This window comes from Cellulomonas sp. P1_G12_2 (assembly GCF_056405535.1).
Genome location: NZ_JBFUBX010000002.1, coordinates 171596 through 397833 on the forward strand (window position 1 = coordinate 171596; position 226238 = coordinate 397833).

The 226238-nt window shown below is 72.2% G+C and carries 209 protein-coding genes, 4 tRNA genes, 2 pseudogenes and 2 riboswitches (1 of these 217 cut by a window edge); of the genes and pseudogenes, 124 read left to right on the forward strand and 91 right to left on the reverse strand.

The window, feature by feature from the left end:
- Positions 1-190: 190 nt before the first annotated feature.
- Complete coding sequence (locus AC1DXT_RS08770; protein ID WP_477060975.1) at positions 191-1402, reverse strand: alpha-hydroxy acid oxidase; 1212 nt, start codon at positions 1400-1402, stop codon at positions 191-193.
- Between the two features lie 253 nt (positions 1403-1655).
- Between AC1DXT_RS08770 and AC1DXT_RS08775 the strand changes: the two genes are divergently transcribed.
- From AC1DXT_RS08775 to AC1DXT_RS08790, 4 genes are read left to right on the forward strand one after another with little or no spacing between them, the layout of a single operon-like run.
- Positions 1656-2981: an ABC transporter substrate-binding protein gene (locus AC1DXT_RS08775; protein WP_477060976.1), complete on the forward strand. Its 1326-nt coding sequence runs from the start codon at positions 1656-1658 to the stop codon at positions 2979-2981.
- 3 nt (positions 2982-2984) lie between these two features.
- Positions 2985-3875, forward strand: a complete 891-nt coding sequence (locus AC1DXT_RS08780) for a carbohydrate ABC transporter permease (RefSeq protein ID WP_477060977.1) — start codon at positions 2985-2987, stop codon at positions 3873-3875.
- A complete protein-coding gene (locus AC1DXT_RS08785) occupies positions 3875-4786 on the forward strand; it encodes a carbohydrate ABC transporter permease (protein ID WP_477060978.1) in 912 nt (303 codons plus the stop codon). Before AC1DXT_RS08780 ends, AC1DXT_RS08785 begins: the two co-directional genes overlap by 1 nt.
- A gap of 44 nt (positions 4787-4830) precedes the next feature.
- Positions 4831-5484 (forward strand): hypothetical protein, encoded by a 654-nt coding sequence (locus AC1DXT_RS08790; RefSeq protein ID WP_477060979.1) that lies wholly within the window; start codon positions 4831-4833, stop codon positions 5482-5484.
- Positions 5485-5486: 2 nt separating this feature from the next.
- Here AC1DXT_RS08790 and AC1DXT_RS08795 read toward each other — a convergent pair whose 3' ends face one another.
- Both AC1DXT_RS08795 and arfA (AC1DXT_RS08800) read right to left on the reverse strand, forming a co-directional pair.
- Positions 5487-6485, reverse strand: coding sequence for an alpha/beta hydrolase (locus AC1DXT_RS08795; protein WP_477060980.1), 999 nt, complete (start codon positions 6483-6485; stop codon positions 5487-5489).
- Between the two features lie 25 nt (positions 6486-6510).
- Positions 6511-8028: an arabinosylfuranosidase ArfA gene (gene arfA / locus AC1DXT_RS08800; RefSeq protein WP_477060981.1), complete on the reverse strand. Its 1518-nt coding sequence runs from the start codon at positions 8026-8028 to the stop codon at positions 6511-6513.
- Positions 8029-8246: 218 nt separating this feature from the next.
- On the opposite strand from arfA (AC1DXT_RS08800), the gene AC1DXT_RS08805 reads away from it, so the two are divergent.
- The 4 genes from AC1DXT_RS08805 (at position 8247) to AC1DXT_RS08820 (ending at position 11911) form a co-directional block, all read left to right on the forward strand.
- Positions 8247-9686 carry a Gfo/Idh/MocA family protein gene (locus AC1DXT_RS08805; RefSeq protein WP_477060982.1) on the forward strand — a complete coding sequence of 480 codons (1440 nt, stop codon included), beginning with the start codon at positions 8247-8249 and terminating at the stop codon, positions 9684-9686.
- Positions 9683-10600, forward strand: a complete 918-nt coding sequence (locus AC1DXT_RS08810; RefSeq protein ID WP_477060983.1) for a DUF6807 domain-containing protein — start codon at positions 9683-9685, stop codon at positions 10598-10600. The genes AC1DXT_RS08805 and AC1DXT_RS08810 overlap by 4 nt, the downstream gene beginning before the upstream one ends.
- Entirely contained in the window at positions 10597-11328 is a 732-nt protein-coding gene (locus tag AC1DXT_RS08815; RefSeq protein WP_477060984.1) for a cupin domain-containing protein, read from the forward strand. Before AC1DXT_RS08810 ends, AC1DXT_RS08815 begins: the two co-directional genes overlap by 4 nt.
- 70 nt (positions 11329-11398) lie before the next feature.
- Complete coding sequence (locus AC1DXT_RS08820) at positions 11399-11911, forward strand: hypothetical protein (RefSeq protein WP_477060985.1); 513 nt, start codon at positions 11399-11401, stop codon at positions 11909-11911.
- Here the strand turns inward: AC1DXT_RS08820 and AC1DXT_RS08825 are convergent.
- The 7 genes from AC1DXT_RS08825 to AC1DXT_RS08855 all read right to left on the reverse strand — a co-directional run bounded on the left by AC1DXT_RS08825 (position 11908) and on the right by AC1DXT_RS08855 (position 19709).
- Positions 11908-13743: an HNH endonuclease signature motif containing protein gene (locus AC1DXT_RS08825; protein ID WP_477060986.1), complete on the reverse strand. Its 1836-nt coding sequence runs from the start codon at positions 13741-13743 to the stop codon at positions 11908-11910. The two genes, AC1DXT_RS08820 and AC1DXT_RS08825, sit on opposite strands and share 4 nt — an antisense overlap.
- A 60-nt stretch (positions 13744-13803) precedes the next feature.
- On the reverse strand, positions 13804-15450 hold the full coding sequence (locus AC1DXT_RS08830; protein WP_477060987.1) for a bifunctional 3'-5' exonuclease/DNA polymerase: 1647 nt from the start codon (positions 15448-15450) through the stop codon (positions 13804-13806).
- A gap of 34 nt (positions 15451-15484) precedes the next feature.
- Positions 15485-16294 (reverse strand): nucleotidyltransferase domain-containing protein, encoded by an 810-nt coding sequence (locus tag AC1DXT_RS08835; protein WP_477060988.1) that lies wholly within the window; start codon positions 16292-16294, stop codon positions 15485-15487.
- Between the two features lie 122 nt (positions 16295-16416).
- Positions 16417-16827, reverse strand: a complete 411-nt coding sequence (locus AC1DXT_RS08840; protein ID WP_477060989.1) for a DUF6157 family protein — start codon at positions 16825-16827, stop codon at positions 16417-16419.
- Positions 16828-16838: 11 nt separating this feature from the next.
- A complete protein-coding gene (locus tag AC1DXT_RS08845; protein ID WP_477060990.1) occupies positions 16839-17483 on the reverse strand; it encodes a GNAT family N-acetyltransferase in 645 nt (214 codons plus the stop codon).
- Positions 17484-17562: 79 nt separating this feature from the next.
- Positions 17563-18777, reverse strand: a complete 1215-nt coding sequence (locus AC1DXT_RS08850; RefSeq protein ID WP_477060991.1) for an ABC transporter permease — start codon at positions 18775-18777, stop codon at positions 17563-17565.
- Entirely contained in the window at positions 18774-19709 is a 936-nt protein-coding gene (locus tag AC1DXT_RS08855) for an ABC transporter ATP-binding protein (protein WP_477060992.1), read from the reverse strand. The genes AC1DXT_RS08850 and AC1DXT_RS08855 overlap by 4 nt, the downstream gene beginning before the upstream one ends.
- Positions 19710-19779: 70 nt before the next feature.
- Between AC1DXT_RS08855 and AC1DXT_RS08860 the strand changes: the two genes are divergently transcribed.
- Complete coding sequence (locus tag AC1DXT_RS08860) at positions 19780-20877, forward strand: DNA glycosylase AlkZ-like family protein (RefSeq protein ID WP_477060993.1); 1098 nt, start codon at positions 19780-19782, stop codon at positions 20875-20877.
- A gap of 83 nt (positions 20878-20960) precedes the next feature.
- Here the strand turns inward: AC1DXT_RS08860 and AC1DXT_RS08865 are convergent, their stop codons facing one another.
- The 4 genes from AC1DXT_RS08865 to AC1DXT_RS08880 form a co-directional block, all read right to left on the reverse strand.
- The gene (locus tag AC1DXT_RS08865; RefSeq protein ID WP_477060994.1) at positions 20961-22928 is read right to left on the reverse strand and encodes a beta-galactosidase; all 1968 of its coding nucleotides are present in this window, start codon (positions 22926-22928) and stop codon (positions 20961-20963) included.
- Entirely contained in the window at positions 22925-23779 is an 855-nt protein-coding gene (locus AC1DXT_RS08870) for a glycoside hydrolase family protein (protein ID WP_477060995.1), read from the reverse strand. The genes AC1DXT_RS08865 and AC1DXT_RS08870 overlap by 4 nt, the downstream gene beginning before the upstream one ends.
- Positions 23780-23976: 197 nt before the next feature.
- Positions 23977-25098 (reverse strand): Gfo/Idh/MocA family protein, encoded by a 1122-nt coding sequence (locus AC1DXT_RS08875; RefSeq protein WP_477060996.1) that lies wholly within the window; start codon positions 25096-25098, stop codon positions 23977-23979.
- A gap of 297 nt (positions 25099-25395) precedes the next feature.
- Positions 25396-26442 (reverse strand): LacI family DNA-binding transcriptional regulator, encoded by a 1047-nt coding sequence (locus AC1DXT_RS08880; protein WP_477060997.1) that lies wholly within the window; start codon positions 26440-26442, stop codon positions 25396-25398.
- 317 nt (positions 26443-26759) lie between these two features.
- On the opposite strand from AC1DXT_RS08880, the gene AC1DXT_RS08885 reads away from it, so the two are divergent.
- The 6 genes from AC1DXT_RS08885 (at position 26760) to AC1DXT_RS08910 (ending at position 33539) form a co-directional block, all read left to right on the forward strand.
- The gene (locus AC1DXT_RS08885) at positions 26760-27125 is read left to right on the forward strand and encodes an L-rhamnose mutarotase (RefSeq protein ID WP_477060998.1); all 366 of its coding nucleotides are present in this window, start codon (positions 26760-26762) and stop codon (positions 27123-27125) included.
- Positions 27122-28276 (forward strand): L-rhamnose isomerase, encoded by a 1155-nt coding sequence (gene rhaI / locus AC1DXT_RS08890; RefSeq protein ID WP_477060999.1) that lies wholly within the window; start codon positions 27122-27124, stop codon positions 28274-28276. The genes AC1DXT_RS08885 and rhaI overlap by 4 nt, the downstream gene beginning before the upstream one ends.
- The gene (locus AC1DXT_RS08895; protein ID WP_477061000.1) at positions 28273-30300 is read left to right on the forward strand and encodes a bifunctional aldolase/short-chain dehydrogenase; all 2028 of its coding nucleotides are present in this window, start codon (positions 28273-28275) and stop codon (positions 30298-30300) included. Before rhaI ends, AC1DXT_RS08895 begins: the two co-directional genes overlap by 4 nt.
- 94 nt (positions 30301-30394) lie before the next feature.
- Complete coding sequence (locus tag AC1DXT_RS08900; RefSeq protein ID WP_477061001.1) at positions 30395-31846, forward strand: rhamnulokinase; 1452 nt, start codon at positions 30395-30397, stop codon at positions 31844-31846.
- Positions 31847-31924: 78 nt separating this feature from the next.
- The gene (locus AC1DXT_RS08905) at positions 31925-32698 is read left to right on the forward strand and encodes an SDR family oxidoreductase (protein ID WP_477061002.1); all 774 of its coding nucleotides are present in this window, start codon (positions 31925-31927) and stop codon (positions 32696-32698) included.
- Positions 32699-32864: 166 nt separating this feature from the next.
- A complete protein-coding gene (locus AC1DXT_RS08910; RefSeq protein ID WP_477061003.1) occupies positions 32865-33539 on the forward strand; it encodes a class II aldolase/adducin family protein in 675 nt (224 codons plus the stop codon).
- Here the strand turns inward: AC1DXT_RS08910 and AC1DXT_RS08915 are convergent, their stop codons facing one another.
- A complete protein-coding gene (locus AC1DXT_RS08915; protein ID WP_477061004.1) occupies positions 33540-34454 on the reverse strand; it encodes an AEC family transporter in 915 nt (304 codons plus the stop codon).
- Positions 34455-34593: 139 nt separating this feature from the next.
- Between AC1DXT_RS08915 and AC1DXT_RS08920 the strand changes: the two genes are divergently transcribed.
- From AC1DXT_RS08920 to AC1DXT_RS08930, 3 genes are read left to right on the forward strand one after another with little or no spacing between them, the layout of a single operon-like run.
- On the forward strand, positions 34594-35352 hold the full coding sequence (locus AC1DXT_RS08920; protein WP_477061005.1) for a 3-ketoacyl-ACP reductase: 759 nt from the start codon (positions 34594-34596) through the stop codon (positions 35350-35352).
- The gene (locus AC1DXT_RS08925) at positions 35352-37370 is read left to right on the forward strand and encodes an FAD-binding protein (RefSeq protein WP_477061006.1); all 2019 of its coding nucleotides are present in this window, start codon (positions 35352-35354) and stop codon (positions 37368-37370) included. The genes AC1DXT_RS08920 and AC1DXT_RS08925 overlap by 1 nt, the downstream gene beginning before the upstream one ends.
- Entirely contained in the window at positions 37370-38500 is a 1131-nt protein-coding gene (locus AC1DXT_RS08930) for an SGNH/GDSL hydrolase family protein (RefSeq protein ID WP_477061007.1), read from the forward strand. Before AC1DXT_RS08925 ends, AC1DXT_RS08930 begins: the two co-directional genes overlap by 1 nt.
- A 3-nt stretch (positions 38501-38503) precedes the next feature.
- Here AC1DXT_RS08930 and AC1DXT_RS08935 read toward each other — a convergent pair whose 3' ends face one another.
- The 5 genes from AC1DXT_RS08935 to AC1DXT_RS08955 all read right to left on the reverse strand — a co-directional run bounded on the left by AC1DXT_RS08935 (position 38504) and on the right by AC1DXT_RS08955 (position 44001).
- Positions 38504-38821 carry a hypothetical protein gene (locus AC1DXT_RS08935; protein WP_477061008.1) on the reverse strand — a complete coding sequence of 106 codons (318 nt, stop codon included), beginning with the start codon at positions 38819-38821 and terminating at the stop codon, positions 38504-38506.
- A gap of 33 nt (positions 38822-38854) precedes the next feature.
- Positions 38855-39733 (reverse strand): sugar phosphate isomerase/epimerase family protein, encoded by an 879-nt coding sequence (locus AC1DXT_RS08940; protein ID WP_477061009.1) that lies wholly within the window; start codon positions 39731-39733, stop codon positions 38855-38857.
- Complete coding sequence (locus AC1DXT_RS08945) at positions 39730-40893, reverse strand: Gfo/Idh/MocA family protein (RefSeq protein ID WP_477061010.1); 1164 nt, start codon at positions 40891-40893, stop codon at positions 39730-39732. The genes AC1DXT_RS08940 and AC1DXT_RS08945 overlap by 4 nt, the downstream gene beginning before the upstream one ends.
- A gap of 520 nt (positions 40894-41413) precedes the next feature.
- Positions 41414-42844, reverse strand: coding sequence for a mannitol dehydrogenase family protein (locus tag AC1DXT_RS08950; protein ID WP_477061011.1), 1431 nt, complete (start codon positions 42842-42844; stop codon positions 41414-41416).
- A gap of 71 nt (positions 42845-42915) precedes the next feature.
- Positions 42916-44001: a LacI family DNA-binding transcriptional regulator gene (locus tag AC1DXT_RS08955; protein ID WP_477061012.1), complete on the reverse strand. Its 1086-nt coding sequence runs from the start codon at positions 43999-44001 to the stop codon at positions 42916-42918.
- Between the two features lie 198 nt (positions 44002-44199).
- Here AC1DXT_RS08955 and uxaC point away from each other — a divergent pair, with 198 nt between their 5' ends.
- The 4 genes from uxaC (at position 44200) to AC1DXT_RS08975 (ending at position 47840) form a co-directional block, all read left to right on the forward strand.
- Positions 44200-45687, forward strand: coding sequence for a glucuronate isomerase (uxaC, locus tag AC1DXT_RS08960; RefSeq protein WP_477061013.1), 1488 nt, complete (start codon positions 44200-44202; stop codon positions 45685-45687).
- Positions 45684-46313, forward strand: coding sequence for a bifunctional 4-hydroxy-2-oxoglutarate aldolase/2-dehydro-3-deoxy-phosphogluconate aldolase (eda, locus tag AC1DXT_RS08965; protein WP_477061014.1), 630 nt, complete (start codon positions 45684-45686; stop codon positions 46311-46313). The genes uxaC and eda overlap by 4 nt, the downstream gene beginning before the upstream one ends.
- Before the next feature lie 61 nt (positions 46314-46374).
- A complete protein-coding gene (locus AC1DXT_RS08970) occupies positions 46375-47478 on the forward strand; it encodes a PfkB family carbohydrate kinase (RefSeq protein ID WP_477061015.1) in 1104 nt (367 codons plus the stop codon).
- 152 nt (positions 47479-47630) lie between these two features.
- Positions 47631-47840, forward strand: coding sequence for a hypothetical protein (locus AC1DXT_RS08975; protein WP_477061016.1), 210 nt, complete (start codon positions 47631-47633; stop codon positions 47838-47840).
- Positions 47841-47984: 144 nt separating this feature from the next.
- On the opposite strand, the gene AC1DXT_RS08980 is transcribed toward AC1DXT_RS08975, so the two are convergent.
- Positions 47985-49514, reverse strand: coding sequence for a UxaA family hydrolase (locus AC1DXT_RS08980; protein WP_477061017.1), 1530 nt, complete (start codon positions 49512-49514; stop codon positions 47985-47987).
- A gap of 89 nt (positions 49515-49603) precedes the next feature.
- On the opposite strand from AC1DXT_RS08980, the gene AC1DXT_RS08985 reads away from it, so the two are divergent.
- Together AC1DXT_RS08985 and AC1DXT_RS08990 are read left to right on the forward strand one after the other, a co-directional pair.
- Positions 49604-50626, forward strand: coding sequence for a LacI family DNA-binding transcriptional regulator (locus tag AC1DXT_RS08985; protein WP_477061018.1), 1023 nt, complete (start codon positions 49604-49606; stop codon positions 50624-50626).
- 9 nt (positions 50627-50635) lie between these two features.
- Positions 50636-50962, forward strand: a complete 327-nt coding sequence (locus AC1DXT_RS08990) for a hypothetical protein (protein WP_477061019.1) — start codon at positions 50636-50638, stop codon at positions 50960-50962.
- Here AC1DXT_RS08990 and AC1DXT_RS08995 read toward each other — a convergent pair.
- From AC1DXT_RS08995 to AC1DXT_RS09005, 3 genes are all read right to left on the reverse strand, one after another.
- On the reverse strand, positions 50959-51654 hold the full coding sequence (locus AC1DXT_RS08995; RefSeq protein ID WP_421743214.1) for a FadR/GntR family transcriptional regulator: 696 nt from the start codon (positions 51652-51654) through the stop codon (positions 50959-50961). The two genes, AC1DXT_RS08990 and AC1DXT_RS08995, sit on opposite strands and share 4 nt — an antisense overlap.
- 24 nt (positions 51655-51678) lie before the next feature.
- Positions 51679-52548 (reverse strand): amidohydrolase family protein, encoded by an 870-nt coding sequence (locus AC1DXT_RS09000; protein WP_477061020.1) that lies wholly within the window; start codon positions 52546-52548, stop codon positions 51679-51681.
- A gap of 97 nt (positions 52549-52645) precedes the next feature.
- Entirely contained in the window at positions 52646-54376 is a 1731-nt protein-coding gene (locus AC1DXT_RS09005; protein WP_477061626.1) for a gamma-glutamyltransferase family protein, read from the reverse strand.
- 164 nt (positions 54377-54540) lie between these two features.
- Between AC1DXT_RS09005 and AC1DXT_RS09010 the strand changes: the two genes are divergently transcribed.
- Positions 54541-56646 carry a multicopper oxidase family protein gene (locus AC1DXT_RS09010; protein WP_477061021.1) on the forward strand — a complete coding sequence of 702 codons (2106 nt, stop codon included), beginning with the start codon at positions 54541-54543 and terminating at the stop codon, positions 56644-56646.
- Between the two features lie 151 nt (positions 56647-56797).
- Positions 56798-58399, forward strand: a complete 1602-nt coding sequence (locus AC1DXT_RS09015; protein ID WP_477061022.1) for a beta-1,3-glucanase family protein — start codon at positions 56798-56800, stop codon at positions 58397-58399.
- A 1-nt stretch (position 58400) separates the two neighbouring features.
- Here the strand turns inward: AC1DXT_RS09015 and AC1DXT_RS09020 are convergent, their stop codons facing one another.
- The gene (locus tag AC1DXT_RS09020) at positions 58401-58862 is read right to left on the reverse strand and encodes a tRNA (cytidine(34)-2'-O)-methyltransferase (protein WP_477061023.1); all 462 of its coding nucleotides are present in this window, start codon (positions 58860-58862) and stop codon (positions 58401-58403) included.
- A 28-nt stretch (positions 58863-58890) separates the two neighbouring features.
- Between AC1DXT_RS09020 and mgrA the strand changes: the two genes are divergently transcribed.
- Positions 58891-59916 (forward strand): L-glyceraldehyde 3-phosphate reductase, encoded by a 1026-nt coding sequence (gene mgrA / locus AC1DXT_RS09025; RefSeq protein WP_477061024.1) that lies wholly within the window; start codon positions 58891-58893, stop codon positions 59914-59916.
- 10 nt (positions 59917-59926) lie between these two features.
- Here mgrA and AC1DXT_RS09030 read toward each other — a convergent pair whose 3' ends face one another.
- Entirely contained in the window at positions 59927-60991 is a 1065-nt protein-coding gene (locus AC1DXT_RS09030) for a LacI family DNA-binding transcriptional regulator (protein WP_477061025.1), read from the reverse strand.
- Positions 60992-61212: 221 nt separating this feature from the next.
- Here AC1DXT_RS09030 and AC1DXT_RS09035 point away from each other — a divergent pair, with 221 nt between their 5' ends.
- The gene (locus AC1DXT_RS09035) at positions 61213-61722 is read left to right on the forward strand and encodes a nucleoside deaminase (protein WP_477061026.1); all 510 of its coding nucleotides are present in this window, start codon (positions 61213-61215) and stop codon (positions 61720-61722) included.
- Positions 61719-62141: a YkvA family protein gene (locus tag AC1DXT_RS09040; RefSeq protein WP_477061027.1), complete on the forward strand. Its 423-nt coding sequence runs from the start codon at positions 61719-61721 to the stop codon at positions 62139-62141. The genes AC1DXT_RS09035 and AC1DXT_RS09040 overlap by 4 nt, the downstream gene beginning before the upstream one ends.
- 6 nt (positions 62142-62147) lie before the next feature.
- Here the strand turns inward: AC1DXT_RS09040 and recQ are convergent, their stop codons facing one another.
- Complete coding sequence (gene recQ, locus AC1DXT_RS09045) at positions 62148-64151, reverse strand: DNA helicase RecQ (protein WP_477061028.1); 2004 nt, start codon at positions 64149-64151, stop codon at positions 62148-62150.
- Positions 64152-64259: 108 nt separating this feature from the next.
- Here recQ and AC1DXT_RS09050 point away from each other — a divergent pair, with 108 nt between their 5' ends.
- The 5 genes from AC1DXT_RS09050 to AC1DXT_RS09070 are packed head-to-tail and all read left to right on the forward strand — an operon-like array spanning position 64260 to position 67770.
- On the forward strand, positions 64260-65060 hold the full coding sequence (locus tag AC1DXT_RS09050) for an SDR family NAD(P)-dependent oxidoreductase (RefSeq protein WP_477061029.1): 801 nt from the start codon (positions 64260-64262) through the stop codon (positions 65058-65060).
- A gap of 54 nt (positions 65061-65114) precedes the next feature.
- On the forward strand, positions 65115-65882 hold the full coding sequence (locus AC1DXT_RS09055) for a hypothetical protein (RefSeq protein ID WP_477061030.1): 768 nt from the start codon (positions 65115-65117) through the stop codon (positions 65880-65882).
- A gap of 5 nt (positions 65883-65887) precedes the next feature.
- Positions 65888-66463, forward strand: coding sequence for an orotate phosphoribosyltransferase (gene pyrE, locus AC1DXT_RS09060; RefSeq protein ID WP_477061031.1), 576 nt, complete (start codon positions 65888-65890; stop codon positions 66461-66463).
- Between the two features lie 4 nt (positions 66464-66467).
- Positions 66468-67154: a type III secretion system chaperone family protein gene (locus AC1DXT_RS09065; RefSeq protein ID WP_477061032.1), complete on the forward strand. Its 687-nt coding sequence runs from the start codon at positions 66468-66470 to the stop codon at positions 67152-67154.
- A 46-nt stretch (positions 67155-67200) separates the two neighbouring features.
- The gene (locus tag AC1DXT_RS09070) at positions 67201-67770 is read left to right on the forward strand and encodes a LemA family protein (protein WP_477061033.1); all 570 of its coding nucleotides are present in this window, start codon (positions 67201-67203) and stop codon (positions 67768-67770) included.
- Here AC1DXT_RS09070 and AC1DXT_RS09075 read toward each other — a convergent pair whose 3' ends face one another.
- Positions 67771-68511 (reverse strand): HAD-IIA family hydrolase, encoded by a 741-nt coding sequence (locus AC1DXT_RS09075; RefSeq protein WP_421743735.1) that lies wholly within the window; start codon positions 68509-68511, stop codon positions 67771-67773.
- A gap of 41 nt (positions 68512-68552) precedes the next feature.
- Complete coding sequence (locus AC1DXT_RS09080) at positions 68553-69320, reverse strand: VTT domain-containing protein (protein ID WP_477061034.1); 768 nt, start codon at positions 69318-69320, stop codon at positions 68553-68555.
- A 197-nt stretch (positions 69321-69517) separates the two neighbouring features.
- On the opposite strand from AC1DXT_RS09080, the gene AC1DXT_RS09085 reads away from it, so the two are divergent.
- The 6 genes from AC1DXT_RS09085 (at position 69518) to fbaA (ending at position 76099) form a co-directional block, all read left to right on the forward strand.
- Positions 69518-70885 carry an extracellular solute-binding protein gene (locus tag AC1DXT_RS09085; RefSeq protein WP_477061035.1) on the forward strand — a complete coding sequence of 456 codons (1368 nt, stop codon included), beginning with the start codon at positions 69518-69520 and terminating at the stop codon, positions 70883-70885.
- 17 nt (positions 70886-70902) lie between these two features.
- Positions 70903-71850, forward strand: a complete 948-nt coding sequence (locus AC1DXT_RS09090) for a carbohydrate ABC transporter permease (protein ID WP_477061036.1) — start codon at positions 70903-70905, stop codon at positions 71848-71850.
- The gene (locus tag AC1DXT_RS09095; protein WP_477061037.1) at positions 71850-72773 is read left to right on the forward strand and encodes a carbohydrate ABC transporter permease; all 924 of its coding nucleotides are present in this window, start codon (positions 71850-71852) and stop codon (positions 72771-72773) included. Before AC1DXT_RS09090 ends, AC1DXT_RS09095 begins: the two co-directional genes overlap by 1 nt.
- Positions 72773-74308 (forward strand): arabinosylfuranosidase ArfA, encoded by a 1536-nt coding sequence (arfA, locus tag AC1DXT_RS09100; protein WP_477061038.1) that lies wholly within the window; start codon positions 72773-72775, stop codon positions 74306-74308. The genes AC1DXT_RS09095 and arfA (AC1DXT_RS09100) overlap by 1 nt, the downstream gene beginning before the upstream one ends.
- Before the next feature lie 56 nt (positions 74309-74364).
- Complete coding sequence (locus tag AC1DXT_RS09105) at positions 74365-74994, forward strand: TrmH family RNA methyltransferase (RefSeq protein ID WP_477061039.1); 630 nt, start codon at positions 74365-74367, stop codon at positions 74992-74994.
- Positions 74995-75064: 70 nt separating this feature from the next.
- A complete protein-coding gene (gene fbaA / locus AC1DXT_RS09110) occupies positions 75065-76099 on the forward strand; it encodes a class II fructose-bisphosphate aldolase (protein ID WP_477061040.1) in 1035 nt (344 codons plus the stop codon).
- A gap of 43 nt (positions 76100-76142) precedes the next feature.
- Here the strand turns inward: fbaA and AC1DXT_RS09115 are convergent, their stop codons facing one another.
- Positions 76143-76562: an STAS domain-containing protein gene (locus AC1DXT_RS09115; RefSeq protein ID WP_477061041.1), complete on the reverse strand. Its 420-nt coding sequence runs from the start codon at positions 76560-76562 to the stop codon at positions 76143-76145.
- Positions 76563-76643: 81 nt separating this feature from the next.
- On the opposite strand from AC1DXT_RS09115, the gene AC1DXT_RS09120 reads away from it, so the two are divergent.
- A complete protein-coding gene (locus AC1DXT_RS09120) occupies positions 76644-78767 on the forward strand; it encodes a SpoIIE family protein phosphatase (RefSeq protein WP_477061042.1) in 2124 nt (707 codons plus the stop codon).
- On the opposite strand, the gene AC1DXT_RS09125 is transcribed toward AC1DXT_RS09120, so the two are convergent.
- Positions 78764-79135 carry an STAS domain-containing protein gene (locus AC1DXT_RS09125; protein WP_477061043.1) on the reverse strand — a complete coding sequence of 124 codons (372 nt, stop codon included), beginning with the start codon at positions 79133-79135 and terminating at the stop codon, positions 78764-78766. The genes AC1DXT_RS09120 and AC1DXT_RS09125 overlap by 4 nt on opposite strands.
- A 107-nt stretch (positions 79136-79242) precedes the next feature.
- On the opposite strand from AC1DXT_RS09125, the gene AC1DXT_RS09130 reads away from it, so the two are divergent.
- Both AC1DXT_RS09130 and AC1DXT_RS09135 read left to right on the forward strand, forming a co-directional pair.
- Positions 79243-79671: a DUF3151 domain-containing protein gene (locus AC1DXT_RS09130; RefSeq protein WP_477061044.1), complete on the forward strand. Its 429-nt coding sequence runs from the start codon at positions 79243-79245 to the stop codon at positions 79669-79671.
- Positions 79672-79784: 113 nt separating this feature from the next.
- Complete coding sequence (locus AC1DXT_RS09135) at positions 79785-81071, forward strand: adenylosuccinate synthase (RefSeq protein ID WP_477061045.1); 1287 nt, start codon at positions 79785-79787, stop codon at positions 81069-81071.
- On the opposite strand, the gene AC1DXT_RS09140 is transcribed toward AC1DXT_RS09135, so the two are convergent.
- Both AC1DXT_RS09140 and AC1DXT_RS09145 read right to left on the reverse strand, forming a co-directional pair.
- Positions 81064-81639, reverse strand: coding sequence for a GNAT family N-acetyltransferase (locus tag AC1DXT_RS09140; protein WP_477061046.1), 576 nt, complete (start codon positions 81637-81639; stop codon positions 81064-81066). The two genes, AC1DXT_RS09135 and AC1DXT_RS09140, sit on opposite strands and share 8 nt — an antisense overlap.
- 19 nt (positions 81640-81658) lie before the next feature.
- A complete protein-coding gene (locus AC1DXT_RS09145) occupies positions 81659-82945 on the reverse strand; it encodes an MFS transporter (protein WP_477061047.1) in 1287 nt (428 codons plus the stop codon).
- 76 nt (positions 82946-83021) lie between these two features.
- Between AC1DXT_RS09145 and AC1DXT_RS09150 the strand changes: the two genes are divergently transcribed.
- The 9 genes from AC1DXT_RS09150 to AC1DXT_RS09190 all read left to right on the forward strand — a co-directional run bounded on the left by AC1DXT_RS09150 (position 83022) and on the right by AC1DXT_RS09190 (position 92293).
- On the forward strand, positions 83022-83624 hold the full coding sequence (locus AC1DXT_RS09150) for a helix-turn-helix domain-containing protein (protein WP_477061048.1): 603 nt from the start codon (positions 83022-83024) through the stop codon (positions 83622-83624).
- Between the two features lie 105 nt (positions 83625-83729).
- Positions 83730-85619: a phosphoenolpyruvate carboxykinase (GTP) gene (locus AC1DXT_RS09155; protein ID WP_477061049.1), complete on the forward strand. Its 1890-nt coding sequence runs from the start codon at positions 83730-83732 to the stop codon at positions 85617-85619.
- An 11-nt stretch (positions 85620-85630) separates the two neighbouring features.
- The gene (gene purD / locus AC1DXT_RS09160) at positions 85631-86935 is read left to right on the forward strand and encodes a phosphoribosylamine--glycine ligase (RefSeq protein WP_477061050.1); all 1305 of its coding nucleotides are present in this window, start codon (positions 85631-85633) and stop codon (positions 86933-86935) included.
- Positions 86936-86944: 9 nt separating this feature from the next.
- Positions 86945-87355 carry a hypothetical protein gene (locus AC1DXT_RS09165; protein WP_477061051.1) on the forward strand — a complete coding sequence of 137 codons (411 nt, stop codon included), beginning with the start codon at positions 86945-86947 and terminating at the stop codon, positions 87353-87355.
- Between the two features lie 27 nt (positions 87356-87382).
- Positions 87383-88288, forward strand: a complete 906-nt coding sequence (locus tag AC1DXT_RS09170; RefSeq protein ID WP_477061052.1) for a phosphoribosylaminoimidazolesuccinocarboxamide synthase — start codon at positions 87383-87385, stop codon at positions 88286-88288.
- A 90-nt stretch (positions 88289-88378) separates the two neighbouring features.
- The gene (locus AC1DXT_RS09175; RefSeq protein WP_477061053.1) at positions 88379-89416 is read left to right on the forward strand and encodes an ABC transporter substrate-binding protein; all 1038 of its coding nucleotides are present in this window, start codon (positions 88379-88381) and stop codon (positions 89414-89416) included.
- Positions 89417-89436: 20 nt separating this feature from the next.
- Entirely contained in the window at positions 89437-90471 is a 1035-nt protein-coding gene (locus tag AC1DXT_RS09180) for a FecCD family ABC transporter permease (protein ID WP_477061054.1), read from the forward strand.
- A complete protein-coding gene (locus tag AC1DXT_RS09185; RefSeq protein WP_477061055.1) occupies positions 90468-91496 on the forward strand; it encodes a FecCD family ABC transporter permease in 1029 nt (342 codons plus the stop codon). Before AC1DXT_RS09180 ends, AC1DXT_RS09185 begins: the two co-directional genes overlap by 4 nt.
- Positions 91493-92293 carry an ABC transporter ATP-binding protein gene (locus AC1DXT_RS09190; protein WP_477061056.1) on the forward strand — a complete coding sequence of 267 codons (801 nt, stop codon included), beginning with the start codon at positions 91493-91495 and terminating at the stop codon, positions 92291-92293. Before AC1DXT_RS09185 ends, AC1DXT_RS09190 begins: the two co-directional genes overlap by 4 nt.
- Here AC1DXT_RS09190 and AC1DXT_RS09195 read toward each other — a convergent pair.
- Entirely contained in the window at positions 92290-93093 is an 804-nt protein-coding gene (locus AC1DXT_RS09195; RefSeq protein ID WP_477061057.1) for a DNA/RNA non-specific endonuclease, read from the reverse strand. The two genes, AC1DXT_RS09190 and AC1DXT_RS09195, sit on opposite strands and share 4 nt — an antisense overlap.
- Here AC1DXT_RS09195 and AC1DXT_RS09200 point away from each other — a divergent pair, their 5' ends adjacent.
- Together AC1DXT_RS09200 and AC1DXT_RS09205 are read left to right on the forward strand one after the other, a co-directional pair.
- Entirely contained in the window at positions 93094-94548 is a 1455-nt protein-coding gene (locus AC1DXT_RS09200; RefSeq protein ID WP_477061058.1) for an amidohydrolase, read from the forward strand.
- A 35-nt stretch (positions 94549-94583) separates the two neighbouring features.
- Positions 94584-95618 (forward strand): zinc-binding dehydrogenase, encoded by a 1035-nt coding sequence (locus AC1DXT_RS09205; protein ID WP_477061059.1) that lies wholly within the window; start codon positions 94584-94586, stop codon positions 95616-95618.
- Between the two features lie 3 nt (positions 95619-95621).
- Here AC1DXT_RS09205 and AC1DXT_RS09210 read toward each other — a convergent pair whose 3' ends face one another.
- The 3 genes from AC1DXT_RS09210 to AC1DXT_RS09220 are packed head-to-tail and all read right to left on the reverse strand — an operon-like array spanning position 95622 to position 98210.
- A complete protein-coding gene (locus tag AC1DXT_RS09210; RefSeq protein WP_477061060.1) occupies positions 95622-96587 on the reverse strand; it encodes a DMT family transporter in 966 nt (321 codons plus the stop codon).
- Positions 96588-96630: 43 nt separating this feature from the next.
- Positions 96631-97983: a type II toxin-antitoxin system HipA family toxin gene (locus AC1DXT_RS09215; RefSeq protein ID WP_477061061.1), complete on the reverse strand. Its 1353-nt coding sequence runs from the start codon at positions 97981-97983 to the stop codon at positions 96631-96633.
- A complete protein-coding gene (locus AC1DXT_RS09220) occupies positions 97980-98210 on the reverse strand; it encodes a helix-turn-helix domain-containing protein (RefSeq protein ID WP_477061062.1) in 231 nt (76 codons plus the stop codon). The genes AC1DXT_RS09215 and AC1DXT_RS09220 overlap by 4 nt, the downstream gene beginning before the upstream one ends.
- A gap of 159 nt (positions 98211-98369) precedes the next feature.
- Between AC1DXT_RS09220 and AC1DXT_RS09225 the strand changes: the two genes are divergently transcribed.
- The 7 genes from AC1DXT_RS09225 (at position 98370) to AC1DXT_RS09255 (ending at position 103338) form a co-directional block, all read left to right on the forward strand.
- The gene (locus AC1DXT_RS09225; protein WP_477061063.1) at positions 98370-98699 is read left to right on the forward strand and encodes a PadR family transcriptional regulator; all 330 of its coding nucleotides are present in this window, start codon (positions 98370-98372) and stop codon (positions 98697-98699) included.
- Positions 98699-99220 (forward strand): hypothetical protein, encoded by a 522-nt coding sequence (locus tag AC1DXT_RS09230; protein WP_477061064.1) that lies wholly within the window; start codon positions 98699-98701, stop codon positions 99218-99220. The genes AC1DXT_RS09225 and AC1DXT_RS09230 overlap by 1 nt, the downstream gene beginning before the upstream one ends.
- Positions 99217-100338 carry a hypothetical protein gene (locus AC1DXT_RS09235; protein ID WP_477061065.1) on the forward strand — a complete coding sequence of 374 codons (1122 nt, stop codon included), beginning with the start codon at positions 99217-99219 and terminating at the stop codon, positions 100336-100338. The genes AC1DXT_RS09230 and AC1DXT_RS09235 overlap by 4 nt, the downstream gene beginning before the upstream one ends.
- A complete protein-coding gene (locus AC1DXT_RS09240; protein ID WP_477061066.1) occupies positions 100335-101342 on the forward strand; it encodes a hypothetical protein in 1008 nt (335 codons plus the stop codon). The genes AC1DXT_RS09235 and AC1DXT_RS09240 overlap by 4 nt, the downstream gene beginning before the upstream one ends.
- Positions 101343-101422: 80 nt before the next feature.
- The gene (gene purS, locus AC1DXT_RS09245) at positions 101423-101677 is read left to right on the forward strand and encodes a phosphoribosylformylglycinamidine synthase subunit PurS (protein WP_056593189.1); all 255 of its coding nucleotides are present in this window, start codon (positions 101423-101425) and stop codon (positions 101675-101677) included.
- Positions 101674-102369, forward strand: coding sequence for a phosphoribosylformylglycinamidine synthase subunit PurQ (purQ, locus tag AC1DXT_RS09250; protein WP_477061067.1), 696 nt, complete (start codon positions 101674-101676; stop codon positions 102367-102369). Before purS ends, purQ begins: the two co-directional genes overlap by 4 nt.
- Positions 102370-102372: 3 nt before the next feature.
- Positions 102373-103338: a GNAT family N-acetyltransferase gene (locus tag AC1DXT_RS09255; protein WP_477061068.1), complete on the forward strand. Its 966-nt coding sequence runs from the start codon at positions 102373-102375 to the stop codon at positions 103336-103338.
- Here the strand turns inward: AC1DXT_RS09255 and AC1DXT_RS09260 are convergent.
- The 4 genes from AC1DXT_RS09260 to AC1DXT_RS09275 form a co-directional block, all read right to left on the reverse strand.
- Positions 103266-103643 carry a hypothetical protein gene (locus AC1DXT_RS09260; RefSeq protein ID WP_477061069.1) on the reverse strand — a complete coding sequence of 126 codons (378 nt, stop codon included), beginning with the start codon at positions 103641-103643 and terminating at the stop codon, positions 103266-103268. The genes AC1DXT_RS09255 and AC1DXT_RS09260 overlap by 73 nt on opposite strands.
- Positions 103644-103678: 35 nt before the next feature.
- Entirely contained in the window at positions 103679-104290 is a 612-nt protein-coding gene (locus AC1DXT_RS09265) for a DUF1345 domain-containing protein (RefSeq protein WP_477061070.1), read from the reverse strand.
- A 20-nt stretch (positions 104291-104310) separates the two neighbouring features.
- Entirely contained in the window at positions 104311-105507 is a 1197-nt protein-coding gene (locus tag AC1DXT_RS09270) for an O-succinylhomoserine sulfhydrylase (RefSeq protein WP_477061627.1), read from the reverse strand.
- 59 nt (positions 105508-105566) lie between these two features.
- The gene (locus AC1DXT_RS09275; RefSeq protein ID WP_477061071.1) at positions 105567-105980 is read right to left on the reverse strand and encodes a rhodanese-like domain-containing protein; all 414 of its coding nucleotides are present in this window, start codon (positions 105978-105980) and stop codon (positions 105567-105569) included.
- Positions 105976-106091, reverse strand: a riboswitch (SAM riboswitch). Its footprint overlaps the gene before it by 5 nt.
- A 118-nt stretch (positions 106092-106209) precedes the next feature.
- A riboswitch (SAM riboswitch) is annotated at positions 106210-106324 on the forward strand.
- A gap of 48 nt (positions 106325-106372) precedes the next feature.
- Here AC1DXT_RS09275 and AC1DXT_RS09280 point away from each other — a divergent pair.
- Together AC1DXT_RS09280 and AC1DXT_RS09285 are read left to right on the forward strand one after the other, a co-directional pair.
- On the forward strand, positions 106373-107761 hold the full coding sequence (locus tag AC1DXT_RS09280; protein ID WP_477061072.1) for an aminotransferase class V-fold PLP-dependent enzyme: 1389 nt from the start codon (positions 106373-106375) through the stop codon (positions 107759-107761).
- Positions 107762-107974: 213 nt separating this feature from the next.
- A complete protein-coding gene (locus AC1DXT_RS09285; RefSeq protein WP_477061073.1) occupies positions 107975-108616 on the forward strand; it encodes a fasciclin domain-containing protein in 642 nt (213 codons plus the stop codon).
- 39 nt (positions 108617-108655) lie between these two features.
- Here the strand turns inward: AC1DXT_RS09285 and AC1DXT_RS09290 are convergent, their stop codons facing one another.
- The 3 genes from AC1DXT_RS09290 to AC1DXT_RS09300 are packed head-to-tail and all read right to left on the reverse strand — an operon-like array spanning position 108656 to position 112190.
- Entirely contained in the window at positions 108656-109522 is an 867-nt protein-coding gene (locus AC1DXT_RS09290; protein ID WP_477061074.1) for a MaoC/PaaZ C-terminal domain-containing protein, read from the reverse strand.
- Complete coding sequence (locus AC1DXT_RS09295) at positions 109519-110862, reverse strand: 3-oxoacyl-ACP reductase (protein ID WP_477061075.1); 1344 nt, start codon at positions 110860-110862, stop codon at positions 109519-109521. The genes AC1DXT_RS09290 and AC1DXT_RS09295 overlap by 4 nt, the downstream gene beginning before the upstream one ends.
- A gap of 2 nt (positions 110863-110864) precedes the next feature.
- Positions 110865-112190: an acetyl-CoA C-acetyltransferase gene (locus AC1DXT_RS09300; RefSeq protein WP_477061076.1), complete on the reverse strand. Its 1326-nt coding sequence runs from the start codon at positions 112188-112190 to the stop codon at positions 110865-110867.
- A 106-nt stretch (positions 112191-112296) separates the two neighbouring features.
- Here AC1DXT_RS09300 and AC1DXT_RS09305 point away from each other — a divergent pair, with 106 nt between their 5' ends.
- Both AC1DXT_RS09305 and AC1DXT_RS09310 read left to right on the forward strand, forming a co-directional pair.
- On the forward strand, positions 112297-113148 hold the full coding sequence (locus tag AC1DXT_RS09305; RefSeq protein ID WP_421743265.1) for a TetR family transcriptional regulator: 852 nt from the start codon (positions 112297-112299) through the stop codon (positions 113146-113148).
- A complete protein-coding gene (locus tag AC1DXT_RS09310) occupies positions 113145-115217 on the forward strand; it encodes an acyl-CoA dehydrogenase family protein (protein WP_477061077.1) in 2073 nt (690 codons plus the stop codon). The genes AC1DXT_RS09305 and AC1DXT_RS09310 overlap by 4 nt, the downstream gene beginning before the upstream one ends.
- A 111-nt stretch (positions 115218-115328) precedes the next feature.
- On the opposite strand, the gene AC1DXT_RS09315 is transcribed toward AC1DXT_RS09310, so the two are convergent.
- Genes AC1DXT_RS09315 through AC1DXT_RS09350 form a run of 8 tightly spaced genes read right to left on the reverse strand, consistent with a single transcriptional unit; the run spans position 115329 to position 125113 of the window.
- Positions 115329-116051 (reverse strand): DUF2599 domain-containing protein, encoded by a 723-nt coding sequence (locus tag AC1DXT_RS09315; protein ID WP_477061078.1) that lies wholly within the window; start codon positions 116049-116051, stop codon positions 115329-115331.
- Positions 116048-117526, reverse strand: coding sequence for an alpha-amylase family glycosyl hydrolase (locus AC1DXT_RS09320; protein ID WP_477061079.1), 1479 nt, complete (start codon positions 117524-117526; stop codon positions 116048-116050). Before AC1DXT_RS09320 ends, AC1DXT_RS09315 begins: the two co-directional genes overlap by 4 nt.
- On the reverse strand, positions 117523-119319 hold the full coding sequence (locus AC1DXT_RS09325; protein WP_477061080.1) for a GH39 family glycosyl hydrolase: 1797 nt from the start codon (positions 119317-119319) through the stop codon (positions 117523-117525). Before AC1DXT_RS09325 ends, AC1DXT_RS09320 begins: the two co-directional genes overlap by 4 nt.
- Positions 119316-120872 carry a glucoamylase family protein gene (locus AC1DXT_RS09330; protein WP_477061081.1) on the reverse strand — a complete coding sequence of 519 codons (1557 nt, stop codon included), beginning with the start codon at positions 120870-120872 and terminating at the stop codon, positions 119316-119318. Before AC1DXT_RS09330 ends, AC1DXT_RS09325 begins: the two co-directional genes overlap by 4 nt.
- A 17-nt stretch (positions 120873-120889) precedes the next feature.
- Entirely contained in the window at positions 120890-121765 is an 876-nt protein-coding gene (locus AC1DXT_RS09335) for a carbohydrate ABC transporter permease (protein WP_477061082.1), read from the reverse strand.
- Complete coding sequence (locus tag AC1DXT_RS09340; RefSeq protein ID WP_477061083.1) at positions 121762-122775, reverse strand: carbohydrate ABC transporter permease; 1014 nt, start codon at positions 122773-122775, stop codon at positions 121762-121764. The genes AC1DXT_RS09335 and AC1DXT_RS09340 overlap by 4 nt, the downstream gene beginning before the upstream one ends.
- Positions 122776-122779: 4 nt before the next feature.
- Positions 122780-124051 carry a sugar ABC transporter substrate-binding protein gene (locus AC1DXT_RS09345; RefSeq protein WP_477061084.1) on the reverse strand — a complete coding sequence of 424 codons (1272 nt, stop codon included), beginning with the start codon at positions 124049-124051 and terminating at the stop codon, positions 122780-122782.
- A gap of 42 nt (positions 124052-124093) precedes the next feature.
- Positions 124094-125113 (reverse strand): LacI family DNA-binding transcriptional regulator, encoded by a 1020-nt coding sequence (locus AC1DXT_RS09350; RefSeq protein ID WP_477061085.1) that lies wholly within the window; start codon positions 125111-125113, stop codon positions 124094-124096.
- 179 nt (positions 125114-125292) lie between these two features.
- Here AC1DXT_RS09350 and purL point away from each other — a divergent pair, with 179 nt between their 5' ends.
- From purL to AC1DXT_RS09370, 4 genes and pseudogenes are all read left to right on the forward strand, one after another.
- Positions 125293-127656, forward strand: coding sequence for a phosphoribosylformylglycinamidine synthase subunit PurL (gene purL, locus AC1DXT_RS09355; protein ID WP_477061086.1), 2364 nt, complete (start codon positions 125293-125295; stop codon positions 127654-127656).
- Between the two features lie 116 nt (positions 127657-127772).
- A complete protein-coding gene (rsgA, locus tag AC1DXT_RS09360) occupies positions 127773-128786 on the forward strand; it encodes a ribosome small subunit-dependent GTPase A (protein WP_477061087.1) in 1014 nt (337 codons plus the stop codon).
- 178 nt (positions 128787-128964) lie between these two features.
- Positions 128965-129309, forward strand: a pseudogene (locus AC1DXT_RS09365) (cellulose binding domain-containing protein); the annotation flags it as partial.
- Between the two features lie 56 nt (positions 129310-129365).
- Positions 129366-130328 (forward strand): glycoside hydrolase family 6 protein, encoded by a 963-nt coding sequence (locus AC1DXT_RS09370; RefSeq protein WP_477061088.1) that lies wholly within the window; start codon positions 129366-129368, stop codon positions 130326-130328.
- Between the two features lie 4 nt (positions 130329-130332).
- Here AC1DXT_RS09370 and trpS read toward each other — a convergent pair whose 3' ends face one another.
- A complete protein-coding gene (gene trpS / locus AC1DXT_RS09375) occupies positions 130333-131313 on the reverse strand; it encodes a tryptophan--tRNA ligase (protein WP_477061089.1) in 981 nt (326 codons plus the stop codon).
- A 166-nt stretch (positions 131314-131479) separates the two neighbouring features.
- On the opposite strand from trpS, the gene AC1DXT_RS09380 reads away from it, so the two are divergent.
- Genes AC1DXT_RS09380 through purM form a run of 4 tightly spaced genes read left to right on the forward strand, consistent with a single transcriptional unit; the run spans position 131480 to position 135015 of the window.
- On the forward strand, positions 131480-131860 hold the full coding sequence (locus AC1DXT_RS09380; protein WP_477061090.1) for a sterol carrier family protein: 381 nt from the start codon (positions 131480-131482) through the stop codon (positions 131858-131860).
- 25 nt (positions 131861-131885) lie between these two features.
- Positions 131886-132299, forward strand: coding sequence for a histidine kinase (locus AC1DXT_RS09385; protein WP_477061091.1), 414 nt, complete (start codon positions 131886-131888; stop codon positions 132297-132299).
- 50 nt (positions 132300-132349) lie between these two features.
- Positions 132350-133897: an amidophosphoribosyltransferase gene (gene purF / locus AC1DXT_RS09390; protein ID WP_056088161.1), complete on the forward strand. Its 1548-nt coding sequence runs from the start codon at positions 132350-132352 to the stop codon at positions 133895-133897.
- On the forward strand, positions 133894-135015 hold the full coding sequence (gene purM, locus AC1DXT_RS09395; protein WP_477061092.1) for a phosphoribosylformylglycinamidine cyclo-ligase: 1122 nt from the start codon (positions 133894-133896) through the stop codon (positions 135013-135015). Before purF ends, purM begins: the two co-directional genes overlap by 4 nt.
- An 88-nt stretch (positions 135016-135103) precedes the next feature.
- Here the strand turns inward: purM and AC1DXT_RS09400 are convergent, their stop codons facing one another.
- Positions 135104-135316: a DUF3073 domain-containing protein gene (locus AC1DXT_RS09400; RefSeq protein WP_056088169.1), complete on the reverse strand. Its 213-nt coding sequence runs from the start codon at positions 135314-135316 to the stop codon at positions 135104-135106.
- Positions 135317-135833: 517 nt separating this feature from the next.
- On the opposite strand from AC1DXT_RS09400, the gene AC1DXT_RS09405 reads away from it, so the two are divergent.
- Positions 135834-136043, forward strand: coding sequence for a BldC family transcriptional regulator (locus AC1DXT_RS09405; RefSeq protein WP_056088172.1), 210 nt, complete (start codon positions 135834-135836; stop codon positions 136041-136043).
- A 133-nt stretch (positions 136044-136176) separates the two neighbouring features.
- Here the strand turns inward: AC1DXT_RS09405 and AC1DXT_RS09410 are convergent, their stop codons facing one another.
- From AC1DXT_RS09410 to AC1DXT_RS09435, 6 genes are all read right to left on the reverse strand, one after another.
- Entirely contained in the window at positions 136177-136485 is a 309-nt protein-coding gene (locus tag AC1DXT_RS09410) for a DUF3618 domain-containing protein (protein WP_477061093.1), read from the reverse strand.
- Positions 136482-136892, reverse strand: a complete 411-nt coding sequence (locus tag AC1DXT_RS09415; RefSeq protein ID WP_477061094.1) for a phage holin family protein — start codon at positions 136890-136892, stop codon at positions 136482-136484. Before AC1DXT_RS09415 ends, AC1DXT_RS09410 begins: the two co-directional genes overlap by 4 nt.
- Before the next feature lie 95 nt (positions 136893-136987).
- Entirely contained in the window at positions 136988-137428 is a 441-nt protein-coding gene (locus AC1DXT_RS09420; protein WP_477061095.1) for a phage holin family protein, read from the reverse strand.
- A 117-nt stretch (positions 137429-137545) separates the two neighbouring features.
- A tRNA-Phe gene (locus tag AC1DXT_RS09425) sits at positions 137546-137618 on the reverse strand.
- A 56-nt stretch (positions 137619-137674) separates the two neighbouring features.
- Positions 137675-137748 (reverse strand) — tRNA-Asp (locus AC1DXT_RS09430).
- A gap of 37 nt (positions 137749-137785) precedes the next feature.
- A tRNA-Glu gene (locus AC1DXT_RS09435) sits at positions 137786-137858 on the reverse strand.
- 125 nt (positions 137859-137983) lie between these two features.
- On the opposite strand from AC1DXT_RS09435, the gene AC1DXT_RS09440 reads away from it, so the two are divergent.
- The 3 genes from AC1DXT_RS09440 (at position 137984) to AC1DXT_RS09450 (ending at position 140228) form a co-directional block, all read left to right on the forward strand.
- Positions 137984-138337, forward strand: coding sequence for a metallopeptidase family protein (locus AC1DXT_RS09440; RefSeq protein WP_477061096.1), 354 nt, complete (start codon positions 137984-137986; stop codon positions 138335-138337).
- A 4-nt stretch (positions 138338-138341) separates the two neighbouring features.
- Entirely contained in the window at positions 138342-139253 is a 912-nt protein-coding gene (locus AC1DXT_RS09445; RefSeq protein WP_477061097.1) for a cation diffusion facilitator family transporter, read from the forward strand.
- A gap of 63 nt (positions 139254-139316) precedes the next feature.
- Complete coding sequence (locus tag AC1DXT_RS09450; protein WP_477061098.1) at positions 139317-140228, forward strand: LLM class flavin-dependent oxidoreductase; 912 nt, start codon at positions 139317-139319, stop codon at positions 140226-140228.
- A 108-nt stretch (positions 140229-140336) separates the two neighbouring features.
- Here AC1DXT_RS09450 and galE read toward each other — a convergent pair whose 3' ends face one another.
- Together galE and AC1DXT_RS09460 are read right to left on the reverse strand one after the other, a co-directional pair.
- On the reverse strand, positions 140337-141296 hold the full coding sequence (galE, locus tag AC1DXT_RS09455) for a UDP-glucose 4-epimerase GalE (protein WP_477061099.1): 960 nt from the start codon (positions 141294-141296) through the stop codon (positions 140337-140339).
- Between the two features lie 115 nt (positions 141297-141411).
- On the reverse strand, positions 141412-141654 hold the full coding sequence (locus tag AC1DXT_RS09460; RefSeq protein WP_477061100.1) for a hypothetical protein: 243 nt from the start codon (positions 141652-141654) through the stop codon (positions 141412-141414).
- A 274-nt stretch (positions 141655-141928) separates the two neighbouring features.
- On the opposite strand from AC1DXT_RS09460, the gene AC1DXT_RS09465 reads away from it, so the two are divergent.
- From AC1DXT_RS09465 to AC1DXT_RS09490, 6 genes are read left to right on the forward strand one after another with little or no spacing between them, the layout of a single operon-like run.
- Entirely contained in the window at positions 141929-143053 is a 1125-nt protein-coding gene (locus AC1DXT_RS09465) for a polyprenyl synthetase family protein (protein ID WP_477061101.1), read from the forward strand.
- 15 nt (positions 143054-143068) lie between these two features.
- Entirely contained in the window at positions 143069-143968 is a 900-nt protein-coding gene (locus AC1DXT_RS09470) for a phytoene/squalene synthase family protein (protein ID WP_477061102.1), read from the forward strand.
- Complete coding sequence (gene crtI, locus AC1DXT_RS09475; protein ID WP_477061103.1) at positions 143965-145611, forward strand: phytoene desaturase family protein; 1647 nt, start codon at positions 143965-143967, stop codon at positions 145609-145611. Before AC1DXT_RS09470 ends, crtI begins: the two co-directional genes overlap by 4 nt.
- A complete protein-coding gene (locus AC1DXT_RS09480) occupies positions 145608-145961 on the forward strand; it encodes a lycopene cyclase domain-containing protein (protein WP_477061104.1) in 354 nt (117 codons plus the stop codon). Before crtI ends, AC1DXT_RS09480 begins: the two co-directional genes overlap by 4 nt.
- Positions 145958-146263 (forward strand): lycopene cyclase domain-containing protein, encoded by a 306-nt coding sequence (locus AC1DXT_RS09485; protein WP_477061105.1) that lies wholly within the window; start codon positions 145958-145960, stop codon positions 146261-146263. The genes AC1DXT_RS09480 and AC1DXT_RS09485 overlap by 4 nt, the downstream gene beginning before the upstream one ends.
- Complete coding sequence (locus tag AC1DXT_RS09490) at positions 146260-147132, forward strand: prenyltransferase (RefSeq protein WP_477061106.1); 873 nt, start codon at positions 146260-146262, stop codon at positions 147130-147132. The genes AC1DXT_RS09485 and AC1DXT_RS09490 overlap by 4 nt, the downstream gene beginning before the upstream one ends.
- Here AC1DXT_RS09490 and AC1DXT_RS09495 read toward each other — a convergent pair.
- Positions 147113-147973, reverse strand: a complete 861-nt coding sequence (locus tag AC1DXT_RS09495; RefSeq protein WP_477061107.1) for a hypothetical protein — start codon at positions 147971-147973, stop codon at positions 147113-147115. The genes AC1DXT_RS09490 and AC1DXT_RS09495 overlap by 20 nt on opposite strands.
- 41 nt (positions 147974-148014) lie before the next feature.
- Here AC1DXT_RS09495 and AC1DXT_RS09500 point away from each other — a divergent pair, with 41 nt between their 5' ends.
- A complete protein-coding gene (locus tag AC1DXT_RS09500) occupies positions 148015-149103 on the forward strand; it encodes a hypothetical protein (RefSeq protein WP_477061108.1) in 1089 nt (362 codons plus the stop codon).
- Here AC1DXT_RS09500 and AC1DXT_RS09505 read toward each other — a convergent pair.
- The 11 genes from AC1DXT_RS09505 to AC1DXT_RS09555 form a co-directional block, all read right to left on the reverse strand.
- On the reverse strand, positions 149100-149966 hold the full coding sequence (locus tag AC1DXT_RS09505) for a hypothetical protein (RefSeq protein ID WP_477061109.1): 867 nt from the start codon (positions 149964-149966) through the stop codon (positions 149100-149102). The genes AC1DXT_RS09500 and AC1DXT_RS09505 overlap by 4 nt on opposite strands.
- Positions 149963-150427, reverse strand: coding sequence for a hypothetical protein (locus AC1DXT_RS09510; RefSeq protein WP_477061110.1), 465 nt, complete (start codon positions 150425-150427; stop codon positions 149963-149965). The genes AC1DXT_RS09505 and AC1DXT_RS09510 overlap by 4 nt, the downstream gene beginning before the upstream one ends.
- A gap of 51 nt (positions 150428-150478) precedes the next feature.
- Positions 150479-152176, reverse strand: a complete 1698-nt coding sequence (locus AC1DXT_RS09515; RefSeq protein WP_477061111.1) for an ABC transporter ATP-binding protein — start codon at positions 152174-152176, stop codon at positions 150479-150481.
- Complete coding sequence (locus tag AC1DXT_RS09520; RefSeq protein WP_477061112.1) at positions 152173-153282, reverse strand: ABC transporter permease; 1110 nt, start codon at positions 153280-153282, stop codon at positions 152173-152175. Before AC1DXT_RS09520 ends, AC1DXT_RS09515 begins: the two co-directional genes overlap by 4 nt.
- 1 nt (position 153283) lies before the next feature.
- Positions 153284-154375: an ABC transporter permease gene (locus AC1DXT_RS09525; RefSeq protein ID WP_477061628.1), complete on the reverse strand. Its 1092-nt coding sequence runs from the start codon at positions 154373-154375 to the stop codon at positions 153284-153286.
- Positions 154376-154476: 101 nt separating this feature from the next.
- Complete coding sequence (locus AC1DXT_RS09530) at positions 154477-156126, reverse strand: ABC transporter substrate-binding protein (RefSeq protein WP_477061113.1); 1650 nt, start codon at positions 156124-156126, stop codon at positions 154477-154479.
- Positions 156127-156337: 211 nt separating this feature from the next.
- Positions 156338-160714 (reverse strand): OmpL47-type beta-barrel domain-containing protein, encoded by a 4377-nt coding sequence (locus AC1DXT_RS09535; protein WP_477061114.1) that lies wholly within the window; start codon positions 160712-160714, stop codon positions 156338-156340.
- Positions 160715-160860: 146 nt separating this feature from the next.
- On the reverse strand, positions 160861-161808 hold the full coding sequence (locus AC1DXT_RS09540; RefSeq protein ID WP_477061115.1) for a DUF808 domain-containing protein: 948 nt from the start codon (positions 161806-161808) through the stop codon (positions 160861-160863).
- A 67-nt stretch (positions 161809-161875) separates the two neighbouring features.
- Positions 161876-162439, reverse strand: coding sequence for a YqgE/AlgH family protein (locus AC1DXT_RS09545; RefSeq protein WP_477061116.1), 564 nt, complete (start codon positions 162437-162439; stop codon positions 161876-161878).
- Between the two features lie 7 nt (positions 162440-162446).
- Positions 162447-163022: a GNAT family N-acetyltransferase gene (locus AC1DXT_RS09550; RefSeq protein ID WP_477061117.1), complete on the reverse strand. Its 576-nt coding sequence runs from the start codon at positions 163020-163022 to the stop codon at positions 162447-162449.
- Entirely contained in the window at positions 163019-163582 is a 564-nt protein-coding gene (locus AC1DXT_RS09555) for a TetR family transcriptional regulator (RefSeq protein WP_477061118.1), read from the reverse strand. Before AC1DXT_RS09555 ends, AC1DXT_RS09550 begins: the two co-directional genes overlap by 4 nt.
- Positions 163583-163667: 85 nt before the next feature.
- Here AC1DXT_RS09555 and AC1DXT_RS09560 point away from each other — a divergent pair, with 85 nt between their 5' ends.
- The gene (locus tag AC1DXT_RS09560) at positions 163668-164567 is read left to right on the forward strand and encodes an SDR family oxidoreductase (RefSeq protein WP_477061119.1); all 900 of its coding nucleotides are present in this window, start codon (positions 163668-163670) and stop codon (positions 164565-164567) included.
- Here AC1DXT_RS09560 and AC1DXT_RS09565 read toward each other — a convergent pair.
- Positions 164549-164797 (reverse strand): DUF7455 domain-containing protein, encoded by a 249-nt coding sequence (locus tag AC1DXT_RS09565; RefSeq protein WP_477061120.1) that lies wholly within the window; start codon positions 164795-164797, stop codon positions 164549-164551. The two genes, AC1DXT_RS09560 and AC1DXT_RS09565, sit on opposite strands and share 19 nt — an antisense overlap.
- A gap of 512 nt (positions 164798-165309) precedes the next feature.
- Between AC1DXT_RS09565 and AC1DXT_RS09570 the strand changes: the two genes are divergently transcribed.
- Positions 165310-168147: a DNA methyltransferase gene (locus AC1DXT_RS09570; protein WP_477061121.1), complete on the forward strand. Its 2838-nt coding sequence runs from the start codon at positions 165310-165312 to the stop codon at positions 168145-168147.
- A 596-nt stretch (positions 168148-168743) separates the two neighbouring features.
- On the opposite strand, the gene AC1DXT_RS09575 is transcribed toward AC1DXT_RS09570, so the two are convergent.
- The 4 genes from AC1DXT_RS09575 to AC1DXT_RS09590 all read right to left on the reverse strand — a co-directional run bounded on the left by AC1DXT_RS09575 (position 168744) and on the right by AC1DXT_RS09590 (position 170661).
- Complete coding sequence (locus tag AC1DXT_RS09575; RefSeq protein ID WP_477061122.1) at positions 168744-169193, reverse strand: hypothetical protein; 450 nt, start codon at positions 169191-169193, stop codon at positions 168744-168746.
- 246 nt (positions 169194-169439) lie between these two features.
- Complete coding sequence (locus AC1DXT_RS09580) at positions 169440-170039, reverse strand: hypothetical protein (protein WP_477061123.1); 600 nt, start codon at positions 170037-170039, stop codon at positions 169440-169442.
- A gap of 119 nt (positions 170040-170158) precedes the next feature.
- A complete protein-coding gene (locus AC1DXT_RS09585; protein WP_477061124.1) occupies positions 170159-170407 on the reverse strand; it encodes a hypothetical protein in 249 nt (82 codons plus the stop codon).
- The gene (locus AC1DXT_RS09590) at positions 170404-170661 is read right to left on the reverse strand and encodes a helix-turn-helix domain-containing protein (protein WP_477061125.1); all 258 of its coding nucleotides are present in this window, start codon (positions 170659-170661) and stop codon (positions 170404-170406) included. The genes AC1DXT_RS09585 and AC1DXT_RS09590 overlap by 4 nt, the downstream gene beginning before the upstream one ends.
- A 147-nt stretch (positions 170662-170808) precedes the next feature.
- On the opposite strand from AC1DXT_RS09590, the gene AC1DXT_RS09595 reads away from it, so the two are divergent.
- Entirely contained in the window at positions 170809-171666 is an 858-nt protein-coding gene (locus AC1DXT_RS09595; protein ID WP_477061126.1) for a hypothetical protein, read from the forward strand.
- Between the two features lie 251 nt (positions 171667-171917).
- Positions 171918-172790: pseudogene (locus AC1DXT_RS09600) on the forward strand (tyrosine-type recombinase/integrase); the annotation flags it as partial.
- Positions 172791-172989: 199 nt separating this feature from the next.
- Here AC1DXT_RS09600 and AC1DXT_RS09605 read toward each other — a convergent pair.
- Positions 172990-173062, reverse strand: a tRNA-Lys gene (locus tag AC1DXT_RS09605).
- 586 nt (positions 173063-173648) lie between these two features.
- On the opposite strand from AC1DXT_RS09605, the gene AC1DXT_RS09610 reads away from it, so the two are divergent.
- From AC1DXT_RS09610 to AC1DXT_RS09630, 5 genes are all read left to right on the forward strand, one after another.
- Positions 173649-174155 carry an RNA polymerase sigma factor gene (locus AC1DXT_RS09610; protein ID WP_477061127.1) on the forward strand — a complete coding sequence of 169 codons (507 nt, stop codon included), beginning with the start codon at positions 173649-173651 and terminating at the stop codon, positions 174153-174155.
- Between the two features lie 185 nt (positions 174156-174340).
- Positions 174341-175339 carry a hypothetical protein gene (locus tag AC1DXT_RS09615; RefSeq protein WP_477061128.1) on the forward strand — a complete coding sequence of 333 codons (999 nt, stop codon included), beginning with the start codon at positions 174341-174343 and terminating at the stop codon, positions 175337-175339.
- A 272-nt stretch (positions 175340-175611) separates the two neighbouring features.
- Positions 175612-176076 carry a helix-turn-helix transcriptional regulator gene (locus AC1DXT_RS09620; protein WP_477061129.1) on the forward strand — a complete coding sequence of 155 codons (465 nt, stop codon included), beginning with the start codon at positions 175612-175614 and terminating at the stop codon, positions 176074-176076.
- Positions 176077-176218: 142 nt separating this feature from the next.
- The gene (locus AC1DXT_RS09625) at positions 176219-177325 is read left to right on the forward strand and encodes a DUF4190 domain-containing protein (RefSeq protein WP_477061130.1); all 1107 of its coding nucleotides are present in this window, start codon (positions 176219-176221) and stop codon (positions 177323-177325) included.
- A 144-nt stretch (positions 177326-177469) separates the two neighbouring features.
- Positions 177470-178207, forward strand: a complete 738-nt coding sequence (locus tag AC1DXT_RS09630) for a hypothetical protein (RefSeq protein ID WP_477061131.1) — start codon at positions 177470-177472, stop codon at positions 178205-178207.
- Between the two features lie 150 nt (positions 178208-178357).
- Here the strand turns inward: AC1DXT_RS09630 and AC1DXT_RS09635 are convergent, their stop codons facing one another.
- Positions 178358-178717 carry a RidA family protein gene (locus AC1DXT_RS09635; protein WP_477061132.1) on the reverse strand — a complete coding sequence of 120 codons (360 nt, stop codon included), beginning with the start codon at positions 178715-178717 and terminating at the stop codon, positions 178358-178360.
- A 289-nt stretch (positions 178718-179006) separates the two neighbouring features.
- Between AC1DXT_RS09635 and AC1DXT_RS09640 the strand changes: the two genes are divergently transcribed.
- A complete protein-coding gene (locus AC1DXT_RS09640; protein ID WP_477061133.1) occupies positions 179007-179408 on the forward strand; it encodes an HNH endonuclease in 402 nt (133 codons plus the stop codon).
- Positions 179395-181176 (forward strand): bifunctional metallophosphatase/5'-nucleotidase, encoded by a 1782-nt coding sequence (locus AC1DXT_RS09645; protein WP_477061134.1) that lies wholly within the window; start codon positions 179395-179397, stop codon positions 181174-181176. Before AC1DXT_RS09640 ends, AC1DXT_RS09645 begins: the two co-directional genes overlap by 14 nt.
- A gap of 52 nt (positions 181177-181228) precedes the next feature.
- On the opposite strand, the gene AC1DXT_RS09650 is transcribed toward AC1DXT_RS09645, so the two are convergent.
- Together AC1DXT_RS09650 and AC1DXT_RS09655 are read right to left on the reverse strand one after the other, a co-directional pair.
- Complete coding sequence (locus tag AC1DXT_RS09650) at positions 181229-182047, reverse strand: VOC family protein (protein WP_477061135.1); 819 nt, start codon at positions 182045-182047, stop codon at positions 181229-181231.
- 9 nt (positions 182048-182056) lie between these two features.
- Positions 182057-182557 carry a GNAT family N-acetyltransferase gene (locus tag AC1DXT_RS09655; protein WP_477061136.1) on the reverse strand — a complete coding sequence of 167 codons (501 nt, stop codon included), beginning with the start codon at positions 182555-182557 and terminating at the stop codon, positions 182057-182059.
- Positions 182558-182635: 78 nt separating this feature from the next.
- Between AC1DXT_RS09655 and AC1DXT_RS09660 the strand changes: the two genes are divergently transcribed.
- The 4 genes from AC1DXT_RS09660 to AC1DXT_RS09675 are packed head-to-tail and all read left to right on the forward strand — an operon-like array spanning position 182636 to position 186179.
- The gene (locus AC1DXT_RS09660; RefSeq protein WP_477061137.1) at positions 182636-183100 is read left to right on the forward strand and encodes an SRPBCC family protein; all 465 of its coding nucleotides are present in this window, start codon (positions 182636-182638) and stop codon (positions 183098-183100) included.
- Positions 183097-183417, forward strand: coding sequence for an ArsR/SmtB family transcription factor (locus AC1DXT_RS09665; protein ID WP_477061138.1), 321 nt, complete (start codon positions 183097-183099; stop codon positions 183415-183417). The genes AC1DXT_RS09660 and AC1DXT_RS09665 overlap by 4 nt, the downstream gene beginning before the upstream one ends.
- A 40-nt stretch (positions 183418-183457) precedes the next feature.
- Positions 183458-185149, forward strand: a complete 1692-nt coding sequence (locus tag AC1DXT_RS09670; protein WP_477061139.1) for a SulP family inorganic anion transporter — start codon at positions 183458-183460, stop codon at positions 185147-185149.
- A 43-nt stretch (positions 185150-185192) separates the two neighbouring features.
- Positions 185193-186179 carry an aldo/keto reductase gene (locus AC1DXT_RS09675; protein WP_477061140.1) on the forward strand — a complete coding sequence of 329 codons (987 nt, stop codon included), beginning with the start codon at positions 185193-185195 and terminating at the stop codon, positions 186177-186179.
- A 4-nt stretch (positions 186180-186183) separates the two neighbouring features.
- Here AC1DXT_RS09675 and AC1DXT_RS09680 read toward each other — a convergent pair whose 3' ends face one another.
- Positions 186184-187674, reverse strand: a complete 1491-nt coding sequence (locus tag AC1DXT_RS09680) for an MFS transporter (RefSeq protein WP_477061141.1) — start codon at positions 187672-187674, stop codon at positions 186184-186186.
- Between the two features lie 132 nt (positions 187675-187806).
- Between AC1DXT_RS09680 and AC1DXT_RS09685 the strand changes: the two genes are divergently transcribed.
- On the forward strand, positions 187807-188430 hold the full coding sequence (locus AC1DXT_RS09685) for a TetR/AcrR family transcriptional regulator (protein ID WP_477061142.1): 624 nt from the start codon (positions 187807-187809) through the stop codon (positions 188428-188430).
- On the opposite strand, the gene AC1DXT_RS09690 is transcribed toward AC1DXT_RS09685, so the two are convergent.
- The 3 genes from AC1DXT_RS09690 to AC1DXT_RS09700 form a co-directional block, all read right to left on the reverse strand.
- On the reverse strand, positions 188427-188840 hold the full coding sequence (locus AC1DXT_RS09690; protein ID WP_477061143.1) for an SHOCT domain-containing protein: 414 nt from the start codon (positions 188838-188840) through the stop codon (positions 188427-188429). The two genes, AC1DXT_RS09685 and AC1DXT_RS09690, sit on opposite strands and share 4 nt — an antisense overlap.
- A 105-nt stretch (positions 188841-188945) precedes the next feature.
- A complete protein-coding gene (locus tag AC1DXT_RS09695; protein WP_477061144.1) occupies positions 188946-190382 on the reverse strand; it encodes a hypothetical protein in 1437 nt (478 codons plus the stop codon).
- Entirely contained in the window at positions 190379-190939 is a 561-nt protein-coding gene (locus AC1DXT_RS09700; RefSeq protein ID WP_477061145.1) for a sigma-70 family RNA polymerase sigma factor, read from the reverse strand. Before AC1DXT_RS09700 ends, AC1DXT_RS09695 begins: the two co-directional genes overlap by 4 nt.
- Before the next feature lie 209 nt (positions 190940-191148).
- On the opposite strand from AC1DXT_RS09700, the gene AC1DXT_RS09705 reads away from it, so the two are divergent.
- The 15 genes from AC1DXT_RS09705 (at position 191149) to narI (ending at position 211076) form a co-directional block, all read left to right on the forward strand.
- Positions 191149-192363 (forward strand): toxic anion resistance protein, encoded by a 1215-nt coding sequence (locus tag AC1DXT_RS09705; protein WP_477061146.1) that lies wholly within the window; start codon positions 191149-191151, stop codon positions 192361-192363.
- 9 nt (positions 192364-192372) lie between these two features.
- Entirely contained in the window at positions 192373-192897 is a 525-nt protein-coding gene (locus tag AC1DXT_RS09710; RefSeq protein WP_477061147.1) for a hypothetical protein, read from the forward strand.
- Positions 192894-194375, forward strand: a complete 1482-nt coding sequence (locus AC1DXT_RS09715; protein ID WP_477061148.1) for an AAA family ATPase — start codon at positions 192894-192896, stop codon at positions 194373-194375. Before AC1DXT_RS09710 ends, AC1DXT_RS09715 begins: the two co-directional genes overlap by 4 nt.
- On the forward strand, positions 194372-195649 hold the full coding sequence (locus tag AC1DXT_RS09720) for a hypothetical protein (protein WP_477061149.1): 1278 nt from the start codon (positions 194372-194374) through the stop codon (positions 195647-195649). The genes AC1DXT_RS09715 and AC1DXT_RS09720 overlap by 4 nt, the downstream gene beginning before the upstream one ends.
- Positions 195646-196602 carry a glutamate ABC transporter substrate-binding protein gene (locus AC1DXT_RS09725; RefSeq protein WP_477061150.1) on the forward strand — a complete coding sequence of 319 codons (957 nt, stop codon included), beginning with the start codon at positions 195646-195648 and terminating at the stop codon, positions 196600-196602. The genes AC1DXT_RS09720 and AC1DXT_RS09725 overlap by 4 nt, the downstream gene beginning before the upstream one ends.
- On the forward strand, positions 196599-197711 hold the full coding sequence (locus AC1DXT_RS09730; protein ID WP_477061151.1) for a hypothetical protein: 1113 nt from the start codon (positions 196599-196601) through the stop codon (positions 197709-197711). Before AC1DXT_RS09725 ends, AC1DXT_RS09730 begins: the two co-directional genes overlap by 4 nt.
- A complete protein-coding gene (locus tag AC1DXT_RS09735) occupies positions 197708-200005 on the forward strand; it encodes a serine/threonine-protein kinase (RefSeq protein ID WP_477061152.1) in 2298 nt (765 codons plus the stop codon). Before AC1DXT_RS09730 ends, AC1DXT_RS09735 begins: the two co-directional genes overlap by 4 nt.
- Positions 200002-201042, forward strand: a complete 1041-nt coding sequence (locus AC1DXT_RS09740; RefSeq protein WP_477061153.1) for a PP2C family protein-serine/threonine phosphatase — start codon at positions 200002-200004, stop codon at positions 201040-201042. The genes AC1DXT_RS09735 and AC1DXT_RS09740 overlap by 4 nt, the downstream gene beginning before the upstream one ends.
- Positions 201043-201051: 9 nt before the next feature.
- Complete coding sequence (locus AC1DXT_RS09745) at positions 201052-202329, forward strand: vWA domain-containing protein (protein ID WP_477061154.1); 1278 nt, start codon at positions 201052-201054, stop codon at positions 202327-202329.
- A complete protein-coding gene (locus AC1DXT_RS09750) occupies positions 202326-203039 on the forward strand; it encodes an FHA domain-containing protein (protein ID WP_477061155.1) in 714 nt (237 codons plus the stop codon). The genes AC1DXT_RS09745 and AC1DXT_RS09750 overlap by 4 nt, the downstream gene beginning before the upstream one ends.
- 80 nt (positions 203040-203119) lie before the next feature.
- Complete coding sequence (locus tag AC1DXT_RS09755) at positions 203120-204328, forward strand: MFS transporter (protein ID WP_477061156.1); 1209 nt, start codon at positions 203120-203122, stop codon at positions 204326-204328.
- Positions 204329-204336: 8 nt separating this feature from the next.
- Positions 204337-208029: a nitrate reductase subunit alpha gene (locus tag AC1DXT_RS09760; RefSeq protein ID WP_477061157.1), complete on the forward strand. Its 3693-nt coding sequence runs from the start codon at positions 204337-204339 to the stop codon at positions 208027-208029.
- Positions 208029-209690, forward strand: coding sequence for a nitrate reductase subunit beta (narH, locus tag AC1DXT_RS09765; protein WP_477061158.1), 1662 nt, complete (start codon positions 208029-208031; stop codon positions 209688-209690). Before AC1DXT_RS09760 ends, narH begins: the two co-directional genes overlap by 1 nt.
- Positions 209687-210295, forward strand: a complete 609-nt coding sequence (narJ, locus tag AC1DXT_RS09770) for a nitrate reductase molybdenum cofactor assembly chaperone (protein WP_477061159.1) — start codon at positions 209687-209689, stop codon at positions 210293-210295. Before narH ends, narJ begins: the two co-directional genes overlap by 4 nt.
- Before the next feature lie 37 nt (positions 210296-210332).
- A complete protein-coding gene (narI, locus tag AC1DXT_RS09775; RefSeq protein ID WP_477061160.1) occupies positions 210333-211076 on the forward strand; it encodes a respiratory nitrate reductase subunit gamma in 744 nt (247 codons plus the stop codon).
- Here narI and AC1DXT_RS09780 read toward each other — a convergent pair.
- Positions 211073-211309, reverse strand: a complete 237-nt coding sequence (locus tag AC1DXT_RS09780; protein WP_477061161.1) for a hypothetical protein — start codon at positions 211307-211309, stop codon at positions 211073-211075. The genes narI and AC1DXT_RS09780 overlap by 4 nt on opposite strands.
- 574 nt (positions 211310-211883) lie before the next feature.
- Between AC1DXT_RS09780 and AC1DXT_RS09785 the strand changes: the two genes are divergently transcribed.
- The 3 genes from AC1DXT_RS09785 to AC1DXT_RS09795 all read left to right on the forward strand — a co-directional run bounded on the left by AC1DXT_RS09785 (position 211884) and on the right by AC1DXT_RS09795 (position 215300).
- Entirely contained in the window at positions 211884-213497 is a 1614-nt protein-coding gene (locus AC1DXT_RS09785; protein ID WP_477061162.1) for a glycosyl hydrolase family 18 protein, read from the forward strand.
- 131 nt (positions 213498-213628) lie between these two features.
- The gene (locus tag AC1DXT_RS09790) at positions 213629-214663 is read left to right on the forward strand and encodes a matrixin family metalloprotease (RefSeq protein WP_477061163.1); all 1035 of its coding nucleotides are present in this window, start codon (positions 213629-213631) and stop codon (positions 214661-214663) included.
- 97 nt (positions 214664-214760) lie between these two features.
- Positions 214761-215300 carry an AMIN-like domain-containing (lipo)protein gene (locus AC1DXT_RS09795; protein WP_477061164.1) on the forward strand — a complete coding sequence of 180 codons (540 nt, stop codon included), beginning with the start codon at positions 214761-214763 and terminating at the stop codon, positions 215298-215300.
- On the opposite strand, the gene AC1DXT_RS09800 is transcribed toward AC1DXT_RS09795, so the two are convergent.
- Positions 215265-216077, reverse strand: coding sequence for an alpha/beta fold hydrolase (locus AC1DXT_RS09800; RefSeq protein WP_477061165.1), 813 nt, complete (start codon positions 216075-216077; stop codon positions 215265-215267). The two genes, AC1DXT_RS09795 and AC1DXT_RS09800, sit on opposite strands and share 36 nt — an antisense overlap.
- 142 nt (positions 216078-216219) lie before the next feature.
- On the opposite strand from AC1DXT_RS09800, the gene AC1DXT_RS09805 reads away from it, so the two are divergent.
- The 4 genes from AC1DXT_RS09805 to AC1DXT_RS09820 are packed head-to-tail and all read left to right on the forward strand — an operon-like array spanning position 216220 to position 220836.
- Entirely contained in the window at positions 216220-216558 is a 339-nt protein-coding gene (locus AC1DXT_RS09805) for a YciI family protein (protein ID WP_477061166.1), read from the forward strand.
- Entirely contained in the window at positions 216555-217766 is a 1212-nt protein-coding gene (locus AC1DXT_RS09810) for an RNA polymerase sigma factor (RefSeq protein ID WP_477061167.1), read from the forward strand. Before AC1DXT_RS09805 ends, AC1DXT_RS09810 begins: the two co-directional genes overlap by 4 nt.
- Before the next feature lie 53 nt (positions 217767-217819).
- Positions 217820-219280, forward strand: coding sequence for an outer membrane protein assembly factor BamB family protein (locus AC1DXT_RS09815; protein WP_477061168.1), 1461 nt, complete (start codon positions 217820-217822; stop codon positions 219278-219280).
- A gap of 26 nt (positions 219281-219306) precedes the next feature.
- Entirely contained in the window at positions 219307-220836 is a 1530-nt protein-coding gene (locus AC1DXT_RS09820; protein ID WP_477061169.1) for an outer membrane protein assembly factor BamB family protein, read from the forward strand.
- Between the two features lie 22 nt (positions 220837-220858).
- On the opposite strand, the gene AC1DXT_RS09825 is transcribed toward AC1DXT_RS09820, so the two are convergent.
- Complete coding sequence (locus AC1DXT_RS09825) at positions 220859-221635, reverse strand: aldo/keto reductase (RefSeq protein WP_477061170.1); 777 nt, start codon at positions 221633-221635, stop codon at positions 220859-220861.
- A 59-nt stretch (positions 221636-221694) separates the two neighbouring features.
- Between AC1DXT_RS09825 and AC1DXT_RS09830 the strand changes: the two genes are divergently transcribed.
- Complete coding sequence (locus AC1DXT_RS09830) at positions 221695-223182, forward strand: glycosyltransferase family 39 protein (protein WP_477061171.1); 1488 nt, start codon at positions 221695-221697, stop codon at positions 223180-223182.
- Positions 223183-223388: 206 nt separating this feature from the next.
- Positions 223389-225431, forward strand: coding sequence for a glycosyl hydrolase family 28-related protein (locus AC1DXT_RS09835; RefSeq protein ID WP_477061172.1), 2043 nt, complete (start codon positions 223389-223391; stop codon positions 225429-225431).
- Between the two features lie 131 nt (positions 225432-225562).
- Here AC1DXT_RS09835 and AC1DXT_RS09840 read toward each other — a convergent pair whose 3' ends face one another.
- On the reverse strand, positions 225563-226238 hold the 3' portion of the coding sequence (locus AC1DXT_RS09840; protein WP_477061173.1) for an alpha-amylase family glycosyl hydrolase. The gene runs 602 nt beyond the window's last position; 676 of the gene's 1278 nt are visible here — the last part of the coding sequence; the start codon falls outside the window, past its right edge; the stop codon is at positions 225563-225565.

Consider the following 226238-nt stretch of genomic DNA (forward strand, 5'->3'; position numbering starts at 1 on the left):
GGTACCCACCAGACCGGCCCGGGCAACCCCTCTCGCCCGGGCCGGTCCGTGTCCGCTCACTCCCGATCCAGCGTCCGCACTCCCGCGGGGTGGAGGCTGCCCGAGTGCGGACGTCCCGCCTGGGGACAGCGCAACGTCCGCACTCGAACGGCCTCCTGGCCGATCCAGTGCGGACGCTGTGCGTGGTGGGTCAGGGCAGGCGGACGTGCCGCGGGCCCAGCTCCTTGACCGTGGAGACGCCCAGCAGGGCCATGGTGCGGCGGACCTCGCGCTCGAGGATGTCGACCGCCCGCTCCACCCCGCGCTCGCCGCCGGCCATGAGGCCGTACAGGTAGGCGCGCCCGACGAGGGTGGCGTCGGCGCCCAGGGCGATCGCGGCGACGATGTCGGCGCCGGACATGATGCCGGTGTCCACCCAGACCTGCGTCCGGTCGCCGACGGCCTCCGCGACGTCCGGCAGCAGGCGCAGCGGCACGGGCGCCCGGTCGAGCTGGCGGCCGCCGTGGTTGGACAGGACCACCGCGTCGGCGCCGGCGTCCGTGACCCGGCGGGCGTCCTCGACGGTCTGGATCCCCTTGATGATCAGCGGACCGTCCCACGAGGCGCGGATCCACTCGAGGTCCGCGATCGTCATGGTCGGGTCGAACAGCTTGTCCAGCAGGTCCGCGACGGTGCCGGACCAGCTGCTCAGCGACGCGAAGGTCAGCGGCTCCGTGGTCAGCAGGTTCAGCCACCAGGCGGGGTGCGTCGCGGCATCGAGCACCGTCTTGACGGTGAGTGCCGGGGGGATCGAGAAGCCGTTGCGGGCGTCGCGCAGCCGGGCGCCGGCCACCGGGACGTCCACCGTGAGCATGAGCGCCTCGAAGCCGGCGGCCTTGGCGCGTGCCATGAGGTCCTCGCCGGCAGAGCGGTCCTTCCACACGTACAGCTGGAACCACTTGTGGGCGTCGGGGCCGGCCTTGGCGACCTCCTCGATCGACGTGGTGCCCATCGTCGACAGGGCGTACGGGATGCCGCGGCGCTGGGCCACGCGGACCACCGCGCGCTCGCCCTCGTGGTTCATCATCCGCGTGAAGCCGGTGGGGGCGAACGCGAACGGCAGCGCCGACGTGGTGCCGATCATGTCCGTCGTCGGGTCGACGTGGGAGACGTCGTGCAGGATCGACGGCTGGAACTCGAGCTCGCGGAACAGGTGGCGCGCCCGGCGCAGGGAGATCTCCGCCTCGGCGGCGCCGTCGGTGTAGTCGAAGACCGAGCGGGGGGTGCGCTTGCGCGCGACGGTCCGGAGGTCGGCGATGGTCAGGGCGTCGGCCAGGCGTCGCTCGGTGGCGTTCAGCACCAGAGGCTTCGGGCGCATCAGGGGCTTGAGCTCGGACCACGAGGGGATCTGACGGTCGGTCACCGGGGCTCCAGGGTGTGTGGCGCGTCGTCGGGCAGCACAGGAGATTGAAACGATACAACACGCCGCCTTCCGGCTCCACCGCGTGCCGTCCCGACCGTACACACCGGCGAGCGCCCCGGCCTCGTGGGTGGCACATTGGAGCCGAGGCCTCCTGCGTTTGTAACGATTCAGCGCGAGCCGTTGACATCCCGGCAAGCGCTCGCCTAACGTCCGGAATGCGCTTTCACCCCCCGAGCAAGGAGGCTCAACGACGATGAAGCGAACCCTGTGGAAGACCGCCGCTGTTGCGGCCGTCGCCGCCCTCGCCCTGACCGCCTGCTCGTCTGGCGGATCCGGCGACGCGGAACCGACGGCCTCGACGACCGGCCCCGACACGTCCCCCGTCACCCTGAACTTCACGTGGTGGGGCAACGACGACCGAGCAGCCCGGTACAACGAGGCACTGGCGCTGTTCAAGGAGAAGTACCCGTACATCACGGTCCAGACCAGCTTCGCTGCGTTCCCGGACTACTGGACGGCACGCTCCACCGAGGCCGCCGGCCGCGCCCTCCCGGACGTCATGCAGTTCGACCTGTCGTACCTGCGTGAGTTCAACCAGAACGGCCAGCTGCTCGACCTGCAGGAATGGGTCGACAACGGCACGATCGACCTCACCGGCTTCGACGAGACGCTCACCACGGCGGGCGTCCTCGAGGACAAGATGATCGGCATCCCCACGTCGACCAACACCTTCGCCATGTTCCAGAACCCCAACGTGATCGAGCAGACCGGGGCGACGTTCCCCGACGAGGCCGACTACACGTGGGAGGACTACAACGAGTTCATCGCCGAGGTGTCCGAGGCCGGCGAGAAGACGACCGACGGCTACGGCCTGTACGGGGCGGTCGACTACACCGGCACCTTCTGGTTCTTCATCCAGTGGCTCCTGCAGAAGGGGATCACCCCCTTCGAGGAGGACGGCACGTTCGGCTTCGACGAGGCCGAGATCGTCGAGTTCCTCGACCTCACCGCCGACCTCCGGGCCGACAAGCTGGTCTTCCCCGTCGACCGCAACGTCTCCCTCGCACCCAAGGGCGGCTTCACGGTCAACGAGACCGCGACCGAGATGAGCTGGGACAACTTCCTGGCCGGCTACGTCGCCGACTCGGGCACGGCCAACCTCGCGATGGCGCAGATCCCCTCGATCGAGCCGGGCGAGAAGGCCCTGTTCTTCAAGCCGTCGATGTTGCTGTCCTCGGGCGCCAACACCAAGTACCCCGAGCAGGCCGCGACGCTGATCAACTTCCTGCTCACTGACCCCGAGGTCGGGACCATCTTCGGCACATCGAAGGGAGTTCCCGCCGACGACGAGCAGCGCGCCGCCGTCGACACGACCGAGGGCAGCGTCGATGCCCAGGTGATCGCGTACGAGGAGAAGGTCGCCGAGCAGGTGACCGAGTCCACCCCGATCCCCGTCAAGGGCTTCGGCACGATCGAGTCCAAGTGGCGGACCCTGGCCGAGGAGCTCGGCTACGGCACGCTCACGCCGGAGGACTTCGCCGAGCAGTGGTTCGCTGAGGCTGAGCTCTCCACCCAGTGACCGGTGGTGGGCCGCCCGCGGGCACGGCGGGCGGCCCCCCCCCCCCCCCCGGGCTGGCTGCTCGGGTTCGTCCTGCTCACCGCGGGCCCGATGATCGCCTCGCTGTACCTGGCGTTCACGAACTACAACCTCTTCGCGCCGCCCGAGTGGATCGGCCTGGAGAACTTCACACGCCTGTTCAGCGACCCGAACTACCAGCAGGCGTGGAAGGTCACGCTGACGTACGTCGTGCTGGGGACCCCGATCAAGCTGCTCGCCGCGCTGGCCGTGGCGATGCTGCTGAACAACGCGTTCAGCGGCAAGGGGTTCTACCGGTCCTCCTTCTACGCACCCTCGCTGATCGGGGCCTCGGTCTCCATCGCGATCGTGTGGAAGGCGATGTTCATCGACAATGGCATCGTCGACCAGGTCCAGCAGTTCTTCGGATTCCCGGCCGGCGGCTGGGTCGGTGACCCGGAGCGCACCATGCCGATGCTCATCCTGCTGACCGTCTGGCAGTTCGGGGCGCCGATGGTCATCTTCCTGGCCGGGCTCAAGCAGATTCCGCAGGAGCTGTACGAGGCCGCGTCGGTCGACGGCGCCGGAGCCTCGCGCAAGTTCCTGAAGATCACGCTGCCCATGCTCTCGCCGGTGATCTTCTTCAACCTGCTGCTCGAGATGATCCACGCGTTCCAGATCTTCGCGTCGGCGTTCATCATCTCCAACGGCACCGGCGGCCCCGCCAGGTCCACGCTCTTCTACACCCTGTACCTCTACTTCCGCGGCTTCCAGGACTTCCAGATGGGCTACGCCTCGGCGATGGCCTGGATCCTCGTGATCGTCGTCGGCGCACTCGCGGCCGTCTTCTTCTGGAGCTCGAAGCACTGGGTCCACTACTCCGGGGAGGGGAAGTGATGAGCACCGTCGCCTCGACTTCCGACCACATCGTCAGCTCGCACGACAGCGCGCGACTGCGCCAGTCGACCAAGAACCGCAAGCGCGGCCGGGCTCTGATCTTCCATCTGTGCTCGCTCGCCCTGATCGTGATCGTGCTCTACCCCGCGGTGTGGATGCTGATGTCCTCGTTCAAGCCGTCCAGCGAGATCGTCGGCAACGTCAGCCTCATCCCCACCGACTTCACCGTGGCCAACTTCCAGAAGGCCATCGAGGGCATCGGCGGCGTCTCGTTCTGGACGTTCTTCATGAACTCGACGATCCTGGCCGTCGGCTCCGTCATCGGGATCACGCTGTCCTGCTCGATCAGCGCCTACGCCTTCGCGCGGATCGACTTCCCCGGGCGCAACGTCTTCTTCGCCCTCATGATCGGCACGCTCCTGCTGCCGTTCCACGTGGTGATCATCCCGCAGTACATCGTGTTCAACCGGCTCGGCCTGGTCGACACCTTCGTGCCCCTGCTGATCGGCAAGTTCCTGGCCGCCGAGGCGTTCTTCGTGTTCCTCATGGTCCAGTTCATGCGCAACCTGCCGCGCGAGCTCGACGAGGCCGCACGCATCGACGGCGCGGGGCACGTGCGGATCTTCCGCTCGATCATGCTGCCGCTGATGAAGCCCGCCCTGGTCACCAGCGCGATCTTCGCGTTCATCTGGTCCTGGAACGACTTCTTCGGACCCCTGCTGTACCTGAAGAAGCCCGACCTGTACTCGCTGCCCATCGCGCTGCGGCTCTTCGTCGACCAGACGACCACCTCGGACTACGGCGCCCAGATGGCCATGGCCGTCCTCGCGCTCGTCCCGGTCATGCTCTTCTTCCTGGTCTTCCAGCGCTACCTCGTCGAGGGCGTGGCGACGCAGGGGCTCAAGGGCTGATGGCGGTTTCCGCAGGGCGGCAGGAGCGTGTCAGCCTGGGAGCCATGAGCACCCCGCTTCCCGACGACGACTCCAGCCGCCCGGCGGACCCGGGTCCCGACGACCTCACGCCCGGTCCCGACCAGAAGCCGCTGCTCGGCGGCGGACGGTTCGGGCTGTTCAGCGAGGCGCTCCTCGTCGGCCTCGGAGTCTCGGTGCTCAGCCTCCCGATCATCACGGCCGTCCCTGCGCTCGCCGCCGGGGTGTCCCACGTCCGACGCCACCTCGACGGTCGGCCGGACACCGTGGCCGCCCTGTGGGAGGACTTCCGCGCGGCCTGCCGCGGCGTCTGGCTGGTGTCCATCGGCATTCCGGTGCTGCTGCTGGTCCTGCTGGTCAACCTGCAGCTCATCGGCCAGGGCGGGATACCCGGCGGCGCCGGGGTCCGGATCGCGACCGGGTTCCTGGTCGCGATCCTGCTCGTCGTCGTGCTGCGCGCGGCCGCCGGCTGGTCGCCCGGCGCACGGTGGGCGACCGTCGTGCAGACCGCCGCCAAGCGTGCCGGGGACGACCTGACGGGCACGTTCCTGCTCGTCGTCGCGCTCGGGCTGTGCGCGGTGATGGTGTGGATGCTCGCGCCGCTGGTCGTGATCGTGCCGGGCCTGCTGTCGCTCGCGGTCGTGGCGATCGAGCACCGCGCGGCGGTCCGTCAGGGCTGACCTCAGGCCAGCCCCTCCACGAACCGCTGCATCGTCGCCAGGGCCTCCTGGCCCGCGTCGGTGTGCACGTGGAACTGGTACTCGTGACCGAGGGGTGGCTCGCGGTCGGGCTCGAACAGCAGCGTCTCGTGCGGCACCCCGAGGGCCTCGAGCGTGGTGAGCAGCGACTGGGAGTGGCCGATCAGCGGGTCGGCATTGCCGCAGGACACCAGCGTCGGGGGGAAGTCGGGGGTCAGGTGCCTGACCACCGAGATGCCCGCGAAGCGGGGGTCGTCGAGGTAGTCCGCGCTGCCGGTGAACGAGCGCATCACGGAGTCGACGAACCACCGGGGCCGGCCCCGCAGCCCGCGCGCGAGCGACATGTCGAAGACGCCGCAGAACAGCACCGCACCGGCGAGCTGGTCCCGGGTGACCCGGGGGTGGGCGCCGATCGAGGCCGCGTACGCCGGGTCGATCACCACGCCGATCACCTGCGCCGCGATCTGCGCACCCGCGGAGTCGCCCGCGAGCACGAGGCGGTCGGCGTCGACGCCCAGCTCGTCGGCATGCTCCGTGAGGAACGCGAGCGCGTCGAGGACCTGCAGGACGGGCGTCGGGTAGGTGGCGCGCGGGGCGATGGAGTAGTCGACGCCCACCACCGTGCACCCGCCGCCGGCGACGACCCGCAGGTAGTTGGCGATCAGGTCCTTGCTGCCCGACAGCCACGCGCCACCGTGCACCCACACGATCGTCGGCAGCGTCCCGTCGGAGCCCGTCGACCGGTGCACGTCGAGGCGGGCGTCGCGATCGCCGTCGCGGTAGGGGATGTCGATCTCGGACACCACGTGCGCCGGGACGAACGGCGCGGTCGCCGTGAACCGCGCGTAGCCGTGGCGGTCCATGTTCCGGCGCATCACGACCGACGCCGGTCGGGGGCTCAGGCGCGCGGCGATGCCGACGCCGACGAGGCCCGCGACGAGCACGCCGAGCAGCCATCCGAACCCGAGCGCGATGCGCCTCATCCCTCGATGGTGCCACTCCCCACCGTCAGGCCCGCGTGAGCACCCCCGGCAGGGCGGTCCAGGACTCCGGCGCGAGGGTGATCACGGTGCTGCCGGTTGACGACTCGGGGCCGTCGACCTCCGACACGTGACGCTCCGCGACGGCGGCGGCGTGCTCCGGTCCCTCGACCGCGGGCTCGTCGTCGGCGGTCACCCGCACGCCCCGGCCGAGCGCGAGGGTGACGCCGGGGTGCGAGAGCTCGACCTCGACGGGCTCGGCCGACCGGTTCACCAGGAACAGCGCGACGTCGTCGCCGTCGAGCGTCGCCGCCGCGGTCACCACCGGGACGTCGCCGTGGGCGCTCGTCGAGAACGTCGGCCCGGAGACCCGCAGGTCGAGGGCGGTGCCGCGCGCGAGCCGGGCCGTCGTCGCGAAGGGGTGGAACGTGGGCTGGCGCCAGGCCGGTCCGCCGGGCTCGGTCATGATCGGCGCGATCACGTTGACCAGCTGGGCCAGGCAGGCCACCGGGACGCGGTCGGCGTGGTTGAGCAGGGTGACCAGCAGGTCGCCGACGACGACGGCGTCGAGCGCCGAGTAGACGTCCTCGATGATGCGCGGGGCGTCGCGCTGCAGGGGGAGGTTCTGCTCGCCGACGAAGCGGGACTTCAGGTACCAGACGTTCCACTCGTCGAACGAGATGGTGACGACCTTGTCGGAGCGGCGGCGCGCGGCGACGGCGTCGGCGGAGGCGACGACCCGGCGGATGAACCGGTCCATCGACGTGCCGGACCCGAGGAACGAGGCGCGGTCGCCGTCGAGCTCCTCGTAGTACGCGTGCATCGACAGGTGGTCGACCACGTCCCACGTGTGCTCGAGGACCGTCTGCTCCCACGAGCCGAAGGTGTCCATCATCATCGACGACGAGCCGCAGACGACCAGCTCGATCGACGGGTCCACCAGCCGCATGGCCTTGCCGGCCTCGGCGGCGAGCCTGCCGTACTCGTCCGCGTCCTTGTGCCCGATCTGCCAGGGGCCGTCCATCTCGTTGCCCAGGCACCAGAGCGTCACGCCGTACGGCTTCTCGCGACCGTTCGCGATCCGCAGGTCCGCCCAGCGAGAGCCGGCCTCGCCGTTGCAGTACTCGACCAGCGCCGCGGCCGCCGCGACGCCGCGGGTGCCCAGGTTGACGGCCATCATCGGCTCGATGCCCTCGCGCTCCGCCCACTGCAGGAACTCGTCGGTGCCCACCGTGTTGGGCTCGATGGTCCGCCACGCGAGGTCGATGAACGGCAGGCGGTCCTCGACCGGCCCGACGGCGTCCTCCCACACGTAGTTGGAGACGAAGTTGCCGCCGGGGTAGCGGACCATGCTCACGCCGAGCTCGCGGGTCAGGTCGGCGACGTCGCGGCGGAAGCCGTGCTCGTCGGCGGTCTCGTGACCCGGCTCGAAGATGCCCGTGTAGACGGCACGCCCGAGGTGCTCGACGAAGGAGGCGAACAAGCGGCGGTCCACCTCGCCCACGCGGAAGTCGGGGTGCAGCAGGACGGTGGCGCGCTGGGACATCGGGTCTCTCCTGGATCGGGCGACGCTGCTCGGTGCGGGCGTGCTTCCTGTGTCGGCGGTGCGGCGGGCGGTGTGGCGTGCCGGGCCGGCCGCCTCCCATGATCCGTCGCCCCTGGGACCTGTGCGAGACGTGCCCCACGGCATAGGCTACCTATCGACGGACAACGCTTTCCGCACTGGTCCGCCGCAACGAGGCGACGACGACACCGAGGACACCCGTGACCGACCAGAACCCGACCGCACCCCGCCCCGCGTCGAGCAGCAGCACCGCCGCCGGCCCCGGCGTCATCCCCGAGTTCGCCGCCGCCCCCGAGGGCAAGCAGCTGCGGTACGCCGTCGCCGGCACCGGCCACCGCGCGGGCATGTACATCGGCGCGATCACCGGCGAGCACGCCGACGTCGCCACCCTGGTGGCCCTGCTCGACACCAACCCGGGCCGGATGGCGCACTACGAGTCCGTCGTGTCCGAGGCGCTCGGCCACCCCGCGTCGCTGCCCACCTACGCGCCCGACGGGCTCGAGAAGATGATCGCCGAGCAGTCGGTGGACGTCGTCGTCGTGACCGCGCCCGACCACGCGCACGCCGAGCTCGTCGCGCGGGCGCTGGCCGCGGGGGCCGACGTCGTCGTCGAGAAGCCCCTGACCATCGACCGGCCCGGCTGCCGACGGATCACGGGCGCGGTGCGCGAGACCGGCCGCGACGTCGTCATGACCTTCAACTACCGGTACGCCCCGCGGAACTCCTCCCTGCGCCAGGTGATCGCGTCGGGCGAGATCGGCGAGGTCACGTCGGTCCACTTCGAGTGGGCTCTGGACACGGTGCACGGCGCCGACTACTTCCGTCGCTGGCACCGCGAGAAGAAGAACTCCGGCGGCCTGCTGGTGCACAAGTCCAGCCACCACTTCGACCTGGTCAACTGGTGGATCGGCGACGTGCCCGCCCGCGTCTACGCCCGTGGCGGGCTCAAGTTCTACGGCGACCGCAACGCCGCCGACCGCGGGCTCGGTGCCCGGCCGTCGCGCGGCACCGGCGTCGTCGGCGACCCGTTCACGCTCGACCTCAACGACGACCCCCGCCTGAAGTCCCTCTACCTGGACGCCGAGCAGTACGACGGCTACCGGCGTGACCAGGACGTGTTCGGCCCCGGCATCACCATCGAGGACAACATGGCGCTGCTGGTCGACTACCGCCGTGGCGCGACCCTCACCTACTCGCTCAACGCGCACAGCCCGTGGGAGGGCTACCGCGTCACGGTCAACGGGACGGCCGGCCGCGCGGAGCTCGAGGTGGTCGAGCGAGGGGCCATCGAGCTCGACGAGTTCGGGAAGGCGGTGCTCGACCCGTCCGCGACGCCGACCTCCGTCGGCGACTCGCTGCGTCCCGAGGGGGAGCGGCTGCTCGTGCAGAAGCACTGGGAGCGGGCCACCGAGTCCGCGATCCCCGACGGCATCGGCGGGCACGGCGGCGGGGACGCGATCCTGCTCAAGGACGTGTTCCGACGACACCTGCGCGTCGCCGACGACGAGCTCGGCCGTCCCGCGGGGTACCTCGACGGGCTGCGCGCCGTGGCGGTCGGGATCGCCGCGAACCAGTCGCTCGTCACCGGGCTGCCGGTCACGATCGCGGATCTGGACCTCGGCGCGGACCTCGCCCTGTGACCGGCCTCTCCGCGCTCCACGACGTCGGCCGAGCGGTCGACGTCGTCGCCGGCGACACCACCCTCGCGCAGTACGTCTACGTCCCCACCGACGTGCAGCTCGAGAGCCCGCGCCCCTACCTGCACCCCGTCCGGACACGCGGCGGCGACCTCGTCACGGCGTACCGGCCGCACGACCACGTCTGGCACAAGGGCATCGCCTGGTCGCTGCCGGTGGTCGGCGAGCACAACTTCTGGGGCGGCCCCACCTACGTGCACGGGCAGGGGTACGTGCAGCTCGAGAACGACGGCTCGATGGACCACGTCGACCTCACCGCGCTGTCGGTGGCCCCCGATCGCGTCGACCTCACGCACACGCTCGCCTGGCACACGCAGGCGGGCGCGCACGTGATCGACGAGACGCGGTCGCTCGGGTTCGTCGTCCCCGCGGGTCGCGACGACGCCTGGGTGCTCACCTTCGAGACCTCCATGACCAACGTGTCGTCCGCCGACCTGACCATCGGCTCGCCCACCACCCGCGGGCGGGAGAACGCCGGCTACGGCGGGCTGTTCTGGCGCGGTCCCCGGTCGTTCACCGGCGGCACCCTGCTCGCCCCCGACTTCTCCGGCGGCGAGGAGATCCGCGGGACGCGCGGGCCGTGGATGGGGTTCGTCGGCCTGCACGACGGGACCGGGGGAGCGTCGACGGTCGTCATCGTCGACGGTCCCGGCAACCCCTCGCACCCGCCGCAGTGGTTCGCGCGCACCGAGCACTTCGGGTGCCTCAACCCGGCACCCTTCTTCTCCACCGAGGTCCCGTTCGCGCCCGGTGACACGCTCCGGTTCCGGTACGCGGTGGTGATCGCCGATGGGAGCTCCGATCCTGCGTCGGCCGCCTCGCTCGCGTCGCTCGGCAGCGGGATCCTGTCGGCATGAGCGGACTTCCCGGGGGCGTCTCGGTCAGCAACCTGCGCGTGTACGACTGGCCGGCGCCCGACGGCGTCGGCCTCGCCGGCAGCGGATCGCCGCACCTGCACGTCGTGTCCTCGGAGGCGTACGTCGTCCTCGGCGGCAGCGGCTCCGTGCACACCCTCGGCCCGTCGGGGTTCACCGTCCATCCGCTGCAGCCGGGCGCGATCGTGTCGTTCGGGCCGGGAGTCGTGCACCGCGCGGTCAACGACGGTGACCTGGAGGTCCTCGTCCTCATGTCGAACGCCGGCCTGCCCGAGGCCGGGGACGCCGTCCTGACGTTCCCCGCCTCCGTGCTGGCCGACCCTGCCGCCTACCGCGCGGCAGCCACCCTGCCCGGCGCAGGGGCGTCCGAGGACGAGATCGCCGAGGCCGCCCGTCGCCGGCGCGACCTGGCGCTCGAGGGGTACGCCCAGATGGGCGAGGCCGTCGACCGGATCGGCGCGGCCGCGGCGCTCCAACCCCTGCACGACGCGTCGACCCGGATCGTCCGGACCCTGGTGCCGCGCTGGCAGGACGTGTGGACGCGGACCGTCTACGCCGAGACCGAGACCACGGCCGGGGCGCTCGAGGGGCTCATCAGAGGCGTCGGGCAACACCTCTCTCGGGGATCAGTCACGGCTGTCGATGCAGCTCCCGCGCCGCGGCGGTACGGCATGTGCGGTCGACTGCAGACCTGGCCTTCGCCCGTCTGAGCCGCGCAGCCCGACGGTCCGGCTCGTTGTGCGCCACGATAGGAGCCCCACGGCAGATCGCGGAGGGCACATGGACGTCGAGCACCAGCGGTTCACCCGCGTCGACCGCTTCTTGCGGAACAGGGGTCCGGCGGAGATCCTCTACGGCGCGCTCGTGTCGAGCGTCGTCCTCGCGGCCACGAGCGCCGGCGCTGAGACCGGGGACATCGTCATCCTCGCCACCGCCCTGGTGTCCGTCACCTACTGGCTCGCGCACGTCTACGCGGACGCGGTCGGCGGACGCTTCGAGGACCAGGACCACAGCGCCGGCCACCGGCTCAGGCACGCGCTCCGCAACAACACCGGGGTTCTGCTGGGCAGCCTGCCGGTGCTCGTCGTGTTCGCGATCGGCAGGCTCGTCGGCATGGACGTCTACCGGGCGGCGTTCCTCGCGCTCTGGTTCACCGTCGCGATGCTCGCCGGCGTCGCCGCGCTCGCGGCACATCGCGCGGGGGTCCGAGGGCGCGCCCTGATCGGTGAGGTCGCGATCGCGGCCGCGTTCGGGCTGCTGGTGATCGTGCTCAAGTACGCGTTCATGCACTAGTCGCGCGAGCTCGGACGAGTTCGTCCCTTGCGTGCGACTCCATCGAGGTCGGCTCCTCGCTCGCTCGCGTACGACACCTGCCTGAGCGGTGGGGCTCCCGAAGTGCTCGGGGGTGACTCCTCGGCGGCCGCCTTGTCTCCCGGCGACGCACGTCGGCCGTCCTCGGGGCTGCTCGTCGTCGGCCGCACGGCGCTCTGTTCCAGGCGGTGGGCTGGCGTCGGCCCTGAGGGGCGTTCGTTGCTGGCGACGACGCGTCCCGTGGGGTCGCGGAAGGTGTAGCGGGCGCCGGGCGGTTCCAGCGTGGGGTGGTCCTGGGGCCTTCTCGACCGGGGGGCCACTGTGTGGCGGTGGATGGCCAGGTGGTGTTGGTGCACCTGGTGGTGGTGGAAGGAGCAGAGCAGGACACCGTTGCTGATGGAGGTGTCTCCGTTGTCACGGTCCCACCAGGCGATGTGGTGGATCTCGGCCCACCGGGCGTGCCGGTCGCAGCCGGGGAAGGCGCAGTGTCGGTCGCGGGCGATGATGGCGCGGCGGTGGGCGCCGGTGTAGAGGCGCGCGGTGCGGCCGAGGTTGACGGGTTGGTCGGCCGCGTCCATGACGATGCGGGTGATCTCGCAGTCGCACAGGATCTTGGCGACCTCGCTGGTCGGGATGGGCGTGCCGTCCTCGAGGGTGACGGCGGGGGCCGCGGCCAAGGCTGAGGCCGGGTCCGTGGAGCTGGGGGTGGCGTCGGTTCGTGCGGCGGGGCCGGTGTCCGGGGCGGCGGTGGCCGAGCCAGCGATGGCGTCGGGTGCTGGTCCGCTCGGGGGTGTCGTGGCGCGGCGGAGCGCGTGTGTGCGCAGGGCAGCGAAGGTGGCTTCGGTGATAAGCAAGCTGATCTGCGGGGGCACGGCGGCACCGGAGGCGGTGGTGGGCAGGGCCAGGATGCGGCGGGCGATCACGTCCAGCGCGTCCGCGCGGGCTTGTTCGGCGGTCCGCTCCTCCACCACCGTCCCGGTGGCGCCGGCGTGACCCGCTCCACCGACGACGGGCCGGCGTGTGTGGTCATCAGCGCCACTGCTGTCGGTCTCGCTGTCGCCCCTGCTGTCGATCTCGAGGGCGGTGGTGCCGGGACGTTCGCCGGTGGCTTCCAGGGCGAGGCGGAGTCGGTGTCCGGCGACCCGGTCGAGCAGACCGCGGATGTGGGTGCCGTCGGCCTGGTCGGACAGGTGCAGGAACCGGCGGGCGCGCTGGTTCTCGTGCGACCTGTCCCGGGCGGCGGGGTCGAGCTCGGCGACCATACGCTGCACGGACCGGGAGAACGTCGGCGCGTCCTGCGTGGTGCCCAGCCGCACGATCGCGTCCTGCACACCAGGGCTGGCGAGCGCGGCCCCGACCTGCTCGGAGGCACCAGCGGTGATGCGGGCGAACGCGTCCAGGTGTCCCACCGGCATCACCCCGGCGCCCACGGCGTCGGCCACCGCGGGCATGGCCGCGAGGACCTCGGCCTGGGCGATCTCCCTTCGCGCACCGGGCAACCCGGCCCGGCTGGCGGACCCGTGCGCGGCCTCGAACGACGGCACCCCGGGCCGCTGCCACGAGGCCGACTCCCGCTCGGCCAGCAGGACCGCCGACCGCACCGAGGCGAGCACCCCGTCGACCGGTCGCAGCCCGGCCAGCACGGCCCGCCGCGCCGCGGCCCCGCCGGCGCCGTCGCTGGCCACGACCTGGGCCAGCCGTCGCGCCACCGCGAGCAGCTCGGCCACGACGTGCGCAGCATCTCGCGCGTCGGTGTCCCGGCCGTCCGAGCGCGCCCGCCATCCACCCTCGTCGGCGGGAGCGGCTTCGAACATGTGTACGATTCTACCCGAAACGGACACCCAGCAACGAGGCCGCAGTCAGGATGTGGACAACTACTTCGCCTGGTCGTAGCTGTCCACCACGGCCACGTTCAGCGCGAAGTCCACGGGTGTGGCACCGAACAGCAACCGACCCGCCTCGACCGCGGACGACCGCATGGCCAGCGCCACCTCGTCCGCCACGGCTTCTGGCGCGTGCACCATGACCTCGTCGTGCAGGAAGAACACCAGGTGCGGCCGCCCATCCAGCTCGAGCAGGCGTCGGCGCAACGAGGCCATCCAGCACAGCGCCCACTCCGCGGCGGTCCCCTGCACGATGAAGTTGCGCGTGAACCGACCCCAGTCGCGGCCTCGTCGGCGGGCGGCGCGGACGTCGTCGGCCCCCGCGCCCTCGGCCGAGGCTGCGGCGTGCTCCGCCTGCCAGGCGGCGTCGGGACGCGGGGAGGTGCGGCCGAGCCAGGTGGAGACGACGTCGCCGCGCTCGCCGGCGCGGGCGCCGGACTCCACCAGGGCGACCGCGTGCGGGTACGCGCGGGTGAGGCGCGGCATGAGGACCGCGGACGGACCGGTGGTGGCGCCGTAGATCGCGCCGAGCATCGCGTACTTGGCCTCGGAGCGGGTCTCGACGATGCCGGCGTCGACCACGCCCTGGTACAGGTCGGCCTTCCGGCCGGCCGCGGCCATGGCGTTGTCGCCGGACATCGCGGCCAGCACGCGGGGTTCCAGCTGCGCGGCGTCGGCGACGACCAGCTTCCAGCCGGGATCGGCCCGCACGGCCGCGCGGATGCTCGCGGGCAGCTGCAGCGCGCCGCCCCCGCTGGTCGCCCAGCGCCCGGTCACGACTCCGCCGGGCACGTAGTCGGGGCGGAAGCGGCCGTCGTGGACCCACGCCTCCATCCACGCCCACCCGTTGGCGCTGAGCAGGCGCGACAGCTTCTTGTAGGCGAGCAGCGGGTCGCGCACCGGGTGCTCGAGCGCCTTGATCTCCCAGGTGCGCGTGGACTCGACGTCGCAGCCGGCCGCCCGCAGCCCGCGCAGGAGGTCGGGCTGGGAGTCGAGGTTCAGCGACGGCTGACCGAGCGCGGCACGGACCTCGTCGGCAAGGGCCTCGAGCTTGGCGGGCCGACCGCTGCGAGGCCGCGGTCCGAGGAGATCGGTCAGGAGAGCGTCGTGCGTCTCGACGCTCCACGGCATCCCGTCGTGCTGCATCTCGGCGGCGATGAGCGCACCCGTGGACTCGGCGGCGAGCAGGAGGCGCAGGCGGCCGGGCTCGTCGGCGCCCGCAACGGCGGCGAGCTGGCGCCGGAGCTCGTCGAGCGGATCGAGGGCGACGGCCGGTCCGACGTCGTCGAACAGGCTCCCTTCGACCGGGGCCGGTTCACGCGGCCCGTCCCACGGGCCCGGCGGCGCGCCGGCCAGCGCGGACGACTGCGAGTACACGCTCCGGCGCAGGATCGCGTGGCAGAGCCGCAGGTCGTGGCAGCGCTCGACGCGGACGCCGGCGTCCAGCAGCGGCGGATAGCGGCGCGACGTGTCGTCCCAGACCCACCGCGGCCGGTCCGCCTCGCGCTCCCGGACGACCGAGGCGAGGTCGTCGGCGGCGACGAGGACGGAGCCGATCGGCTCGCCCTGCTCGGTCAGCGACTGCAGCTCGACGACGCCGGGGCGCGACGGGTCGTCGAGGAGCAGCAGCAAGGACACGGCTCATGGTCGCAGCCGCGTCCGACACCGCTGGTCAGGCCGAGTACGTGCGCACCGCGTGGCGGAAGAACTCCGCGGCGACCTTCCGGGTGGCGGCGAGGTCCGTGCGTCGCTCGACCAGCCAGTCCCGGTCGCGCAGCTCGGCGAGCACCAGCTCCGCGAGCACGGTCGGCACCGTCCCGGCACCCATCTCCCGGGTGACCGCCTTGAGCGCGACGAGCTCCTCGATCGCGTCGTGCTGCTCCGACGTCAGACCGGTCTGCGCGGCCAGGGCGCCGAGAGTCATCGGCGGGAACGCCGCACCCGGGCGCTCGTCGAGCCAGCGCACCGCCAGTGCGGGCCGCACCGCGTAGAACAGCTTCTTCAGCGGCATCCGCCCGCCGTCGCCGACGAACCGCGCCCACTGCTGCCGTCCGACGCTGAGGTAGTGGCGCCCGACCAGCGCGCGGTCGCCGACCTCGTCGGCAAGCGCGAGGAACTCTCCGACGAACCGAGGCTCGGACCGATACACCATCGGTGAGCCGAGCCACTCCACGATCGCCGCGTTGCCCTTGAGCAGCAGCTGGACCGCCTTCTTCAGGTCCCACCCGTTGACGTCGAGCAACCCGTCCGGCGCCCACTCGACCACGTCACGCCGAGCCCACGGGCTGAGGTACTCGTCCGCGCTGCGGACGTAGACGAACCGGCAGTCGTAGTCGCTGTCGGGGGAGGGGAAGCCCCACGCGCGGCTGCCGCTCTCGACCGCCGCGAGCACGCGCACGCCCTCGACGCGGACGACCTCGTCGAGGAGAGCGTCGATGGCGTCGACCGTGGGGGCGTCGAAGGACGGGGGCAGCGTGCGCATCGCGCGAGGGTAGGGAGTCGTCACGCGTCGGCGCGCTCTCTTTTGCGTCGGTTCCTGAGCACGTCCGGAACTTCGGCATCGACGCGTGGCGACTTGATCCGGCGACGCGCGCTACGACCGTCTCACCGCCGCGAGCTCCGCATCGCAGGGCGCACGGTGACCGCCGACCCGTCCGGCGCCGTCCCCGCGGCCAGCGCCCCGTACTCGGACGACCCCACCGCGTACACCGCCAACCGCCCGTCGGCATCGGCGTGGATCCCCCACCCGTACCGCTTCCCCAGGTCACTGGACCGCAGGCACGCGCGGGGCGTCGCATAGAAGGAAGCCCACTCGTCAGGGGAGTCAGTCGAGACGCCGTGCCGCCCCGCCCACACCCGGAAGATCACGTCGGACGACCGCAGCGCGTACGGCGCGGACGCGATGAGCGAGAAGGTCGACGCGGCGATGGTGGAGCCCACGGGCTCGACGCCGGCGACGGCAGAGGTGTCCGGCGCGACCGTGAGGAAGGTGGACGTGTAGTCGACGCTCTCCATGCGGGCAGACGCTAGACCGCGGGACTGACAGCGGTCCGGCTCATGGGGAAGATCCAGGGCCCCTCCGGTGACGCCGACGAGAGCGGCACCCGCGCCCGCACCGACGAGTACCCCAGCGCGGTGTAGTAGCCGACGTTGTCGGGCTTGGTGGTCTCCAGGTAGGACGGGCCGGCCGCGGAGTCGATCAGGTCGAAGACCGTGGCCATCAGCCGCTTGCCGCGGCCGGCGCGCTGCAGGTCGGGCCGGACGCCGAGCGCCTCGACGTACCAGGCGTCGCAGGGCACCCCGGCAGACGTGACGTCGCCGAACCGGATGATCCCCACGCTGTGCTCGCGGGTGTTGACGGCGATCCGCACGATCCGGAGCGCCTGCCGCCACCAGCGGGCGGGGGTCATCGGGTAGGTGCCGGGCGGGTAGAGCGCGATCGCGCCGGTCACCGCGCCGTCCAGCCTGGTCACGAACGCGTGCCCGTGCCGCACGGAGTCCGACAGGGTCATCCGGTACAGCGCCCGCAGCTCCCGCTCGCGGCGGGCGCGGACGGGGAACAGGTGCACGAAGCCGGGGTCGTCGGCCAGCGCCGCGGCCAGCACGGTCGCGGCCTCGGCGATGCCGGACGGGTGCAGCGGCTCGACGACATCAGGCGGGGATCCGGACATGTCGCGCATCCTCTACGGGACATGCGTCCAGATGCAACCCCAACGGGTGATGGACAAATGGCGTGACCTGCGCAAACGCTTACGACCCTGTCAGTGCGTCCTTGAGCTTGATCCGCCCGCCGCTGCGCAGCACCGCACGCGAGTAGATCCGTCCGGCCAGCCAGACGAGCACGGGGATCACGGCGAGCGACAGCCCGAGGGCCAGCGCGACCTCCCACACCTCGACCTCGCCCAGCGCGATCCGCATCGGCATGAGCAGGGGCGCGCAGAACGGGACGTACGACAGCCAGATGACCAGCGGGTTCGTCGGGTCCCAGGGCGCGATGCTCACGCCGATGAGGTACGGGATCATCATCAGGGTCAGCACCGGCGCGGTCACCGAGCCGACGTCCTCCTGCCGCGACACCAGCGCCGCCAGCGCACCGAGCGCGAGCGCGTACATGGTGAAGCCGATGACGAACCAGATCACCACCCACAGCGCGGTCGCGCCCAGGTCGATCGAGCTGGTGTCGACGAGGCCGAGGGCCACCGCGGTCCCGGACCCCGCGCCGACGACGAGCACCACCTGGATGATCCCGATGACCCCGATGCCCAGCACCTTGCCGGCCATCAGCTGCCACGGCCGCACGGTCGCCAGCAGCAGCTCCACGACGCGCGAGGCCTTCTCCTCGACGACCCCCTGCGCCACCAGCTGCCCGGCGGTCATGAGCGAGATGAACAGCAGGATCCCGGCGACGAAGCCGGCGACGATCTGTGCGCCGTCCTGCTCGGGCTCGGGCTCCAGCGCGGTGACGTCCGGCGCGGCCTGGGCGATCTCGCGACCGACCTCGCCCGGGTCCCCGCCGAGGTCGGTGACCGCCGCCGACAGCGCCTCCTGCTGCGCCAGCGACGCGAAGACGGGCACGAGCATGTCGGGCAGCTTCGTGTGCACCACCACGGACAAGGGGTCGGTGGAGGTCACGAGGGCATCGATCGTGCCGTCCTTGAGCAGCTCCTCGCCTTCGTCGGCGGACGCCACCTCCTGCGTCTCGATCGTCGTCCCGGTCACCGTGCCGGTGGCCACCAGCTGCTCCGAGGCCGCCGACGCCTCGGGCACCACACCGACGTGCTGGGTGGGGTCGGACTGCGAGCTGACGAGGTTGAGCAGGACGCCACCGAGCACCACCGCCGCGACGAGCGCGACGGTGGTCCAGATGAACGCCTTGGAGCGGAACCGCGTGCTGATCTCCCGCCCGGCGACCAGCCGGACGGCGGCGCCGTCGGAGATCTCGACCAGGGTCGGACGGGCGCTCATGCGGACACCGTCTCGCGCTCGACCGTGGCGGAGTCGGTGCTCACCACGTGCCGGTACAGCTCGGTCAGGGACGGCCGCAGCAGGCTGAACTCGTGCACCGACCCGGCTGCGAGGGCGGCGCGCAGGATCTGCTGGTCGGCGCCGTCGTCGGCCTGTCCCCGCACCTCGACCACCGACCGCGTCGCGTCCGTCGACACCAGACGCGCCGACGGCACCGCGGAGATCCAGGACCCCGCCGGTGGCCCGTCCACCACCCATCGCCGGTCGTCGGTCCGGCGCAGCTCCTCGATCCCGCCGAAGGCCACCAGCGTCCCGGTCTTGATGATCCCGACGCGGTCGCACAGCGACTCGACCAGCTCGAGCTGGTGCGACGAGAACAGCACCGGGACGCCGGCCGCGGCCTGGTCCCGCAGCACCCCGCTCATCACGTCGACCGCCACGGGGTCGAGGCCGGAGAACGGCTCGTCGAGCACCAGGATGTCGGGGGAGTGCACCAGCGCGGCGGCCAGCTGCACGCGCTGCTGGTTGCCCAGGGAGAGCTTGAGGATCTCGTCCCCGCGGCGCTCCGCGATGCCGAGCACCTCGGTCCACTGCTCCATCGCGGCCTTGGCCGACGCCGTCGACAGCCCGTGCAGCCGCGCGAGGTAGACCAGCTGGTCGCTCACCTTCATGCGCGGGTAGAGACCGCGCTCCTCGGGCATGTACCCGATGCGCCGCCGCACGGCCAGGTCGACCGGCTTGCCGTCCCAGCGCACCTCGCCGGAGTCCGCCGCCAGCACGCCGAGCACGATCCGCATCGCCGTCGACTTGCCGGCGCCGTTGGAGCCGACGAACCCGACGATCTCGCCGGCGCGCACCTCCATGGACAGGTCGCGCAGTGCGCGGAGGTCGCCGTAGGACTTGTTCAGGGACTCCATCACCAGTGCGGACATGAGTCGATCCAAACAGAGACCACCGACGGCACGCGACACCCTGTCGGTGGCCGGTCCTAGTCTGCGGAAGGTGCACCACCTCTCCCGTGCCGATGCCCGCCGGATCGCCGTGCGCGCCCAGCTCCTGAGCGCGGACCGGCCGACGGACGTGCACGAGACCGTGCGCGCCCTGTCGTTCCTGCAGCTGAACCCGACCAGCGCGGTCGCCCCGAGCGCCGACCTGGTGCTCTGGAGCCGGCTCGGCTCGTCCTACGACCCGCAGGAGCTGGCGGACGCCCTCGACGAGCAGACGATCATCGAGTTCCGCGGCATGCTGCGGGTGGCCGAGGACCTCGCGCTGTACCGCGCGGAGATGGCCGTCTGGCCGGGGACCGGCACCCGTGTGAAGGACTGGCAGCGGGGCAACCGGCAGTGGGTGGCGGACAACGAGGCCTGCCGGCAGGACATCCTGGAGCTGCTGCGCGCCGACGGCCCGCTGCCGATCAGCGAGCTCCCCGACACGTGCGTGCGGCCGTGGCGATCCTCCGGCTGGAACAACAACCGCAACGTCACCATGCTGCTCGGCCTCATGGTGCAGATGGGCGACGTGGCAGCCGCCGGCGGCACCGGCCGCGACCGGCTCTGGGACCTGGCCGAGCGCGTCTACCCGCCGGACCCGCCGGTGCCGCTGGAGGAGGCGTACCGGATCCGCGACGAGCGCAGGCTCGCGGCGCTCGGCATCGCGAGACCGAAGGGTCCCGAGCAGCCCGTCGAGCCGCTCGACGTCCGGGACGTGGGGGAGCCCGCGGTCATCGAGGGGGTCCGCGGAGAGTGGCGCGTCGACCCCGCGCAGCTGGACCTGCCGTTCGAGGGGCGTGCGGCGCTGCTCTCGCCCCTCGACCTGCTCCTGTACGACCGCAAGCGCATGACCGACGTCTTCGAGTTCGACTACATCCTCGAGATGTACAAGCCGGTCGCCGCGCGGCGCTGGGGCTACTTCGCGCTCCCGGTCCTGGTCGACGACCGCCTGGTGGGCAAGCTCGACGCCACCGCCGACGTGAAGGCCGGCGTGCTGCGGGTGCACGCCGTGCACGAGGACGCGCCGTGGGCCCCCGACGCGCGCGCCGCGGTCGATGCGGAGATCGAGGACCTGGCGCGCTGGCTTGAGCTGGACCTGGTCCGGTCCTAGAAGCCTCCTTCGCCGCGGCGAGAACGTCATGTCCCCGCGAGAACGCCGCGTGCTCGTGCCGTTCTCGCGGGGAGCTGCCGTCCTCAGCCCTCGCGCACCACGGCGACCCCGCCCGGCGCGACGACGAGCGTCCCGCCCGCCACCGCCTCGTCGCGCAGCAGCTCGTGGCCCGACGCCGGGACCGTGACCTCGTCGGCCGAGTGGTTGAGGACGAACAGCCACGAGCGACCGTCGTCGGCGACCCGGCGGACCGCCTCGACACCGTCGAGCTCGGGGGACAGACCGGCCTCGACGATCAGCGCGTCCGTGACCGTCTGGAGGCCGTCGGCGTCGAGCCGCGTCGCCAGGTACCACGCCGCCCCGGAGCCGGCCGGCCGGCGCGTCAGGGCGGGCCAGCCTGCCAGGTCGCCGTCGGCGAACGTCCGGACGGCTTCCGTCCCCGGCGACAGGTGCGTCTGCTCGGACCACACGTCGGCGCGCGTGCCGTCGTCGAGCGTGAGGGTCTCGCCCTCCTGCAGGGCCCAGATCTCCTCGCTCCGGACACCCAGCAGCTCCCGGAACGCACCGGGGTAGCCGCCCGGGCGGATGTGGTCGTTCTCGTCGGCGATCCCCGAGAAGTACGTGACCAGCACGGACGCACCGTCGGCCGCGGCCCGCGCGATGTTCGCGGCGTCGGCGTCGGTGACCAGGTAGAGCGTCGGGACGATGACGAGCGCGTACCCCGACAGGTCCGCCGACGGCCGCACGATGTCCACCGTGATGTTCCGCTGCCACAGCGCGCGGTAGTGCGCGAGCACGCGGTCCGGGTACGTCACCGCGGTGGACGGGTGGCTGTCCAGCTCTGTGCCCCACCAGGCGGGGTAGTCGAAGACGATCGCGGCCCGCGCGCGCACCCGTGAGCCCTCGACCTCGCTCAGTGCCCTCAGCGCATCGCCCAGCGCCACCGTGTTCCGCCACACGTCGGTGTCGGTCCCCGCGTGCGGGAGCATCGCCGAGTGGAACTTCTCCGCACCCGCGGCGGACTGGCGCCACTGGAAGAACATCACCGCGTCGGCGCCACGAGCGACGTGCGCCAGCGAGTGCCGGATCATCTCGCCCGGTCGCTTGGTGCGGTTGCGCGGCTGCCAGTTCACCGCGCTCGTCGAGTGCTCCATGAGCATCCACGGGTCACCGCCGGCAACCCCGCGCGTGAGGTCGGCGCTGAACGCCAGCTCGACGTGCGCCTCCGGGTCGTGCGCGCGGGTGTAGTGGTCGTTGGCGATGACGTCGAGGTCGTCCGCCCAGGAGAAGTAGTCCATCCACTTGGTGCCGGTGGAGAGCATGAGGTTGGTGGTCGTGGGGACGTCCGGGGTGACCTCTCGCAGCACGTCCCGAATTGCGCGGTAGTGCACCAGCAGCTCGTCGGAGCTGAACCGGGCGAAGTCCAGCTGCTGCGTCGGGTTCGGGTACGTCGGGGCGCTCCGCGGGGGAAGCACCTCGTCGAAGGAGTCGTACCGCTGCGACCAGAAGGCCGTGCCCCAGGCGGCGTTCAGCGCCTCGACGGTCCCGTACCTCGCGTCCAGCCAGCGCCGGAACGCGTCCGCGGCGTCGTCGGAGTAGTCGTGCGGGACGTGGCAGCCCAGCTCGTTGTCCACGTGCCACAGGGCCAGCGCCGGGTGGCTGCCGTAGCGCTCGGCCATCGTCCGAGTCATGCGCAGCACGTACTCGCGGTACGCCGTCGACGACACCCGGTACGCCTGCCGGCCGCCCGGGTACAGCACCGTGCCGTCCGCGAGCACGGGCAGGAACTCGGGGTGCTTGCGGGTGAGCCACGGGGGAGGGCTCGCCGTCGCCGTGGCCAGCGCGACCTTGATGCCGGCGTGGTGGAGCCGGTCGAGGATGTCGTCCAGCCAGCCGAAGTCGAGCTCGCCCTCGCGCGGCTCCAGCTGGGCCCAGCTGAAGATGCCGACGCTGACCAGCGTGACGCCGGCCTGCTGCATGAGCTCCACGTCCTCGATGCGGGTGGCCAGGGGCCACTGCTCGGGGTTGTAGTCGCCGCCGTACTGGATCATCGGGTCCTCGTCGCTCGTCGTAGGTCTAGGACAACTGGTTCGTCGGGTTCGCACACGAGGTGACCGTCGACGACGCGGGCCGTGGCCACGCGCACGACCGCCCTTCTCGTCGCCGGGTCCTCGCCCGCGCCGGTCGCCTCGAACGGCGACACGTCGTGCGTGAAGTAGAAGATCCAGGCCTCGTCGTCGGTGGCGACGACGTCGGCATGGTGACCGCGCGGGTCGACCAGGATGTGCCCGTCGGGGGTCCACCGCGACAGGTCGTCGGACCGATAGACGGCCTGACCGCGCCACTCGTCGACGATCAGCCAGTGCCACCCGCCGAGCGTGAACACGTTCGGTCCCTCGTGCGGTCGGCCCTCGATGACCGGCCGCGACGGACCCCAGGTCTCCAGGTCTTCGGAATCTGCGCACCAGGTCGTCGAGCCTGCCGCCTCGTCCTTGAACCACATGCGGTAGCCGGTCCCGGTCGGTGCGACGCAGGCGTCGATGACATAGTCCGAGCTCAGCGGCACGACCCCGCGGTACTCCCAGGTCACCAGGTCGTCGGACACGTGGTGCAGGATGTGCCGCTCGTGCCCCGGCCAGCGGTCCGGCACGCCGGTGATGTAGCTGACGAACATGTGGAACCGGCCCTCGGCGAACACGACCTCAGGCGCCCAGAGGGTGTTCCGGCCCTCACCGGGGTCCAGGCCGTCGACGACCCCGCGGTGCGTCCAGGTCAGCCCGCCGTCGTCACTCGTCGCGACCGCGATGTCCGTCCCGTGCACCCAGGTGACGCCGGGGCCGTCGTCGTCGACCCGCCGCTGCGTCGCGAACAGCCACCAGGTCCCGTCCGGGCCCTCGACCACGGTGGGATCGGTGGGCGCGCCCCGCGGGTCGGTGAACAGGGGGTCGGGCGCAACCCGGACGTCCGCACTCGTGCGTGCAGGAGCCCCCTCGAGCGCAGACGTTGCAGCAGGAGAACTCGATGCGTCCGCACTCGTGCGCGCTGGAGGCCCCTCGAGTGCGGACGTTGCAGTGCGAGGGCTGGTTGCGGGGGTGTGGGTCATGCCGGGATCGGGCGGAGGTCTTCGATGCCGTGCAGGAAGCCCTCGCGCAGGGTGCTGCCGGGGGCCAGGTCGGCCTTGGTGACCGGGCGGCCCAGGGACGCCGACGCGTAGATCGCGGTGACCAGCTCGAGCGACCGGTGGGGTTCCGCGGCGACCGGCGGCAGCGGCTCGCCCGCGCGCAGCGCCGCGTAGACCGCGCGCAGCAGCGGGGTGTGCCCGGAGGGCTCGTCCTCGGTCGGCAGGGTCCACGACGCCGGCGCCTCCGCCGGCTCGCCGCCGGTCCGCTCGGGTGCCGGGGTGAGCCGCCACGCGCGGGCGTCGTGCCCGTAGAGGTGCTCGACCTCGACCGTGCCGAGCGTCGTGTCCACCCGCACGTAGCTGGTCTGGCGCGGGGCGAGGGCGGTGGTCAGCACGGACACGATCGCGCCGTTGGCGAACCGGATCACGGCCGTGGACGTGTCCTCGGTCTCCACGTCGCGGTCCAGGCGGAACGCGCGCGCGTCGACCTCGGCCCACTCGCCCAGCAGGAACCCGAGCAGGTCGAGCTGGTGGATGCCCAGCCCGAGCAGCGGGCCGCCGCCCTCCGTCGCCCACTTCCCGCGCCACGGCACCGCGTAGTAGTCCTCCTGCTTGCGGTACCAGAGCGTGTGGCAGACGCCGACGAGCGGTCGCCCGAGCGTGCCGTCGGCGAGCAGCCTCTGGACGTGGCCGACGGCCGTGCCGGTGCGCTGCTGGAACACGACGGCGTACTCGCGACCGACCTCGTGAGCGACCTTGAGCACCGCGTCCAGGTCCGCCAGCGACAGGACCGGCGGCTTCTCGCAGACCACGTGCGCGCCGGAGCGTAGGGCGGCGATCGCCTGGTCCTTGTGCAGGCCGGGCGGGGTGCACAGGTGCACGACGTCGACTGCCTCGGCGGAGAGCAGGTCGTCCAGGCTGTCGTACCGGCCCGCGACGCCGTACTGGTCGGCGAACGCGTCACGGACGGCGGGGCTGGGGTCCGCGACCGCGACGACCGCGACCAGGGGGTCCGCGGAGAGGACCGAGGCGTGTGCGTGCGCGATCGCCCCGGTCCCGACGATGGCGGCCTTCAGCAGGCCCTGCGACAACTCCGTCACGTCCGCTCCCTTGCGTCCTGCGTCAACCGTCCTCGGTCACGGTAAGCGCTTGCCTGCCGATTCGTCCACCGGCTGCCATGCGTCGTCATGACGTGGTCGTGGGTTCGGCACGAGATCGTGCGTCTGAACCCACGGTCTCGTGCCGAAGCCACGATCTCGCGGCCGCGCGACGAGCCGTGCGACGACCCGCGCGACGAGCCGCGCGACGAGCCGTGCGACGACCCGTGCGACGAGCCGTGCGACGAGCCGCCCGACGAGCCGAGCGACGAGGCCCGGGCGGCGCGGACGGGCGCAGCGTCAGGCCGACGGGTCCGACGAGCCGCGGACCACCAGCTCCGGCTGGAACTGCACGCGCTGGTGCTGGAACGACGCGCCCTCCGAACGCTGCCGCAGGAGCAGGTCCGCGGCGGTCCAGCCCAGCTGGTGGGTCGGCTGGCGCACGGACGTCAGCGGCACCGTGAGCATCGAGGCGAACACGACGTCGTCGTACCCGACCACCGCCATCTCGGCGGGGATGGCCACGCCGTGGGCCCGCAGCGCGCGCAGGGCGCCCAGGGCGGTGAGGTCGTTGACGCAGAACAGGGCTGTGGGGCGGTCGCCGGGGAGCGCGAACAGCTGGTTGATGCCGGCCTCGCCACCGTCGGCGTTGAGGGAGCCGATCGTGATCTCGACGAGCGCGGCATCCGGGTCCAGGCCCGCCCCGGCCAGCGCGGAGAGCACCCCGTCCCGGCGGTCGTGGCACTGCTTGATGGTGAGCGGCCCGTTGATGAACGCGATGCGGGTGTGCCCGAGGCTGACCAGGTGCTCGATAGCCAGCGCGCCGCCGCGGACGTCGTCGACCGCCACGGACGAGATGTCGTCGACCGGGGAGGTGGTGTCGAGCAGGACCACGTCGATCCCGCGGTCGCGCAGGGCCAGCAGGGTGTCCAGCGAGCCGGCCGACGGGGTGACCATGACGCCCTGCACGCCGTGCTCCTCGAACAGCCGCAGGTACCGGGCCTCGCGCTCGGGGTCCTCGTCGGAGGACGAGAGCATGAGGGTGTACTCGTCCGCGGCCAGCCGGTCCTCGACGCCTCGGGCGACCTCGGTGAAGAACGGGTTCGCGATGTCGAGCACGATGGCGCCGACCGTCTGGATGGTCCCCGCGCGCAGCTGTCGGGCCGAGGCGTTGCGGACGAACTGCAGCTCCTCGATGGCCACCAGGACGCGGTCGCGCGTGGCGTCGCTGACCTGGTCCGGGCGGTTGAGCACGTTCGAGACGGTGCCGACCGAGACGCCCGCGCGCTTGGCGACGTCCGTGATGGAGGGTCGGCGGTCTGCGCGTCCTCGTGTCGTCGTCGACATCGACCGTCCTCTCCCTCGAGCACCGAGCGTGCGGCCCGATGCTAGTTCCCTCCGTGGAGGCCATCGTGGTGCCTCGCTGCATCACGATGACGTCACGACTCTTGTGTGCCGGGAGCCGCGCGCGTACGGTGCAGCGTACTGAATCGATTCACCGACCTCAAGGGAGAGGCCGTGCGGGAATCGCGCCCTCGGGCGGGTCGCAAGCTCGGCGACGCCGGCATACCGGGGTGCGCCCGCGCCCCGACTCTTGACACACTGGTAAACGCTTACATAGAGTGCGTGAATCGTTTCAAAGGCGATTCGAGGAAGGCAGCCGTATGTCCCGCGTGTGCTTCATCTCCCGCGTCCGGCCGGACCGGCTGGACGAGTACCGGTCCCGGCACGCCGCCGTCTGGCCCGAGATGCTCGAGGCACTGCGCGACACCGGCTGGCGCGACTACTCGTTGTTCCTCGCCCCGGACGGGCTGCTCGTCGGCTACCTCGAGACCGACGACTACGCCGCCGCCCAGGACGCCATGACCCGCACGGCGGTCAACCCGCGCTGGCAGGCCGAGATGAGCGAGTTCTTCGTCGCCGACGGCAGTCCCGACGAGGGCTTCCACGTCCTCGACGAGGTGTTCCACCTGGAGGACCAGCTGCACGCAGCCGGCCTCCCCACCCACCCACAGGAGCTCCCCGCATGACCATCACCGATGCCCTGGCCCAGCAGACGATCGAGCTTCCCTCCTGGGCGTTCGGGAACTCGGGCACCCGGTTCAAGGTGTTCGCGCAGCAGGGGGTGCCGCGCGACCCCTACGAGAAGATCGCCGACGCCGCCCAGGTGCACAAGTACACGGGAGTGGCGCCGCGGGTCAGCCTGCACATCCCGTGGGACCTGGTGGACGACTACGACGACCTGGCCGCGCACGCCGCTGGGCTCGGGGTGTCCATCGGGGCGATCAACTCGAACCTGTTCCAGGACGACGACTACATGCTGGGCTCGCTGACGCACCCGTCGGCGGACGTGCGCAAGAAGGCCGTCGCGCACCACCTGCAGTGCGTCGACGTCATGCGCGCCACGGGCTCCACCGACCTGAAGATCTGGCTGCCGGACGGCCTGAACTACCCCGGCCAGGACTCGCTGCGCGCCCGCCAGGACCGGCTCGCCGACTCGCTGGCCGAGATCTACGCGGCCCTGGACCCGAACCACCGGCTGATCCTCGAGTACAAGTTCTTCGAGCCCGCCTTCTACGCGATGGACATCCCCGACTGGGGCACGTCCCTGCTGCACTGCCTGGCTCTGGGCGACCGCGCGTTCGTCGTGCTGGACACCGGGCACCACGCGCCGGGCACCAACATCGAGTTCATCGTCGCGCAGCTGCTGCGCGCCGGGCGGCTCGGCGCGTTCGACTTCAACTCCCGGTTCTACGCCGACGACGACCTCATGGTCGGCTCCGCGGACCCGTTCCAGCTGTTCCGGATCATGCACGAGATCGTGCAGTCCGGGGCGCTCGCGCCGGACTCGGGGGTCAACTTCATGCTCGACCAGTGCCACAACATCGAGCCGAAGATCCCGGGGCAGATCCGCTCGGTCATGAACGTGCAGGAGGCCACCGCGAAGGCGCTGCTGGTCGACGCCGAGGCGCTGCTCGAGGCTCAGCTTGCCGGTGACGTGCTCGGTGCGAACGCGCTGGTGATGGACGCGTACAACACCGACGTGCGGCCGCTGCTGGCCGAGCTGCGGGAGTCGCAGGGGCTCGACCCCGACCCGATCCGGGCGTACAAGGCATCGGGCTACGCGGAGACGATCATCGCCGAGCGCGTCGGCGGCACACAGGCGGGGTGGGGCGCATGAGCACGGTGGCACAGGAGCTGGTCGCACGGTCCAACAGACTCGGGGCGGACCCACGCACCACCAACTACGCCGGCGGCAACACGTCCGCGAAGGGCACCGCGACGGACCCGGTCACCGGTGACGACGTCGAGTTGCTCTGGGTCAAGGGCTCGGGGGGTGACCTGGGCACGTTGACGGAGAAGAACCTGGCCGTGCTGCGCCTGGATCGGCTGCGCGCTCTGGTCGACGTGTACCCGGGGGTGGAGCGCGAGGACGAGATGGTCGCCGCGTTCGACTACTGCCTGCACGGCAAGGGGGGTGCGGCGCCGTCGATCGACACGGCGATGCACGCGCTGGTCGGCGCCGCGCACGTGGACCACCTGCACCCGGACTCGGGCATCGCGTTCGCGACGGCGGCCGACGGGGAGGCGTTGACCCGGCAGGTGTTCGGGGACGCGGTGGTGTGGGTGCGGTGGCGTCGGCCGGGGTTCCAGCTGGGGTTGGACATCGCGGCGATCAAGGCCGCGAACCCGCAGGCCATCGGGTGCATCCTGGGCGGCCACGGGATCACCGCGTGGGGCGACACGTCCGACGAGGCCGAGGCGCGGTCGTTGCACATCGTGCGGACCGCGGAGGAGTTCATCGCCTCGACGACGGGTCCGCACCCGTTCGGTGACGTGGTGCAGGCGCCGCTTCCCGACGAGGAGCGTCGCGCCCGTGCGGCCGCGCTGGCGCCGGTGATCCGGGGGCTGGCCTCGACGGACAAGCCGCAGGTCGGCCACTACACGGACTCGTCGGTGGTGCTGGACTTCGTGTCCCGCGCGGAGCTGGCCCGTCTGGCCGAGCTCGGCACGTCCTGCCCGGACCACTTCTTGCGCACGAAGGTCAAGCCGCTGGTGCTGGACCTGCCCGCCGGCGCGCCGGTCGAGGAGGTCGTCGGAAGGCTCAAGGAGCTGCACGCCACCTACCGCGCGGACTACCAGGCCTACTACGACCGGCACGCCACCCCGGACAGCCCGGCGATCCGCGGCGCCGACCCGGCGATCGTGCTGGTGCCGGGGGTGGGGATGTTCTCGTTCGGCAAGGACAAGCAGACCGCCCGGGTGGCCGGGGAGTTCTACGTCAACGCGATCAACGTGATGCGCGGCGCCGAGGCGATCTCCACCTATGTGCCGATAGACGAGGCGGAGAAGTTCCGGATCGAGTACTGGGCGCTGGAGGAGGCCAAGCTCGCGCGCATGCCGAAGCCCAAGCCGCTGGCCACCCGGGTCGCGCTGGTCACCGGGGCCGGGTCGGGCATCGGCCGGGCGATCGCCGAGCGCCTGGCCGCCGAGGGTGCGTGCGTGGTGATCGCGGACCTCAACCTGGAGGGCGCCCAGGAGGTTGCGGACAGCCTCGGCGGTCCCGACGTCGCGATTGCGGTCAAGGCCGACGTGACCTCCGAGGAGGACATCGCCCGGCTGATCGCGGAGACCTCGCTGGCGTTCGGGGGGATCGACCTGGTGGTGAACAACGCCGGGCTGTCGATCTCCAAGCCGCTGCTGGAGACCACCGCCAAGGACTGGGACCTGCAGCACGACGTGATGGCCCGCGGCTCGTTCCTGGTCTCCCGGGAGGCGGCGCGGGCGATGATCGCCCAGGACATGGGTGGGGACATCGTCTACATCGCCTCGAAGAACTCCCTGTTCGCCGGGCCGAACAACATCGCGTACTCGGCGACCAAGGCCGACCAGGCCCACCAGGTCCGGCTGCTCGCCGCCGAGCTGGGCGGGCACGGGATCCGGGTCAACGGGGTCAACCCCGACGGCGTCGTGCGCGGCTCGGGGATCTTCGCCGGCGGCTGGGGCGCCCAGCGCGCGGCCACCTACGGGGTGCCCGAGTCCGAGCTCGGCGCCTACTACGCCCAGCGCACCCTGCTCAAGCGCGAGGTCCTGCCGGAGCACGTGGCCGCGGCGGTGTTCGCCCTGACCGGCCCGGACCTGGTGCAGACCACGGGCCTGCACGTCCCGGTCGACTCCGGCGTGGCAGCGGCCTTCCTGCGATGAGCCGGATGGCGTTCGAGATCGGGGGTTCGGCATCAGATCGCGGGTTCGCACCCACGATCTCGCGGCGAACCCTCGATCTCGCGGGGGCCCGCCGATGAGCGCGTTCGCGGCCGTCGACCTCGGCGCCTCGTCGGGGCGGGTCATCGTCGGGTCGGTGGTCGACGACCGCGTCGCGCTGCACGAGGTCAACCGGTTCCCCAACGGGCCGGTCCGGGTGGGCGGCTCGCTGCACTGGGACGTGATCGGGCTGTACCGAGGGATCCTCGACGGGCTGCGCGCGGCCACCCGGGAGGTCGGCGCGCTGGACGGTGTCGGCATCGACTCGTGGGCCGTCGACTACGGGTTGCTGGACGGTGACGGAGAGCTGCTCGGCACCCCCTTCCACTACCGGGACGCGCGGACCGACGGGGTGCCGGACAAGGTCTTCGCGACGATCCCCGCACCCGAGCTCTACGCCCGCACGGGTCTGCAGGTGCAGCCGTTCAACACGGTGTTCCAGCTGGTCGCCGCACAGGGGACGGCGGCGCTCGCGTCGGCCCGCGGGATGCTGCTGGTGCCCGACCTGCTCGGCTACTGGCTGACCGGGGTGCGGGTGGCCGAGGTGACCAACGCGTCGACGACCGGGCTGCTCGACGCGACGACCCGGGAGTGGGCCCTCGACGTGGCGGCCGCCCTGGGCATCGCGGAGAACCTGCTCCCGCCGCTGCGCGACGCCGGCGAGCTGCTGGGCCACACGACGCTCCTCGGGGAGGTCCCGGTCTGGACGGTCGGCTCGCACGACACCGCGTCGGCCGTCGTCGCCGTCCCCGCCACCGGCACCGACTTCGCGTACATCTCCTGCGGCACCTGGTCGCTGGTCGGCCTGGAGCTGGACCACCCGGTGCTCACCGAGGAGAGCCGCGCCGCGAACTTCACCAACGAGGCCGGCGTCGACGGCACGGTCCGGTACCTGCGCAACGTCATGGGCCTCTGGGTGCTCCAGGAGTCGATCCGCACCTGGAACGAGGCCGGTCTGCCCGCCGACCTGCCGGACCTGCTCGCGGCCGCGGCCCGCGTCCCGGCCCTGACCACGGTGGTCGACATCGACGGGCCCGCGTTCCTGCCGCCGGGCGACATGCCCACCCGGATCGCGGCCGAGGCTGCCCGGACGGGCCAGACGCCCCCGCAGTCGCAGGCCGAGACGGTCCGCTGCATCCTCGACTCGCTCGCGCTCGCCTACCGGCGGGCGGTCCGGCAGGCGGCAGACCTGGCGAGCCGTTCGATCGACGTGGTGCACGTGGTCGGCGGGGGAGTCCGCAACGAGCTCCTCTGCCAGCTGACCGCGGACGCGACCGGCCTGCCGGTGGTCGCCGGGCCGGTCGAGGGTGCCGCGCTGGGCAACGTCCTGGTGCAGGCGCGGGCGGCCGGCGTGCTGTCCGGGAGCCTCGCGGACCTGCGCGCGGTGGGCGCCCGAGGGCTGGATCTGCGGCGCTACGAGCCGGGTGCCACCGGGGGTCCGACCGACCGTCAGTGGGCCGCCGCCGAGCGCAGGGTCGAAGGTCCGTAGCCGCGCACGAGCGCATCTTCCTAGCGTGGAGACGAGGCCCCTCGAAGGCGTCGGGCCCAGTCCCGAGGAGTGGTCATCATGCGCACCGTCGTCATCACCGGATCGGCATCGGGCATCGGGCTCGCGACCGCAGAGATCCTGCGTGACCGCGGTGACCGAGTCATCGGCGTGGACGTCCACGACGCGGAGGTCGTCGCGGACCTGTCCACCGTCGCGGGCCGCGCGGCCATGGTCGAGCAGGTCCGGGAGCTCAGCGGCGGCACCGTGGACGCCGTCATCGCGAACGCCGGCCTGGCGCTCCCCGTCGCGGCGACCGTCGCCGTCAACTTCTTCGGCGCCGTGGCCACCCTCGACGGGCTGCGACCGCTGCTGCTCGGCTCCGACGCGCCGCGCGCCTCCCTCACCAGCTCCATGGCGAGCCTCATGCCGCACGACGACCTCCTGGTCGAGGCCGCTCTGGCGGGCGACGAGACCAAGGCGATGGAGCGCGCACAGGAGCTCGTCGACGCCGACCTCGGCCAGATCATCTACGCGTCGACCAAGGTGGCACTGTGCCGCTGGATGCGTCGGCACGCTGCGACGGCCGAGTGGGCCGGTGCGGGCATCCCGCTGAACGGGATCGGCCCCGGGATCGTCGAGACCCCGATGACGGCCGAGATGATCGCGACCGAGGAGCAGCGCGCGGCGATGGCCGACGTGGTGCCGATGCCGCTGCACGGGTACATGCAGCCCGAGGTGCCGGCGCGCTTGCACGCGTGGCTGGTCAGCGAGGAGAACACCCACCTGTGCGGGCAGCTCGTCTTCGTGGACGGCGGCTCGGACGTGGTGATCCGGGGCGACAGCACCTGGTGAGCCGTTGGAGTGCCGGCGCGCGGGACCGCTGCGGACGAGCCCGCGCGTCGACATCGCCATCGTGCTGCGGGTTGCCGGGCGAACCCGGGGACCAAGGTCCCTCGCTGCGGGTGACTCTGCGCGGAATCCTGATGAAAGGATTCAATCGATCGATGGAGAGGGTGCCATGAGCATCGACACGTCAGTTCGTTCGCTCGCGAGCGTGCAGGTGCGGGAGGAGATCCTCTACTACTGCCGCGAGTCGGTCCGCTGCGGACTGAACTTCAACACGCAGGGCAACATCAGCGTGCGGCTCACCGCCGACGACGGCACGGAAGCGATCGTCATCACCCCGTCCGACGTGCGCTACGACGCGATGTCGCCGGACGACATGGTGGTCGTCGCGATGGACGGCACCGTGCTCGAGGGCGACCTGCTCCCGTCGACCGAGCTGCCCGTCCACCTGGCCCACTACCGCCGCCGCCCCGACGCCCGCGCGATCGTGCACACGGAGTCGACGTTCGTGAACGTGCTCGGCGTCCTCGGCCGGCAGATCGACCCGGTGCTCCTCAACATGGTCCTGTACGCCAAGGGCACCATCCCGGTCATGCCGTTCGAGTTCTCCACCAACGCGGACTTCGGCCGGCGCAGCGCCGAGCTGATGGGCGACGACGTCAACGCGGTCGTGTGGGCCAACCACGGGCTGCTCGCGGTGGGCGTCTCGCTCAAGCTCGCGTTCAAGGTGGCCGTCGCGGTCGAGGAGAACGCCGAGGTGCTCCACCACGCGAGCCAGTCCGGTGGCGTGCCGAACGTGCTGGCCTACGACCGGATCGAGATCCCCGAGGGCGCGCGCCTGCCCTGATCAGCCGAGCGTGCCTGCGACGACCAGGAGCACGGGCACGCACAGGATCGTGGTGATCAGCCCGGCGTCGCGCGCGAGCGCCTCGCCGTGCCGGTACTGCATCGCGTAGACGAGGACGTTCTGCGCGGTCGGCAGAGACGCCATCGCGACGACGGCGAGCAGCGCGTGCGCGGGCAGGCCGAGCGCGGTGCCGAGCCCCCACGCCAGCAGCGGGTGCGCCAGCGCGCGCAGGCCGACGGCGAGCGCGAGGTCCCGGCGCGGCGCGGTGGTGTCCACCGTCCGCGGCACGGCGAGCGACATCCCGAACGTGAGCAGGGCGAGCGGTGCCGCGGCGGCGCCGACCAGCCGGAACGGCTCGTAGACGACCTCGGGCAGGTCCCACGGCGCCGCGGCCAGGACCAGGCCGACGAGGGTGCCGACGATGATCGGGTTGCTCAGGGTGCGGCGCAGCAGGGTCCGTCCACGCAGGGGGCCCGCGCGCCGGTCCAGCACCGCGAACGCCACCGGTGCCAGGACGAGCAGCTGGAACAGCAGCGTCGGCACCACCGCGACCGCGTCGTCGAGCAGGTAGACCGCCAGCGGCAGCCCCACGTTGCCGGCGTTCACGTACGACGACGCGAGCGTGCCGACCGTGACGTCCGCGGCCGGCCGACGCCACGCGAGGCGCAGGACCACGACCGCCACCAGGGCGACCACCGACGTGGACGTCCAGGTGACGACCGCCGTGCGGGAGAGCAGCAGGTGCAGGTCGGCGTGCGCGACCGTGGTGATCAGCAGCGCGGGCGTGGCCACCGTGAACACCACCCGCGCGAGCACGGGAGCCGCTCGGTCGCCGAGCACCCGACGGCGGGCGAGCAGCCAGCCGAGCGCGACGACGGCGCCCATGGTGCCGAGTGCGGTGACGACGGCGCCCATCAAGCCACCGGTCGTCGTCGGAGGATCACGGGGCTGATCCTCGCACGGTGCTGTGGTCACGGAAAGCGCTTGCCCTGGCGGTGGCTACGTGGCACGATCGGGTCCGAGACGCATGTCCCGCACATGGAGGAAGGCAACGATGCCGGCAGTCGCACTGGTCACCGGGGGCAATCGAGGGATCGGCCTCGGTATCACGCAGCGGCTGATCGCCGACGGGTTCGCGGTGTCGATCCTGGCCACCCGCGAGGAGCCGACCGAGCTGCTGGAGTCGCTCGACGCCCCCGGCCGGGTTCGCTACGTGCGCGGTTCGGTGGCGGACCTCGGCGACCACGCGCGGTTCGTCGACGACGCCGTCGAGGCCTGGGGTCGGCTCGACCTGCTGGTGAACAACGCGGGGGTCGCCCCGAGCGTGCGGGCGGACCTGCTCGAGGCCGGCGCGGAGAGCTTCGACCGCGTGCTCGGCATCAACCTGCGCGGCCCGTACTTCCTGACGCAGACGTTCGCGAACCGCGTCATCGCGCTCGGGTCGGACCGCCTTCCGCGCGCGACCGTCATCAACGTCTCGTCGATCTCCGCGACGGCCGTGTCCACCAACCGCGGCGAGTACTGCGTCTCGAAGGCCGGCGTCGCCATGGCCACGCAGCTGTTCGCGGTCCGCCTCGCCCCCGAGGGGATCGTCGTCTACGAGGTCCGTCCGGGCGTCATCGCGACCGACATGACCGCCGGCGTGACCGAGAAGTACGACGCGCTCATCGCCGACGGGCTGGCTCCCATCAACCGGTGGGGTCGCCCGTCCGACGTCGCCGGTGCGGTGGCGATCCTGGCGTCCGGCCAGACCCCGTACTCGACCGGCGAGGTGTTCCACGTCGACGGCGGCATGCACATCCCGGTGCTCTGATGTCGTTCTTGCAGGGTGTCCCCGTCGTCACCGTCAACACCGTCGTCGTCGGGACCGGTTCCGCCGGCTTCTGCGCGGCCGACCGCCTGTGGGAGCTGGGCCAGACCGACGTCGTCATGGTCGCCGACAAGGTCAACGCGGGCTCGTCGCGCAACGCCGGCTCGGACAAGCAGACCTACTACAAGCTCACGCTCTCGGGCGGCGACGGCGACTCCGTGCGGGAGATGGCCGAGACGCTCTACTCCGGCGGCGCGATGGACGGCGACAACGCGCTGGCCGAGGCCGCGCTGAGCGCCCGCGGGTTCCTGCGCCTCTGCGACCTGGGCGTCCCGTTCCCGCAGAACCGGTACGGCGAGTTCATCGGCTACAAGACCGACCACGACCCCCGCCGTCGCGCCACGTCCGTGGGGCCGTACACCAGCCGGTCGATGGTCGAGCAGCTGGAGAAGAAGGTCCACCGCAACGGCACACGCATCTACGACGAGTGCCGGGTGGTCGACGTCATCGTGCGGGACGGCGCCGTCGCGGGGCTGCTGGTCCTGCGGACCGACGTGCCGCACGACGGCGCCGAGTCCCCGTTCCTGCTGTTCCGGTGCACCAACCTCGTCTACGCGACGGGCGGCCCGGCCGGGATGTACGCGACGCGCGTCTTCCCCCACGGCCAGTGGGGTGCGTCCGGGGCGGCCTACCGCGCGGGCGTGCACGGCAAGAACCTGACCGAGTGGCAGTTCGGGCTGGCCTCGACGCACCCGCGCTGGAACGTGTCGGGTACGTACATGCAGGTCATCCCGACGTTCATCTCGACGGACGCCTCTGGCGAGGATCCGCGGGAGTTCCTGACCGAGGCACTGGGTGACTACGGGCAGCTCATGTCGCTGGTGTTCCTCAAGGGGTACCAGTGGCCGTTCGACATCCGGAAGGCCCTGGACGGCTCGTCCCTGATCGACCTTCTCGTCTACCGCGAGACCGTGCTGCGCGGGCGGCGGGTGTTCCTCGACTTCCGTCGGAACCCGGTGCAGCCCGACTTCGACCCGTCCGCCCTGAGCCCCGAGGCCTACGAGTACCTCGACCGCGCCGGCGTCCTGTTCGGCGCGCCCATCGAGCGGCTGCGGCGCATGAACGAGCCCGCGTACCAGTTCTACCTGGGCAAGAACCCGTACGTGGACCTCGAGACGACGATGCTCGAGGTCGACGTGTGCGCCCAGCACAACAACGGCGGGCTCGTGGTCGACGCCTGGTGGCAGTCGAACATCGAGGGCTTCTTCCCGGTCGGCGAGGCCGGCGGCGCGCACGGGGTCTACCGGCCCGGCGGAGCGGCGCTGAACAGCGGGCAGGTGGGCGCGACGAGGGCCGCGCAGTTCATCGCGGCTCGGCGTACGTCCGACCCCGCGCCGTTCGACGAGGCAGCTTCGTCCGTGCTCGACGCCGCGACCTCCTTGGTCGCCGCCGCCTCGCAGCGCGCAGCCTCCGGCACCCCTGACAACACCGGCGACCTGCTGAACGAGGTCCAGGTGCTCATGAGCGCCAAGGCGGGTCCCGTGCGCTCCGCGGAGTCGATCCACGAGGCGCTCGTCCAGGTGCACGAGTGGCTGTCGTCGTACGAGGCGACGGTCTCCGCCGACGCCTCGTCGCGCCGGTCGATCAATCGCACCTTCCTCGTCCGCGACATCCTGACCAGCGCGTACGTGTACCTCTCGGCGATGGCCGACTACGTCGCGCACGGCGGCCGGTCCCGCGGCTCGGTGCTCTACACCGACCCCGATGGCGCGATCCCGCACGGCCTCACCGAGCTGCCTGACGTCTTCAAGTTCACGCTCGACGGCGGTGCGCTGGACGACGAGGTGCAGGAGACGTCCTGGGTCCCGGCCGATGGGTTCGTCCCCGTGGTCCCGCGCGCGCCCGACGACCCCGCCGGCGAGCCGGTGTTCCGCTGGCGTCCGCGCCGGCCGATCCCCGAGGACGACGACTTCTTCGAGAACGTCTGGCGCGAGTTCCGCGAGCACGGGAACGTGTTCTGATGCGCATCGCCCTGCCGGACCCGCGTGTCGAGATCCGCGGGGCGGCCTGGCTCGAGGACGGGCTGCCCCACCGGCTGCCCGCCTGGACGCGACCGCAGCTCCCCGACGACTTCATGGCGATGGTCGAGTCGCAACCGTCCGGCGTCCGGCTGCGGCTGCGGACCGCAGCGCGCTCGGTGCGGCTCGATGTCCAGGTGCTCCGCGTCGCGGTCGACCCGGCGCCGCCTGCCGAACCGCAGCCGTACGACGTCCTGGTCGACGGGGCGGTGGTGCCGCAGCCGTCGGCCGTGGCCTCCGCGGCCGGTGTGTTCCTGCTCGAGCCCCTCGCCGGGACGACCGCCGAACGACCCGGTCCCGCCGGCGTCGTGGAGCTCGCGCTCGGCGGCGACGGCACGGTCGAGCGGGACGTCGAGATCTGGCTCCCCCCGGGGGAGACCACCCGGCTCGTCGCGCTCACCGCCGACGCAGCGGTGTCCGCGCCGACCCCGGTGCACGCGCCGCGCTGGGTGCACCACGGCTCGTCGATCAGCCACGGTGCCGGCGCGGCCTCGGCCCTCGGGGCGTGGCCGATGGTCGCCGCGCGGGCCGTCGGGCTCGACCTGGTCAACCTCGGGTTCTCCGGCAACGCGGTGCTCGACCCCTTCGTCGCGCGCGCGATCCGCGACCAGCCCGCCGACGTCATCACCCTCAAGCTCGGCATCAACGTGGTGAACCACGACGCCATCCACCTGCGCGCCTTCGCCCCCGCGGTGCACGGCTTCCTCGACACGATCCGCGACGGGCACCCGACCACGCCGCTGGTCCTCGTCTCGCCGCTCCTGTGCCCGTTGGTCGAGACCACCCCGGGCCCGACGTCGCTGGACCCGGCCGACCCGTCAGTGTTCCGCACCACCGGGCAGCCCTCCGAGGTCGCCGACGGCAAGCTCACCCTGACGGTCATCCGGTCGGTGCTGCGCGCGATCGTCCGGGCTCGTGCGGACACCGCGCTGACCTACGTCGACGGCACGTCGCTCTACGGCTGGTCCGACTGGGACGACCTGCCGATGCGCGACCTCATGCACCCGGACGCGGACGCCCACCGCCTCATCGGGACGCGGTTCGCCGCGGTGCTCAGGGCCCTGAGGGCCTAGACCTCAGAGCTCGCCGAGGATGCGCTCGCGCAGCGCACCGAGCTCGTCGGCGGTGATCAGGCCGCGTTCGTGCAGGTCGTGGGCCTCCGCCAGCCGCGACTCGGCCGTCCGTCCGGGGGCGAGCAGCTGGCTCTTGTGTGCCTGCGCCAGGATCTGCGACTCCGCGGTCGCCGGGTCGAGCCCGGCCTCACGGAGCACGCTCCTGTTGCGCGACGCCTTCACCGCTGAGGCGATGATGAGCGCGACGATGACCACGGAGATGATGAAGAACACCACGCCGAACCCCGTCTCGGACGCGGCTGGTGCCAGAGGGTCAGGCATGGGCGCCACGCTAGCGCCGGCGACCGGCCCCCGTCAGAGGAACGGCTGCACCAGCTGGAGGTAGCGCTCAGCCAGCGTCGCGACCGTGTCGTCGCCCGGCGTGTCCCAGATGGCCTCGTTGAAGATCTCCACCTCGACGTCCCCGGTGTAGCCGGTCTCGGCCACCCAGCGCGTGATCGTCGGGAAGTCGATGTAGCCGTCGCCGACGTGCCCGCGGGACAGGAGCGCGTCGGCGGCCAGCGGGAGGATCCAGTCGCACACCTGGTAGCTGGCGATCCGCTTCTGCGCGCCCGCGCGGGCGATCTGGCGCTGCAGGTCCGGGTCCCACCACACGTGGTACGTGTCGACGACGACACCGACGACGTCCGCGGGGAACGGCTCCGCGATGTCGAGTGCCTGGCCGAGCGTCGAGATGACCGCACGGTCGGCGGCGAAGATCGGGTGCAGCGGCTCCAGCACGAGGCGGACACCGTGCCCGGCCGCGAACGGGGCGAGCTCGCCGATCCGGTCCGCGACCCGCTGCCGGGCGCCGACGAGGTCACGCCCAGTGGTGCCCGTTCTTGCAGGGCCGCCCGGTGCGGTCGCGGCGGGCAGCCCGCCGACGACCATGATCAGCTCGCGCGTGCCGAGCGTGGCGGCCTCGACGATCGCGCGGCGGTTGTCGTCGAGCGCCGCCGTGGCGTCGCCCTCGTCATCCGCGGTGAGGAACCCGCCGCGGCACAGTGACGAGACGCGCAGGCCGGCGTCGGCGACGATCTTCGCGGCCTCCGTGACACCGGCCTCCTGCACACGGTCGCGCCAGACGCCGAGCGCGGGCAGCCCGGCTCGGACGGCTCCGTCGACCGCCTCCTGCAGGGTCCAGCGCTTGGTCGTCGCGGTGTTCAGCGACAACCGGCTGAGGTCGGTGCTCACAGGCTGATCGTCGGGACGTCGAGCCTGCGGCCCTCCGCCGACGACTGAAGGCCCAGCTCGGCCAGCTGCACACCGCGGGCGGCCGACAGCAGGTCGAACCGGTGGGTGCGGCCGGCGACGACGTCGCGCAGGAACTCCTCCCACTGCAGCTTGAAGCCGTTGTCCAGGTCGCCGTTGGCCGGCACCTCCAGCCACTGGTCGCGGAACGACTCGGTGACGGGCAGGTCCGGGTTCCACACGGGCTTCGGTGTGTGAGCGCGCTGCTGGGCAACGCACTTGTTCAGCCCCGCGACCGCCGAGCCGTGCGTGCCGTCGATCTGGAACTCGACCAGCTCGTCGCGGTACACGCGGACGGCCCAGGACGAGTTGATCTGCGCGACGACGGGGTCGCCGCCGGGGGTCTCGATCTCGAAGATCCCGTAGGCGGCGTCGTCGGCGGTGGCGTCGTACGCCGTGCCCTGCTCGTCCCAGCGCGTCGGGATGTGCGTCGCGGTCTGCGCGTTCACCGTCCTGACCGTGCCGAGGATGCCCTCGAGCACGTAGTTCCAGTGGCAGAACATGTCGACGACGATGCCGCCGCCGTCCTCCTTGCGGTAGTTCCAGCTGGGGCGCTGGGCCTCCTGGCCGTCGCCCTCGAACACCCAGTAGCCGAACTCGCCGCGCAGCGACAGGATCCGGCCGAAGAAGCCCTCGTCCACCAGGCGGCGCAGCTTGACCAGGCCCGGCAGGTACAGCTTGTCGTGCACCACGCCCGCGGTGACGCCCGTGCTTTCGCGCAGACGGGCGAGGTCGATCGCCTCGGCCAGCGTCTCGGCCGTCGGCTTCTCGGTGAAGATGTGCTTGCCGGCCTTCATCGCCGCGGTGAGCGCGCTGTAGCGGCGGCTCGTCACCTGGGCGTCGAAGTAGATGTCGACCGTCGGGTCGTTGATGACCGAGTCGGCGTCGGTGGTCCAGTGCTCGATCCCGTGCAGCTCCGCCAGCTCGCGCACCTTGTCGGCGTTGCGTCCGACGAGGATCGGCTCCACCTGCACGCGGGTGCCGTCCTCGAGCGTGACGCCTCCCTGGTCGCGGATCGACAGGATCGAGCGGACGAGGTGCTGGCGGTAGCCCATCCGGCCGGTGATGCCGTTCATCCCGATGCGCAGGGTGCGGGTCGTCATGAGTGCTCCGAGTGTTCTGGACCGCGGTGTCGGTCGGAGTGGGAATGCGCTTTCCACTGTAGCGCATGCCGCTCCGGTCGCGTCAAGGCTCGGGCCCGGATGCACGCCGGACGCGCGCCCGAAGCGCCCCCGACGCGCCCCCGACGCGCCCCCGACGACCCCTCGACGCGCCCCCGACGCGCCCTCGACGCGCCCTCGACGCGCCCCCGGCGAGCGCCCTCGACGCACCCTCGACGGGCCCCCGACGCGCCCCCGGCGAGCGCCCTCGACGCACCCTCGACGCGCCCCCGACGCGCCCCGACGTGCGCCCGACTACAGCTCGGCCCGCCCACCTACGCGTCCGGCATCAGGGATGCGTGAAGACTTCGTTCCGCTGGGTGCGACGAAGTCTTCACGCGAGCCGCCCGCCCGACCGCGGACCCTCGAACGCGCCGCTGACAGTGGTGAGGCTCCCGCACTCCGAACCCGACGAAAGTCCCTCTGACGCGCACGGCGGACCATCCGCGTGCCGACGCAGTCCTCAGACTCGCGTGGTCACCAGGTTCGCGACGGCCGCCCGCACGGCGGACCGGAAGGCCGCCGAGTCGGCCAGGTCGTCCCCGAACACCGCGCGCACGTCGAGCATCCGGTCGGCCAGCGAGTCGAGCGGTCCCGCCGCCGCGTCCGCGAGGGTGGCCGCCATCGGGTCGTCGAGCGGCACCCGGCGACCGTCGACCACGAGCTCGCCCTGCGTCGTCGCGCGCACATAGGCGATCCACGCGGCGACGGTCACGGCGGCGGCGGTCGGGGTTGCCCCCTCGGCGAGCCGGTCGCGGACCGTGCCGAGCAGGCGCTGCGGGAGCTTCTGCGACCCGTCCATCGCCACCTGCACGGTGGTGTGCCCGGTGTTCGGGTTGGCGAACCGCGCGAGCACGTCGTCCCGGTACCGCGTGAGCTCCATGCCGTCCGGCGCGACGAGGGTGGGCAGCACGTCCTCGTCGACCAGGGCCCGCACCGCGGCGGTCAGGTCGGGGTCGGCCACCGCCTGGGCGATCGTCGCGTGCCCGCGGAGCGCGCCCAGGTAGGCGAGCGTCGAGTGGCTGGCGTTGAGGACCCGCAGCTTGGCGCGCTCGTACGGTGCCACGGCGGACGTCAGGGTCGCCCCGGCGAGCTCCCAGGCGGGTCGCGGACCCGCGAAGTCGTCCTCGACCACCCACTGAGTGAAGGGCTCGCCCACCACCAGGCCGGCATCGGTGAGCCCGAGGAGCGATGTCGCCTCGGCACGGTGGGCGTCCGTGGTGGCCGGCACGATCCGGTCGACCATCGTCCCGGGGAAGCGGACCGACGCATCGATCCACTCGCGCAGCCGCCGGCCGGCGGGCATCGCGTCGAGGGTGGTGCCCACGAGCGCGGCCAGCACGGCACCGTTGTCGGCGAGGTTGTCGCAGCAGACGACCGTCAGCGGACCCGCGTCGGCCCGCGCCCGCTGGGCGAGCCCGCGCAGGAGCAGCCCGATCGGTGAGCGCGCGGCGGAGTCGGTTCGCCGACCGCGCAGGTCCTCGGCGAGGGCGTCCAGGTCGGCCGACAGGTCGGGATCCGTCAGGTCCGGGCCGCCGTCGGCCGCGCGGCGGTAGCCCTTCTCGGTCACCGTGAGCGTCACGACGTGGGTGGCCGGTGCCGCGATCGTCTCCAGGACCCGTGCGGTGTCGGTCCCGGGGAACGCCACACCGAGCAGCGACCCGACGAGCCGCAGCGACGTCTCGGACGTGCCCTTGGTCAGCACGCCGTAGAGGCCGTCCTGCGGCGCGAGCTGCTCGACCACGCGCGCACTGCGCTGCGTGACGCCGAGGATCCCCCAGTGGTTCTCGCCGGCAGCCGCGGCGGCGTCCTCGGTGTAGACCGCCTGGTGCGCGCGGTGGAACGCCCCGAGGCCGAGGTGCACCAGCCCGACGGTGACCTCAGAGGGATCCACCGCCGGCAGTCGGACGCCCGAACGCGTCGCGTCGATGCCCGAGAGAGTCGTCCGAGAGAGCCGGCGCGGAGTCATCCGCCGACCTCGGACGTCTGCGTGCTCGCGACACCCGTCGACGCGCGGACCACCAGCTCGACCCCGATGAGGACCGATGGCGGCGTCCCCGCACCCGGATCGCGTCCGGCGTCGGCCGTGCCCAGCGCCAGGGCCAGGGCCGACTCCGTCGCCGTCGGCACCTGACCGACCTCCACCAGCAGGTCCACCGCCGCGCGGCCGAGGCGGGCGAGCGGGACCGTGACGGTGGTGAGTGCGGGCGACACGAGCGTCGCCGCCGGGATGTCGTCGTACCCCACCACCGAGACGTCCTCGGGAACCCGGACCCCCCGTGCGCGGAGCCTGCTGAGGATGCCGAGCGCCAGCAGGTCGTTGTGCGCCAGGACCGCGGTGACCCCGCTGGCCGCCACGAGGTCACCTGCCGCGACACCTCCGCCGAACAGGGGAGGGAAGTGGCCGAGGTCGGTCACCTCGACGCTGCGCAGACCGTGCGACGCGTGCTCGAGGCCGTGCCTGCGCTGGGAGTCGGACCACGAGCCGACCGGGCCACCGGCGTAGCCGATGCGGCGGTGGCCGAGCGCGTGCAGGTGCCGGACGGCCTGGCGGACGCCGTCGGCGTTGTCGATCACCACGGACGGGTGGCCACCGTGCAGGCGGTTGACGAGGAGCAGCGGGACGTCGTCGTCGAGGACGTCGTGGGACAACCGGTCGAGCTCGAGGTCCGACATGCGCGGGGAGCACAAGATGACCCCGTCCACCTGGGCGCCGAGGTGCCCGACCAGCTCCGCCTCGAGGCGAGGGTCCTCCTCGGCGTCGGCCACGAGGAGCGCGAAGCCGAGGGCGCGGGCGCGCGCCTGGACACCCTTGGCGACGGCTGCGAAGAACGGGTTCTCCAGGTCCGGCACCACCAGGCACAGGTTGCCTGTCCGGCCGGTGATGAGCTCCCGGGCGGCGCGGTTGGGGCGGTAGCCCAGCTCCCGCGCGACCTGCTGGACGTGCTCACGCCGCGCGGGTGCCACCAGATCGGGCGCGCTGAGCGCCCGGGACGCCGTGGCCGGCGAGACCCCGGCGGCGCGCGCGACGTCGCGCAGCGTGACCACCACGTGCCCTCCTCGCTCGACCCCGGATCGGATGAATGCGATTTCAGCACGGTTCGTCGTCCGGTGGCAACCGTCGTCCCGAGATGCGGGACCGCGGAGCATGGGGGCTTGTGATCGGCGCGATCACCTGGTTTGCTGCGATGAATGCGTTTGCACCGCGCGTCATCGCACACCGCGGTGGGACGGTCCGAGGAGGAGTCGATGGTGAGCAAGACCGGGTGGACGTTGCACCCTGACCGGGCCTTGCCCAGCGACCCGTCCGTGCGCCCGATCGCGCGGGAGATCCTGGCGACGACCGCCTCCCTCCCCATCGTCTCCATGCACGGGCACGTCGACGCGGGCGTGCTGGCGCGGGACGAGCCGTTCGCGGACCCCGCCTCCCTCCTGGTCACGCCCGACCACTACCTGGTGCGCATGCTTGTGTCCCAGGGCGTGCCGCACGACGCCCTCGGGGTCGGCCGTCGGGACCGACCAGGAGTCACCGCGGACCCACGCGAGGTCTGGCGCACGTTCGCCACCCACTGGCCGCTGTTCCGCGGGACGCCCACGCGCTACTGGCTCGAGCACGAGCTGGTCGAGGTTTTCGGGGTGGACGAGCGCCCGTCCGCCGACTCCGCCGACCGCCTGTACGACCTCATCTCCGAGCGCCTGGAGAAGCCGGCGTTCCGCCCTCTGGCCCTCTTCGACCAGTTCGGCATCGAGATCCTGGCGACCACCGACGCAGCCACCGCGACGCTCGCCGACCACGCCGAGCTGGCCGACCGCGGTTGGGGCGACCGGATCGTGCCCACGTTCCGGCCCGACGCCCTGCTGCACCTCGACCGCCCCGGCTGGCGCGCAGACGTCGCGCTGCTCGAGGAGCGCTCTGGCGTGAGCATCGGCGGGTACCGCGACCTGCTGCGCGCGCTCGAGGAGCGACGGCGCGCGTTCGTCGCAGCGGGCGCCCGCGCGACCGACCACGGCCACCTGTCCGCGGACACGACGCCGCTGAGCGAGACCGCGGCGGAGCGGATCGTCGCGGACGCGCTGCGGGGGCAGATAGTCGCGGACGACGCCCGGGCGTTCTCCGGTCACATGCTCTTCGAGATGGCGCGGATGTCCGCCGAGGACGGGCTGGTCATGCAGCTGCACCCGGGCGTCCTGCGCGACCACGACCGGGCGGTCGCCGACCTGCGCGGACCCGACGTCGGCTACGACATCCCAGTGCCGACCGAGTACGTCCGCGGATTGCGCCCCGTCCTCGAGGCGTTCGGTCACCACCCTGGTCTGCGGCTCGTGCTCTTCACGGTCGACGAGGACACGTTCAGCCGCGAGCTCGCCCCGATCGCCGGCGTCTACCCGGCCGTCCGGCTCGGCGCCCCGTGGTGGTTCCTGGACACGCCGGACGGCATGCGGCGGTTCCGCGAGGCCGTGACGGACACCGCCGGGTTCGCCAACACCACCGGCTTCGTCGACGACACCCGTGCGTTCTGCTCGATCCCCGCGCGGCACGACCTGGCCCGGCGGATCGACGCCGGGTTCCTCGCGCGTCTGGTCGCGGAGCACCGGCTGGACCTCGACGAGGCGATCGACACCGCCGTCGACCTCGCCTACCGGATCCCGCGCGGAGCGTATGCTCCTCCGAGTTCGGCAAACGCTTTCCCGCGCAGCAGCAGCGGGCACGAGCACGGTGCGAAGGAGCACAAGTGAGCGACATCCTGCAGCGCCTCGCGGCGCACCGCCTGGTACCGGTCGTGGTCATCGACGACGCGGCCCACGCGGACGCCCTGGCCCAGGCCCTGGTCGACGGGGGCCTCCCCGTCGCCGAGGTCACGTTCCGGACGCCGGCCGCGGCGGAGGCGATCCGCGTGATCGCTGCGCGCGGGGACGTCCTGGTCGGCGCCGGCACCGTGCTGACGCCCCAGCAGGTCGACGCGGCCGTGGCCGCCGGCGCGTCCTACGTCGTCTCGCCCGGCACCAGCCGCGCGGTCGTCGAGCGCTGCCTGGAGCACGGCATCCTCGCGCTGCCCGGCGCGGTCACGGCCACGGAGGTGCAGGCCGCGCTCGAGCTCGGTCTGACCACCGTGAAGTTCTTCCCCGCCGGCACGTCCGGAGGGGCCAAGGCGGTGGCGGCCCTCGCGGCACCCTTCGGCGACGTCGGCTTCGTCCCGACCGGGGGCATCGGCCCGGGCAACCTCGCCGAGTACCTCGCGCTGCCCTCCGTCCGCGCGGTCGGCGGATCCTGGATGGTGCCGCGCGACCTCATCCGCGGCGGGGACCTCGATGCCGTCCGTGATCTCACGGCCGAGGCCGTCAGCCTCGTTGCCCACCCCTGAGCTCGCCCACCCCTGAGCCCGCCCACCCCTGACCTCGAGCGCCCCCGAAGGAGCGTCACCCATGTCCGACCTGGTCATCCGCCCCGCGGCCGAGACCCGCTACGACGCCGTGTCGCTCGGCGAGGTCATGCTCCGCCTCGACCCCGGCGAGGGGCGCATCCGGACCGCCCGCTCGTTCCGCGTGTGGGAGGGCGGCGGTGAGTACAACGTTGCCCGCGGCCTGCGCCGCGCGTTCGGGCTACGGACCGCGATCGTCACCGCGCTCGCGGACAACGAGGTCGGCCGGCTGGTCGAGGACTGCATCCTGACGGGCGGCGTGGACACGTCGTTCGTGCGCTGGATCCCGTACGACGGGGTCGGTCGGGCCGTGCGCAACGGGCTCAACTTCACCGAGCGCGGCTTCGGCGTGCGGGGGGCGGTCGGGGTCAGCGACCGCGGCCACACCGCGGCAGCCCAGCTGGCGCCCGGGGACGTCGACTGGGAACACCTGTTCGGCGAGCTCGGCGTGCGCTGGTTCCACACCGGCGGCATCTTCGCCGCATTGTCCGACAGCGCGGCCGAGACCGTGATCGAGGCCGTCACCGTCGCCCGCAAGCACGGGACGATCGTCAGCTACGACCTCAACTACCGGCCGAGCCTCTGGAAGGCGGTCGGTGGCCAGGCTCGCGCGCAGGAGGTCAACCGGACCATCGCTCCGCAGATCGACGTGATGATCGGCAACGAGGAGGACTTCACCGCCTCGCTCGGCTTCGAGGTCGAGGGCGTCGACGAGAACCTGTCGTCACTCGAGCTCGACTCGTTCGCCGCGATGATCGATCGCGTGGCCGAGGCGTACCCGAACTTCCAGGTGATCGCGACGACGCTGCGCACGGTGCACTCCGCGACGGTGAACGACTGGGGCGCGATCGCCTGGTCGAAGGGCACCGGACTGGTCAGCGCGACGCACCGCGAGCGTCTAGAGATCCTCGACCGGGTCGGCGGCGGGGACTCGTTCGCCTCCGGGCTGGCCTACGGCCTGCTCGCCGGGGAGGACCTGCAGACTGCTGTCGAGTACGGAGCCGCGCACGGAGCCCTGGCCATGACGACGCCGGGCGACACGACGATGGTCAGCAAGGCGGAGGTGCTCAAGCTCGCCGGTGGCGGGGGCGCGCGCGTCGACCGCTGAGCCTCGCGCGGGCCCCGCGCGGACGGAGGGCACCGGTTGGTCCGTGTCCGACAGGCGGCGCCCACCACAGGCGTGGTGCACTGAGCCTGCACCCGCACCGTCTGCACCACCCGGAGGTCCTCGCCGTGAGCCACTCGATGTTGCCGTCAGCGATGCCTGGAGCGTCACTCGAGCTGGACCCCGAGGGTCGCCTGCTGTGCCCCGCGTGCCGGGCGACCACGCTCGACGTGTCGAGGACCGAGCAGGTCGACGGCGTGCCGTGGGTCAACCACTCGCTGGTGTGCCGCGCGTGCGGCACCACCTCGCGGCTCGCGCTCGTGGGCGCGTTCGGTCAGACCGTCCTGCGCTGGCTGGACGACTGAGACTCGGCGCCGGCTGGACGCAGTGAGAGATCAGACCGTCCTGCGCTGGCTGGACGACTGAGACTCGGCGCCGGCTGGACGCAGTGAGAGATCAGACCGTCCTGCGCCGGCTGGACGACTGAGCGCCGACCGGCTGAGACCGGGTCAGGTGACCGCGCCGAGCTGCCACGGCACGAACTCGTCAGAGCCCAGGTCCAGCTCCTCGGACACGGTCTGCCGCCCGGACGCGACGGCGATGATCAGCTCGAACAGCTCTTCGCCGACGGACGTGACGGTTGCGGTGCCGTCGACGATCCGCCCGGCGTTCAGATCCATGTCCTCGGTCATCCGCAGGTAGGTCGCGGTGTTCGTCGCGACCTTGATGGACGGCGTGGGCTTGCAGCCGAGCACGGACCCGCGGCCGGTGGTGAACACGACGACCGTGGCGCCGCCGGCGACGAGGCCGGTGACGGAGACGGGGTCGTACCCGGGGGTGTCCATGAACGTAAACCCGCGGGCGGTCACCTTCTCGGCGTACTCGTAGACCTCGACCAGCTCGGCGGTACCGCCTTTGGCCACGGCGCCGAGCGACTTCTCGAGGATCGTGGTCAGCCCGCCCGCCTTGTTGCCGGGCGACGGGTTGTTGTCCATGGTGCCGCCGCCGGCGGCGGTGTAGCCCTTCCACCAGTCGAGGCGGTCGAGGAGCTTCTGCCCGACGTTGCGGGACACTGCCCGGCGCAGCAGGAGGTGCTCGGCGCCGAACACCTCGGGCGTCTCGGCGAGCACCGACGTGCCGCCGCGGGCGACCAGCAGGTCGGACGCGTGACCCAGCGCGGGGTTGGCGGTGATGCCGGAGTACCCGTCGGACCCGCCGCAGTTGAGTCCGAGGATCAGCTCGGACACGGGTGCGGGGGACCGGCGCAGGGCGTCGATGCCCGGCAGCATCGCCTCGATGGCCGCCACGCCGGCGCGCACGGTGGCGCGGATCCCGCCCGTCTCCTGGATGACCAGCGTGGTCACGGGCTTGTCGGCGGGCAGGTCGAGCCCGTCCAGGAGCGACTGCGCGGGGAGCATCTCGCAGCCCAGGCCGAGCACGAGCAGCCCGGCGATGTTGGGGTGGTCGGCGTACCCGCGCAGGGTCCGCCGCGTGATCTGGGCGCCCTCGCTCGTGGGGACCAGCCCGCAGCCGGTGTCGTGGGTGAGCGCGACGACCCCGTCGACGTGCGGGAACGCGTCGAGGACCCGGCCGCGGAACTGGTCGGCGATCAGCCGGGCGGTCGACGCGGAGCAGTTCACGGACGTGACGATGCCGACGTAGTTGCGGGTGCCCCACCGGCCGTCGCTGCGCAGGTACCCGTCGAAGGTGCGCACCGGACCCTCGGGGAGCGGGAGAGTGACGCGAGCGGTGCCGAACTCGTAGGCGCGCGCGTCGTCGTCCATGCCCAGGTTGTGCGAGTGCACGTGGTCGCCGACGGCGATGTCCCGCGTGGCACGGCCGATGGACTGCCCGTACTTGTGCACCGGGGCGCCCTGCGGCACCGCGCGGACGGCGACCTTGTGCCCACGCGGAACGCTCTGGGTGACGACGAGCGACCCGAGCGCGGTCCCGGACTGCAGGTCGCGCGTGGCCACGCCGACGTCGTCGTCGGGGCGCAGCACCAGGACGGCGTCGGCCAGGGCGAGCGTCGTCGTCACCAGGGCAGGATATCGCTTTCCGAGAGAATGCACCGGCGAGCCCACCCCGAACGTGCCGCTCACCAGCGGCAAGCGCCTACCCTCCTGACATGGCCGCATCCGTGACCCTCAGCGACGTCGCACGCGAGGCCGGTGTCTCGCTCGCCACCGCCTCCCGCGCGATCAACGGCAGCGCCAACCGCACGGTCCGTGCCGACCTGCGCGACCGCGTGCTCGCCGCGGCGGCCCAGCTGCGCTACACGCCGGACGCCAACGCGCAGGCGATGGCCCGCGGACGGACGACCTCCCTCGGCCTCGTCGTGCACGACATCGCCGACCCATACTTCTCCTCGATCGCCGCGGGCGTCACCCGCGCCGCCGACCGCGCGGGCCTGCAGGTGACCCTCGCGAGCACCCAGCACGACCCCAGCCGGGAGAGCGGGCTGGTGGACCTGCTCAAGCGGCAGCGCGCCCGCGCGATCGTCATCGCGGGTGGTCGCCTGGACGACGAGGCGACGAACGACGAACTGCGCGCGGCGCTCGCCGACTACCGCGCGGTCGGCGGCTCCGTCGCCCTGATCGGTCAGCCGATCCTCGGGGTCGACAGCGTGGTCGTGGACAACGCGCAGGGCGCCGGCGACCTGGCGAAGGCCCTGCACGCCCGCGGCTACCGGCGGTTCGCGGTGCTGGCCGGTCCTGCTGACCACCTGACCGCGCGCGAGCGCAGCGAGTCGTTCCGCGGCGCACTGACCGAGCTGGACAGCCCCGTCCCCGCCGACGCCGTGATCACCAGCGCCTTCACGCACGAGGGTGGCGAGGACGCGATGCGCACGCTGCTGCGGGCCGGCGAGCTGCCGGAGCTGGTGTTCGCGGTCAACGACGTCATGGCGCTCGGTGCCCTGGCCGCCGCGCGCGAGGCCGGCATCCGCGTCCCGGACGACATCGCGCTCGCGGGCTTCGACGACATCTCGACCCTGCGCGACGTCGTCCCGGCGCTGACCACCGTGCGCATCCCGCTGGTCGACGTGGGCATCGCCGCCACCGAGCTGGCGCTCGCTGACGCGTCCGACGAGCCCCGCCTGACGCACGTCCCCACCCAGGTCGTCCTGCGCGACTCGACGCCCGGGCGCTAGCCTGCCGCGATGACGCAGCCGATCGTCGAGATCCACGTTCCGCTGACCCCGAGCCCCGACGTCGCGCCCGGGGAGTACGAGTTCCCGTGGATCGACGACGTCGAGGAGACCCTGGGAGTCGGCGAGGAGGACGGCCGCTACGAGGTGTACGACGACGGCGAAGAGCTGGGCGACGAGTACGTCTTCTTCATCACGGGCGAGTCCGAGGCCGACCTGCTCGCCGTCGCGACGGACATCGCGAACATGCCCGGGCTGCCCGACGGGGCGTTCGCCGTGGTGACCGACGAGGACCTGCAGGATCTCGGCGAGGGTCGGCGCGTGGAGCTGCCGAGCTAGTCGTCCCAGGGCGCCCGCGCGCCGGTGGCCGAGTCCTCGAGCCCGAGCAGGTGCGTGGCCATCCGCAGCCGTGCGCGGTCGGGATCGCGTGCCGCCACAGCCGCCAGGATCGCCTCGTGCTCGACGAAGGTCCGGTCCTCGGTACCCACGTCGCTGAGTCCGCGCCAGAGCCGCGTCCGAGAGGCTCGGCCCGCGAGCCCCTCGATGAGCGCGGCGAGCACCGGGTTGCCGGACGCGCGCGCGACCTCCTCGTGGAACGCCAGGTCGGCATCGACCAGCCGCTCGTGGTCGAGCGGGACCTGCACCAGGGCGCGGGCCGTCTCGTCGAGCGCGACGCGCAGGCGGGCGAGCCCGGCGTCGTCGATGTGCAGGGCCGCGAGCCCGGCCGCCTCGGTCTCCAGGAGCCGCCGGACGGCGTGGAACGCGGAGGCGTCGTCCTGCAGGTCCGCGATGAACCCGACCGGGGCCAGCAGCAACGCGGGGTCGAGCGTCGTCACGTAGGTGCCGTCGCCGTGCCGGGAGTCGAGGATGCCGAGCGTGCCCAGCGCACGGACGCCCTCCCGCAGCGAACCGCGCGAGACACCGAGGGTGGCGGCGAGCTCCTTCTCCGCGGGGAGCCGCTCGCCTGCCTGGAGTCGTCCGTCGAGGATCATCTGCTTGACCCCGTCGACGACGTCGTCGGATCGTGACACGGAGCGAACCTAGCGCCCGCGCGGTCAGTACGAGTCGAACGGCAGTCCGTAGACCTGCGTGGCGGTGCCACCGAGCACCGCAGCCCGGTCGTCGTCGGACAGCTGGTCGACCGTCGAGCGCAGCCCGTGCCACACGTGCGCGTACGAGTCGCCCTCCAGCAGGGCGTACGGCCAGTCGCTGCCGAGCATCAGCCGGTCGGGGCCGAACACCTCGAGCGCGCGGTCGACCGCCGGGCGGAGGTGGTCGGGGGTCCAGCCGGCCCCGGCCGCGGTGGTCAGCCCGGAGAGCTTGGCGACGACGTTGGGCTGCTGCGCGACCGCGCCCAGCAGCGAGGACCAGCGCGTCCAGGCGTCCCGGGACCCGCTGCGCAGCGCGGCGAGCGGGGGAGCGCCGAGGTGGTCGAGCACGATCGTCAGCTTCGGGTGGTTCTCCGCGAGCGTCGCGACGTGCGCCAGGGCCGCCGGGGTGTGCGCGGTGAGGTCCAGCGTGAGCCGGCGCTCGGTGAGGAGCGTCAGGCTCTCGTCGACGGCGGACCCGAGCAGCCAGTCCGGCTCGTGCTCGTCGTGCCCGCGGTGGCCGATCCCGACGATCGGCTCGCGCCGCCACTTGTCCAGCTGGGCGGCGGCGTCCTCGGGGGCGTCGAGGGGCACCCAGGCCACGACGCCGGCGACGCGGGGCGACGACAGCGCCTGGAAGAGCATGAGCTCCGAGTCGGCGCGGTTGTCGGCGGCCTGCACGAGAACCACCCACGACACACCCTCGTCGGCGAGCTGGTCGTCGATGTCCGGCACCCGGAACGTGCGGTGCACGGCCGCATTCTCCGCGGTCATCCAGGGGTAGTGCACCGCGTCCGGGTTCCACACCTGAAGGTGGGCATCCACGACATTGGGCATGCGGGCGACGCTAGCAGTGGTCCGATCTCTGGGCCCGGTCGGGAGCGCATCCCTCATCGAACCCTCATCGACCGGTCAATTCATCGGAGGACTTGGCTCACCGACCCACCGCGTAGCCCTGCATCCCCCGCGGGTTCGCGGCGGCGACGAGCAGCCCGTCCGGCCGGACGCCCGCCGCGCTCAGCCGACCGAGCTCCCACGGCCCGACCGTCTCCACCGCGTGCCCGCGCTCCGCGAGGGCGTCGAGCACGTCGGTGCCGAGCCGCGACTCGGCGACCAGTCCCTGCGGCGTGTGGGTGCGCGGGTAGAACGAGCTGGGCACGTGCGACGAGTGCCACATGGGGGCGTCGATCGCGGCCTGCAGGTCGGCGCCGCCGAGCAGGTGCCGCAGCAGGAACGGCACGGTCCACTGGTCCTGCTGGTCCCCGCCGGGTGTGCCGAACGCGATCCCGGCACCGTCGTCGTCGAGCACCAGGCCGGGGCTGAGGGTGGTCCGCGGCCGCTTGCCCGGAGCCAGGCTGTTGGGCAGCCCCGGCTCCAGCCAGAACATCTGCGCGCGCGTCGGCAGGGCGAACCCGAGGCCGGGCACCACGGGGCTGGACTGCAGCCACCCGCCCGACGGGGTCGCGGAGACCCGGTTGCCCCAGCGGTCGACGACGTCCACGTGGCAGGTGTCGCCGGGGCTGAGCCCGACGGGCGAGACGGTGGGCTCCCCGATGCCCGGGGCCGATCCTGTGCGGGAGCCCCAGAGGCTCGCGGCGACGCGCGGGACACGACCGTCGGGCGACCCGGGGAGCAGTCCCTCGGCTGCCTCGGGGCTGACGAGCCGCGCGCGCGCCGCCGCGTAGTCCGGGGACAAGAGGGTCTCGAGCGGGACGTCGCGGGCGTCGCCGTACCAGGCCTCCCGGTCAGCGAACGCGAGCTTGGCCACCTCGACGACCGTGTGCACGAGCTCCAGCGTGTCGCGGGACCGCACCAGCGAGCCCACGTCGAGTGCCTCGAGCATCGCCAGCTGCTGCAGGAGCACCGGTCCCTGCCCCCAGGCACCGGTCTTGTGGACGGTCCGTCCGGCGAACCGCAAGGACGTCGGCTGCTCCTCGGTGGCGCGCCAGGACGCGAGGTCGGCGGCGCGGAGCAGCCCGGTGTGGCGTCGGCCCGACGAGTCCTGGACGGCGACGCCCGACTGGAAGGCGTCGACATCCTCGGCGACGAAGCCCTCGTAGAACGCCTTCCGCGCGGACTCGATCTGCTGCTCGCGGGTGGAGCCGCCGCCCGCGAGCAGCCGCTCGAACGTGTCCGCCAGCGCGGGGTTGCTGAACCGGGCGCCCGCGGCGGGGACCTGGCCGTGCGGGAGGTACACCTCCGCGGACGTCGGCCAGTGCTCGGTGAACATGTCGGCGACCGTCGCGATCGTGCGGGACGCGGCCCTGACCAGCGGGTAGCCGTCGCGGGCGTACTCGATCGCCGGCGTCAGGACGTCGGCCAGCGGGAGGGTGCCGTACCGCGCGAGGAGGTCGAGCCACGCGCCGAACGCCCCCGGCACCACGGCGGCCAGGTGGCCTGTGCCCGGCACGAGGTCGAGGCCGAGGTCCCGGTACGCCTCGATCGTCGCCGCCGCGGGCGCAGGGCCCTGCCCGCAGACGACGAACGTGTGCCCGTCCTGAGCGCGGTACCCGAGGATCGGCGCGTCCCCGCCCGGTCCGTTCAGGTGCGGCTCGACCACCGAGAGCGTGAACCCGGCGGCCACGGCCGCGTCGAACGCGTTCCCGCCGACCTCGAGCATCCGCATCCCCACGGCCGACGCCAGCCAGTGCGTGGAGGCGACCATGCCGAAGGATCCGGTGAGCTCGGGGCGCGTGGTGAACACCCGTCGATCCTGCCTCACGGCCCCGGTGCCGTCCGAAACGTCCCGATATCGGGACCTTCGATTCTGTTGCGCAGGCGTCCAGCCGGTCTTCCGTGTGTCTCACAGGGACGACCCGAGGAGCACCCATGAACACCGACGCCCGCCCACCCGCCATGGTCGTCACGCGACGGACCGTCCTCAAGGCCGCCGGGGCGGGACTGGGTCTCTACTTCGTGACGTCGGCCGGGGGCACACCCTTCGCGATCGAGGCCGCCGCCGACGACTCTGCCTCGCTCCTCGAGCCGCGGTCGGTGCCGAAGTACCTGACACCCCTGCTGGTGCCGCCCGTCATGCCCCGCGCGGGGACGGCCGTCCTGCGCGGGGGCAAGAACGCCGACGTCTACGAGGTCTCGGTCCGTCAGGTCGTCCAGCAGGTGCTTCCGGCCCCGTTGCCCACCACGACGGTCTGGGCGTACGGGCCGACGGCGGCCGCAGCCCGCAACGCCGTGCTGCTGCACCACTCGCCGAGCATGACGATCGAGGCGGACTGGCGCCGGCCCGTCCGCGTCCGCTGGGTCAACGAGCTCACCGACGACGCCGGGGGCTACCTGCCGCACCTGCTCCCCGTGGACCCGACGCTGCACTGGGCGAACCCGCCGGGCGGTGAGGCGGGCCGCGACGGCCGACCGACGTTCACGGAGGTGCCCGGCCCGTACCTGGGGCCGGTCCCGACCACGACGCACCTGCACGGCGCGGTCGGCGTGGGCGACGAGAGCGACGGCTACCCCGAGGCCTGGTACCTCCCGGACGCGGCGGACCTGCCGACCGACCACGCGACGCACGGCACCTGGTACGAGTTCTTCCGCGCCAAGGCGGCCGCCCGGTTCGGTCTGGAGTGGAGCCCCGGGTCGGCCACGGTGCAGTACCCCAACGACCACCGGGCCTCGACACTCTGGTTCCACGACCACACCCTCGGCATGACGCGCGTCAACGTCTACGCGGGCCCGGCGGGCTTCTACCTCGTGCGCGGCGGGCCCGAGGGCGACGCCGCCGTGCTCGACGCCCGCACCGGCACCCGGGCCGTCCTGCCCGGGCCGGCACCCCGCGCCACCGACCCCAGGCCGCTCGCCTACCGGGAGATCCCGGTGGCGATCCAGGACCGCACGTTCACCGCCGACGGCGCGCTGTTCTACCCCGACACCCGCGCGTACTTCGACGGGACCGTGGGGCCCTACGTGCCCGAGGGCGACGTCCCACCGATCTGGAACCCGGAGTTCTTCGGCAACGCGATCATGGTCAACGGCCACACCTGGCCGTACCTCGACGTCGAGCAGCGCCGGTACCGTCTCCGGCTGCTCAACGGCTGCAACGCGCGCTTCCTCATCCTCGACTTCGGCGCGATCCCGGGCGCCGACGTCTGGCAGATCGGCACCGAGGGCGGGTTCCTCGCCGCTCCGGTCCATGTCAGCGACACCCTCGGCGGCCGCCTGCTGCTGGCTCCGGCCGAGCGCGCCGACGTCGTCGTGGACCTCACCGGCGTGCCGGCGGGCTCGTGGGTGCTGCGCAACGTCGGGCCGGACGAGCCGTTCGGCGGTGGCGAGCCCGACGAGGACTTCGACGTGGCCGACCCGGACACCACCGGGCAGATCCTGCAGCTGCGCGTGGTGGCGGCGACCTCGCCCGACACGACGACACCGCCGGAGTTCCTCGTGCTGCCCGCCGTGGCACCGCTGGTCCCGACTGTCGTCCGGCGCGTGGCCCTGGTGGAGGAGATGTCGATGGCGCCCGAGCTGGCGCAGGACCCGCCGCCCGTCGCCGCGATGCTCGGCACGGTCGACGCGGCGGGGCACTGGTCGACCGCGGCGTGGAGCGAGGCCGTGACCGAGGCGCCCGCGGTGGGGACGACCGAGCTCTGGGAGATCTACAACACCACGGCCGACGCGCACCCCATCCACGTCCACGACGTCCACTTCCAGGTCGTCGAGCGTGGGCCGGTCGTCATCGACGAGGAGGCGCAGACCGTCCTGCCCGCCGGGGGAACCCGGCCGCCGGAGCCCAACGAGCAGGGGTGGAAGGACACCGTGATCGCCTATCCCGGCGAGGTGATCCGGATCCGGATGCGGTTCGGCCAGCCGGGCCAGTTCGTCTGGCACTGCCACATCGTCGAGCACGAGGACAACGAGATGATGCGCCCGATGCGCGTCGGCCCGCCGCAGCCGGGAGAGCCCGCTGCCGGCCACGCCGGGGGCTGAGCGACTCGAGCGGTGCGCGTGGTTCGGGGGGAATGCCCCTTGCGGATCGCCTTCCCGCGGTCATAGGGTCCTGCGACTGGGTTGACACGTGTCAACACTGGCGCGAGGCCACCCTCCTCGCGTCGTCGTGCACGAGGTGAGGAGCAGGTCGATGGGGACCAGCAGAAGGCTGATCGGGGCGCTCGGTGCGCTCGCGGTCGCGGTGACGACGGCGGTCGTCGGAGCTGCATCAGGAGCGCAGGCGGTGGGCCCCGACCGGCTGCCGCTGACGATCACCAACTCGAGCGGCCGCGGCGAGGCCGTCTATGTGTACGTGCTCGGCACCAACCTGACCACCGGCCGCCTGGGGTACGTGAACGCGGGCGGCACGTTCACCGCGTGGCCCGCCGGCGCCAACCCGCCGTCGCCCGCGCCGGACGTCGCGATCGCCGGACCCGGCAACGGTGGCAGCACCACGATCCAGGTGCCGCGCGGCATCTCCGGCCGCGTCTACTTCTCGCTCGGGGAGAAGCTGAAGTTCTTCCTCACGCCCGACGGTCTGGTGCAGCCGGCACCGTGGGCCAGTGGCGACGCCAACCACGGCATCCTGTTCGACTGGAGCGAGTTCACGTACAACGACGCCGGACTGTGGCTGAACAGCTCGCAGGTCGACATGTTCGCGGTCCCGCACGCCGTGACGGTCACCGGCGCGTCCGGTACGCGGCGGACCGGCGACCTGGTGGCCAACGGCCGGGACAACACGATCAACCAGATCGCCGCGCAGCCCGGCTGGGCGAACACCGTGGTGAAGCGCGCCGACGGCACGGTCCTGCGGGTGCTCGCCCCCGGCAAGGCGGCGGGCGCAGGCCTGCTGAGCACCACCTACCTCGACCCGTACATCGCCTCGGCGTGGGGCGCCTACGCGGGCAAGACGCTCACGGTCGTGCCGTTCGGTGACCAGCCGAACCTCAAGTACTTCGGCCGCACCTCGGGCACCACCATGACGTTCACCAACGGCTCGGGCCAGCAGGTGGCGTCCTTCGCCCGGCCCAGCAGCGCGGACGTGTGGGGCTGCGACGGGGCGCTGCACGCGCCGAACGACCAGGTGGTCGGACCGATCGCCCGCACCCTGTGCGCCGCCCTCAACCGCGGCACGCTCGGCACGGTCGACACCCAGCCGAGCACCGACGCGTCGGCCTTCTACAAGAGCAACCCCGCCAACCAGTACGCGCGGATCGTGCACGCCAACATGGCCGACGGCAAGGCGTACGCGTTCGCGTTCGACGACGTCGGCGCGTTCGAGTCGCTGGTCCACGACGGGTCGCCCAGCGCGGCCGGCCTGATCATCCAGCCGTTCACCGGCGGGGGGACGACGAACCCGCCGCCCACCGGCACCGGCAGCGCGCTCACCAACGCGAACGGGATGTGCCTGGACAACAGCTCGCAGAACACCGGCAACGGCAACAAGGTCCAGATCTGGGGCTGCAACGGCACCGTCGCCCAGAAGTGGACCTTCGTGCAGGCCGGCACCACGCTGCGCGTCCAGGGCAAGTGCCTCGACATCGCGGGCGGCGGCACCGCCAACGGCACCAAGGTCCAGCTCTGGGACTGCAACGGCACGGGCGCGCAGGTGTGGATCCCGCAGAACGGCGGCTACTACAACCCGGCGTCGAACCGGTGCCTGGACATCCCGGGCTCGTCCACCACCGCCGGCACGCAGGTCCAGATCTGGGACTGCAACGGCACCGGCGCCCAGAAGTGGCGCCTCGGCTGAGCTAGACCCCGCCCTCGAAGCCCAGCTGTCGCCACGCCTCGTACGTGGCGACGGCTGCGGCGTTCGAGAGGTTCATGGACCGTCGACCGGGGAGCATCGGGATCCGCACCTGGGCGGTGATCCGCGGGTGCTCGAGGACCGACTCCGGGAGGCCCGTCGGCTCCGGGCCGAACAGCAGCACGTCGTCCGCGCGGTACGCGAGATCCGTGTGGTGCTGCGTCGCGTGGGTGGTGAACGCGAAGACCCGACCCGGGACGGCTGCCAGCAGGGCTTCGAGGTTCTCGTGCACGACCACGTGCGCGAGGTCGTGGTAGTCCAGCCCTGCGCGGCGCAGCTTGGCCTCCGACAGGTCGAACCCCAGGGGCTCCACCAGGTGCAGCGTGGAGCCCGTGCCGGCCGCGAGCCGGATGGCGCTGCCGGTGTTGCCGGGGATGCGGGGCTCGAAGAACGCGACGTGCAGCACGGGGCGATCCTACGGATAGCGTTCTGTCATGCCCTTCGCTGCCGATGACGCCCGCTACGACTCCATGACCTACCGCCGCACCGGACGCAGCGGGCTGGACCTGCCCGCCCTGTCGCTGGGTCTGTGGCACAACTTCGGGGACACCACGCCGCTGGACACCCAGCGGGCGGTGCTGCGGCGTGCGTTCGACCTGGGCATCACGCACATCGACCTGGCCAACAACTATGGCCCGCCGTACGGGTCCGCCGAGGAGAACTTCGGCCGGATCCTCGCCTCAGACCTGCGCCCGTACCGTGACGAGCTGGTCATCTCCTCCAAGGCCGGCTACGACATGTGGCCCGGTCCCTACGGCGACGGCGGCTCGCGCAAGTACCTGCTGTCCTCCCTGGACCAGTCCCTGGCGCGCATCGGGGTGGACTACGTCGACATCTTCTACTCCCACCGCCCCGACCCGTCGGTGCCGATCGAGGAGACGATGGGCGCCCTGCACACCGCGGTGACCAGCGGGAAGGCCCTGTACGCCGGCATCTCGAACTACTCCCCGGCGCAGACCCGGACCGCGCAGCAGGTGCTGGCCGACCTGGGCACCCCGCTGCTCATCCACCAGCCCAGCTACTCGATGTTCAACCGGCACGTGGAGAACGTGGCGGAGGGCCAGACCGAGAGCCTGCTTGACGTCGTCGGCGACCTGGGCATCGGCGCCATCGTGTTCTCCCCGCTGGCGCAGGGGCTGCTCACGGGCCGCTACCTGTCGGGTGACGTCCCCAAGGACTCCCGCGCGGCCGTCGGCCACTTCCTCAAGCCGACCGCCCTGTCCAAGACCTACCTGTCCCGGGCGCGGGCGCTGAACGAGATCGCCGCCGGTCGAGGACAGTCGCTCGCGCAGCTGGCCTTGTCCTGGGTGCTGCGCGACGAGCGGATCACCTCGGCCCTCGTCGGCGCCAGCTCGGTCGCCCAGCTGGAGGACAACGTCAAGGCGCTGAGCGCCCCCGCGCTGACCCCGGAGGAGATCGCCGCGATCGAGCCCCACGCGGTCGACGGCACGGGCCGCTGACCCCCGCCGCTCAGACGGTGGCCGGGGGCGCGGTGCTCTCGCGGATCACCAGCTCGGTGGCCAGGTCGATGCGCGGGTTGCTCGGCACCTCGCCGCGCGCCATGGCCAGCACCATCCGCGTGGCCGTGGCGGCCATCTCCTGGAGCGGCTGGTGGATGGTGGTCAGCGGGGGTCCGATCCACTCCGTGAGCGGCAGGTCGTCGTAGCCCACGATCGACAGGTCCTCGGGCACGCGCAGCCCCAGCTCGCGTGCCGCGCGCATCACGCCGAGGGCCTGGAAGTCGGAGCCGGCGAAGATCGCGGTGGGGCGGTCCGGCCGGTCGAGCAGGTCCATGCCGTGCGTGTAGCCGCCGCCGACGAAGAAGTCGCCGTACCGGACCAGGGACGGGTCGACGGCGATGCCGGCCTCGTCGAGGGCGGTGCGGTACCCGTCGATCCGCGCGCGGCTGCACAGGACGTCGACGGGCCCGGAGATGACCGCGACCCGCCGGTGCCCGAGCCCGAGCAGGTGCCGGGTCGCGGCGAGGCCGCCGGCCCAGTTGGCGGACCCGACCGTGGGGACGCCGGCGGGCTGCTCACCGGCGGTGTCGACGACGACGAACGGGATCGACCGCGTCTCCAGCTGCCGGCGCTGCGCGGCGTCCAGGTCGGACAGGACGAGGATGACGCCGCGGGGCCGGCGGGCGAGCACGTCGTCGAGCCACTCCTGGCGAGGACGGTGCGCGCCGCCCAGCTCGGAGAGCACGACGCCCATGCGCGCCGGCCCCGCCACCGACTCGACACCCTGGATGATCTGCACGGCCCAGCCGGCGTCGAGCTCGTGGAAGACGAGGTCGAGCAGGCCCGGGCCCGTCTGCGTGCGCGCCCGGCGGCGGCGGTACTGGTGGCGGTCGATGACCTCCTCGACGCGGGCACGCGTCACGGCGGCGACGTCGGTCCGACCGTTCAGCACCTTGGACACCGTGGGGATGGACACGCCCGCCTCGGCGGCGATGAGCGCGATGGTCGCAGGGTGGTCGGGGGCGACGTCGTCGTCGTGACCGGCGGCTGCGCTGTCCGCGCTGATGGTGGTCATGAGGGTGGTCCGGTCTGCTCGTCGCAACTATCGGCCGAACGTAACACCGACGGGGGGACGCGCCCAGGGGTGAGACAGGAAGTCACCCGGTGCCGGAGGGTGCAGCCGCGGAGGACCGTCGGGCCGGCGCTCCAGCTCCAGATCTCGTCCGCCGCGCGATACTTTCGGTCGCACCGCCAGCAGGACTTGCGCGCCCGCGTCCGGGCCGCGACGGTGGCCCGATGACGCTCACCGAGACCGACCTGGCGCACCTGAGGCGAGCGGTCGAGCTCGCCCGGGAGGCCCTGGACGACGGCGACGAGCCCTACGGGTCCGTGCTGGTCGACGCCGCCGGGCGGGTCCGGTTCGAGGACCGCAACCGCGTCAAGGACGGCGACGAGACCCGGCACCCGGAGTTCGAGATCGCCCGGTGGTCGGCGAGCCACCTGACGCCCGACGAGCGCGCCGCGTCGACCGTCTACACCTCGGGCGAGCACTGCCCGATGTGCGCGGCGGCCCACGCGTGGGTCGGGCTGGGCCGGATCGTCTACGCGACGTCGTCGGCGCAGACCGGGGCCTGGCTCGCGGAGTGGGGCATCCCCGCAGCCCCGGTCGCCGCCCTGCCGATCACCACCGTCGCCCCCGGGATCGCGGTCGAGGGCCCGGTCCCGGAGCTGGCCGACGAGGTGCGCGAGCTCCAGCGACGACGGTTCGGCATCCCGCCGGACGCTCTCGCACCCCGATCCTCGTGAGCGGGGCGGCGGTGCCGGACTGGGCGTGGGCGGTGCTCGGCGTCGTCGGCGGGGTGCTGCTGCTCTGGCTCGCTCTGATCGCCGCCCTCTGGTTCACCCGGCCCGACGAGCTCCGACTCCGGGACCTCGTGCGGCTGCTGCCCGACGTGATCCGGCTGCTGCGCCGGCTCGCCGCGGACGCGACCCTGCCCCGCGGGGTGCGCGTGCGGCTGTGGCTGCTGCTGGGCTATCTCGCGATGCCCATCGACCTGGTCCCCGACGTCATCCCGGTGATCGGGTACGCGGACGACGCGATCGTCGTCGCCCTGGTGCTCCGGTCCGTGGTCCGCCGCGCCGGCCCCGACGCGGTGGTGCGCCACTGGCCGGGCACCCCGGACGGCCTGGTCGCGCTCCAGCGCCTGACCGGAACCCTCGCCTGAGGTCCGTCAGGCGGGTTCGCCCACGCCGGCCAGCGCCGCGAGCAGCCCCGGTCCGTGCCGCTCCAGCTTGGCCGCGCCGATCCCGCTGATCCCGCCGAGCGCCTCCAGCGAGGTCGGCTTCTGCGTGACCACCTCGCGCAGCGTCGCGTCGTGGAACACCACGTAGGCGGGCACGCCCTGCTCCTTGGCGACGCCCGCGCGCCACGCCCGCAGCACCTCGAAGAGCTCGAGGGCGTCGTCCGACAGGTCCGCCGCCGCCGTCGCCCGGGCGCCGCGCGTCCCACGGGTCTTCACGACCTTCTCGGTCTCGCGCCGCAGCCGCACCTCGCGCGCCCCGCGCAGCACGTCCGCGCTGTCCGGCGCCAGCCGCAGCGTGCCGTAGCCGTCGGTGTCGACCCCCAGCAGCTCCATCGCGAGCAGCTGGCGGACCACCCCGCGCCACTCCCCGTCGGACAGGTCCTGCCCGACGCCGAACGTCGACAGGTCCTGGTGCCCGAGCTGCGTGACGCGGGGGGTCACCTTGCCGCGGAGGATGTCGACCAGGTGCCCGACGCCGTACCGCTGCCCACGCTGCTCGAGCCGGACGACCGTCGACAGCAGCTTCTGCGCGGCCACCGTCCCGTCCCACGACTCGGGCGGGGTCAGGCACGTGTCGCAGTTGCCGCAGGCCTGCGACGGCTGGCCGAAGTAGTTGAGCAGTTGGACGCGCCGGCACGACACGGTCTCGCAGAGCGCCAGCATCGCGTCCAGGTGCGCGGTCAGCCGGCGCTTGTGGGCGGCGTCGCCCTCGGACGTGTCGATCATGCGCCGCTGCTGCACCACGTCGGCCAGCCCGTACGCCAGCCACGCGGTCGACGGCAGCCCGTCACGCCCGGCGCGGCCGGTCTCCTGGTAGTAGCCCTCGACGGACTTCGGCAGGTCCAGGTGCGCGACGAACCGCACGTCCGGCTTGTCGATGCCCATCCCGAACGCGATGGTCGCGACCATCACGATCCCGTCCTCGCGCAGGAACCTGCTCTGGTTCCGCGCCCGCACCTGCCGGTCGAGCCCCGCGTGGTACGGCAGCGCCGGCACCCCGTGGTCCACCAGGAACTGCGCCGTCTGCTCGACCGAGTTGCGCGAGAGGCAGTAGACGATGCCGGCGTCGCCCTCGTGCTCGGTGCGCAGCAGGTTGAGCAGCTGGTCGCGCGGCTTGTCCTTGGGCGCGATCCGGTACTGGATGTTGGGCCGGTCGAAGCTGGCGACGAAGTGCCTGGCGTCCCCGAGCTGCAGCCGCTGGGCGATCTCCGCGTGGGTCTGCTCGGTGGCCGTGGCGGTCAGTGCGATCCGGGGGACCTCGGGCCAACGCTCGTGCAGCATGGACAGCTGCAGGTAGTCGGGCCGGAAGTCGTGCCCCCACTGGGACACGCAGTGCGCCTCGTCGATGGCGAACAGGGCGACCGTGCCGCGGTCCAGCAGCTCGATCGTCTCCGGCACGCGCAGGCGCTCGGGAGCCAGGTACAGCAGGTCCAGCTCGCCCGCGAGGTACGCGTCCTCGACCTTCCGACGCTCGAACGACTGCTGCGTCGAGTTGAGGAACCCGGCCCGCACGCCGAGCGCGGAGAGGGCGTCGACCTGGTCCTGCATGAGGGCGATCAGCGGCGAGACCACGACGCCGGTGCCCTGCCGGACCAGCGCCGGCACCTGGTAGCAGAGGGACTTGCCGCCGCCGGTGGGCATGAGCACGAGGGCGTCGCCGCCCCGGACCACCGTGTCGATGATCTCGGCCTGCTCGCCGCGGAAGGCGTCGTACCCCCAGACGCTGCGCAGCACCTCGGCCGCGGCGGCGAGGGCGGTCTCAGGGTCGAGCACCTGGGCGACCGCGCGGGGGATGTCGGGCCGTGCGGGGGGAGCGGAACGGCCACCTCGCGCGGGCTCGTGCTCCGGCGGGGCGGCGTCGTAGAACGGGTCGAACGGCGGCTCCTCGTCGAGAGGCCAGTCCGGCGCGTCGCCACCCCACCCGTCAGTCACGCGCACACCCTACGTGCCGCCCCTGACGGTCCCTCGCCGCTCGTCCACAGGCTGGGGCAGGACCTTCGGAACGCGCGCGGGGACCGACCGTCTCCGTAGGGTGGGCCCATGGCAACCGCACTCATCACCGGAGCGTCGGCAGGGCTGGGCCTGGAGTTCGCCTGGCAGCTGGCCACGGCCAAGCACGACGTCGTCCTTGTCGCCCGCAACGAGGAGCGCCTCACGCGCCTCGCCGCCCAGCTCGAGGCCGCCGCGGGTGTCCGCGCCGAGGTGCTCGTGGCGGACCTGTCCGTCCGCGCCGACGTCGAGCGGGTGGCCGAGCGGCTGCGCGCCACCGAGCGGCCGATCGGGCTGCTGGTGAACAACGCCGGGCTCGGGCTCAACCAGCGGTTCGTCACGGGTGACCTGGCCGCCGAGGAGTCGGCGCTCGCGGTCATGGTCACGGCTGTCATGGTCCTGTCGCACGCCGCCGCAGGCGCCATGGTCGAGCGCGGTCGCGGAGCCATCCTCAACGTCGCCTCCGTCGCCGCCCTGCTCACCTCCGGCACGTACTCCGCGCACAAGGCCTGGGTGCGGGTGTTCACGGAGAGCCTCGCCGTCGAGCTCCGCGGCACCGGTGTCACGGCCACCTCCCTGAACCCCGGGTTCGTGCACACGGAGTTCCACGAGCGCGGCGAGATCGACATGGCCGCGTACCCGGAGGTCGCCTGGCTGAACGCGGAGGACGTGGTGGCCACCGGCCTGGCCGACGTGCGTCGCGGTGCCGTCCTGTCGACCCCGAGCCTGCGCTACCGGACCCTCTCGGCCGCCGCGCGCATCGCCCCCCGCTCGGCCGTCCGCGCGTTCGGCCGCTACCGCCGGGCCTACCAGGGGCAGGACGTCGAGCTGGTCACGGACACCACCGACTGAGCCGTCCGGGTGAGGCCGTCGGTCCAGCTCGGGGGCGGTGACTACGATCGCGCGATGTTCTCGCGGCTCGTGGACTCAGGCTTCTCGCTGAGCGACTATGCCTGGACGGTCGGACCCTGGGTCGTGATCTTCGGCGTGATCGGCGTAGGCGACAAGCTCTGGCGCCGCTGGAACGTTCCGGTGAAGCTGCGCGTGCGCTCGTGGGCCGCCGAGCACGGGTGGGAGATCGCCGACGATGACCCGCGCCTGCGGGTGTTCACGACGAGCCTGCTGGCCGGTCAGCAACCCGCCAGGCACCGCCGGCTGGTGCACGACCTCATCGCCTGCCGCGACGACGACGTGCCCGCGTACTCGTTCACCTATCGATGGCAGTGGGTGGGCGACCGACTCCGGACGGCGGTCCCTGCCCGCGGCGCAACGATGGGCGGACGGCGAACCGCGCACCTGGTCGCGATGCCCCTCGGCAGGATCGTGGCGAGGGTTCAGGTGACGCCGGAAGGCACGGTCTCCGCGCTCGCCCAGGCGTTCCGCGGCCAGGATCTCCAGTTCGAGTCCTCCGAGTTCAACCGGACGTTCCGGATCGTCGCCGACGACGACCGTGCCGCGCACGCGATCCTGCACCCTCGCTTGATGCAGCAGCTCCTCGACGGGCCGGGCCGCAGGACGTCGTGGCGTATCGCGAACGGCTGGGTCTTCGCGTGGGTCGACGGACCGACCCGCGTGGAGAACATCCAGCCGATGCTCGACGTGGTCACCGCCGTCCGGACCTCGCTCCCGACGTTCGTCGGCACCCCGCTCGCCCCCGGCCGCCCGGTAGCCTGACCGCCGTGAGCCACGACCTCTCCCCGACGCCCCGCGAGCAGCTGCTCGAGCTCATCAAGACCCTCGCGGTCGTGCACGGGAAGGTCACGCTGTCGTCCGGTCGTGAGGCCGACTACTACGTGGACCTGCGCCGCGTCACGCTGCACCACCGCGCCGCCCCGCTCATCGGTCACCTCATGCTCGACAGGCTCGAGGAGGTCGGGCTCGGCACGGCGGAGATCGACGCCGTCGGCGGGCTGACCCTCGGCGCCGACCCCGTCGCGACCTCCCTGCTGCACGCCGCCGCGTCGCGGGGCCAGGACCTCGACGCGTTCGTCGTCCGCAAGGAGACCAAGGCGCACGGGATGCAGCGCCGCATCGAGGGACCGGACATCGCGGGCCGCAAGGTCGTCGTCCTGGAGGACACGTCGACCACGGGTGGCTCGCCGATCGCCGCCGTCGAGGCTGCGCGCGAGGCCGGCGCCGAGGTGCTGGGGGTTGCGGTCATCGTCGACCGCGCGACCGGAGCGCAGGCCAAGATCGAGGCCCTCGGCGTGCCGTACCACTACCTGTTCAGCCTGTCCGACCTCGGTCTGGCCTGAGCACGTGGAGGTCGCAGGCGTCCTGCTGCTCGGGGTCGCGGTCATCGCCGTGTTCGCCCTCGGCCTGTGGCTGCAGCACAAGCGGCACGAGCGGTTCCGGCAGTGGGCGTCGGTCGCTGGCTGGACCTACCAGGAGGCCGACTCCTCGCTGGTGAACCTGTCGCGGGACCAGCCGTTCGGGGTCGGGAGCAGCCGCACCGCCAAGGAGGTGCTGCGCGGCACCTTCGAGTCCCACGCGGCGCTCTCCTTCACCTACTCGTGGACCACCGGCAGCGGGAAGAACCGGAGCACGCACACTGCGCACGTCGTCGCCGTCGCGCTGCCCACCTACCTGCCCACCGTCGAGGTCACCCCGGAGGGCCTGGGCGCCAAGCTGGTCAAGATGCTCGGCGGACGGGACCTGCAGTTCGAGTCCGAGGCGTTCAACCAGGCGTACCGCGTGGCGGCGTCGGACGCGCGGGTGGGCCACGCGATCCTGCACCCCCGGCTCATGGAGCGGCTGCTGCGGGCGGACGCGCTCGGCAACGCCTGGCGGATCGACGGCACCTGGATCCTGTCGTGGGAGAGCGGCAGCACCGACCTGGACCGGTTGGCGTCGCGGCTCGGCCTGCTCACGGCGGTCGTCCGCTCGATCCCGCGGCACGTCTGGCTCGACCACGGCTACGACCCGGCGCCCGCGCCGACCCTCTAGCCGACGCTACGATCGCCTGACCCGCCCGACCTCCGAGAGGCCTGCTGTGAGCACCGGTGTCATCGTCCTGATCGTCATCGCCGTGATCGTCGTGATCGCCCTCATCTGGGCCGTCACCACGTACAACGGCTTCGTCCGGCTGCGGAACCTGGTGCAGGAGGCCTGGCGGCAGATCGACGTCGAGCTGCACCGCCGGCACGACCTCATCCCGAACCTGGTCGAGTCGGTCAAGGGCTACGCGGCCCACGAGCGCGGCGTGTTCGACGAGGTCGCCCGCGCCCGGTCGGCGGCCATCACCCCCGGATCCGGCCCGGCTGAGCAGGCCGCCCAGGAGAACCAGCTGACCCAGGCGCTCGGACGGCTGTTCGCGGTGGCTGAGGCCTACCCGGTGCTGCGGGCCAGCGAGAACTTCCAGCAGCTGCAGCTCGAGCTCACCAACACCGAGGACCGCATCGCCGCGGGCCGCCGGTTCTACAACGCGAACGTGCGGGAGCTCAACACCAAGGTCGAGTCGTTCCCGCCGAACATCATCGCGAACATGTTCCACTTCGAGCGGGCCGAGTACTTCGAGGTCGACGAGCCCAGCGTGCGCGCTGCGCCCGAGGTCAGCTTCTAGTCAGACCCGCTCGATCAGGTCCTGCACCGAGTCGAGGATCTCGGTCGGCCGGAAGGGGAACGCCTCCACGTCGGCCAGCTTCGTGGACCCGGACAGGACCAGGAAGGTCCGCAGCCCGGCCTCGATGCCGGCGACCACGTCGGTGTCCATCCGGTCGCCCACCATCACGGTGGTCTCGGAGTGCGCGTCGATCCGGTTGAGCGCGGAGCGGATCATCATCGGGTTGGGCTTGCCGACGAAGTAGGGCTGCCGCCCGGTCGCCGCGCTGATCATGGCGGCGACCGCACCCGTGGCCGGCAGGTCGCCGTCCGCGGACGGGCCGGTCACGTCGGGGTTGGTGGCGATGAACCGCGCGCCGCCCTGGATGAGCCGGATCGCCTGCGTGATGGCCTCGAAGGAGTACGTGCGGGTCTCGCCCAGGACCACGAAGTCGGGCTTCGCGGCGGTCAGGGTGTAGCCGGCCTCGTACAGGGCGGTGGTCAGCCCCGCCTCGCCGATGACGTACGCAGAGCCGCCGGGCATCTGGTCCGTGAGGAACTGCGCGGTGGCCAGCGCGGAGGTCCAGATGGCCTCCTCGGGCACGTCGATCCCGGACGCGGCCAGCCGCGCGCGGAGGTCACGCGTGGTGAAGATCGAGTTGTTCGTGAGGATGAGGAACGGGCGCTCGCCCTCGCGCAGAGCCTTGATGAACTCCGCGGCGCCGGGCAGCGCGGTGCCCTCGTGCACGAGGACGCCGTCCATGTCGGACAGCCACGAGCGGATCTCCCGCGGGCCGTGGTGGGTCACGCGTCGAACGCCTTGCGCTCGACGGCCTCGCGCTCGGCGGGCTCGTCGTAGCGGGGGTCGCGGCCCGCCTCGTCGACCGGCAGCCCCTGCGCGCGCAGCTTCTTCTCCTTGCGGTTCTTGCGCCAGACCTCGACGATCACCGGCGCCACCGACATGAAGACCACGAGGACCAGCAGCGCCTCGATGTTCTCCTTGATGAACGTGATGTTCCCCAGCAGGTAGCCCAGCATCGTGACGCCGCCGGCCCAGAGGATCACGCCGATCGCGTTGAAGAACGCGAAGTGCCGGTACGGCATCTTGCCGACGCCCGCCGCGACGGAGGCGTACGTGCGCACGAACGGGATGAACTGCGCGACGATCAGCGTCCGGCCGCCGTACTTGTCGAAGTACGCGTACGTCTGGTCGATGTACCGCTGCTTGAAGAAGCGCGAGTCGGGCTTGCTGAACACCTTCGGGCCGAGCGTGCGACCGATGAGGTAGCCGGTCTGGGTGCCCGCGTAGGCGGTGACGATCAGCAGCAGGACCAGGGCCCCGATGCTGATGTTGACGCTCAGGTCGTCCTGAGCCACCAGCGCACCGGCGGTGAACAGGAGCGAGTCGCCCGGCAGGATCGGGAACAGCAGGCCGACCTCGATGAAGATGATCGCGAGGATGCCGATGAGCGCCCACGTCCCGAACGAGTCGATCAGGTGCTGCGGGTCGAGGAAGTCGGGGCCGAGGGCCACGACGGGTCCGGCGGCCGAGAGGGCGGTCGTCATCAGCATGCGCCCAGCGTACGGGGCCGTCCGTGGGCAGCCCGTGGGCGGGATGTGCGGACCGTGTGCGCCGGCACCGGCCGGGTCGCGTGCGCCACCTGTTGCTGCCCTGTTCCAACGATGTAACGATGCGGATCGGGCACGGCAAGGCTGCCGGACCCGACGCCGACGAGGACGTCAGGCGTGTCTCACGAAGGAGTGAGGGCATGGCACCGCACCACTTTGCGCGGCTGCGCACGGCCGCCGACGCACCCCCTCCGCCCGGTCCGGGCCTCACCCGCCGGCAGATGCTGATGGGCTCGCTGGCGGCAGTCGGCGGTGTGGCCGCTGCGTCGGCGCTCGCGGGCTGCGCGCCGACGGCCTCCGCCAGCGGCCTGAACCAGCTCGCGTACTGGCACCTGCTCAGCGGCGGCGACGGCATCACCATGGCCGGTCTGGTCGACAAGGTGAACGCCCTCGACCACGGGTACGAGGCGACGCAGACCGTGCTGGCCTGGGGCGCGCCCTACTACACCAAGCTGGCCATGGCGAGCGTCGGTGGACGGTCGCCCGACGTGGCGATCATGCACGCGTCACGCGTCGCCGGGTACGCGCCCGGCGGCCTGCTCGACCCCTGGGACCTGGACCTGCTGGCGGAGTTCGGGGTGCGGGAGTCCGACTTCCTGGAGCGCGTCTGGGCCAAGGGTGGGCTCGACGGCAAGCAGTACTCCATCGCCCTCGACTCGCACCCCTTCGTCATGATGTACAACGTCGACATCGCCGAGCAGGCGGACGTCCTGGGCCCAGACGGGCAGCTGGCGCCGATCGAGAGCCCTGACCAGTTCCTCCAGGTCGCCCGCGCCATGCAGGCGGTCACCGGCAAGCACGGGTTGTCGTACGGGTACCTGGGCGACGGTGCCCAGATGTGGCGGCTGTTCTACACGCTGTACAAGCAGCACGACGCCGACTTCGACCTGTCCGGACTGACGGCGAAGGTCGACGACGCCGCCGCGGTGGAGTCGCTCGAGTTCATCCAGCAGCTGCTCGACGGCACCATCTGCACGCCGAACGGCGACTACGGCACGGCCGTCTCGGAGTTCATGTCCGGCGAGAGCGGGCTGTTCTTCACCGGCGTGTGGGAGCTGCCGACGGCCAAGAACTCGGGCCTCCCGATCGATGCCCAGCCGATCCCGACCCTGTTCGGCACCCCGGCCGCGTACGCCGACTCGCACGCGTTCACGCTGCCGCACCAGTCGAGCCCCGACCCCGAGCAGCGGCGGGCGAGCTACCAGTTCGTCGCCGACCTGCTGCAGAACTCGCTCGGGTGGGCCGAGGCCGGGCACATCCCCGGGTTCCAGCCCGTCGTCCAGAGCGCGGAGTACCAGGCGCTCCAGCCACAGGCGCACTACGCGGCCGCCGCCGAGATCCTCAACTACGACCCGGAGGCGTGGTTCACGGGGTCGGGCAGCGACTTCCAGAACTACTTCCTCGAGACCGTGCAGGGCGTCTACCTGGACGGCTCGGACCCGGCCGACGGCTTCGCCGCCTTCGTCCGCCGCGTGAACGTCCAGCTGGCCAAGCCGAACCCGGTGTGACCCGAAGGAGTCGGAACGTGTCCTCTGCAGCCGTCGACGTCACCGGCGCCCCGCCTCGCACCACGTCACCCGACGAGGTCCGGCGCGGCGAGCGCGAACGACGTGCGCGCGACAACCGCATCGGCTGGGCGTTCGTCGCCCCGTTCGTGGTCGTCTTCGTGATGTTCCTCATCTGGCCACTGGTCCACGGCTTCTACCTGAGCTTCACCGGCGAGAGCATCACGGGTGCCGGCGGCGAGCTCATCGGGTTCGACAACTACGCCGAGGCCCTCGCCGACCCGATCATGTGGCGCTCGCTGCTGAACACCCTGTGGTTCACCGTGCTCTCCACGGTCCCGCTCGTGATCGTGGCGCTGATCCTGGCGCTGCTGGTGCACCAGGGGCTGCCGGGACAGTGGCTGTGGCGGCTCTCGTTCTTCATGCCGTTCCTGCTCGCGTCCACCGTCGCTGCGCAGTTCTGGATCTGGATGTACAACCCGCAGCTCGGCCTCGTGAACTACCTGCTCGGGGCGGTGGGCGTCGAGCAGATCGCCTGGCTGCAGGATCCGCAGTGGGCGATGTTCGCGGTCGTCGTCATGACCCTGTGGTGGACGGTCGGGTTCAACTTCCTGCTGTACCTGACCGCGCTGCAGAACATCCCGGAGCAGCAGTACGAGGCCTCCGCGCTGGACGGCGCGGGCCGATGGCGCCAGCTCCGGTCGATCACGGTCCCGCAGCTGGGGCCCACGACGGTGCTCATCGTGATCCTGCAGATCCTGGCCTCGCTGAAGGTCTTCGACCAGATCTACATCATGACCCAGGGCGGACCCGGCGGCGTGACCCGCCCGGTCGTCCAGTACGTCTTCGAGGTGGGCTTCACCGGCTACCGGTTCGGGTACGCCTCGGCGATCGCGTACATCTTCTTCGCCATCATCGTCATCATCTCGATCGGCCAGATGCGGCTGACGACGAGGAGGGGTGTCTGATGACCACCACCGTCGCCCCCCAGCCCAGCGCCGCCGGCGCCGGCGTGAAGCAGCGCGGGTGGTTCGCCGAGAAGGCGGGCCTGCGCATCGGCGAGCGGTTCGCCAGCCCCGGTCGCATCGGCGCGATCGTCGCCCTGATCATCCTCGCGCTGTTCTGGCTGCTGCCCTTCCTCTGGGCGGTCGCCACGTCGTTCAAGACCGAGACGTCCGCGGCGGCGACGCCGGTGTTGTGGCTGCCGCCTGACGGGTTCACCACCGAGGCGTACGCGAACGTGCTGCGCGAGGGCAACATCCCGCTCTGGACGTGGAACAGCCTGCTCACCGCGACGGCCATCACGATCATCACGCTCGCGGTGACCGCGCTCGCCGCCTACGCGTTCTCCCGGCTCGACTTCACCGGTCGGCGCTGGCTGTTCTGGGCGATCATCGCGTCGATCATCATTCCGCCGCAGGTGCTCATCGTCCCGCTGTTCTACGAGATGCTCACGCTCAACCTCGTCGACACCTACTGGGCCGTGATCCTGCCGCAGGTGGTCCACCCGGCCATGGTGTTCATCCTGAAGAAGTTCTTCGACCAGATCCCGGTCGAGCTCGAGGACGCGGCACGCATCGACGGCGCCGGGCGCCTGCGGGTGTTCTGGTCGATCGTCCTGCCCCTGTCGCGGCCCATCCTGGCCGCCGTCTCGATCTTCGTGTTCATCGCGGCGTGGAACAACTTCCTGTGGCCGTTCATCGCCACCAGCGACTCGTCGCTGATGACGCTGCCCGTCGGGCTGCAGACCGTGAAGAGCGCCTACGGCCTGCAGTACGCGCAGGTCATGGCCTCGGCCGTGCTCGCTGCCCTGCCGCTGGTCGTGGTGTTCCTGTTCTTCCAGCGCCAAATCATCAAGGGGTTCGCCACCACCGGCTTCGGCGGCCAGTGATGTCCCGCGCCCGCGTCACGCTCGACCGCGACTTCGTCGTCGGACCGGTTCCCCCGCGGATCTTCGGGTCGTTCGTCGAGCACATGGGCCGGTGCGTCTACACCGGGATCTACGAGCCGGGGCATCCCGCGGCCGACGAGCACGGGTTCCGCAGGGACGTCCTCGACCTGGTCAAGGAGCTCGGCGCGACCGTGATCCGGTACCCCGGCGGCAACTTCGTGTCCGGGTACGCATGGGAGGACGGCGTCGGGCCCGACCGGCCGCGGCGGCTGGACGGTGCGTGGCACACGGTGGAGACCAACGCGTTCGGGCTGCACGAGTTCATGGACTGGTCCCGGTTGGCGGGCGTCGAGGTCATGGAGGCCATCAACCTGGGCACCCGGGGGGTCGAGGAGGCCCGTCAGCTCGTCGAGTACGCCAACCACCCCGGCGGCACCGAGCTGTCCGACCGTCGGCGCACGAACGGGCACGAGGACCCCTTCGACATCCGGCTGTGGTGCCTGGGCAACGAGATGGACGGACCGTGGCAGATGGGCGCCAAGACCGCCGACGAGTACGGCCGGCTGGCGCAGGAGGCCGCGAAGGCGATGCGGCTGGTGGACCCCCGGATCGAGCTGGTGGCCTGCGGATCGTCGAACTCGGGCATGCCGACGTTCGGCGCGTGGGAGCAGACGGTGCTCGGGCACACCTACGACGAGGTGGACTACGTCTCGCTGCACGCCTACTACCAGGAGCACGACGGCGACCACGCGAGCTTCCTGGCCAGCGCGGTGGACATGGACTACTTCATCGAGTCGGTGGTGGCGACGGCCGACGCCGTCCGCGCCAAGGGCAAGCACAAGAAGCACATCGATCTCTCGTTCGACGAGTGGAACGTCTGGTACGCCACCGGCAAGGACACCGAGGACCAGCCGCACGTGATCGAGAAGACCAGCGCGTGGCGCGAGCACCCGCGGATCATCGAGGACGAGTACTCGGTCACCGACGCCGTCGTGGTCGGCACGTTCCTCAACTCGCTGCTGCGGCACGGCGACCGCGTGAAGATCGCCAACCAGGCGCAGCTGGTCAACGTCATCGCGCCCATCCGGTCGGAGGAGGGCGGCCCGGCCTGGCGGCAGTCGATCTTCTGGCCGTTCGCCCGGATGGCGGCGCTCGCCCGAGGGGTCATCCTGCGCACGGCGGTGACGTCCGACCGCTACGACACCGCGACGTTCGACGCCGTGGACCTGGTCGACGTCTCGGCCACCTGGGACGAGGAGCACGGCCGCGTCGCGCTCTTCCTGGCGCACCGAGGTCTCGACGAGGACGCCGAGGTGGCCGTCGACCTGCGCGGCTGGACAGCGCGCCAGGTCACGCGCGCGGAGGTGCTGACCGTGCCCGCCGGCGGCGACCGGCACACCACCAACGCGCAGGACGCGCAGGACCGGGTCGGTCTCGTGCCGCTCGACGGTGTGCGCGCCGACGACGGGACCGTGAGCCTGCGCCTGCCGCCGCTGTCCTGGGCGGTCGTCGAGCTGGAGGTCACGCTCGCCTGAACCTGCCGACGACGCGACCCGACGGGAGGGACCGGGCCGCGTCGCCGACGGTTACGGTGGCGCCCGTGGACGAGGAGCGCGAGCAGGTCGGGGTCGGCCCGTGGCGGGGGGAGTGGCCCTCCGGCGCCCGCTACGACCCCGAGCTGCTGGCGCAGGGCGACCGCCGCAACGTCATCGACGCCTACCGGTACTGGACGCTCGAGGCGATCGTCGCCGACCTGGACACCCGCCGGCACCCGTTCCACGTGGCCATCGAGAACTGGGCGCACGACCTCAACATCGGCTCCGTCGTCCGGACGGCGAACGCGTTCCTGGCCGCCGAGGTGCACATCGTCGGCAACCGCCGCTGGAACCGCCGCGGCGCCATGGTCACCGACCGCTACCAGCACGTGCGGCACCACCCCACGGTCGACGACCTGCTGGCGTGGGCCGCCGACGAGGGCCTCCCGGTGCTCGGCGTCGACAACCTGCCCGGCTCCGTGGCGCTCGAGGGGTACCCCCTGCCGCGCGCGTGCGTGCTGCTGTTCGGGCAGGAGTCGGTCGGGCTCTCCGACTCAGCCCGGGAGGCCGCCGTCGACGTCCTGCACATCGCCCAGTTCGGCTCGACGCGGTCGATCAACGCGGGGGCCGCCGCCGCGATCGCGATGCACGCGTGGATCGCGCAGCACGCCGGCGTCCGGGGGTAGAACGTCCCGGACCCACCGACCCCCAGGCGTGCCAGAATCGAACCGATACCCCTCCCACGACACGCAGGAGATGCAGCAGATGGCCATCGCCACCCCCGAGGTGTACGCCGAGATGATCGACCGGGCACGGGCGGGCAAGTTCGCCTACCCGGCCGTGAACGTCACGTCGTCCCAGAGCGTCACCGCCGCCCTGCAGGGCTTCGCCGAGGCGGAGTCCGACGGCATCATCCAGGTCTCGGTCGGCGGCGCGGAGTACGCGGCCGGCTCGACCGTCAAGGACCGCGTCGCCGGCTCGCTCGCGCTCGCGGCGTACGCGGCCGAGGTGGCCAAGGGCTACCCGATCACCGTCGCGCTGCACACGGACCACTGCGCCAAGCAGAACCTCGACTCCTGGGTGCGCCCGCTGCTGGCGCTCGAGATCGAGCAGGTCAAGGCCGGCAAGCTCCCCACGTTCCAGTCGCACATGTGGGACGGCTCGTCCGTGCCGCTCGACGAGAACCTGATCATCGCCGAGGAGCTCCTGGAGCTCTCCGTCGCGGCCCGCACGATCCTCGAGATCGAGGTCGGCGTCGTCGGTGGCGAGGAGGACGGTCACACGGCCGAGATCAACGACAAGCTGTACACGACCGTCGAGGACGGCCTGGCCACGGTCAAGGCGCTCGGTGCGGGCGAGAAGGGCCGCTACCTGACGGCCCTCACGTTCGGCAACGTGCACGGCGTCTACAAGCCGGGTGCGGTCAAGCTGCGCCCGTCGATCCTCGCGGACATCCAGAAGGCCGTCGGCGAGGTCATCGGCAAGGAGAACCCGTTCGACCTCGTGTTCCACGGCGGCTCCGGCTCCACCGAGGCCGAGATCTCGGAGGCCGTCGACAACGGTGTCATCAAGATGAACATCGACACGGACACGCAGTACGCGTTCAGCCGTCCGGTGGCGGACCACTTCTTCCGCAACTACGACGGCGTGCTCAAGGTCGACGGCGAGGTGGGCAACAAGAAGGCCTACGACCCGCGCGCCTGGGGCAAGCTCGCCGAGGCCGGCATGGCCCAGCGCCTCGTCGAGGCCGCTCAGCAGCTCCGCTCGGCAGGGCACACGCTCGGCGCCTGACGACCAGCATGCGAAAGGCCCCCTCGGGGGGCCTTTCGTGTGTCTAGCCCTGGCCGTCGCCCACCGGTTGGAACTGCGACTCGTCACCCTCGACGACGTCGAGCAGCTCACCGATCCGGGTGACCTCGAGCAGGAACCGCACGGTCGGCGGTACCCGCAGCAGCCGGACCCGGTGCTTGGACCGGATGGACAGGCGTGCGAGGAACGCGACGCCGGAGGAGTCCATGAAGGTGACGTGGTGGGCGTCGACCTCGATCGGCAGGCCCACCTGCTCCGCCTCCGCGGTCGCCTCCTGCAGCTCGGCGCCGAGGTCGGCGTCGACCTCGCCCGAGAGCACGATCCGGGTGGCGTCGGTGCCGACGATCACGTGGACGGCGCCGGGCTCGCCGACGATCCCGGCGCCGGAGTCGGCGTTCGAGGCGTCCGCAGGCCCGTCGGGGATGGTGCTGTTACCGTCGCGCACGGTGCTCCTTTCGCTGACAACCGCCCAGGGCGGCGCCGGCTTCTCGACGACCTGCCTGTTCGGCACGCTAGACGATCGGAGGTGGTAGCGGTCAACTCCCACGCTGCCCCCTTGTCCGATCATGCTCTCGTCGGCGTGCGCGATCGCGCCCTCAGAGCAACTTCCGTCCCGATCGCCCTGTTGGATGCGACCGAGCACGACCTGCCCGTCGTCTGGGTGAACGACGCCTTCGAGAGGGTGACAGGGTACGGCCTCGACGAGGCTCGTCGGCGGCACGCGGACGTGCTGCGCGACAACGCTCTCCCGACCGCCGACGTCGAGCGGCTGCGCAGAGCCGTCCACGCGCAGGAGACGGTCGTCCAGACGCTCACCCTGCGCCGGGCCGACGGGTCCCCGTTCGCGTGCCGGGTGACCCTGTCGCCCGTGCCGGCCCCCGACGGCGGGGGCCTCTCCCACTGGGTCGCCGCGCTGCAGGACCTGACCGAGCAGCTCTCGCACGACGCGGAGCAGGCCGCGCTGGTGGAGGCCGAGCGGCGCGAGCGGCGCAGCCTCGGGCTCATTGCGCAGGTGTCGGACCTGCTCATGGACGTCGACGACCCGCACGCCCTGCGGGAGATCGCGGCGGTGCTGCGTCGGTCGGTGGTGGGCTGGGCCGCCTTCTACCTGAACGACGGCGGTCTGCGGGTGGCCGACGGGATCGACGTGCCGCACGCGCCGACCGGCAAGGGCTCGAGGCACGGCGAGCACCCGCCCGTCCGCGACGGCGGCCCCGACCTCGTCCAGAAGCTCCTCGACGGGGAGCTGGACCGGCCGGTCGAGCTCGAGCTCGACGGCTCCTACGGCGGCGGCAGCGCGTCGGCGTGGCTGGTCCACCAGGCGGGCGTCGCGCTCGACGCGGTCGACCCCGCCGACCGACGCGTCGCGGTGTTCCCGCTGACGGGCCGCCGCCGCGTCCTCGGCGTGCTCGCGGTGCACCCGCACGAGGGCGGTGGGCTGCGCGCGCTGGAGGCGTCCGTGCGCACCGTCCTCGAGCTGACCGCCCGCCGCGTCGGCATGGTCATCGACAACGCACGGCTCTACGACCGCGAGCACCGGCTGGCCGAGACGCTGCAGCGCGCGATGCTGCCGGAGCAGGCCGAGGTGGACGGGCTCGACGTGTGGACGTACTACGCGCCCAACTCCGAGAACGCGCAGGTGGGCGGCGACTGGTACGACGTGCTGCAGATCAGCCCCGACGTCATCGGGGTGGTCATCGGGGACGTGGTCGGGCACGACGTGGAGGCTGCTGCCGCGATGGGCCAGCTGCGCTCCGTGGTGCGCTCCTACATGTTCGACCTCACGACCCCGGGTCCCGTGCTCGAGCGTGTCGACCAGCTGGTCGCCGGCATGCGGGTGCCGCGGCCGGCTGGCCTCGTCCTGTCCACCCTGGCGCGCACGGACGACACCTGGCGGCTCGAGTACTCGCGCGCGGGCCACCTGCCGGCACTGCACGTGCGGGGTGGCGCGGTCACGCAGCTGAGCGCCTCGGGCGGACCCCTGATCGGGTTCGGCGGCGCGCCCCGGACCACGGAGTCCGTCGACCTCGATCCGGGCGACGTCATCGTCTACTACACGGACGGGCTCATCGAGCGGCGCGACCGCGGCCTGCGCGAGGGGCTCGCGGCCCTGTCCGCCGTCGCCGCCGCGGTCACCGCGCGCGACGCCGCCGGGGTCGGCGAGGAGCTGCTGTCCCGGCTCGCGGACCACCGCGAGGACGACGTCGCCGTGGTCGTCGTGCGCGTGCCGTCGCCGTTGGACACCTCCGCCCGCGCCCGCAGCCCCCGGCGCCGGCGCTGGTCGCTGCCCAGCGAGGCGGCGTCCATCGGGCGCGCCCGGCACGCGGTCGTCCGCACCTGCAACGCGTGGGGGATCGAGGACTCCGCCAACGCCGAGCTCGTCGTGTCCGAGCTGGTGGCCAACGCGGTGCTGCACGGGTTCGGGCACGTGTCGCTGCAGCTCTACGACACGGGCGACGGCCTGCGCATCGAGGTGGAGGACGGGAACCCTGCTCCGCCGGTCACCACGGACGGGCACCCCGGGCGCGTGGGCGGGTTCGGCATGCAGATCGTCGAGCGACTGGCCGACTGGGGCTGGCGGCAGTCCCGCGGGGGCAAGCTCGTGTGGGCGAAGGTGCGACCGGGGTCGCTGCCGTCCGTCCTTCGCTAGGCCGGGGTGGGTGCCCCGTCGGGGTGGCGGAAGCCCGACTGGGTGACGCCCTCCTCGCAGTGGTGCTCCTCGTCGATACGAAACAGCTCGAGCGCACCGCAGATCTCGATGACGAACAGGTCCCGCGGGTCCGCGCCGCGCAGGACGGTCGCGCCGCCGCGCTTGCGGCCGGAGTCGGCCAGCGAGATGAGGAACGCCGCCCCGGTGGAGTCCATGAACGAGACCTGGCACATGTCGATGACCAGGAGCTGGCGGCGCAGGCCCACCACGCGCGCGGCGATCTCCGGGAACTGGTCGCGCTCGGCCAGGTCGAGGTCGCCGGCGATCGCCAAGGTGGTCGTCGTCGCGGACGTGGAGATCTCGATCATGTGTGCCCTGTCGGGTTGCGAGATGCGTGCCGAACAGCGGTCCAGGTCGGCCAGACGACTGTAACCGCGCCCCTTCTCCCGCGCACACGGTGGGGGACACTGTGCGCATGAGCCACGAGAACCTGCTGGACGGTCCCGCCCCGACGCTGCTGCCCGCCGACGGCCCCGACGCGGACGCCCGCGCGGCCCTGAGCAGCGGGTCGACGCCGCGCGAGGCCGTCCCCGCCGCTCCGGCGTCGTCGCTGCTGTGGGCCCTCCTGGCCGAGGGTGCGCTCGCCGACGAGGGTGACCCGGTCGCGGCCTACGCCTACGCGCGCACCGGCTACCACCGCGGGCTCGACGCCCTGCGCCGCGCCGGCTGGCACGGGCGCGGACCGATCCCCGCCGACCACGCCCCCAACGAGGGGTTCCTGCGCGCCCTGCTCGCCCTCGCCGAGGCCGCGGAGGCGATCGGGGAGTCCGAGGAGGCCGAGCGCTGCGAGACGTTCCTCGTGGACAGCGGGACGTCGGTCGACGAGGTGGCCAACCTGCGGTGACATGACCATTTCTTGACGGTCCGGTACCCTCTCGGAGGTACTGGGTCACTGCCGCCCGGTGCCCGGCCCCGGTACACGGGTCCGCACCGTAGGCAGGGGGAGTGGTGATTCAGATGCCGGCCGTCGTGGTGCTCGGAGCTCAGTGGGGCGACGAGGGCAAGGGGAAGGCGACCGACCAGCTCGGCTCGCGGACCGACTACGTCGTGAAGTTCAACGGCGGCAACAACGCGGGTCACACGGTCGTGATCGGGGGCGAGAAGTACGCCCTGCACCTGCTGCCGTCGGGGATCCTCTCGCCCGGCGTCGTCCCGGTGATCGGCAACGGCGTGGTCGTCGACATCGAGGTGCTCTTCGAGGAGATCGACGCGCTCGAGGCCCGCGGCGTGGACACCTCCGCCCTCAAGGTCTCGTCGGCCGCCCACGTCATCGCGCCGTACAACCGCACCCTCGACAAGGTCACCGAGCGGTTCCTGGGCAAGCGCCGCATCGGCACCACCGGTCGCGGCATCGGCCCGGCGTACTCCGACAAGATCAACCGCGTCGGCATCCGGATGCAGGACCTGTTCGACGAGAAGATCCTGAGGGAGAAGGTCGAGGGCGCCCTCGACCAGAAGAACCACCTGCTGGTGAAGGTCTACAACCGCCGGGCCATCACTGTCGACGAGACGGTCGAGGACCTGCTGCGCCACGCCGACCGGCTGCACCCGATGGTCGCGGACACCCCGCTGCTGCTCAACACCGCGCTCGACGACGGCAAGACCCTGGTCTTCGAGGCCGGTCAGGCCACCATGCTCGACGTCGACCACGGCACCTACCCGTTCGTCACGTCCTCGTCGGCCACGGCCGGCGGCGCGTGCACGGGCTCAGGCGTCGGACCCACCCGGATCGACCGCGTGGTCGCCGTCGCGAAGGCGTACACCACCCGCGTCGGCGAGGGCCCGTTCCCCACCGAGCTGCTCGACGACGACGGCGAGTGGCTGCGGCAGACCGGCGGGGAGTTCGGCACCACCACCGGCCGGCCGCGCCGCACCGGCTGGTACGACGCCGTCGTGGTCCGCTACGCCAGCCGCGTCAACGGCCTCACCGACCTGGTGGTCACCAAGCTCGACGTGCTCACCGGCAGGGAGAAGATCCCCGTCGCCGTGGCGTACGACGTGCAGGGGCGCCGGTTCGACGAGATGCCGTACGACCAGTCCGACTTCCACCACGCCAAGCCGATCTACGAGTACCTGGACGGCTGGACCGAGGACATCTCCGGGGCTCGCGAGTTCGACGACCTGCCCGCCGCGGCGCAGCGCTACCTGCTGCACCTCGAGGAGATCTCGGGCGCCCGCATCTCGTCGGTCGGCGTCGGCCCCGGCCGCGAGGCCACGATCGTCCGGCACGAGCTGCTCAGCTGACGTCTCCCGCGACGCGGGCGTGCAGGTGCATGTCGTGCCAGCCGTCCGCGTGCAGGGCGTCGCCGCGCTTGGTCCCCTCGAGGTGGAACCCGGCTCGGGTGGCCACGAGGCACGACGCCGGGTTGTCGACCGAGTGGTCGACCTCGATCCGGTGCAGCCCGAGCGCGTCGAACGCCCACTCGGCGACCGTGCGGAGCGCCGTCGTCGCGAGCCCGCGCCCGCGCGCACGGGGGAGCACCCAGTAGGAGACGGTCGACCGGCCGTCGCCGTGCTCGAACGACCGAAGGCTGAGCTGCCCGACGACGTCGCCGTCGCGTTCCAGGGCCCAGCCGGCGCCGGTCTCGCCCTCCCACCGCCCCGACCACGAGGCGACCCAGGCGGCCGCCTCGTCGGCGTCCATGGACCGGGCGTGCCATCGTCGGATGTCGGGGTCCGCGTAGGCCGCGACGACCGCCGCCTCGTCGCCGGCCCGCCACGGGCGGAGTCGCAGACCGTCCGCGTCCAGCACCGGTTGCGGAAGCCGGCGGATGCTGCCGGGGGTGATCGTGGGCGGGGTCAGCCGGGGCACGCGGCCAGTATGTCCGAGCTCAGACGGCCGCGGTCAGGGGCGCGTCCTCGACGGGCTCCACGACGACCGCCGGCAGCACCAGCTCGTCGACCATGCGCTGGCGGACGACCGCGATGGGGTAGCCGACCGCCGCGACGCAGACCACGGTCGCGCCGAGGAACACCGCGGGCAGGCCCCACTGCTCGGCCACGAGCCCGCCGAGGAGCGCGCCGAGCGGCATGAGCCCGTACCCGAGCGTCCGGCTGGCACCGCCCACGCGACCGAGCATGCCGGGCGCGACCATCCGCTGGCGCATCGACTGCGAGATCACGTTGCCGTTGGTGTTGAGGAAGCCGAGGAAGAACATGGCGACCGCGATGGCGGGCACCGTGGGCACGAGCACCGGGACCAGCATGAGCAGCGCGTCGATGGTCCAGCAGCCCAGCAGCAGCCGGACCTCGGGGATGCGCCGGCCCAGCGGCTCCGCGGCGATCGAGCCGAGCACCGCGCCCACCGCGAGCACGGCGATCACCAGCGGGTAGTGCGCGGGCTCGAGCCCGACGCGCGAGCCGGGGCCGACCATCCAGAGCACGAACACGGCGAAGTAGCCGGTGCTGGCCATGTTCATCACGCTGCCGGCCACCAGGAGCGGGCGGAGCACGGGGTGCCGCACCAGGAACCCGACGCCCTCGCGGACCTCGGTGAGCGCCGAGCGCTTCTCCGCGGCCGCGTGCTTGTACGACCCCGGGATCCGGGTGGCGATGAGCAGGAGGGCGAGCACGCCGAGGCCGGCCGGGACGCCGAACACCCAGCCGGCGCCGAGCGCGAGCATCCCGCCCGCGATCGGGCCGCCGACGAACGCGGCCATGACCTGCTGCGCGGCGAGCGTGCGGCCATTCGCGGCCTCGAGGCGGGAGCGCGGCACGATGTCCGGGACCAGCGCCGACCCGGCGAGGTCGACGAACACGTCGGTCACGCCGTAGAGCAGCACGATCACCGTGAGCGCGGCGATCGTCATGTGGCCGGAGGCCACCAGCCAGACCGCCACCCCGAGCAGCAGCGCGCGGGCCCCGAGGCCCACCACCTGCGTGTACTTGCGGTCGCGGCGGTCGACCACCACGCCGGCGGCCAGCCCGAGCAGGAGCCAGGGCAGCCACGCGGCCGCGGTCAGCAGGGCGATCTGGCTGGGGGACCGCGTGAGCGTGAGGGCGTACAGCGGCACGCCGGTCTGCACGATGCCGTCGCCGAGGTTGGCCATCCCGGTCGCGGTCAGGTGGGCGGTGAACCGGCGGCCGAGGGGCTCGCGCGCGGCGACCTGCTCGCTCATGGGGGACTCCTGCGATGGGACGGTAGGATCGAAGAGAATTCTCTGCAAAGACAACTCTGCAAAGGTATCTCTGCGAATGAGCGAGAGCAAGCCCCTCCCGTTCCGAGCCCGTGCCATCGGGCCGGAGGAGCTCAAGGCATTGGCGCACCCGCTGCGGATGGCGATGTACGACTACCTGTCCGAGCACGGGTCGGCGACGGCCAGCCAGCTCGGCCGCCGACTCGGGGAGAGCAGCGGGCAGACCAGCTACCACCTGCGCCAGCTGGAGAAGCACGGCTTCGTCGAGGACGACCCGGCGCACGAGCGGGGGCGCGACCGGTGGTGGCGCGCGGTCGGGTACAGCGTCGACGGGCGGGACATGCTGCGCGACCCCCGGACCGCCGAGGCGGCCAACGCGCTGCTGCAGGGGGTCGTCGCCGAGCGCGCCCAGGTGCTGAGCCGGTGGATGCTCACGGGCGACACCCCGGAGTGGGAGGAGGCGGCGCTGAACGACCGGACGACGGCGGACCTCACCCTCGAGGAGCTGCAGGAGGTCGTGGTGGCGGTGCAGGAGATCATCGACGACGCGGTCAAGAGCGCCAAGGAGCGCAAGGCTGCCGGCGATGTCGAAGGCCGCCGGCGCGTGCGGATCTACTTCGACGCCCTGCCGCTGCCCCGCGAGGACGATTCCCGCCCCTGAGTTGTGCAGATCGAAAGAACCGCGGTTGTTTCCGGCCGTGAGTGATGGAATCCGCGCACGAAGGGGTCCACCGTGGAAGGACCTGGTCCCTTCACGGAGGTCGTCATGACGCTCGTCGAGCCGCACCCGTTCGACTACCCGTTCGACCTGACGCCCGTGCGTGTTCCTGCAGCACCGGGCGGACGGCGGCACCGAGCACTGCAGGCGTGGGTCGGCGCGGTCGCGGCGCTCACCGAGCCCGACGAGGTCGTCTGGGTGGACGGGTCCGCCGAGCAGGCATCGGCCCTGGTCGAGGACATGGTCGAGTCAGGCACGCTGATCCGGCTGAACGAGGAGCTGCGTCCGGGCTCCTACCTCGCACGCTCCGACCCGTCCGACGTCGCGCGGGTCGAGGACCGCACGTTCATCTGCTCGGAGGACCCCGACGACGCCGGCCCGACCAACCACTGGCGCGAGCCGCACGTCATGCGGGCCGAGCTGGCGGGGGTGTTCGCCGGGTCGATGCGCGGGCGGACCATGTACGTCGTCCCGTTCTCGATGGGTCCGCTGGGCGGTCCGATCTCGCAGCTGGGCGTCCAGGTGACCGACTCGCCGTACGTCGTGGTGAGCATGCGGATCATGACGCGGGTGGGCACCCCGGTGCTCGAGCTGCTGGGGAACGATGGGGAGTTCGTCCCCGCGGTGCACTCGGTGGGCGCACCCCTGGGACCGGACGACGACGACGTCCCGTGGCCGTGCAGTTCGACGAAGTACATCGCGCACTTCCCCGAGACGCGCGAGATCTGGTCGTTCGGGTCCGGCTACGGCGGCAACGCCCTGCTGGGCAAGAAGTGCTTCGCGCTGCGGATCGCGTCCGTCATGGCGCGCGACGATGGCTGGCTCGCCGAGCACATGCTCGTCCTGCGCGTGACGTCCCCGACGGGCCGGGTGTCGCACGTCGCCGCCGCCTTCCCGTCCGCCTGCGGCAAGACGAACCTGGCGATGCTCCAGCCGACGATCCCGGGCTGGACGGTCGAGACGATCGGCGACGACATCGCGTGGCTGCGCCCGGGCGGACCGGGCACCGACGGACGCCTGCGCGCGATCAACCCCGAGGCCGGCTTCTTCGGCGTCGCCCCCGGGACGGGCGTGAGCACCAACCCGGCCGCCATCGCGACGCTGACGCACGACGTGATCTTCACCAACGTCGCCCTCACCGACGAGGGCGACGTCTGGTGGGAGGGCCTGACCCCGGAGCCGCCCGCGCACCTGGTCGACTGGCAGGGCCGGGACTGGACGCCCGCGTCCGACGAGCCGGCAGCCCACCCGAACAGCCGGTTCACGGTCGCCGCCGACCAGTGCCCGACGATCGCGGACTCCTGGGACTCGCCCGAGGGGGTGCCCGTCGACGCGATCTGGTTCGGCGGCCGGCGGGCCACCAACGTGCCGCTGGTCGCGCAGGCCCGGAACTGGGCGCACGGGGTGTTCCTGGGCGCGACGATCGCGTCCGAGCAGACCGCCGCCGCGGAGGGGCCCGTCGGCACGCTGCGTCGCGACCCCTTCGCCATGCTCCCGTTCTGCGGCTACAACATGGCCGACCACTGGGGGCACTGGCTCCGGCTCGGCGCGCAGCTCTCGGCCCGTGGCATCCCGCTGCCGGCGATCTTCGGCATCAACTGGTTCCGCAAGGGAGCGGACGGGTCCTACCTGTGGCCCGGGTTCGGGCAGAACGCACGGGTGCTCGCCTGGGCGCTGGAGCGGCTCGACGGGTCGGTGGAGGGGACCGACTCGCCGATCGGCGTGCTGCCCGCACCCGGTGAGCTGGACCTGGACGGGCTGGACCTGCCGCAGGGCGCGCTGGAGCAGCTGCTCGAGGTCGACCCGGAGGCGTGGCTCGCGGAGTGCGACCTGACCGAGGAGTTCTTCGCCCGGTTCGGCGACCGGCTGCCAGTGGCGATGCTGGACGAGCTCGACGGTCTCCGGGCGCGTCTGCGGTCCGCGGAGGCCGCCGGGTAGGCTCCCGGCCCGTGAAGATCCTCGTCGTCGGCACCGGTGCCCGTGAGCACGCGCTCGTCCGCGCGCTCTCCCTCGACCCGGCGGTGACCGCGCTGCACGCGGCCCCGGGGAACCCCGGCATCGGGACGCTGGCCACGCTGCACGCGGTCGACCAGCTGGACGGTGCCGCGGTCGCGGCGCTCGCGACGTCGCTGACCGCGGACCTCGTCGTCGTCGGACCCGAGGCGCCGCTCGTCGCGGGAGTCGCCGACGCCGTGCGGGACGTCGGGATCCCGGTGTTCGGTCCGTCGGCCGCCGGCGCGCAGCTCGAGGGGTCGAAGGCGTTCGCCAAGGAGGTCATGGCCGCCGCCGGCGTGCCCACGGCCGAACCCCGCGTGGCGACCACGATCGAGCAGGCCGCCGCGGGTCTCGACGCCTTCGGTGCCCCGTACGTGGTCAAGGACGACGGGCTGGCCGCGGGCAAGGGCGTCGTCGTCACCGACGACCGCGCCGAGGCGCTGGCGCACGCGGCCGCCTGCCTGGCCAAGCCCGGCGGCCGGATCGTCGTCGAGGACTACCTGGACGGCCCGGAGATCTCGCTGTTCGTCCTGTCGGACGGCGTCGACGTGGTGCCGCTGGTCCCCGCGCAGGACTTCAAGCGCGCGCACGACGGCGACGAGGGGCCCAACACCGGCGGCATGGGCGCGTACTCGCCGCTGCCCTGGGCGCCCGCGGACCTGGTCGACGAGGTGGTCGAGCGCGTCGCCCGGCCGACGATCGCCGAGATGGCTCGCCGCGGCACCCCGTTCTCGGGGGTCCTGTACGTGGGCCTCGCGCTCACCTCGACCGGGCTCAAGGTCGTCGAGTTCAACGCCCGGTTCGGGGACCCCGAGACGCAGGTGGTGCTCGCCCGGCTGGAGACGCCGCTCGCGGGTGTGCTGCTCGCGAGCGCGACCGGCACGCTCGGCGCACTGCCCCCGCTGCGCTGGCGCGACGACGCGGCCGTGACCGTGGTGATCGCGTCCGGCGGGTACCCGGGCAGCGTGCGCGCGGGCGACCCGATCACGGGGATCGAGGCCGCCGAGGCGCTGCCCGGGGTGCACGTCCTGCACGCGGGGACGGCCCTGCGGCTCAACGCCCCCGGCGACGACGACACGGCGATCGACGGCTCGCACCTGGTCGCAGCCGGCGGGCGCGTGCTGTCGGTCGTCGGCGTCGGCCGGGACCTGGCCGCCGCGCGCGCCGCGGCCTACGCCGGTGTCGAGCGGATCGAGCTGCCGTTCTCGCACCACCGCTCGGACATCGCCGCTGCGGTGGCAGGCGTCCCGCTGGTCTAGGTTCGCGGGATGGGCAGCTTCGAGAAGTTCGAGTACGGCGACGGCGCCTGGGGCGGGGACGTCTCGGTAACGCCGAGCCTGAGCATCGAGGTGCACGACAGCGACATCGCGTCCGTCGACTACCGGCCGGCGCCGGACGGGCTCGGCCGGTTCTACCTGGGCTTCCAGCCGCGGGACTACTTCGACGACCCGGCGGAGAGCGACCCGGTCGACCTCGACGCCGAGGCGGAGGCGTTCGCCGAGTGGGCGCTGCTGGTCGGCGCGGTCGACGTCGAGGCCAAGCACGTCCGACGTCTGCTGGCCGCCGAGCACGTGGACGAGCCCGAGGACACGTTCGTCGAGGAGACCGTGGAGCGGCTGGTGCGGCTGGTCGGGCTGCCCATCCCGGACGGGCTCGAGGGCGGAGACGATCTCGTCTGACGCCGCGCGGACCTGCACACTAGGGCCGTGACTGCGACGACCCCGGACCTGGCCGGCTGGACCCACACCTACTCCGGCAAGGTCCGCGACCTGTACGTGCCGGACGGCTCGGGGTCGACCGAGGCCCTCGGGGACGTCGTCCTCGTCGTCGCGAGCGACCGGGTGTCCGCGTACGACCACGTGCTGAGCCCGGGCATCCCCGGCAAGGGGATCGTCCTGACGCAGCTGAGCCTGTGGTGGTTCGAGCAGCTCGCGGACCTGGTGCCCAACCACGTGGTGTCGACCGACGTGCCCGACGCGGTGGCCGGCCGCGCGATGGTGTGCCGCCGCCTGGAGATGTTCCCCGTCGAGTGCGTCGCGCGCGGCTACCTGACCGGGTCGGGCCTGGCGGAGTACCGGGTGTCGCGGTCGGTGACCGGCATCGCGCTGCCCGAGGGCCTGGTCGACGGCTCGCGCCTGCCGCAGCCGATCTTCACGCCCGCGACGAAGGCGGAGCTGGGGGAGCACGACGAGAACGTGCCGTTCGAGGCCGTGGTGGAGCAGGTCGGCGCCGACGCGGCCGAGGCGCTCCGGGCGCTCACCCTCGCGGTCTACGGACGCGCCGAGGCCATCGCACGCGAGCACGGCGTGATCCTGGCCGACACCAAGCTCGAGTTCGGCACCGACCCGACGACCGGCGCGATCACGCTCGGCGACGAGGTGCTCACGCCCGACTCGTCGCGGTTCTGGCCCGCCGACCTGTGGCACCCCGGCCGTGCGCAGGCCAGCTTCGACAAGCAGTTCGTGCGCGACTGGCTCACGTCGGCCGCGTCCGGGTGGGACCGCGACTCGGACACCCCGCCGCCACCGCTGCCCGCGGACGTGGTCGAGCGCACCCGCGACCGGTACCTCGAGGCGTACGAGCGGCTGACGGGGACGTCCCTGTCGGTGTGAGGTTCCCGACACGCCCGTCGCGGATCGGCGCGGGTCTATGAGGTTAGGCTTGCCTCATTAGCTTGACCTCGATCCGATGGGAGCACCACCGTGCGCATCGCGCGCCTCTCGGCCCTGGTGGCCACCGCGACGGCCGTCGCCCTCACCCTCGCCGCGTGCGGCGGGTCGTCCGACGACGCCTCCGGCGACACCTCCGCCGAGCCCACGTCGGACGCGCTCTTCCCCGTCTCGATCGACTCGGCGCTCGGCACCGCGGAGATCGCCGCGAAGCCGGAGCGCGTGGTGACGCTCGGCTGGGGCGCCGCGGACATCGCGTTCTCGCTGGGCACCACGCCGGTCGGGATCGAGTCGGACACCTGGGGCGGCGACGCCGAGGGCTACCAGCCGTGGTTCCGGCAGGCCGTCGAGGCGTCCGGCGACGAGCTGCCGACGACCATCGCGATGTACCCCGAGCTCGACATCGACGCGGTCGTCGCCCTCGAGCCCGACCTCGTCCTGGCCCCGCAGTCGGGGCTCGACCAGGCGACGTTCGACCAGCTGTCCGCGCTGGTGCCGGTGGTCGCGTACCCCGGCGAGCCGTGGCAGACGTCGCTCGAGGACCAGGTGACCATCGCCGCCGACGCGCTGGGCGTGCCGGAGAAGGCGCAGCCGCTGCTCGACGAGCGCCAGGCCGCCATCGACGAGGCCGCCGCCGACAACCCTGAGCTCGCCGGGAAGACGTTCGCCTACGTGTACGGCGGGGACCAGCCCGGTGCCCTGTCGGTGTACCTGCCGGGTGACCCGCGCGTCGAGCTGCTCACCGGCCTCGGCCTCGAGCTGGCGCCGTCCGTGTCCACCCTGACCTCGTCGCCCGGCACGTTCGTCGCGACCCTCGGGCTGGAGAACGCCGACCAGCTGAACGACGCGGACCTGCTGTTCACGTGGTTCAACAACACCGAGGAGCAGGCGTCGACCGAGGCGCAGCCGCTCTGGGCGCAGATCCCCGCGTTCGCGTCGGGCGCCTACGTGCCGATGCTCGACCCGAAGCTGGGCATGGCCGTCTCCGTGGCGACGCCGCTGAGCGTGCCGTGGGCGCTCGACGAGTACCTGCCCCTCATCACCGCCGGCGCGGAGAAGGCCCAGGCCTGACCTCTCCGTACCGTGCACCCATGAGCACCACCGTCGCGCGAGCCCCGCACGCCACCCGCGKGSGGGGCTCGCGCGCGCTCGTGCTCGGTCTGGGGCTGGTCGCCGCGGTCCTCCTGCTCGTCCTGGTGGTGGGCCTGAGCGTCGCCGTCGGGGCCAAGCCCGTGCCGCTCGGCGAGGTGTGGTCGGCGTGGCGGAACCCCGACGACTCGTTCGTGTCCACGGTCGTCGCCTCCCGGATCCCGCGCACGCAGCTCGGCCTGCTGGTCGGGGCAGCGCTGGCGGTCGCCGGCGTCGTCATCCAGGGGCTCACGCGCAACCCGCTCGGCGACCCGGGCCTGCTGGGCGTCAACGCGGGCGCGTCGGCATCCCTGGTGATCACGGCCGCGATGCTCGGCGGTGCCGCCGGCCGGTCGGTCTGGGCCGCGGTGCCGGGAGCGCTGGTCGCGGCGCTCGCCGTCTACCTGATCGGCTCCGGCGGACGGCGTGCCACGCCCGTCCGGCTCGTGCTGGCGGGCGCCGCGGTGTCCGCTGTGCTGGTGGCCGTCGTCGAGGGGATCACGCTGGCCAACCCCGAGGTGTTCGACACCTACCGGTTCTGGGTGGTCGGGTCCCTCGCCGGACGGCCACCGTCGACGGTGGGGGCCGTGCTGCCGTTCGTCGTCGTGGGTCTCGTCCTGTGCCTGCTGCTGGCTCGTCCGCTGAACGCGCTCGCGCTCGGCGACGAGGCCGCGACCTCCCTCGGGCTGCGCGCCGGCCGCACCCGCCTGCTCGGCGCCGCGGGCGCCACCGTGCTGTGCGCCGCGGCGGTGGCCGCCGTCGGGCCGATCGCGTTCGTGGGGCTGGCCGTCCCGCACGTCGTCCGCGGGTTCACCGGCTCGGACCACCGCTGGCTCCTGCCGTACTGCCTGCTGCTCGGTCCGGTCCTGCTCCTCGCCGCCGACGTCCTCGGTCGGGTGCTGGCGCGGCCCGGCGAGCTGCCGGTGGGGGCGGTGACGGCGTTCGTCGGGGCACCGTTCCTGATCGCGGCCGTGCGCCGGGGGAGGGTCGGGCTGTGACCGCCGTCCTGACCCTCGGGCCTGCCGTCACCGTCCGCTGGCACCGGCGTCCGGTCGTCGTCTGCGTGGCCGCGCTCGCCCTCGTGCTGGTCACCGCCCTGGTCACCCTGGCAGCCGGTCAGCTCGGCATCCCGCTCGCGGAGCTGCCGTCCGTCATCGCCGGCAACGGCTCCCGCACGCAGGAGTGGGTGCTCTGGACCAACCGCCTGCCACGGCTGCTCGTCGGTGCCGCGGCAGGTGCGGCGTTCGCGGTCTCCGGGGCGATGTTCCAGTCCGTCACGCGCAACCCGCTGGGCAGCCCCGACATCATCGGGCTCGGCGCCGGCGCGGCTGCGGGTGCCGCGGCCGCGGGGCTCGTGTGGCCGGGGACCCTCCCCGTCCCCGTCGGGGCGCTGATCGGGGCGGGGGTCGCGATCGGCGCGGTCTACCTCGGCTCGGGCGCGGGGTTCCGCGCACCGCTGCGCATGGTGGTCGTCGGCATCGCGGTCGGGGCCATGTCGCTGGCGTTCGTGCAGCTGGCGCTCGCCCGGGCCACCCGCCAGGACGCGCAGGTGCTCGCCGCGTACCTCAACGGCAGCCTCGCGGCCCGCTCCTGGTCGGACGTGGTGCTCATCGTCGGCGCGCTCGTGGTCCTGCTGCCCGCGGCGCTCGCGCTCACCCGACCGATGCAGCTGGTCGAGATGGGCGACGAGGTGGCGGTCGCGGTCGGGGTGCAGGCGGACCGGGTGCGCACGTGGGCGGTGGTCGTCGGCGTGCTGCTCATGGCCGCGGCGGTGACCGTGAGCGGCCCGATCGCGTTCGTCGCCCTGACCGCCCCGCAGATCGCCCGGCGACTGACCCGGTCGACCGGACCGGGTATGGTCGCCGCCGCGTGCTGCGGCGCCGCGGTGCTCGTCGTCGCCGACCTGGTCGCCCAGTACGCCGTGCCGGGCGTCGTGTATCCCGTCGGGGTGGTCACCGCCGCGCTCGGCGGCGTGTACCTCGCGTTCCTGCTGGTCCGCGAGTGGAGGAGGAGTCCCGCGTGAACGGTCCGCCGCTGGAGGCGTCCGACCTGACGCTCGCCTACGACCAGCTCGTGGTCGCGACGGGTCTGTCCGTGCAGATCCCCCGGTCGTCGTTCACGGTCATCATCGGTCCCAACGGGTGCGGCAAGTCGACCCTGCTGCGCGCCCTCGCCCGGACCCTCAAGCCGCGTGCCGGTCGCGTGCTGCTGGACGGCGTGCCGATCTCGTCGCTGAAGAGCAAGGACGTCGCCCGACGGCTGGCCCTCCTGCCGCAGAGCCCCATCGCGCCGGAGTCGATCACTGTCGGCGACCTGGTGGCCCGCGGCCGGTACCCGCACCAGGGCCTGCTGCGGCAGTGGTCGGCGGCTGACGCCCGCGCGGTCGCGGACGCCCTCGACGCCACCGAGGTCGCCGACCTGCGGGACCGGTTCGTCGCCGAGCTGTCCGGCGGCCAGCGGCAGCGGGTGTGGCTCGCCATGGCACTCGCGCAGCAGACCGACCTGCTCCTGCTCGACGAGCCGACGACGTTCCTCGACATCGCGCACCAGTTCGAGGTCATGGACCTGTGCGCGCGGCTGCACGAGGAGGGGCGCACCCTCGTCGCCGTGCTGCACGACCTCAACCAGGCGGCCCGGTACGCGACGCACCTGATCGCCATGAAGGAGGGCGTGATCGTCGCCGAGGGGCCACCCGCGGACGTGGTCACCGAGCCGCTGGTGCGCGAGGTGTTCGGGCTGGCGTGCCGGGTGGTGCCGGACCCCGAGACGGGGACACCGATGGTGGTGCCGGCGCGCCGGGACGCGCACGTCCGCCACTAGAGACGGATCTCCTCCAGCGCGGACAACGGGACCCAGCGCTCGCGGTCCCCGAGCGCACCGACGGGCGTGAGGACGTCGGCGCCGGTCAGCGGCCCGAGGTCGAGCCCGGTGAGCTCCTCCACGTCCGCGACCGGGACCTGGAACGTGCGGAACGGGCCGAGCGGCGGGACCTCGTCGGCGGGTGCCTGCAGGCTCGTGACGAACGGCGTCTGGTCGAGCACGAACGCCGTGGCGACCAGCTGCCCGTTCGAGGCCCACGCGGCGACCTTCCAGAACAGCCGCGGGATCCCGACGCCGCGGTAGACCGGGTCGTCGTCGGCGAGGACCGGTCCCGTGAAGACCGAGAGCCGGCTGCCCTGGGTGCGCGCGTACTCCAGGACGTGGTCCTCGAGGCCCACCCAGAGCAGCTCGCCCTGGTTGAACGCGGAGGCCTGCGGGGCGGCGTTCGGGTAGGCGAACGTGTCGAAGTTGGCCCGCCGCGCGACGACGAGGTCGCCCCACACCGGGTCCCGCCGGCGGACCAGGTGCCCGCGGTCGAGGTCGTTGCGCGCGTACAGCTCCGGGCCGGCCTGCTCGTCGGCGGGCACCCGGGGGTCCAGGTGCCAGTCGTCGCCGCGCTCGAGGTCCACCAGCTGGGCGCCGTCGATGTTCACCGCCGTCGCGGCCGCGAGCCGGCGCTCGGGGTCCAGCAGCACCGTGAAGTGCGTCGACGGCAGCGTGCGGACGGCCTGGGCCGGCACCGGGAGGGGCACCCGCGGACCGAGGAACGTCGGGTCGTATCCCGCCTCTACGGTGCTCACATGGGGACCGTACCGACTGACCTGCTCCTGCGCTCCGCGCGGCTGGTCGACCACGACGCGCCCGTCGACGTCCTGCTGCGTGGCGGTCGGGTCGCGGACGTCGGCCCGTCGCTCACTGCGCACGGCCCGTCCGTCGACCTCGACGGCCGCTGGCTCATGCCCGGGCTCTGGGACGCGCACGTGCACCTGACCCAGTGGGCGCTCGCCCGCCGCCGGCTTGACGTCGCCGGAGCCACCTCGGCCGCCCACGCCGTGGCGCTCGTCTCGGACGCGCCCCGCCCGCTGCCCGGCACCGCGCTCGTCGGCTTCGGCTTCCGCGACGGCCTGTGGCCCGACGAGCCGACGGCCGCCCTGCTCGACGCGGCCGTAGGCGACATCGCCGTGGTGCTCGTCTCCGGAGACCTGCACTGCGCGTGGGCCTCGACGGCCGGTCTGCGGTTCCTCGGCATCGAGCACCACCCGACCGGCCTGCTGCGCGAGCACGAGTGGCTGCCGCTCCAGGGCGTCGTGGACCACGTGCCCGACGACGTCGCGGACGCGCTGGTCGACGACGCGACAGCCGCTGCGGCCGCGCGCGGGGTGGTCGGCGTGGTCGACCTGGAGATCGCCGACAACCTCGCCGTCTGGCGTCGTCGCGCGGCTGCCCGGCCCGGTCGGCTGCGCGTGCGGGCGGGCGTGTGGGAGGAGTACCTCGACCGCGTGGTCCGCGAGGACCTGCACACCGGCGACCCCGTCACGGGGCTCGTCGAGCAGGGTCCGCTCAAGGTGATCACCGACGGCTCGCTCAACACCCGCACCGCCTACTGCCACGACCCGTACCCGGGCCTGACCGGACCGAACGCCCGGGGCGTGCTGGCCGTCCCGCCCTCGCGCCTCGCCCCGTTGATGGCGCACGCCACGCGGCACGGACTGCGCTGCGCGATCCACGCGATCGGCGACGCCGCGAACGCGCTCGCGCTCGATGCCTTCGCCTCCTCCGGTGCGCAGGGTTCGATCGAGCACGCGCAGCTGGTGACCTGGGGCGACGTCGAGCGGTTCGCGGAGCTCGGGGTTGTGGCGAGCGTGCAGCCCGAGCACGCGATGGACGACCGCGACGTCGCCGACCACCACTGGGCCGGCCGGACCGACCGGGCGTTCGCGTTCGGAGCGCTGCACCGGGCGGGGGTGCGGCTGGCCCTCGGGTCCGACGCGCCCGTGGCACCCCTGGACCCGTGGATCGCGCTGGATGCGGCCGTCACCCGGTCCCGCGACGGGCGTGAGCCGTGGCACCCCGAGCAGGCGCTCGACCGCCGGGTGGCGCTGGAGTCCTCGGTCGACGGTCAGGGGCTGGCGCCGGTGGTCGGGGCGCCCGCGGACCTCGTCGTGCTCGACGCCGACCCGCTGACCGCTCCGCTGCGGGGGATGCCCGTCGCCGGCACGCTCGTCGCGGGGGACTGGACGCACCGCGGGTTCTGACGGTCGGGTCGGGTCCGGTCGGCGAGGATGAGGCCATGCGTGCCGTGGTGATCTCCGAGTTCGGCGTCCCGCCCACCGTCCAGGAGGTCCCGCCGCCCGACTGCCCCGGCGACGGTGTCGTCCTGCGCGTCACGGCGACCGGCGTGTGCCGGTCGGACTGGCACGGCTGGCAGGGGCACGACGACGACATCTCGCTGCCCCACGTCCCCGGGCACGAGCTGGCCGGCGTGGTCGTCGCCGCCGGTCCGCAGGTCCGCGCCTGGGTGGTCGGTGACCAGGTCACCGTGCCGTTCGTGTGCGCCTGTGGCACGTGCGCGGCGTGCCTGGCCGGCGAGCAGCAGGTCTGCGAGCGCCAGCGGCAGCCGGGGTTCACCGACGTCGGCTCCTTCGCCGAGCTCGTCGCGATCCACCACGCCGACGTCAACCTGGTCCGCCTTCCCGCCGGCATGTCGCCGGTCACCGCCGCGGGCCTCGGCTGCCGGTTCGCCACCGCCTACCGGGCGGTCACCGTGCACGGTCGGGTCGCTGCCGGCGACTGGGTCGCGGTGCACGGGTGCGGCGGCGTGGGACTGTCGGCGGTCATGGTGGCCGTCGCCGCCGGCGCCCGCGTGGTGGCCGTCGACGTGTCCGCCTCCGCGCGAGAGGCGGCGCTCGCGATGGGTGCGTCGGTCGTGCTGGACGGGTCCGGCGACGTCGCCGCCCAGGTGCACGAGGTGACCGGCGGAGGTGCCGCCGTCTCGCTCGACGCCCTGGGCTCCCGGTCGACGGCGGAGGCCTCGATCCTGTCGCTGCGTCGGCGCGGTCGGCACGTCCAGGTCGGGCTGCTGCTCGGGGCCGACACCGCTCCGCCGCTGCCGATGGGCCGGGTGATCGGGTGGGAGCTCGAGGTCTACGGCAGCCACGGGATGGCCGCGCACGAGTACCCGGCGATGCTGGCGCGGATCGCGTCGGGGGAGCTGGACCCGTCGCGACTGGTCGGACGCACGATCGGGCTCGACGAGGCACCTGCCGCGCTCGCCGCACTGGCCGACGGGACGAGCGGACCGGGCATGACGGTCGTCGTCCCCTGACCCTCAGCTCCGGACCGGGCTCCGGGTCTCCTCGTCCGACCCCGCCGCGGCTCGCTCCGCGCGCGCCGCGTCCGCGGACCGGCGTTGCGCCGCACCCCACTGCGTGAGCCCGACCCCGGCCAGCACGATCGCGCCCCCGACCGGCTCGTACCAGTGCAGCCCCTCGTGCAGGACGAGCACCCCGAGGGTCGTCGAGACCAGCGGGATCACGTAGGTGACGCTCGCCGTGACGGTGGCTCCGGCGATCGCCAGCACGCGCCAGAACAGGACGTACGCCAGCCCTGTGCCGCCGAGCCCCAGGGCGAGCAGGGCCAGCGCGGGCGCGGGGGCGAGCGGGCCGGTCAGCGGGGTGGAGACCGCGAACGGGAGGATCAGCACCGCGCCGACGGCCAGCTGGATGGCCGGCAGCGCGACGTTCGACAGGCCGGTGGTGGTCAGCCGGCGCCGGCTCCACGCGTTGCCGATGCCGTAGCAGAACGTGGCCCCCAGGAGCATCACGCCGCCGACCAGGTCGATCGCGCCCGAGTTCCAGACGCCCAGCAGCACCGCGATGCCGCCGAAGCCCAGGACCAGTCCGCCGACCTGCACCCGGTCCGGCCGCTCCGACGGCAGCAGGAGCGCCACGAACACCGCGGTGAACAGCGGGGTCGTCGCGTTCACCAGGCCGGCGAGCACCGAGGTCACCCGCTGCTCCGCCAGGGCGAAGAGCACGAACGGGATCGCCGTCATCACCGCGCCGACGATGACGAAGTCGCCGAGCTGACTCCGCCCGATCCGCACGCGCTCGCGCCGGACCAGGAGGATCACCGCCAGCGCGACGAACCCGATGATGATGCGACCGAACGCCACCTGCGTCGGCGCGAACGTCTGCAACGCCGTGGCGATGAACAGGAAGCTGCAGCCCCACAGCACCGCGAGCATCAGGTACGGGCCGATCCAGCCGCGGGTCGAGGGGGCCGGAGAGGTCATGCGGGCATCATGCCTCGCACCACTGACATGCGAGCGTGACCCGTCAGTGGGTCGGCGGCTGCTCTCCGGTGAACCGGCCTCCGGCGGGGGTCCCCCGAGGAGCACGTGCCTGAGACCGCGGGCCGGCCGAACGTGGCTGCCGCACCGTGGGCGCCGGGGCGCCCTCGAGGAGCGTGCGGGTGCGCGTGCCGACCGTCGCCCACGCGCGCTCGCTGACCCCGGGGTACTGCCCGTGGTCGATCGTCACGAGCGCCGCGCTCAGCGCCTCGAGGGTGGCGTGCACGGCGCTCTGGGCGTCACGTGCGGTCAGCCCCCAGGTGCGACCCTCTGCGACCAGGTCGAGCGCGGAGAGCGTCTCGGTGTCACGGCCGTCGTTGACGTCCATCGCGAACCGGGTGCTCGCATGGGCGTGGTGGCGGTGCATCGCGACGTCGTAGGCCGGCGCCAACGCGACCGAGCCGTCGTCGTGGTGCACGACCGAGACGTTCTTCGCGTGGGCGTCGGTGTTGCCGATCGCGAGGTTGAACGTCGTCAACGCCAGCAGCCCCGTGGGCCGGGGCACACCCATCGCGACGAGCCGCTGGGCCAGCGCCCGCAGCGACGGCAGTCGGCGACCCCACTGGAACCTGTTCTCCGGGTCACGTGTGTCCAGCCCGAGCAGCTGGGCTGCGTCCTCCTGATGGATGCGCTCGACGCCACCACCGGGGAGCCGGCGGCGGTCGTAGCGTTCGACGACGATCGTGCGGCGGCTCGCGAACGTCTCGATCCGCGCCTCCACGATGCTCAGGGCGCACGCACGAGCCAACGCCAACGCGGCCGTCTCGGTGTCGATGAGGTCGGCTGTGAGTGAGTCTGCGGGGCGGGAGAGCTTGACGATGTGCGTCGAGGGGGTGCGGCCCGTCGGCTCCGCCCACCCGCGCTCGGTGCGGACCAGGACGATCTTCGTCTCGAGGCCACCCAACGAGTTCAGCTGGTCCGCGGCGCCGCGGACGGCGGCCTGGTCGAGCAGCTCGCCGATCCGCTTCTCGTCAGCCGGCACCGCCTCTCCGCCCGTGGCGGGGTCGACGCCTTGTGGCACGAGGATGAGCGCGCCGGCGGTGTCTTGTCCGTAGACGCCGAGGAACGACAGGACATCGTCCGGGTCGACGCCGGCCCGCTGGGCGAGCTCGAGCCTGCTCCTCCCTTCGGGCATCAGCCCACGCAGCCATGCGGTGACGCGGGCAGGCTGCGGCGACCCGGTGCGCAGGGGGAGGAGACCGGAGACGACAGAGGAGTTCAGGCCCCACCGCGTCAGCGCCTCGGCGGAGAACGTCAGCTGCGGGCGCCGGTCGCGACCGGCGTCGATGCGGGCGACGTGCGTGCCGTACAGCCACGCGTCCAGGGAGTCGGCGCTCATCGCTGGCGCACCTCGAGGTCGACGTCGAGCCGCTCCATCAGCGCGAACAGACGTGTGGCGTACAGCGTGGGGATCCCGGCCTCGATGCGTTGCAGGACACGGCGGTCGATGCCGAGCTCAGCAGCCAGTGCGTCCTGCGACAGGTTCGCGCGCTCGCGAGCAGCGCGCAGGAACGCTCCGAGGTCGGCTGCGCTGCGGGCGTGCGCCCAGGGGCGGTCGTCGTCCATCCGATCCTCCTGGCGTCAATATTGCCGCATGCCGTCTTGGCGACAATACTGCCGCCAAGACGGCTTGTCATCATATTGTCGCCTCGACGGGCGCCGAGACTCGACGAACACTTGCCTCGATAGGTCGTCGCGCGATATATATCCGCTATGGCGTTTCGGATGAGCGAGCAGGCGTACCTCGTCCTGCTCGCGCTGGCCGAGGAGCCGCGCCACGGGTACGGCATCGTCCAGGCGGTCAAGGTGCTCTCGGACGAGAGGGTCCGTCTGAGCGCCGGCACGCTCTACGGCATCCTCGACCGGCTGGTCGACGCGGGCTACGCGGAGGCGTCGGGCGAGGTCGTCGTCGACGGCCGGCTGCGCCGCTACTACCGCCTGACCCCCGACGGCTACGCGGCGCTGGCTGCGGAGACCGCACGACTGACCGACCTGGCGTCCCTCGCCCGGCGCGTCCTGGCGGCCCGACCGCGTCCCGCCCTCGGGACGACGTGATGAGCGGCCTGGACAGGTCCGCGGCCTTCTGGCTGCGGGCCTACCCGAGATGCTGGCGGACAGAGCGCGCCGCCGAGGTCGTCGACGTGCTGACGGACCTCGCGCCCGTGGGTGCGTCCCGGCTCGACGTCCGGACGGCGGTCAGCCTGGTGCGGTCCGGCTGGGCGACCCGGTGGCGGCAGCGGCCGTCGTTCGGGGCGTTCCTGGTCTACCGCCTGACCGACCGGCGTCCGGCGCCGCGGTACGACGGATGGCTTCGCGACGACATCGAGGGGGCGCTCTACCCGTGGAGGGCCGCGCTGGCGCTGCTCCTGATGATCGGCCCGCCCTGCATCGCACTCTCGCTGGCCATCGGCTGGCCGACGACCTCGATCGCGGCTGGTCTCGCGCTCGCGTATGCGTTGGCGGCGGTGGATCTTGCCCGGAGCCGGGCCGAGAAGGCCGTGATCCTGTTCGGCGTGCAGGTAGGCGCGCCTCCGGAGATCGGTCCGATGGGCACGTACCGGCGGCTCGACCGATGACGACCCGACAGTTCGAACGGTCCGCGGCCTTCTGGTTGCGGGCCTACCCGCCGAGCTGGCGTGCGGAGCGTGCCGCCGAGGTCACCGCAGTCCTCGTCGACCTGGCCGACGACGACGCCCGACGCCTCGACGCCCGGACCGCCCTCGGACTGCTGCGCGGCGGGATCGCGACACGCTGGCGGCAGACCCCGCCGCCGTGGGTGTACCTGCCGTACCGGATGTTCGACATCCGTGTGCCGGCGCGGTACCGCGACTGGGTGCGGCAGGACGTGACCTCGCCCGGGCACCTGCGGCGCAACCTGCTGGGCCGCGCGTGGATGTTCGCCATGCCGCTCTACGTGGCTGCGACCTCCGATCTGCGCGACGAGATCGTCGTGACGTGGGTCGCGGTCGCCCTCGCGGGCACGGCCACCCTGCTGTGCGTCCGGCCCGATGGCGCGGCACGCCGGAGGCTGCAGCAGCATGCACGTCCCGGCCGGGGCGAGCCGCGCACCGTGGGGGCGTTCGTCTGGGTGCGGACGTCCCGAGCCCGGATCGCCGCGGAGCCGGGTGCTCGCGTCCTGGCGCTCCTGGTCGCGGTCGGGGCAGCCTCCTGGTCGGTGGCCGCCCTCGTCGCGCCGACCTGGCTGATCGTCGGCAGCGTGCCGTGCGAGTCCCCCCAGGGCGCGTGCCGCGAGGTCGACACGTCCGTGGTGGCGCGCGACCCGTCAGCACTCGGCGCGGTGCTGCTGGTGGTCGTCGCCCTCGCCGGCGTCGCGCTCGCCGTCGTCGTCGTCCGGCGCCTCGACCGACGGCTGCCTGCACGGCCCGAGCAGCTCGCCCGCCACCTCCTCGGGCTGCGACCCCACGCTCGCGTCGGCCTCGCGATGTGGATCGTCCTGATCGTCGCCGCCGCGCTCGCGGAGGTGACGGGCGCCTGGGTCCTCTCGCTCTCGGTCGTTGCGGCGCCGGTGTGCCTGCTGCTTCTCCCGTCGACCGTCGTCCTCTGGCGTCGGGCGCGCGTGACGCCCGACGCCGCCTTCGTCGACCTGTGGCATGTGGGCTGGACCGGCCGCCCGGTCGAGGTCGACCCCTACGACACCGAGCTCGTCCCGACGGCGGTCCTGGAGACCCGATGACCATCGACCCCCGGTTCGAGCGCTCCGTCCACCGCTGGCTCCGCGCGTACCCGCGACGGTGGCGGACGCACAGGGAGGACGAGATGACCGCGGTGCTCGCGGACCTCGCCGGTGCAGACGCTCGCCGCATCGGCCTGCGCGATGGCCTCGGCGTCGTGCGCGCGGGCCTCCTCACCCGGCTGCGCACACGCCCGCCGCTGCGTCAGGTGGCTGCGTACCGACTGTTCGGGAGACGGCTGCCCGCGCAGTACCGAGCCTGGGTCCGGGACGACATCGAAGGGGCTCTGTACCCACTGAGGATGGGCGTCCTCGTCCCGCTCGTCATCGTGATGGTGATGGTCCCGGTGCTCACGCTGGCCGGTGGTGGGCCGGTCCAGTTCCTGCCGAGGAGCCAGGTGGTCGCGTGGGTGGTCGGCGGCGGGGGCATGTCCATGGTGCTCGGGCCGTGGCGGCGGCGGTCGGACGCCCGCAAGCACCTGGTCGCCGAGGTGGGGGAGACGCTCACCGACCAGTCGCTCCTCTTCGGCTGGGTCATGCACGACCGGCTGCGGGCGCGACCCATGGTCGGGCTGGTCACGCTCCTTGCGCTCGCGACGGCGGTGGTCGGGCTGGTGACGGTCCCGAGCCCCGCGCTCGCCGTCGCGGTGCTCGTCGGGCTCCCGCTGGCCGTCCTGCTCGCGTGGAACCTCCAGCGCCGCCTCCCGCAGCGGCCACCGCAGCCCGCGCGCAGGCTCGTCGACCCGGTCCGTCGCCAGCTCGCGCTCACCGTCCTGCTCGGCGCGGGCGCCATCGCTCTCTGCGTGGCGGTGACCAGCCTCGCGACCCCGATCGCGGTGGCAGCCTTGGCGGTGCTTCCCAGCGCGGTCGTGGCGTGGTGGTCGACCGTCCACGGCCCCGACGATCTCGCGCTGGCCGACGTCGTCCACATCGCCGTGACCGGCCAGTCCCCGCCCGTCGACACCTACCGCGAGGGCCTGGTCCCCGCCCTCCTGGCCACGGACTGAGCACTCGCGCAGGACGCCCGCGCGCACTCGCTAGAATCGCCGCGACCCCCCACCGCCGCGCGAACACCTGGAGCCCTTTCGTGGGACGAGTCGTCGTCGATGTCATGCCGAAGCCCGAGATCCTCGACCCGCAGGGCAAGGCCGTCGCCGGCGCCCTGCCGCGGCTCGGGTTCGGTCAGTTCGCGTCTGTGCGTCAGGGCAAGCGGTTCGAGCTCGAGGTCGACGGGCCGGTGACCGAGGAGATCCTCGCGGCCGCCCGCGAGGCCGGTGAGCACGTGCTGTCCAACCCGGTGATCGAGGACGTCGTCGCGGTCTACGAGGACACGCAGGCATGACCCGGATCGGCGTCGTCACCTTCCCCGGCACGCTCGACGACCGCGACGCCGCCCGCGCGGTCCGCCTCGCCGGTGCCGAGGCCGTGAGCCTCTGGCACGGGGACGCCGACCTGCACGGGGTCGACGCGGTCGTCCTGCCCGGCGGCTTCTCCTACGGCGACTACCTGCGCGCCGGCGCCATCAGCCGGTTCGCGCCGGTCATGGGCGAGATCGTCGACGCGGCGAACAAGGGCCTGCCGGTGCTGGGCATCTGCAACGGGTTCCAGGTGCTCACCGAGGCCCACCTGCTGCCCGGCTCGATGATCAAGAACGACCACCTGCACTTCGTGTGCCGCGAGCAGGTCCTGTCGGTCGACAACGTGGACACCGCCTGGACCCGCGACTACACCGCGGGCGAGCACATCACGATCCCGCTGAAGAACCAGGACGGCCAGTACGTCGCCGACGAGCACACCCTCGACGAGCTCGAGGGCGAGGGTCGCGTGGTGTTCCGCTACCAGGGCTGGAACCCGAACGGCTCGCGTCGTGGCATCGCGGGCATCTCGAACGCGGCGGGCAACGTCGTCGGCCTCATGCCGCACCCCGAGCACGCGGTCGAGCCGGGCTTCGGACCCGACGGCGCGAAGGGCCCCCGCACGGGCACGGACGGGCTGCGGTTCTTCACGTCGGTCCTCACCGCCCTCGTCGGCTGAGCGTTGACCACCAGCATCGCGCTCGTCGACTGGGACGACCCCGACGCGCTCCGGCTGCGCACCGCCCAGCAGGCCGAGCTGCTCGCCCTCTACGGCGAGGAGGACATCGGCCACGAGATGACCGGCGAGAGCATCGTCGCGATGCTCCTGGTCCGGGTGGACGGCGAGGCGGTCGCGTGCGGCGCGATCAGTGCGCGCGGTGACGGCGTCGGCGAGCTGAAGCGCATGTTCGTCGTCCCGGAGCACCGCGGCCGCGGGCTCTCGCGGTCGGTGCTGCGCGAGCTCGAGGCCGTCGCGCGGGACCGCGGCTTCCACCGGCTCGTCCTGGAGACCGGGGTGCTCCAGGCGTCGGCGATCGGGCTGTACCTGAGCGAGGGCTACCGGTCGATCCCGAACTTCGGCGAGTACGCGACGGAGGCCGAGTCGCGCTGCTTCGCCAAGGACCTCGGGCCGACGCCGCCCCGGGAGCCGCGCACCGGCGAGCGCCCCACGGTCACGCTGACGCATGCCGACTGGACGGACCCCGTCGCCACCGCGCTGCGGCTCGCGATGTGGCACGACATCGAGATCCGCTACCCGGAGATCCCCGCGAGCGTGCCGGGCGGCTTCGAGGTCGACGACCCGCAGCAGGGCGTCGGCGCGCTGTCCACGGTGATCGCCTGGCTGGACGGTCGCCCCGTCGGCTGCGCCACGCTGCGGGCGGCGCGGGACGGCTACCCGGCGGGCTCGGGGGAGCTCAAGAAGGTCTGGGTCGACGACGACGCCCGCGGGGCCGGCGCCGCCCGCGCCCTGCTCACGGCGATCGAGGACGACGCCCGCGCCTTCGGGCTGACCAGCGTGGTGCTCCAGACCGGCATCCGCCAGCCCGAGGCGGTCACGCTCTACCTGTCCGCGGGCTACCGCCCGGTCGTCCCCTTCTTCCCGTACGACGGCGACTTCCTGTCGCTCTGGATGGCCAAGGACGTCTGAGCGCGCACCCGCGCGATCTCGGCGAACCGCATCCAGTCGTCCTCCGCGGACGCCGGCAGCGCCACCCAGTCGTAGAACAGCCGCCCGCTGTCGCCGGGGGACCACACGGTCGCGCCGGGCAGCGCCAGGGCGTCCGCGTGCTCCGCGCTGTCCCGCCCGAGCTTCACGGCGAGCCGGTCGTCGCCGATGTGCGCGGCGAACATGGTCGATCCGACCTTGAGGATCGGGCGGCCCATCATCTGCGCGCGGGTGGCGCCGCGGGCGACCAGGTCGTCGGCGATCGCGTCGTAGTCGGTGTCGGTCATGGTCCGAGCATCCCGCGGGGGACCGACATGAGGCGTCACATCGACGCGACGAGGTTGACCAGCAGGGCGATGATCACGGTGCCGAACAGGTAGCTGAGCAGCGCGTGGACCAGAGCTGTCCGGCGCATGGCCGACGAGCCGAGGTCCGTGTCGGAGATCGCGAAGCTCATCCCCACGGTCACGGCGACGTACGCGAAGTCGGTGTACCGCGGCGGCGAGTCCATGTGGAAGTCGATCCCGCGCGCGCCGTCGGTCAGGTACATCCGTGCGTACCGGAGCGCGAACACGGTGTGGATGGCCGCCCACGACGCCAGCACGCTGGCCAGCACGGCGACCGTCGGAAGCAGCTGGCCGATCTCCTTGTCGACGAGCACGAGGACGACCCCGACCAGCGTCACGACCGCTGCCGCGACCACCACGAGGTGCGCGCCGAACCGGGTCGGCTCCTCACGGGTCGCGTGGGACGCGGTGGACGACGGGTCCATCGGCGCGACCGCGACCCACGTCCAGACCACGAAGACCGCCGCCGTGGTCGCCCAGCCCGCGAGCACCGCCGCGACCGCCGAGGTCCAGTCGATCGCGAGCCCGACGGCGACCCCGGCGAGAAGCCCCACGAGCAGGCGGACGAGCGACGACGACCGGGGCATGCCGTCAGTGTGGCGCAGGGTCAGGCGTCGAGGGTCGCCAGCGCCAGGGTGAGGTCGTCGATGAGGTCCGCGGGGTCCTCGAGGCCCACGGACAGCCGGATCGTCGACTCGGCGATCCCCACTGCCGCACGCCCCTCGGGGCCGAGCTTGCGGTGCGTGGTCGTCGCCGGGTGGGTGACCATCGACTTGGCGTCGCCGAGGTTGTTGGAGATGTCCACGATCCGCAGCGCGTCGAGCACGCCGAACGTGACCTTCTTGGCGACGTCGGGCGTCGACCCGTCCGGCACCGCGAGGTTGAACGTCACGACGGTCCCGCCGCCCGACTGCTGCGCCAGGGCGAGCTCGTGCTGGGGGTGCGACGGAAGGTAGGGGTACCGGACCAGCGAGACGCCGGGCTGCTGCTCGAGCCACGTGGCCACCTGCAGGGCCGACGCCGTCTGGTGCCGGACGCGCAGCGACAACGTCTCCAGCCCCTTGAGCAGCACCCACGCGTTGAACGCCGACAGCGACGGTCCGGTGTTCCGGATGAGCGTCTGCACCGGGCCGTGGATGTACTCGTCGGTGCCCAGGATCGCGCCGCCGAGCACGCGGCCCTGGCCGTCGATGTGCTTGGTCGCGGAGTACACGATGACGTCCGCGCCCAGCTCCAGCGGCCGGGACAGGACGGGGGTGGCGAACACGTTGTCGACGATCACCGTGGCGCCTGCGGCGTGCGCGAGCCGGCTGACCGCGGCGATGTCGACCAGGTCCTGCATCGGGTTGGACGGCGTCTCGAAGAACACGACGTCGGCCGGCGTGGAGAGCGCCTCCTGCCACTGCGCCAGCTCGTGGCCGTCGACGTAGTCGGTCCGCACGCCCCACTTGGCCAGGATCTCCTCGAAGATCACCACGGTGGAGCCGAACAGCGCCCGGGCGGAGACGATGCGCGACCCCGACTGCACGATCGCGGCGATCGACGTGAACACCGCCGACATGCCCGACGCCGTGGCGAACGCGGCCTCGGCGCCCTCGAGCAGGCGCAGGCGCTCCTCGAAGGTGGACACCGTCGGGTTGCCGTAGCGGGAGTACAGGAAGCGGTCGGCCTCCCCGGCGAACGCGGCCTCGGCCTCGGCGGCGGCGGAGTAGACGTAGCCCTGCGTGAGGAACAGGGCCTCGGACGTCTCGTTGAACTGCGACCGCACCAGACCGCCGCGGACGGCGAGGGTGTCCGGGCGCAGGTCGGTGCGCGGGGTGCGGCGGTCGTCCCAGTCGGCGGGCCCGGGGACGCGCCGGTCGCTCACGCCTGCCGCCAGGGGAGCCCCGCCGCGCGCCAGCCGGAGTGGCCGCGGTGGCCGTCCGGACCGACGTCGCCCTCGAAGCCCTCGAGCACGTTGTAGGCCGGGCCGAGGCCCGCCGCGGTGGCCGCCTGCGCGGCGGCGACGGAGCGGACCCCCGAGCGGCACAGGAACACGACCGGGCGGCCGGGCGCGACGCCGGCGTCGGCCAGCTGCTTGAGGAACTGTGGGTTCGGGCGTCCCGACGGGTACGACACCCACTCGACCAGGGCGGCGCGACCGTCGATCGGGGCCGAGTCGGGGATGCCCACGTAGCGCCACTCGGCGTCCGTGCGGACGTCGACGAGCACCGCGCTCTCGTCGGACGTCAGCAGGTCCCAGGCCTGCTGGGGGGTCAGGTCACCGGCGTAGCTCATCGAGGCCCTCGTCTCATCGGTCCTGGCGGTAGCACCCTCGGCCGGGCACAGGGTGCCCGCGGGTTGCTGCGGCGTCGTCGAGCCAGATCTCTCAGCCGCTCTGGATGGTGGCCGTGATGCTACGCGCGGCGGGACCCTCCTTCCAAGTGGTGGACAAGGCGTCCCGGTGGGCGAGACGAAGCCCGCGGCGCGTTGACAGCCACGGGGAGGTGCCGGGACCCTCGTTGCAGGTCATGAGCGCCAGCGTCAAGCCCCGGCTCGCTGGCCGGCAACCCTCCTCCGCGGTGGGGTGCCCCGGGTGACGACCTGGCCGCGTCCCGTCCGGGGCTCGGCAAGCGCGGGGTCCCACCTGTTCGACGGGTGTTCCCCCGGAACGTGTCGGAGGACCCACCATGACTGTCACCGCCGAGCGCCTCTCGTGTGCGACCGAGGTGAGCGCCCTGCTCCCCGTGGTCGGCGGCACTACCACCGTCCCGCTGGTGGACGGCACGCACCGCGTCTACGCCAACCTCGACTACGCGGCCAGTGCCCCGGCGCTCGAGGCCGTCGCCGCCCGCGTCACCGAGGTCCTGCCGCTGTACGCGTCCGTGCACCGCGGCGCCGGGTACCTGTCCCAGGTGTCCACCGCGCTGTACGAGTCCGCGCGCCAGACCATCGCGCGGTTCGTCGACGCCCGTCCCGACGACGTCGCGATCATCACCCGCAACACCACGGACTCGCTCAACCTGCTGGCCGGCGTCGTCCCGTCGGGGGGCCGCGTCCTGGTGCTGGACGTCGAGCACCACGCCAACCTGCTGCCGTGGGTGCAGTCCTCCGAGCGGCACGGCAATCGGACCACCATCCTGCCGATCGCGTCGACCGTCGCCGCGACCCTCGACGCCCTGCGCGACGAGCTCGCCCGCCAGCCGTACGCGCTGGTCACGATCACCGGCGCGTCGAACGTGACGGGGGAGGCGCTGCCGATCGACCAGGTCGTCGCGCTCGCCCACGCCGAGGGTGCCCGCGTGGCGGTGGACGGCGCCCAGCTGGTGCCGCACCGGGGCTTCTCGCTGGCCGGGACGGACGCCGACTACGTCGCGTTCTCGGGGCACAAGACGTACGCACCGTTCGGGGCGGGGGCCCTCGTCGGCCGTCGCGACTGGCTCGACACCGGCACGCCATACCTCGCAGGGGGAGGTGCGGTGCGCGACGTGCGGGCGGACCGGACGGTCTGGCAGCCGGCGCCGGCGCGGCACGAGGCCGGGTCGCCCAACGTGCTCGGCGCGATCGCGCTCGCGGAGGCCTGCGACCAGCTCGCGGCCCTTCCGGCTGGTGCCCTCGCCGCGCACGAGGAGGCGCTGCGTGAGCGCCTGGTCCAGGGGCTGTCGGCCATCGACGGCGTGGAGATCGCGCGCATCTGGCCGGACTCCGCGGCACCGGTCGGCGTCCTCACGTTCACGGTGCCGGACCACGACCCGGGCCTGGTCGCCGCGTACCTCGCCGCCGAGCACGGGATCGGCGTCCGCGACGGCCGGTTCTGCGCTCACCCGCTGCTGGCACACCTGGGCGCGTCGAACGGCGCCATCCGCGCGTCGGTCGGCGTCGGCACCACCAGCGAGTCCGTCGACCGCCTGATCACGGCCCTGACCGAGTACCTCGCCACGGGTCCGGCCGTCCGCTACGAGGTGGTCGACGGCTGCTGGGCGGTCGTCGACGACACCCGCCCGCTGCTCGCGGTGCACGGCCTGGACCACCTGGCGGCGACCGCCGCGGCAGCGTGCGGACCGGCCCTGGACGACTGACCTCTCGCGAGGTCCCCGGCGCGAGCTCGTGGGTTCGGCACGAGATCGTCAGTTCACACCCGCGATCTCGTGCCGAACGCACGATCTCGTCCGCGGCGGCCTCGACGTGCATCCGGGCGCGGGGGAACGGGCGAAGAGGACACAGGGCGCCCTCCGGCGTCCGCGCGGCGCGGCGCACGGCGTCGGCCGCGACCGTCGTCCGTAGGAGCCACCATGAGGATCCGTCGCACGCTCTCCACCCTCGTCGCCGCCGGCCTGGTCGCCGGAGCCGGGGTCGCCCTGGCGCCCGCCGCGACCGCGGCGCCCACCGGCACGTCGAGCCTGGCCGCCCTGCTCACCTCGGACGGGGACACCTTCGACCGGAACTGGTACGACTTCGACATCCTCGACCAGGCCGTCGGTGCGGTGCTCGCCGCCAAGCCGACCAGCCCGGTCGCCGTCCTGGCCGACGGCACGGTCCCGCTGACCGCGTTCGTCCCCACGGACCGCGCCTTCCAGCTGCTGGCCAAGGACCTGACCCACCGCTGGTACGGCACGGAGGAGCAGGTGCTCACCGCGCTCGCGGGCGCGGTCGGCATCGACGCGATCGAGCAGGTGCTGCTCTACCACGTCGTCGCGGGCGCGACGATCGACTCGGCCACGGCGCTGGCCAGCGACAACGCCGTCCTCACCACCGCGCAGGGCGGCACGTTCACCGTCGACGTGCTCTCGAAGCGCTGGGGGATCGTGCAGCTGCGCGACCAGGACCGCAACGACCTCAACCCGTTCCTGATCCGCGGCAAGCTCGACCTGAACGCGGGCAACGTGCAGATCGCGCACGCGATCACGTTCGTCCTGCGACCGGCTGACCTCTGAGCAACCTCGGGCGGGCCGGGTCGACGACGACCCGGCCCGTCAGCGCAGCAGGGTGACCGAGCCCGTCAGGTGCGGCTTGCCGGAGCGGGCGTCCCAGCCGGCGAACGCGAACACGTCGCCGTCGTGGGCGATGCGGACGGTGACCGTGCCGGGCAGCAGGACCGGCTTCACGAACTCGACCGACCAGTCGAACGCGTCCCCGCGCGCGGCACCGACGTCAGCCAGTGCGCGCGACGCGGTGTACATGCCGTGCGCGATGGCCCGCGGGAACCCGAACGCCTTCGCCGTGAGCGCGGTCAGGTGGATCGGGTTCCGGTCGCCGGACACGGCGGCGTACCGGCGGCCGGTGTCGCCGGCGAGCGTCCAGCGCCCTGTCGGGGTCGGCGGGACGAAGGGGTCCGACGACTCGTCGACCGACCCTGCCAGGAACACCCCGCGCGCCAGGTAGGTGGACACCCCGCGCCACGCGACCGTGCCGTCGGTCGACACCTCGGTGATCAGGTCCACCTGCGTGCCGGACCGGTGCGGGCGCAGGTCGGCCGCCGACGCGCGGACGTCGAACGTCTCGCCCAGCAGGACGGGCCGCACCTGCGTGACGTGGTTGGCCACGTGCACCAGTCCGACCAGCGGCAGGGGGAAGTCGGACCGGACCATGAGCGCGGTCGCCACGGGGAACGCCAGCACGTGCACGAACCCCGCCGGCAGCTGGTCGCTCGCGGACTCGCCGAGCAGGTGCTGGTACGCGGTGAGGTGCGAAGCGTCAGCACGCACCCCGCGGACGACGTAGTCGACGTCGGGCAGCGTCGTCGGGCCGGATCGGACGCGACGCTGCAACGAGAGCCCCGCGCCGCGGGCGAAGAGCCCGCCCAGGGCGGGGACGGACGGCAGGACGACGGTCCTCGTCACTGGCCCACCATGTTCTGCCCGCACACGCGCAGCACGCGGCCCACGATCCCGCCGGCCGCGGGGGAGGCCAGGAACGCGACCGTCTCGGCGACGTCCACCGGCTGCCCGCCCTGCTGCAGCGAGTTGAGCCGACGGGCCACCTGCCGAGTGACGGCGGGGATGCGCGCGGTCATCTCGGTCTCGATGAACCCGGGGGCGACGGCGTTGGCGGTACCGCCGAACGCCTCGAGCAGCGGCGCGGTGGCCCGGACCATACCGATGACCCCGCCCTTGGACGCGGCGTAGTTGGTCTGGCCTCGGTTGCCGGCGATGCCCGACGTGGACGCCAGCGACACGATGCGCGGTGCGTCGGTGAAGTCGCCAGACGTCAGCAGCGCCTCGTTGATCCGCAGCTGCGACGCGATGTTCACCGCCAGGACTGAGTCCCACTTCTCGGGCGTCATGTTGGCCAGCAGCTTGTCGCGCGTGATGCCGGCGTTGTGCACGACGATGTCGAGCCGCCCGTGCCGCTGCAGCGCGTGCTCCAGCAGACGCGCACCGGCGTCCTCGGCGGTCACGTCGAGCTGCAGCGCGGTGCCGCGCACCCGGTTGGCCACGGCCACCAGCTGCTCGCCGGCGGCGGGGACGTCGACCGCGACCACGGTGGCGCCGTCGCGGGCGAGGGTGTCGGCGATGGAGGCGCCGATCCCGCGCGCGGCCCCGGTGACCACGGCGACGCGCCCGGCCAGCGGCGTGTCCCAGTCCTCCGGCAGCGAGCCGGCGACCGAGTCGACGGCCAGCAGCTGCCCGTCGACGAAGGCGGACCGGGTGGACAGGAAGAACCGCACCGCGCCGACGACCGACGGCGCGGTGACCGGCACGTCGTTCGCGAGCACGACGCCGTTGCCGGTGGCGCCGCCGCGCAGCTCCTTGGCCAGCGACCGCAGCAGCCCGTCAACGCCCTGGCGGGCCGCGGCGACCGCGGGGGCGTCGTCGGCGACGGCTGCGCGCGAGACGGTGATGACCCGACCGCCGCGGGGCAGCGACTTCAGGACGGCGCCGACCTCGAGCACGGGCTCCGACAGCTGGTCCGGGTGGGTCAGCTCGGTGAGGGACAGGACGACCGCGGAGTACCGCGTGCCGGGCGTCGCGTGGCGGTGCACGTCGAGGTTCCAGTCGGCGGACAGCAGCCCGGCGAGCGCGTCGGACTCGGAGCCCCGGCCGAGCACCAGCACGGCCCCCTCGACCAGCGGCTGCCCGGCCGCGTAGCGCTTGAGGGGCGCCGGCTGGGGGAGACCCAGCTGCTTCGCGAGCTTCTTGGTGAACCCGCTGTTGACCAGGTTCAGGTAGGTGTCCGTCATGGTCATGCCGCCTCGAGGATCGCGGTGAGGCCCAGCCCGCCGGCTGCGCAGATGGACACGAGCGCACGCACGGGCGTGTCCGAGCCGGACGCCACCTTCCGGCGGTGCAGCTCCTTGCTGATGGTCGCGATGATCCGTCCACCGGTCGCGGCGAACGGGTGCCCCGCGGCGAGCGACGAGCCGTGCACGTTGAGCTTGGCGCGGTCGACGGAACCGAAGGCGCCCTCCAGGCCGAGTCGGGAAACCCCGAACTCCTCGGACTCCCACGCGGCCAGCGTCGTGAGCACGGTGGCCGCGAACGCCTCGTGGATCTCGATGTAGTCGAAGTCGGCCAGGGTCAGCCCGTTGCGGGCGAGCAGCCGCGGTACCGCGAACGCGGGGGCCATGAGCAGGCCGTCGTCGCCGTGCACGAAGTCGACCGCACCGGCCTCGGCATCGACCAGCGAGGCGAGCGGGACCAGGTCGTGAGCGTCCGCCCACTCCTGCGACCCGAGCAGCACGGCCGAGGCGCCGTCGGTCAGCGGCGTCGAGTTGCCGGCCGTCATGGTCGCGGGCGTGTCCAGGCCGAGGCCGAACGCGGGCTTGAGCTTGGCCAGCTTCTCCAGCGAGGAGTCGGCGCGCAGGTTGGCGTCGCGCGTCAGGCCGCGGAACGGGGTGACCAGGTCGTCGAAGAACCCGGAGTCGTAGGCCGCGGCGAGCCTCTGGTGGCTGGCCAGCGCGACCTCGTCCTGCGCCTCCTGCGTGATGCCCCACTGCGCGGTGGTCAGGGCCTGGTGCTCGCCCATCGACAGGTGCGTGCGCGGCTCGCCCGTGTTCGGCGCCGACGGAGCGAGGTCCTTCGGGCGGATCTTCGCGACGGCCGCGAGCTTCTGCCCGACGGAACGCGCGCGGGACAGGTCGAGCAGCGCGCGGCGCAGCCGGTTGCTCACCGCGATGGGCGCGTCCGACGTGGAGTCGACGCCGCCGGCGATCGCGGACTCGAGCTGGCCGAGGCGGATCTTGTTGCTCAGGGAGACGACGGTCTCCAGGCCGGTCGCGCAGGCCTGCTGGACGTCGTACGCGGGGGTCTCGGCGGAGAGGGCCGAGCCGAGGACGGACTCGCGGGTGAGGTTGAAGTCCTTGCTGTGCTTGAGCACGGCACCCGCGGCGACCTCGCCGATGCGCTCGCCCTGGAGGCCGTACCGGGCGACCAGCCCGTCGATCGCGGCGGTGAGCATGTCCTGGTTGCTGGCGCGGACGTACGGTCCGCCGGCGCGGGCGAAGGGGATCCGGTTGCCGCCGAGCACGTAGGCCTTGCGGACGCTCGGGGTGGGGGTGGGTCGGGCCATGAGGCGCGTTCCTCTCGCATCGTCGCTGAGCGGGGGACCGAGCGCGGGGCGCTCGAGGATGATGACGTGGTGTCCGAAACCCACAGTACCTGATACCTTCGGTCTCGTGAGCCCTGTCACACCGGGCCCGTCGAAGGCGACGGCCCTCACGCTGCTGAACTCCGAGGCCGGTCGTGCGCGACCGGCCTTGCCGACCCCCCCTGCGACCCGCCGACCGCCGGACGACGCCTTTGCCGCCGACGGTCGCTCGACCCGCTGGGCCGACCACCGCGAGGCACGCCGCGCGGAGCTCGTCCGCATCGCCCGCCGGACCGTCCACCACAAGGGTCCGGACGTGTCGATGGAGGAGATCGCCGCCGCGGCGGGCACCTCCAAGTCGATCGTCTACCGGTACTTCGCCGACAAGACCGGCCTGCAGATCGCCGTCGCCGAGGCCGTCGTGCTCCAGATCCAGGGGGCGCTCGAGGGCGTCCTGCGGATCGCGCCGACCCCCCGAGACGGCCTGCGCGCGATGGTCGCGGTGTACCTCGAGATGATCGAGTCGTCGCCCAACGTCTACGCGTTCGTCACGCGCAACGGCTCCGTCGAGTCCGGCGGACCGCTCGGGCACTTCCTCGACTCGGTGACCGCGCTGGTCGCCGCCCCGTTCGCCCGCGGGCTCACCGAGGAGCACGAGGGGCGGAGGACGGCTCGGAGGCCCGAGGCCTCCCAGGAGGACGACTCGGCTCTCGCCGCCCGCGTCGCGCTGGCCGAGTCGTGGGCCGCCGGCGCCGTCGGCTTCGTCCGCGGCTCCGGCGAGTGGTGGCTGGCCCACCGCGACGAGCCCGCCAGCCCGGACCGCGAGGAGCTCACCGCCCAGGTCGCCGCATGGCTCTGGGCCGGACCCGTCGGGCTGCTCGCCCGTGACCGCAACCGCACGTCCCCCGACCACACGCACGCCCCGGAGGAGTCCCGATGACCACCACCACCCCGCGCCCCACCGTCGACGCGCCCGGTTCTGGCGACCCGCGGCTCGACGCGGACGTCCGCAACGTCGACATCGCCCACCTGAGCAAGGTCCTGCTGGGGCACTACCCCGAGCTGCGCCTCGCCGCCCGCAACCTCATGGCCGACGAGCGGTTCCACCGGATCGAGGGCCTGACCCTGGCCGAGCACCGCGAGCGGGTCATCGGCCAGCTGCGGCTGCTGGTCGCCGAGGGTGACGTGCACCGCTCGTTCCCGGAGCGGTTCGGGGGCGCCGAGGACCACGGTGGCTTCCTGGCGCGGTTCGAGGAGCTGACGCACGCGGACCCGTCGCTGCAGATCAAGTCGGGCGTGCAGTGGGGGCTGTTCGCCTCGGCCATCTACCACCTGGGCACCGAGCGCAACCACGACGAGTTCCTGGCCGACTCCCTCTCGCTCGCGGTCCCGGGCGCCTTCGCGATGACGGAGACCGGCCACGGCTCGGACGTCGCCGCGATCGGCACCACCGCGACGTACGACCCGGCGACGCAGGAGTTCGTCATCCACACGCCGTTCCGCGCGGCGTGGAAGGACTACCTGGGCAACGCCGCTCTGCACGGCACGGCGGCGACCGTCTTCGCCCGCCTGGTGACCGCGGGTGTCGACCACGGGGTGCACGCCTTCTACGTCCCGCTGCGCGACCCGGAGACGATGGAGTTCCTGCCCGGCGTCGGCGGCGAGGACGACGGGCTCAAGGGGGGCCTCAACGGCATCGACAACGGCCGGCTCTGGTTCGACCAGGTCCGCATCCCGCGCACCAACCTGCTCAACCGGTACGGCGACGTCGCCGAGGACGGCACCTACTCGTCGCCCATCGCGAGCCCCGGCCGCCGGTTCTTCACCATGCTCGGCACGCTCGTGCAGGGCCGTGTCTCGCTCGACGGTGCCGCGGTCACGGGCGCCCGCCTCGGCCTGACCATCGCGATCACCTACGGCAACCAGCGCCGCCAGTTCAACGCGGCGTCGCCCACCGAGGAGGTCGTGATCCTCGACTACGCGGAGCACCAGCGACGCCTGCTCCCGTTGCTCGCGGAGACGTACGCCGCCGGGTTCGCGCACGAGGACCTGCTCGCCGCGTTCGACGACGTGTTCTCGGGCCGCAACGACACCCCGGAGACGCGCGAGGACCTGGAGACGCTGGCCGCCGCGCTCAAGCCGGCGTCGACCTGGCACGTGCTGAACACCCTCCAGGTGGCGCGCGAGGCCTGCGGCGGTGCCGGGTTCCTGGCCGAGAACCGCCTGACCAGCCTGCGCGCCGACCTCGACGTGTACGCGACGTTCGAGGGCGACAACACGGTCCTGCTGCAGCTCGTCGGCAAGCGCCTGCTCACCGACTACTCGAAGAGCTTCAAGCACCTCGACGCGACGAAGGTCGCCCGCATGGTGGCCGAGCGCGCGTCCGACGCCGCCCGGTACCGCACGCCGTTGCACCGGGCCGTGCAGACGATCGCCGACGTCGGCGACCCGCGCCGCTCGGCCGGCCAGCTGCGCGAGACGGCCACCCAGCGCGAGCTGCTGGTGGACCGCGTCGAGACGATGGTCGCCGAGATCGCCCAGGCGCTGCGCCCGGCCCAGAAGGCCGACCCCGCCACGGCTGCGGCACTGTTCAACGCGCACCAGCACGAGCTCGTCGAGGCCGCCCGCGCGCACGCCGAGCTGGTCCAGTGGGAGTCGTTCACCGCCGCGCTCGAGCGCGTCACCGACCCCGGCACCCGCCAGATCCTCACCTGGGTGCGCGACCTGTTCGGGCTCACGCTCATCGAGCGCCACCTCACCTGGTACCTGCTCAACGGCCGGCTGTCCGCGGGCCGCGCCCGGACGGTCACGTCCTACATCGACCGGCTGCTGGCCCGGCTGCGCCCGCACGCGCAGTCCCTGGTCGACGCCTTCGGCTACGAGCAGGCGCACCTGCGCGCCCCGATCGCGTCGGGCGCCGAGCAGGCCCGGCAGGACGAGGCGCGGGCCTACTACCGGGCGCAGCGGGCGTCCGGCGATGCCCCCGTCCCGGAGAAGCACAAGCGCTGATCCCCGACTGCGCGCCGACCCGGCGCGTCGACCCGACGCCTCCACCCCCCGAGGCGACGGCAGCCCGGCCCGCCTCCCTGCGCATCACGCGGGAGGCGGGCCGAGCGTGTGTCAGGTCGGGTTGCAGCGCGCCGTGATCATCTCGACCACGCCGACGTCCGGCCGCCAGGGCTCGAGGTTCCAGGTGGCCTTGTCCGGCGCGCCCAGCTCGTGGCACTCCAGCTGCGCCTGCATTCCGGGGCTGTCGGCGTCCGGCGCCTGCGCCACGACCTGCGCCCACAGCCCTTCCTGCGCGGCCCGGCTGCCGGCACGTGCCCACGCGCTGGGGGTGACCGCGAGCGAGAGCCCGCCCTCGGCCTCGCCCCAGACGGCGCCGAGCACGACCGCCGTGGTGAACCAGAGGCCGGAACCCGTGTCGAGCCGCAGGGCCTCGGGACCGACCTGGCTGAGGATCGCACCCCGCGGCTCGGTGACGAGTCCCCCGACGAACGCCCCGCCGGCATCGCGGACGACGGCGGAGCCGTCCGAGAGCGCGGTCACCGTCATCCCCGCGGGCGCGACGACCAGCGTCTCGCCGGCGGTGGTCACGTGGACGGACCCGTCGTCGTCGGCTCGCACGTCGGTGCTCGGCGGCGACACGGTGAGGGTGACCGCACCGGAGGTGACAGGTGTGCCGGTCGCGCGGAGCGTCTCAGGATCGGTCGGCTCCGCCGTGGGCGTCGGGCTGGCGGACGCGGTGGGCGACGGCGGAGGCGGGGACTCGGCGCGGCTCGGGGTGCACGCCGCGAGCACGACAGCGAGCAGGACCGCCGCCGCCGCACCCCGTGCTCTCATCCTCGGAAACGTACCGGCCCGTCGGTCAGCCAGGCACACTCCGACGGGGTGACGACTGCCGCGTCTGCGCCGGGGACGCTCCGCACGACCACGGCGGCACCGTCGGGCACGGGCCAGGGCCGGGACGACGCGTTGAGCACCACGCGCGCGTGGCCGCGCCGGCCGACCAGCACCCCGGGCCGCGCGTCCTCCCAGGTCAGGTCCTCGGCGGTCCAGACCCCCGACCGCACGGCGAGCGCCCGGCGGAGCACCGACCAGGTCGAGGACGGGTCCGCTTCCTGCCGGTCGCGGGCGTACGCGGACCACTCCGCCGGGATCGGCAGCCACGGGTCGCCCGTGGTGAATCCGAGGTGCCGGCCCGACGTCCACGGCAGAGGGATCCGGGCGCCGTCGCGGTTGGGCAGCCGTCCACCGGACCGTACCGACTGCGGGTCCTGCCAGGCCTCGGCCGGCACGTCGACCTCGGGCAGGCCCAGCTCGTCGCCCGCGTAGAGGTAGAAGGCGCCTGGCAGCGCGAGCAGGAACAGGTGCAGGGCGAGGGCGCGCTCCGGTCCCAGGCGCGTCGCGGCTCGGGCTGCGTCGTGGTTGCCGACCACCCAGGCGGGCAGGGCGCCGACGGCGCGATGGGCGGCCAGCTGCGCGTCGACGGTCCGGCGCAGCGCGGCCGCGGACCACGGGGTGCGCAGGACGTCGAACGCGAAGGCCTGACCCAGCTCGTCGGCGCGGGCGAACGCGGCGGTGCGCTCCGGCGGCCCCCACGCCTCGGCGACCGCGAGGACGTCGGGGCCGAGCACGCGCCGCCACGAGCGGTAGATCTCGTGCACCTCGGCCCGGTCCCAGTGCGGGTGGTCCTCCCCGCGGCGCACCTCGGCGTACGACGGCTCCTTGGCCAGCCCGCCGGCGACGTCCACGCGGAACCCGTCGACGCCGCGGGCCAGCCAGAACCGGAGCGTCTCCGCGAAGTCCTCCTGCACCCTCGGGTGCGCCCAGTTGAGGTCGGGCTGCTCGGGCGCGAACAGGTGCAGGTACCAGTCGCCGTCGGGCAACGGAGCCCATGCCGAACCGCCGAACATCGAGCGCCAGCCGTTTGGCTGCGACCGCACGTGGAACAGCGCCCGCTCCGGACCACCCGCCCGGGCCGCGACGAACCACGGGTGCTGGTCGGACACGTGGTTGGGCACCAGGTCCATCACCACCCGCAGGCCGCGGTCGTGCGCGGCCGTCACGAACGCGTCGAACGCCGGGAGGTCCCCGAACAGCGGGTCGATGTCGCGGTGGTCCGCCACGTCGTACCCGTGGTCGGCCTGCGGGGACCGGTACACCGGCGTGAGCCAGAGGGCGTCGACGCCCAGGCGGGCGACGGCGTCGAGCCCGGCGGTCAGACCTGCCAGGTCACCGACGCCGTCGCCGTCGCCGTCCAGGAACGAGCGGACGTACACCTGGTAGACGACGGCGCTGCGCCACCACGAGCTCACACGCGAACCAGCTCGACCAGGACGATGGCCGGGTTGGGCAGGTGGACCTCGATCGAGGAGCCGTCCAGAGGCCGCTCGGTCACGGCCAGCCGGTCGGCTGCGCGCAGGGTCGCCCACTGGTCGTCGGTCGGCCAGTCGGCGCCGTCGGACAGCGACGACCACACGGCCGCGATGTTCGAGTGGTCCGCGTCGATCCGCGACTCGCGCACCGTCCACGACCCCGGCGGGAGCCCGTCCAGCACCAGGTGCACCCTCCGCTCCAGCGCGGCGGACCCGTCGACCTTGCTCTGGTCCAGCGTGCCGTTCCAGAGCGCGATCGCGACCCTGTCGTCGTCGCGCGACGCCCACGCCTCGACCAGGCTGTCCGCGCCGTCCCCGGTCAGGGTCGCCGCGACCTCGTCGGACCCCAGCTGCTCCAGCAGCCACAGGGCCCACCAGCGTGGCTTGCGCAGCTCGCCGACCGTGCGCAGCCCGAAACCGCCGTGCAGCAGCCGCGGCGGGCGGCCCAGCTCCTCGAACTGGTCGGACACCACCCAGTAGGAGAGCGCCTCGATCCGGCCGGCCGCGGAACGCATCCCACGGGCGAGGAACGCCGCGGAGAACACCCCGTCGTTGGCGTTGCCGAAGTGCGTCGGGCTCACGCCCCACTCGGTCCACCAGATCTCGGCGTCCTCGCGCCCGTGCCGCGCGAGCGTCGCCCGCAGGTCCAGCGGCGCGTTGCCGTAGGTGTGGGTCGAGACGAAGTCGACCGGAGCGCCGGACCCGGCGACGTGCTCGAGCAGCCCGTCCACCCAGCCCGCCGCCGCCGTGGACGGCCCCCCGACCACGAGCCGGTCGTCGACCGCGCGCACGGCGTTCACCGTCATGTCGTACAGACGCCAGAACTCCTCGCGCGTGCCCGACCAGAACACCTCGAGGTTGGGCTCGTTCCACACCTCGAACGACCAGCGCTCGCGAACCTCGTCCAGCCCGTAGCGCTGGACCAGGTGACCGACGAGGTCGGTGATCAGCGCGCCCCAGCGGTCCCAGTCCTTGGGCGGGGACACGATCGCGGCGTACCCGAACACGGTCACGTCCGGGTCCGACGCCAGGTCGCGCGGCATGTACGACAGCTCGACCACCGGCCGCAGGCCCAGGGCGAGCAGCGCGTCGTAGGTGGCGTCGACACCGGTGAAGTCGTGCACCGGCTCCCCGTCGACCTCGCGGTACACGCCGAGGTCGTCGCACAGGATCGCGTGCGCCCGGACGGTGGCCACGCCGAGCTCGTCGTGCGCCGCGCGCAGCGCGCTGGTCAGGTCGGCGGCGATGCTCTGCCCGCCGACCGACTCGTCGCTGAGCAGCAGGCTGAGGTGCTCCGAGCCGATCATCGGCCGCCAGGGCCGGGGCAGCTCCCGGACCACGGTGTCGAGGTCCACGAGCACCTCCACCACCGCGGGATCACCGACGGGCAGCGAGGCGGCGACCACCTCGTCGCCCCCCGGACCCGTCACGTCGACGTCGGTCACGGTGGCCACGGCGTACCTGTGCGGCACGCCGGGCTCGCCGGTGGTGTCCGCGTACGGCCGGTGCGGCACCGCGAGGACGTCGCCCCCGAGGTGGTCCAGCGGGACGCCGTCACGGATCACCTGGTAGCCGACCGCGCCCTGCACCGGCTCCCAGTGCAGCGACACCTGACCGACCCCGGGGGCCGCGTAGAGGCCCGCGGGAGGTGCCAGCACGGGGATCGCACCTGCCGCAGCCGTGTCGGAGCGCCGACCGATCCGGTCCTCCCAGTCCGTGCGTGCGTCGGTCACTTGACGACCCCCGCGCCGAACTCCTCCTGGCCGATGAGCGGGCGCAGGACCTTCTCCACCTGACGGGTGCCGAAGGAGTCGTGCAGGATGCCGCCGCCGAGCACGTTGCCCACCGCGCCCAGCACCATGCCCTGGTCGAGGGAGAGGTACCGCTCCGCCTGGGTGTTCGAGCGCACGGCGACCGCGTCGTAGAACCCGCCGTCCCCGTACGCGCCGAGGACCGTCTCGATCTTGCGCAGGTTGTCGACGGCCTCGCGGGGTGCGTACGGCAGAGCGAGGAACGAGGCGTGCGGCGTGACGACTCCGTCACCGAACGTCGGTGTCGGGTTGGTCGCCGGGCGGCAGCCCTCGTAGCCGGCGTCGACGTTCGTCTTCTCCGCATCGGACGGGTACCCCTCGGGGTTCATGCCGATCGCGTCGACCCCGTAGACGTCGTAGTTGGCGAACGGGTCGCTGGCGGGGGAGAAGCCCCAGTAGCCGTAGCCGGCCTCGACCAGGCCGTGCTCGATGTGCGCGCGCACCGCGAGCGGGTGGTTGACGCCCCAGCTCTTCGGGGCCCACTCGGACTCCGGCACGAACAGGTCGGGCATGAGCTCCTCGAACATGTCGCCGCCCCACGTGGGCACGATGTGCATGCCGCGGTAGGTGAACGCGCCCTCGAACACCTCGAGGCCCTCGTACGTGCGGGTCACCCCGACCGGGCGCTGCTCCAGCCAGGCCCAGTCGCAGCTGGCCGGGAACGTGCGGGCCGTCGCGAAGTAGTGCGCGGGCGGGATCTGGCCGCGGGCGATGCCGATGTAGCTGGCGATCCGCGGCTCGGAGTTGGTGATGTCGTAGTGGTTCTTGGTGAAGTACACCGGCGAGCCCGCGACCGTCCCCGGGTCGGTCGCCTGGGGTGGCGGGTCGGCCCAGAAGCCACCGCGCATCATGCCGGGCTTGGTGCCGCCGAACTGGTTCGCGTCGTAGAACGCCGCGAAGTTCATCGGCTCGAGCAGGGCGTTGGCCTGCCGGCGCAGGGACGGCTCGGCGGTGGCGACCACCATGAGCGCGGCCGCGAACCAGCCGTTGTCCACGGTCGACAGGAACGGGTAGACCGTCTCGCCGGTCGGGAACTGCGTGAGCTTGGCGCCGGTGGCCTCGTCGTACCAGTTGTAGAACATGCCGCTCGGCTCGTGGCGCTCCATCGTGGCGATCGTGTCGAGGGTCTGCTTCATGCGCTCGCGGGCCTCGCGCTTGCCGATGATCCCGAGCTCCTCCGCGGAGACCGTCGACCACAGGTACGCGCCGATGTTCGTCGGCGAGGTGTAGCCGGACCGCGTGGCGGGATCGAGGGACGCGTCGATGTTGTCGGCCGGCAGGCCCGTGGTCTCGTCCGTCATGGCGACGAACGAGGTCCACGTGTCCGTCGCCCACCGGTGCAGGTCCGCGCGGTCGTGGCGGGTCAGGCCGAGGTCGTCGTCGTGGTGCCGGCCGCCGGCGGAGGCGGTCGTGGCACCGGTGAGCAGGAGTGCGGCAGCCGCTGCTGCGGCCGCGAGAGGTCGAAGTCTCATCATCGAGCCCTTCTCGGAGGTCAGGTCTTGAGGCCGGTGGTAGCCAGCCCCTGGACGAAGTGACGCTGGAGCGCGAGGAACACGACCAGCACGGGAACGACGACCACCACGGAGCCGGCCAGCAGCAGGCCGTACTGGGTCGCGTTCTGCCCGACGCTGTAGAGCGCGAGCGCCACCGGCAGCGTGTACATGTCCTCGGTGCTGGCGACCACCAGCGGCCACAGGAAGTTGTTCCAGGAGCCCAGGAACGTGAGGATCGCGAGCGTGGCGAGCGCGGGTCGGCACAGCGGCAGGACCACGCGCCAGAAGATCCGCAGCTCCCCGGCGCCGTCCACCCGGGCGGCGTCGATCAGCTCGTCGGGGATCCCCTGCATGAACTGCCGCATGAGGAAGACGCCGAACGGCCCGGCCAGGAACGGCAGGATCAGCCCGAAGTACGTGTTGACCATGCCCAGGTTGCTGACCAGCACGAACAGCGGGACCAGCGTCACCATCCCGGGGATCATCAGCGTGGCCAGCACCAGCCGGAACAGCCAGGTGCGTCCCCAGAAGTCGATCTTGGCGAACGCGTACCCGAGCATCGAGCAGAACAGCAGGTTGCCGAGCGTCACCGCGATGGCGACGACGATCGAGTTGGTGAAGAACTGCGGGAAGTCGAGGCGCGTGAACAGCTCACGGAAGTTGTCCAGCGTCGGTGCCTGCGGCCACCACGTGGGCGGGTTGGCGCGCAGCTCGCCCTCGGACTTGAACGACCCGAGCAGCATCCACACGAACGGGGTGACGACGAGCAGGAGCCCGACGCCCAGCACTGCGTAGATCCACGGTCGTGCCTGCGGCTCCCCGAGGTGGGAACCCTCCGTACCCCGGGGCTTGGTCACGGTGGCGGTGGCGGTCATGCCGCACCCCCCGTCCGGCGGAACCAGCGTCGGCGTCGCCCGGTGGCGTCGTCCCGCTCGCCCAGCACCTTGAACTGGATGACGGTCAGCAGGACGACGGCGGCGAACAGCACGTAGCTCATGGCCGCGGCGACGCCGTAGTTGCCGAACCCGAAGGTGTTGTAGATCAGGTACGCCACCGACAGCGTGCTGTTCAGCGGCCCGCCCTGGGTCATCACGAACGGCTCCTCGAAGAACTGCAGGAACCCGATGCCCGTGATCACGCCGGCGAACAGCATGGTCGGGCGCAGCGTCGGCAGGGTGATGCTGCGCAGCCGCTGCCACGCGTTGGCACCGTCGAGCGCGCTGGCCTCGTGCAGTGCCTTGGGCACCGACTGCAGGCCCGCCAGGAAGATGACGACGAGCGTGCCGAGCGAGCGCCACACCGACATCGCGATGAGCGACGGCATGGCCCACGTCGTGCTGCCGAGCCAGTCCGGCCCCTGGATGCCGAACCAGCCGAGCACCTCGTTGATCAGCCCGTTCTCGGGCTGCAGCAGGAACCGCCACACCACTGCCACGGCCACGATCGAGGTGACCACCGGCAGGTAGTAGCCGACGCGGAAGAACCCGGACAGCTTGGTGATGCCGGTGTTCAGGGCGATCGCGATGGCCAGGGCGAGCAGGATCGTGAGCGGCACCCCGACGACGACGAAGTAGAGGGTGTTGAGCGCGGCCTTCTGGAAGAGCGGGTCCGTGAGCACGGTGGAGAAGTTCTCGAACCCGACGAGGTTCACGGAGAACGGGTTCTGCAGGTCGCGGCTCTTGATGTCGGTGACGCTCATGAAGAGCGACGACACCACCGGCCACGCCGTGAACACGAGGAAGAACAGCACGAACGGTGCTGCCATGCCCCACGCGGCGATGCTGCGCCGACGGTGCATCGGGGACGAGCGCCGGATCCTGGGGGCGGCCTGGTCGGCCGCCCCCGGGTTCCGCACGCCCGACCCGGAGGTCAGGGTCGTCGACATGAGGTCAGAGCCCCGTGCCGATCGACTCGGCCTGCTGCTGGATGGCCGTGGCGGCCTCCTGCGGGTCCATGCCGGTCTTGCAGACCTTCTCCAGCTCGGTGTCGATGACGTTCGCGACCTGCTCCCACGTCGGGATCGACGGGGGCGCCTGGGCGGTCGTCATCTGCTCGCCGAACACGGCGAGCGCGGCGTCGTCGGCGAGGTCGCCCTCGTCCCACGCGGACTGCACGGAGGGCAGGTCGCTCGTCGTCGCGTACCACTGCGCCTGGATCTCGGGCTGGCTGAGCCACTGGACGAACTTCCAGGCGGCGTCGCGGTTCTCCGAGCTCTTGAACACTGCGAGGTTGCTGCCGCCGATGAACGACGCCTGCTTCTCGTCGGCAGGCAGCGGCGCGAGCGTCACACTGTCGACGAAGCCCTCGCCGCCCGTGTCGTTGAGGATCCCGATGTGCCATGGGCCGGACTGGAACGCGCCGATCTTGCCGGCGACGAAGTCGGGTTCGAGCGTGCCCTCAGGGAGCTCCTTGGGGGCGACCCCGTCGGTGAAGAACGACTGGTAGTAGGTGAGCGCCTTGACGAACTCGGGGCTGTCGAACGTGAACTCGGTCTGCTCCTCGTTCATGATCTCCGCGCCCGCCTGCCAGGCGAACGGCAGGAACGTCTGCCACGCGCCCGTCTGACCGGCCTGCAGGGTGATGCCCCACTGGGCGCCCGCCGACTGCATGCCCTTGGACGTCGCCATCAGGTCGTCCCACGTCGCCGGGGTCGGCGAGACGCCGGCCTTCTCCGCCAGCGCGGTGTCGACGAAGAGCACGCGGGTCTCGACGTACCAGGGCACTGCGTAGGACGTGCCGCCCACCTCGGTGGAGCCCCAGGCGCCGGGGAAGAACGCGGACTCGTCGATGAGGTCGGGCGGTGTCGGGTCCAGCCCGCCGCTGGTGGCGAACTCACCCATCCACGTGGTGCCGATCATCGACACGTCCGGGACCTCGTCGGCCGCGATGGCCGTCGCGATCTTGTCGTGGGCCGCGTCCCAGGGGATGGCCGTGACGTCGATCGTGACGTCGGGGTTCTCCTCGGTGAACGCCTTGGCGAAGTCGCCGAGGGCCTCGCCCTCCGTGCCCATCGCCCAGACGGTGACCGTGCCGCTGACGTCCCCGGTGGCGACCGCCTCGGCGGTGGCGTCGTCCGCTGGTGTGTCGCTCCGGCCGCAGGCGGTCAGGGCGAACGCCGTGACGGCCAGCGCGGCGACGCTGACGCGCGTGGATCTCCTCATGATGGTTCCTCCTCGAACCTGGACAGCCCCTCGTGGGGTCTGTCAGGGGTGCGTGCCGCAGCTGTCGCGGACCACCAGGTCGGTGGCGAGCGACTCGTGCCGTGGCGTCGTGCGTTGTCCTGTGATGCGCTGGTCCAGCACCTCGGCGGCGAGTGCCCCGAGAGTGCGCATCGGTTGGCGGACGGTGGTGAGGGCGGGGCGGGCGTGGCGCGCGGCCATGACGTCGTCCCAGCCGGTGATGGCGACGTCGACGCCGACCCGCAGGCCGACCGCCTCCGCCGCGATGATCGCTCCGAGCGCGATCTCGTCGTTGGCGCAGACCAGGGCGTCGGGACGCTCCGTGCCCGCGAGCAGCCCTGCCGCTGTGCGTGCGCCCGAGGCCTCGTCGAACAGGCACGGCGTGAGAGTGGGCTCGATTCCGTGCAGACCGAGGCCCTTCCGGACTCCGCGCCACCGTTCGGCCACGTCCGGCGACTCCTCCGGGGACCCGAGGAACGCAACCCGGCGGAAGCCGTGCCCGGCGAGGTGCTCACCGAGCTCGCGTGCGGCGTCGAGCCCCTCTGCCCGGATGGAGTCGACCGCGCCCACCTCGGGCCGGGCGACGACCACGACGGGGAGCCCGGACGCGCTGAGCTGCTCGATGACGTGGTCCTCGACCGTGCGGCCGAGCAGGACGAGCCCGTCGACGCGCAGGGCGAGGTCGCGCACGGACGACGCGGGGTCGTCCCGGCCGTGGGTGGCCAGGACGAGGACGCTGCGGCCGAGCCGCGAGGCGGTCTCCTCGTACCCGAGCAGCACCTCGGCGTAGTACGGGCCGGACAGGTCCGGGAAGACGATGCCGTTGGCGGCGTGCGTGCGGGCCGCCAACGAGGTGCCGGCGTGGCTGGGGCGGAAGCCGAGCTCCTCCACGGCGGCGAGCACCTTCGCCCGGGTCGCCTCGGCCACGGGCGCCGACCCCCGCAGGGCACGGGAGACGGTCGCGATCCCGACGCCGGCGCGCGCCGCGACGTCGTAGATCGTCACGGGCGCCGTCGTCCCCGAGTCCGTAGGAAGCGCTTTCATGTGATGACCGTCACACGATCGGACGAGTAGTGCAACTCGGACGGATCGCCCGGACGGCTGCGCTCACGGACGCCGGGTCCGACCGTCGACGCGCGCCGGTATCCTGTGCGCGTCTGCCGACGTCGGCCGCGCGGCACCACGAGCCGGCGCCGAGCCACGGGTCTCCACCGAGGGAATCGATGACCACCGCACCTGCGCGCGCCCCCCAGACCGACACCGTCGACGTCGCCGCCGCGACCCCCGACCAGGAGCAGCCGTTCGCCGAGCTGGGCCTGAAGCCGGACGAGTACCAGCGGATCCGGGACATCCTCGGACGGCGCCCCACGGCCGCCGAGCTGGCCATGTACTCGGTCATGTGGTCGGAGCACTGCTCGTACAAGTCGAGCAAGAACCACCTGCGCCAGTTCGGCGACAAGACCACGCCGGCCATGAAGGAGCACCTGCTCGTCGGCATCGGCGAGAACGCGGGCGTCGTGGACATCGGCGACGGCTGGGCGGTCACGTTCAAGGTCGAGTCGCACAACCACCCGTCCTACGTCGAGCCGTACCAGGGCGCGGCCACGGGTGTCGGCGGCATCGTGCGCGACATCATCTCGATGGGCGCGCGCCCGGTCGCCGTCATGGACCAGCTCCGCTTCGGCGCCGTCGACCACCCCGACACCGCCCGCGTGGTGCACGGCGTCGTGGCCGGCGTCGGCGGCTACGGCAACTCCCTCGGCCTGCCCAACATCGGCGGCGAGCTGGTGTTCGACGCCTCCTACCAGGGCAACCCGCTGGTCAACGCCCTGTGCCTGGGCGTCCTGCGGCACGAGGACATCCACCTGGCCAACGCGTCCGGGACGGGCAACAAGATCGTCCTGTTCGGCGCTCGCACGGGTGGCGACGGCATCGGTGGCGCGTCGATCCTGGCCAGCGAGACGTTCGACGACACCAAGCCCTCCAAGCGCCCGTCGGTGCAGGTGGGCGACCCGTTCATGGAGAAGGTGCTCATCGAGTGCTGCCTCGAGCTCTACGCAGCGCGCGTGGTCGAGGGCATCCAGGACCTGGGTGCCGCGGGCATCTCCTGCGCGACCAGCGAGCTGGCGTCCAACGGCGACGGCGGCATGCACGTCGACCTCGAGAACGTGCTGCTCCGCGACCCCACGCTGACCGCCGGCGAGATTCTCATGTCGGAGTCGCAGGAGCGGATGATGGCCGTGGTCCGGCCCGACCAGCTCGACGAGTTCCTCGCCATCACCGGCAAGTGGGACGTCGAGACGGCCGTGATCGGCGAGGTGACCGGCACGGGCCGGCTCACCATCGACCACCACGGCGAGCGCATCGTCGACGTCGAGCCGCGCTCGGTCGCGCACGACGGCCCGGTGTACGACCGGCCGTACGCGCGGCCGGCCTGGCAGGACGCGCTGAACGCCGACACGACGACGGCCCTCGCGCGGCCGGCCACGAACGCCGAGATCCGCGCGACCGCGCTCCGGCTGCTGGGCAGCCCCAACCTGGCGTCCAAGGCGTGGGTGACCAACCAGTACGACCGCTTCGTGCAGGGCAACACCGCGCTCGCGCAGCCCGACGACTCGGGCGTCATCCGCGTCGACGAGTCGACCGGCCTCGGGGTCGCGCTGGCCACCGACGCCAACGGCCGGTACGCCAAGCTCGACCCGTACACGGGCGCCCAGCTGGCCCTCGCGGAGGCGTACCGCAACGTGGCGACGACGGGCGCCCGCCCGCTGGCCGTGACCGACTGCCTCAACTTCGGCAGCCCCGAGCACCCCGACTCCATGTGGCAGCTGGTGGAGGCCATCCGCGGCCTGGCCGACGCGTGCCAGGTGCTCGAGGTCCCGGTCACCGGCGGCAACGTGTCGCTCTACAACGGCACCGGCGAGCCCGGCCTGATCGACTCGGCCATCCACCCGACCCCGGTGGTCGGCGTGGTCGGCGTGCTCGACGACGTCGCCGACGCCACCCCGTCGGGCTGGACCGCCCCCGGCCAGGCCGTCTACCTGCTGGGCACCACGCACGCCGAGCTCGACGGCTCTGCCTGGGCCGACGTCGTGCACGGCCACCTCGGCGGTCTCCCGCCCGCGGTGGACCTGGACGCCGAGCGCCGGCTCGCCGCGGTCCTCACGCACGCCAGCCGCGACGACCTGGTCGACGCCGCGCACGACCTGTCGGAGGGCGGCCTGGTCCAGGCGCTCATCGAGTCGAGCCTGCGCTTCGGCGTCGGCGTGCAGGTGTCGCTCGACCCGATCTGCGAGCGCGACGGCGTCACGCCCTTCGAGGCCCTGTTCTCCGAGTCCACCGCCCGCGTGCTCGTGGCGGTCCCGCGCTCGGAGGAGGTCCGCCTGGTCGACCTCTGCACCGCGCGCGGCGTCCCCACCCTTCGCCTGGGCGAGACGGCGGAGTCGTGCTCGCCGGGCGCCGGCACCCCCGTCGACGAGTCCGACCACGTCCACGGTCCGGCCGTCGAGGTCCAGGGTCTGTTCACGTTGCCCCTGACGGAGGCCCGCGAGGCCTACGAGGCCACCCTCCCGCACTGGTTCGGCTGAACCCGCGACATCGAGAACAACCTCAGTGGCGTCCTGCACCGGGAGAACGCCACTGAGGTTGGTCTCGGGCGGTATTTCCGTGGATCCGGGAGCCGCAGCGCTCCTACCGTCGAGGCGTGCCGGCTGAGCTCTTCCGCGTGGTCCGCGCCGACAAGGGCGCGGTCCTCGTGCTGCCCGCGGACGGTCTGGACGGTGCCCACGCGCCCCACCGCGTGACGCTGGACCGGGACGGCCTGCTCGCCACGGACGACGGCGACCGGCTCGCCCCGACGGTCGGCGACTGGCTGCGCGTCGAGGAGACCGGCACCGTGCTGCAGCCCCGCACGACCGCCCTGGTCCGGGACACCGCGGGCGCCACGTCCCGCGTGCAGGCGCTCGCCGCGAACATCGACGTGGTCCTCGTGGTCGAGCACCTGGACCCGGACCCCCAGCTCGGCCGCATCGAACGGCTGCTCACGCTGGCGTGGCGCTCCGGCGCGCAGCCGGTCGTCGTGCTCACCAAGGCCGACCTGGTCCCCGACCCCGACGGCATGGCCGCCGAGGTGGCGGCGGTGGCCCTGGCGGTCGACGTGCACACGGTCAGCGTCCCCACCGGCCAGGGGCTCGACGCCCTGCGCGCGCTGCTGGTGCCGGGCGCCACCCTGGTCGCGGTCGGCCCGTCCGGGGCGGGCAAGTCGACGCTGGTCAACGCGCTCGCCGGCCATGACGTCATGGAGACGGGCGAGCGGCGGTCCGACGGCCGCGGCCGGCACACCACGACGCACCGCGAGCTGGTCCCGCTGGCGGGTGGCGCGATGCTCATCGACACGCCCGGCATCCGCGGGGTCGGCGTGGTCGCGGACGCCGACGCGCTGGACACCACGTTCGCGGACGTCGCGGAGCTGGCGGCGGCGTGCCGGTTCGCCGACTGCCACCACACCGGGGAGCCCGGCTGCGCCATCCAGGCGGCCCTGGACAGCGGCGAGCTGGCGGAGCGCCGGCTCGACAGCTGGCGGCGCCTGGCCAAGGAGGCCGCGTACCAGGCGCGACGCTCGGACGTCCGGCTGCGCGCCGAGGAGCGGAACCGGTGGAAGAAGATCACCAAGGAGTACCAGCGGGGCCTGCGCGGTCCGGGCCGACCGCGGGACTGAGCGAGCGCGCGGAAGCGCATCGACGAGCCCATTCCGGCACCTAATCGTTTCGGATGCGGCCGAGCGCTCGCCACGGCGACGGGACGTCGGGTTATCTCGTCGGGACCGGGGTGCGATCGCGTCGACGACGACACCGAGGCGCCCCCGCCCGACACTGCCGTTCGTCCTGAGGAGATCCATGCCCACCCGCAGAACCGCCACCGCGCTGCTCGCCGCCGCGGCCGTCGCGGTCGCCGGCCTGACCGCCGTCACCGCCGCCACCGCCGCACAGGCCGCCACCGGCTGCAAGGTCGAGTACCGGGTCACCAACCAGTGGGGCGGAGGCTTCGGCGCCGACGTGTCCGTCACCAACCTGGGCGACCCGGTGAGCTCCTGGACCGTGGGCTGGACGTTCAGCGCGGGCCAGAAGATCACGCAGCTGTGGAACGGCACGGCGACCACGAGCGGCTCCGCGGTCTCCGTCGCGAGCCTGCCCTACAACGGCTCGCTGGCCACCGGCGGGAAGACGAGCTTCGGCTTCAACGGTTCCTGGAGCGGCTCCAACCCGGTCCCCGGTACGTTCACCGTCAACGGCACCCTGTGCACAGGCACGACGCCGACGACGACCCCGACGACCACCCCCACTCCCACCCCGACGGTGACCGTGACCCCCACCCCGACGCCCACCCCGACCCCCACCCCGACAGTGACCACCCGCCGACGACCAGCGGCCTCTACGTCGACCCGACCACCCAGGGCTACCGCGCCTGGCAGACGGCGAGCGGCACCGAGAAGGCGCTGCTCGAGAAGATCGCCCTCACGCCGCAGGCCTACTGGGTGGGCAACTGGGCCGACCCGGCGCACGCCAAGGCCGAGGTGGCCGACTACACCGCCCGCGCGGTGGCCGCCGGCAAGACGCCGATGCTCGTCGTGTACGCCATCCCCGGCCGCGACTGCGGCTCGTACTCCGGCGGCGGCGTCGCCGAGAGCGCCTATGCGGCGTGGATCGACACGGTCGCGTCCGGCATCCAGGGCAACCCGTACGTCATCCTCGAGCCGGACGCGCTGGCCCAGCTGGGCGACTGCGCCGGCCAGGGCGACCGCGTCGGCTTCCTCAAGTACGCGGCCAAGTCGCTGACCCTCAAGGGCGCCCGCGTCTACATCGACGCCGGCCACTCGTCGTGGCTGCCCGTCAGCACGGCCGTGAGCCGCCTCAACCAGGTCGGCTTCGAGTACGCGGTCGGCTTCGCGCTCAACACGTCGAACTACCAGACCACCGCGGCGTCCAAGACGTACGGCCAGCAGATCTCGCAGCAGCTGGGCGGCAAGAAGTTCGTCATCGACACCTCGCGCAACGGCAACGGCTCCAACGGCGAGTGGTGCAACCCGCGCGGCCGGGCGCTCGGCGAGAAGCCGACGCTGGTCAACGACGGCTCGGGCCTCGACGCGCTGCTCTGGGTCAAGCTGCCCGGTGAGTCCGACGGCACCTGCAACGGCGGGCCCGCCGCCGGTGCCTGGTTCCAGGACATCGCCCTGGAGCTGGCCCGCAACGCGAAGTGGTGAGTAGTCAGCCGTAGACCATCCCCATGAGCTCGCGGACGTCACGGATCGTGGCGTCCGCGAGCTCGTTCGCGTGCGCGTTCCCGTGCGCGAGGATGTCGGCCACCAGCCCCGGCTCGGCTGCGAAGAGCGCCCGACGGGTCCGCAGGGGAGCCAGGTGGTCGACGAGCGCGTCCGCGACGAGAGCCTTGAGGTGTCCGGCGCCGCGGCTCCCGACCTCGTCGGCGATCGCCTCCGGCGGGACGCCCGTGCACAGCGACGCGAGCAGGAGCAGGTTGGCCACCTCGGGTCGCGACGACGGGTCGTAGGTGATGTGCCGGTCGGTGTCGGTCTTCGCCGACCTGATCGCGCGGACCGTGTCGTCGGCGCTCGCCCGCAGCTCGATCGCGTTCCCGCGGCTCTTGCTCATCTTGCGGCCGTCGGTGCCCAGCACGGTCGGTGCCTCGGAGAGCAGGGCCCCCGGCTCCGTGAAGCAGGGGCCGTACCGGGCGGTGAACCGGCGCGCGATCGTCCGCGTGAGCTCGAGGTGTGGCAGCTGGTCCCTGCCCACGGGGACCACGGTCGCGTGGCAGAACAGGATGTCCGCCGCCTGGTGCACCGGGTAGGTGAGCAGCAGGCCGGACAGCGACCTGCCCGAGTCGGCGAGCTCCTGCTTGACCGTCGGGTTCCGCTCCAGCTCCGCCGCGCTCACGAGCGACAGGAACGGGAGCATCAGCTGGTGGAGGGCGGGCACCGCGCTGTGCGTGAAGATCGTCGCGGTGTCGGGGTCGATCCCGGCGGCCAGGTAGTCGAGCACGATCTCGCGCACGTTCCCTGCGATGTCGCCCGGCGCCTCCCGGTCGGTGATCACCTGGTAGTCGGCGAGCACCAGCAGGGTCTCGACGCCGGACTGCTGCAGGCGCACCCGGTTGGCGACCGTGCCGAACAGGTGGCCGAGGTGGAGCGGTCCGGTCGGGCGTTCGCCGGTGAGCATGCGTTGCTGGGCCATGGCAGGACTCCTTCGAGAGACGGTGCCGCGCACGTGCCCGGAGACGACGAAGCCCCCGTGCCGCGTGAGCAGCTCGGGGGCAGGACGACCGCGGGCTGCGTCTAGTGCAGCCGGCGCCAGGTCGTCGAGGACATGGACAGCAGGGTAGCCGAGGCACAATCGCCTCATGCCTCCCCGCCGCCGCACCGACCCCGCCGACGGCCGTGCCGCGCTCGCGGTCTGGCGTGCGGACCCGGCCGCCGTCCCCACGTCCGCGCGGCGCACCGCGGTCCGGTTCACGCTCGAGGAGCTGGCCGAGGTGGCCCCGGGCAACGCCGTCGAGGTGCGGGTGCCCCCGGACGGCGCAGTGCAGGCGGTGGAGGGGCCGCGGCACACGCGCGGGACCCCGCCGAACGTGGTGGAGACCGACGCGCAGACGTGGCTCGAGCTGGTCACGGGCGCGCTGACCTGGGACGACGCCGTGGGGGCCGGGCGGATCCGGGCGTCCGGCGAACGTGCCGACCTGCGCGAGTGGCTCCCGCTGCAGGCGGCGCGGACCCGCGGCTGAGCACCGGCTGACCTAGGATCACGGGGTGCCGACCGACCCCCAGCCCGACGAGACTCCGGACGCCGTCAGCGAGCCTGCGACAGCTCAGCCCGTCGAGTCCGCGGCCCTCGATGCCCGCGGCGTGCCGATCCCCTCGGAGCAGGAGCTCGCTGCGGTCGCGGAGCCGGCGGTCGTCCGTCACGCCCCGAAGTACGGAGCGTTCATCACGGCCGGCGCTCTCGTCGGCATCGTCGTCGCCCTGGTCCTGGTCGCGATCATCCGGCCGGCGGCACCGTGGGTGGCCGACGGGTCCGGCTTCATCTCGTTCCTCGATGGTGAGGGTGCGGTGCGCACGGTCATGGCCGTCGGCGGAGCGGTGCTCGGCGGGTTCGTCGGCGGCGCACTCGCCGTCATGGCGGACCGGCGCAGCGTCCGCCGGGCGCACTCCGCCGACGTCTGACAGCTGGGCACGTTCCGTCCGCGCCCTGAGGCGTGTGCGACGATAGGAACGTGGCCCCCCGCGCAGACGGACGTCTGAACCACGACCTCCTCCCCAACGAAAAAGGCCCCCAGGACGCTTGTGGCGTCTTCGGTGTGTGGGCCCCCGGTGAGGAGGTCTCCAAGCTCACCTACTTCGGCCTGTACGCGCTGCAGCACCGCGGCCAGGAGTCGGCGGGCATCGCCACCTCCAACGGCCAGCAGCTGCTCGTCTACAAGGACATGGGCCTGGTCTCCCAGGTCTTCGACGAGACCGCGCTGAACGCCCTGCAGGGCCACATCGCGATCGGGCACGCGCGCTACTCGACCACCGGTGGCAGCACCTGGGAGAACGCGCAGCCGACGCTCGGCCCCACGGCCGCCGGCACCGTCGCCCTCGGCCACAACGGCAACCTCACCAACACCGCCGAGCTGGTGGACCTCGTCGCCGAGCGCTACGGCAGCCAGCGCCGCGGCGAGCTCGCCCGCGGCAACACCACCGACACCGCGCTGATCACCGCGCTCCTGGCGGGGGACCCGGACCACACCCTCGAGGCCACCGCGCTCGAGGTGCTCCCGCGCCTGCGCGGCGCGTTCAGCCTCGTCTTCATGGACGAGCACACCCTCTACGCCGCGCGCGACCCGCAGGGTGTCCGTCCGCTGGTGCTCGGACGACTGGAGCGCGGCTGGGTCGTGGCCAGCGAGACGCCCGCCCTCGACATCGTCGGTGCCTCGTTCGTCCGCGAGATCGAGCCCGGTGAGTTCATCGCCATCGACGCCGACGGCCTGCGCAGCAGCCGGTTCGCGAAGGTCGACCGCGCCGGGTGCGTGTTCGAGTACGTGTACCTCGCGCGCCCGGACACCTCGATCGCCGGCCGGTCGGTGCACGCCGCCCGCGTCGCGATGGGCCGGCGCCTCGCCATCGAGCACCCGGTCGAGGCGGACCTGGTCATCCCGGTCCCGGAGTCCGGCACGCCCGCCGCGGTCGGCTACGCCGCGGAGTCCGGCATCACGTTCGGCCAGGGCCTCACCAAGAACGCGTACGTCGGACGCACGTTCATCCAGCCGTCGCAGACGCTGCGCCAGCTGGGCATCCGGCTCAAGCTCAACCCGCTCAAGGAAGTCATCCGCGGCAAGCGCCTGGTGGTCGTCGACGACTCGATCGTCCGCGGCAACACCCAGCGTGCGCTCATCCGGATGCTCCGCGAGGCCGGCGCCGCCGAGGTGCACGTGCGGATCAGCTCCCCGCCGGTCAAGTGGCCCTGCTTCTACGGCATCGACTTCGCGTCCCGCGCCGAGCTCATCGCCAACGGCCTGGGGGTCGACGAGATCGCCGCGTCGCTCGGCGCCGACTCGCTCGGCTACATCTCCCCGGAGGGCATGATCGCCGCCACCGAGCAGCCCGCGTCGCAGCTGTGCGCCGCGTGCTTCACCGGTCAGTACCCGATCGAGCTGCCGCCGGCGGACCGGATCGGCAAGTTCCTGCTCGAGCAGAGCGAGCTGCCGCTGGGTGCCCCGGAGGACGGGCTCCTGTCGATCGTGCCGAGCGCCGGTGGCGCGAGCGCCCTGGACCACCCGTGAGCGGCCCGCAGGTCACGTACGCCGGTGCGGGCGTGGACACGGAGGCCGGTGACAAGGCCGTCGAGCTGATGAAGGACGCTGTCCGCGCCACGCACGGGCCGCAGGTGCTCGGGGGGGTCGGCGGCTTCGCGGGCCTGTACGACGCCAGCGCCCTGCTCAGCTACCGCAAGCCGCTGCTGGCCACCTCGACCGACGGTGTCGGCACCAAGGTCGCCATCGCGCAGGCCCTGGACATCCACGACACCATCGGGTTCGACCTGGTGGGCATGGTCGTCGACGACATCGTCGTGGTCGGCGCGAAGCCCCTGTTCATGACCGACTACATCGCGTGCGGCCGGGTGGTGCCCGAGCGCATCGCCGGCATCGTGCGTGGCATCGCGGCGGCGTGCTCGGTGGCCGGGACCGCGCTCGTGGGCGGCGAGACCGCCGAGCACCCCGGCCTGCTGGGTCCCGACGAGTACGACGTGGCCGGTGCCGCGACGGGCGTGGTCGAGGCCGACCGGCTGCTGGGCCCCGAGCGGGTGCGTGCCGGCGACGTGCTGCTGGCCCTCGGCTCGAGCGGCCTGCACTCGAACGGCTACTCGCTGGTCCGCAAGGTGGTCTCCGTGGCCGGCTGGACGCTGGACCGCCACGTCGACGAGCTGGGCCGCACGCTGGGTGAGGAGCTCCTGGAGCCCACCCGCGTCTACGCGAGCGACTGCCTGGCACTGGCCGAGCGCGCGGGCGTCGAGGGCCTGCACGCGTACAGYCACGTGACCGGCGGGGGACTCGCGTCGAACGTCGCGCGCGTGCTGCCGCAGGGTCTGGTCGCGGACATCGACCGCGGGGGCTGGACGCTGCCGCCGGTGTTCTCGCTGGTGCAGCGCCTGGGCCAGGTGCCGTGGACCGACCTCGAGGGCACGCTCAACCTCGGGGTGGGCATGGTCGCGATCGTCGCCGCCGACTCGGCGGCCGGGGTGCTCGCGCACGCGACCGAGCTGGGCCTGCCCGCGTGGGAGCTGGGCACCGTGCGGCACGCCGACCCGAGCACCGACGTGGCGGGTGCACCGGGGTTCGTCGCGGGCACCAAGGGCGTCCACGGGGGAGCCGTCCAGCTCACCGGCGCCTACCGGGTCTGACGGCACGCGTGCGCACACGCTCGCACCACCCCGAAGGATGGTGCGGTGCGTGTGCGTGCCTACGCCTCAGCGCAGGTGGCGAGAACAATCAGCGATCGTCGTCCGACCAGCGTCGGTAGTCGTCGCTGTCGTCGTCAGTGTCCGTCTCCACAGCCGCGCGAGGGCGGTTGTCGGTGACGACATCGTTGTGGCCGTGCGACGTGAGCTCCTGCTCGAGAGCTCGGTAGTTGGTATCCGGGCTGAAGTACTTCAGCTCCCGGGCCACCTTCGTCTGCTTAGCCTTCTGACGGCCGCGCCCCATGGCATCGACCCCCTCTTACGTGGATGCGGGGCGGCTCCGTGCTGACACGTGCGGCCCCGGGGTGCTGAATCGTCTCTTCGTGGGGCAACGGTACATGCTCGTTCGGTATTCCGACCACTCGCCGTGCGCGATGCGCGTCACGTCTGCGCCGGCGACGCCGAGGCGGGTCGGCCGGCGTGAGCCGGACTGGCGTCCAGCGCCCCGTGGACGGTCCAGCGCGTCCCGGCGTGTATGACCGAATGGTCGGGTTTAGGCTGGTGCCACGGCTCACGAGTCGCGAAGTATGAGAAGTGTATGAGAGCGGCGTGAAGGTTCGTTATCGGACCGTGTCCGGGAACGCGCTGTATGCGGCTTTCGTTCATGCTAGTGGGGCGATGTCAGGTTTGGGGGCTTCAGCCCGTACCCTTGCCAGATCGAGAACGTTTCACACCCGCAGGACCGCATCACCCGCACCTGAACTGGCCCGAGCATCGACGACGTCGACGCTGCAGGCCGCACGCTCGCCAGGAGGCAGCAGATGAACGCACACGCCGCAGACTCCGAAGCCCTGCTCACGCCCTCCGAGGTCGCGACACTGTTTCGGGTCGATCCCAAGACCGTCACCCGCTGGGCGAAGGCCGGGAAGCTGTCCTCGATCCGCACGCTCGGCGGCCACCGCCGGTACCGCGAGTCCGAGGTGAGGGACCTGCTCAACGGGGTCCCGCAGCAGCGCCTGTCCGACGGCTGAACCCACTCTCACTCGGCCGAGGTCGTCGACCCTGCTCGACGTGCCCTCGGCCGTTGCGCGCCCGCGGCGGCGCGCCCCGGACATGACGACGACGGCGAGGGCCGCACCGTGGCGCCCTCGCCGTCGGCGTGCGTCAGCCTCTGCGGCGCCCCGCGACGATGAGCGCGACCAGGGCCGCGACGCCGGCCGCGGCGCCGCCGAGGACGGCGAAGGCCTTCTTGCGCGCCGCCGGGTCGGCATCGGTGTTCTTGGCGTCGCTCCACAGCTGACGGCCCGACTCCACCGCGCGGCCCGCCTGAGCGCGGGGATCGAGCCGTGCCACGAGCTCGTCGACGTTCGACGCCAGCTGCGCGCGCGTGAGCGCGAGCTCGGCCTCCAACGCCTCCATCTGGGGGGTGGTGAACGGCTTGGGCGCGTCCTTGGGCTTCGACTCGTCGCTCATGCGGAGAACCCTGCCTTCAGCGTCGCGATGTCCTCGTGGACGCCCTCGATCGCCTTGGCCGGGGTGGGGGGTGAACCGGCCTTGATGCGGTTGATGCCGATGAGCACCAGCACCGCGATCACGATCAGCATCACGACGCACACGATGAGCGCGGCCAGCCAGAGGTCGACCCAGAGGTCCAGGACGATGATCGCCAGCGCGATCCCGGCGCCGAGCAGGTAGAGGGCGAGCACCCCGCCCACGGCGACGAGTGCGGCGCCGATCCCGAGCTGCTGCGCCCGTCCCGTGAGCTCGGCCTTGGCGAGGTCGATCTCCGCGCGCACGAGTCGCGCAGCCTGCTCGCTGATCTCGGACACCAACTGGCCGAGCGACTTCTCGTCGCCCGGCGGTCCCGACTGGGTGGTCATGGGGCACGGCCTCTCGTCTGCACATCCGGTGACCACCAGTCTGGTGGTCGGCGATCCGCCACGCGAGAGGAACGGCCCTGATCAACCGCGCGGACTCAGTCCGCCCAGGGGTGAACCTGCTCCTCGGCGGGGTGTGCCGGCTCGTGGATCCGCACGACCGAGACGGCCGGCCCCGGGGGCAGCCGGCGCCGGGCCCAGGCCGCGACCCCGGCACCGATGAGCAGGAGCGCCACCCCGATGATCAGCGCGGCGAGCCAGGCGTCGACCGCGTGGGACAGGCCGAGCACCGCAGCCGTGATGAGGAGCGCGAGACCGAAGAAGCTCACCAGGGCGGCCGCCGCGAACCCGAGCGCAGCCGGGCGGACCTCGATGGCGCGGGCGCGGACGCTGCGCGTGACCGCGTCGATCTCGGCCTGGACGCTCTCGCGCACGTGGTCCTCGACCTGGGCGAACTTCTCGCGCGCCCGGTCCGCGAGGGGCTCGGAGAAGCGGTCGAAGAAGCTGCGCGGGCGATCGGCGCCAGGGGTGCTGGCCATGAGGTCCTCCTCGTACGGCGTGCGGTGACCTCAGCGTAGGAGCAGAACGCCTGGTGGCAGAGTTGCCGCGCTCACGACGAAGCCCCGCTCCGGGTGATCCGGGCGGGGCTTCCGATGTGGCCACTGGCAGGGTCGAACTGCCGACCTTTCGATTTTCAGTCGAACGCTCTACCAACTGAGCTAAGTGGCCGAAACGACGCGGCCCGGTCTCTGCTCATCACAGAACTGCTGACCGGGCGTATCGAGCGACCCCGACGGGACTTGAACCCGCGACCTCCGCCGTGACAGGGCGGCGCGCTAACCAACTGCGCTACGGGGCCTTGAACTGCTGCAAGGCCTTACTGCTGATCCTGCTCGTACCCCCAACGGGATTCGAACCCGTGCTACCGCCGTGAAAGGGCGGGGTCCTAGGCCGCTAGACGATGGGGGCTTGTCCAACCCCTGACGTCGAGGCGCCGGATGACCGGTGATGAGCATACGGGGTGATCGGCCGTAACTCCAAAGCGGTTGCCGGTGGCCCCCGTCACGTGCCGCGGACCAGGCAGGATGGTGCCCATGGTCGACATGACGCTCGCCGAGTTCGAGGACGCGGTCCGCGACGCTCTCGACGAGATCCCCGACGAGCTGGCCGCCATGATGGACAACGTCGTCGTGCTGGTGGAGGACGAGGCGCCCGAGGGCGAGGTCGAGCTGCTGGGCCTGTACGAGGGAACCCCGCTGACCGAACGCGGGGAGTTCTGGGCCGCCGGCTCGCTGCCCGACCGGATCACCATCTTCCGGCTCCCCACCCTGGCCGTCTGCGACGACCGAGCGGACGTGGTCGAGGAGGTCGCCGTCACTGTGGTGCACGAGATCGCGCACCACTTCGGCATCGACGACGACCGCCTGCACGAGCTCGGCTGGGACTGACGCAGTGGGACACGACCACGGGCACGGGACGGCGGCACAGGCGCACCGGGGGCGGCTCCTGGCGGTGCTGGTGCTGACGCTCGTCGTGCTGGTGGTCGAGGTGGTCGGCGGGCTCGTCTCCGGGTCGTTCGCCCTGATCGCCGACGCCGGGCACATGCTCACCGACGCCGCCGGTGTGGGCCTCGCGCTGGGCGCGACCGCACTGGCGGCCCGGCCCGCCACGGCCGCGCGCACGTTCGGCTGGCAGCGCGCGGAGATCCTCGCGGCGCTGGTCAACGGGCTGGTCATCGCGGCCGTCGGGGTCGGGGTGATCGTCGGCGGGATCGCGCGGATCCTTAACCCGGGCGAGGTCGAGGCCGGGCTCATGCTCGCCGTGGCGGTCGTCGGGCTCGCCGCCAACGGGGTCGGCCTGGCGCTGTTGCGCCGGGGGCAGGAGGAGTCGCTCACCGTCCGCGGCGCCTATCTCGAGGTGCTCGGCGACCTGCTCGGGTCCGCGGCCGTGGTCGTCGCGGCGGTCGTCGTGCTGGCCACCGGGTTCCTGCGGGCCGACGGGATCGTCTCCGTGCTCATCGGCCTGATGATCGTGCCGCGTGCGGTCAGCCTGCTGCGCGAGGTCGGGACCGTGCTGCTCGAGGCCACGCCCCGCGGGGTGGACCTGGACGCGATCCGGTCGCACATCTGCGGTGTCTCCGGGGTGCTCGGCGTGCACGACCTGCACGCGTGGACCATCACGTCCGGCGTGCCGGTGCTCTCGGCGCACGTCGAGGTGCCCGACGACCTCCTGTCCCGGGGCGAGGCAGGCCGCGTGCTCGACGACCTGCGACGCTGCCTGGCCGGCCACTTCGACGTCGACCACTGCACGTTCCAGCTGGAACCGCCGTCCACCACGGGCCGCGAGCGCCACGCGCACGCCTGACCCTGGCCGTGCGCCCGCACGCCGAGTGCGGGCCTCGGTGGGCTGGGACCGTAGGGTCGGCGCATGGTTGCTGTGGGGATCGTGCTGCTGCCGCAGGAGCGGTGGGTGTCGGCTCGCCGGAAGTGGGAGCAGGCCGAGGAGTGGGGCTTCGACCACGCGTGGACGTACGACCACCTCGCCTGGCGCTCCCTCGTCGACCAGCCGTGGTTCGCCACCGTGCCGCTCCTGGCCGCTGCCGCGGCCGTCACCGAGCGGATCGGGCTGGGCACGTGGGTGGCGTCCCCGAACTTCCGGCACCCGGTGCCGTTCGCCAAGGACGTCATGGGTCTCGACGACGTCAGCGGGGGTCGGTTCCTGCTCGGCGTGGGCGCTGGCGGCGAGGGGTTCGACGCCTCCGTCACCGGCGACCCGCCGACGCGCGGCGAGCGGACGCGGCGGTTCGAGGAGTTCGTCGGGCTGCTCGACTCGCTGCTGACCCAGCCGGTGACGTCGCACCAGGGCACGTTCTACCGGGCCGACGAGGCGCGGATGATCCCCGGCACGATCGCGCAGCCGCGCACGCCGTTCGTCGTCGCCGCCAACGGACCCCGGACGATGACGCTGGCCGCGCGGTTCGGGCAGGGGTGGGCCACCTACGGACCCGCGTACGCGACCGAGGACGTCCCGGCCGAGGCGACAGCCGCGCAGGAGCAGTGGTGGACGGGGCTGGCGACGATGCTCGAGCAGGTGGACGCGATCGAGGCCTCCGTCAGGCCTGCGGGCGAGCCACCGCTGCGCCGGTACCTCAGCCTGGACGGGGCGCCGATCTTCTCGATGACCTCGCTGGACGTGGTGACCGAGGGCATCGAGCGTGCGGCGGCGCTGGGGTTCAGCGACGTGGTGATCCACTGGCCGCGCGCGGAGGGGATCTACGCCGGCGACGAGTCCGTGCTGGAGGCCCTGGTCGATGAGCTGCCGAGGCTGCAGGCGCTCTGACGCCCGCAGATCGCCTCGCTGAGGCGCTCGAATGCGCGGACGCTGGAACCAGAACCCGCAACGTCCGCAGATCCGGTCGCCAGGGCGCTCGGATCTGCGGACGTTCGCTCAGTGGGCCTGGCGGGCTTCCCAGGCGCTGGTGACCATATCCAGCAGGGTGTGGCGCATCTGCCAGTCGAGGTCGCGGGCCGCCAGCTCGCCCGACGCCACGATGCGGGCCGGGTCGCCCGGCCGGCGCGGGGCGGTCTCGGGCTCGAACGCGATGCCGGTGCCCTCGGCCATCGCGGTCATGATCTGCCGCACCGAGACGCCGTCGCCGGAGCCCAGGTTGTAGACGGGCTCCAGGGTGCCGCCGGCGGCCAGGACCTGCGCGGCGGCGACGTGCGAGTCGGCCAGGTCTGCGACGTGGATGTAGTCGCGGACGCAGGTGCCGTCGGGCGTCGGGTAGTCGGTGCCGTTGATCCGCGGGGTGCGGCCCTCCACCAGGGCGTCGAGCACCAGCGGGAAGAGGTTGTGCGGGCTGGTGTCGTAGAGGTCCGGGGTGGCGGAGCCGACGACGTTGAAGTACCGCAGCGACGTGTGCCGCAGGCCTGCCGCCCGCGCCTGGTCGCGCAGCAGCCACTCGCCGATGAGCTTGGACTCGCCGTAGGGCGACTCGGGCGTGGTCGGGGTGGTCTCGGTGACCAGGTCCACGTCCGGGGTGCCGTACACGGCGGCCGACGACGAGAAGACGATCGCGTCGACGCCCTGCGAGGCCATGGCCTCCAGCAGGTGGGCGGTGCCGGTGACGTTCTGGTCGTACGTGTGCAGCGGCCGGTCGACGGACACGCCGGCGTACTTGAACCCCGCCAGGTGCACGACGCCCACGACCGCGTGCTGGGAGATCGTGTCCGCCACCAGGTCGGTGTCGAGGATCGACCCTTCCACCAGCGGCACGCCGTCGGGGACGAACGCCCGGTGCCCGCTGGACAGGTCGTCCAAGACCACCGTCGCCAGCCCGACCTGCCCGAACGCCCGCACCACGTGCGACCCGATGTACCCGGCACCCCCGGTGACCAGCCATGTCATGGTGCCAAGCCTACCGACGCAAGCGGTGCGGCCGTGTGCGCCCTCGTCGTGGGCTCAGCACCCCGCGGTGGAGTCTCTCGACCTGCAGGTCCCGGTCCGCTCTGCGACGGTCAGCTCACATCTCCACCGAGAAGTACCAGTAGCCGTTGCGGGTGTAGCACGCCTTGGTCATGAGGCCATCGGCGATGTAGGCCTTTCGGACCGCTTCGCACCTCGCGTGGTTTGCCTCGTTGACGACACCGAACGGGCCGACATAGGTCCAGAGTGTCGCGGCGCCGGCGGTCGAGCTGGCGACGAGTGCGCCGAGTGCGAGGGCGGCTGTGGCAGTGCCTGCGGCGATCGTTCGTCCGATTGTCATAGCGTCTCCTGACTGGAGTGATGTCGGCGATTCGCACCGTAGCAGGGGATCGTCCGCTGCGGACGTGAATTCGTCGGCGTACTCGCGTCGGCAAGGACCAGTTCACGCCGTGCCACGCACACACATCCGTCGTGGGTGCATCCGTCGGGGGCCTCCGGACAGAAGGGGACCCGACAGCCGTCTGCAGTGGCGTCCGAGGGGATGCTCAGTACGCTGAGCGTCTACCCCGCTGGCGCGCTGCAGGACGGTCCAGGGCACTGACGGGAGGGGCCGGATGCACAGGGAGACGGGAGCGCCGGGGGTGGTCGTCCGACCGGATGCGGTGCACACGGCGGACGCCGCCGACCTGGCTGTCGCGGTCGAACGCGCGATGGCGGTGACCGCCGGCGTCCTGGAGGACTTCCTTGCGGGTCGGGTAGGGCATGCAGCCGGGCGCTCCGACGTCGCGGCGCGTCTGTGGGCCGACCTGGCGGACGTCGTCGGCGGCAAGCTCATGCGGCCGCGGCTGGCGGTCACGGCCTACCTCGGGCTCGGTGGCCAGGACGCGGGTGCCATCGCTCCCGTCGCCGCAGCCGTCGAGGTGCTGCACACGGCGATGCTCGTGCACGACGACCTGCTGGACCACGACGAGGTGCGCCGCGGGCGGCCCAACGTCGCAGGCGCGACCCGGGCGCGCCTGGCAGCCCGGGGACTGGCCGGGCGCGTGGTGGACGACCAGGTGCTGGCCGCGGGCCTGCTGGCGGGCGACCTGGCGATCGCTTCGGCGTTCTCGCTGGTGGTGAGCGCCCCGGCGGACCGGTCGGAGCTGCTCCGGGTGGTCGGCCTGCTGGCCGAGGGCATCGAGACCACGGTGATCGGGGAGCTGCTCGACGTGACCGCGTCCCTCTCGTCGCCGCGGGACGTCGATGCGCTCGCGGTGGCGGAGCTGAAGACCGCCGCCTACTCGGGCAGCCTGCCGTTGGTCGTCGGCGCGATCCTGGCCGGAGCGGACGACGAGCGGATCGCGCAGCTCGACGGGGTCGGCTCGGCCCTCGGGGTCGCGTTCCAGCTGACCGACGACGAGCTCGGCGTGTTCGGGGACCCCGCGGTGACGGGCAAGTCGGTGGTGTCCGACCTGCGCGAGGGCAAGCGCACCGAGCTGCTCCGGCGGGCGTACGCGATGACGGACGCCACCGGGTGCGCGGTGCTCGACACGCACGTGGGCCGGCCCGACCTGGACGAGTCGGGTGCCGCGGCCGTGCGGGACGTCATGGTGTCGAGCGGTGCGCTGGAAGCGGTGCGGGAGCTGACCCGGCGCACGGGCCTGCACGCGCGATCCCTGGCGGCGGGCAGCCTGCCGCAGCCCCTGGGGGGCTACCTTGTGGGCGTCGTCGACGATCTGGTCGGGCGGGGTCACTGAGTGCTGGGGGAGCGGATGTCGGACGTGCGATCGGCCCGTGACCGGGCGCTCCGGCTGTACGACGCCACAGCCGCGCGCACGAGCGCCGGTGTGCTGGCCGCGTACTCCACGTCGTTTGGGCTGGGCACCCGGCTGCTAGGGCGGCGAGCGCAGCAGGACATCCGCGCGGTGTACGCGCTGGTCCGGCTGGCCGACGAGGTGGTGGACACCTACCGGGGCGACGACGCAGGTGCGGAGCTGGACGAGCTGGAGGAGCAGACCGCACGTGCCCTGCGCACGGGATACTCCACCAACCTGGTCGTGCACGCGTTCGCGCGGACGGCCCGGCGCGTGGGGATCACCGCCGCGGAGACGCAGCCGTTCTTCGCCTCGATGCGGGCGGACCTCACGGTGCACGAGCACGACCGCACCAGCTTCGAGGAGTACGTGTACGGGTCGGCCGAGGTGGTGGGCCTGATGTGCGTGCGCGCGTTCCTCAACGAGGACCGGCGCCCGGACGAGCCGGTGCGTGAGCCCGACGAGCCGCAGGTGGCCGGAGCGCGCGCGCTGGGCGCGGCGTTCCAGAAGATCAACTTCCTGCGCGACCTCGGCGACGACACCGAGGAGCTGGGGCGCTCCTACTTCCCGGGGACCACCCCGGGGCAGCTCGACCAGGCGCAGCTGGACGCGATCCTCGCGGAGATCTCCGCGGACGTGGCCGTCGCCCGGGCTGCGGTGCCGACCCTGCCGCGACGGGCGCGCTACGCGGTGGGCGCGACGCTGGCTCTGTACCAGCGCCTGCTCGACGAGATCGCGACGCGGCCTCCCGAGTCGTTGCTCACCGAGCGGGTGCGTCTGCCCACGCCGGTCAAGCTGCTGGTCGTCGGCGAGTCCGTGCTGGCGGAGGCGCGCTCGGGTCGCGAGGTCGGCGCATGAGCGGACCTCGTCCGGGGCGGGTCGTCGTCATCGGCGGCGGCATCGCGGGCCTCACCACAGCCGCGCTGCTCGCCCGCGGTGGCGCGCTGGTGACGCTGCTGGAACGGCACGACCAGCTGGGTGGCCGCACCGGGACCGTGTCGATCGACGGGTTCCGGTTCGACACCGGACCGTCCTGGTACTTCATGCCCGAGGTGTTCGAGCACGCGTTCGCGCTCCTGGGCCAGCGGATCGAGGACCACGTCGACCTCGAGCGGCTGGACCCGGCGTACCGCCTGTTCCCGGAGCCGCTCGACGGAGGACCCGCGGAGCCGTTCGACGTGGTCGGCGACCCGGAGGCCAACTGGGCGACGTTCGAGGCGCGGGAGCCGGGTGCCGGCGAGGCGATCCGGCGGTACACCGAGGCCTCGACGCAGGCGTACCGGACCGCCCTCGACGCGTTCCTGTACACCACCTTCGCGCGACCGGACCGGCTCCTCACCGCGGAGATCGTGCGGCAGTCCGGCACGCTGGCCGGCCTGCTGACGGGCACGCTCGCGGACAAGGTCGCCTCGACGGTGACCGATCCGGTGCTCCGGCAGGTGCTCGGGTACCACGCGGTGTTCCTCGGGTCGTCGCCGTACCGCGTCCCCGCGCTCTACTCGCTGATGAGCCACCTCGACCTGGTCGACGGCGTACGTTTCCCGCGTGGGGGGATGTACACGGTGATCGAGGCGCTCGAGCGGATCGCCCGCAAGGAGGGTGTCGAGATCCGCACCGAGGCCGACGTGGCCTCGATCGAGATCGAGGACGCCCGCCCCTCGCTGGCGCACCCGCGCAGGTCCGGGTCGGCCCGCGGGGTGCGGCTCGCGGACGGTTCGGTGATCCCGGCCGACGTCGTGGTGTCCGCCGCGGACCGGCACCACACCGAGACCGCCCTGCTGGGCGAGCACCGCGACCTGCCCGCGCCCTGGTGGGAGGACCGCGGGCCGGGTATCTCGGCGCTGCTGATCATGGCCGGCGTGCGCGGCGAGCTGCCGGAGCTGGCCCACCACTCGCTGTTCTTCACGCGCGACTGGCCGGGCAACTTCGAGGACATCCTCGGCACCGGCCGCGCCACCCCGGCGGACGGCCTGCGGGTGCCCGAGGCGGCGTCGATGTACGTCTCGCGGACCACCGCGAGCGACCCGACCGCAGCGCCTCCGGGCCACGAGAACCTGTTCGTGCTGGTCCCGTTCCCTGCCGACCCGTCGCTCGGCGGGGACACCCTCGAGCAGCACGCGGACCGGTTCCTCGACCAGGTCGGCTCCTGGGCGGGCGTTCCCGGCCTGCGCGACCGGGTGGTCACACGCCGCGTCGTCGGCCCCGCCGACTTCGCCCGCGACTTCTCCGCCTGGCGCGGGAGTGCCCTGGGCATGGAGCACACCCTGCGGCAGAGCGCGATGTTCCGGCCGGGCGACGTGTCCTCGCGCGTCCCCAACGTGCTGCACGTGGGAGGTGGCACGATCCCGGGTGTGGGACTGCCGATGTGCCTGATCAGCGCCGAGCTGGTGGTCAAGCGGATGCTGGGCGAGACCTCGTCGCACCCGCTGCCCGCCCCGCTGCGTCCGGGCTACCTGGCCGCGGCGCGGCCCCGTGGGGTCTGGAGCGAGTCGGTCGGATGAGGTTCGCGTACCTCGGCGCCCTGCTGCTCTCCCTCGGCGGGCTCGCCCTGCTGGACCGTCGGTTCCGGCTCGCGTTCTGGGCGGACGCCCGCCGCGCGGCGCTGACCGTCGGGATCGGGGTCGTCGGCTTCCTGCTGTGGGACGGCCTCGGGCTGGTGCTCGGCATCTTCGCGCGCGGCGACTCGCCGCACATGACCGGCCTGCTGCTGGCCCCCGAGCTGCCGGTGGAGGAGGCGTTCTTCCTCGCGCTGCTCTGCTACACGGCCCTTCTCGCCTGGCGCTGGTTCGACCAGAGCGCCGTTCAGCGCGAGGCCGGGCGCCGGGTGCTCGACGAGGGTGAGGCGCCATGACGAACATCGTGCTGAACGTCCTCGTGCTCGCGGTGCTCGGTGCCGTCTCCTGGCGGGTGCTGCGCGGGATGCGCGGCATGCCGCTGGTGTGGACCGTCGTGCACCTGTGCGTGCTCACCGCCGTCTTCGACACGATCATGATCGACGTCGGCCTCTACGTGTTCGACCCCGACAAGATTCTCGGCCGGTACATCGGGGGCGCTCCCCTGGAGGACTTCGCGTACGCGATCGCCGCGGGCGTCGGCATGCCGGTGCTCTGGGTGGCGCTCGGCAGGCGGAAGACCCGTCAGGACCCCGCGTGAGGGAGGTCCTCGCGGCGTCCCGGCCGTTCTCCTGGATCAACACCGCCTACCCGTTCGCCGCCGGGTACCTGCTGGCCACGGGCGGGCGGATCGACGCGACGTTCGTCATCGGCACCCTGTTCTTCCTCGGCCCCTACAACCTGCTGATGTACGGGATCAACGACGTGTTCGACTACGCCTCCGACCTGCGCAACCCCCGCAAGGGCGGGATCGAGGGCGGTCTCGTGGAGCCGGCCCGGGCGCGGGAGGTGCACCGCCGGATCCTGTGGGCGTGCGTCGTCGCGACCGTGCCGTTCGTCGTCTACCTGCTGGTGGTCGGTGACCTGGCCGCCAACCTCACGCTCGCGCTCGTCCTGTTCCTCGTGGTCGCGTACTCCGCGCCCGTGCTCCGGTTCAAGGAGCGGCCGGGGCTGGACTCGCTGACGTCCGCGATGCACTTCGTCGGCCCGCTTCTGTACGCCCTGGTCCTCGTGGACGCGGACCTGGGCGCGCGCACGGTCTGGCCGGTGCTCGTCGCGTTCGTCCTGTGGGGCATGGCGTCGCACGCGTTCGGGGCGGTGCAGGACGTGCGGGCGGACCGCGAGGGCGGGATCGCGTCGGTGGCCACCGCGCTCGGGGCGCACCCGACGGTCGTCGCGGCGACGGTGCTCTACGTGCTGGCGGCGGCCGTGCTGCTGGTCGTCCCGTGGCCGGGCACGCTGGCCGCGGTGCTGCCCGTGCCGTACGCGATCAGCACCGCGCAGTTCTGGTCCGTGCGCGACGACGACTGCGAACGCGCCAACGCCGGCTGGCGGCGGTTCCTCTGGCTCAACCTGGTGACCGGGTTCCTGGTGACGATGCTGCTGATCGTCATCGCCCGGACGGGCTGACGGGGACGACGTCCGGCGGGCGGTACCGGGTGACCAGCTCGCGCGTCCCGAGGACCGTCAGGACCCAGAGCACGACCACGAGGGCGGTCTCGGCGACCGGGGTGACTGTCCACGGGAGCAGGTCCGAGAAGCTCGGCTCCGGCACGCCGCCCGCCAGCGCGACGGAGGCACGGGCACCCGCACCCGTCTGCCACCAGACCCAGCTGAGCCCCGCGGCCGGCAGGACGTAGGCCGTCGCGCGGGCGGGGGCCGGTCGCCGAGCCAGGAGCACGGCCGCGCCGACGACGAGGACCAGTGCGAGGGACGCCGTCCGCGCGGCCGCGACCCCCGCGGTGACGATGTCGCCGGACAGCGCCGCACCGAAGCCCGTGATCCGAGGGCCGGGCGGCAACCAGAGGGGCGCGGTCAGGCCTATCGCGACGACGGTGAGCACGCGGACCGGGGACTCGTCGCCGACGACGGTGACCGTGCCCGTCACGGCCAGCGTCCAGAGCACGAGGACGAGAACGGGGAGCAGGACGTCGGACTCCGGCGAGCCCGTGACCACGACCGAGGAGAGCGGGGCGTACGCGAACCAGCCGATCGTGCTCAGCGGCTGCCACCACCACACCCAGCCGAGCACGAGCGCCGGGATCGCGAACCAGACGGCGCGGCGAGCGGCCAGGTCCCGTCGTCGGACCACCAGAGCAGTCACGACGACGACCGCGAGGAGGCCGGCGCCCACGACGCCGGTACGGGGCCACGGAGTCGAGCGGGAAGGGGGCAGCGCCGTGACCAGGGCCACCACGACGCTCAGGACGACGGCCGCGAGCGCACCCGCGACGACGAGCCGGTTCCGCATGGCGCCCAGGGTAGGGGTGCCGGGTCGCTACAGTCCGCTCCATGACCGACGCGAGCACCCTCGACTGGACGGTGTTCATGGTGGTCGTGGGCCTCCGGCTGGTGGTGCCGCTGTTCATCCCGCGGTTCCCGCTGCCGGCGATCCTCGCCTCCCTGGTCATCGACGGCGTCGACAAGTCGATCTTCGCCGCGTTCACGGACTTCCCGCTCGACAACTACCAGTCGTACGACAAGGCGCTGGACATCTACTACCTGACGATCGCGTACCTGTCGGTGCTGCGGAACTGGCGCAACCCGTTCGCCGTCGGGGTGGCGGCATTCCTCTGGTACTACCGGCTGGTGGGGGTGCTCCTCTTCGAGCTCACCGACGCGCGCTGGCTGCTCATGGTCTTCCCCAACACGTTCGAGTACTTCGTGATCGCCCTCGAGGTGGTCCGCACGCGCTGGGACGCCGCCCGGCTGAGCAGGGCCGCGCTCCTGTGGACGGCGGGGCTCATCTGGGTGGTGATCAAGCTGCCGCAAGAGTGGTGGATCCACGTCGCGCAGCTGGACTTCACGGACGAGTTCGGGGAGCTGGTCACCGATCACCCGTGGGTGTGGGGAGTCCTGGCGGTCCTTGCGGTGGTGCTGGTCGTCGTCGGGCGGCGCGTGGCACGGCGGCTGCCGCCCGCGGACTGGCCGTTCACGCTGGACGCGGACGTGATCGCTGCACGCGTGGGCTGGGTCCCGAGGGGTCCGGTCGGGGTCGCGCCGACGGGTGTCGGTCACCTCGCCGAGAAGGTGGTGCTGGCTGGCCTGGTCACGCTCGTCCTGTTCGAGTCGTATCCGTTGGTGGAGGGGCGGCTCTCGGTGGTCGCGATCGTGGTCACGGGGACGGTGCTGGTGCACGCGGCGCTGGCGTTGCGGCGGCGGCGAGCCGCACTCGGGGTCGAGGTGGTGGTCAACACCGTCATCAGCGTGGTCGCGATGCTCGTGTTCGCTGCGTTCGCCACCGGGCAGCGTGGCCAGGTGTCCGTGGGCGACGTGCTGCTGTTCGCGTACGTCGTCGCCCTCGTCGTCACGCTCTACGACCGCTACACGGCCCGCCGGGAGGCGTGCGAGCTGCCGGTCGGTGCCGACGCGCGGTACTAGACGATCTCCGCAGGCGGGGGCCGGAGGCGCCCCAGCTCAGCCGTTCCGGCGACGACCAGCAACCACGCCAGCGCGACGAGGAGCGTCGACGTGAGCGGGGTCAGCAGGGCGGGCAGCAGGAAGGTGTCCGGCACCGCGACCGCCGAGAACGACGACGTGGTGACGCCGTAGGCCACCGCCAGGTGCGACTGCCAGCCGACCCAGGTCAGCGCTGCGGCGGGCAGGACGTAGGCGGTGGCCCAGACGGACGGGGGTCGGCGATCGGCGAGGACGAGGGCGCCGACGACCAGCACGAGGATCAGGGAGGCGGTGCGCACGGCACCGTGCGCGGTCGGCGCCGTCCGCACCAGGACCAGCTGCGAGGCACCCACGAACGACGCCCAGATCGGCAGGGTGAGGACCATCGTCGCCACGGCGAGGGTGCGCACCGGGATCCGGGCGCCGGCGGCACGGGCGGTCGCAAGCAGCCCGATCCCGGTCAGCGCCCAGAGGATCAGGAGCAGGACGGCGACGGCTATCCCGCTGACTCCGTGCCCGGGCGGCGTCGCCGGACCGCTCAGGTCGGAGTACGCGAACCACTCCTCTGCCGATGGCGCTGCCCACCACCAGCTCGTGAGCGTCAGGGCAGGGATGACGTAGAGCAGGCTGAGGCGGGCGGACGACGCCCGGCGCCACACCACGGCCGAGGACGTGGCGACGACCAGCCACAGGCTCACCGTCCGACCGGCATCCTGCTGGATGATCCCGGCGCCCGCGAAGCCCATGACGGTCGCGATGCCCATGGCCACGCCCAGCAGTCCGGCGGTGATGCCCAGGGCGCGGGCGACGCGGTCGAGTGTCGCGAGCGTGGCCAGCTCGGTCACGGGTGCGCAGCCCTCGGGTGGCGTCGCCGTCCAGCGATCCCGATCACCGCGAGGGTCGACGTGAGGATCACCAGCGCGGACAGGGCGACCGAGGCCGCGAACCAGGGGGACGTGAACGCGTGCGGGGGATCCTGCCCCGCCGAGCCGAACATCGCCACGGTGTAGCTGCCGCCGCCCTCCGTCTGCCACCAGACCCAGCTCAACGCCAGGGCCGGCACCGCGTGGAGGGCGAGGACGCGCCGACCCTTCCACAGTGTCAGCGCGGCGAGCAGCATGACGAGGACCAGCGACGTCAGACGGACGAGTGCGACCCCTGGTGGAGCCGCCGCCGCGACCATGAAGACGCCGTCGGAGGTGGTCACGTGGTCCGGCGGCGACCACAGCGGGATCGTCACGAGGGCCGCCAGCGCCGCCAGCACACGCACGAGGCGCGAGCGAACCTGCTGGTCAGCGGAAGGCACCCCGCCACGCTAGGAGCCGCCCGCTCCACCCGCCGGGAACCGGTCCGACGTTCACCCGTGCGCGCGCAGGTTCCTCCACGTCTCGCGGCGGGCGGCCTGCTCGACCGGGTCCGGCACGGGCAGCGACGCGAGCAGCCGCTGGGTGTACGGGTGCTTGGGTGCGCCGAGCACCTCGTCGCCCGTGCCCTCCTCGACCAGCACGCCGCGGTGCAGGACGGCGATGCGGTGGGCCAGCAGGTCGACGACGGCCAGGTCGTGGCTGATGAACAGGCACGCGAAGCCCAGCTCGGCCTGCAGGCGGGCGAACAGGTCGAGCACGCGCGCCTGCACCGACACGTCGAGCGCGCTGGTCGGCTCGTCGGCGATGAGCAGCTCGGGGCCGAGGATGAGCGCCCGGGCCAGGCTGGCGCGCTGGCGCTGGCCACCCGACAGCTCGTGCGGGAACCGGTCGCCGAACGCCTTCGGCAGCTGGACTGCCTCCAACAGCTCGTCGACCTTCGGCCGGGCCTCCTGCGGGTTCGGCGCCAGCCCGTGCACCACCATCGGCTCGGCGACGCACTGCGCGATCGTCAGGAGCGGGTTGAAGCTCGTCGCCGGGTCCTGGAAGACGAACCCGATGCGCTTGCGGACCGGGCGGAACGTCTTCTCCTTGACGCGGAGCATCTCGACGCCGTGGACCTTCAGGGACCCGTCGCTGATGGGCGTGAGGCCGGCGATCGCGCGCCCGATAGTGGTCTTGCCGCTCCCCGACTCTCCGACCAGCCCGAGCACCTCGCCCGGCCGGATGACCAGGTCGACGCCGTCGACCGCGGTGAAGTCGGGCTGGCGAAGCCGACCGGGGTAGACGATGCGCAGGTCGGTGGCCTCGACGACGGGCGTCGCCGACTCGTCGACCGCCATGGCCTCGAGCTCGTCGCCCACCCGCACGCGGTCGCGCAGCCGACGGCCGCCGACCCGCGGCACGGCGTCGAGCAGGCGCCGGGTGTACGGGTGCTGGGGTGCCGAGAACAGGGTGTGGACGTCCGCCTGCTCGACGATCTCGCCGTTGTACATGACCGCCACGCGGTCGGCGAGGTCCGCGACGACGCCCATGTTGTGCGTGATCAGCACGATGGCGGAGCCGAACTCCTGCGGAAGCCGGCGCAGCAGGTCGAGGATCTCCGCCTGCACGGTCACGTCGAGGGCGGTGGTCGGCTCGTCCGCGATGATCAGGCCCGGGTCGAGCACCAGCGCCTGCGCGATGACGATGCGCTGCTTCTGACCGCCGGAGAACTGGTGCGGGTAGTGGTCGACGCGGTGCTCCGGGTCCGGGATGCCGACGAGCCGCAGCACCTCGATGGCCTGCGCGCGGGCGTCCTTGTCGGACAGCTTGCGGTGCGCCCGGAGGCCCTCCGCGATCTGCCAGCCCACCGGGAACACCGGGTTGAGGGCGGTCGACGGCTCCTGGAACACCATCGCTGCGTCCCGCCCCCGCACGTCCCGCAGGTCGTTGCCGCGCAGCGTGACGATGTCGTGGGTGGCCGACCCGTCCTTGCGGGTGAGCAGCACGGCGCCGCTGGTCAGCGCGGTCTCCGGCAGCAGGCCCAGGATCGAGCGGGCGGTCACGGTCTTGCCCGAGCCGGACTCGCCCACGATCGCGAGCACCTCGCCCGAGGCGACCTGCAGCGTGACGCCCTCGACCGCGCGGACGGTGCCCGAGTCGGTGGCGAACGAGACCCGCAGGTCGGTGATGTCGACGACGTTGGTCATGAGCGGGGTCCTTCGTCGTCGTCGAACAGGTCGGACGGTCCCTCGAGCTCGTCGATGCTCTCGACGCCGGGGACGCGGTCGGTGGCGACCCCGCCGGGCACGGCGGTGACCGGGCTCAGGGCCGCGGCCTTCGCGGCGCGGCGCGTGCGCAGGCGCGGGTCCGCGAGGTCGTTGAGCGACTCGCCGACCAGGGTCGCGCCGAGCACGGTGAGCACGATCGCCAGGCCGGGCGGCACGGCGGTCCACCAGATGCCGCTGGTCACGTCGGAGAGCGAGCGCGACAGGTCGTAGCCCCAGTCCCCGGCCTTCGTCGGCTCGATGCCGAACCCGAGGAACCCGAGCCCGGCGAGCGTGAGGACGGCCTCGGAGCAGTTGAGCGTGAGGATCAGCGGGAGCGTCCGCGTCGAGTTGCGCAGGACGTGCCGGCCCATGATCCGCACGGGGCCCGAGCCGATCACCCGGGCCGACTCGACGAACGCCTCGGCCTTGACCCGGACCACCTCGGCACGGATCACGCGGAAGTACTGCGGGATCATCACGACGGACAGCGAGATGGCGGCCGCCATGACCCCGCCCCACATCGACGACTGCCCGCCGCTGATGACGATGGCCACCACGATGGCGAGCAGCAGGGACGGGAACGCGAAGAGCGCGTCCGCGATCACGACGAGCACGCGGTCGACCCAGCCGCCGAAGTACCCGGACACCAGGCCGACGATGACGCCGATGAAGATCGAGAGCACCACGGCGGCCACGATGACGAGGAACGCCGGGCGAGCACCCCAGATGGTGCGCGAGAGCACGTCGTAGCCGCCCACGGTGGTTCCGAGCCAGTGCTCGGCGGACGGCGGCTGCTGGGCGCCGAAGTTCACGTCGCCCGAGCTCAGCTGCGCGTAGCCGTAGGGGGCCAGCAGCGGAGCGAACGCGGCGACGACGAGGAAGACCAGCGTCAGGACGATGCCGACGAGCAGCATGGTGCGCTGCAGGCCGACGCTGGTGCGGACCTGGTGCACCACCGGCAGCCGCTTCCAGAGCGACGTGTGCTCGGGCGTCGGCGGGGTCGCGTGGGCGACGACGAGGCCGGTCTCGGGGATGAGGTCGGTCATGTCAGTACCTGATTCTCGGGTCGACGAGCGCGGCGATGACGTCGACGACGAAGTTCGTCAGCGCCACCACCACGGCGAGCAGCACGACGATGCCCTGGACGGCCACGAAGTCGCGCGCGAGCAGGTACTGGACCAGCTGGAAGCCGAGGCCCTTCCACTCGAAGGTCTTCTCGGTGAGCACGGCGCCGCTGAGCAGCAGCGCCACCTGCAGGCCGATGACGGTGATGATCGGCACCAGCGCGGGGCGCCAGGCGTGCTGGCGCAGCAGGCGGCGCTCGTTGACGCCGCGCGACCGGGCCGCCTCGACGTAGCCGGTGTTGAGGGTGCCGATGACGTTGGTGCGGACCAGCCGCAGGAAGATGCCGCCGGTCAGCAGGCCGAGGGCGAGCGCCGGCAGGATCGCGTGCTCGAGCACGTCGAGGACGGCCGCGGGGTTGCCCGTGCTGATCGCGTCGATGAGGTAGATCCCCGTGCCCGCGCCGTTGCGCTGGAGCTCGATCTGCGTGTCGGTGGACGCGCGGCCCGCGACCGGGAGCCAGCCGAGCCAGACCGAGAAGACGAGCTTGAGCAGGATGCCGGCGAAGAACACCGGCGTCGCGTAGGCGAGGATCCCGGAGATGCGCAGCGAGGCGTCCACGCCCTTGTCGCGGCGGGCCGCGGCGATGCGACCCAGCGGGATGCCGACCACGAGCGCGACGAGCATCGCGTAGAACGCCAGCTCGAGCGTCGCCGCGCCGTACGTGAGGACGATCTCCGTGACCGGTCGGTTGTCGGAGATCGAGGTGCCGAAGTCGCCGCGGAACACCCGGCCCAGGTACTCGAGGTACTGGACGAAGATCGGCCGGTCGTAGCCGGCGGCCTCGATGCGCTCGGCCAGCTGGTCCGCGGTGAGGCGACCGCCGAGCGAGGCGGTGATCGGGTCGCCCGTCGCCCGCATGAGGACGAAGACGGTGGTCACCAGGATGAAGATCGTGGGGAAGATCAGCAGGAACCGGACCAGCAGGTAGCTGCCGAGCTTGCCGCCCGGTCGCCTGCGCTGAGGCGCCCGCGCGTCCGGCGCCGGCGCGACGCCCGAGGGGGCGTCGGTGGTCATGGAGGTCATGGGTTCCTTGCCTGTTGCGGTCGGACGAGCCGGACGGCCCCGCCCCCGAGTCTGCTCGGAGGCGGGACCGTCGGCATGCGGTGCTGCTGCGGTCAGCTCGTGGCGAGCGCGCCGTAGCGGAACTTGAAGGACGCGTCGAGCGTGTCCTCGGTGCCGGTCACGTCCGTACCCACGACCGCCACCTGGGCGCCCTGAAGATACGGGACGGTGGACAGGTCCTGCGCCACGGCGTCCTGGATGCCCTCGATGAGCGCGGTGCGGGCGTCGGCGTCGGCCGTCGTCGCCTGCTCCAGGATCATGTCGTTGACCTCCTGGTTGACGTAGTGGTTGCTCAGGAAGTTCTCCGTGAGGAAGAACGGCGTGAGGTAGTTGTCGGCGTCCGAGTAGTCCGGGAACCAGCCGAGCTGGTACGCGGGGTAGACGTCGGCGGTGCGGTCCTTCGCGTACTGCACCCACTCGGTGGTCTGCAGGTCGACCGTGAAGAGGCCGTCCTTCTCCAGCTGCTCCTTGATCAGGGCGTACTCGTCGGCCGACGACGGGCCGTAGTGGTCGTTCGAGTACTGCAGGCTGAGCGTGACCGGCGTGGTGACACCGGCGTCCTCGAGGGCGGCCTTCGCCTTGTCGGCGTCAGGTCCGCCGTCGCCGTCGCCGTACAGACCCTTCAGCGACTCGGTGGCACCGGTGAGGCCGTCCGGGACGTAGGAGTACAGGGGCGTGTAGGTGCCCTTGTAGACCTGCTCCGACAGCGGGGCCCGGTCGATCAGGTCCGCCACCGCCTGACGGACGGCGAGTGCCTTGGCCGGGTCGGCCTCGGGCGTCTTGGCGCCGAACGGCTGCGTGTCGAAGTTGAACGTGATGTAGCGGATCTCCCCGCCCGGGCCGTCGATGACCTTGACGTTGTCGTTGGTCGACAGGTCCTCGATGTCCGTCGCCGAGAGGCTCCGGAACGCCACGTCGATGTTGCCCTCCTGGATGTCCAGCTTGAGGTTCGACGAGTCGGCGTAGTACTTGACGTTGACCTCGGGGGTCTTCGCGGCCGGGAGCACGCCCATGTAGTCCTTGTACGCCTCGTACGAGATGAGCTCGTTGAAGGAGTAGCTGGTGATCGTGTACTGGCCGGCGAACGCGTTGCCGTCGACGATCTCGGTGTCCGGCGTCAGCGCGTCGGCCGCGAAGACCTCTTCGTCGACGATCGGACCGGCAGGGCTGGACAGGATCTGCGGGAAGATCTGGTCGTTCTCCGACTTCAGGTGGAAGACCACCGTGGTGTCGTCGACCGCCTCCGTGCTGTCCAGGTTGTAGAGCAGCGAGGACGGGCCGTTCTCGTCCGCGATCGCCACCTGGCGGTCGAACGTGAACTTGACGTCCGACGCGGTGAGGTCGTGGCCGTTGGCCCACTTCAGGTCCGGCTTGAGCACGACGGTGTACTCGGTGGGGGCCGTGAACTCCGCGGAGACGGCGATGTCCGGCTCGACGTCCGGGCTGCCGTACGGGGTGTTCATGAGGAACGGGAAGACCTGGTTCATGACGGCGAACGAGCCGTTGTCGTACGAGCCCGCGGGGTCGAGCGTGGTGACCTTGTCGGTGGTTCCGATGGTCAGTGCACCTCCGGCGGAGGTGCTCCCGCCGTCGGCGCCGCCGTCGTCGTCGCTGCCCGAGCAGGCGGTGAGCACGAGGGCGGTCGCTGCGAGACCTGCGGTCGCCGCGAGGACGCGGCGGCGTGATGGTGCGAGGGAGGTCATGCGCTACCTCTTCTGTCAGAGCCGCGGGCGCGCAGGGGCGCACCCGCCGGCTGGGTTCTCAGTGGGCTATGGGTAGCACACCGATGTGTCCGGCATGTCGAGGGTCTTACCGATAGGTAACATCCACATCTCGGGATGATCACGATCAGCATGCGCAACGGAGCGGGGTGCGTGCACGGTCGCCCGCGCGCGCACCCCGCTGGTTGGCCCGTCACGGAAGGACGATCAGCAGCCTCCGGTCCGCCGAGGCCTGGACGGTGGTCGATCCCGCGTACCGGGTGTCGACGACGTAGAGCCCGACGGGTAGCCGCGGCAGCCGCAGCGTGGCCGTTGCGGTCCTCTGCGTTCCGGGCGTCAGGGCCCCGGTGACCTGTGCGACCACCGGTCCGTCGCCGTGCAGCCGCACGCCGCGCACCGTGGTGGTCACGTCACCCGTCGGGGCTGCACCCTGGGCGGCCCGGACCGTGGCGGTCACGGTGGCCTGCGACGCGCGGCGGACCGGGCGGGGCTCGATCGAGACCGAGGTGGTCGACCGGACGGCGGTGGCGGCAGGAACCTGCGTGCTCGTCGTCACGCCGAGGTTCCCGACGCGGTCGACGGCCCGGTGCTCGACTGCCGTGGCCTCGGCGCCGACCTGGACGGGACCGGCGTAGGTCGTCCAGGCGCCGCTGCCGATCCGGTACTCGAGGTGGTCCACCCCGGAGCCCTCGTCGGCACCCGTGAGCGTGACCCGTCGCTGGGCGTCCACGCTCGCCGACGACGTCGGGCCGATCGCATCGAGGGCGAACGTCACCGACCGGACCGCCGAGACGTTGCCGGCCGCGTCCGTCGCGCGGACGGCGACGGTGTGCTCGCCGTGCCCGGTGACCTGTACGGAGGCGGTCGGCGTCCACGCACCGCCGTCGACCGACATCTCGAGCGAGACGCCGGCCCGGTCGTCCGAGGCGGTGGCCACCACGGTCGCCGGTGCCGCGCGCCAGTCGCCCACGGGGTCGGGGGAGACGAGGAGCGAGTCGACCGTCGGGGCCGTCGTGTCCGCCGGCACCGTGTGCAGGGTCAGGAACGTGACCGAGTAGGGCGGCAGGTCATACGTGAACGAGGACGACAGCCCGCCGATCTCCCGCGTGACCGGCTCGACCGTGCGGGGTGCCGTCTTGGTGTTGGTCGCGCCCGGCGGCGCGACGATCTCCGTGACCGAGCCCGTCGGGGCGATCTCCACGTCGGAGACCTCGACCTGCGTGCGCTGCGTGACGGCCGAGACGTTGACGACCTTGGCGACGATGTCACCGCTGTCCTCGTCGCGCGTGACCACCTGGAAGACGTCCGCCGCGGGGGCGGGGTCGTCGTAGGACATCTGCAGCACCCCGTCGAGGTACAGCTCGATGTGCCGGTCCTGGACCACGATCTTGATCCGGTACGTCTGGTCGGTCGCGATGCTGTGGCCCTCGACCGCCTTCACCTCACCGGCACCGCCCCCGTCGGCCTTCTGCAGAGCCTGGCGCGAGTTGTTCCAGCCGCCCAGGTTCCACCAGAAGTAGTCGCTGGGACCGCCCGCGGCGAACCCGACGAGGAAGCCCTCGGCACCCGCGGTCTTGCGGGCGTCGAGCTCGAGCGTGTAGCTGCTCCAGTCCTGCTCGTAGGCGCCCGTCGGGATGCTCCGGGCGTCGGTGGTCGTCGTGCTCGACTGCACGTACTCGCCGCCCACCACCGACCAGTCGCCCGTCTGCGGCGACCACGCGGACGCGTCCGTGAACGTGTCCTCGAACAGCACGGCGCCGCCGTCGTTCTCGGTCACGCGCACGTTGTCGTAGGCCGCCGACGTGTTCCAGGTGGACAGGAACACTCCGCCGTCGAGCGGCTGCGGCTCGACCGACGGGGTGGTCAGCGTGCTCGGCACCACCTGGTCGCCGACGTTGTTCGAGAACAGGTGCTGGACCCAGTAGTTGGCGCTGGACCAGGACTCGTCGTTGTCGAACCAGATGGCGTCCGGAGACCACTGCACGTACGACTCGTTGGCCAGCAGCGGCGCGTAGGACGCCAGCTCCACCAGGTCGCCGTTGCGCTCCAGCCCCGTCATGTACGCGGCCTCGGACAGGCCGTTCCACCAGGTGTTCCCGCGGGAGGCGTACTCGCCGAGGAACACGTGCGGGCCCTCGCGGTCGTAGGAGTCGTAGCGCTCCGCGTTGGCCAGGAACCAGCTCGGGTCGTTGTAGTAGTGCTCGTCGACCAGGTCCACGTCCTGCTCACGGGCGAAGTCCCAGAGGGTGTCGAAGCGGGCGCCGGTGTCGTCCGGACCGGAGTTGGAGATGATCTTGACGTCCGGGTAGGCGGCCGCGATCGCATCCCGGAACGCCGGGAAGTTGGCCTCGAACGTGGTGGTGTTCTCCTCGTTGCCGAGCCCGATGTACGGCAGCTCGAACGGCTCGGGGTGACCGAGGGCGGCACGCTTCGCGCCCCAGGTGGTGGACACGTCACCGGTCGCGAACTCGATGAGGTCGAGCGTGTCCTGCACCCACCGGGCGATCTGCGTCGGGTCGGTCATCTCGGGGATGGTGCTCCCGCAGCCGTTGGCGCCGACCGACAGCACGGGCAGCGGGACGGCCCCGAGGTCCTCGGCCAGCTCCATGTACTCGAGGTAGCCGATGCCGTAGGACTGGTTGTAGCCCCAGAAGTTCCAGTTGGTGGCGCGCTCCTCGACCGGCCCGATGGTCTCCTTCCACTGGTACGTGCGGCGCCGGTCGGTGTACCCGGACTCCTCGTACGTGCGGAACGTGCCGACGTTGGTGACGCAGCCGCCGGGGAAGCGCAGGAAGGACGGGTCGAGCGCGGCGATCTTCTCCGCGAGGTCCTTGCGCAGCACGGACGTGCCGTTCACCGGTCCGACCCACGTGTCCTGCGGGAACAGGGACACCTGGTCGAGGTGGAGCGTGGAGGCCGCGCCGGCCAGGACGACGAACCGCCCCGCGTCGGTGGTGGCGCTCGCGGTCAGCGTGACCTCGTACTTCTTCCAGACGTCCGACCCGTCGACGTCGACGGTGCCGGACGCGACAGTCTCCGTACCGTTCTCGACGGCCAGGGTCAGCTCCTGCGACGTGGTGGTGCGGACCCAGATGCTCGCGTCGTAGGACGCCCCGTCCTTGACCGCGACCCCGGAGTTGTAGCTCGCGTTGCGGATCCCGTCGCCCGCCGCGGCCGCCACCAGCACGGCCCGGGTGCGGTTGGTCGCGTTGAGCCGGCCGTCGTCGTCGACCACGGAGACCGTGGTCCCGGCGCCGCTGCGGTCGAGGACGTCCCAGGCGGTCAGGCCGGTGAAGCTCGCGTTGTCCGACGCGGTGAACTCGAACGAGCGGTTGCGCACCAGCTCGGCGTAGAGACCGCCGTCGGCCGCGTAGTTGATGTCCTCGTAGAAGATCCCGTACAGCCGGTCGGAGATCTCCGCATCGGTCCCGTCGCCGTCGATCGCGATCGTCGTGCCCTCGGCGACCGCGAACGGCTCGAGGACGAACCCGGCGGCGTCGTCGACACTGCCCAGGACGAGGGCACCGTCGACGATCCCCACGCCCTGCGACCCGTCCGCGGTCGTGAGGTGCAGCCTGCCTCCGCCGGCCTCGGTGAGCCGCAGGGTCGTCGGGGAGTCGCCCAGCGCAAGGCGCCCGTCAGCCAGCACGGTGACGGCACGGTCTCCGACCGTGAGCGCCACACCGCCGGCCACCTCGGTCGCCTCCAGCACCAGGGGGTCGCCGGGCCGCTGCTCCGCGACGACGATCGCGTCGTCGGCTCCGGTCGTCAGGTGCGGCGCGGTCCCGGGTGCCCGCAGTGTGAACGGCCCGTCGGGCACCACGTCCTCGCCGGGGGAGGCCACCAGGGTGACGTCGTCGAACACGCCCGGGAACGTCGTGCCGTCCTGCGCACCGAGCGCGTAGAGGCCCACGTGCTCGATCGGGAACGTCACGTCGACGGAGTTCACGTCGACCCACGCGGCCGTCGGCTCGTCCCAGCGCGCGGTGGTCAGGGTGTCGCCCGTGCGGGTCAGCCGGAGGGTCTCGCCCGTCGATCCGGGGCGGTCCTCGAAGTGGTCGGCGGCGAAGATCGCCGCGGTCTCGATGTCGTTCTCGATCGCGATCCCCGACGGCGTGATCCCGCCGACGAACGTCAGGCCCGACCGCACGTAGTTGTCCAGGTCCTGGTAGGCGATGAGGCCGGCGCCCTGGAACGTCTTGGTGACGGACGCCTGCACGTCCACGGAGATCGAGAAGTCGCCGTCCGGGATGTCGAGCGTCATCACGTTGCGGGCGGAGTTGTTGCCCTGCCAGGTGTCGCCGGGCAGCGCGGTCAGCGTCAGCGCGCCGGGGTTCACCGTCAGCGACCGCGCCGTCGGCTCGTCGTTCACCGCGGTCCAGCGCGCGTTGAGCGTCGCCGAGTCGAAGGTGTCGGTCCACGCGCCGTCGGGGACGGGTGGGGCGGCGCTCGCGGGCGCGACGACGCCGGCGCCGAGCGGTACGGCGAGGGCGACGGCGAGGGCGGCTCGCAGCCCCAGGCGGCGGTGCGGACGGGTGTGGGTGCTCGGTCGCGACAGTACGACGGGCATGGCTGCCTCCCTGCGCGCACATCGTCGTGCGCCTCGCCCGGGACTCCGTCGCGCCCGATGTGAGCGCTAACATCCCGGTGGATGGCACGACCCTAGGGGGAAACGGACGTACCCGACAAGAGTTGTTTACAACGTTTACCGACCCGTCAGTGCGCGGGCTCGGCCTTCCGGCGCTTCGGGATCAGGTGCATGACGCCGAGCACCGCCGCGCCCACCACCAGCCCGACCAGCGCGGAGCCGAGCGTGTCGATCAGCCACGCGAGCAGCCCGCCGACGCCCGGGATGCCGTGCACGGCCTCCTCGAGGTGGTGCAGGAGGTCGATGGGGGCGTGCCAGCCCAGGTCGTCGACGCCCGCGAGGAGGATGTGCCCACCGACCCAGAGCATCGCGACGATCCCGACGGTGGACAGCACGGAGAGGACCTTCGGCATCGCCCGGACCAGACCGCGTCCGACCGCGGCGGCCGCGCCGTTGCGCCGCTCCGCGAGGTGCAGGCCGATGTCGTCCATCTTCACGATGAGCCCGACGACCCCGTAGACGAGCGCGGTGATCGCCAGCGCGACGACGGCCAGGATGATCGCGCGGGACAGGAACGGCTCGTCGGCCACCTCGTTGAGGGCGATCACCATGATCTCGGCCGACAGGATGAAGTCCGTGCGGATGGCGCCGCTCACCATCGACTTCTCGGTGGCCTCGCCCTGGGCGGCCGCCGGGGTCGACGTGTGCTCCTTGGCGTGCCCGCTGACCAGCTCCCAGATCTTCTCCGCGCCCTCGTAGGCGAGGTAGGTGCCGCCGACCATGAGGATCGGGGTGAGCAGCCACGGCAGGAACTGGCTGAGCAGCAGCGCGGCCGGGAGGATGAACAGCAGCTTGTTGCGCAGCGAGCCGACGGCGATCCGGCGCACGATCGGCAGCTCGCGATCGGGCGTGAACCCGTGCACGTAGCGGGGGGTCACGGCCGTGTCGTCGATGACGACGCCCGCGGCCTTGGCGCTCGCCCGGCCGGCCGCCGCGCCGACGTCGTCGACCGAGGCCGCGGCGAGCTTCGCCAGGGCGGCGATGTCGTCGAGAAGGGCCGCCAGACCGCCTGCCATCAGTTCTCCCTCGTCGTCGTGCGCTCGGGCGATCCTGGCACAGGCTCCCCGGATCGGCCGTCCGGTCTCAGTTGAGGCTGGCGTCCTCGGCGAACGTCGAGACGATGGCCAGGTCGCCGCCCTGGCGTCGCAGGACGCGCCGCCACAGCGTGGTCGGTTGCGGGGTGAGCAGGTCGTCGGGGACCGCGTCGACCACGAACCACGAGCGCTCTGCCAGCTCCGCCTCGAGCTGGCCGTCGCCCCAGCCGGCGTATCCCGCGAACACCCGGACCCCGCCCACGTGCGGGACCACCGACTCCGGGGCGGCGTCCAGGTCGACGAGGCCGAACCGACCCGTCATCCGGTCGACGTCGGGGGACAGGTCCGAGCCGTACGGGATCGTGACGACGCCCATGGCGGTGTCCAGTCCGACGGGTCCCCCGTGGAACAGCCTCGGCGGGTCGCTCACGTGGTCGTGCCACTCGGGCAGCACCGCGGCGACGTCCAGCGTCGACGGCCGGTTGAGCACGACGCCCACCGCGCCGGCCTCGCCGTGGTCGAGCAGCAGGATCACCGTCCGGTGGAAGGTCGGTTCGCGCAGGCTGGGGGTGGCGACGAGCAGCCGGCCGCGCAGCGCCGTGTCGTCTGGCATCTGGCCATCATCCCCGGTCACGGAGCTCCCGGCGCATGATCACGCGGGGTCGACCGCCGCTGTGCCCGGTCGTCTCGGCGGCCCGCGTGAACCCTGCGACCTCGAACAGCCGGCGCGTCCCCACGTACCCCGAGATGAGGTCGACGCGGTCGCCGCCGTCGATCTCCACCGGGTACCCCTCGACGACCTCCGCGCCGGACGTCCGGGCGTGCGCGACCGCGCCCTCGAGCAGCTCGTGCATCAGGCCGCGGCGCCGGAACGCCGGCCGGACCACGAAGCACACGATGCTCCACGCGTCGCGGTCGTCGACGAACGGGATGGTCCGCGAGTGCATCAGGCGGCGGTAGCTGCTCCGAGGGGCGACCGAGCACCAGCCGGCGGCCTCGCCGTCCACGTACGCGAGAACGCCGGGGCCGGGTTCCTGGGCGCACTCGTCGCGCATGTACTGCGCGCGTTCCTGGTTGGGCACCCGGCTGTCGCGGTACGCCATGCACCAGCAGCCCCCGCCGCCCGGCTTCTTCACGCCGACGACCTCGAAGAAGTCGTCGTACCGACCGAGCGCGGGGAGCACCTCGACGCTCATGGCGCCGTCACGGCCCGGAGGTCGGCGAGCGCCCCCTCGATGGTCGCGGCGAGCCCGTCGGGCGAGGCGTCGGTGACCCAGAGCTCGAACCCGGTCGTGAAGGCCGCCACACCGACCTGGGCGGCCAGCCCGGCGGCGGGGTCGGGGACGCCGCGGGCGCGCAGGGCCTCGGCCGCCGCAGTGGCCATGGTCGCGAGCTTCAGCAGCTCGCGTTCCTGGAGCGCCGGGGTCGCCGCGATCACGGCAGCCCGGCGCCGGGCGAAGTCCCGCCGTTCCTCCAGGAGCGCTCCTGCGCCGGCGAACACCCGGCCGACGACCTCGATCGGCGGCAGCCCGGCCGGTGCGGAGGCGATGGCATCGACCAGGTGCTGCTGGAGCGCGGCGGAGCCGTCGAACAGGACCTCGCGCTTGTCGGCGAAGTGCCGGAAGAAGGTGCGCTCGGTGACGCCGGCGCGCTCGGCGATGTCCTCGGCCGTCGTCTGCTCGAAGCCGCGCTCCGCGTACAGCTCCAAGGCGACGCGTGCCAAGCGACCGCGTGCGTCCGGCTCCCATCGACCCATGCGGACAAGTCTAGTGATGACAGCGACTGACATCCGGCGTACTGTCGTGATGACAGTTGCTGACATCAGTTCGAGGGAGTTCCCCATGCACGTGTTCGTCACCGGTGCATCCGGCTGGATCGGCTCCGCGGTCACCGCCGAGCTCCTCGCGGCGGGGCACCAGGTCACCGGTCTCGCCCGCTCGTCGGAGTCCGAGGCCGCGATCTCGGCCGCCGGTGCGTCCGCGCACCGCGGGAGCCTTGACGACCTGGACAGCCTGCGCGCGGGCGCCGAGGCGGCCGACGCGGTCGTCCACCTCGGCTTCAAGCACGACTTCTCCGACATGCCCGGCGCGTGGCGCACGGAGAGGGCGGCGGTGGAGACGTTCCTCGCCACCCTCGAGGGGTCGGACCGACCGTTCCTGCTGGCGTCCGGCGTCGCGGGCCTCACACCGGGGCGGGCGGTGACCGAGCGCGACGCCAACCCGAGCCACGGACCGGACAGCATGCGCGGCGGCGCGGAGAACCTCGCGCTCGGGCACGCCGACCGCGGGGTCCGCTCGGTCAGCGTGCGCTTCGCGCCCACCGTGCACGGTCAGGGCGACCACGGCTTCGTCGCCACCCTTGCCGGCGTCGCTCACGCGGCAGGCGCGTCGGGCTACGTCGGGGACGGCTCCGCACGCTGGCCCGCGGTGCACCGGCTCGACGCGGCCCGCCTCGTGCGGCTCGCGCTGGAGGGGGCGCCCACCGGGTCCGTCGTGCACGCGGTGGCGGAGGAGGGAGTGCCGACGCGGGACATCGCCGAGGCGCTCGGACGCACCCTCGGCGTGCCCGCCGTGTCCATCGACCCGTCCGACGTGGACGGTCACTTCGGCTGGATCGGCCGGTTCTTCGCGCTCGACATCCCGGCCTCGAGCCAGCTCACGCGAGAGCTGCTGGGCTGGGAGCCGACGAACCCGGAGCTGCTCGCGGACCTCGACGCGGGGTACTACGCGGTCGGCGTGTAGCTGTCGGACAGCTGCTCGTCGATGCGGTGACGCTCGTCGTGGATCGCCGCGCCGGCCGCGACCAGCTTGAGCTCGTGCGCCCGGAAGTGGTGGCCGCAGAAGAGCAGGTCCATGCCGTCGGCCGTCGGGAGGGTCGCCTTGACGTAGGCCTGGGCGCCGCAACGGTCGCACCGGTCCTGCCGGGTGAGCTCGGCGGGGGTGACTGTGTGGTCGATCGTGGTGGTGCTCATGTCCAGGTACCTCGTCTCGGTGCAGGGGGCGGAGCGCGGGCTCCGCGGGTGCTGCTCATCCGAACGGTCGCCCCCCGGCCACCATTCCGGATCGGCTGTTCGCCCAGCGATGAACCGCCGCACTGGTAAGGGGTCGGGACTGTGGGCGGGGATACCGGCGCGCGAGACGGGCCTGCGGCGTCGTGTGTCGCAGTCCCGTCCTCGACTCACCCGGCGACAGCCGACACCTGGCGGTCCTGCAGGGTGGGCCCCGTGGGGATCGAACCCACAACCCGCGGATTAAAAGAACGCGGTGACGAGGGCGGGCAGGGCCGGACGTGACCGAGGTCTGCCGGATCCTCCGCCATGAGCGCCAGTGCGGTGTCGGATCGTGCCAGCCTTCACCGGACCTCGATAACGACACCGTGACCAGTGTCGTGACCACCACTTCAAGCCCGTGGCGATCGACTCTTGGTGCCTAGACAGCGCGCGTTCAGGGTCCGCGGGAAAGGCGCTGACCCTACGCTGCGGACATGCCCAACGCGATCAACCCGTCGACTCCAGACCTCAAAGCGGACCTCTCGGCATTCGTGGCCTGGAGGAACGAGAAGCTGCGGGGGGATGAGAAGGGCGAGGCCCAGTCGTTCCTAGACCGACTCTTCCGGGCGCTCGGACACGAGGGGGTCCAGGACGCCGGTGCGGAGTTCGAGTCACGGCTTCGCAAGCGCGAGGACAGAGGCACCGGGTTCGCCGACCTGATGTGGAAGCCCCGCGTGCTCATCGAGATGAAGAAGGCCGGCACGCCGCTGCGCAAGCACTACAGGCAGGCGTTCGACTACTGGGTGCGCGCAGTCCCCGACCGACCGCGATACGTCGTGCTCTGCAACTTCGACGAGTTCTGGGTGTACGACTTCGAGAACCAGCTCGACGAACCGGTCGACGTCGTCCGGATCGAGGACCTCCCGCAGCGGTGGGAGGTCCTTGGATTCATGTTGCCGACCGAGGTCCCGCCGACTTTCGGCAACGACCTCGTCCAGGTAACTCGAGCTGCTGCGGCAGAGGTTGCTCTCGTCTTCACGTCGATGAAGGAGCGCGGCGTATCGACGGTGGTAGCGCAGCGGTTCGTGCTCCAGTGCGTCATGGCGATGTTCTCCGAGGACATCGGGCTTCTGCCACGGCACTCGTTCACAGAGGCCATCACGGACGCCCACACGGGGGCTGAAGCCTTCGACCTCATCGGCGGGCTCTTCCACGAGATGAACGCCCCGGGCAAGACCCCCGGTGGTCGATTCAAGGACACGCCCTACTTCAACGGCGGCCTCTTTGCTCACGTGCATCCACAGGAGCTAACCAACAGCGAACTCGCCCTTCTTCGAGACGCTGCCCAGACAGACTGGGCGGGCGTACGCCCTGAGATCTTCGGCACGCTCTTCGAGGGATCGATGGACTCCGGTGAGCGGCACGCGCGGGGTGCGCACTTCACCTCCCAGGCCGACATCGCGAAGATCGTCGGCCCCTGCATCGTGGACCCGTGGCGGGAGCGCGTCGACGCCTCGACGAAGGTAGGAGAGCTCAACGCCCTCTTGACCGACCTGATGACCTACCGCGTTCTCGACCCCGCCTGCGGATCGGGGAACTTCCTCTACGTCGCCTATCGCGAGCTCCGGCGCATCGAGCACGAAATCACCGAGAAGCTCCGTGCGAAGCGGGGCTCGCAGCAAGCGTCGTTGAGCTATGTCCAGCCCGAGAACTTCCTGGGCATCGACAACAACCCGTTCGCCGTCGAGGTGGCCAAGGTGACGATGCAGCTCGGCAAGAAGCTCGCCGCCGACGAACTCGGTGACGAGGGCACGATCCTGCCCCTAGACAACCTCGACGGAGTCATCAGCTGCTCCGACGCACTCTTCTCACCGTGGCCGAGGGCCGACGTCATCATCGGCAACCCGCCGTACATCGGACGGCGCGGAATGATCGGGGAACTTGGCGCTGACTACGTTGCCCGCCTCGATGAGAAGTACGGTCCCCAGGGGGTGGCGGACTTCGTGACGTACTGGTTCCCCAAGGCTCACGACCACCTCCCGGATGGAGGGCGTGCGGGTTTCGTTGGCACCAAGTCGATCAAGCAGGGTGACGGACGAAAGGCATCACTCGACTACATCGTCGACCACGATGGCGTGATCTTCGACGCCGTGTCGCACATGCCGTGGTCGGGGGAAGCGCAGGTCACCGTATCGATCGTCAACTGGCAGAAGGGCGGCGTTCCGCCGGCGGCGAGGGTGCTGTGGCTCGAAGACGGTCAGCGCCGTGTCGAGGTCGCCGAGATCTCCGGCTCTCTCTCCGCGCTCACCGACCTGCGAACCACCGAGACCCTGGGAGCGAACAAGGACTCGTTCTACCAGGGGCAGACCTTCGGGGTGGTGGAGGCGTTCAAGGTGAGCGGGACCGAGGCGCGCGCTCTCATTCGAGCGGAGCCCGCTGACGCCGAGGTCATCCATGCGGTCCTGGGTGGCCAGGAGATGCTTCACAGCACCGACGTCAACGATTGGGTCATCGACATCCCGGGGCGCGACTCGGACGACGTCTGGGCCCGGTACCCCAAGTTGCTCGCGTATCTCGAGCCCACTGCGATGGCCGACCGGCAGGCCAAGGCCCAAGCGCAGGTGGCGGTGAACCAGGAGATCCTGGCGCGAAACCGTGACGCGCGAACCAACGTCCACCATGTCCGGTTCGCCGAGAACTGGTGGATGCTCGGCTACCGGCGCGCTGAGATGCTTGAGGCGCTGGAGAAGCTGCCGCGGTACATAGTGCTCACCCGAACCTCGAGCGAACTCCGCGGGCCAGTCTTCTCGTTCGTCGATCCTCGCTTTCACATCTCGGATTCGGCGGTCGCGTTCCCGTTCAGCGACGACTACTCGCTGGGAGTCCTTCAGAGCAAGCTGCACACGGACTGGTTCCGGGAGAAGTGCACCACGCTCGAGACACGCCTCACCTACACGTCGAAGAACGTCGGTGGCCACTTTCCGTGGCCGCAGGACCCGACGGTGGAGATCGTCGATCGAGTCGCGCAGGCGGCCGCGAAGATCGTCGAGCACCGCGCGAAGTCCTTCTCGATGGGGGTCACGCTGGCGCAGCAGTACGACGTACTGCGCCGCCCGGGCAAATCAACGTTGCGCGACCTCCACGCTGAACTCGACTCGGCTGTGATGGACGCCTACGGATTCGACCCCCACGCCGACGTGCTGGCCCAGCTCCTCGCGCTGAACCATGTCCTCGCCGAGCGCGAGAGGGCGGGCGACGCGGTGACGCGGCCCGGGCCTGCGCAAGGCTCAGGGATGGTGTCTACGTGGGCGTTCCCGGTGCCGACTCTCTGAGGCGGACAGTGAGGGCACGCTACGCACGCGCTGATACGCAAATCGGGTGCGGATCAAGACGATCCAGCGGATTGCATATCCGACGCCGGCACTATCGGTGCAGGTCAGAGCCGGGGTGGTCACGCGATGGTCACGGAACTGGCCACGCCCGTTACCGCGATTCCGGGGCCCCAGTCGGATCCGGCAGTCGATCTGCCGATCCGCCGTGGGCGACGACAGGGGAATGCGCTACGAGCGCGAGAGCTGCCGAGTAACTCCAACTGAAGCGAGCGCGACGCCTACCAACCCGAGTCCGGCGCACGCCCACACAACGGCCACCGGCGTGATGTCGGCGAACTGGATGCTGATCATGCCGCCGCCTGCCAGCCCGATTAGGGCCCAGCCGGCGTCCGCGAGGACTCCTGGCCAGGCTTCCCGCCGCCGCTGCCCTAGGACGCGGAGCGAGTCGGCCGCCGCCTCGACATGCCCCTTGCCGACGCTGTCCGCGCCTGTGGAACGGGCCACTCGTTCTGCCTCGACGTAGAGGATGTTCGCCGCCCGCCGAACCAAGTCGCTTGCGTGCTGGTCTGCCGAGGGGGACCACCCCATCGGGCTGCTCACGAGACGTCGTCGTCAGTGCCGTAGGCGGTTTCGCCAGGCCAGTAGAGGACGTCGACGATCCCGCCCAGCTCCATCTCCAACTCGGCCTGGCCGCGGGCATGCGCCCAGGCGCGATCTGCATGCACCCGGGCTCGCCAGTCGGGCTTCGATTCGAGCCGCTCGTGGCCGCTGTGAGTCGTTCGAGGGAGCGGTGCCGACCGCCGCACGACGCGCTCCCCAAATAGGAACGTCATCGCCCCTGAGGCGAGGAGCCCCGCGCCGATCGAAAGGGCTATGGATGACCCGGTCTTCAAGGCGGCCGCGGACACGAAGAGCAAAGGAATGGCGGCGAGGACGGTGAGGTAGCCGAGTCGGAGGTGCCAATCACGTCTGTTGGCGGCCTCCCGCGACAGTGAGTTGTGGGCGGCACCGAGGAGCGCCACTGGATATAGCCCATCGATCGCCATCTAGCGCACGCTAGTCGGTTGTTCAGGGCCGCGGCAGAGTGGGTCCCGAAGAGACCCGCTACCTGGCCGTCTCGGTCGCCAGCGCGCGGCGACATGTACCAAAGCGTCGCCTGACGTCGGGCGCGCTTGCCCGCGCCAGAGGGCGGCACGCACACCTCGTGGCGTCGACGGGCCAGTTCGGTGCAGCGGGCCGCGCGTCGCCACGCGTGCGCGCGCGTAGGAGCACGCAGGAAACGCAGGAATCTCTCAATCGAGCCCGGCAATGTGCCAACCGCCGCTGAGCCCATAGGCCGCGCGAGCCTCCGCCTCAGCGCGCCGCACGCCAACCTGGGCGCCGCCTCGGTCGAGGTAGTAGCCCTGGGTGTGGTGCTCGAGACGATCGCCGTTCAGATGGAGGTACTCCTCGGCCTGCGGCCAGAGCGACGATGCACCATCAGGTCGTCGGAGGCAGGCTTTCATCCCGTAGGTCGCCCCCGTCAACCGCTCGCCGTCCCGCGGGAGATCAACCCGCCTGACGTCGACGATGGGTCCGAGGTGCGCCCGCTCGGCCGCGAGGGCGATCGAGGGCCGTGTCACGCGCTTGGTGCGCGCCCACATGTGCACGTGGTTGCCCGTGCCGGCGGGATTCACCTCGACGTGGTACGCCGCCTCCACGGGGCCAGCAAGCGCCTTGAGCGCGCGCACGAACAGCTGAACACCAGCCTTGATCTCGTTCCATGCGGGCCCGACCTGGGTGAGCGTGATGAGGTGGGATGGGCGCGCAAGGGAGATGGCCGCAGCGCGGTCGTAGACCGCGGGCGTGATGCAAGCGTGACAGCGGAGCCGCCCGCAACGCCCGTAGGTCACCTGGCCCGAGGCGAAGCGGCGGAGTACGAGGTGACCCTTCGTCGGGCAACGAGGCCACGAGGTGCCACTGGGTTGTTGGGATTGGTGGTACTTAACGAGGACGGGGCTGGGCTGGGTGTTCACGCAGCGGCCGAGTTCGTGACCGGGTCCAGGCCGAGCGTGATGAGAAGCAGCGCAGTGGCGACGCGGTACTGACCGCCGATTCGGAGTACGGCGCAGGGGAACTCGCCGTTGCGAGCGAGTTCGTAGCCGACGGTCCTCCCGAGGTTCAGCGCCCGGCAAGCCGTGCTGAGATCGACGGCCGCCGGTAGCGAGAGGACCTCCTCGACCGTCAGGGCCCTCCGCGGTGCCGTGTCGATCCCGCTCATGCGCTCGGCTCCTCCATCTCCATCAGGAGGTCGAGGAAGTCGAGGTATGCGAGAAGGTGCTCTCCCCGGGGCAAGTACCTGCCGGACTCCCACGCCGAGATGGCGGTCGGCGAGGCGCCCGTCGCAGCTCCGGCAGTACGAAGAGAGATCCCGTGGGTCTCGCGGAGACGGCGGCGCTCACCGAGATCAGGGAGGCGCTTCTGTGCCGCGAGGCGGTGGACGAGGTTGTCGAACTGTTCGCGCTTGGTGGTCATATCAATCAGTTGAGCGCATCCGGTTCAGAACGGCACCGGGTTCAGTGGGGAGCGTCGAATACCGACCCGGTGAGATGCCGGGGCGAATTTACGACCGTATGAGGACACCAGGTTGACAACCAATGGACACGCGGGCATGGTGGCGCCATGACGAAGCACGCACCCGAGGTTGTATGGGCTGTGGATCGGGTCCACGAAGGGGCGGTCATGCTCACTGCTCATCGCAACTCGGCAGGGGAAGGGGCCGCCGCGGCGACCTTGTTCCTGCGCCTCGACGGCGACGTGCACGACCCGAAGGACAACCACAGATGGCGGTACACGCTGACGTGGCCAGAGCCGGATGAGGAACGGCTATGGCGAGCGGATGGCCGGCTGCTCGCGCACGGTGCGTCGTGGAGGATCGCATCGCTCGAGCTGGAGGCCGCCGTGCCGGCAGGCTCCGACCTTGCTCCCGCCGTCACGTCCCGCGTGTTGCGGCGCGTACCGCTCGGGTTGATCCACGAGGCGCTCGAGACGCTCACGGTTGCGCAGATCGTCGCGGCCGATTCGCTGCTCGAGGTCGCGACAGGACTTAGCGAGTTCCCGGAGGGGTACGTGCCGTATTTTCGTCCCGACGATCCAGCGGAGGACCCACACCGGGGCACGGAGTTGAGATATGCCACGAGAATCCTCGTGTCGCTCCCGGCCATCTCCCGACTGACTCGACGACCGCCGCTCAACGCCACGGCTGAACTCGTGCGCGATTGGCCAGCGCCGTCCCCGAGCAAGGCGGGGCGACCTCCCCGGACAGACCGGGAACTCCTCGAGTTCGCCTGGGTGTTCCTGCAGGCTGAAGGCGTCTACCGGACCGTCTGCATCGAGCGGGACATCCCCCTCGACACCGCCCGAGGCTGGGTGAAGGCGTGCCGTGCGGCCGGATGGCTCGCTCCGGGTGAGCCCGGACGTCGCGGTTCGGCCCGGCCGGGACCGAGGCTGGTCGAGATGATTCAGGCGGTCCTGCCATGACCCCCGGCGTGTTCAAGAGGTGCGCGTGCGTCGTCCCGGCGGACAAGTCAGGAAGGTCCACGCCATGCAGGAAGGCCCACGGCACCTGGTACTACATCGTTGATCTCGGGCCCGGGCCGGGCTCCGATGGCCGCTGGAGAAGCCGCCGGCAGCAGAAGAAGGGCGGGTTCCCGACTGAGAAGGAGGCCGCGCTTGCGCGAGCGCGGGCAACCGCGGCTATCGCCGACGGCACGATGGCCTACGACGAGTCGATGACTGTGGCGGAGTACCTCGATCGGTGGCTCGAGCAGAAGGCTGCAGGAGGGATCAAGCCCACCACGCTTCGTTCCTACCGCCAGCACGTCGACCACTACCTCATCCCGCTCATGGGGCGACGCCGACTACGCGATCTACGGCCCGCCGAAGTTGAAGCCGCGCTCTGTGGCCTCCTGGATCGCAGCGGCCCTCACGGACGTGCGCTATCGCCGGCGACCGTCCAGCGTGTTCGGGCGACCCTGCGCTCAGCGTTGGCTTCGGCCAAGCGCAAGCGGCTCGTCACGCTAAATGCTGCCGAGGACCTTGAGATGCCCGCCGTCCGTCGCCCGCGGGTGTCGCCTTGGGGCCCAGAGGAGCTGGCCACTTTCCTCGATAGGGCGGCCCTTGACGACCTCGGTGCGCTGTTCGAGGTGATCGCGTTCACGGGGCTCAGGCGCGGCGAGGCGCTCGGCTTGATGTGGGCCGACGTCGATCTCGAGCGCGGCAGTTTCGCCGTGAGGCGGCAGGTCATCGGGCTGCCCTCGGAAGTGCCGTGCTCGTACTGCGGCCTCGTGCACAAGGGTCGGCAGTTCGGTTCGCCCAAGACCGAAGGTCGAGACGGTGGAGTCGTCGAGCTGGCGCGGAGCACGGTCGCAACCCTCGAGGCGCATCGCCTCGTCCAGGACCTGGAGCGCGCCGAGTGGGGATCGGCGTACGTGGACCATGACCTGGTGTTCGCACGGGCCAACGGTGAGCCACACGCCCCCGACGCGGTTACGAAGGCGTTTACCGACCTCGTCCACCGAGCTGGCCTGCGCCGAGTGCGACTGCATGACCTACGGCACGGCGCGGCATCGCTGATGCTGGCCGACGGCGTTGATATCGCCGTGGTGTCGAAGATCCTCGGGCACTCGAGCATCGCGATCACGGCCGACACCTACGCGCACCTGCTGCCTGGTGTGGGGCGCGATGCGGCCGAACGCCTCGTTGGGCGCCTGCCGAAGCGCGTGCGTGACCAGAGTGTGACCACCCCCCGTCTCGGCCGGCCGCCGAAGGGAGTGCCCCGCGGCAAAACCGCAGGTCAGACAGTGGGCCCCGTGGGGATCGAACCCACAACCCGCGGATTAAAAGTCCGCTGCTCTGCCAATTGAGCTAGAGGCCCGGGGGATCAGCGCTTTGGTCCGTGGAACCCTCGGGACAACTCCCGTGTAGTTCGCCTGCTCCCGCTCGCCGATCGTAGTCGGCGCGAGGGTGGACGACGGGTCGCGGGTCGCTTGCGCCCGGTCGCACGGTCACGTCGGGGTCTCTGTTCGGTTGTCGTTGTCTCGGCCGGCCTGCTTCGACGATGACTGAACGTGCTGAGCGATGCCACGGGCGCAATCAACATCGCTGCCGACAACGCCGCAGGCGGGTATCGCCGAGGAAGTAGCAGGTGTGCGCGCGAAGGCCCGGCCGCCGGGCCGTACGCTGCGCGGCGTGCTGGCCTACCTCCGCGGCGATCTGGATCGGGCTGCCTGCCCGCCGTTGAACGCCGTCGCTCAGACGTCGTTGAGCCGTCCGGGTGACGATGCGGGGACCACTTCCCGCCGATCTCAGCGCCGGCTGTAAGTCCCGGGCTCGGCCGGACATCTCAGAGCATGGGAACTCAACAGGACGACCCGGCGCGACGGCATGGTGGACGTGACACCGCCGCTGAGCACTTCCAAGGCTTGTGGTCCGCTCACGCCGCTCGGGTGCACGCCTACGCGATGCGGCACGTCGATCCGGACACCGCCCAGGAGGTCGTCTCCGAGACGTTTCTCGTGGCCTGGCGCCGTCTCGCGGAGGTCCCCGGTGAGGCGCTGCCGTGGCTCATCGTCGTGGCCCGCAACACGATCGCCAACGCCAACCGATCGCACTACCGGCAGCGGATCCTCCACGATGAGCTCGCCCGCCTCGCTTCCGTGTCGCCGGCTCCGACGCCGGGCGCCGAGCTGCTCGCGATCGAGCGCATGACCATGCTCCGCGGGCTGGCCGCCCTCTCGTCCGTCGATCGCGAGGCGCTTCTGCTGGTCACGTGGGACGGCCTGACGCCCGCGCAGGCCGCGGCCGTGCACGGCGTCACCGTGGCGACCTTCCAGGTCCGACTGCATCGGGCGCGGCGCCGCCTGTCCGGTCTTGTCGACCCGCCTGGCGAGGAGCCGTCGCCCGGTGACTCCCGCACCGGCACCGACACGACCGACCGCATCGACGACCTTGCCCGGAGGACGCTGTGAACACGCCCACGCTCGATGACCGCCTCACCCACATCGGCCCGACCGGCTCCCCGGACCCCGACGGCCTGGCCGGCGCCTACGCCCAGCTCACTGCTCGCCTCGAGCTCTCCGACCAGGTCGGCGCCCCGCGCTCCGCCGTGGTCGAACCGCTTCGCCGGCTACGGGCTCGGCGGATCAGCCTGACCGTGCTGGTCGGCGCTGCCGCGGCGTTCGCGATCGTCGCGATCCCGGTGCTCAGCACCGGTGGGGGTACCCCGGTCTCGACCGCCAGTGCCGCAGAGCTGTTCATCCGCGCCGGTCAGGCCGCCGGCGAGCAGCCGGACGTGTCTCGTGATGCCGCCTACTGGCACTCCGTGCAGACCTCCGACGTCTGGAACGACGCCAGCAATGGAGTCGAGAGCGCCCGCATCGAAACGTGGACCGGACACCGGGACTGGAGCGTGGTCGTCGACTCCATCCGGAGCCCCGAGCCGACGCTGCAGAACCGCGCACTGTTCGGCCCCGGGATCAGCTGGGACGAGCTGTTCGCCCTGCCCACCGAACCTGCCGCTCTGGAAGAGGCCCTGCGCCGGTACTCCGATGCCACGAGCCCAGACTCGCTGTCGGCCCAGACGGTCTGGGGCGCGGTCGAGGACCTGCTCGTCAACAGCCCAGCGCCGCCCGCCCTGCGGCAGGCGCTCTGGCAGGTCGCCGCGCAGCTTCCTGACACGAGCCTCGGTGGTGACGTCACCGACAGCACCGGGCGCCCCGGAGTCCAGGTGACCCGCCCCTACGAGGAACTGGTCGTCGATCCCGAGACCGGGCGCCTGCTCGAGCGACTCCGGTGGGACAGCACCGACAACCCGCCCTACCGCGACACCTTCCTCGAGCAGGGACCGGCCGACACTGCGCCGAACGCGCCCGACCCGAATCTCCCGCCTGGCTGCACGCTCGACACGCTGTGCGACGGAGGCCATGCGGTCGATCCCTCGGCGCAAGCATCGCCAGCTCAGCGCTTCGAACTTGCTCGGTTCGCTCTGACGCTGCGACCGAGCATGGTTCCGAAAGCTGCCAACGCCACGATGACGACGACCGCGAAGATCCAGGAGCTCACGCTGGCGTCGTCGGCGCTCAACCACCAGATGGCGATGAACACGGCGCTGGCGACGAGCCACAGCGCTACCGCGCCCCGGGTCCAGATCTGACGCATCGGTCATCCCTTCGAGCTCGATGAGCACCGGCAACCAGAGGCCCGACAGATGGGCGGAACAGCGGACGGAACCTCGGTACAACCATCATGTAGCTCGCCGGTTGCCGGGGCACCGTAGCCGCCCTCGCTGGTGTCAGACCCTAGGCGAACAGCCGCCGCGCGATCAGTGGTGCCCGCGCGACCGTCAGGGGGTGAGATGCGCCAGCGAGGGGGTGAACCACGGCTCCGCAGGGGCGATCGGGCCACGCGGGCCGCATAGTTGAACATGTGACCAACTTCCGGATCGACATCACCGACGGAGACGTTCGCGCCGCCAAGCGGGCCTGGCAGGCCGCGCGCGACGCGGACCCGTCGGCGGCGCGCACCGCGCTGCTCCACGAGAGCTACCGCCGGGTGGTGAGCGGTCAGGCACAGCAGATCGCCGACGACTTCCGCCGTTCGCGTGCCGAGCGCACCGTGCGCGAGCAGGTGACTTCGGGATGCCGCTCCGGGCACCCGACGGCGGGATCGTCGCAGCACACACCGGACGAGCTCGGGGCCGACGAGCTGAGCCCTGCCGAGCGGATGGTCCTGGCCGCACTGGGCAGCGGCGGCACGCTGGACGACATCGCCAGGCAGCTGTCGCTGACCCGCAACGTCGTCGTCGCTCTGCTGCGCCACGCCTACCGCAAGATCGGCGTCTCGACGCGCGCCGACGCCGTCACCTGGGTGCTCAAGCACCACCTCCGCTGAGCCCGCCTGCCTCGACATCCGACGGGGCTGGGGCTTCGCGACGTCGCCGTAGGTCTGCCCCGGATCGCCGAGGTGCGGCGCGCGGGTGAACCTCGTCGGGACCCGGACGCACCGACCCGCCGCCTCCGTTACCGTGCGGCGGATGAGTGAGCAGACGGGACCGGGGGCCAGCGGGACGCCGTTCGCCCCGCCGGGCGGCCCTCGCCGGGCGCTCGACGGCGGGCGCGCGGCGGACGAGCCCCACCCTTCCGCGGAGGCGACGTCTCCGTACGCCCTGCCGACCGCGGGGGCGACGTCGCCCGTCACCCCGCCCCCTGCAGCCCCGCCGACGCCGTTCCTCCCCGTCTCGCCCTACGGGCAGGCCGCCCCGTACACCCCGCCGGGCACCTACCCGCAGGCTGACGCGTACGGTCAGGCCGTCCCGTTCCTGCAGCCTCCCGCCTACGGCTCGCCCCCTTCGTACGGTGCGCCGCAGTTCCCCGCTCCTCCGCCGTCGTACGGGCCCACCGCCGCCTACGGCGGGCCCCCGTCGTACGGCACTCCCGGTGCCTGGGGCCCGCCCCTCGGGTACGGCGCCTTGGTGCAGCCCCCGACGGAGGGTCTGGCGATCGCCTCCCTCGTGACCAGCATCGCGGGTCTGCTGGTCCTCGGGGGGCTTCCGGGGCCTGTCGGTGTCGGCCTGGGGATCGGTGCGTTGCGCAGGATCCGGCGGCGCGGCACGAAGGGCCGCGGGATGGCGATCGCCGGCGTGGTCGTGGGTGCGGTGAGCACGCTCGTGTGCATCGGTTGGATCTGGCTCGCGGTGTGGGCGGCGTCGTCCAGCCCCGGTGTGGTCAGCGACTTCGCTTTCGGGGACGAGCTTCCCGACTACACGCTGCGCTCGGACCTCGTCGTCGGCGACTGCCTGCGCGAGTACCCGGACTCGTGGGACCTCGGCACGGCCGACCCCGTGGACTGCGGTGAGGCGCACGCTCTCGAGATCGTGGCGGTCCTCCCGCTGTCGGGTCCGGTCGACGCGTCCGCGGACCCGGCGGATGCCGGGTTCGACCGCGCGTTCGCGCAGTGCACGGCGCACATCGAGCGCGCCGCGCCCGGCCTGCTCGACGAGTGGACCATCTGGACGGATGTGAGCTTCCCGCACCCGGACGACTGGTCGGCGGGCGCGACGACGGCGTACTGCGCGGTGGCGACCGACTCCTCGGGGCTGCGGGGGTCGGTGCTCGACGGCTCGGTCACGGGACCGGAGTAGTCGACGCGTGCCGGACGGACCAGGTTGCGTTCTGCGAGCGTTCCCCGCCCTCGCCCGGGCCGCTCGTCCCATTCTCGGTCTCCCGGCTGGCCGATGGGTCAGTCCTGACGATGGCGCACGTCGTGCCGCCACACGCCGCCCCGCATGACGAGTGCCCCCGAGGCCGACGCGGGCCTGTCCGTGCTCACGCTGGGATTCGAGGTCGTCGACGATCGGCCAGACTGGCCGGTCGTCACGATGCAGGTCGACGGCCACGACCCGTTCGCGGCGGTCGCGAGCGGGTGGAGAGGCTTCGATCCGGCTCAGATGCTCGGCTCGAGCTCCCCACTGGTGCCTCTGGACGGCGATCGCCGGGTCGCGGTCTACCGGTGCACCTGCGGCGAGGCCGGGTGCGGCGTCATCGCGCCCTTCATCGTGCTCTCACCCGACGGGAAGCGGATCTCCTGGGTCGACTTCCGCGACTACGTGGGTGTCTTCGTCGGCCCGGCCGAACCGGAGTCTGCGGACCACGAGGGCACGAAGTGGAACCTGCCTGACCTGCACTTCGACCGCGATCAGTACCTCGCCGAGGTCGCACGAGCCAGTGCCGACCGGTCGTGGGAGACGAGTCGACGGCGCACCGCGCGACTCGTCTCCGAACACCTCCTGCGCAGGGAGCTCGTCGTCCCACCAGACCTGGTCCTCCGAGGGGTGTCGCCTGCGTTCGGCCAGGACGGGGTGAGCCTCAACTTCCTCCGAGTGGGCCACGATCGTGGCCTCCACGTCGAGCAACAGCTTCTCCGGCTCCGCAGTGACGACCCCGATCCGGACCGGGCTGCCGACGACATCGTCGGGCAGCTGCTCGCTGTCGCCCCAGCGGACTGGGCGTCCACGTTCGGCTGACGCCATGCCTCAGCACGGGCCAGGCGCGGGACCTGGGCGACGACGCAGGCACGATGAGCAGCGGCACCGACACGGGACGATCGCGAGGAGCCCGAGGGTGCCTCCACGGCACCGTCGACCGCCCTCGCAGACCGGACGTCGCCGCGTCGGTCAGCCGAGGAAGGCGATCGCCTCGACCTGGACCAGGCATACGGGGTCGAAGAAGTCCGTGGTGGCGGTCATCCGAGCGGGTGGCTGGTCGCCGAAGAACTCCGCGAACACGTCCCAGGCGTCGCGCAGCTCGGGGGTGATCTCGCGGATCCACATCGTCACCTGGACCACGTGCGCCGGACTGGCCCCGGCCGACTCCAGGGTCCGGGTCAGCGCGCGCAGCGCCTCGCGCGTCTGGTGGACGTAGCTCGGCACATCGAAGCCGCCGGCGTGGTGCGCCAGGTAGAGCGTGTCGCCGGCGCGCACAGCGGCGGAGCAAGTGGGGTCTGCCACGTGCGAGGGGAGTCTGGTGATCGTCACGTGCCTGAGATCCTCTCGAGCTGGGCCGGCGTGAGTCGCGGTCGTCGCTGGTGACGGTAGCGGCGCGGGCCCCTGGGGGTGCGGTCCAAGGTCCCGGCCGTCGACGGATGCACGTCAAAGCCGGACGGCACCGGCACGGGCGACGTCGTTCACGAGCAGCAGCGAGCGACGCCTGACGGCACCGCTCAGCTGCAGGTGCGCACACCCCACTGAGCTATGACTCGGCTCGGTGGGCGACCCGCGCTCGTGGTGCGCCGGGAACGCCGGTGGCGTGACTACCGTGAGGCGCATGCCGGCACCCCGCAGTCGCCAGGCGCGCTACGCCAAGCGCCGACAGCGCCGGATGGCCGCCGTCGAGCACGACCTCCGCCCGGAGCAGTGGACTGCGCTCGTCGCCGAGTGGGGCGGCTGCGCCTACTGCGGGGCGAGCGACCGGCCGCTGCAGCGCGACTGCGTCCTGCCCATCTCCCGCGGCGGCCGCTACACGCTCGACAACATCGCCCCGGCGTGCGGCTCGTGCAACGCGAGCAAGTGCAACGACGAGGTGACGGGCTGGTTGCGGCGCAAGCGGCTCGACGAGCGGGCGTTCCTCGAGCGGCACGTCCGGATCCAGGCGGAGCTGGCGCGGAGGTTCGCCGACCATGGACCGGCGGGTCCGGCCGCAGTACTGTCCGAAAATGACCCGAACTAGCACAAGTCGGCCGCGCATCGTCGCCACCGCGGCGGCGGCCGCCCTCACGCTCGCACTCGCAGCGGCTCCCGCTCAGGCGCACCAGCCGAAGCCACCAGTCATCCAGGACCGCTCGAAGGTCGAGGTGCAGATCCTCGCCCTCAACGACTTCCACGGGAACCTGCTCCCCCCGACAGGCAGCAGCGGCCGCGTCGGCCCCACCACGCTGGCCGGCGGCGCCGCGTACCTCGCGACGCACATCAAGAACCTCGAGGCGACCAACCGGAACTCGATCGTGGTGTCCGCCGGTGACCTGGTGGGCGCGAGCCCGATCCTGTCGGCGCTGTTCCACGACGAGCCGACCATCGAGGCCATGAACTCGATCGGGCTCGACCTGAACGCCGTGGGCAACCACGAGTTCGACGAGGGCGCCGCAGAGCTGCTCCGGCTGGACAGGGGCGGGTGCCACCCCACCGACGGCTGCCAGGACGGCACGCCGTTCGCGGGCGCCGACTTCGACTTCCTCGCCGCCAACGTGGTGAACACCGCGACCGGCAAGACCCTGTTCGCGCCGTACTCCATCGAGAAGTTCAACGGTGCCGAGATCGCGTTCATCGGGATGACCCTCGAGGGCACGCCGAACATCGTCAGCGCCGCCGGGATCCAGGGGCTCGAGTTCCGCGACGAGGCGGAGACGGTGAACGCCCTCATCCCGAAGCTGCGCAAGAAGGGCGTCGAGGCGGTCGTCGTCCTCGTGCACGAGGGCGGCTCGCCCACGGCACTGGACATCAACGGCTGCGCCGGCGTCTCCGGTCCCATCGTCGACATCGTCACCAACCTCGATCCCGAGGTGGACCTGGTGGTCAGCGGCCACACGCACCAGCCGTACAACTGCGTGATCGACGGGATCCCCACGACGAGCGCCTACAGCTTCGGCCGGCTCGTCACTGACATCGACATGACGGTCGACCGTCGCACCCGGGACGTCGCCGGGCTCACCATCAACAACCGGATCGTCACGCGGGACGTCCCGGAGGACCAGGCGATCGTCGATCTGATCGCGCGCTACAACGTGGTCGCCGCGCCGATCGCCAACCGGCCGATCGGGCACATCACGGCCGACCTGCCGAACACGCCGAACGCGAACCTGGAACAGGTCATGGGCGACGTGATCGCCGACGCCCAGCTGGCTGCGACCGCCGGACCGCCCCCGCAGGGCAGCGCCGTCGTCGCGTTCATGAACCCCGGCGGCGTGCGCGGCCCACTCACGTACCTAGGCAGTCCGGCCGGTGAGGGGAACGGGGTGGTCACGTTCGGTGAGGCGTTCACCGTCCAGCCGTTCGGGAACATCCTGCAGACCCTGACCCTCACGGGTGCGCAGATCGACCTGCTCCTCGAGCAGCAGTTCTGCGGCCTGAACTCGCCGGCGGCCACGCCGACCCCGGGGTTCTTCAAGGTGCTGCTGCCGTCCGCCGGGTTCTCGTACACGTGGGACGGTGCGGTGGCGAACTCCGCGGCCAACGCCACCTGCGCGACCGACCCGGCCCTCGGTGCGGTCAACCCGGCGAGCATCATGCTCGGCGGAGTCCCGATCGACCTGGCCGCGAGCTACCGCGTGACGGTGAACAACTTCCTCGCCGACGGCGGGGACGGGTTCGGCGTCCTGCGCAGCGGCACCGCCCGCGTCGGCGGCCTGGAGGACCTGCAGGCGTTCGAGGCCTACCTCGCCGCTGCAGAGCCGACCGGCATCAGCCCGCCGCCCCTGACCCGGATCACGCGGGTCAACTGAGCACCTGCCCGGACGCCGTGCTCACGTGCCACGGCGTCCGGGCAGGTCCGGCTCACTCCGGGGGCGTGAACTGGCTCCCGGTGAACAGCGCGCCCTGCGGGTCACGGATCGTCGTCGTGAGCGCCCACGGGGTGTCCTCGCTGGCCAGGACCTCGCCGCCGTGCTCGGTGGCCAGTGCGGCGGTCTGGTCGCGGTCGGCGACGGCGAACGTCACGTGCCAGTGCGGCGCCTCGTTCTCGACGGCGGGCGCGACCCAGCCGATTGCGTCCTCGAACCCCGGCGGTACGGAGACGTCGGCCTGGCGCTCGCGGATGTCGGGGTCGGTGGTGGCCGCGAGGTGGTCGCCGTAGCCGGGCACGCGGATCAACGTGCCGAAGCCGAGGTCGTCGAACACCCAGCCGAACACCTGCGTGTAGAACGAGGTGGCGGGCTCGTCGCTGCGCAGGTCGCTGAAGTTCCAGGTGCCGGGCGCGTTGACGATCTGCGCACCGAGCCGGCGCTTCGGCTGCCAGAGCCGGAGCGGCACCCCCTGCGGGTCGGTGAAGCCGGCCCACGTGCCGCCCTCGCCCGCGACGGTCGGGCCGGTGGTGACGGCGCCGCCCGCGGCGGTGATCCGGTCGAGGACTGCCTCGACGTCGTCCACGGCCACGTAGGTGTGCCAGCCCGGGTCGTCGGCGCCCTCGCCGACGCCGGCCACGTCAAGACCGTCCACCTGAGCGATCACGTACCGCGGCGCCCCGGGCGGGCTGGCCTGATGGAACGTCCAGCCGAGCACGGCGCCGTAGAACGCCCGTGCTCCGTCGACGTCCCGCTGCTCGATGTCCACCCAGGACGTCACGCCCTGCGGGTAGGTCCGCTGCTGCTGCGTCATTTGTCCAACCTAGGCAGTACCACCCACACGCAGCGAGGCCTCGAGCAGGGTGCAGGAGAAGTCGGCGAAGTCGACCTGCCCGACGGGCTGGAAACCGGACGACTCGTAGTACGTGCGCAGCACCGGGTTGGTGGTCCGGCAGTCGAGCCGGAGCACCTCGACGCCCGCGTCCCGACCCTGTGCCGCCGCCCAGTCGAGCAGGGCGGCGCCGAGCCCGCGACCCGCGGCCCGGCGGTCGACCATGAGGCCGTGCACGTAGACGGCGGGGGTGTGGTCGTCGCCCCAGAAGTCGGGGTCGGTCCACAGGAGCCGGACCGTTCCGACGATGCCGAGCTCGTCGTCGCGGACCACGTGCCACTCGCCGGCGTCGACCTGCGCGGCGACGCGCTCGCGGGGGAGCGACCCCGGCGGCCACTGCACCGTGCCGTGCGCGGCCATCCAGTCCTCGAGGGACCGGCGCAGGGCGTGGATGGCGTCGACGTCGGCGGGGACGGCCAGGACGGGGAGCACCAGCCGACGGTACCCGTTGCAACTGACTGGTTGCTTATGCAACTCTAGAGTTGCAGGCTTCGATCGAGAGGATCTCCCATGACGACCGTCAACCCGCAGGCCGTGATCGACACCGAGAGCTACCAGGTGACGCGCACGGTGCACATCCGCGCGACGCCGGACCGGGTCTGGGCCGCACTGACGCGCGACGACCTGGTTGCGCAGTGGTTCGGGAGCACCGCGCACCTGCCGGACCTGCGCGTCGGAGGCATGGGGACGTTCGGGTTCGAGGGCTACGGCGTGTTCCCCGTCCGCATCGAGGAGTACGACGAGCCGGTGGTGTTCGCCTTCACGTGGGGATCACCGGGAGAGCCGCTGCGCGAGGACAACTCGACGCTGGTCCGGTTCACGCTCGTCGCCGACGGTGACGCCACCCTGCTGACCGTCGTCGAGTCCGGCTTCGACCTGCTCGGCCGGGACCCGCTGGTGGCGATGGAGAACAACCGCGGCGGCTGGACCGCCGAGCTCGACGAGCTGGTCGCGCTCCTCGAGGGCGCGGCATGAGCAGCGCGACGCTGGCGCCCGTGTTCGCGGCGCTCGCCGACGACACCCGGTGGCAGATCCTGCAGGAGCTGGGCCGCTCGGACCTGTCGGCCTCCGCGCTGGCCACCCGCCTGCCGGTCACCCGGCAGGCGATCGCCAAGCACCTCGGGGTGCTCGCCGAGGCGGGACTGGTCGTCCCGGTGCGGGCCGGCCGCGAGATCCGCTACCAGGCCCTGGGGTCGCGGCTGTCCGAGACCGCGCGGGCCCTGGAGGCCATCGGGGCGGAGTGGGACCGCCGGCTCGCGACGATCAAGCGCCTCGCGGAGGAGCAGCCCTGAGGGACTGACGCCTCAGGGCTCGCATCGCTAGGGTCCAGACATGGCTGCGAAGCGGCGCCGATGGTCCGACTACGTACCGATCGTCGGCGTGCTGCGCACGTACGACCGGCGCTGGCTGCGTCCCGACGTGGCCGCAGGTGTCGCGGTCGCGGCGCTGATCGTCCCCAAGAACCTCGGGTACGCGGGGATCGCGGGCATCCCGCTGCAGAACGGCCTGTACGCCGCCGCGGCCGGCGCGATCCTCTACGCGATCTTCGGCACCAGCCGGCAGATCTCCACGGGGCCCAGCTCCGGACTGGCCGCGGTGGCCGCCAGCGCGGTGCTCGCCGCGGGGCTCACGGGCACCGACGTGGCCTCGTTCGTCGCGGGGATCACGCTCGTCGCCGGCCTGGTGTTCGTGGTCCTCGCGGTGCTCAAGATGGGGTGGATCGCGCAGTTCCTCTCGCGCGCCGTCGTGACGGGCTTCCTGTTCGGCGCCGCGATCGACGTCGTCATCGGCGAGCTGCCCAAGCTCACCGGCACGAGCGCCTCGGGGGACACACCCCCGCAGGAGCTGTGGTCCTGGCTCGGCACGCTCGGCGACGTGCACCCCGCGACGGCCGTCGTCGGCGTCGTCTCGCTGGTGACGGTCTTCGGCTTGCGGCGCATCGCCCCACGCGTGCCCGGCGCGCTCGTCCTGGTGGTCGGCGGGCTCCTGGCGTCCTGGCTGCTCGACCTGGGGGAGCGCGGCGTCGCGCTGGTCGGCGACGTGCCCCGCGGACTTCCCTCGGTCGTCGTGCCCGATCCGGCCCTCATGCTCGACCACGTCGCGACCGTGGCCCTCGCCTCCGTCGCGCTCGTGATGATCGGGTTCTCGCAGACCGCGGGCGACGCCCGCACGTTCGCCGCCCGGCACCGCTACCGGGTCGACATCGACCAGGAGTCCCTCGCCCAGGGGGCCGCCAACGTGGGTGCCGGCCTGGTGCAGGGCATGCCGGTGTCCACGAGCCTGTCGGCGAGCTCGCTGAACGACCGCGCCGGAGCGCGCACCCCCGTCGCGTCGCTCACGTCGGGCGCCATGGTCCTGCTCACCCTGCTGCTGCTGGCGCCGCTGTTCTCGGGGCTGCCGACGGCGGTGCTCGGCGCGATCATCATCGAGGCCGTCGTCATGGGGATGATGGACGTGCCCGCCATGCGCAGGCTGTTCCGGGTGCAGCGGTTCGACTTCTGGATCGCGATGGTGGCGCTGGTGAGCACGCTGGTGGTCGGCGTGCTGGCCGGGGTGCTCGTCGGGATCGCGCTGTCGCTGCTGTGGCTGGTCTCGGTGACCACGCGGCCGTCGCTGCCGGTGATGGTGCGTGAGCCCGGGACGCAGGTGTTCCGCGAGGTCGACGAGCACCCGGAGGACGAGGCGGAGCCGGGCATCGCGGTGCTCCGCATCGACGGCGGCCTGTTCTTCGCCACCGCCGACGCCCTCGAGGACCGGGTGCGCGAGGTCGCCGACGCGAGCCCGGGGCTGACGGCGATCGTGATCGACTGCGGCGCGATCACGATCATCGACGCACAGGGCGCCGCGACCCTGCACGACATCCTCGACCTGGCACGCGACAGGGACCTCGCCGTCCGGCTCGCCCGGGTCAAGCCATCGGTGCGAGCGACGCTCGCCCGCGACGGCGTGGTCGACCGCGTCGGGGCCGACCGGTTCCACGGGAGCGTGCACCGCGCGGTCGAGGCCCACCGGAACGGGTACTGACAGGGCCTCCCTCGTCCGCGGCGACCGCCGTACCGTCGATCGCATGGACACACGCACACTCGGAACCGACCTGGTGGTCTCCGCGATCGGCCTCGGCTGCATGGGCATGAGCCAGAGCTACGGCCCCAACCCGGGGGACCGCGACGACATGATCGCCGTCCTGCGCGGCGCGGTGGACCGGGGCGTCACGTTCTTCGACACCGCGGAGGTGTACGGCCCGTTCGTCAACGAGGAGCTCGTGGGCGAGGCGCTCGCACCCGTCCGGGACCGGGTCGTCATCGCCACCAAGTTCGGCTTCGACATCCAGGACGGGAAGTCGGTCGGCGTGAACAGCCGGCCGGAGCACATCGCGGCGGCGGCCGACGCCTCGCTCCAGCGGCTCGGCGTCGACGTCATCGACCTCTACTACCAGCACCGCGTGGACCCGGACGTGCCCATCGAGGACGTCGCCGGGGCGGTCAAGGAGCTCGTCGCCGCGGGCAAGGTCCGGCACTTCGGGCTGTCCGAGGCGGGCGCCGGCACGATCCGCCGCGCGCACGCCGTGCAGCCGGTGACCGCGCTGCAGAGCGAGTACTCGCTGTGGACGCGCGACCCCGAGGCGGAGGTCCTGCCGGTGCTCGAGGAGCTGGGGATCGGCTTCGTCCCGTTCAGCCCGCTCGGCAAGGGGTTCCTCACCGGCACGGTCGACACGACGACCACGTTCACCGACAAGGACATCCGCACGACGATCCCGCGGTTCACCGAGGAGAACCGCCAGGCCAACCAGGCCCTGGTCGACCTGGTGACCACCGTGGCTGCGCGTCACGGTGCGACGCCCGCGCAGGTCGCGCTCGCGTGGCTGCTCGCCCGCACGCCGTGGATCGTCCCGATCCCCGGCACCCGCCGCCTGACCCGGCTCGACGAGAACCTCGGTGCCGCGCAGCTCGCGCTGAGCACCGAGGACCTCGCCGAGCTGACCCAGGCCGCGGACCGGATCGGCGTGCACGGCAACCGCTACAACGACGCCGGCATGGGCATGGTCGGCCTGTAGGAGGTCAGTGCGCGAGCACCGGCTCCCCGTGCGCGGCGGCGGGTGCCGTCGCGGCCAGGCGGGCGGCCCGGTCCGCGCGGGTGCGGAACAGGGTCGCCGTGAGGACCGCACCGAGCAGGAAGATCCCCGCCGACCACGAGTACGCCACGGAGAAGCTGTGGATGGCTGCGTCGGCCATCACCTGCGGCGTGGCGGGCGAGTGGTCCGTGAGGTAGGCGGTCGCGGCGGTGGCGGCCAGGGTGTTGAGCACCGCGGTGCCGATCGCCCCGCCCACCTGCTGGCTGGTGGAGACCATCGCGGAGGCTGCGCCGGCCTGGCGCGGTGCGATCCCGAGCGTCGCGATCTGGAACGACGCGGGCATGATCGAGCCCATCGCGATGCCCATGGCGATCAGCCCGACGACCACGTGGCCGTAGCTGCTGTCGGCGTCGAGGGTCGTGAACCAGAGCATGGCCAGCGCGCCGACGGTCATGCCGATCGGCACCAGGAGCTTGGGCCCGAACCGCGGGACCAGGATGTTCGACTGGATCTGTGCGGTGATGATGATGAACAGGACCATCGGCAGGAACGCCGTGCCCGTCTGCATCGGGGTGTACCCGAGGGTCAGCTGCAGGTAGTACGTGAGGAAGAGGAACACCCCGAACATCCCGGAGCCCGCGACGAGGATGGCCAGGAACCCGGCGCCACGGTCGCGGTCGAGGACGATCTCCAGCGGGAGCAGCGGGTACTCGGTGGTGCGCTGGCGACGGACGAAGGCGATCAGCAGGACGACGCTGGCGGCCAGCGAGCCCCAGACCACCGGAGCGTCCCAGCCCTGAGGCTCGGCCTGCGAGAAGCCGAACACCAGCGCGAACAGGCCCGTGGACGCCAGGACGACACCGGGCACGTCGAACCGGCTGCGGTGCGTGACGTCCGTGCGGGAGAGCAGGACGCTGCCGGCGACGAACGCGACGACGGCGATGAGCACGTTGACGTAGAGGTTCCAGCGCCAGTTGAAGTTCTCGGTGAGGTAGCCGCCGAGCAGCAGGCCGATGGCACCGCCCATCCCGGCGATCGCGCCGAAGACCCCGAACGCGCGGGCACGCTCCTTCGGGACGGTGAACGTGGTGGTCAGGACGGAGAGGGCGGCGGGTGCGAGGACCGCCGCGAAGACGCCCTGCAGGGCGCGGGCGGCGATGAGCAGCTCGAAGCTCTGGGCGGCGCCGCCGAGCGCGGACGCGACGGCGAACCCGACGAGCCCGACGAGGAACATGCGGCGGCGTCCGAACATGTCGGAGAGGCGGCCGCCGAGCAGCAGCAGGCTGCCGAAGGCGAGCGCGTAGGCGGTGACCACCCACTGGCGGTCGTTGTCGCTGAACCCGAGGTCCGCCTGGGCGGAGGGCAGCGCGATGTTCACGATGGTCGCGTCGAGGACGACCATCAGCTGGGCGAGGGCGACCGTCGCGAGGACGAGCCAGCGCTGCCGGCTCTCCGGTGCGGTGGTGACAGTGGACATGGTGATGCTCCTGTGACGTCGTGGTCGGTGGAGCGAGAGTAATATGGAACTAGGGAGTTTCGGAACCCCCCAGTCTCGATTTGTTTCAGCGCTACGCTGGCAGCCGAATCAGCAGCAAGGAGAAGGAGCATCGTGGAGGACGGGTCGACGACGATCGCGCGCCGCCCGGGCCGACGACGCGACGGGTCGAAGGACGACGCGATCCTGGTCGCGACCCGCGAGCTGCTCGCCGAGCGCGGCTACGACGGCATGACGATGGACGCCGTCGCAGAGCGCGCCGGGGCGGGCAAGGCGACGGTCTACCGCCGCTGGCCGTCCAAGGTGCAGCTCACGGTCGACGCCGTCGTCTGCATGCGGGGCGTCGCGCCGACGGCCGACGAGATCCCCGACACGGGGTCGCTGCGCTCCGACCTGCTCGCCGTCCGCTTCGGCAAGCCGCGCACGGACGACTCCGAGCTCATGTCCGGCCTGTGGTCCGCGGTGAGGGAGAACCCCGAGGTCGCCGCCGTCTTCCACGAGCAGTTCGTGCGCTCCCGGGTCGGTCTGATGCGCGGGCTGCTGGAGCGAGCGGAGGCCCGCGGCGAGCTGCGTCCGGACATCGACCTGGAGATGGTCGCCGCCGTCGCGCCCGCCATGATCGCCTACCGCAAGATGGTCGCCGGGCAGAAGATCGACGACGAGTTCGTGGTGCAGATGATCGACACGGTCATCCTGCCGCTGGCCACCGGGTCCGCCCCGACGCCGACGACCGGCTAGCTCCCCGCGAGGACCTTCGCCTTCGCGGCGGCGTACTCCGCGTCGTCGAGGTGACCGTCGCGGTGCAGCGCGCTCAGACGCTCGAGCCGGGTGGTGACGTCCTCGTCCGGGGGAGCCGGCGCGTCGGCGGAGGTGGACGCGTGCGCGTGCCGGGTGCGCTGGAACGTCTCGGCACCGTCCTTGGCGGCGGTGGCGGCGCCCCGACCCGCCTCCGCGGCACCCTTGACCAGCGCGACGCCGGTCTCCCCGACCACCACGACCGCGGTGGCGCTCTTCGACGTCAGCGACTCCTTGGTGGTCTCGCTCAGCGGGAGCTTGCCGATCCCCGTGGCGACGATGCGCTGCACGTCGTACGCGATGCCCAGGCGGTGCAGGCGGTCGTCCAACGACCCGGTGTCCTCGGTCGACATGCGTACCCCTCTGCTCGTCGGCGTGCCCTGCCCCGCATCCTCTCAGGCCGCGGCCGGCGTGGTCACCGTGCCCGCCGAAGGTCGCCGCCCGCCCGGTACGTCACCTCACTGACCGACGGTGAACCCCATGAGGACGTGCTCCCACCCCTCCGTGGCGGGCTCTCCCTCGAGCGTGGAGAGCTCCGTGACGGCCCCCGTGGTCACGTCCGTGCTGATCGTGCGCTGCCGGCCCGCCTTCCCGTGGCCGACGTAGCAGCTGTTGAGGTCGGCGATCACGGAGCCGCCCCCGCGCTGGAAGCCGTACGAGTGGTCGTACTGACCCCACTGCGTGGTGAGCGGCGAGATCACGCCGTCGGCGAGCACGGCCGGGTCGCCGCCGCCGTCGCACGGCGGCTCCTGGGTGATCACGCCCAGCAGGACGCGGCCGTCCGGCAACGGCGTCGCGTCGACCACCGGGTGCTCCGACGTCGCGAGCAGCCGCGGGGGAGTCTCCGGGCGCGCCGCGTCGAGCGACAGCAGGTTGGCCGGCGTGCCGCAGGAGAGCAGCAGCTCGTGCGGACCCGACCAGCCGCCGACCGTGCACGTCCGGTCCGTCGTGACCGTCGTGACCGTCGTTGCGTCGCCCGAGCGCAGGTCGACGAGCACCAGGCGCCCGTCCGTGCCGGTCGCCGACACCCACCGGCCGTCCGGACTGAGCGACGTGGCGTACGCGGAGTCGTCGATCGCGCCGAGGTCGCGCTGCGTGCCGTCGGGCTCCCGGACGAGCAGGTGGAACGTCGCCCCCCAGGTCGACATGCGGTTCTGGGGCCCGAGCACGTTCCTGGGCGCCGGGACCGCCCCCTCGGGGAGGTCGCTGTAGTCCGTCTGCGGCGCTGCCCACACCGTCGTCCCGTCGGGGGTCCCCCCGATCCACATCGCGCTGAGCGGGAAGTCCGGCCACGGCTGGAGGTCACCCGTGCGCAGGTCGAGCCGGCCGATCACGTCGACGGGCCGGTCCTCCAGGTAGTTCGTCGTGGTCGCGAGGACGAGCGGCTGGCCGGCGGTCCACCAGAACACGTTGAGCCCGGTGCGGACGCTCGTCTCGAGCGCCGGGTACCGCTCGCCCGACGGGGAGACGAGGAGGAGCCGGTTGCGGTACGCGTCCGTCGGGGCGTCGGACGGGTCCGTGCCGACGCGCGTCTGGTTGTCGGTCACGAGCGTCCACCCGGCGGTGCTGCTCTCGACGAGGCCACCCGGCAGCGGCAGGGGCTCGCCGACGTGCACCGCAGGCGGCGTCGGTGTGGGAGTCGCCGTCGGGCTCTCGGTCAGGCTGACCGCGGGGACGGGGGACTGGTCGGCCCGATGGGTGCCCAACCACGCCGTCGCGCCGAGCACACCGACCAGCCCGACACCGGCCACGCTCTGCAGGGAGTGCCGGACGGCCCGCCGCTGCCGCACGCGCCGCACCGTCCCGGCCAGGGTCCCGGTGTCCGGGGTGGCCCCGGACCGCCGGCGTTCGATGGCCACCTCGGCCTCGGCCAACAGCTGCCCCAGGTCGCTCATGAGCGGGCTCCTCTCGGTGTGCCGTCGACCAGGCGAACGCTCGGCCGCTCGTCGGCCTCGGGGTCGGTGGTCGCGCCCAGCCAGCGTTGCATCGCGGCCGCGGCGTCGGACGTGTACCTCTTGACGGCGCCCTGACTCAGTCCGAGCTGCTCGGCGGTCTGGGCGACCGACAGGTCCTCGAGGTGCCGGAGCACGACGCAGGCGCGCTGGCGGGGAGTGAGTCGGGCGAGCGCCTCCAGGACGTCCCGCTCGAGCCCGGGGAGCACCGTCTCCACCGGCGTCTCCGGGTGCCCGGCCACCCGGTCGGCGGCGCGCCGCTCGCTCGCCGCCGTCCGTGCGCGGTCGATGGACCGGGTGGCGATGGCGCGGCGCACGTACGCCTCGGCCTGAGCCAGGGTGGTGAACCGCGCGCGGCTGGAGAAGGTGGCGACCAGCGCGTCCTGCACCAGGTCCTCCGCCTCGGCGGGCGTCGCCGCCAGCAGCGTCGCCCGGGCCAGCAGCGCGGCCCACCGCTCCTGCACCAGCTGGGCCAGCAGGCCCTCCCACCGCGCGCTCATCGGCCCCCTGCCTGGCGTTGTCGTGTGCCCGCACGTCGGGCCACACCTGAAGAACGGAGCGTGGCAGAGATCGGTTGGTCACCGGGCCGCAACGGTCCCCCGTGCTACTGTCCGCAACAGGACGCTTGACCATCCGCTTGACCATTCCATGACCATTGCAAGGCGCAGCTCTACCGCCCTCTGCGACGACCTGGACGTGAAGGACGACGATGACCGACGCAGCCCCCTTGCAGCCCCCCGCGCCGCAGTCCGTCTTCGCGCTGGAGGCCCCTGCCCCGATGGCGCCGGTGGCGGCCACGCAGGCTCCCGCGATGGCCCCGCAGATCCCCGAGTCGGCGCTCCCGGGCCTCGACGCCAAGGTCAGCGCCTACGTCGACGGCCTCATGAAGGCCCAGGTGGGATCGCCGGAGCTGGCCAGCAAGGCCGACGACATCCGCCTCATGGGCGACTCCGACATCCGCGCGGCCGCCGACACCTCGAACCGGCTGCTCCAGATGCCCGTCAAGGAGCTGCGCGAGGGCGGGGTCTCCGGCACGTCGCAGGTGAGCAAGTCGCTGCTGGACCTGCGCAAGACGGTCGAGAGCCTGGACCCCAGCGAGGCCACGATCGGCAAGAAGCTGCTCGGGCTCATCCCGTTCGGCGACTCGCTCACCGACTACTTCCGCCGGTACGAGAGCTCGCAGAAGCAGATCGACGCCATCGTCCGCGCGCTGTACAACGGCCAGGACGAGCTGCGCAAGGACAACGCGGCGCTCAACCTGGAGAAGCAGCACCTCTGGGACACGATGGCCCGCCTGCACCAGTACATCTACGTCGCGGAGTCGCTGGACACGCGCGTGTCGACGGCCATCGCGGAGCTCGACGCCACGGATCCCGCGCGGGCCAAGGCGCTGCGCGAGGACGTCCTGTTCTACGTGCGCCAGAAGCACCAGGACCTGCTGACCCAGCTGGCCGTCTCGATCCAGGGCTACCTGGCGATCGACATCATCATCAAGAACAACATCGAGCTCATCAAGGGCGTGGACCGCGCCACGACCACCACGGTGGCCGCCCTGCGCACGGCCGTCATCGTCGCGCAGGCGCTGAACAACCAACGGCTGGTCCTCGACCAGATCACCGCGCTGAACGCCACGACGACCGGGCTGATCGCGTCGACCGCGAAGATGCTCAAGGAGCAGTCGGCGGGCATTCAGGAGCAGGCCGCGCAGGCCACCGTCGGTCTGCCGCAGCTGCAGCAGGCGTTCACGGACATCTACGCGACCATGGACTCCATCGACACGTTCAAGGTCAAGGCGCTCGACTCGATGGCGACGACCATCGGCGTGCTCGAGACCGAGACGACGAAGGCGCGCACCTACCTCGACCGCGTGAAGCGTGCGGACACCACGGACGTCGCCAGCGGTTCGCTCGATCTCGGCACGTAGGCACCGCAGATGAGCTGGTTCGCACGCCTGAGGGGGCGGCGTCGGGAGCCCGAGCTTCCCCCTGCACCGCCCGCGCCGACGACGGCGGACATCGTCGCGTCCGCGCACCAGGTGGAGCAGCAGATCGCGGGCAGGGTGCCGGCCGCGGTGACCGCGCGCGTCCTGCGGATCACCCGGACCGTCGACGAGATGGCGCCGCGGCTGGACCGGCTCGGCGCCGGCAGCCTCCAGGCGCACACCGTCGTCGCGACCGCCACGAGCTACCTGCCCGAGGCCGTCGGCGGCTACCTGCGCCTGCCGCGGGACTTCGCCGACCGCCGCGTGGTGTCGAAGGGCAAGACCTCCCTCATGGTGCTCTGCGACCAGCTGGACCTGCTGGGCGTGACCCTGGACAAGATCTCCGACGCCGTCTCCCGCGAGGACGCCAACGCGCTCGTGGCGCACGGGCTGTTCCTCGCCGAGAAGTTCGGCGGCACCTCGCTCGCGCTGGCCCCGGAGGCCGGCCTCGACACGCCCCAGGTGGAGCGCCCGTGACCCTGACCGACGCCCTCGACTCCCTCGAGACCGTCGGCGCTGCTGCCGGCCTCGACGGCGCCGCCGTCCGCGACGAGGGCGCGCGCCTCGCCGCCGCCGTCGCCGAGTCGATCCCCGGGGCGGCCACGGGATGGCTCGCCGCGGTCGGCTCGCCGGACGCGACCTTCGGGGCGTTCTTCGCGGCGGCCTCGAGCGCGCGGCGCTGGCGGTCGGCCCCGACCGACCTGCTCGTCGGGCTCGTCGGGACCCCGCACGCATCGGGCTACGCGAGCGCGCTCGCGGACGTGGTGTCCGCCGCGTGCGACCTCGGACCCGCACCGATCGAGGTGATCGCCCGCGCCTCGGCCACCGCCGCCGTGCAGCTCGCAGGGGTGAACGGTCCCACCCCCGTGGCGACCGATCCGCCGTCCGCGTTCGACCTGCCCCGCCTCGACCCGTCGTCGTTCGACCTGTCCGCCCTCGCCCTGCCGCCGCAGCCCGGCGCCGGGGAGCCGGGGCTCGTCCCGGTCCGCCCGACGCCCGTCGCGGGTACGACGTACGTCCCCGAGGAAAAGCCGGCGAAGACCCTGGAGGACCTGCTGGCCGAGCTCGACGCGCTCGTCGGCCTCCGCCGCGTCAAGGCCGAGATCCGGCAGCAGACCCAGCTCCTGCGGGTCGAGCGCCTGCGCACCGAGGCCGGTCTCACGGCGCCCACGCTCACGCGTCACCTGGTGTTCCTGGGCAACCCCGGCACGGGCAAGACGACGGTCGCGCGGCTGGTGGCCGGCATCTACCGGGCGCTCGGGCTGCTCACCCAGGGGCACCTGGTCGAGGTGGACCGCTCCGAGCTGGTCGCGGGGTACCTCGGGCAGACGGCCGTGAAGACCTCCGAGGTCGTCGCGACGGCCCTCGGTGGGGTCCTGTTCGTCGACGAGGCCTACGGGCTGGCCGAGGACCAGTACGGCGCCGAGGCGGTGAACACCCTGGTCAAGGACATGGAGGACCACCGCGACGACCTCGTGGTGATCGTCGCCGGGTACCCGGGGCCGATGGCGACCTTCCTGGCCACCAACCCCGGGCTGGAGAGCCGGTTCTCCACGACGGTCGAGTTCGACGACTACACCGACGCCGAGCTGCGCGAGATCTTCGCCCGCGCCGCGGCCAAGGCCGACTTCGAGCCGACGCCCGAGTGCCTGGACCGGTTCGAGGAGCTGGCGTCGCTGCAGATCCGCGACGAGGGGTTCGGCAACGGCCGCTATGCGCGCAACGTGCTGGACCAGGCGATCACCAGGCACGCCTGGCGGCTGCGGGACGTTGAGCAACCGACGGTGGACCAGCTCCGGCTGATCCTCCCGGAGGACCTGGTGCCGGCCCCCGACGAGCCGGCCCCCGACGAGCCGGTGGCCGACGAGCCGACGAGTGACGAGCAGGTAGCCGAGGAACCGGTGGCCGACGGGCCCACCGCACAGACCGACGCCCACATCGAGGAGTCCGCGTGACGCAGACCATCGCCCCGCCGGCGGCGCCCTCCGCCGCGGCCCCTCCGGTCCACCGCACCGGGCTGCGCGGCGCGCTGAGCCGCACGCCCGGCCGGCTGCGGGTCGCCGGCGTCGTGTCCGTGCTGGCCGCCGCCGCGGTGGGCGTGATCGGCCTCAACGCGGGTCTGGCCCAGTCCGAGGCGCTGTCCGACGCCGACGCCGACACCACCCAGCTGGTCGGCATCCAGGACGTCCGCAACGACCTGGTGGTGGCCGACGCGACCGCGACCAACGCGTTCCTCGTCGGTGGCCTGGAGCCGCCGGAGCAGCGCGCCCGGTACGACGAGGCCGTCGCGTCCGCCGCGAACGGGCTCGCCGAGCTGGCCGGCTCCAACGGCGCCGACGCGGACCTGCTCGGCCAGGCGAACGCCGGACTGACCACGTACACCGGCCTCGTCGAGCAGGCCCGCGCCAACAACCGGCAGGGCTTCCCGGTCGGTGCCGCGTACCTCGACCAGGCGTCGGCGGTGCTGCGCACGGACGTGCTCCCGCACCTGGACGACCTGGTGCAGGCCAACAGCGACCGGGTCGACTCGTCGTTCGACTCGGTGGGCTCCGTGCCGTGGCTGCTGGCCTTCGGTGTCCTCGCGCTCGCGGTGCTCGTCGTCGTGCAGGTGTGGCTGGCCAAGCGCACGCACCGCCGCCTGAACGCCGGGCTGTTCTGGTCCACGGTCCTCGCGCTCGCCGCGACGATCGGTGGGGCCGTGGTGCTCGGCTCGGCGGCGGGGAAGGCGGGCGACGCGCGCAGCGGTCCCTACGACGCCACCGTCTCGGTGTCGCAGGCGTACTCGCTGGCCAACGACGCGAAGTCCCAGGAGTCGTTCACGCTCATCAAGCGCGGCTCGGGTGCGGTGTACGAGGAGCAGTTCGTGGCCAAGACCGACGAGGCGCGCGAGCTGCTGGTCCGGCCGACCGTCGACGACAACCTCGTCGTGCTGCTCGACCGGTGGGTCGCCTCGCACGAGGAGATCCGCGCGCTCGACGACGGCGGCGACTGGGACGGCGCGGTCGCCCTGGCGATCAGCGAGGAGCCGGGCGCTCCGAACGATGTGTTCGCCGAGTTCTCGACCGCCGCGTCCAGCAGTCTGGAGTCCAGCGCCGCGCAGACGCACGACGCCCTGTCGGGCTCCGGCGGGTCGTCGGTCCTGGTCGGCTGGTTGATGCTCGTCGCGGGTGTGCTGGCCGCGGTCCTGTCCTGGCGCGGCATCTCGACCCGAGTGGAGGAGTACCGGTGACCACGACACGTTCGACCCGCCTGGGTCTCGCAGCGATCCTGGCCTCGCTCGCCCTCGTCGCGGGCTGCGCGGGCGTCCCCGCAGCGGCCCCGGCGGCCCAGCAGGAGCGCGCGGCGGCCTCGGTCGCCCTCCCGGCCGCGACGGTCTGCGACGACGCGATCGAGTCGACGACCTCCTACGCCCCAGCACCCGGCGCGGCCACGCCGACCGTGGACGCCATCCGCGCCCGCGGAGCGCTGCGGGTCGGGGTCTCGGCCGACACTCTGCTCATGGGCTCGCGCAACCCGCTGTCCGGCCAGATCGAGGGCTTCGACATCGACATGCTGCACGCCGTCTCGGCCGCGATCTTCGGCGACCCGAACCGGCTGCAGTTTCGGGTGATCACCTCGGCGCAGCGGCTCGAGGTGCTGGAGAACCACGAGGTCGACCTGGTGGCCCGTACGTTCACCATCAACTGCGAGCGCTGGGAGACCATCGCGTTCTCCGCCGAGTACCTCACCGCGGGCCAGAAGGTGCTGGTCACGCGGGACTCGGAGGCGCAGAGCATCGAGGACCTCGAGGCTCTCGGCGACCAGCGCGTCTGCGCCCCGGAGGGCACGACGACCCTGGAGCGGCTCGAGGAGACGTATCCCGGGGTCGAGGCCGTCAGCGCCCCGACGCACACCGGCTGCCTGGTCCTGTTCCAGCAGGGCAAGGTCGACGCGATCACCGGCGACGACACGATCCTCGCCGGCTTCGTCGCGCAGGACCCGTACGCGAAGGTGGTCGGCGAGGCGTTCAGCGCGGAGCCGTACGGCGTGGGCGTCGCGGCGGACCAGGTGGACCTCGTGCAGTACGTCAACGGCGTGCTCGACCAGGCGAAGGTCGACGGCTCCTGGGCCGCCTCCTACGACCGCTGGCTCGGCGCGCTGGGGACTGCGCCGGCGCCGCCGGTCTCGGTGTACGGCCGGTGAGCGGACCCGAGGCGCCGGAGGCGCCCGGGCGGCTCGGGGAGCCGATCCCCGCACCGGAGCTGCTCCGCTACCTCAGCGGGCTCGAGGCGTGGCTGGCCAACCGCCGCACGGAGCTGGACCGCCTGGACCAGGCTGCCCAGGCGTCGCCCGCGTCCGAGAGCTACACCGACGACGTGCTGCTGGCGCTCACCATGTGGCAGGCGATCCGGTCGCGCACCGACGAGCTGGTGGTCGTGTGGGACTCGGGCCGGGCCGACGCGGTGGACCGGGAGAAGATGTCGCAGCTGGTCTGGGGCCGGCTGGACTCCGGCCTGGGAGCCGCGCTCGTCTCGCTGGTCGAGGCCGTGACCCTGTGCGACGCGATGATCTCGCAGGTGCGCGCGCGGCTGTCGTTCGACCCGGACACCGCCGACCAGGCGTCGCGGCTGCGCGGGCTGCGGGCCGGCCTCGTCCGCTGCGAGGACCTGGCCGGCGTCGACACCGCCTCACGCGAGCTGCTCGAGACCCTGCGCACCCGTGAGCGGAAGCTCGTCGCGCAGGCGGCCCGTGGTGCGGACATCTCCGGCCCGCTCGCGGAGCTGGAGGCGCGTGCGGCGCTGGCCGAGCGGGACCTCATCGTGCAGGTGTCGCAGCGGCGCACGCTCGAGAAGGGCCGCGCCGATGCCCGGGACACGATGGCCGCGCTGGAGAAGCGTGAGCCGACGCTGCACGAGCTGGCGCAGCGGTGCCGGCGCGAGATCGCGCACCCGCCCAAGCTGGCCGTGCCGGACGTCTCGCGCCTGGGCACCGTGCCGGACACCCGCACGGAGCTCGACGCGTTCGTGGACCGGCTCGCCGCCGTGGGCCGCGCGTTCGACGCGGTCGCCGACGCCTACAGCAAGCCCCTGCGCGAGCGGGCGGAGCTGCGCTACCGGCTCGAGGGCGCCCGCGCGGCGGCCGACGCCAACGGCCGCAGCGCCTCGCCGACGGTCCGCTCGGGGTACGACGAGGCCCGCGCCGTCGTCGCCCAGACGCCCTGCGACCTCACCCTGACCCGCTTCCTCGTGGAGCAGTACGAGTACCTCAGCCGCGACCTGCCCTCGGTGGGTCAGGAGGGACGAGCCCGATGATCGCCTGCACGGAGCCCGGCTGCACGGGCACCTACGAGGACGGCTACTGCAACGTGTGCGGGTCGCCGCAGACCGCGACGGCCCCCGCGTCCGGCGCCCCCGCGTCCGCGACGTCGCTGCTCGGCACGGGGGTCGCCCAGGCGAGCCCGGACCGCGCGGCCGCGGCCGCCGACCCCGACGCGGAGCGGTCCACACGTACCGGCCGCACCAGCTCGAGCCGGCTGGCCACGGCCGCCCTGGGCTCGGCACGCACGGCAGCCACAGGTGGCACGCGACCCACCCGCCGGGTCGGCACCTCCTCGACCCGGCTGCGCGGCGCGCGCCTGGGCGCCGGCCTCACGACCGTGCCGCCCGCCCCGGTGCAGGACCCGCTGCAGGCGGTCATGGCTGTGCCCGAGGTGCCCGAGCGCAAGCGCTTCTGCCCGGCCTGCGGCGCCGAGGTCGGCCGGTCGCGCGACGGTGTGCCAGGCCGGACCGCGGGGTTCTGCCCGAAGTGCGGCAACCGGTTCGACTTCACGCCGGCGCTCAACCCCGGTGACCTGGTCGGTGGGCAGTACGAGGTCGTGGGGTGCCTCGCGCACGGCGGCCTGGGCTGGATCTACCTGGCGCGGGACCGCAACGTCTCGGGCCGGTGGGTGGTGCTCAAGGGCCTGCTGAACTCCGGCGACCCGGACGCCTACGCGGCGGCGATCTCCGAGCGCCAGTTCCTGGCCGAGGTCGAGCACCCGCTGATCGTCGAGATCTACAACTTCGCCATGCACGAGGGCGCGGGCTACACCGTCATGGAGTTCGTCGGCGGCCGCTCGCTCAAGCAGATCCTGCACGACCGCCGCGAGGCCGCCGGGGGCGTCAACACGCCGCTGCCGGTGGACCAGGCGCTCGCGTTCGTGCTCGAGATCCTCCCCGCGTTCGCCTACCTGCACGACGTGGGCCTGCTGTTCTGCGACTTCAAGCCGGACAACGTGATCCAGCAGGGCGACGCGGTCAAGCTCATCGACCTGGGCGGTGTGCGCCGGATCGACGACCTGGACTCGGCGATCTTCGGCACGGTCGGCTACCAGGCGCCCGAGGTCGCCGAGGTGGGGCCGTCCGTGGCGTCCGACATCTACACGATCGGGCGGACGCTGGCCACGCTCGTGCTCGACTTCCGCGGCAACACGAGCACCTACGTGGCGTCGCTGCCCGCGGTCGCGGACACGCCGGTGTTCCAGACGTACGACTCGTTCTACCGGCTCCTGGCCAAGGCGTGCGCCCTCGACCCGTCGGACCGGTTCGCGACGGTCGACGAGCTGCGTGCGCAGGTGCTCGGCGTGCTGCGCGAGGTCGTCGCCACCGACCGCGGCCCGGGCAGCCCGGCGCTGCACTCGGCGGCCTCGGTGCTGTTCGAGGCGCCGACGTCCGACGAGGCCGGCCACGCGCTCGCCTGGGACCAGCTGCCCGCGCTGAAGGTCGACGCGAGCGACCCGGCGGCGAGCTGGCTGGCGGGCGTCAACGTGAGCAACCCGGACCAGCGCCTCGCCGCGCTGGCCGACGCACCGGACGAGACCGTCGAGGTGCGGCTGCGGCGCGCGACCGCGGCGATCGAGGCCGGCCGGCAGGACGTGCTCGACCAGACGCTGTCGCAGATCCTCACCGACGACCCGTGGGAGTGGCGCGCGGCGTGGCTGGGCGGCCTCGCGCAGCTCAGCACGGGCGACCCGGTGGCGGCGCGCGCCTCGTTCAACGCGGTCTACGGGCAGGTGCCCGGCGAGCTGGCGCCCAAGCTGGCCCTGGCCACCGCGTGCGAGCTGAGCAACGAGCCCGACATCGCCGAGTCGCTCTACATCATCTGCGCGCGCTCCGACGCGAACTACACCGCCCCCGCGGCGTTCGGGCTGGCCCGCATCCGCCGGGCGCGGGGGGACCTGCCGGGAGCGCTCGCGGCGCTCGACCTGGTGACGCCCACGCGCAGCTCGTACGTGGACGCCCGGATGATGCGCGCCCAGCTGCTGGCCACGTCCAGCGGCGACCTGCGCGCCCTGTCCGACGCGCTCGCCAGCGTGCAGTCGGTCTCCATCGAGCCGCGGGCGCGGGCGGCCCTGCGGGTGGACGTGCTCGGGTCCGCGCTCGCCGCGGTGCTCAAGGACGGGCCGTCGAGGACCGTGCAGCTCGGTTCCGTGCCGGCCCAGGAGCCGGACCTGCGCGATGCCCTGGAGGGGGCCCTGCGCGAGTACGCCGCCCTCGCCCCCACGTCGGACGAGCGGATCGCCCTGGTCGACCAGGCGAACGGCGTCCGCCGGTGGACCACGTGGTGACCTGTCCGCAGTGCGGCACGGTCGCCGCCGACGGCTCGGCGTTCTGCGAGCACTGCGGCACCCGCCTGGGCGCTCCGGCCCCCGTGGCCGTGCTCGACGAGCCGGACCAGCCCACGACGCCCGTCTGCCGGTTCTGCGGCGGGACGATCGCGGCCGACGGCTACTGCGAGCACTGCGGCGAGCTCGCGATGAGCGAGCGCGACCACTGGACCGAGCTGCCCTCCCCGCTCGTCGGCGGGGTCTGCGACCGAGGTCGGCGCAAGAGCCGCAACGAGGACGCGATGGCGCTGGCGGTCGTCGGCACCACCGCGGTCCTGGTGGTCTGCGACGGCGTGTCCAACATCCCCGACTCCGACATCGCGAGCCTCGCCGCCGCCCGCGCGGCACGCGACGTGCTGGCCATCGCGGAACCGCAGACGGTCTCCTCGTGGTCCGCGCTCCTGATCACCGCGGCCTCCGCAGCGGACAAGGCCATCGCCGACGCGGTCGGGGACATGGCCGGCCGCGCCGAGCCGCCGTCGTGCACGTTCGTCGCGACCGTGGTCGACGGGCCCACCGTCGTCGCGGGCTGGCTGGGGGACTCCCGCGCGTACTGGATCCCCGACGAGGGGGACTCCCACCAGATCAGCGTGGACGACTCCGCGGCGAACGAGATGATCGCGCGCGGCATCCCGCGAGCACGGGCGGAGGCCTCCCGCGAGGGGCACGCCATCACGCGCTGGCTCGGCCCCGACGCCGAGACCGTCGTCCCGCAGACCGCGACGACCCGCGCGCAGGGCCCAGGCTGGGTGCTGGTCTGCTCGGACGGGCTCTGGAACTACTGCTCCGAGGCCGACGACGTCGCGGACCTGCTGCACCGCACCGCGGAGAAGGTCGGTCAGTCGCCCGACGTGATCTCCGGCGAGCTGGTCCGCTGGGCCAACGAGCAGGGCGGGCACGACAACATCACCGCCGCGCTGGCCCGCGTCGCCGCACCCTTCGATACTGTCCAGACCGAAGAGACGGTGTCGGCCGAGCCCGCACCGCCCGCAGCCTGAGGAGCCACAGTGGCCGACTTCCGCACCGAGGTGTTCCAGAACGAGTTCCTCTCCGACGGCGCCACGGACGTGCACGCGATCGTCACCGTGACCAGCACCGGCGCGGGCACCGCGGCGTCCTCCGGCGGGGGCGTCGCCGAGCTCGTCATCATCGACACGTCCGGCTCCATGAGCGGGCCCAACATCGAGGCCGCCAAGTACGCGGCGCAGGTGGCGGTCGACCAGATCGCCGACGGCACCTGGTTCGCGGTGATCGGCGGCAGCCACGTGGCCAACCGTGCCTTCCCGTACCCGAACGCCCCGGTCGCGATCGTGCAGATGGAGCCCGGCGCCCGCGAGGAGGCCAAGCGCGCCATCTCGTTCATGCGCCCCTCGGGCGGCACCGCGATGAGCACCTGGCTGCGGCTGGCGGACGCGATCTTCGCGATGGTCCCGCAGGCGGCGCAGAAGCACGCGATCCTGCTCACCGACGGCCGCAACGAGTCGGAGCCGCGTGCCGAGCTGTCCCGGGCGATCAGCGACGTCACCGGGCACTTCCAGTGCGACGCGCGCGGCGTCGGGTCCAGCTGGGAGGTGGCCGAGCTGCGCGAGATCGCCACGGCGCTGCTCGGCACGGTCGACCTCATCCGGAACCCGGCGGACATCGCCGAGGACTTCAAGGCGCTGGTGAACGAGTCGATGTCCAAGGGCGTCGCGGACGCCGAGCTGCGGGTCTGGGCACCCCAGGGCGCGCAGGTCCTGTTCGTCCGGCGGGTGGCCCCCACCGTGGAGGACATCACGTCCAGGCGCACCGAGGTGAACGCCCTCACGGGGGCGTACCCGACCGGGGCGTGGGGCGACGAGTCGCGCGACTACCACGTGGCGATCCGGGTGCCGTCGAAGCCGGTGGGCTCCGAGCAGCTGGCCGCGCGCGTGCAGATCGCCGTCGGCGGGGACGTCCTGGCGTCGGGTCTGGTCAAGGCCCGGTGGTCCGACGACAGCTCGCTGACCGCGCGCATCAACCCCGAGGTCGCGCACTACACGGGTCAGGCCGAGCTCGCGTCGGTCATCCAGGAGGGGCTGGCCGCGAAGGCGTCCGGCGACGAGGCCACGGCGACCGTCAAGCTCGGCCGCGCCGTCCAGCTGGCCGCCGAGACCGGCAACGAGGAGGCCACCTCCCGGCTGCGGCGGGTGGTCGAGATCGACGACGAGGAGAAGGGCACCGTGCGCCTCAAGCGCAACGCCGACAAGCTCGACGAGATGGCGCTCGACACCGCGTCGACCAAGACCACGCGGGTCCGCCGGTGAGCACCGTCGTCTGCCCGAACGGCCACTCGTCCACGTCCACCGACTACTGCGACGTCTGCGGCGCGCCCATCGAGTCCGCGGCGCCGGCGGAGGCCCCCGAGCCTGCCGCGGTGGGGACCGCCACCACGTGCCCCCACTGCGGCGCACCCGCGTCGTCGCTGGCCCTGTTCTGCGAGGTCTGCGGCTACGACTTCACGACGGGCACCGCACCCGCGCCGGTCGCGCCCACGGCCCCGGCACCCGTGAGCGCGCCGACGCCCAATGTCGAGGCGCCCGCAGCACTCCCGACCCCGGCCCCCGACGGCGCCGAGTCCTGGGTGGCCGAGGTCTGGGTGGACCCCGACTGGTACGCCGCGCAGCAGCCGGAGGATCCGATGCCGTCGGCCGGGCTCCCCGGTCTGGTGCCCCTGCGCGAGCGCAGCGTGCTCGTCGGCCGCCCGTCGGTGTCCCGCAACATCCACCCCGCGGTCGACTGCGGGACGGACTCCGGGGTCTCCCGCCGGCACTGCCAGCTCAACACGGACGGCCAGCGCTGGTGGGTGGAGGACCTGCAGTCCGCCAACGGCACCTACGTCAGCCGCGCGGGCGACCCGCTGCCGACGACACCCATCCCCGCCGGTCAACGCAAGGAGATCGAGGACGGCGACCGGCTGTACCTCGGGGCGTGGACCCGCATCGTGATCCGGACGGCGCTGCCCGGGGAGGTCTAGCCCGGGCGAGGTGCCGGAGTGCTAACTTCCGAAGCACGGCAGGTCCGCGCAACGACGCCGGACCACGCTCGGGGGGTCTCATGGCGGAGCAGACCGACGGACGCATCGCAGTGCGGGTGCTCGTCATCGCGATGCTCGGCTTCCTGGTCAACTTCTGGGCGTGGGCGCTCATCAGCCCGCTCGGTGGCACCTACGGCAAGGCGCTCGGCCTGACCGGTGTCCAGCAGTCGGTGCTGGTCGCCGTCCCGGTCGTCGTGGGGTCGCTGGGCCGCATCCCCGTCGGCGCCCTGACCGACAAGTTCGGCTCGCGCCGCATGTTCCCCACGGTCACCGTGCTGACGATCCTGCCGGTGCTCTTCATCGGGTTCGTCGCCGAGACGTACGCGGCGATGCTCGTCGGCGGCTTCTTCCTCGGGCTCGGCGGCACCGCGTTCGCGATCGGGGTGCCGGCGGTCAACCAGTGGTTCGCCCCCGAGCGGCGCGGCACCGCGCTGGGGATCTTCGGGCTCGGCATGGGCGGCACGGCGATCTCCGCGTTCACCACGGTGCGGATCGCGGACGCGTACGGACCCGAGGCGCCGTTCGTGCTGGTCGCGTGCGTGCTCGCGGTCTACGCCGTCGCGTCGGGGCTGCTGCTGCGTGACAAGCCGGGTCGGCCGGTGCCGCAGGGGTCGTTCCTCGCGCGCACCTGGGCCACGGCCCGCATCCCCGCGACCGGGCAGCTGTCCTTGCTGTACGCGATGGGCTTCGGCGGGTTCGTCGCGTTCAGCGTCTACCTGCCCACGTACCTGGTGAACGCGTACGGCCTCACCGCCGCCGACGCCGCCGCCCGCACCGCGGGGTTCGTCGTGCTCGCGGTGGCCATGCGTCCGGTCGGCGGCACGCTCTCCGACCGGGTCGGGCCGGTGCCGGTTCTCCTCGCGGCCTTCCTCGTCACCGGCGTCCTGGCGCTCGTCGCCGCGCTCGAGCTTCCCCTGATCCCCCTGGCCACGGTCGCGTTCCTCGGCCTGGCCGCGGCGCTCGGTGCCTCCTCCGGCGCGGTGTTCGCGCTGGTGGCGCAGGTGGCGCCCCAGGACAAGGTCGGCGCGGTGACCGGCATCGTCGGCGCCGCGGGTGGCCTCGGCGGCTTCTTCCCGCCGCTGGTGATGGGGGCGGTCTTCGACCTGGTGGGCGACTACAGCCTGGGGTACGTCCTGCTCGCGGTGAGCGCGTTCGCGGTCGCCTGGTTCACCCGCGGTCCCGTGCGCCGGGCCGCCCTCGCACGCACCGAAGCCACTGCCACCAGCTAGGGAGCCTCATGACGATCGAGCAAGGACGCGCGCCGGGCCTCGACGAGGGCGTGGTCGAGGCGTTGCTCAAGACGCGTCGCTTCCTGCGCAAGAACGAGGTCTCGGCGGACCTGCGCACGCTGCACCAGATCGGCGGGCGCGACGCGGACACGTTCTACCGGGACCGCTGGAGCCACGACAAGGTGGTCCGGTCGACGCACGGCGTGAACTGCACGGGATCCTGCTCGTGGAAGGTGTTCGTCAAGGACGGCATCATCACGTGGGAGGCGCAGCAGACGGACTACCCGTCGACCGGCCCTGACCGACCCGAGTACGAGCCGCGGGGCTGTCCGCGGGGGGCCGCCTTCTCCTGGTACACCTACTCGCCGACGCGCGTCCGGTACCCGTACGTGCGCGGCCTCCTGCTGGAGATGTACCGCGAGGCCAAGGCGCGGCTGGGCGACCCCGTGCTGGCCTGGGCGGACGTCGTGGGCGATCCCGTCCGGTCCGCCCGCTACAAGGCGGCGCGCGGCAAGGGCGGGCTGGTGCGGGCGTCGTGGGCCGAGGCCGTCGAGATGGTGGCGGCCGCACACGTGCACACGATCAAGGAGCACGGCCCGGACCGGATCGCGGGGTTCTCACCCATCCCGGCGATGTCGATGGTGTCGCACGGGGTCGGCGCCCGGTTCTACGCGCTGCTGGGCGCCCCGATGCTCTCGTTCTACGACTGGTACGCGGACCTGCCGGTGGCGTCGCCGCAGGTGTTCGGCGACCAGACCGACGTGCCCGAGTCGGGGGACTGGTGGGACGCCGGCTACCTGATCATGTGGGGCTCGAACGTGCCCGTGACCCGCACGCCGGACGCGCACTGGATGGTCGAGGCGCGGTACCGCGGGCAGAAGGTGGTCGCGGTCTCGCCCGACTACGCGGACAACGTGAAGTTCGCCGACGAGTGGCTCGCACCGGCGCCCGGCACCGACGGCGCGCTCGCGATGGCGATGGGGCACGTGATCCTGCGCGAGTTCTTCGTCGAGCGGACCACGCCGTACTTCGACCACTACGTGAAGCAGTACACCGACCTGCCGTTCCTCATCACGCTCGAACCGGACGGCGACGGCTTCGTGCCCGGCAAGTTCCTCACCGCCGCGGACCTGGGGGAGACGTCGGAGAACGCACAGTTCAAGACGGTCCTGCTCGACGAGACGACCGGGCAGCCCGTGGTGCCGAACGGGTCGCTCGGGTTCCGGTTCGGCGCGCAGGGGGAGGGCCGCTGGAACCTCGAGCTCGGTTCCGTGGAGCCGCAGCTCAGTGCCGCCGGGGACGGGTCGCGGCCGGTCGCCGTGACCCTGCCCCGGTTCGACGCGGTCGACGGCTCCGCGGGGGCGATCCTGCGGGGCGTCCCGACGCGGCAGGTGGCCGGGCGCACGGTGACCACGGTGTTCGACCTGCTGCTCGCGCAGTACGGCGTCGGCCGCCCAGGACTGCCCGGGACCTGGCCCACGGGGTACGACGACGCGGGCTCGCCCTGCACGCCCGCCTGGCAGGAGGAGATCACCGGGGTGCCGGCCGCCAAGGCCGAGAAGATCGGCCGCGAGTTCGCCGCCAACGCGGAGGAGTCGAAGGGCCGCTCGATGATCCTCATGGGCGCCGGCACCAACCACTGGTTCCACGCCGACACCATCTACCGCGCGTTCCTCACGCTCACCGCGCTGTGCGGCACGCAGGGCGTCAACGGTGGCGGCTGGGCGCACTACGTGGGCCAGGAGAAGGTGCGCCCGATCACCGGGTACGGCCTGTACGCGAACGCGCTCGACTGGTCGCGGCCCCCGCGCAACATGATCCAGACCGCGTACTGGTACCTGCACACCGACCAGTTCCGGTACGACCACTTCGGCGCGGACGCGCTCGCGGCGAACAAGTCGGGCGGGCTCTGGGCGGGCATGACGACCGCGGACGTCCTCGCGCAGTCGGCGCGGCTGGGGTGGATGCCGTCGTACCCGACCTTCGACCGCAACCCGCTGACGCTCGCGGACGACGTCGCCGCCTCGGGGACGCCGGCCACGGAGTACATCCCGGCGGCCCTCCAGGACGGCTCGCTGCGGTTCGCGGGTGAGGATCCCGACGCCCCCGAGAACTTCCCGCGCGTGCTCACCATCTGGCGGTCGAACCTGCTGGGCAGCTCCGCCAAGGGCAACGAGTACTTCCTCGAGCACCTGCTGGGCACCGACTCCTCGCTGCGGGCCGAGGAGGCGCCACCGGAGCACCGGCCCCGCGACATCGTCTGGAGGGACGAGGCTCCGCGCGGCAAGCTCGACCTGCTGCTCACCCTCGACTTCCGCATGACGTCGACCACCGTGTTCTCCGACGTCGTCCTGCCGGCGGCCACCTGGTACGAGAAGTACGACCTGAGCAGCACCGACATGCACCCGTTCGTGCACTCGTTCAACCCGGCCATCTCGCCGCCGTGGCAGACCCGCACCGACTTCGACGCGTTCCACGAGATCGCCAAGGCGTTCAGCGCGCTCGCCGCGACGCACCTCGGCGTCCGGCAGGACGTCGTCGCGGTCCCGCTCACCCACGACACCCCGGACGCCATGGCGACCCCGTCGGGCATCGTGCGCGACTGGAAGGCGGGGGAGTGCGACCCGGTCCCCGGTGTGACGATGCCGAAGCTGGTGGTCGTCGAGCGGGACTACCCGGCCGTGGCCGACAAGCTCGGTGCGCTCGGTCCGCTGGCGTCGACGCTGGGTGCGACGACCAAGGGCATCACGTTCGACCTGACCAGGCCGATCGAGTACCTCGGCAAGAAGAACGGGCTGGTCCGCGGGGGTGCGGGTGACGGGCGGCCGTCGCTGCAGCGTGACGTGCACGTGTGCGAGGCGATCCTGGCGATGTCCGGCACCACCAACGGGCACCTGGCCACCGAGGGGTTCCACACGCTTGAGAAGCGCACCGGCCGCAAGCTCGCGGACCTGGCCGCGGAGCACGAGGGCAAGCAGGTCACGTTCGCGGACACGCAGGCCGCGCCCACGCCGGTCATCACCTCGCCCGAGTGGTCCGGCTCCGAGTCGGGCGGTCGGCGGTACTCGCCGTTCACCATCAACGTCGAGCGCCTCAAGCCCTGGCACACCCTCACGGGCCGGCAGCACTTCTTCCTCGACCACGACTGGATGACCGAGCTGGGCGAGAACCTGCCGGTCTTCCGCCCGCCCCTGAACATGGCGGCCCTGTTCGGGGAGCCGCAGATCGGGTCGAACGGGGAGCTCGGCATCGCGGTCCGCTACCTGACGCCGCACAACAAGTGGTCCATCCACTCCGAGTACCAGGACAACCTGCTGATGCTCAGCCTGTCGCGCGGCGGTCCGGGCATCTGGATGAGCCAGAAGGACGCCGACAAAATCGGGGTCGCGGACAACGACTGGATCGAGGCGGTCAACCGCAACGGCGTCGTCGTCGCCCGCGCGATCGTGTCCCACCGGATGCCGGAGGGAACGGTCTACATGCACCACGCGCAGGACCGGCTCATCGACGTCCCGCGCTCGCAGACGTCCGGCAAGCGCGGCGGCATCCACAACTCGCTGACCCGCATCCTCATGAAACCCAGCCACCTCATCGGCGGCTACGCCCAGCTGACCTTTGCGTTCAACTACCTGGGGCCCACGGGCAACCAGCGCGACGAGGTCACGGTCATCCGTCGGCGCTCGCAGGAGGTGGAGTACTGATGCGGATCATGGCGCAGATGTCGATGGTGATGAACCTCGACAAGTGCATCGGCTGTCACACGTGCTCGGTCACCTGCAAGCAGGCGTGGACCAACCGGGCGGGGACCGAGTACGTCTGGTTCAACAACGTGGAGACGCGCCCCGGGCAGGGCTACCCGCGCACCTACCAGGACCAGGAGCGCTGGCAGGGCGGGTGGACGCTGAACAAGCGCGGCCGGCTCAAGCTCAAGGCGGGCGGTCGGCTGAAGAACCTGGCGACGATCTTCGTCAGCCCGAAGATGCCGTCGCTCGACGACTACTACGAGCCCTGGACCTACGACTACGAGACRCTGACCACCGCACCCCTGCAGGAGCACACCCCGGTGGCCCGGCCGCGGTCGCTGATCAGCGGCGAGCCCATGCAGATCGGGTGGAGCGCCAACTGGGACGACGACCTCGGCGGCAGCGCGGCGACTCTCGCCGGCGACCCGATCCTGGCCAGGGTGTCCACCAAGATCAAGTTCGAGTTCGAGCAGACGTTCATGTTCTACCTGCCGCGCATCTGCGAGCACTGCCTCAACCCGTCGTGCGCGGCGTCGTGCCCCTCGGGCGCCATCTACAAGCGCGCCGAGGACGGGATCGTGCTGGTCGACCAGGACCAGTGCAAGGGCTGGCGCAAGTGCGTCACGGGCTGCCCGTACAAGAAGATCTACTTCAACCACCGCACGGGCAAGGCCGAGAAGTGCACGTTCTGCTTCCCGCGCATCGAGGTCGGCCTTCCGACGGTCTGCTCGGAGACGTGCGTCGGCCGCCTGCGCTACCTGGGCCTGGTGCTCTACGACGCCGACAAGGTGCTGGCGGCGGCTTCCGTCACGGACGAGCACGACCTGCTGGAGGCGCAGCGCGGGGTGTTCTGCGACCCGAACGACCCCGCCGTGGTCCGGGAGGCGGAGCGCGCGGGCATCCCGCGGGACTGGATCGAGGCCGCGCAGCGCTCCCCGATCTGGGCGCTGATCAGCACGTTCAAGGTGGCCCTGCCGCTGCATCCCGAGTACCGCACGATGCCGATGGTCTGGTACATCCCGCCGCTGTCGCCGGTCGTCGACGCGGTTGCCGAGACCGGCGAGGACGCCGAGTCGAAGGGCAACCTGTTCGCCGCGATCGACCAGCTCCGGATCCCGGTGGAGTACCTGGCCGAGCTGTTCACGGCGGGGGACACGGTGCCGGTGACCGGCGTGCTGAAGAAGCTCGCCGCGATGCGCTCGTACATGCGGGACATCTCGATGGGTCGCGACGCCGACCCGTCGATCCCGGCGGCCGTCGGCATGACCGAGCAGGAGATGCTCGACATGTACCGGCTGCTGGCCATCGCCAAGTACGACGAGCGGTACGTCATCCCGGCCGCGCACGCGGAGGCCGCGCACGGCCTGGAGGAGCTGGCCACGGAGTGCAGCCTCGACTACGAGGGAGGGCCGGGCATGGGCGGCTCCGGGCCGTTCGGCGAGGGCTCGGGTGCCGGCACGCCGCTGGCCGTCGAGAACTTCCGGGCGCTCAAGGACCGGCAGACCGCCGACGAGGTCACCAGCACCGGCCGGCCGGGCGCGCGCGTCAACCTGCTCAACTGGGACGGCAAGGGCTCCCCGCCACCCGGACTGTTCCCCGAGCGCAAGGACCCGTCATGAGGCGCGACGACGCCCGCACCAGGGCGCTGACCCACCGGATCGCGGCACTGCTCCTGGAGTACCCGACGGCCGAGCTCGTCGAGCAGGTCCCCGACCTGCGGGCCGTCTCGCCGACGCGCGCGTTCGACCCGCTGCTCGACCACCTGGCGAGCACCCCGCTCACCTCCCTGACCGCCGACTACGTCGACACGTTCGACCTGCGCCGCAAGATCTGCCTCTACCTGACCTACTACGCGTACGGCGACACCCGCGAGCGAGGCATGGCGCTGCTCGCGTTCAAGCGGGCCTTCCGCGCGGCGGGCCTGGAGATCAGCGCCGACGAGCTCCCCGACCACCTGTGCGTCGTCCTGGAGTTCAGTGCCACGGCCGACGTGGAGGCCGGCACCCGACTGCTGCTCGAGCACCGGGCCGGTCTGGAGCTGCTGCGGCTCGCGCTGGTCGACCGCGGGTCCCCGTGGGCCGGCGCTCTGACGGCGGTCTGCTCCACGCTGCCGCCGCTGAAGGGCGACGATCGGGAGGCCGTGGCGCGGCTGGCGGCCGAGGGCCCACCGGGAGAGCAGGTCGGCCTCGAACCCTACGGCGCGATGGCGGGGATGCCGCGATGAGCCCCGGCTGCGTTCACCTTCACCCGGGGATGCCACGATGAGCGCCGTCCTGCTCTGGGTGGTCATCCCGTACGTGTGCCTGGCGTTCTTCGTCGGCGGGCACGTGTGGCGGTACCGGTACGACAAGTTCGGCTGGACCACGCGCTCGTCGCAGCTCTACGAGAGCCGGCTGCTGCGCTGGGGCAGCCCTCTGTTCCACTTCGGGATCCTGGCGGTGTTCGCCGGCCACGTGATGGGCCTGGGCATCCCTGAGAGCTGGACGTCGGCCGTCGGGATCTCCGAGGAGCTCTACCACGTCATGGCGGTGTCGATCGGGGCGGTGGCGGGGTTCTGCACCCTCGTCGGCCTGACCCTGCTCATCTACCGCCGGCGCACGGTGGGACCGGTGTTCAGCGCCACCACCAAGATGGACAAGGTCATGTACCTGTTCCTCGCCCTGGTGATCGTGCTCGGCGTCTGGAACACGGTGGCGGGCTCGGTGCTCAACCTCAACGGGGAGTACGACTACCGCACGGGCGTGTCCGAGTGGTTCCGTGGCATCTTCCTGTTCCAGCCGAAGCCCGACCTGATGGCCGACGCGCCGTTCGGATTCCAGGCGCACGCCATGGTGGCCATGCTCCTGTTCGCCCTGTGGCCGTTCACGCGGCTGGTGCACGTGCTGAGCGTCCCGATCTTCTACCTGTGGCGGCCGTACGTGGTCTACCGCGGCCGGTCCGACCGTGCCGGCAGCCGGGCGACGAGGCCCGGCTGGGACGCGTCGGACGACAGGGTGCGCCGCTAGCGGGGCGGGTGGAGCTGCTCGGTCGCCTCGGCCAGCAGGCGCTCGAGCACGGCGTGCCGGTCCACGGCACGCAGCAGGGCGACGTCGTCGCGGCCCCGGCGGGCCTCGTCGACCTCGTGGTGCGCCCGGCTGGTGGCCGCGGCGAGCTGGAACCAGGTGGCGCCGGCGACCTCGCGCCGGACGCGCGCCTCGACCTGAGGGTCGACCCGGTGGTGCTGATCGACGAGCGTCATGTCCCGACTCCTTCGTCCTCGCTCACCTCCATGGTGCGCGCACCCACCGACACCCGAGGGACGACACGCGAGCGCGTCCGCAGAAGGAGTCGGCGGACGCGCGGCGCGGACATCGTCGCCGGATCACGCGCGACGAGGGCGTAGCACCCAGGAATTCACGGCCTCGGGACCGGGGAGAACAATGCGCCGAGAAATGCGCACGTTGCATTCACGAACGGTGCGGGAAATGGCACTTCGGGACCCAGCCGGCAACGGGTGCGGCCATGGGGAGATCCGCTGCGAGACGCGCGGTGACACGTATCCAACAGGCACGATGTCGCGCGCCCGCACGGCCCTGCCGGACATTCCGGACGCGCGCCCTCGGGCGTCAGGACAACGCATTTCAGCCCGTGGCGCGAGAGAAATGCACGTTCGGGTGACGCTCGGCCGAGGTGGCGCCAGGCATTGACTTCACCCTGTGACCCCGGTTACCGTCCTTGTGAACCATTAGTACACACTCCTTACATATTCGACGCTCCGACGATGGACAGGGGACCGCACGATGGCTTTCGCCAGACACTCCAGCCAGACACCGATGGGCCGACGACGTCCCGTCCTGATCACCACGGCGCTCGCCGCGGTGATCACGCTGCTCGCCGCCCTGGTCGCCTCCCAGCCGGCGTTCGCCGCAGGCACGATCGGCGCCACCTTCACCTCCGCCGGCGACTGGGGCACGGGCCACCAGGTCAACGTCAAGGTCACCAACTCCGGCACGACGGAGGTGAACGGGTGGACGATCGAGTTCGACCTCCCCGCCGGGGACACCATCAGCAGCTCGTGGGACGCCGACGTCACGCGCAGCGGCAACCACTACACGGCGAAGAACAAGAGCTGGGCGCCGACCCTCGCGCCCGGGGCATCGCTGACCTGGGGCTACGTGGCGACCGGGCCGTTCAAGAGCCCCGCGACGTGCAGCATCAACGGCGTGGCGTGCACCGGGGGCACCCCCACCAGCACACCGACGCCCACCCCGACGACGACCACGACGCCCACTCCGACCCCGACGCCGACGACCACCACGCCGCCGCCCCCGGGTGGCAAGAAGCTCGTCGGCTACTTCGCCGAGTGGGGCGTCTACGGCCGCAACTACCACGTGAAGAACATCGAGACGAGCGGCTCGGCATCGAAGCTGACCCACATCCTGTACGCGTTCGGCAACACCACCGGCGGGCAGTGCTCGATCGGTGACTCGTACGCGGCCTACGACAAGGCGTACACCGCGGCGGACTCGGTCGACGGCGTCGCCGACACGTGGGACCAGCCCCTGCGCGGCAACTTCAACCAGCTGAAGAAGCTCAAGGCCATGCACCCCGGCCTCAAGGTCATCTGGTCGTTCGGCGGCTGGACCTGGTCGTCCGGCTTCACGCAGGCGGCGGCCAACCCGACCGCGTTCGCCGACTCCTGCTACAACCTGCTCAACGACTCCCGCTGGGCCGGTCTGTTCGACGGCATCGACATCGACTGGGAGTACCCGAACGCGTGCGGGCTGTCGTGCGACTCGAGCGGCCCGGCGTCGTTCAACAACGTCATCACGGCCCTGCGCACCAAGTTCGGCAGCGGCAAGCTGATCACGGCGGCCATCACCGCCGACGGCAGCACCGGCGGCAAGATCGACGCGGCCGACTACGCCGCGGGAGCGCAGAAGCTCGACTGGATCATGCCGATGTCCTACGACTACTTCGGGGCGTTCAACCCGACGGGTCCGACGGCACCGCACTCGCCGCTGACGTCCTACACGGGCATCCCGCAGGCGGGCTTCAACACCGAGGCGGCCGTCAACAAGCTCATCGCCAAGGGCGTCCCGGCCAACAAGATCCTGCTCGGCGTCGGCTTCTACGGCCGTGGCTGGACCGGGGTCACGCAGACGGCACCCGGGGGTTCGGCGACAGGCGCCGCGCCGGGCACGTACGAGGCCGGCATCGAAGACTACAAGGTGCTCAAGAACAAGTGCCCGGTCACGGGCACCGTCGGCGGGACGGCGTACGCCAAGTGCGGCTCGGAGTGGTGGGGCTACGACACGCCCAGCACGCTGGCCGGCAAGACGTCGTGGGCCAAGGGCAAGGGACTGGGTGGCGCCTTCTTCTGGGAGCTGTCGGGTGACACGTCCAACGGCGAGCTGATCAGCGCGCTGTCCACCGGGCTGAAGTAGCCCACGCGAAGCCCGGCCTCCGGATACCCTCCCTCCGGCGGCCGGGCTTCTGCGCGCACACCCTCCAGCGAGCGCGCCGCCGTGCCGATGACGTCGAGGGTCCGTCCCGGGCCCCTGAGCGAGGGGTGCCGGTGAACGGACCTGCTGGGCCTCCGGCCCCGGACGACCTGCCACGCTCGCCGTCCGGGCGGGTGCCGCAGTGGGTCATCGACGAGGCCGCCGCCCGCGGTGCCGGACCGCCCGAGGCGCGGACCTCAGACGCTCCGGGCGGGGTGCGGGGCCGTCGCCGACGGCGCGTCGGCGTGCGCCGCGGACGTTCGCTCGCACCGGACCCGTCGGCCAGGTCGACGTCGCGCTCGTCGACGGTCGTGGCCGTGCTCGTGGTCGCCGCGCTGGCGGGCGGGACGTGGGTCGTCCAGTCCGGACGCTTGCCGCAGGTGCTCGCCTGGGCGGGTGCCCCGGAGCCGACTCCCACGGCGGCCCGCAACCCGGACGCACCGACCCCGGGCACGGGCGCCGCGTCGGCTGCGCTCGGGACGCCGGCCCCGGTGCCGGGGACGAGCGCCTCGTTCGCCTACGTGGCGGTCCAGGACGACCGCGCCACGCCCGTCGCCTACGACCCGTGCCGGCCGATCCACTACGTGACGCGCCCGGACGCCGCGCCGGACGGGGGCCAGCAGCTCATCGCGGACGCCGTCGCGCGGATCTCGCTGGCCACGGGGCTGCAGTTCGTCGACGACGGCACGACGACCGAGGCGCCGTCGCCCCGACGGGAGGCCTACCAGCCCGAGCGCTACGGCGACCGGTGGGCGCCCGTGCTGTTCAGCTGGTCCTCGCCGCGGGAGGACGCGACCCTCGCCGGCTTCGTCGCCGGCGCCGCCGGGAGCGTCCACGTGAGCCTGGCGGACGGGCCGGAGGTCTACGTGACCGGGCAGGTGGTGCTCGACGCCCCGCAGCTCGCCGAGTCCTCCACCCATCCCGGCGGCGACGCGATCGCCCGGTCCATCGTGCTGCACGAGGTCGGTCACCTCGTCGGGCTCCAGCACGTCGAGGACACGACGCAGCTCATGTATCCCGAGGCGCAGGAGGGGGTCTCCGACCTCGGCGTCGGGGACCTGACCGGACTGGCTGCGCTCGGCCGCGGGGAGTGCGTCCCCGAGCTCTGAGCGGCGCCGTTTCACCCGTTATGTCAAGGTTCCCCGGTCGTAAACTGGAGGACCGGGCATCCATCCGCGGGGGCCCGCGCGACGGAGGAGTCGTGCGATGAAGCGTGCATTCCTGTCGGTCCTGCTGCTGGTCGGCACGTTCCTGATGATCCCGGCATCGCCCGCCACGGCGGCGCCCTACTGCGGCCTCGTGTGGGGGTCGCTCACCAAGTCGGCGCCGTCCCTGTCGCAGGCGCCGGTGGTGAACGTCCGGACCGGTCGGCACAGCTGCTACGACCGGCTCGTGGTCGATGTCGCGGGCGACGTCGGTGGGTACACGGTGTCCTACGTGGCCCAGGTGGTGCAGGACGGCTCCGGCGAGCCGATCCCGACCCGCGGCGGCGCGGCCCTGCAGATCACCGTGAACGACCCGGCGTACGACGTCAACGGCAACCCGACGTACTCGCCGGCCAACAAGCTCGAGCTGCGCAACGTCTCCGGCTACCGCACGTTCCGGCAGGTCGTGTTCGCCGGGACGTTCGAGGGCTACACCAGCCTCGGCCTGGGGGTCAGGGCGCGGTTGCCGTTCCGCGTGTTCGTCCTGGACGGTCCGGGAACCGGGTCACGCGTGGTCGTGGACGTCGCGCACCGCTGGTGACCAGGCCAGCAGCTCCCGCACGGCTGCCGCGGTGGCCTCCGGTGGGATGCCGTGGTCGGCGCCACCGGGTACCACGACGTGCCTGGCGTGCGGGAGCAGCCCGGCAAGCGCGGCGGCGGACTCCGGCAGGCCGGGCCACGTCTCCGCGCCGGTGATCACCCACGTCGGGACGTCGATGGCGCGCATGGCCGGCGTCGGTACCCCGAGGGTCGCCGTGATGGTGGCGTCGTAGACCGTGCTCTGTGCGATCGCGACGAGCGACTGCCAGGCCGGCGAGGAGCGGATCTGCTCGACGAGGGTCGCGGGCAGGCCGATGCCCTCGGTCTGGAACAGGGCGACCGCGTCCCCGGGCCTCCCGTCGGCGACCAGCGCCTCGATCCGCGCCGGAAGGTCGGCCGCGCGCGCGGTCAGGGTGCCCAGCGCGAACGGCGCCTCGTAGAGGGCGAGGTGGGTGATCGGCAGCCCGGCCGCGGCCGCGGCGAGCGCGAGGATCCCTCCCGAGGAGTACCCGAACACCGCGGCGCTGCCGCCCGCGACACGGATGATCGCGGCGAGGTCCTCGAGCTCCCGCTCGATCGCGTACGGGGCCGTGTCGCCGCTGAGCCCGCGGGCGCGGCGGTCGTAGGTCACCACGGTGTGGTCGCCGGTCAGGCGCGCGGCGAGGTGCGCGCAGGTGGTGTGGTCGTTGAACGCGCCGGTGGTGACGACGATCGCGGGCCCGTCCCCCGCGCGGTCGTACGCGATCGGGGTGCCGTCGGCGGAGGTGAGCGTCTCCATGGGGTTCTCCGGGGGTGTCGAAGGGGTGCTGTCACCAGGGGGACGAAGAGCGCCTCGTGTCATGGACACCTCGCGCCATGCTGTCCATCCTGGCCCTGCGCGCTCGTCCATGAAGGACACCACTCGAGAGCGGGGAGCCGACATGCAGTACCTGTTGCTGATCAGTGCCGACGAGGAGCTCGCGGCGTCGCGGATGCGCGAAGGCGCGTTCGCGTCGTTCGACGCCTGGTTCTCCGACCTGGAACGGCGCGGGGTGCTGCGCGCGCACGTCGGTCTGCACCCCAGCGAGACCGCCACGACCGTGCGTCTGCGGGGCGGCGAGGTCCTGCTGACCGACGGCCCGTTCGCCGAGGGGCGCGAGCAGGTCGGCGGGCTGGCGCTCGTCGACTGCGCGGACCTCGACGAGGCGGTCGCGATCGCGGCGGCGCACCCCGCGGCGGCCATCGGCCAGGTCGAGGTGCGCCCGGTGCGCACGACGTGACCGACGAGGTCGAACAGGTCCTCGCAGACACGTTCGCCCGGGACTGGGGACGGCTCGTCGCCACGCTGATCCGGCTCACCGGGGACTGGGACCTGGCGGAGGAGTGCGCGCAGGAGGCGTTCGCGTCGGCCCTGCGCACCTGGCGGAGGGACGGCATCCCTGATGTGCCGCGCGCCTGGCTCACCACGACCGCGCGTCACCGTGCCATCGACCGGATCCGGCGTGAGCGCGTCGGCGCCGAGAAGCTCCGGGCGCTGGTGGTCGAGCCCGACGAGCCGGATCTCGACGTCCTGGCCAGCGGGATCGCCGACGAACGCCTCCGGCTGCTGTTCACCTGCTGCCACCCGGCGCTGGCCCTGTCCTCCCGGGTGGAGCTGGCGCTGCGCACCCTGTGCGGCCTGACGACGGCGGAGATCGCCCGGCTGTTCGGGGTGCCAGAGCCGACCATGGCCAAGCGGCTGGTGCGCACCAAGCGCAAGATCGCGGTCGCCGGCATCCCCTACCGGGTGCCGTCCGCCGCCCAGCTGCCCGAGCGCACACCCGCCGTGCTCGCGGTGCTCTACCTGGTGTTCACGGAGGGCTACGCGGCGACCGCAGGACCGCACCTGGTACGGGTGGACCTCTGCCACGAGGCGATCGACCTGACGCACGTGCTCAGCGGTCTGGCGCTGGACGACCCGGAGGTCGCGGGTCTGCACGCCCTGATGCTCCTGCACCACGCGCGCACGCCGGCCCGCACGGACCACGACGGTGTGCTGGTCCCGCTCGAGGAGCAGGACCGGTCCGCGTGGGACCGCGGGGCGATCGAGGCGGGCCTGGCCGAGCTGCGGCGGGCGGTGCTGCGGGAACGCGTCGGCCCGTACCAGCTGCAGGCGCTGATCGCGGCGTGCCATGCGACCGCGGCCTCGGCGGGGGACACGGACTGGGGGCGGATCGTCGGCCTGTACGACCAGCTGGTGGAGGTGGTCCCGTCGCCTGCGGTGCAGGTGAACCGAGCTGTCGCGGTGGGCATGGACCGCGGCCCGGAGGCTGGGCTCGCCGCGCTCGCGGGCGCCGGTGACCATCCCCTGGCCCCCGCGGTCCGCGCCGACCTGCTGCGCCGCCTGGGCCGCCGGGCGGAGGCGGCGGCGGCTTACCGCGAGGCGCTCACCCGCACCTCGAACCGCGCCGAGCAGGAGTACCTGGAGCGCCGGCTGCGGGATTCGTGAGTCTCACCCGATGTGCGCGCGCCGCGGCCGGCCTCCGGGGTTAGCGTCGGGCAATGCCGCGCGGTGCGATGCAGCACGTCGAGCTGGACGAGCCGGCCGAGTCGTCGGCGCCCGTCGCGGCTCCGTCGGCCCGCCCTGCGCGGCTGTGGTGGTGGGTCGGGGGTGCCGCCGGCGCCGTCGTCGCGGCGCTGGTCGTGACGCAGGTGGTCCTCGACGTCCGGGAGCGTGCGGAGTCGGCCCGGCTCGTGGCGACCCCGGGCGTCGTGCGCGCGCTCGACGCGGACGTCGGCGTCCTGTGGCGGCCGGACCCCGCAGAGACCGGGGTGCTCACGCAGGGCATCGAGGTCGGCGGCGCGGCGCTCGGCCTGTCCGTCGCGGATGACGGGTCCCAGTCGTTCGTCGCGCTCGACCAGCGCACGGGGGAGCAGCGGTTCTCGACGCCGCTCGTCGGGGCCGACCCGGACCGGGCGCGGTCGCTGGACCGGTCGGCGGCCGGCACCTGCGTGCCCGTGCCGGCCGACGAGGGCGCACCCCGGCAGGCGGCGTGCCTGGTCAGCGACGGCTTCGTGCAGTACGGGGACGAGGGCGTCGAGACCCGCAAGCCCGCGACGAGCACCCGCGTGGTGGTCCTCGACACCGCCGACGGGCGGGTGGCCGCCGACGTTCCCGCACCCGGCGCCACCACGCTGGCGGCGCTGCCGGGGCTCGCGGTCGTGGGCGTGCCCGGTCGGGACGGCCGGACCGAGGTGACCGGTCGGGACCTGCGCACCGGCGACGTGCGCTGGCGGTTCAGCCCGCCGCTGCCGGGCGCCGACCGCCGGGCATTCGCCGGGGAGGTGCGCCTGTTCGCGGTCGAGGGGCTCGTCGGCGTCACGATCCCCGGCTGGACCGCCACGGTGCTCTCGCCCTCGGGACAGGTGCTCCGCGTCAGCCGGCCCGGGAACGCGGACCATGCGGTCGACCCCGTCGCCGGCCGCGCCGTCCTGCTGTACAGCAGCGGCTCGGGTGGGCTGTGGTCCACGCTGGTCGAGCGGGGGCGCGCGGACGTCGAGCTGCCCGGTGAGGTGCTGCCGTTCACGGTCGACGACGGGAGCGTGCCGGACCTGGTGCTCACGTCCGGCGGGAACGTGCGCGGCTGGGACCGGTCCACCGGTGACGCGCGCTGGAAGTCGGACGTCGTGGCGTCGGTGAACGCGCTGGTCCTGCACGGGCGGGTGTACCTGAGCACGCAGGCCGGGGTGGTCGCGCTCGATGGCAGGACCGGGGACGTGGTCTGGCGGGGGGTCACCGCCGAGGGGAACGTGCCGGGGTTCCTGGTCACGGACGGCGAGCTCCTGGTCGCCGCCGACCAGCCCGTCGTCGGCGGACCCCGCAGTGAGCTCGTCGCCTACGCACTGGAGGACGGCCGGACCGTCTGGCGCGTCCCGCTCCCCGACGGGCTCCGGTCGAGCCTCGCGGTCGGGCACCTGTTCCTGGGCTGGGGCGACGACGGGAGGCTCGCGGTCCTCGGCTGACCAGCACGAACGAGTAGGGTCCCGCCATGGCGCGGGGTGGCGGGATGCAGGACGTCGAGCTGCTCGACGGCGAGGAGCCGTCCGTCGAGCTGGTGGCGGAGCCGGCGCGGTCGCGGCGAGGACGGATCTGGGTCGTGGTCGGCGTCGCGGTCGTCGCGCTGGCACTCGTCGGGACGCAGTGGGTGGTGGACGCTCGCGAGGAGGCGGCCGTCGCCCGGCTCGCCGCCGTTCCGGGGGTCCTGCCCCCGTTCGGGGACGAGCTGACCGCGGTGCGCGCGATCTCGCGGGCCGACGTCTACGCGCTCTGGGGCGGGGTCAAGGCCGCGAACGGCGTGACCTCCAGCCTGGACGTCGCTGCGGACGGGTCACAGGCGTTCGTCGCGGTCGACCGGCGCACCGGCGCGACGCTCTGGTCCACGCCCCTGCTCGGGCCGAACGCCGAGCGTGCCGGGTCGCTCGAGAACAGCTACGGCGGCGGCTGCCAGTCGGACGTCGGCCCTCACGAGGTGGCGTCGGTCGCGGTGTGCCTGGTGACCGACGGTTTCACGCGCTACTCGACGGACGAGGACGGGAACGGGCTCGACGAGCGCGTGCCGGCGACGACCACCCGTGCGATGGTGCTCGACCCCGAGGACGGGCGGGTGCTGTCCGAGCGTGCCGTCGAGGCCGGTGCGCAGCTCGCCGTGCTGCGCGGGCTGCTGCTGGTGGGCACGCGGGACACGGAGCGCCTGGAGGTCGTCGCGTACGACCTGCGCACCGGCGACGAGCGGTGGACGTACGACGATCCGCGTGCGCGCATCGACGAGACCGGCGGGGAGGAGGGCTCGCAGTACTGGGGCTTCATGCGCGCGGGGGACGTCGTCGTCTACTCCGTCGGGAGCCGCCTCGGTCTGGTGTCCGCGTCAGGGGAGTCGGTCCGCGACGACCTGTGGTCGACGTCCGACAGCGAGCACGGCGGGTACGGGACCGACGCCATGACGGGCAACCTCGTCCTCCAGGACTACGCCTCCACGGGGGTCCAGTCCACGACGCTGCTCGCGGCGGACGGAGACCCAGCCTCCGACGTGAGGCTCGACGGCGGGCTGATCAACCTCGTCGTCGACGACGGCAGCGTGCCGGACCTGGTGGTGACCTCGTCCGACCACCTGTACGCGTGGGACCGGCGCACCGGGGATCCTCGGTGGGAGGTCGACCTGCAGTCCACCGGGTACGCGCTGGTCGCGCGCGGGAGGGTGTACCTCACGACGGGCACGGGGATCGCCGCGCTCGACGGACGCACGGGAGCGGTCGTCTGGAAGCAGGACCTGCCCTCGTCCTCGATCGGGGCCTTGACCACCGACGGGCGCGACCTGCTCCTGTCCTCCGCCTTCACCGGGGGCAGCATCGAGCAGCTCGGCGCCGACGCGACCGGTACCGGGATGACCGGCTACGACCTGGTCACCGGGGAGAAGACCCGCTTCATCCCGTACCCCGAGGACGTGTTCGACGTCCAGGTCTACGGCGGGATGCTCATCGGCTGGTCGCCCACCTCGGACGACACCTACCTGCTGGAGTGAGCAGGCTCGGACGTGCCGACGGTCAGCGCAGGGCGTCGATCGCCGCCATCTGCTCGCCCGTGAGCTCGAACCCGAGGATGTCCAGGTTGGCCGCGATCCGCTCCTGCCGGGTGGACTTCGGGATGACGACGACGTCGTGCTGCACGTGCCAGCGCAGCACCACCTGCGCGGGGGTGACGCCGTGCGCCTCCGCCGCGGTCACCAGGGCAGGGGAGTCCAGGCTGGTCCGCTTGAGCGGGCTGTACCCCTCGACGACGATGCCGCGCTCGCGGTGGGCGGCCAGCAGGTCCGGGTCGTGGTCGCGCGGGCTGTACGGGATCTGGTTGACCGCGGGGGCCTCGCCGGTGGCGGCGATGAGCTCGTCGAGCTGCCCGATCGAGTAGTTGGACACGCCGATCGAGCGGACCAGGCCCTCGTCGCGGACCTCGCGGAACACCTGCCACGTCTCCGGCGACGCCTGGCGGTTAGGCGGCCAGTGGATCAGCCAGAGGTCCAGGTGGCCGGTGCCCAGTGCGGCCAGCGACTCGGTGAGGGTGCGGCGGGCGCGGCCGGCGTGGTCCGGGGGCAGCTTGGTGGTGAGGAAGACGTCGTCGCGGTCGATGCCGACCGTGGCCAGCGCGCGGCCGACCTCGGCCTCGTTGCCGTAGCCGGTGGCGGTGTCGATGTGCCGGTAGCCCAGCTGCAGGGCCGCGCTGACCGCGCGCTCGGCCTCGCCGCCCTCGGACTGCCAGGTGCCGAGGCCGACGACGGGGATCTGCCCTCCGGGCAGGGTCAGGGTGGGGATCGGTGCAGTGATCATGCGCACCAGTCTCACCCGCCCCCTGCCGCAGCGCGCGGCCGGTTCGCTACTGTCCGCGTGTGGTCGTCGCCGACGTCGGCCGGCGTCCCGGCGAGCTCCCGGCCGTGGCTCCGTTCGCGACGCTCTGGGTCTTCACAGCCGCGGGCGCGCTGCTCGCGGTGCTCGTCGCCCTGTCCGGTCGCTACGGCCCGCACCGGGACGAGCTCTACTTCGTCGCCGCCGGCCGCCGCCTCGCGTGGGGCTACCCCGACCAGCCGCCCCTGACCCCGCTGATCGCCCGTGCCGCGGACCTCGTCGCGCCCGGTTCGCTCGTCGCGCTGCACGTGCCGAGCGCGCTCGCGGCGGCTGCCGTCGTCGTGCTCGCCGCCCTGACCGCGCGGGAGCTGGGCGGCAGGGCGGGCGCGCAGGTGCTCACGGCGGTCGCGACCGGCACCGGGGTGGTCGTCGTGACCCTCGGGCACATCCTGTCGACCACGACGATCGACACCCTGTTCTGGGTCGCGATCGTGTACGTCGTGCTGCGGACGCTGTCCCGCGATGCGCCGCGCGGGTGGCTGGTGGTCGGCGTGCTCTCGGGGGTGGCCCTGCTGGACAAGCACCTCGTGGCGTTCCTGCTCGTCGGGATCGTCGTCGGCGTCGCACTGACCCCGCAGGTCCGGCACCACCTGCGCTCGCCGTGGGCCTGGGCGGGCGCGGGCCTCGCCGTCCTGATCTGGCTGCCGAACCTCGTGTGGCAGGCGACTCACGGGTGGCCGCAGCTGGAGCTCGCCGCCGACATCCGCGACGAGTACTCCGGGCTCGGCCCGCGGCTGGAGTTCGTCGGGCTCCTGCTGGTCCAGCTCAGCCCGGTCGCCGCCGCGCTGTGGCTCTACGGGCTCGTGCGGCTGCTGCGCGAGCCCGTGCTGGTGCGGGCGAAGCCGCTGGCGTGGGCGTTCCTGCTGCTGGTGGTGGTGTTCCTGGTCAGCGGCGGGAAGGCGTACTACGTGGTGGGTGCGGTCCCGGTGCTCCTGGCGGCCGGCGCGTGCGGGCTCGAGGAGCGGTGGTCCCGACGAGGTCTGGTGGTCACCGGCGTGGTGCTCGGGCTCGGCGCGTTCGTCGCCTGGCCCGCGGCCCTGCCGCTCCTGCCGGAGCGGCCGTTCGGCGCCTCGGTGTACCCGGAGATCAACGACGACCAGGCGGAGATGATCGGCTGGCCGGCTCTCGTGGACGAGGTCGGTCAGGCGGTCGCGGACAGCGGGGCGAGGCTCGTCGTCACCGCGAACTACGGAGAGGCCGGCGCCCTCGAGTGGTACGGGTCCGACGTCCCGGTGTTCAGCGGCCACAACGGGTACGCCGCGTGGGGGCCGCCGACGGGACCGGTCGGACCCGTGGTCCTGGTCGGGTACGGGGGACCGCCGGCGTGGGCGGTCGGGTGCCGGGACGTGGGCGTCGTCGACAACGGGGTCGACGTGGACAACGAGGAGCAGGGCGGGGCGGTGCAGGTGTGCGACGGGCCGCGCGGCTCCTGGGCCGAGGTGTGGGACGAGGTCAGCCACCTGGACGCCTGACAGTCCCGGTGCACCCGCTTCCTGCGGTGCATCGACTGCGCCTCCGTCGGCTCGCGAACTGATCTTGCGTCCAGATGCGTAAGTTCTTGCTTTGTCCGATTCGATCTTGTCTACCCGATTGTCCAGAACGTACGGTGTGTCCCGTCCACGCGGCGCGGTGCCCCCTGTCACCCCAGCGCCGTCCCGGCTGCGCAAGGAGGCGCTCCGTGAGGAACACAGTCAGCTGGTCCGGCCGTCGTCGGGCACCCCGCGTGCTCGCCGTCGCGCTGGCCGTCGCCGTCGTCGTCGGCACCGGCGGTGCGGCGTCGGCCCACGGTCGTCCGCCCGCGCCGGTGCCCACCCCGGTCACCCGGGCGGCCCTCGACCCCGCGCTGGTCAGCGGCCGGGGTGCGACCGTCCCGTTCCTCGAGCAGGAGGCCGAGAAGGCCGTCACCACCGGCACCGTGATCGGTCCCGACCGGACGGCGTACACGCTGCCCGCGGAGGCGTCGGGACGCTCGGCGGTGCAGCTCCTGCCCGGGCAGTACGTGGAGTTCACGCTGCCGAAGGCCGCCAACGCGCTCACCGTCCGCTACGCGATCCCGGACTCGGCGACCGGCGGTGGGATCACCGCCCCCCTCGACGTCACCGTCAACGGCTCCGGCAAGCGGACCGTGACCCTGACCTCGCAGTACTCGTGGCTGTACAACCAGTACCCGTTCACCAACGACCCGAACGCCGGGCTGCTGCACCCCGACTGGTGGATCACCGAGTGCGGCTGCGTGCCGGCGGCGACCACCCCCACCCCGACGATCACCACGCCGTTCCGGCCGATGCACTTCTACGACGAGCAGCGCCTGCTGCTCGGTCGCACCTACCCCGCGGGTGCGAAGGTCCGGCTGACCGCCCCGCAGGGCACGAACGCCGCCTGGACCACCATCGACCTGCTCGACTCCGAGCAGGTCGGGCTCCCGCACGTCCGGCTCAAGGCGGCGAACGTGCTGCTCTTCGGCGCCGACCCGTCCGGCCGCAAGGACTCCGCGAACGCGTTCGACAAGGCCATCGCGTTCGCGCAGAAGAAGGACCTGCACGTGTACGTGCCGCCGGGGACGTACCAGGTGAACCGGCACATCGTCGTCGACGACGTCACGATCGAGGGTGCCGGCAGCTGGTACACGATCATCCGGGGTCGCGAAGTGGCGCTGTCCACCCCGGCACCCGACGGCTCGGTCCACACCGGCGTCGGGTTCTACGGCAAGGACGCGTCCGTCGGGGGCTCGTCGAACGTCCACCTGTCCGGGTTCGCGATCCAGGGCGACGTGCGGGAGCGCATCGACACGGACCAGGTCAACGGCATCGGCGGTGCCCTGAGCGACTCCACGATCGACGGGCTCTACATCCAGCACACCAAGGTCGGCGTGTGGGTGGACGGCCCGATGGACAACCTCGTCGTGAGGAACAGCTACCTCGTCGACCAGATCGCTGACGGGCTGAACTTCCACACCGGCGTGACGAACTCCGTGGCGGCGAACAACGTCGTGCGGAACACCGGCGACGACGGCCTGGCCATGTGGGCGGAGACGACCACCAACTCGGGCAACCGGTTCGAGAACAACACGGTCCAGACGCCGACGCTCGCCAACGGGATCGCGATCTACGGCGGTCACGACACGACGCTCGTCGGCAACCTCGTCGCCGACCCGATCCGCGAGGGCAGCGGCATCCAGGTGGGTTCCCGGTTCGGCGCCGAGCCGTTCACCGGCAGCCTCTGGATCACGGACAACACGACCGTCCGGGCCGGCACCTATGAGCTCAACTGGAATATCGGGCTCGGGGCGATCTGGTTCTACGCGCTCCAGGGGAACATCGACGCGGACGTCCAGGTGGTCGGCGACCACTTCCTCGACAACACCTACAACGCGATCATGGTCGTCGCCGACTGGCCCGTGAAGGACCTCTACTCGGTCACCAACCTGCGCTTCAAGGACATCCGCGTGGACGGCACCGGCACCTCGGTGCTCAGCGCCCGGGCGGCCGGGTCGGCGACGTTCGAGAACGTGGACGCCCGCAACGTCGGTGCCGTCGGCATCAACAACTGCGGGTCGTTCAACTTCCCGCCCACCGGGTCCGAGTGGTCGTCGATCGACCTCGGCGGCAACGACGGTGGCGGGACGACCGGTCCCTGGTTCGGGTCGTGGCAGCTGCCGAACACGATCACGTGCGACGACCGTCCGCCGGTGGTGGTGCCCCCCGCGCCGTCCACCTGGTGATCCCGCCGGGGGTGCGGTGAGGGAGGGGCGGTGGGCCGGCTGGGTACCGGCGCGCCGCCCTTCCCGGCGCTACGGGGCGACGACCGCCCAGCCGTGCGGCGCGACGTCGTCCCGTGCCGCCCTTCCCGGCGTTACGGGGCGACGACCGCCCAGCCGTGCGGCGCGACGTCGTCCCGCTCGCGGCTGGCGTCGTCGCAGGCCAGGACCTCGCCGGCAGGGCGGGCGAGCGGCTCGTCGTCGAGGTTGAGCGCGACGAGCAGCGCGTCGTCCCCGTCGCGCACCTCGTACACGAAGGTCGTGTTGGTCAGAGCGACCTGGGTCGTTCGGGCGCGATGCAGCCACGGATGCCGACGACGCAGTCCGATGAGGTCCTGATGCAGGCGGAGCACCGCATCCTCCACGATTCCCGGGCCGTCGACGGCCAGCTCGGGGCGGACCGCGTCGTCTCCCTCCTCGCGCTCCTCCTTCACACCGGTGAACCCCAGCTCGTCGCCCGCGTAGACCGTCGGGGTGCCACCGACCGTGCAGAGCACCACGACCGCGTGCGCCCGGTGCCGGGGGTCCTCGATGGTGCTGGCGATACGGGTGGTGTCGTGGTTGCCGACGAACGTCTGCGGCGCGAACGACTCGAGGAACTCGTCGTGCCGCGTCAGCGACCAGGCGAGCTCCCACAGGTTGGCATCGCTGATCGAGCTCCAGATCGCCTTCCACAGCTCGTACTGCGTCACCGAGTCGACGGTCGACTCCTGCACGAACGCGGGGTAGTCGCCGTGGATGACCTCGGCGACGAACCACGCGTCCGGGTGC

Coding starts and splice junctions, on each gene's coding strand:
- AC1DXT_RS08775 (WP_477060976.1), top strand. CDS start 1,656: ATGAAGCGAACCCTGTGGAAGACCGCCGCTGTTGCGGCCGTCGCCGCC.
- AC1DXT_RS08785 (WP_477060978.1), top strand. CDS start 3,875: ATGAGCACCGTCGCCTCGACTTCCGACCACATCGTCAGCTCGCACGAC.
- AC1DXT_RS08790 (WP_477060979.1), top strand. CDS start 4,831: ATGAGCACCCCGCTTCCCGACGACGACTCCAGCCGCCCGGCGGACCCG.
- AC1DXT_RS08795 (WP_477060980.1), bottom strand. CDS start 6,485: ATGAGGCGCATCGCGCTCGGGTTCGGATGGCTGCTCGGCGTGCTCGTC.
- arfA (WP_477060981.1), bottom strand. CDS start 8,028: ATGTCCCAGCGCGCCACCGTCCTGCTGCACCCCGACTTCCGCGTGGGC.
- AC1DXT_RS08815 (WP_477060984.1), top strand. CDS start 10,597: ATGAGCGGACTTCCCGGGGGCGTCTCGGTCAGCAACCTGCGCGTGTAC.
- AC1DXT_RS08820 (WP_477060985.1), top strand. CDS start 11,399: ATGGACGTCGAGCACCAGCGGTTCACCCGCGTCGACCGCTTCTTGCGG.
- AC1DXT_RS08825 (WP_477060986.1), bottom strand. CDS start 13,743: ATGTTCGAAGCCGCTCCCGCCGACGAGGGTGGATGGCGGGCGCGCTCG.
- AC1DXT_RS08835 (WP_477060988.1), bottom strand. CDS start 16,294: ATGCGCACGCTGCCCCCGTCCTTCGACGCCCCCACGGTCGACGCCATC.
- AC1DXT_RS08840 (WP_477060989.1), bottom strand. CDS start 16,827: ATGGAGAGCGTCGACTACACGTCCACCTTCCTCACGGTCGCGCCGGAC.
- AC1DXT_RS08845 (WP_477060990.1), bottom strand. CDS start 17,483: ATGTCCGGATCCCCGCCTGATGTCGTCGAGCCGCTGCACCCGTCCGGC.
- AC1DXT_RS08850 (WP_477060991.1), bottom strand. CDS start 18,777: ATGAGCGCCCGTCCGACCCTGGTCGAGATCTCCGACGGCGCCGCCGTC.
- AC1DXT_RS08855 (WP_477060992.1), bottom strand. CDS start 19,709: ATGTCCGCACTGGTGATGGAGTCCCTGAACAAGTCCTACGGCGACCTC.
- AC1DXT_RS08865 (WP_477060994.1), bottom strand. CDS start 22,928: ATGATCCAGTACGGCGGCGACTACAACCCCGAGCAGTGGCCCCTGGCC.
- AC1DXT_RS08880 (WP_477060997.1), bottom strand. CDS start 26,442: ATGTCGACGACGACACGAGGACGCGCAGACCGCCGACCCTCCATCACG.
- AC1DXT_RS08885 (WP_477060998.1), top strand. CDS start 26,760: ATGTCCCGCGTGTGCTTCATCTCCCGCGTCCGGCCGGACCGGCTGGAC.
- rhaI (WP_477060999.1), top strand. CDS start 27,122: ATGACCATCACCGATGCCCTGGCCCAGCAGACGATCGAGCTTCCCTCC.
- AC1DXT_RS08895 (WP_477061000.1), top strand. CDS start 28,273: ATGAGCACGGTGGCACAGGAGCTGGTCGCACGGTCCAACAGACTCGGG.
- AC1DXT_RS08900 (WP_477061001.1), top strand. CDS start 30,395: ATGAGCGCGTTCGCGGCCGTCGACCTCGGCGCCTCGTCGGGGCGGGTC.
- AC1DXT_RS08905 (WP_477061002.1), top strand. CDS start 31,925: ATGCGCACCGTCGTCATCACCGGATCGGCATCGGGCATCGGGCTCGCG.
- AC1DXT_RS08910 (WP_477061003.1), top strand. CDS start 32,865: ATGAGCATCGACACGTCAGTTCGTTCGCTCGCGAGCGTGCAGGTGCGG.
- AC1DXT_RS08915 (WP_477061004.1), bottom strand. CDS start 34,454: ATGGGCGCCGTCGTCACCGCACTCGGCACCATGGGCGCCGTCGTCGCG.
- AC1DXT_RS08920 (WP_477061005.1), top strand. CDS start 34,594: ATGCCGGCAGTCGCACTGGTCACCGGGGGCAATCGAGGGATCGGCCTC.
- AC1DXT_RS08925 (WP_477061006.1), top strand. CDS start 35,352: ATGTCGTTCTTGCAGGGTGTCCCCGTCGTCACCGTCAACACCGTCGTC.
- AC1DXT_RS08930 (WP_477061007.1), top strand. CDS start 37,370: ATGCGCATCGCCCTGCCGGACCCGCGTGTCGAGATCCGCGGGGCGGCC.
- AC1DXT_RS08935 (WP_477061008.1), bottom strand. CDS start 38,821: ATGCCTGACCCTCTGGCACCAGCCGCGTCCGAGACGGGGTTCGGCGTG.
- AC1DXT_RS08945 (WP_477061010.1), bottom strand. CDS start 40,893: ATGACGACCCGCACCCTGCGCATCGGGATGAACGGCATCACCGGCCGG.
- uxaC (WP_477061013.1), top strand. CDS start 44,200: ATGGTGAGCAAGACCGGGTGGACGTTGCACCCTGACCGGGCCTTGCCC.
- AC1DXT_RS08970 (WP_477061015.1), top strand. CDS start 46,375: ATGTCCGACCTGGTCATCCGCCCCGCGGCCGAGACCCGCTACGACGCC.
- AC1DXT_RS08975 (WP_477061016.1), top strand. CDS start 47,631: ATGCCTGGAGCGTCACTCGAGCTGGACCCCGAGGGTCGCCTGCTGTGC.
- AC1DXT_RS08985 (WP_477061018.1), top strand. CDS start 49,604: ATGGCCGCATCCGTGACCCTCAGCGACGTCGCACGCGAGGCCGGTGTC.
- AC1DXT_RS08990 (WP_477061019.1), top strand. CDS start 50,636: ATGACGCAGCCGATCGTCGAGATCCACGTTCCGCTGACCCCGAGCCCC.
- AC1DXT_RS09000 (WP_477061020.1), bottom strand. CDS start 52,548: ATGCCCAATGTCGTGGATGCCCACCTTCAGGTGTGGAACCCGGACGCG.
- AC1DXT_RS09005 (WP_477061626.1), bottom strand. CDS start 54,376: ATGGTCGCCTCCACGCACTGGCTGGCGTCGGCCGTGGGGATGCGGATG.
- AC1DXT_RS09010 (WP_477061021.1), top strand. CDS start 54,541: ATGAACACCGACGCCCGCCCACCCGCCATGGTCGTCACGCGACGGACC.
- AC1DXT_RS09015 (WP_477061022.1), top strand. CDS start 56,798: ATGGGGACCAGCAGAAGGCTGATCGGGGCGCTCGGTGCGCTCGCGGTC.
- mgrA (WP_477061024.1), top strand. CDS start 58,891: ATGCCCTTCGCTGCCGATGACGCCCGCTACGACTCCATGACCTACCGC.
- AC1DXT_RS09030 (WP_477061025.1), bottom strand. CDS start 60,991: ATGACCACCATCAGCGCGGACAGCGCAGCCGCCGGTCACGACGACGAC.
- AC1DXT_RS09035 (WP_477061026.1), top strand. CDS start 61,213: ATGACGCTCACCGAGACCGACCTGGCGCACCTGAGGCGAGCGGTCGAG.
- AC1DXT_RS09050 (WP_477061029.1), top strand. CDS start 64,260: ATGGCAACCGCACTCATCACCGGAGCGTCGGCAGGGCTGGGCCTGGAG.
- AC1DXT_RS09055 (WP_477061030.1), top strand. CDS start 65,115: ATGTTCTCGCGGCTCGTGGACTCAGGCTTCTCGCTGAGCGACTATGCC.
- AC1DXT_RS09075 (WP_421743735.1), bottom strand. CDS start 68,511: ATGGACGGCGTCCTCGTGCACGAGGGCACCGCGCTGCCCGGCGCCGCG.
- AC1DXT_RS09080 (WP_477061034.1), bottom strand. CDS start 69,320: ATGCTGATGACGACCGCCCTCTCGGCCGCCGGACCCGTCGTGGCCCTC.
- AC1DXT_RS09085 (WP_477061035.1), top strand. CDS start 69,518: ATGGCACCGCACCACTTTGCGCGGCTGCGCACGGCCGCCGACGCACCC.
- AC1DXT_RS09095 (WP_477061037.1), top strand. CDS start 71,850: ATGACCACCACCGTCGCCCCCCAGCCCAGCGCCGCCGGCGCCGGCGTG.
- arfA (WP_477061038.1), top strand. CDS start 72,773: ATGTCCCGCGCCCGCGTCACGCTCGACCGCGACTTCGTCGTCGGACCG.
- fbaA (WP_477061040.1), top strand. CDS start 75,065: ATGCAGCAGATGGCCATCGCCACCCCCGAGGTGTACGCCGAGATGATC.
- AC1DXT_RS09125 (WP_477061043.1), bottom strand. CDS start 79,135: ATGATCGAGATCTCCACGTCCGCGACGACGACCACCTTGGCGATCGCC.
- AC1DXT_RS09130 (WP_477061044.1), top strand. CDS start 79,243: ATGAGCCACGAGAACCTGCTGGACGGTCCCGCCCCGACGCTGCTGCCC.
- AC1DXT_RS09135 (WP_477061045.1), top strand. CDS start 79,785: ATGCCGGCCGTCGTGGTGCTCGGAGCTCAGTGGGGCGACGAGGGCAAG.
- AC1DXT_RS09145 (WP_477061047.1), bottom strand. CDS start 82,945: ATGAGCGAGCAGGTCGCCGCGCGCGAGCCCCTCGGCCGCCGGTTCACC.
- AC1DXT_RS09150 (WP_477061048.1), top strand. CDS start 83,022: ATGAGCGAGAGCAAGCCCCTCCCGTTCCGAGCCCGTGCCATCGGGCCG.
- AC1DXT_RS09155 (WP_477061049.1), top strand. CDS start 83,730: ATGACGCTCGTCGAGCCGCACCCGTTCGACTACCCGTTCGACCTGACG.
- AC1DXT_RS09165 (WP_477061051.1), top strand. CDS start 86,945: ATGGGCAGCTTCGAGAAGTTCGAGTACGGCGACGGCGCCTGGGGCGGG.
- AC1DXT_RS09200 (WP_477061058.1), top strand. CDS start 93,094: ATGGGGACCGTACCGACTGACCTGCTCCTGCGCTCCGCGCGGCTGGTC.
- AC1DXT_RS09205 (WP_477061059.1), top strand. CDS start 94,584: ATGCGTGCCGTGGTGATCTCCGAGTTCGGCGTCCCGCCCACCGTCCAG.
- AC1DXT_RS09210 (WP_477061060.1), bottom strand. CDS start 96,587: ATGACCTCTCCGGCCCCCTCGACCCGCGGCTGGATCGGCCCGTACCTG.
- AC1DXT_RS09215 (WP_477061061.1), bottom strand. CDS start 97,983: ATGAGCGCCGACTCCCTGGACGCGTGGCTGTACGGCACGCACGTCGCC.
- AC1DXT_RS09220 (WP_477061062.1), bottom strand. CDS start 98,210: ATGGACGACGACCGCCCCTGGGCGCACGCCCGCAGCGCAGCCGACCTC.
- AC1DXT_RS09225 (WP_477061063.1), top strand. CDS start 98,370: ATGAGCGAGCAGGCGTACCTCGTCCTGCTCGCGCTGGCCGAGGAGCCG.
- AC1DXT_RS09230 (WP_477061064.1), top strand. CDS start 98,699: ATGAGCGGCCTGGACAGGTCCGCGGCCTTCTGGCTGCGGGCCTACCCG.
- AC1DXT_RS09235 (WP_477061065.1), top strand. CDS start 99,217: ATGACGACCCGACAGTTCGAACGGTCCGCGGCCTTCTGGTTGCGGGCC.
- AC1DXT_RS09240 (WP_477061066.1), top strand. CDS start 100,335: ATGACCATCGACCCCCGGTTCGAGCGCTCCGTCCACCGCTGGCTCCGC.
- purQ (WP_477061067.1), top strand. CDS start 101,674: ATGACCCGGATCGGCGTCGTCACCTTCCCCGGCACGCTCGACGACCGC.
- AC1DXT_RS09260 (WP_477061069.1), bottom strand. CDS start 103,643: ATGACCGACACCGACTACGACGCGATCGCCGACGACCTGGTCGCCCGC.
- AC1DXT_RS09265 (WP_477061070.1), bottom strand. CDS start 104,290: ATGCCCCGGTCGTCGTCGCTCGTCCGCCTGCTCGTGGGGCTTCTCGCC.
- AC1DXT_RS09275 (WP_477061071.1), bottom strand. CDS start 105,980: ATGAGCTACGCCGGTGACCTGACCCCCCAGCAGGCCTGGGACCTGCTG.
- AC1DXT_RS09280 (WP_477061072.1), top strand. CDS start 106,373: ATGACTGTCACCGCCGAGCGCCTCTCGTGTGCGACCGAGGTGAGCGCC.
- AC1DXT_RS09285 (WP_477061073.1), top strand. CDS start 107,975: ATGAGGATCCGTCGCACGCTCTCCACCCTCGTCGCCGCCGGCCTGGTC.
- AC1DXT_RS09295 (WP_477061075.1), bottom strand. CDS start 110,862: ATGACGGACACCTACCTGAACCTGGTCAACAGCGGGTTCACCAAGAAG.
- AC1DXT_RS09300 (WP_477061076.1), bottom strand. CDS start 112,190: ATGGCCCGACCCACCCCCACCCCGAGCGTCCGCAAGGCCTACGTGCTC.
- AC1DXT_RS09310 (WP_477061077.1), top strand. CDS start 113,145: ATGACCACCACCACCCCGCGCCCCACCGTCGACGCGCCCGGTTCTGGC.
- AC1DXT_RS09315 (WP_477061078.1), bottom strand. CDS start 116,051: ATGAGAGCACGGGGTGCGGCGGCGGCGGTCCTGCTCGCTGTCGTGCTC.
- AC1DXT_RS09330 (WP_477061081.1), bottom strand. CDS start 120,872: ATGATGAGACTTCGACCTCTCGCGGCCGCAGCAGCGGCTGCCGCACTC.
- AC1DXT_RS09335 (WP_477061082.1), bottom strand. CDS start 121,765: ATGACCGCCACCGCCACCGTGACCAAGCCCCGGGGTACGGAGGGTTCC.
- AC1DXT_RS09340 (WP_477061083.1), bottom strand. CDS start 122,775: ATGTCGACGACCCTGACCTCCGGGTCGGGCGTGCGGAACCCGGGGGCG.
- AC1DXT_RS09345 (WP_477061084.1), bottom strand. CDS start 124,051: ATGAGGAGATCCACGCGCGTCAGCGTCGCCGCGCTGGCCGTCACGGCG.
- AC1DXT_RS09350 (WP_477061085.1), bottom strand. CDS start 125,113: ATGAAAGCGCTTCCTACGGACTCGGGGACGACGGCGCCCGTGACGATC.
- purL (WP_477061086.1), top strand. CDS start 125,293: ATGACCACCGCACCTGCGCGCGCCCCCCAGACCGACACCGTCGACGTC.
- trpS (WP_477061089.1), bottom strand. CDS start 131,313: ATGGCCCAGCAACGCATGCTCACCGGCGAACGCCCGACCGGACCGCTC.
- AC1DXT_RS09380 (WP_477061090.1), top strand. CDS start 131,480: ATGCCTCCCCGCCGCCGCACCGACCCCGCCGACGGCCGTGCCGCGCTC.
- AC1DXT_RS09400 (WP_056088169.1), bottom strand. CDS start 135,316: ATGGGGCGCGGCCGTCAGAAGGCTAAGCAGACGAAGGTGGCCCGGGAG.
- AC1DXT_RS09405 (WP_056088172.1), top strand. CDS start 135,834: ATGAACGCACACGCCGCAGACTCCGAAGCCCTGCTCACGCCCTCCGAG.
- AC1DXT_RS09410 (WP_477061093.1), bottom strand. CDS start 136,485: ATGAGCGACGAGTCGAAGCCCAAGGACGCGCCCAAGCCGTTCACCACC.
- AC1DXT_RS09415 (WP_477061094.1), bottom strand. CDS start 136,892: ATGACCACCCAGTCGGGACCGCCGGGCGACGAGAAGTCGCTCGGCCAG.
- AC1DXT_RS09420 (WP_477061095.1), bottom strand. CDS start 137,428: ATGGCCAGCACCCCTGGCGCCGATCGCCCGCGCAGCTTCTTCGACCGC.
- AC1DXT_RS09440 (WP_477061096.1), top strand. CDS start 137,984: ATGGTCGACATGACGCTCGCCGAGTTCGAGGACGCGGTCCGCGACGCT.
- AC1DXT_RS09450 (WP_477061098.1), top strand. CDS start 139,317: ATGGTTGCTGTGGGGATCGTGCTGCTGCCGCAGGAGCGGTGGGTGTCG.
- galE (WP_477061099.1), bottom strand. CDS start 141,296: ATGACATGGCTGGTCACCGGGGGTGCCGGGTACATCGGGTCGCACGTG.
- AC1DXT_RS09460 (WP_477061100.1), bottom strand. CDS start 141,654: ATGACAATCGGACGAACGATCGCCGCAGGCACTGCCACAGCCGCCCTC.
- AC1DXT_RS09465 (WP_477061101.1), top strand. CDS start 141,929: ATGCACAGGGAGACGGGAGCGCCGGGGGTGGTCGTCCGACCGGATGCG.
- AC1DXT_RS09470 (WP_477061102.1), top strand. CDS start 143,069: ATGTCGGACGTGCGATCGGCCCGTGACCGGGCGCTCCGGCTGTACGAC.
- crtI (WP_477061103.1), top strand. CDS start 143,965: ATGAGCGGACCTCGTCCGGGGCGGGTCGTCGTCATCGGCGGCGGCATC.
- AC1DXT_RS09480 (WP_477061104.1), top strand. CDS start 145,608: ATGAGGTTCGCGTACCTCGGCGCCCTGCTGCTCTCCCTCGGCGGGCTC.
- AC1DXT_RS09485 (WP_477061105.1), top strand. CDS start 145,958: ATGACGAACATCGTGCTGAACGTCCTCGTGCTCGCGGTGCTCGGTGCC.
- AC1DXT_RS09495 (WP_477061107.1), bottom strand. CDS start 147,973: ATGCGGAACCGGCTCGTCGTCGCGGGTGCGCTCGCGGCCGTCGTCCTG.
- AC1DXT_RS09500 (WP_477061108.1), top strand. CDS start 148,015: ATGACCGACGCGAGCACCCTCGACTGGACGGTGTTCATGGTGGTCGTG.
- AC1DXT_RS09515 (WP_477061111.1), bottom strand. CDS start 152,176: ATGACCAACGTCGTCGACATCACCGACCTGCGGGTCTCGTTCGCCACC.
- AC1DXT_RS09520 (WP_477061112.1), bottom strand. CDS start 153,282: ATGACCGACCTCATCCCCGAGACCGGCCTCGTCGTCGCCCACGCGACC.
- AC1DXT_RS09525 (WP_477061628.1), bottom strand. CDS start 154,375: ATGACCACCGACGCCCCCTCGGGCGTCGCGCCGGCGCCGGACGCGCGG.
- AC1DXT_RS09530 (WP_477061113.1), bottom strand. CDS start 156,126: ATGACCTCCCTCGCACCATCACGCCGCCGCGTCCTCGCGGCGACCGCA.
- AC1DXT_RS09535 (WP_477061114.1), bottom strand. CDS start 160,714: ATGCCCGTCGTACTGTCGCGACCGAGCACCCACACCCGTCCGCACCGC.
- AC1DXT_RS09540 (WP_477061115.1), bottom strand. CDS start 161,808: ATGGCAGGCGGTCTGGCGGCCCTTCTCGACGACATCGCCGCCCTGGCG.
- AC1DXT_RS09545 (WP_477061116.1), bottom strand. CDS start 162,439: ATGCCAGACGACACGGCGCTGCGCGGCCGGCTGCTCGTCGCCACCCCC.
- AC1DXT_RS09550 (WP_477061117.1), bottom strand. CDS start 163,022: ATGAGCGTCGAGGTGCTCCCCGCGCTCGGTCGGTACGACGACTTCTTC.
- AC1DXT_RS09555 (WP_477061118.1), bottom strand. CDS start 163,582: ATGGGTCGATGGGAGCCGGACGCACGCGGTCGCTTGGCACGCGTCGCC.
- AC1DXT_RS09560 (WP_477061119.1), top strand. CDS start 163,668: ATGCACGTGTTCGTCACCGGTGCATCCGGCTGGATCGGCTCCGCGGTC.
- AC1DXT_RS09565 (WP_477061120.1), bottom strand. CDS start 164,797: ATGAGCACCACCACGATCGACCACACAGTCACCCCCGCCGAGCTCACC.
- AC1DXT_RS09570 (WP_477061121.1), top strand. CDS start 165,310: ATGCCCAACGCGATCAACCCGTCGACTCCAGACCTCAAAGCGGACCTC.
- AC1DXT_RS09575 (WP_477061122.1), bottom strand. CDS start 169,193: ATGGCGATCGATGGGCTATATCCAGTGGCGCTCCTCGGTGCCGCCCAC.
- AC1DXT_RS09585 (WP_477061124.1), bottom strand. CDS start 170,407: ATGAGCGGGATCGACACGGCACCGCGGAGGGCCCTGACGGTCGAGGAG.
- AC1DXT_RS09590 (WP_477061125.1), bottom strand. CDS start 170,661: ATGACCACCAAGCGCGAACAGTTCGACAACCTCGTCCACCGCCTCGCG.
- AC1DXT_RS09595 (WP_477061126.1), top strand. CDS start 170,809: ATGACGAAGCACGCACCCGAGGTTGTATGGGCTGTGGATCGGGTCCAC.
- AC1DXT_RS09610 (WP_477061127.1), top strand. CDS start 173,649: ATGCGGCACGTCGATCCGGACACCGCCCAGGAGGTCGTCTCCGAGACG.
- AC1DXT_RS09625 (WP_477061130.1), top strand. CDS start 176,219: ATGAGTGAGCAGACGGGACCGGGGGCCAGCGGGACGCCGTTCGCCCCG.
- AC1DXT_RS09630 (WP_477061131.1), top strand. CDS start 177,470: ATGACGAGTGCCCCCGAGGCCGACGCGGGCCTGTCCGTGCTCACGCTG.
- AC1DXT_RS09640 (WP_477061133.1), top strand. CDS start 179,007: ATGCCGGCACCCCGCAGTCGCCAGGCGCGCTACGCCAAGCGCCGACAG.
- AC1DXT_RS09645 (WP_477061134.1), top strand. CDS start 179,395: ATGACCCGAACTAGCACAAGTCGGCCGCGCATCGTCGCCACCGCGGCG.
- AC1DXT_RS09650 (WP_477061135.1), bottom strand. CDS start 182,047: ATGACGCAGCAGCAGCGGACCTACCCGCAGGGCGTGACGTCCTGGGTG.
- AC1DXT_RS09660 (WP_477061137.1), top strand. CDS start 182,636: ATGACGACCGTCAACCCGCAGGCCGTGATCGACACCGAGAGCTACCAG.
- AC1DXT_RS09665 (WP_477061138.1), top strand. CDS start 183,097: ATGAGCAGCGCGACGCTGGCGCCCGTGTTCGCGGCGCTCGCCGACGAC.
- AC1DXT_RS09670 (WP_477061139.1), top strand. CDS start 183,458: ATGGCTGCGAAGCGGCGCCGATGGTCCGACTACGTACCGATCGTCGGC.
- AC1DXT_RS09675 (WP_477061140.1), top strand. CDS start 185,193: ATGGACACACGCACACTCGGAACCGACCTGGTGGTCTCCGCGATCGGC.
- AC1DXT_RS09680 (WP_477061141.1), bottom strand. CDS start 187,674: ATGTCCACTGTCACCACCGCACCGGAGAGCCGGCAGCGCTGGCTCGTC.
- AC1DXT_RS09690 (WP_477061143.1), bottom strand. CDS start 188,840: ATGTCGACCGAGGACACCGGGTCGTTGGACGACCGCCTGCACCGCCTG.
- AC1DXT_RS09695 (WP_477061144.1), bottom strand. CDS start 190,382: ATGAGCGACCTGGGGCAGCTGTTGGCCGAGGCCGAGGTGGCCATCGAA.
- AC1DXT_RS09700 (WP_477061145.1), bottom strand. CDS start 190,939: ATGAGCGCGCGGTGGGAGGGCCTGCTGGCCCAGCTGGTGCAGGAGCGG.
- AC1DXT_RS09705 (WP_477061146.1), top strand. CDS start 191,149: ATGACCGACGCAGCCCCCTTGCAGCCCCCCGCGCCGCAGTCCGTCTTC.
- AC1DXT_RS09710 (WP_477061147.1), top strand. CDS start 192,373: ATGAGCTGGTTCGCACGCCTGAGGGGGCGGCGTCGGGAGCCCGAGCTT.
- AC1DXT_RS09735 (WP_477061152.1), top strand. CDS start 197,708: ATGATCGCCTGCACGGAGCCCGGCTGCACGGGCACCTACGAGGACGGC.
- AC1DXT_RS09755 (WP_477061156.1), top strand. CDS start 203,120: ATGGCGGAGCAGACCGACGGACGCATCGCAGTGCGGGTGCTCGTCATC.
- AC1DXT_RS09760 (WP_477061157.1), top strand. CDS start 204,337: ATGACGATCGAGCAAGGACGCGCGCCGGGCCTCGACGAGGGCGTGGTC.
- narJ (WP_477061159.1), top strand. CDS start 209,687: ATGAGGCGCGACGACGCCCGCACCAGGGCGCTGACCCACCGGATCGCG.
- narI (WP_477061160.1), top strand. CDS start 210,333: ATGAGCGCCGTCCTGCTCTGGGTGGTCATCCCGTACGTGTGCCTGGCG.
- AC1DXT_RS09780 (WP_477061161.1), bottom strand. CDS start 211,309: ATGACGCTCGTCGATCAGCACCACCGGGTCGACCCTCAGGTCGAGGCG.
- AC1DXT_RS09785 (WP_477061162.1), top strand. CDS start 211,884: ATGGGCCGACGACGTCCCGTCCTGATCACCACGGCGCTCGCCGCGGTG.
- AC1DXT_RS09795 (WP_477061164.1), top strand. CDS start 214,761: ATGAAGCGTGCATTCCTGTCGGTCCTGCTGCTGGTCGGCACGTTCCTG.
- AC1DXT_RS09800 (WP_477061165.1), bottom strand. CDS start 216,077: ATGGAGACGCTCACCTCCGCCGACGGCACCCCGATCGCGTACGACCGC.
- AC1DXT_RS09805 (WP_477061166.1), top strand. CDS start 216,220: ATGCAGTACCTGTTGCTGATCAGTGCCGACGAGGAGCTCGCGGCGTCG.
- AC1DXT_RS09815 (WP_477061168.1), top strand. CDS start 217,820: ATGCCGCGCGGTGCGATGCAGCACGTCGAGCTGGACGAGCCGGCCGAG.
- AC1DXT_RS09820 (WP_477061169.1), top strand. CDS start 219,307: ATGGCGCGGGGTGGCGGGATGCAGGACGTCGAGCTGCTCGACGGCGAG.
- AC1DXT_RS09825 (WP_477061170.1), bottom strand. CDS start 221,635: ATGATCACTGCACCGATCCCCACCCTGACCCTGCCCGGAGGGCAGATC.